This is a genomic window from Limnohabitans lacus (genome assembly GCF_030053395.1).
Lineage (GTDB): Bacteria > Pseudomonadota > Gammaproteobacteria > Burkholderiales > Burkholderiaceae_C > Limnohabitans_A > Limnohabitans_A lacus.
Map to the genome: position 1 here is coordinate 51,972 of NZ_JASGBH010000004.1, position 201,439 is coordinate 253,410.

Here is a 201,439-nt window from a genome sequence, read left to right on the forward strand (position 1 = left end):
TGCGTGCTGCACCGCTGACTGCTGGCGGGAACAGCGTGTGCTCTGGGGCCAGGCCTTCCAGTACTTCGCAGATCAATGCGGTGTCGCAGTAAATGTCCGCACCGATTTGCAGCACCGGGGTGCGGCGGTAGCCACCGGTGAGCGCTGTCACATCGGGCTTGGGCATGATCATCGGGATGAACACGCTCTTCCAGGCCAATTGCTTGTGGCCCAGAATCAAGCGGACCTTCTCGGCAAATGGCGAGGTCGGGTAGTGGTGCAGGATCAAATCGGCCATGTCAGATCAGACCAGCTTGACCAATTGCTTGCCGAAGTTTTTGCCTTTGAGCAGACCCAAGAATGCCTCAGGCGCAGCAGCCAGACCTTGGGCCACCGATTCGCGGGGGCGCAGTTTGCCGGTGCCCACCAAGGTGCCCAACTCTTGCAGGGCTTCGGGCCACACTTCCATGTGCTCGCTGACGATAAAGCCTTCGATCTTCATGCGGTTGACCAGAATCAAGGCGGGGTTGCTCATGGGCAGGGGCGCACCGTCGTAGCCGGCGATCATGCCGCACACGGCAATGCGGGCAAAGGCGTTGGTGCGCAACATCACCGCGTCCAGCACCATCCCGCCCACGTTTTCAAAGTGGCCATCGATGCCGTTGGGGCAAGCTTCGCGCAGCGCCTTGGACAAGCTCAGGTAATCCTTGTGCTCTTTGTAGTCGATGCAGGCGTCAAAGCCCAACTCATTGACCACGTAATCGCATTTGTCTTTGCCGCCAGCAATGCCAACCACGCGGCAGCCACGGGCTTTGGCCAAAGCGCCATAGGCGCTGCCCACCGCGCCGCTGGCCGCGCTCACGGTGACGGTCTCACCGGCTTTGGGGTTGATGATCTTGACCAAGCCATACCAGGCGGTCACGCCGGGCATCCCGACTGCGCCCAGGTAGTGCGACAGCGGCACATGGGTGGTGTCCACTTTGCGCAGGGCCCCGATCACGTTGGCATCGACCACGCTGTACTCTTGCCAGCCGCCCATGCCCACGACCTGGTCACCGGCTTTGAATTTGGGGTGGCGGCTGTCCACCACCTCGCCCACGGTGCCGCCGATCATGACTTCACCCAAAGGTTGGGGTACGGCGTAGCTCTTGCTCTCGTTCATGCGGCCACGCATATAGGGGTCCAGGCTCAGGAAGTGGTGGCAAACCAGCACTTCACCGTCCTTGAGTTCGGGCAAGGGCAGCTCGACCATTTTGAAGTTGCGGGCGGTGGCTTCGCCCTGTGGGCGGTTGTCCAAAACGATGCGGTGGTTGATGGGCATGTGTGTCTCCAGTGAAAGTGGGTGAATTAATCGGTAGAAGGCGACGAGTTCTCGCGCCTTGTGACGTACTTGAAGGTGCCAGTGGCATGGGCGCACAGCTGACCTTGGGCGTCGAACACGCTGCCCTCGGTGAAGGCCATGCTGCGGGTGCGGTGCTTCAAAAAGCCTTGGCCCACCAGCGCTTGACCGGCGGGGACTTTGGCTGGGCGCATGAAGCTGGTTTTCATCTCGATGGTGACCACGCCCATTTCAGGTTCCACGCTGCGCGCAGCGGTGGCCATGATCACATCCAGAAATGTCATGACGGCACCACCGTGGGTGACGTCAAATGAGTTGAAGTGTTCGGGGTGCGGCGCAAACAGCAGCTTGGATTGGCCACCCTCGAATTGCTCGAGGGTGAACCCCAAATGGTCCACAAACGGGATCTTGGCGCCGAAAGGAATGCTCATGTGGTGGCCGTCAGCGATCAGCCGCCAATGATGGCGCTCACGCCACCGTCCACGGCCATCCACTGACCGGTGATGTGCTTGCCTGCGGCAGACGCATACAGCAACGTCAAACCTTTGAGGTCTTCGTCATCGCCCAAGCGGCGCAACGGTGCGCCTTGGGCCATCTTGTCGGCGCCCAATTTTTCGAGCAAACCGTAGGTCATTTTGCTGGGGAAAAAGCCGGGGCAAATCGCATTGACGGTGATGCCATGCTCGCCCCACTCGCCTGCCAAGGCGCGGGTGAAGTTGACGACGGCGCCTTTGGAGGTGTTGTAGGCGATGGTCTTCATCTCGGACGGGTTGCCTGCCAGACCGGCGATCGAGGCCACGTTCAGGATGCGGCCTTTTTTGCGCGGGATCATGCACAGCTTGGCCACTTCTTGTGCGAGGATGAAATAGCCCCGCACGTTCAGGTTCATGACCTTGTCCCAGGCGTTCACTGGGTGCTCCTCAGCGGGTGCGCCCCAGGTGGCACCGGCGTTGTTGACCAAAATGTCGATGGGGCCCATGCGCTGCACGGTCTCGGCAGCCAAGCGGCGGATGTCTTCTTCTTTGCCGCAGTCGGCAGCGATCCATTGGGCCTCGATGCCAGCGGCTTTCAGTTCAGCGGCAGCGGCTTCCAAGTCTTCGGCTTTGCGCGAGCTGAGCATGATCTTGGCGCCCGCCTCGCCCAGCGCATGGGCCATTTGCAGGCCCAGGCCGCGAGAGCCACCAGTGACCAGAGCCACTTGGCCGGTCAGATCAAAAAGTTGTTGGATGGTGCGTGTCATGTTGTCTGTCTTTCATTTCATCAAGTGCTTGGCCAGTGCCATGTAGGCGGGCAAAGAGTTGGGGTCATTGAAGGGGTTGTTGGGCATGGGGTGCGAGGCAAAACGGGCGATCACCATCTCGGCTTTGGGGTCGATGTAAATCGCCTGCCCGTGGATGCCCCGTGCTGAATAAGCGCCGTGTTCGTTGTTCGAGACCCACCACATGTTGCGGTAAGACCAGCCCGGCAATGTCGGAAAGCTCGCTTGCGGGAATGCGCTCTTGTCGCCGCCCTTGGCGATGTCTTGCACCACCGAGGCGGGAATGATCTGCTGTCCATTGAACTTGCCCTGGTTGCGCATCATTTCGCCAAAACGGGCCATGTCGCGCAGACCGGCGTTGAGGCCGCCGCCGGCAAATTCATTGCCCACGCTGTCCACGGTGAAATAGGCGTCTTGTTCCATGCCTAAGCGCGACCAGATCCGATCAGACAAAAGTTGCCCGATCGATTGGCCAGTGGCGCGGCGGATCACCCAACCCAAAGCGTCTGAGTTGACGGTCTTGTAGGCAAACGAGCCACCGTGTTCGCCCTCTTTCTTCACGGTTTGCAAAAACTCGTAAAAAGTTTGAGGGCCCTGGTAGCCCGGCGGACGTGGCAAGACACCGCCTGCGCGGGTGTGCTGCCAAATTTCGGCATTGGGGTCGAGGTAGTTCTCGCTGTACTTCAGGCCGGTGCGCATGTCCAACACCTGTCGGATGGTGGCATCGCCAAAGGCGCTGTCCTTGAGTTCAGGCACGTAGCGGGACACCTGGGCGTTCTCGTCGAGTTTGCCTTCGGCCACCAGCATCGCGCCCAGGGTGCCAAAAAAGGATTTGGTCACCGACATCGAGATGTGTTGACCTTCAGGGCGCAAGGCACCTGCATAACGCTCGTACACGATGCGGCCCTTGTGCAACACGACCACACCATCGGTGTAGTTGGCATCGAAGGCCTGAGCCCAGGTCATGGGGGTGTCTTTGCCCAAAGGAACAAAGCTGACCGCATCAAGGTCGTTGCGCAAGGCGCGAGGCAAAGGCGCTGGCGCACCCATGCCACGCGAGACTTGTGTGGTGGGGATCAGCTGCCGGAAGTTCGAAAAACTCCAACGTGTCTGCGGAAACTTGTAGCCCGAACCATCGGCAAAGCGGATCACTTTGTCGGCAGGCGGTGGTGAGCCCTCCATCCAGCCCAAAGTCACGGGGTCGGTCTGCGCGGCCGTCGGCAAGTTGGGCGTTTGCGCCAGCAAACCGGTGGCTGCGGCGGTCAAGGACAAGCCCATCACAGTGCCTCGCAAGGGTGAAAATTTCATGCGTTGTCTCCAGTGGGTGAGGTCTTCGGACCTTCTTTAAAGGGGGTAATCCATGCAGCGACGCTCTTTGACGACGGCCTTCATGAACGGCTTGATGGCCACATGTTGCGGGTGATTTTGGTAAGCCGCTAGCACCTGCGCGTCATCGAGCAACATGTGCAACACCAAGTCGTTGGTGCAGTCCATGCCGGGGGTGGCGGTGGCCACTTCAAAAGTCTGGATGCCCGGCACGACTTGGGCGCACGACAAGAGCAAGGTTTTGGCTTTGGCCAGGTTGGTGGCCTTGTCGGCCCCTTCGGCATGGTCTTGCAGGTTCCACATCACGATGTGACGGATCATCAAAAGGCCTCCTCTGGCAGGTCGGCGCAGGTCGGATCTCGGCTTTTGACCACGTTGAGCCAAGCCCCGATCTTGGGCAATTCATAACGGAAGAAGTAACGGCAAGCGGCTCGGCGACCTTGGGCCGCTGCGCTGTTGTCGTCGCCCAAGCTGTGGGCCACGTCGAGCCAAATCCAGGCAATGACGGTGTGTCCAAACGCTTGCAAATAAGGCACGGCGTTGGCCAAGGCCTGTGCTGGCTCGGCGCCGTCCCAGGCTTGCTGAGTGGCTTGGCCGACTTGCTTCAAGGCATCGCGCAAAGCGGCAGCTTCGGGCGCCCATGAGGTTTCGGCTTTGGCGGCGGTGGCCATCATGCGTTCGGCCAACAGTTGCAAGCCGCGTCCGTTTTCCATCAGCACCTTGCGGCCCAGCAGGTCCATGGCCTGGATGCCGTGGGTGCCCTCGTGGATCATGTTCAGGCGGTTGTCGCGCCAGTACTGCTCCACCGGAAAGTCTCGGGTGTAGCCATAGCCGCCGTGGATCTGGATGGCCAAGCTGTTGGCTTCCAGGCACCACTCGCTGGGAAAGCTCTTGACGATGGGCGTGAGCACCTCCAGCAGCAAACGCGCCACATCGGCGTCTTCGGCCGTGCCAGTGTGTTGCTCGTCCACCAAGCGGGCGCTGTACAGCGCCAGTGCCAAAGCGCCTTCGCTGTAGGCTTTTTGGGCCAGCAGCATGCGCTTGATGTCGGCGTGCTCAATGATGCGCACTTGCGGGCGGCTCGCGTCTTTGCCCCCGGCCCCGCTGGGACGGCCTTGGGGGCGGTTTTTGGCGTAGTCCAAGCTGGCGTAGTAACCCGCCATGCCCAGCATGGTGGCGGCCATGCCCACGCCGATGCGGGCTTCGTTCATCATGTGGAACATGCAGCGAAGGCCTTCGCCGGGCTTGCCGACGAGATAAGCCACGGCGCCGCTTCCGGCGCCGTCTAAGCCTCCTCCGGCCTCGCCTCGCACAGGGTACTTGCCCTCGCCAAAATTCAGCAGCGTGTTGGTCGTGCCGCGCCAGCCGCATTTGTGGTTCAGGCCCGCCAGCGCCACGTCGTTGCGCTCGCCCGTCAATTGCCCATCGGTGTCCACCAGTTTTTTGGGCACGATGAACAGCGAAATGCCTTTGACGCCCGGCACCAGTTGGCCATTTGCATCGGGAATTTTGGCCAACACCAGGTGGATGATGTTCTCGCTCAATTCGTGCTCGCCCGATGAAATCCACATCTTGTTGCCCTTGAGGCGATAGCGTGCGCCCAAAGCGTCGGATTCAAAGTCAGCGCCATCGGGGGTGGCGCGGGTCATCACGTCGCTGAGCGACGAGCCCGCTTGCGGCTCACTCAGGCACATGGTGCCCGAAAAGCGGCCACTGAATTCGTTCAAAGCAAACACCTGCTTTTGCAAATCGGTGCCGTGCACCATCAGCAAATTGGCGTTCCCGCTGGTGAGCATGCCCGAGCCGATGCTGACCGAAGCCATGGCAAAAAAGGCGTTGGCTGCAGCCTCCACGGTGTAGGGCAGCTGCATGCCGCCCACTTCGTAGTCTTGCGCGGCACTCAGCATGCCCGACTCGGCATAGGCCTTGTAAGCGTCGTGGGTGGCTTGGGGCAGCGTGACTTTTTCGCCATCAAAGTGGGGCTCTTGGGTGTCCACCAGGCGGTTGAACGGGGCGTATTTCTCGCGGGCGATGCGCTCGCAAGTGTCGAGCACGGCGTCAAAAGTTTCGCGCGAGTGGTCGGTAAAGCGCTCGCGGCTTTGCAGGCTTTCGACCTTGAGCCAGTCGTGCAGCAAAAAATCAACGGTGGGACGCAAACTCATGGCAATTCATCCAGGTTCAAACCATAAAAAAAAGGCGGCCAGCTCAATGCCAACCGCCTTTTGCGTTGATCAGGCGTCAACGCAAGCGCGCATCACAGCACTTCAAAAATGCCGCAGGCGCCCATGCCGCCGCCAATGCACATGGTCACCGCCACGCGCTTGGCACCACGGCGTTTGCCTTCGATCAGGGCATGGCCCGTGAGGCGCTGGCCCGACACACCGTAGGGGTGACCCACGGCAATCGCACCGCCGTTGACGTTCAGGCGATCGGCCGGAATGCCCAACTTGTCGCGGCAATACAGCACCTGCACGGCAAACGCTTCGTTCAGTTCCCACAGATCGATGTCTTGCACTGTGAGGCCCAAACGCGCCAAGGCTTTGGGTACGGCGTACACGGGGCCAATGCCCATTTCGTCAGGCTCGCAACCGGCCACGGCAAAGCCGAGGAATCGGCCCATCGGCTTCAAGCCGCGCTGCTCGGCCAGCTTTTCGTCCATCAGCACGCAAGCGCCTGCACCGTCCGAGAACTGGCTGGCGTTACCGGCCGAGACCAAACCGCCGGGCAAAGCCGAGCGCAAGCCACTGATGGCTTCCACCGTGGTGCCTTCGCGCAGGCCTTCGTCCACGCTCACGGTCACTTGCTTGGTGGTCATGCCCATGACCTTGTCGATCACGCCTTGTGTGACGGTGATGGGGGCGATTTCGTCGTTGAACAAACCGGCGGCTTGAGCAGCGCAGGCTTTTTGCTGGCTGGCCGCACCATACGCGTCCATCACATCACGGCCGATTTTGTAGCGCTTGGCCACTTGTTCGGCGGTTTGCAGCATGTTCCAGTAGATCTCGGGCTTCATCTTGGCCAAAGCCAAGTCTTGCATCATGTGGGTGTTCATCTCTTGCTGCACGCAAGAGATGCTTTCCACACCACCGGCCACATAGACCTGACCTTCGCCAGCGATGATGCGCTGGGCGGCCAGGGCAATGGTTTGCAAGCCAGAGGAGCAAAAACGGTTGACGGTCATGCCCGACACCGAGATGGGCAGACCGGCCTTGAGCGCGATCTGACGGGCGATGTTGGCACCGGTGGCGCCCTCGGGGCTGGCACAGCCCATGATCACGTCTTCGACTTCGGCGGCGTCAATGCCTGCGCGGGTCACAGCGTGTTGCACCGCGTGACCACCCAGGGTAGCCCCGTGGGTCATGTTGAAGGCGCCCTTCCAGCTTTTGGCCAGCGGTGTGCGTGCGGTAGATACGATGACAGCATTCGTCATGATGGTCCTTTCATGTGGGGGACAGAGCTGATGATCTGTCCCGCCAAAAATTTAAAAAATCAGTTGAATGTCTTGCCTTCGGCCACCAAACGCGCCAACAAAGGTGCGGGTTGCCAAAATTGGGCGTCGTCGAGCGGGTTCTTGGCGAAACGCTTCATGGCTTCGGCCACGTTGAACAGGCCAATCGTGTCGGCGTAGTTCATGGGGCCACCGCGCCAGAACGGGAAACCGTAACCGGTGATGTAGACCATGTCGATGTCGCTGGCTTTGCTGGCAATGCCCTCTTCCAGGATGTGACAAGCCTCGTTGACCAGCGAGAACACCAAACGCTGCACGATTTCTTCGTCGGAAATCTTGCGTGGCGTGATGCCTTGGGCGGCGCGGTGCTTTTCGATCATCTCGACCACCACGGGGCTGGGGATCGCGTCGCGCTTGCCGGCTTGGTAGTCGTACCAGCCTGCGCCGGTTTTTTGACCATAGCGGCCCATCTCGCAGAGCAAGTCAGCCGTCTTGCTGTACTTCATGCCTGGCTTTTCTTGGTAGCGGCGCTTGCGGATGGCCCAGCCGATGTCGTTGCCGGCCAGATCGCCCATGCGGAAGGGGCCCATGGCAAAACCAAATTTCTCGACCGCCTTGTCCACTTGGGCGGGAGTGCAGCCTTCTTCGATCAGGAAACCGGCTTGGCGGCTGTACTGCTCGATCATGCGGTTGCCGATGAAGCCATCGCACACGCCAGAAACTACCGAGGTTTTCTTGATCTTTTTGCCGATCGCCATCACGGTGGCCAGCACGTCCTTGCCAGTTTGCGCGCCACGCACCACTTCGAGCAGCTTCATGACGTTGGCAGGGCTGAAGAAGTGCATGCCAATCACGTCTTGCGGACGCTTGGTAAACGATGCGATCTTGTTCACGTCGAGCGTCGAGGTGTTGGAAGCCAAGATGGCACCGGGCTTCATCACTTCGTCGAGCTTTTTGAAGACGGTTTCTTTGACGCCCATTTCTTCAAACACCGCCTCGATCACCAAATCAGCCTGACCGATGTCGTCGTAGCTCAGCGTGGTGGACAACAAGGCCATGCGCTCGTCGTACTTCTCTTGCTTGAGCTTGCCTTTTTTGACCTGCGCTTCGTAGTTTTTGCGGATGGTGGCCACGCCACGGTCCAGCGCGTCTTGCTTCATTTCGAGGATCTTCACGGGGATGCCCGCGTTCAAGAAGTTCATCGAGATGCCGCCGCCCATGGTGCCAGCGCCGATCACGGCGATGGACTTGATGTCGCGTTTGGGGGTGTCTTCGGGCACATCAGGGATCTTGCTGGCCGCACGGTCGGACATGAAGATGTGGCGCAGCGCTTTGCTCTCGGGCGTCATCATCAAGGCCGTGAAAATCTCACGCTCCAAGACCATGCCGTCTTCAAACTTTTTCTTGGTGGCGGCTTCCACGGCCTCCAAGCATTTGACAGGTGCTGGCAGGTTTTTGGCCATGCCTTTGACCATGTTGCGCGCAAACTGGAAGTAAGCATCGCCCTGGACGTGCTTGCAAGGCAGATTGCGGACCAAAGGCAAAGGTGAACCATCGGCATGGGCTGCGGCCACTTTGCGGGCCATGGCCAAAGCTTCTTCAGCCAGGGTTTCGGCCGATTGGGCCATCGCATCGAACAGCTTTTGACCAGGCAACATGGCCAGCATTTCGCTCTTGATGGCTTCGCCGCTGACGATCATGTTGAGCGCGGCTTCCACGCCAATCACGCGGGGCAGACGCTGCGTGCCGCCCGCGCCGGGAATCAAGCCCAGTTTGACTTCTGGCAAAGCCACCGAGGTGCCTGGCGCAGCGATGCGGTAGTGGCAGCCCAAAGCCAGCTCCAAACCACCGCCCATGGCCACCGAGTGGATGGCGGCCACGATGGGCTTGGCCGAGTTTTCGCAAGAACGGATCACGCTCAGCAAGTTGGGTTCTTGGATCGCTTTGGGCGAGCCGAATTCACGGATGTCAGCGCCACCCGAGAAAGCCTTGCCGCCGCCGGTGATGACGATGGCTTTGACGGCCGCGTCGTTGTTGGCTTTTTCCAGACCATCGGTGATGCCGATGCGGGTGGACAGACCCAGGCCGTTGACGGGTGGGTTCATCAGGGTGATGACCGCGACGTCGCCGTGGACTTTGTACTCAGCTGTCATGCTGTTTTCCTTTGCGTGAAATGGAGCTTGGAATAAAAAAGAACGACCGTTCGTTTTTAAAAGATTGTAGTGGCAAGTTGGGGGAAGAACAGCTTCAGTTTCGAGAAACTGTCTCTCTCGGGACGAGGCTCAAACTTCCAGCCACTCCTTGCGGATATAGGTGTTTTGACGCAGTTCTTCGGGGGTGCCCTCAAAAACGATGCTGCCATGGCCCATGACCAGTGCCCGGTCCGAGATGTTCATGGCGATGGTGAGCTTTTGCTCGATCAACAGCACCGAAATGCCCCGGCGCTTGAGTTCTTGCAGGTACTGACCGACCAATTCCACAATTTTGGGCGCCAAGCCCTCTGTGGGTTCGTCGATGATGATCAGATCGGGGTCGCCCATCAGGGTACGGCACAGGGTGAGCATTTGTTGCTCGCCGCCCGACAAAACGCCCGCTTCGGTGTGCTCGCGCTCTTTGAGGCGCGGGAACAGGGCAAACATGTCGTCAAACGACCAGCGCCCATTTTGACCACTGCGCTTTTGGCCCAGTTGCAGGTTTTGGCTCACGGTGAGTTTGGGGAAGATGTCGCGGTTTTCGGGCACGTAACCGATGCCCAAGTGCGCCACTTCATAGGCTTTTTTGCCTTGAATGGCTTGGCCTTTCCAGTCGATGGTACCTTGGCAATCGACCAAGCCCATGATGGCTTTGGCGGTGGTCGAGCGGCCAGAGCCGTTGCGCCCCAAAAGGGCGACGATCTCGCCTTGGCCCACGCCAAAGTTGACGCCGTGGAGCACATGGCTTTTGCCGTAATAGGCGTGCAGGTTTTCAATCTTCAACATCTCAATGGCCTCCTGCCTGGCTGTCGGCCACAGACGAGCCCAAATACGCTTCTTGCACTTTGGCGTTGGCACGAACCGCCTCAGGCGTATCAAAGGCGATCACCTCGCCATAAACCACCACGGCGATCTTGTCGGCCAGACCAAACACCACGCCCATGTCGTGCTCCACCGTCAAAAGGGTTTTGCCCACGGTGACTTCTTTGATCAGGTGAATGAAGCGCGAGGTCTCGCTCTTGCTCATACCGGCTGTCGGTTCGTCCAGCAAGATCACGTCGGAGCCGCCGGCAATCGTCACCCCGATTTCCAGGGCGCGTTGCTCGGCGTAGGTGAGGTTCATGGCCAGCACATCACGTTTTTTGTCGAGGTGGATCATGTCCATCAGCTGCTCGGCGCGTTCGTTGGCGTCTTTCAAGCCCGAGAGGAACTTGAAAAACGTGTACTTGTAGCCCAGGCTCCAGAGCACCGCACAGCGCAGGTTCTCGAAAACGCTGAGCTTGGGAAAGATGTTGGTGATCTGGAAGCTGCGCGACAGCCCCATGCGGTTGATCTCGTAGGGTGTCTTGTGCTGAATGGCTTGGCCGTTGAGCAAAATGTCACCACTGGTGGGACCAAAACGGCCGCTGATCAGGTTGAACAGCGTGGACTTGCCCGCACCGTTGGGGCCAATCACCGCCACACGCTCACCGGCTTGAACAGCCAGGTTCACGCCACGGATGATTTCGGTCTTGCCGAAATTTTTGCGAACGTCTTTCAGTTCCAGTGCGTAGGTCGTACTCATACTGCAGTCTCCCGGCGCTTGATTTCTTTTTCGATCTCGGTCTGGATCACACCCCACTCCAGCATGTACTGGCGTCGGGTCACTTCAAACAAGCCCAAACCCGTCAGCATCACAAAGGTGCAGCCGAACCAGCTGTCCAGACTCTTGGCGTTGAGGCTCACGCCCATGAATTTGACGGTGTCGCCCAAAGCCGAATTGAGCTGCAGGTGGTAGACCATCTCGATCATGGCGCCAGCACCGGCCAACATTACAAAGGCCGTGAGGCCCAAGCCGAGGTAACTGGTCCAGATCTGTTTGAGCTTGCCGAACTTGGCCACGCGCAAATTCATCATGATCAAGCTGGCGATGCCGCCGGGGGCGTACATGACCATGAACAAAAAGACCAGACCCAGGTACAGCAGCCAGGCTTTGGTCAACTCTGACAAAAGCACAAAGGCGATCACCATCAAGATGGCACCCAGGATAGGGCCAAAGAAGAAGGTCGCCCCCCCCAAGAAGGTGAAGAGCAAATAGGCACCCGAGCGCCCTGCCCCAACGACTTCGGCGGTGACGATCTCGAAGTTGAGTGCGCCCAAGCCCCCGGCAATGCCGGCAAAGAAACCGGCAATGATGAAGGCGATGTAACGCACACGTTGCGTGTTGTAGCCGATGAACTCCACACGCTCCGGGTTGTCACGCACAGCGTTCAAAATCCGGCCCAAAGGCGTTTGCGTGAAGGCAAACATCAGCGCCACACACACAAAGGTGTAGGCCGCGATCAGGTAATACACCTGAATTTGCGGTCCGTAGGTGATGCCAAAGAAAGCTTGACCGGCCACGCGGTTGCCCGAGACACCCGCTTCGCCCCCGAAGAATTCGGAGAACATGAGCGACATGGCAAACACCAACTCGGCCACGCCCATGGTGATCATGGCAAACGGTGTCCCCGACTTGCGGGTGGTCACATAACCCAGCAAGATCGCAAAGCCCATGCCGGCCACGCCACCCACGATGGGCAACAAACTGACCGGAATGTGCAATTGGCCACCACTGACCATGTTGAGCGCATGGATGGCCATGTAAGAGCCCAGGCCCGTGTACACCGCATGGCCAAAGCTGAGCATGCCGCCTTGCCCCAACAAAATGTTGTAGGAGAGGCAAGCGATGATGGCGATGCCCATTTGGGCCAGCATGGTGGTGGACAGGTTGCTGGTGAAGACCAGCGGTGCGGCCAAGAGCACCAGAGCAAACAAGCTCCAGATGACCCAACGGCCGACGTTGTAGGGTTTGAATTTGTAAACAGCAGCCATGTCTTAACCCTCGCGTGTACCCAAAAGACCCTTGGGCCGGAAGATCAGGATCAGCACCAGGAACAAATATGGCAGGATCGGCGCGACCTGCGAAACCGTGAGCTTGGCAAAGGTGTTGTCTTGCGTCGCCGCAGAGACCGCCCAGCCCATGTCCTTGGCCAACACCAAGAAGGAATAGTCGATGGCCACGGCAAAGGTCTGGATCACACCGATCAAGACCGAAGCGAGGAATGCGCCCGACAAGGAGCCCATACCGCCCACCACCACCACCACGAAGATGACCGAACCCACCGTGGCAGCCATGGCCGGCTCAGTGACAAAGGTGCTGCCGCCGATGACGCCAGCCAAACCGGCCAAACCGGTACCGGCACCAAACACCAGCATGAAAACGCGCGGCACGTTGTGCCCCAGGGCCTCGGCCATTTCGGGGTGCGTCAAAGCCGCTTGAATGACCAAGCCGATGCGGGTTCGCGTGAGCAAGAGCCACAAAGACACCAACATCAACAAAGCCACCAACATCATGAAGGCACGCGTGGCGGGAAACGGCGAACACAAGACACGCACCGCCGCATCAGCAGCGCTGCACATGTCGGCAGGTGCAGACCCCCAAACCAGGCTCAGGCCATTGACAGAGTGGTTGATGAGGGTGAATGCCGAGCTGCGAAGGATTTCAGGTGGCTGGAATTCCACAGCTGTGCGGCCCCAGACCAACTGGATCAACTCGAGGACGACGTAAGACAAGCCGAAAGTCACCAACAACTCGGGCACATGGCCGAAGGGGTGAACTTTGCGCAGTGTGACACGCTCAAACAAGGCGCCACAAGCACCGACCAAAAGCGGCGAAATGACCAAGGCAGGCCAAAAACCGATCAAGCCCGACAGGGTGTAACCGAAATAGGCGCCGATCATGTAGAAACTGGCGTGCGCAAAGTTGAGCACACCCATCATGCTGAAAATCAAGGTCAGCCCAGAGCTGAGCATGAAGAGCAACAGCCCGTAACTGAGGCCGTTGAGCATGGAGATGATGAAAAACTCCATAAATACCGCTACTTTCCAGGCTTTGTGAGCCTAACTTCGTTACCGAAAGTGGGTTGACCGTTCAACCCGAAACACGCGTGCCGGAACACGCCAAGAAAAAGGCCCGACAACGTTCGAGGTCATCGGGCCCGGGAGCCGCAAGGCCAATCAGCCTGGACGCTTCATCTGGCAGCTGGTGGGCGTGCTGGAGACATAGGATGGGAACTCCTTGACGGGAGCCAAAGTCATGCCGGTGTTTTCCGGGCTATAGGGGTACTTCTTGTCCGCCTTTTGCCACACGGTCATGTACAGCGGTTGCTGCAACTGGTGGTCTGTCTTGCGGATCTGAACTTCGCCGTGGTAGCTGTTGAAGGTCAAGCCCTCCAAGGCAGCAGCCACTTTGACAGGATCGGTGGATTTGGCCTTGGCCATGGCCGCGCCCAAGGCGTTGTAAATCGAGATGACCGAGCCGGTGTAGAAATCGTCGTTGAATTTGGTCTTGAACTCAGCCATCCATTTGCCCAAATCACCACCCATGTTGTAGTGGTTGTAGGCGATCTGGTACACGCGGCCTGCACCTCCAGTACCCAAGGCTGTGGGCGTGCCAGTCACACCGGTGTAGTAGGTGTAGAACTTGCCGTTGTAGCCGCCTTCGTTGGCCGCTTTAACAAGCAGCGCCAAGTCAGAACCCCAGTTGCCGGTGATGACGGTGTCAGCGCCAGAAGCCTTGATCTTGGCGATGTAGGGCGAGAAATCACGCACTTGGGCCAGTGGGTGCAGGTCTTCACCCACGATCTGAATGTCAGCACGCTTGCGGGCCAAATTTTCTTTGGCGAACTTGGCCACTTGGTGACCGTGCGAATAGTTCTGGTTGAACAGGTACACCTTCTTGATGTCTTTTTGGTCGGCCATGAAGGTGGTCATGGCTTCGATCTTCATCGAGGTGTCGGCATCAAAGCGGAAGTGCCAGTAGCTGCACTTGCTGTTGGTGAAATCGGGGTCCACAGCCGAGTGGTTCAGGAAGATGATTTCCTTGCCAGGGTTGCGCTCGTTGTGTTTGTTGACGGCTTCGATCAAGGCACCGGCCACGGAGGAACCGTTGCCTTGCGTGATGTAGCGCACGCCTTGGTCCATGGCGGCTTTGAGCGCGTTCAAGCTTTCAGCGGGGCTCAACTTGTTGTCGATGCCAATCACCTCGAACTTCACACCCGCTGGGTTGGATTTGCTGAACTTCTCAGCAAAAAACTGGAAGCTTTTGAGCTGGTTGCTGCCCACGGGGGCCATCAGACCCGACAAGGGATCGATCCAAGCGATTTTGACGGTTTCGCCTTTTTGTGCGAAGGCGCCAAAAGCGCAAGTGCTCAGTGCTGCGGCAGCGATCAAGCGGGTGGTGAATTTCATTCAAAGTCTCCTGCGTTGTGAATCAGACGGTGTCAGCGTAACCGCTGATTTCACAAACTCGCTCGGGGTTTGCACCTAAGCTGTATCACCCTTGCGACTTGAGCGCCGCAAGAGGTGATTTGTCGCACATCAAAGGCCGGGCAAAACGTAGTCGGTCAGCTGCTCACGCAAACGGGTTTTGAGCATCTTGCCGGTAGCACCCAAAGGGATCGCATCCACAAAAACCACATCGTCTGGGATCTGCCATTTGGCGGTCTTGCCGTCGTAGAACTGAATCAGTTCATCGCGTGAAACTTCTGCACCTGGTTTTTTGACCACACAGACAATGGGCCTTTCGTCCCACTTGGGGTGGCGAATGCCGATGCACGCGGCCATGGCCACAGCAGGGTGGGCCATGGCGATGTTTTCCACATCGATCGAGCTGATCCACTCGCCGCCGGACTTGATCACATCTTTGCTGCGGTCGGTGATTTGCATGAAGCCATCGGTGTCGATGGTGGCCACATCGCCCGTCGGGAACCAGCCGTCCACCAAAGGATCGCCGCCTTCAGCTTTGAAGTAATTGGCAATCACCCAGGGGCCTTTGACCAAGAGATCGCCTGCGGCTTTGCCGTCATGCGGCAGCTCACGGCCATCGGCATCGACGATTTTCATGTCGATGCCAAAAATGCAGCGGCCTTGCTTCATGCGCAGCTTCATCTGTTCGGCTTCGGGCAAGCGCTCGTGTTTGTTTTTGAGCGTGCACAGCGTGCCCAGCGGACTGAGCTCGGTCATGCCCCATGCGTGCAGCACATCCACGCCGTAGTCTTCGCGGAAAGCCGTGATCATGGCCGGTGGGCAGGCCGAGCCACCGATCACAGTGCGGTTGAGTTTGGAGAACTTCAGGCCCGCAGGCTTCATGTGCCCCAGCAGCATTTGCCAAACGGTGGGCACACCGGCCGCGAAGGTCACGCCTTCGGCTTCAATCAGTTCGTACACCGATTTGCCGTCCAGTGCCGGGCCGGGGAAGACGAGCTTGGCCCCCACCATGGCCGCGCTGTAGGGGATGCCCCAAGCGTTGACGTGGAACATGGGCACCACAGGCAAGATCGAATCGCGTGCCGAGATGCACATCACATCGGGCAAAGCCGCTGCGTAGGCGTGCAGCAAAGTGGACCGGTGGCTGTACAGCGCCCCTTTGGGATTGCCGGTGGTGCCGCTGGTGTAGCACAAGCTGCAGGCGGTGTTCTCGTCCAGCTGAGGCCAGGTGTAGGTGTCGGATTGCGCGCCCATCCAAGTTTCGTAACTGACCAGACCCGGGATGCCGGTGTCAGCCGGTAATTTGTCGGCATCGCACAAAGCCACGTACTGGCGGATCGTGGGGCATTGGGCATGCACCGCTTGCACCAAAGGCAAGAAGCTCATGTCAAAGCACAGCACCTGGTCTTCGGCATGGTTGGCGATCCAAGCGATCTGTTCGGGGTGCAAACGTGGGTTGATGGTGTGCAGCACACGGCCCGAACCGCTGACACCAAAGTACAGCTCCAGGTGGCGGTAACCGTTCCAAGCCAGTGTGGCAATGCGGCTGCCTTGCGGCACCTGCATGCCATCGAGGGTGTTGGCCACTTGGCGCGAGCGTTTGGCCGCTTGGGCCCAGTTGTAGCGGTGGATGTCGCCTTCTACACGGCGAGAAACGATTTCGCCATCGCCATGGTGGCGCTCGGCAAATTCAATCAAGGAAGAAATCAGCAAAGATTGCTGTTGCATCAGTCCCAACATGTGATGGTCTCCGGTCAAAGGGTCAAAAAAATCACTTTTCATTGTGCCCCCAATCGGGCGTGGCGCAGAGGATAAGCCCTCTGAGCCCGTGTGCTCTTGTCAAGGGCGAGACAATGGCGGCATGTCAGAACCCCATTCACCCGCATCGCCAAGCCCTGCGCCCTTGCTTTGGCAACACAGCTTGACGCAGCTGGGCCCCCAGTTTTTCACCCGCTTGCAGCCCACCCCTTTGGCGACGCCTGCCTGGGCAGCCCGCAACCACGCCCTGGCCTCAGAGCTGGGCTGGTCTGCCTTGTTGGACGATGCGCACCTGAGCGCCCTGGCTGGCAACGCCTTGCTTGCGGGCTCTGACCCCTTGGCCACCGTTTACAGTGGCCACCAGTTTGGTCATTGGGCCGGTCAACTGGGCGATGGCCGGGCCATTTGGCTGGGCGAAGCGGCATCCGCGCTGGGCCTGCAAGAAATCCAGCTCAAAGGGGCTGGCCCCACGCCCTACTCCCGCCGAGGCGATGGCCGTGCGGTGTTGCGCTCGAGCATCCGCGAATACCTGTGCAGCGAGGCCATGCATGGCCTGGGCATTCCCACCACCCGCGCCTTGAGCTTGGTCGCGTCGCCAGAGCCGGTGCGGCGCGAAACGCTAGAGACCGCCGCTGTGGTGGCCCGTGTGGCCCCCAGTTTTTTGCGCTTTGGCCATCTGGAGCACTTTGCGGCCCAAGGCGATGTGGACAGTTTGCGGACTTTGGTCGATCACTTCATCGATCACCACTTGCCCCAGGCCGATGAACGCGCGCCACGGTGGCAAGGCAACCGTTATGCCGCCATGCTGGATCTGGTCCAGGACAGCACCGCCCGTCTTTTGGCCCAGTGGCAAGCCGTGGGCTTTTGCCACGGCGTGATGAACACCGACAACATGAGCCTCTTGGGCCTGACCATCGATTACGGGCCCTTCCAGTTCATGGACGGTTTTGACCCGGGCCACATTTGCAACCACACCGACACCCAAGGCCGCTACGCCTACAGCCGCCAGCCCAACATCGCCTACTGGAACCTGTTTTGCCTGGCACAAGCCCTGCTGCCTTTGATCGAAGACCAGGACCTGACCTTGCAGGTGCTGGAGGGTTATAAAACCGGTTTCCCCCGCGCCTTGGGCGACGCCATGCGCGCCAAACTGGGGCTGATCGGCGAATTGGCCAGCGATGATTTGCGCGAGTCCGATTGGTCCTTGGTCGAGGACTTGCTGCAATTGATGGCCAAGCAGCGTTTGGACTTCACCCATTTTTGGCGGCAATTGAGCCACGCCGTGGCGGCCCACCAAGAAGGCAGCCTGGCGGCGTTTGAGCCGGTGCGTGATTTGTTTGTCGATCGGGACAGCTGGCAAGCTTGGCTGTCTCGCTACATGCAGCGCTTGGGCGCTGCGAATTTCAGCGAAGTCGGCCAAAGCATGCTGCGCGTCAACCCCAAGTTCGTCTTGCGCAACCACCTGGCCGAAATCGCCATCCGCCAAGCACAGTCCGGGGACTTCAGCGAAATCGAGACCCTGCACAACTTGCTAAAGTCCCCCTTCGACGAGCATCCGGGCTTTGAAGCCTATGCCGACCTGCCGCCCGATTGGGCCCGCCAACTGGAAATCAGCTGTTCATCATGACCATCACCAAAACCGATCAAGAGTGGCGCGAGATCTTGCAAGCCAAAGGCGCCGAGCCCGTGGCCTACGCCGTGACGCGCCAGGCCGCCACCGAGCGCCCCTTCACCGGTAAATACGAATCGCACTGGGCTACAGGCATTTACCGCTGCATTTGCTGCGATGCCGAGCTGTTCAAGTCCGACACCAAGTTTGACGCTGGCTGCGGCTGGCCCAGCTTTTCGCAGGCGGCATCTGAGAACGCCATCCAAGAAAACGTCGACCGCAGCCACGGCATGGTGCGGGTGGAAACGGTGTGCGCCCAATGCGGTGCGCATCTGGGCCATGTGTTCGAAGACGGCCCAGCCCCCACGGGCTTGCGCTACTGCATGAACTCCGCTTCGTTAGACTTCGAGCCTTTGTGATGAACCCGGTCGGCGTCCATGTGACACCGCCCTAACCGCCCCTGACATGAAATTCCTGATCGACTTTTTCCCCATCTTGCTGTTTTTTGGGGCCTACAAAATGGCCGACATTTACACCGCCACCGCGGTGCTGATGGCCGCTACTGTGGTGCAGACCGCCCTGATTTACAAGATGGACGGCAAGTTGCAGACCATGCACAAGATCACCTTGGTGCTGGTGATTGGCTTTGGCGCTTTGACGCTGGGCTTGCACGATGAACGCTTCATCAAGTGGAAACCCACATTGCTGTACACCGGCCTGGCCGTGGCCTTGGCCATTGCGCACTGGGTGATGAAGAAGAACTTTTTGCAAATGATGTTGGGCCAGCAATTGCAATTGCCCGCGCCGGTGTGGCACCGCATGAACATCGCGTGGATGCTGTATTGCCTCTTCATGGCCAGCATCAATGCGTATGTGGCGACCTATTTTTCGACCGAAGACTGGGTCAACTTCAAGGTCTGGGGCTATGTGTTCCCCTTGGTGTTCATCGTGGCCCAAGGCATCTACGTGGCCCGTCACCTGCCCAAGGACCAATGAACACCATGACCGTTGCCCAACAAATCCACGCCCGTTTGACCGAGCGCCTGCAGCCAACGGCGCTGAAGGTGATCGATGAAAGCGCCGACCACGCCGGTCACGCCGGCGCCAGTGCCAGCGGCCAAGGCAGCCACATGCGTGTGTGCATTGCTTCACCGATGTTTACAAACCTGAGCCGCGTTCAGCGTCACCGGCTTGTGTATGATGCGCTGCAAGATTTCATCGACCAAGGCTTGCATGCCTTGGCCATCGAGCTGATCTGAAAATACCCCCTTATTTCATACCTGACGAACCGTCCTTGAGGAAAGAATCCATGAAAAAGCAAATGCTCAGCGCCGCAACCGCCGTTTTGGCACTGATGGCTGCGCCAGCTTTCGCCCAGAACTTGGCCGTGGTCAACGGCAAGCCCGTGCCCTCTTCGCGCGTGGAAGTGCTCAAGCAGCAAGTGGAACGCTCCGGCCGTCCCGTGACGCCTGAAGTGCTGGCCCAGATCAAAGAAGAGCTGGTGGCCCGTGAAATCTTCATGCAGGAAGCCAAAAAGCGCGGCCTGGACGCCACCGAAGACTACAAAAACCAGCTCGAGTTGGCCCGTCAAACCATCTTGATCCGCGACCTGTTCGCCGATTTCCAAAAGAAAAACCCGGTCACCGATGCTGAAATCCAAGGCGAATACGACAAGTTCGTGGCCGCCAACGGTGGCAAGGAATACCGCGCCCGCCACATCTTGGTGGAAAAAGAAGACGAAGCCAAAGCCCTGATCGCCGACATCAAAAAAGGCGCCAAGTTTGAAGACCTGGCCAAGAAGATGTCCAAGGACCCAGGTTCCGGCGCCAACGGTGGCGACCTGGACTGGGCCGCTGCGGGCAGCTATGTGCCTGAGTTCTCGGGTGCCATGGTCAAACTGGGCAAAGGCGAAATGACCGAAACACCGGTCAAGAGCCAGTTCGGTTTCCACGTCATCCGCGTGGACGATGTGCGCGAAGCCCAGTTGCCCAAGCTCGAAGAAGTCAAACCTCAGATCGCCCAGCAATTGCAGCAGCAAAAGCTCAGCGGCTACCAAGACAGCCTGCGCAGCAAAGCCAAGATCCAGTGATCTGGGGTATTGGCGCCTTGTGAAAACGCGGCTTCGGCCGCGTTTTTTGTTGGAGCTGGGATAATGCCACCCCATGCTGCCCCACCAACTCGAACTCCTCGCCCCCGCCCGCAACCTTGAGATCGGCATCGAAGCCATCCACCACGGCGCGGATGCGGTCTACATTGGCGGCCCCTCTTTCGGGGCGCGGTCCACCGCCGACAACTCGGTGCAAGACATTGCCAAACTGGTGCAGCATGCGCACCGCTTTCATAGCCGTATCTTTGTCACGCTCAACACCATCTTGCGCGACGACGAACTGGAAGGCGCCCGCAAGCTGGCCTGGCAGCTTTACGACGCCGGCGTGGACGCCCTGATCGTGCAAGACATGGGTTTGCTGGAAATCGACGTGCCGCCGATCCAGCTGCACGCCAGCACCCAAACCGACATCCGCACGCCCGAAAAAGCGAAGTTTTTGCAAGATGCGGGTTTGAGCCAAATCGTGCTGGCCCGTGAGCTGACCTTGCCGCAGATCAGCGCCATCCGCGATGTGATCGACACCGATCGCACCGTCATCGAGTTCTTTGTGCACGGCGCTTTGTGTGTGGCCTACAGCGGCCAGTGCTTCATCAGCCATGCCCACACCGGCCGCAGCGCCAACCGGGGCGACTGCTCTCAGGCCTGCCGCCTGCCCTACGAGGTCAAAGACGCCCAGGGCCGCATCATTGCGCACGACAAGCACGTGCTGAGCATGAAGGACAACAACCAAAGCGAGAACCTGCGCGCCTTGGTGGACGCGGGCATCCGCAGCTTCAAGATCGAAGGCCGCTACAAGGACATGGCCTATGTGAAAAACATCACGGCCCACTACCGCAAGCTTTTTGACGAGGTGCTGAACGAACGGCCCGAGCTGGCGGCCGCCTCGCATGGCCGCACCACCTTCAGCTTCGAGCCCGACCCGAACCAGAACTTCAACCGCGAGTTCACCGACTACTTTGTGCAAGGCCGCAAGGAAGACATTGGCGCTTTTGACACCCCCAAAAACCCAGGGCAACCGATCGGCTGGGTCAGCAAGGTCACGCCCGAGCACGTCGAGATCACCACCGACGACCCCACCACCGAGCTGCACAACGGCGATGGGCTTTGCTATTACGACCTGCAAAAAGAACTGGTGGGCCTGCAGATCAACCGCGCCGAAGCCGCCAAGGCCAAAGGGGTTTGGAAGCTCTACCCCAAAGACCCGATGGACGGCTTCAAAGACCTGCGCAAAGGCGTTCAGGTCAACCGCAACCGCGACATGAGCTGGGTGCGCACCTTGGACAAAAAGTCCGCCGAACGCAAGATGGGCGTGTGGATGCAACTGGCCGAAAGCCCCCAAGGTTTGCAACTGACGCTGACCGACGAAGCGGGCCACACCGGCACCGCACACATGGCCATCGACTGGCAAGCGCCCAAAGACCTGGGCCAAGCCGAAGACAAACTCAAAACCGCTTTGGGCAAACTGGGCGACACCTTGTTTGAGCCCTTGGATGTGCAGCTCGCCCTGCCCCGCCCTTGGTTTGTGCCGCCTTCACAGCTCAACGCCTTGCGCCGCGATGCTGTGCAGGCCCTCGAAACCGCTCGCGCCCAAGGCCTGCACCGCCTGCCTCGAGCCGTGCCGGTGAACCCACCCGTCACCTACCCCGAAGACACCCTGACCTATCTGGCGAACGTGTTCAACCAGAAGGCCCGCGACTTTTATGCCAAGCACGGCGTGCAAGTGATCGCCGCCGCCTACGAGGCTCAAGAAGAGCTGGGTGAAGTCAGCCTGATGATCACCAAGCACTGCGTGCGCTTTTCGCTGAGCCTGTGCCCCAAGCAGGCCAAGGGCGTGACCGGCGTGCAAGGCACCGTCAAAGCCGAGCCCCTGCAACTGATCAACGGCAAAGAAAAGCTCACCCTGCGCTTTGACTGCAAACCCTGCGAAATGCATGTGGTGGGCAAGATCAAGAAATCGGTGCTCAACGCCGCCGAAACACCGATCCAGTTTTACAAAACACGGCCTGTGGTGGGCATGCACTGATCAGCCCAGCGGCTTGAGCAATTCGTTCAGGTCGGCTTCGCCAAACAATGGCTCTTTGCGCTGCACAGCGCCTTCATACATGTCTTGCGCCAGTTGGGCTTTGCGCTCTTGCAGGGCCAGCATGCGCTCTTCGATGGTGCCTTGCGCCACCAGCTTGAGCACCCAAACGCTTTGCTTTTGGCCAATGCGGTGGGCTCGGTCGGTGGCCTGGTTTTCCACGGCGGGGTTCCACCACGGGTCGTAGTGGATCACCGTGTCGGCCTGCGGCAGGTTCAAGCCCACACCGCCAGCCTTGAGGCTGATGAGGAACAAGGGCACCTGGCCGCTGGTGAATTGATCGATGATCGCGTCGCGGTTTTTGCTCTGGCCGGTGAGCTTGACCCACGGGATGCCCAGCGCGGGCAGTGCTTTCTCAATCAAGCCCAGCATTTCGGTGAACTGCGAGAACAGCAAAATCTTGCGGCCCTCGGCCACCATCTCGGGCAGCATGTCCAGCAGCTGCTCCAGCTTGGCCGACTGCCTGACCTGGCTGGCCGCACTCAGCTTGAGCAAGCGCGGATCGCAGCAGACTTGGCGCAGCTTGAGCAGCGCATCCAGGATGGTGATCTGTGAGCGGCCCAGGCCCTGGGTGTGCAGGGCTTCGCGCACGGTTTTTTCCATGCCCAAGCGGATGGTCTCGTACAGGTCCGCCTGCTGGCCTTGCAAAGGCACGGGCATCAGGGTTTCGATCTTGGGCGGCAGCTCACTGGCCACCAGGTCTTTGGTCCGGCGCAGCATGAAAGGCGTCACGCGGGCGCGCAGCTGGGCCAGTTTTTCGGTGCTGCCCTGGCGCTCGATCGGGTTGCGGAACAACTCGGTGAAGCGCTTTTGGCTGCCCAAAAATCCCGGCATCAAGAAGTGGAACTGGCTCCACAGCTCGCCCAAATGGTTTTCAATCGGCGTGCCCGACAGGCACAGACGATGCACCGCCGGAATCTCGGTCACAACCTGCGCCGCGAAGGTGTTGGCGTTCTTGATGTTTTGCGCTTCGTCCAGCACCAAGAGGTGCCAAGGCACATCCACCCACATGTCGCGGTCGCGCGAGAGCAGCGAATAGGCGGTGATCACCACGTCGTAGCTGCACAACTCTTGCACCGTCTCATGGCGCGACAGGCCGTGGTGCACATGGGTTTTGAGCCCCGGGCAAAAGCGGGCCGCTTCGCGCTGCCAGTTGCCCAGCAGGCTGACGGGCGCCACGATCAAGGCCGGTTGCGTCAGGCGTCCGGTGTTCTTCTCGGTCAGGATGTGGGCCAGCGTTTGCAGCGTCTTGCCCAGACCCATGTCGTCGGCCAAGATGCCGGCCAGGTGGTGCTCGCGCAAGAACTGCAGCCAGTTCAGGCCCTGCTGCTGGTAAGGCCGCAAGGTCGCTTGAAGGCCTTCGGGTACGGGCACAGGCGTCAAAGCCGCTTGCCCGCGCATTTGCTGAACCAAGCTCAGCAAGCGGCTGGCCCCTTGCCAATGCGCGCCCTCGCCCAGCGAAGTGGCAGTGCGCAAGGCGTCCATGCGCGACAGGCGCAAGGCGTCGCCATCCCAATCGTGGCCACGCTCGCCGTGCAGCTCCATCAGCATGCTCAGCCAAGGCTTGATGCGGGCCGTGGGCAAGCGCACATAGCCGGGGCCATGCAAGTCGGGCAAGTACAAATGGGCGGGCAAGCCATGCAGGTCATCGGCATCGCTGGACAGGTGAACACCCGCCAGCGCCGTCAAAATCGCCGGCACCCAAGGCAAGATGTTGACCCGCTGGCCGTCGATGTCCATGCCAAGCGAGAGGTTGAACCAAGGCGATGTTTCATCCAAACCGCCCTCACCCGACAAGTCGATGTGCACGTCATCGGCCAGGCGCAGCCAGCTGTTCAAGCCCGCTTCGGCATGCACCTGCAGCCCCGCCTCGCGCAAAGGCTCAAAGTCGCTCTCCAGCCATTCCAGCCAAAGCGCCGCACTTTGCGAGCCGGTCAAGTTCAGGGTATCGCCCTGCGTCACATCAAAGCCCAAATCTTCCAGCCCATCCAAGATGCTTTGCTCGGCGCCGAGGTCACGCATCAGCATGCGGGCGGCGGCGCCTTTGCCCACCGCCACACGGGTTTGCGCATGAGGCCAGTGGCCTTGCAGGCCGTCGTAATCAAATCTCAGCTGCGCCTGAAAAATCCCATGGTCCATGCGCATTGGCAAAGGCACCGCCGAAATCCGCAACACGCCCACAGGGGCCACACCACGCACCTCGGGCAGCTGCTCGATGACGGGCGGCAGCGGCATGGGGCCCAAGCGCTCCATCAGTTGCTGCTGGAATTTCAGCGCCACCCGCTCGGGCAGCACAGGCGACTGGGTCAAGACCAGCAAGCGCTCAGCGCTCAGGCCCTGGGTGTCGATCAGGCCGCAGCGGCCACGCGCCACGTCCACAAAAATCGGCGGCTCGTTCAAGCCGTGGATCACACCGCCCGGCCCGGCTTGCATCTGCAATTGCCAACCGGCCGGTTGCGCCTCTTGGGCCGCCACCGCTTGCCAAGTGGCCGAGAGCGTCAGGGCTTCGTCGGTCCATCGCAAGGGGGTCAGCGCTTTGCCGTCTTCCCACATCAGGCGACCGGTGTCGCTGCACTTTTGCAGCAGCAGCTGGGCGGCCAGCCCCTGCAGCTTGACCGCGCTGTGAAAGCCGTAAGAGCCAAAACTGTTGGTGGGTGGGCAGGCCTTGAACAGGTCAAAAATCCCGCGCTCGGTGGCGGCACTGCTGCGCCAGATGGCGTCGTGCGCGAAGGGTTCGCTGGTGACTTTTTTGGGGCGACCCCAAAGGCCTTCACGCTTGAGGATGGCGCGTTTGATGGTCAGGTGAAACACGGGCCGCTGCCCAGTGGTCTCCACCGACAAGCAATACAAAAAATACTCGGGCGTGCTGCTGGGCAGGCTGAAATGCTTGGCCACATCGGCGGTTTCCAAGCGCCCCAACCAGTCGCGCACTTGGTATTCGGCCTGCTGCAAAGCCCGCTCTTGCCGCGCTTGGATTTGCTGCTCGGACAAATCGCCGCCCGCGTCATCATCGGGCGAGGCCTCGCGCAGGCTGTGGCGTTGCATGGCCACATGGATGCCCAGCGCCGCGCCGTGTTTGCACATGCGGCCCACAGCGCAGGTGCAGGTGGAGCGCCAAGCCTGCAAATTGCCGCCGTCTGACACGCGCAAATGTGCGGTGACGGTGAACGGCGATGCCTGCAACTCGGGCACTTGCGCCACCAGCTTCCAGCCCTCGGCTTCGGGGCTCAGCTGCGCGACGATCTCGTCGTTTTGCAGGTACAGCGCCGTTCCTTTGGCCCACGCATTGGAGTCAAAGTAAAAAGCCAGCTGAGACGGCGGGAACCACTGCTCAGACACGTCGGATCTCACACGCACAAGCGATCAACCCACCCACTTACGAGCGTTTTGCCACACGCGCAGCCAAGGGCTTGTGGCATTGATGTCACCACTCGTCCAGCTCATCTGCACATTGCGGAACACGCGCTCGGGGTGCGGCATCATGGCCGTGAAACGACCGTCGGCCGTGGTCACGGCCGTGAGGCCGCCCGCGCTGCCGTTCGGGTTAAAGGGATACTGCTCAGTCGCTTGGCCGTGGTTGTCCACAAAGCGCATCGCGCCAATGGCTTGGGCCGCGTTGCCACGGTGTTTGAAGTTGGCAAAGCCTTCCCCGTGCGCCACGGCAATGGGCAAGCGGCTGCCGGCCATGCCTTGCAAGAACAGGCTGGGCGAATCCAGCACTTCGACCATGGACAGGCGGGCTTCAAAACGCTCACTCTGGTTGGTGGTGAAGCGCGGCCAAGCTTCAGCGCCGGGGATGATGTCGGCGAGTTCCGCAAACATCTGGCAGCCGTTGCAAACGCCCAACCCGAAGGTGTCGGCGCGGCCAAAGAAGCCCTTGAACTGATCGGCCAAAGCCGGGTTGAAAGTGATGCTGCGGGCCCAGCCGATGCCTGCACCCAGCGTGTCGCCATAGCTGAAACCGCCACAAGCGACCAAACCTATGAAATCGGCCAAGTTGGCGCGACCCGATTGCAGATCGGTCATGTGCACGTCGTGCGACTCGAAACCGGCTTTGTGGAAGGCATAGGCCATTTCCACATGCGAGTTGACGCCCTGCTCGCGCAGGATCGCCACTTTGGGGCGCGACAAATTCAAAAACGGCGCAGCCACGTTGTCCGATGGGTCAAAGCTCAGGGCCACATGCATGCCGGGGTCGCTGGCCTGACCAGCGGCAGCGTGCTCGGCGTCGGCGCAGGCGGGGTTGTCGCGCTGCTGGCAAATCTTCCAGCTCACGCTGTCCCAAACTTGGTGCAGGTCTTCGAGCTTGGCGGTAAACACCTCTTTGGTGTCGCGCCAGATGCTGAGTTCGCCCACGCCTTTTTGGATGGTCGATTGCACGGGACGGGTCTTGCCGATCACATGCGTGTGTTTGGACAGGCCAAACTCGCGAAGGGTTTGCAGAACCGCGTTGCGCTCGGCTGTGCGCACTTGCAGCACCACGCCCAGTTCTTCGTTGAACAGCGCTTTGAGGGTGAGCTCTTCGCGGCGGGCGCTGACCTGGCCGGCCCAGTTCTTGGCATCGCCATGGTCGGCGCGGCTGTCGGAAATGCCATCGCCTTCGGTGACCAGCATGTCCACATTGAGGGCCACGCCCACATGGCCTGCAAACGCCATTTCGGCCACAGCCGCCAGCAAGCCGCCGTCGCTGCGGTCGTGGTAAGCCAAGATCTGACCCTTGGCACGCAAATCGTTCACGGCGGCGACCAGCTTGATCAGGTTTTGTGGGTCTTCCAGATCGGGCACGCTGTCGCCAAACTGGCCCAGCACCTGGCCCAGCACACTGCCGCCCATGCGGTTTTGGCCTTGGCCCAGGTCGATCAGCAGCAAACTGGTGTCGGCCTCTTGTGCGTCCAGCTGCGGCGTGAGCGTGCCGCGCACATCGGGCAAGCTGGCAAAGGCGGTGATGATCAGGCTGACCGGCGAAGTGACCTTGTGGGTCAGGCCTTCAGATTGCCACTGCGTGCGCATCGACAAGCTGTCTTTGCCCACGGGGATCGAGATGTCCAGCGCTGGGCACAGTTCCATGCCCACGGCCTTGACGGTTTCGTACAGCGCGGCGTCTTCGCCCGGCTCGCCGCATGCAGCCATCCAGTTGGCGGACATTTTCACGCGGGGCAACTCGATGGGGGCGGCCAGCAAATTGGTGATGGCTTCGGCCACCGCCATGCGGCCGGACGCTGCGGCATTGAGCGAGGCCAGCGGTGTGCGCTCGCCCATGCTCATGGCTTCACCGGCAAAGCCTTGGTAGTCGGCCAAGGTCACGGCCACATCGGCCACAGGCACTTGCCAGGGGCCGACCATCTGGTCGCGGTGCGTGAGGCCACCCACGGCGCGATCGCCAATGGTGATGAGGAAACGCTTGGACGCCACGGTGGGGTGGCTCAGCACGTCGATGACGGCTTTTTGCAAACTCACGCCGGTCAAGTCCATGGCAGGCGACTGGCGCACCACGGTCTGCACATCGCGGTGCATTTTGGGCGGCTTGCCCAGCAGCACGTCCATGGGCATGTCGACGGGGCTTTCTTGGCCCGCGTCCACCAGCTCGAGTTGGCGCTCTTCGGTCGCCACGCCCACCACCGCAAACGGGCAGCGCTCGCGCTCGCAAAAGGCTTTGAACTGCGCCAAAGACTCGGGCGCAATCGCCATCACATAGCGCTCTTGGCTTTCGTTGGACCAGATTTCCTTGGGGGCCAAGCCCGATTCTTCGAGCGGCACAGCACGCAAGTCAAAGCGTGCGCCTCGGCCCGCGTCGTTGGTCAATTCAGGGAAAGCGTTGGACAAACCACCTGCGCCCACATCGTGGATCGCCAAGATGGGGTTGTTCGCGCCCTGCGCCCAGCAGTGGTTGATGACCTCTTGCGCACGGCGCTCGATCTCGGGGTTGCCGCGCTGCACCGAGTCAAAGTCGAGCTCGGCCGCATTGGTGCCGGTGGCCATGGAGCTGGCAGCACCGCCGCCCATGCCGATGCGCATGCCGGGGCCGCCCAGCTGAATCAGCAGCGTGCCGGCGGGGAATTCGATCTTTTTCGTTTGGATAGCGTCGATCTGGCCCAGACCGCCCGCGATCATGATGGGCTTGTGGTAGCCACGCACCACGCCGTCCACGGTTTGTTCGTATTCGCGGAAATAACCCGTCAAGTTGGGACGGCCAAATTCGTTGTTGAAGGCCGCGCCACCCAACGGGCCCTCGGTCATGATTTGCAAAGGGCTGGCGATGTGCTCGGGCTTGCCGCCCGCTTGGTCAGACAGGCCGCCCCACAGTTTGGACACGGTGAAGCCCGACAAACCCGCCTTGGGCTTGGAGCCACGGCCAGTGGCACCTTCGTCGCGGATCTCGCCGCCCGCGCCGGTCGATGCGCCTGGGAAAGGAGAAATCGCGGTCGGGTGGTTGTGGGTTTCGACCTTCATCAGCACGTGGTGCAAGGCTTGTTCGGTTTGGTAAGCCGCGCCCTGCCCTGAAGTTCTGGCGACAAATCGCTCAATCTGGTGGCCTTCCATCACCGAAGCGTTGTCTGAATACGCCACCACCGTGTGCTGGGGGCTCAGTTGGTGCGTGTTGCGGATCATGCCGAACAGGCTCTTGGGCTGGGCCACGCCGTCGATGGTGAACTCGGCGTTGAAAATCTTGTGGCGGCAGTGCTCGCTGTTGGCCTGCGCGAACATCATCAACTCCACATCGGTGGGGTTGCGCTTGAGGCCATTGAAAGCGTTGACCAGGTACTCGATCTCGTCTTCGGCCAGGGCCAAGCCCCAAGCTTTGTTGGCCGCGTCCAATGCGGCGCGACCACCCCCCAACACATCCACATGCGCCATGGGCGCGGGGTCCAGGGCGGTGAACAAGGCCGCAGCATCACCCCGGCTGGGCATGGCCGACTCGGTCATGCGGTCGTGCAAAACGGCGGCCACTTGGCCCAGTTGCTCGGGCGAGAGTTTCGCGCTGCTCAGCAAGCCAGATTTGAGGGTCAGTCGGTATTCGGTCAGGCGCTCCACCCGGCGCACCTCAAAACCGCAGTTGTGGGCAATGTCGGTGGCCTTGGACGCCCAAGGCGAGACGGTGCCAATGCGCGGGCTGACCACAATCACGGGGCCATCTGAGGGGCCTGCGTAGGGCTCGCCATAGGTCAGCAAGGCAGACAAGGTTTGTCGTTGGGCGTCCTGCAAAGGCGCTGTGGTGGCCACCAAGTGCACAAAACGGGCGGCGATGCCTTGGATTTGCGGCGAAATTTCTGCCAGACGTGGCAAAAGCTGGGCAATGCGAAAGTCGCTGAGGGCGCTCGCGCCTTCGAAAGTCGTGATGTGCAGGGACACGGGGTGGCCTTGTAAAGAGACGGGAAACCGTAGCGCCGGGGCCGCTGACTGGGGCTGACCGGCAAAGGCGGTATTTTAACCGTGGAAACCCTGAGATCAGCCCGAACAAAGAGGCAATGGGATAATCACGCCCCATGACGATCACCATCAAAACCGCCGAAGACATCGAAGGCATGCGCGTAGCTTGCCGCCTGGCTTCGGAAGTCCTCGACTACATCGAGCCCTTCATCAAGCCGGGCATCACCACCAACGAGATTGACAAGCTGTGCCACGACTACATGGTCGATGTGCAGGGTTGCATTCCCGCGCCTCTGAACTACGCGCCGGGTGGCTACAAGCCCTACCCCAAGTCGATTTGCACCTCGATCAACCACCAGGTTTGCCACGGCATTCCGAACGACAAGCCGCTCAAAAAAGGCGATTCGCTCAACGTGGACATCACCACCATCAAGGATGGCTGGCATGGCGACACCAGCCGGATGTTCATGGTGGGCGAGGCCTCGATCGCGTCCAAGCGCTTGGCCAAGCTGACTTATGAGGCCATGTGGAAAGGCATTGAGCAGGTCAAGCCCGGTGCCCATTTGGGTGACATTGGCCATGCGATCCAAAAGTTTGCCGAAGGCCACGGCTTTTCGGTGGTGCGCGAGTTTTGTGGACACGGCATTGGCCGGGGCTTTCATGAAGAGCCGCAGGTGCTGCACTACGGCAAACCCGGCACGCTGATGGAGCTGGTGCCCGGCATGATTTTCACGATCGAGCCGATGATCAACGCCGGTCGCAAAGAAATCAAGGAAATGGGCGATGGCTGGACCATCGTGACCAAGGACCATTCCCTGTCGGCCCAGTGGGAGCACACCGTGGTGGTGACCGAAACCGGCTACGAGGTGCTGACCTTGTCGGCAGGCAGTCCGGCCATCCCTGACTTCATCACTGCCAAAGCCTGACATGACCGAACTGGCCCCGCTGCGCGAAGCCTACAAACGCGACAAAGCAGCGGTGCTGCAAAACTTGGCCGCCAGTGGCGCCAGCACCCGAGGCCTGCAAAAGACCTTGCGCCAATTGGCGGGCCTGGCCGATGCCCTGCTGATCCAGCTCTGGCAAAACGCCGGTTTTTCAAGCGATGCATGTTTGGTGGCCGTGGGTGGTTTTGGCCGGGGCGAGTTGCTGCCCTACTCGGATGTGGACGTGTTGGTGCTGCTGCCCGATGGGCATTCGCCAGAGACCACGCCTGAATTGCAAAGTCAGTTGGAGCGCTTCATTGGCAGCTGCTGGGACACGGGCCTGGAGATCGGCTCGAGCGTGCGGACCCTGAGCGAGTGCTTGGCCGAGTCGGCCAAAGACATCACGGTGCAGACTTCTTTGCTGGAGTCGCGCCGCATCACGGGCGAACCCAAGCTGTATGCGCAGTTTCAAGCCCAATACCAAGCGGCCATGGATGCGCAAGCCTTTTTTGTGGCCAAGACGCTGGAGATGCGCCAGCGCCACACCAAGTTTGAAGACACACCCTACGCGCTGGAGCCCAATTGCAAAGAGTCGCCCGGCGGCTTGCGCGATTTGCAGATCATTTTGTGGGTGGCCCGCGCGGCAGGCCTAGGCCACAGCTGGGATGACTTGGCCCGAAAAGGCCTGGCCACACCGCTGGAGGCGCGGCAAATCAAGCGCAACGAAGCGCTGCTGAGCCTGATCCGCACCCGCTTGCACCTGCAAGCGCGCCGCCGAGAAGACCGCTTGGTGTTTGACCTGCAAACCGGTGTGGCCGAGTCCTTTGGCTACAGCGCCGACATCAGCAGCGATGGCCGCATTGCCCTGCGCGCCAGCGAAAAGCTGATGCGCCAGTACTACTGGGCCGCCAAGGCGGTGACGCAGCTCAACCAGATTTTGTTGCTCAACATCGAAGACCGCCTCAAAAGCGACCGGGGCCAAGGCTTGGACAGCTTCCGCCCAATCAATGAGCGCTTTTTTGAGAAAGCCGGCCTGATCGAAGTGGCCAGCGACGACCTGTACGAAAAGCACCCCCACGCGATCTTGGAAACGTTTTTGCTGTACCAAGCCACCACCGGTGTGACGGGTCTCTCGGCCCGCACCTTGCGGGCGCTGTACAACGTGCGCCCGATCATGAACGCGCAGTTCCGCGCCGACCCGGTCAACCGCCAGACCTTCATGCAGATCCTGCAGCAGCCCTTTGGCATCACCCACGCCATGCGGCTGATGAACCAGACCTCGGTGCTGGGCCGTTACCTCTGGGTGTTCCGCCGCATCGTGGGCCAGATGCAGCACGACCTGTTCCACGCTTACACGGTGGACCAGCACATCCTGATGGTGCTGCGCAATGTGCGGCGCTTTTTCATGGCCGAGCATGCGCACGAATACCCGTTTTGCTCGCAACTGGCCGCGGGCTGGGACAAGCCTTGGATCTTGTATGCGGCAGCGCTGTTTCATGACATCGCCAAAGGCCGGGGCGGCGACCACTCGCAGCTGGGCAAGTCGGAAGTGCGCACCTTTGCCCGCCAGCACAAGCTGGACAAAGCCGATGCTCAGCTGATCGAGTTTTTGGTGGGCGAGCACCTGACCATGAGCCATGTGGCCCAAAAAGAAGACCTGAGCGACCCCGATGTGATTGGCCGGTTTGCCCAGCGCGTGGGCAACGAGCGCAACCTGACGGCGCTGTATTTGCTGACGGTGGCCGACATCCGGGGCACCAGCCCCAAGGTCTGGAACGCCTGGAAAGGCAAGCTGCTGGAAGACCTCTACAAATCCACCTTGCGGGTGTTGGGTGGCCGTGCGCCGGATGCCAACGCCGAGGTGGAGGCCCGCAAGCGCGATGCGCTGGTGGAGCTGGCCCGCCATGCCGAGCCGCACGAAGGCCACAAGGCCTTGTGGGACACGCTGGATGTGGGGTATTTCATGCGCCACGACGCGGGTGACATCGCATGGCACGCCCGCCAGCTCTCGCGCCATGTGGCCAAGCCCGACCCGGCTGGCCCCCGCACCATCGTGCGGGCGCGCATCTCTCCGGTGGGCGAAGGCCTGCAGGTGCTGGTGTTCTCGCCCAATCAGCCCGATTTGTTTGCCCGCATTTGCGGCCATTTTGACCAAGCGGGCTTCAGCATTTTGGACGCCAAGGTCCACACCACCCGCACCGGTTGGGCGCTGGACACCTTCCAGATCGTCACCGCCATGCTGCCCGAGCATTACCGCGAGCTGATCACCATGGTCGAGTCGGGCCTGACCCGCACCCTGGAGCAGCAAGGCCCCCTGCCCGCGCCCAGCCGTGGCCGGGTGTCGCGTCGCGTCAAGAGCTTTCCGATCACGCCGCGGGTGACGCTCAAGCCCGACGACAAAGCGCAAAGCTGGCTGCTCAGCATTTCGGCCAGCGACCGCATCGGCTTGTTGTATGGCATTGCCACCGTGCTCGGCAAGCACGGCATCAATTTGCAATTGGCCAAGATCAGCACCTTGGGCGAGCGGGTGGAAGACACCTTCTTGATCAGCGGCTCGGCTTTGCAGCAAAACAAAGCGCAGATCGAGATCGAGACCGAACTGTTGCAAACCCTGCAAGCCACCTGAAGCCCTGCGGGGGGAGCCAATCACTGGCTCAGGCGCGAACAATAGCGGCAGACCTTCGGGTCGAACCAGGTTTTGGAGAACTCAGCCAACTCGTTGCTGGCCGTCCACGATTGCCGCTCGATGTAGGCCGCCCAATCGCCCACTTGAAGCGGCGATGCGGCTGGCGCCCAAGCTGGCGAAGGGGCCGCGCTGATTTGGTCCTCGACACGAGAGATCCACACATTCAGGCGCTGCTGGTAAAACAAATACATCGAGTCGCCGAGCTCCGGGGCGCTCAAGGCCGTGATGGTCTTGGCCGGAAACCAGATTTCCTCCAAAGCCACCGGCACCTGGCTCAAATAGCGCAGGCGGCGCACCCGCCAGCAAACGGCCCCGTCCCACTGGGGCATGCCGAGTCCCGGTTTGGCGTGCGCCACGTCCAAGATCTGCGCCGTGGGCAAACCGGGTCCATCGGTCAGCTCCAGGCGGAACAGCTCATAAATTTGCTGCTTGCCTTGTACGCTTTTGACATAGGTGCCGGAGCCCTGAATCCGCTCCAAAACACCTTTCTCCTCCAGCAGGGCCAAGGACTTTCGCAAGGTGCCGACGGCCACCGACAGGGTCTGGGCCAAAGCGGCTTCGGTGGGCAAACGCTCGCCCGTGTGCCAATAGCCGGCCTTGATTTGCCGGACCAAGAGCTCGGCGATTTGCTGGTAAACCGGTAAGGGGTGCGCGTGGTTTGCAGAGTTCATGCCCCACAGTATGACAAATCAGTGGAAACCCCCAAACCAACTCTCGTCAATTCATATACTATTCATACACTTATTGAGTGAGGTCACACATGAGCATCGTTCCCGTCAAAGGCCAAGACATCCAGGGCGCTGAAGTCGCCTGGTTTGCCCCCCTGTGTTCCGATGATTTTCGCCACCTGGGCGTGCCCGATGGCGATTTGCGCAGCAGCTGGGCCAACACCAGCCGCATCGTGCAAAGGTCCGAGGAGCTGGGCTTTCGCAACATCTTGTGCCCCTCGTCCTACCAAGTGGGTCAAGACACGCTGACCTTTGCCGCCGCCGTGGCGCCCATGACCAAGCGCATGAACCTGCTGGCCGCCATCCGTTGTGGCGAAGTGCACCCCGCCATGCTGGCGCGCACCGTGGCCACGCTGGACCACATTTTGGAAGGTCGATTGACGCTCAACGTGATTTCGTCAGACTTTCCAGGCCAGCAAGAAGACAGCGCTTACCGCTACCGCCGCTCTTGGGAGGTGGTCGAGATCCTCAAGCAAGCCTGGACGCAAGACGAGATCAATTACGACGGTGAAATCTACAAGCTCAAAGGCCTGTCCACCGACCCCGTGCGGCCCTACCAGACCAACGGCGGCCCCCTGCTCTACTTTGGCGGCTACAGCCCTGACGCGCTGGCGCTGTGCGGTGCGCATTGCGACACCTATTTGATGTGGCCCGAACCCAAGGACATGCTGGCCCAACGCATGCGCGATGTGCACGCCCAAGCCGAGAAATACGGTCGCGTGCTCGACTACGGCCTGCGCGTGCACATGATCGTGCGCGACACCGAGGCCGAAGCGCGTGAATACGCCGAAGAACTCGTTTCGCAACTGGACGACGACAAAGGCCGAGAAATCCGCCAACGCGCCCTGGACGCCAAGAGCCTGGGCGTGTCGCTGCAAAGCGCCAACCGCGACCGGGCCGACGAAGACGGCTACGTGGAGCCGCATCTGTGGACCGGCGTGGGCCGCGCCCGCAGCGGTTGCGGTGCCGCTTTGGTGGGCAGCGTGGACCAGGTCCTGAGTGAAATCGAGGCCTATCAAAAGATGGGCATCCGCGCTTTCATCTTCTCGGGTTACCCTCACCTGCAGGAATGCGAGATTTTTGGCACCAAAGTCTTGCCGCACCTCAAAACAGTTTCACTCGCCCACGAATACGGACGGGTCCCATCCCAAACACCGCCCACACCGCTGGGCAATGGAGTTCGCAAATGAGTTCAAAAGAAATCGGCCGCCTGGCGCTGCCCAACGGCCGCAGCCTCAGCCGCATGGCCTATGGCGTGTGGCGCCTGTCCGAGGCGCAAGACAGCTCGGTGAACGCCAATTTGGCCCGCATCGACGCTTGCTTGGCCCAGGGCATCACCACCTTCGACCATGCCGACATCTATGGCGACTACAGCTGCGAAGAACTGTTTGGCCAAGCCATCAAGGCCCGCCCCAGCCTGAAGGACAAGATCGAGATCGTCACCAAGACCGACATCATGCTGCTGTCGGGCAAATGGCCTGACACCCGCGTCAAGCACTACGACACCAGCCTTGCACACGTCACGGCCAGCGTGGACCGCTCGCTCTCGCGCATCGGTGTCGATGTGATCGATTTGCTCTTGATCCACCGCCCTGACCCGCTGATGGACGCACAAGCCTTGGGCGCATGCCTGGACGGCATGATCGACAGCGGCAAGCTGCGCGGTGTGGGCGTGTCCAACTTCATGCCTTGGGACGTGGACCTGCTGCAGTCGTGCATGAAGCACAAGTTGCAAACCAACCAGATCGAGCTGAGCCTGTTGAGCACAGCCCCCTTCACCAATGGCCAGATCGCCCATGCCCAGCAGCACCGCATGCCGGTGATGGCCTGGTCCCCGCTGGGCGGTGGCCGTCTGCATTCGCAAGCCCACACCGCTGGCACCGCCGCCGCCCGCTTGGCGCCCAAGTTGGCCAAACTGGCTTTGGCTTCGGGCACCGACACCACCGCAGTGGCCATGGCCTGGCTGATGCACCACCCGGTGGGCGTCTTGCCCGTGATGGGCTCCAACCAACTCGAGCGCATCCAGCGTTTTGCCGATGCGGCCCGTGTGCCCATGGACCGCCAGACCTGGTTTGAACTCTACGAAATGGCCAACGGCCACGAAGTGCCTTGATGAAAGCGCCCATGCGACACATGCCCGACGACATCGCCACAGCCGCCAGCGCGGCTGTCCCTGTGAGTGACCCCGCCGATTACCGAAAAGCACTCGGCTGCTTTGGCACGGGCGTCACGGTGGTCACGGCCCACCACGAAGGCCAGGACTGGGGCATGACCTGCAACTCCTTCAGCTCCGTTTCCTTGAACCCCAGGCTGGTGCTGTGGAGCATCCGCAAAGAGGCCAGCAGCCTGCAGGCCTTCACCCAATCGGGCGGCTTCACCGTGAGTGTCTTGGCCAGCGCCCAGGCCGACTTGGCGATGCAATTCACCAAAGGTTCGATGCCCGAGCGATTTGCGGGCGTGAGCACCACACGTCAAGCCAGCCAGCGCTTGCGCCTGGACGGCTCCGTGGCCTGGTTTGATTGCAGCTTGCACCAGTTGGTCGATGCCGGCGACCACCACATCGTCATCGGCCAAGTGCAAGACTTTGGCTGGCACGACGCCGCCCCCTTGTCGTTTTGCCGCAGCAAATTCGGCTTGTTCCAGGCTTTGCCAAGCTAAACCCTTCGCTCCTCCCGCAGGTCGGAGATTCAGCTCCGACATGGCTGTTTTTCGCGCAAGGCTCAGCTGTGGCAAGCATTCGTCGGGGCTGAAGCCGCCGACCTACCAAACTTACTGGGACACAAGCTGCTGAACCGTTTCAGCACGGGATTCAATATCAGCCCTTGAGGCCGCCTTGCGTGAGGCCGCCGACGACGCGCTCTTGGAACAAGGCGATCAAAATCGCCACCGGCACGATGGCCACGATCAAGGCCGCTGAGATGATGGGCCAAGGAAAGGTGAACTCGCCTTGGTACAGCGCAATGCCGACCGGCAAGGTTCGCACCGCGGGGCTGGAGTTGAGCGACAGCGCCAGCAAGAACTCGTCCCATGAATTCACAAACGCCAAAATGCCGGCCGTAAAGACCCCAGGCGCGGCCAATGGCACCACCACGCGCCACAGCGCCCCCATGCGGGTGCAGCCGTCGATCATGGCGGCGTTTTCCAGATCACGCGGAATGCTCTGGAAAAAGCTGACCAGCACCAGCGTGCACACCGGCATGTTCAGCACCACATACGGCAAGATCAGCGCGATGTAGGTGTTGAGCCAGCCCAAAGCGCGCATGGTCTCAAAAATAGGCACCAGCAAAGTCACCAGCGGGAACATGCTGGACGCGACGATGCAAGTCAGGATCAGCTGGCGGCGCTTGAGGTTCAGCCGCGCGATGGCATAGGCCGCAAACGCAGCCACCACCAGCGACAAAGCGGTAGCGCCACAAGCCACCAACAAGCTGTTTTTCAGATAAGTCAGCAAGGGCTGGTCGGTGAAGGCCCTCAGGTAGTTGTCAAGCATGGGCTTGGCGGGCCACCAGGTGATGGGTTTTTGCACCAATTCGGCTTCGCTCTTGAGCGAGGTGAACAAGATCCACACCGCCGGGAAAAAGCCGTTGACCACCACCATGCCGGCAGCGATCCAGCGCAAAGCGGGCGAGCTCCAGAGGCCTGTGGGGTTCATTGCGCGTTCTTTCCGATCTGCTTCAAATAAAAGCCGGTCACAAACAAAGAGATGACGAACATGAACACAGCCAGCGTGGAGCCAAAGCTGATGTCCGAATAGTCGATCGTGTATTTGTGGATCAACATGGCCAGGGTTTCGGTGGCTTCACCAGGGCCCCCGCGCGTCATGGTGTAAGGGATGTCAAAGGTCTGCAAGGCCGTGATCGTGCGAAAAATCAGCGCCACGATGATGCTGGGCATGAGCATGGGAATGGTGATTTGCCAAAACTGCTGCCAGCGCGAAGCACCGTCCACCTCGGCTGCTTCGTAAAGCGATTTGGGGATCATCTGCAAGCCGGCCAACAAGATCAAGGCCATGAAGGACGAGGTCTTCCAGATCACCGTCAGGCAAATGGCGGCCATGGCCCAGTGCGGCTTGAGCAGCCAGCTGGTGGGCTCGCTTTGCAGACCCATGCGTTGCAGCACGTCGTTGACCACGCCGTATTCGGTGTGGAAAAACCAGGCAAAAATCAATCCGGCAAACGACAGGGGCAGCGCCCAAGGCAAGAGCAAAGACAGGCGGACTGGCCACTTGCGCTTGAAAGGCAAATTGGCCAGCAAGGCCAAGCCCAGCCCCACAATGAGCGCCCCTGGCACCGTGATCAGGGTGATCAGCAAAGTGTTTTGGGTGGCGTTCCAAAACAGCGGGTCTTGCACCACATCGAGGTAGTTTTGCAAGCCCAAAAACGCGCCGTTTTTGTCCACCGCATGAACGCTGTTGTAGACCAGCTTGCCAATCGGATAGACCACGATCATCAAGAGCAACAAGAACGCTGGCGCGAGCAACAAGATCGCGAGCGTTTTTTCACTGGGGTCTCTGAGTTTGGACAGCATGGTCTGGGGGAGGCAAAAAAACAAACCCGGGCGCGATGCCCGGGGTCTGTGAAAAGCGCCGCTTGCGGTCAGCGCATCAAGCGACCCACGCGGGCGGCGATCTCGTCAACACCGGCCTCAGGCGTTTTGGTGCGGGCCAAGATGGCGCTGGTGGTGGTGCGGATGATGTCCGACACCTGGCCATAGTCTTCCACCATCGGGCGGCTTTGGGCGCCCAACACGACCGGCAATGCGTCTTTGAACCAAGGCACTGCCTTGTTCACTTCGGCATCCGAATACACGCTTTGGAACACCGGCAAGATCGAGCCTTCACGCGCGATGAACGCGCTGGCTTGCTTGGACGAGAGGAACTGGATCAGCTTGCCTGCGGCGTCCTTGTTTTTGCCGTAAGCGTTCATGGCCCATTGCCAGCCGCCCATGCAGGTGGCCGATTTGCCGCCGGTCATGGCCGGCAGTGGCATCACGCCCACTTTGCCTTTGACGGTGGAGTCGGCGTCGTCCTTGAAGCGGTCAAAGGCAAAGCCCCAGTTGATCGCAAACACCGCCTGACCGGCTTTGAATTCGTTGACGGTGATCGGGGTGGTGACTTCGGCCACGTTCTTCTTGATCACGCCTTGATCGACCATGGTCAACCAGCTTTGCAAGCCCTTGACTGCCGCAGCTTTGTCCAGCGTCAACTTGCCAGCGGCATCGTTGAACTGTTTGCCCTGGCCCCAGTAAGGCAACAAGAAAGTGCAGACCGCGCCTTCAATGGGCGCACCTTGGATGGACAAACCCTGCAAATTCGGCGCGTTTTCAGCCGCCATGATTTTGCGAGCCGCTGCAGACAGCTCATCCCAAGTCTTGGGCTCGGCTATGCCGTGCTTGGTCAGCAGGTCTTTGCGGTAGTACATGAACATGGCATCGCCCTGGCTGGGCATGGCGTACAGCTTGCCGCCGATCACGTTGGCATTTTGGTAAACCGGCAGGTAGTCATTTTTGAGGGCTGCAGCCCCACCGACGTATTTGTCCAGGGGCTCGATCCAGCCTTTGGAGGCGTATTGCGCGGGGTTGACGATGTCGATCAAGAACAGGTCAATGGCCGAGTCCTTGGCGTTGAGCACGGTGGACAGGTACTGGCGCTGCAACTCGGAGGTGGCGCCACCGGTTTCGATCTCGACCTTCACGCCAGGGTTGGCCTTGTTGTACTGCTCGAACAATTTGGCTTGCAGGTCTGGGCGCTGGTTGGGACCAACGAACACGCGCAAGGTGGTTTGCTGCGCCCATGCGGCGCTCACGGCCATGCTGCTGGCAAGTGCCAGCGCGGCCCATTTCAAAGTGACACGTTTTTTCATGGCTGTCTCCTGGTTAACGAAGGTCTGAGGGGAAGAATCAAAGGGCTTGGCCAGTGGCCGGGTCGAACAAATGCATGGCTGCGGGGTCCATGTACAGGGCGTGCGTGGAACCCGGTGCGACTTTGAAGCTGGCCGGGCATCGCGCCACCAACTCGGCTTGGCCCACCTGGAAGGTCACCAGCGTTTCGGCCCCCAAGGGCTCGCTGATCACGACGCGCCCGGTCACGGTCACTTCGGCAGGCACATGGCGAGGTGCCAAAGCGATGTTTTCGGGGCGAATGCCAAACACCTGTGCTGGCGAGTGCGCGGCTTTTTGGCCCAAAACTTCGGGCAAGGCGAACTGCACACCGCCCACATCGGCCTGACCGTTCTGCACGGTGCAATCGATCAGGTTCATGGGTGGGCTGCCGGTGAAGCCCGCCACAAAACGCGCTGCAGGCCGGTTGTAAATCTCATCGGGCGTGGCGTATTGCATTTTGTGGCCGCCACTGAGCACGACGATGCGATCGGCCAAAGTCATGGCCTCGACCTGGTCGTGCGTCACATAAATGATGGTGGCACCCAGGCGTTGGTGGAGTTTTTTGATCTCGCTGCGCATCTCGTTGCGCAGTTGGGCGTCGAGGTTGGACAGCGGCTCGTCAAACAAGAACACCTTGGGCTGGCGCACGATGGCCCGGCCAATCGCCACCCGCTGGCGCTGACCACCCGACAAAGCGGCCGGTTTTCGCTCGAGCATGTGGTCAATGCGCAGCAGCTTGGCCGCGTCCATGACCCGTTGGTGAATCTCGGCTTCGGGGGTTTTGCGCAAACGCAAACCAAACGCCATGTTGTCGTACAGGCTCTTGTGCGGGTACAGGGCGTAGTCCTGAAACACCATGGCAATGTCACGGTTGCGCGGCGGCTCGTCGTTCACGCGTTGGCCATCGATCAGCACGTCACCCGCCGTGATCGGCTCCAGCCCGGCAATCATGCGCAGCAAGGTGGACTTGCCACAGCCCGATGGCCCCACAAACACAACGAACTCGCCGTGCTGAATCTCCAGGTCGATGCCGTGGATGACCTTGTGCTGACCGTCGTAGCTTTTTTGGACTTGCTGAAGTTGGACCGATGCCATGGGTTATGGGTTTCTATTGATGTTCATCAAGACGAACTGGATGTAAATGAATCATAGAGGACTTCACGCAGAACACGACATGGGGTTTTCGCCAAGCAATGAGAAGAAAAAGGGTGCTGACAAGCTGCGGTAAAGCACGCGATCGAAGAGATCAATCGAGCAGTTTCAAACTGAAAGCTCCTTGGGTCAGGTCAATGGCTTGCCCGGTGCGGGCGGACTCTTGCGCCGCCAAGCCCATGATCACCGCCGACAAGCCATCGCGCAAACCGACTTCGACTTGGCCTTGGCCGCGAACCACGGCGTTGAATTTTTGGTGTTGGTACAAGGTCGAGCCGTTGTGGTCACCTGCGGCCAGGGCTTGCGGGTCCACCGGCACGTCCAGCTCGCGGGGGCCTTTGGGGTCTCGCGGGCTGATGACCAATTTGGGCACGGGCGCATCGCCCAGGTGCGCAGGCCAGAAACGGCCAGGACCCGGCACAAAGCATTCGGCCTTGCCTTGTGGGCCGACCACCGAGATTTCTTCTTGGTAACGCGCACCCTCGGCAAACATGCACAGCTCCAACATCGCCCGCTGACCGGATGCGAAATCCACGATCACATAGGCGTTGTCCAAGATGTCGGGCGTGCCGTCGGGGTAGCGCTCGTCCAAGTGGTTGTGGTCCACACCGGCCGAGGCATAGACACGCACCGGTTCGCTTTGCGTCAGGTGGCGCATCAGGTCAAAGAAGTGGCAGCACTTTTCGACCAAGGTTCCGCCGGTGTAGCGGTTGAAGCGGTTCCAGTCGCCCACCTTGACCAAAAACGGAAAACGGTGCTCCCGGATGGTGATCATCTTGACCGGGCCGGTGTTGTGCTGCCCATGCACCTCGCCCGCCAAGGCGGTCACGGGAGGCATGTAGCGGTATTCCATGGCCACCCAGATCGGCGCAGAGTAGCTGGCCTGCAAAGCGGCCAGGCTCCGCACGTCGTCCATGCTGGTGCAAGCGGGTTTCTCGAGCAGCACCGGCAGCGGGCGCAGGCGGGCGATCTCGCGCAACTGGTCGGCATGGCAAAAGTTGGGGCTGGCGATCAGCAGGCAATCCACATCTTGGGCCATGACCACCTCGGCCAAGCTGGCGGCGCTTTGGGCGCCGGGCGCCAGCGCCAGGCTGCCGGCCAGCATGTGGGCATCGGGCTCAAAGATGCGCGTCACCTGCGCACCAGGCAGCAATGCGATGTTGCGCAAATGTTCTTGTCCCATCATGCCGCAGCCGATGATGCCGTAACGGGTGGTGGTCGTGCTCAAAGTCTCATCTCCAGTGTTCAGTCGGCCAAGGTGTATTGCTTGCACAGGGCCAAAAATGCGTCCAATTGCGGGTCCAGCCCGGTTTCTTCATGCAGCAAAGCCGCCACGGCGGGTGCCATGCGTGCGGCCTGCCGCGCATCGAGAAACAAAGCGCGCCAGCGACGTGCAAGCATATCCTCCACCGTCATGGCCCATTCGGATCGTGCCGCAAAACGGACCATGGCCTCGGTCAAGCCCATGCCCAAATCGCGATCGGCACCCGGCATGGCCTGCACCAGATCGGCTTCGCTGCCCCACAAATGCAGGCCCGGGGCCTGGCTGATGGGATGCACAGCTTGACCTGCAGCAGGTGCGCCCACCAGCAGATGCTTGGCCGTTGGGGCTGGCCCCTTCGCTGCGCGAGACAAATCGCCCTGGCCCACCAATGACTGCATCACCTGCGCGGCCATGCTGCGGTAGGTCGTCCATTTGCCCCCTGTCACGGTGAACAAACCCGGCGCTTCCCGGCGAATCAAGTGTTCCCGCGACATCTGGCTGGTGGCACCGCCCTTGGAGCTGTCCACCAAAGGGCGAAGGCCCACCCACACGCTGCGCACATCAGCCCTTGTCAAGTCCACGCCCAAGGATTGGCGGGTTTCGCGGAATAAAAAGTCCAGCTCTTCTTGCAGCGGCAAGGGCTCCAGCGGCGCATCGCTGCGCGGTGTGTCGGTGGTGCCGATCAAGGTGGCCCCCAGCCAAGGCACGGCAAACAAGACGCGGCCATCGGCGGTGCGGGGAATCAACACCGCCTCCTCAATGGGCAGGCGCTCACGCGCCACCACCAAGTGCACCCCCTGGCTGGGCTTGACCAGCGCTTTGACCGGCACTTGGCCAGCCCAGGGCTGCAAAACCATTTGCCGCAAAGCATCGACCCAGACCCCGGCGGCGTTCACCACGCAACGGGCTTGCAAGGTGGAAGTCTTGCCATCGCGTTCGTTGAACAAACTGACTTGCCATCCTTGGGCCGAAGGCGCCAAAGTCGTGACCCGCATGTGGTTGTGCACGCTGGCCCCTGCCCGCTTGGCCGTTTTGGCCAAAGCCAGCGCCAGCCGGGCGTCCTCAAACTGCCCGTCCCAATAGCGCATGCCGGCCACAGCACCTGCCACCATACGCGGCAAGCCCGGCAAACTGCGCCCCAGCGCCTGATGCGAAAGCGCCTGTGTGGCTCCCAAGCCCAGGCGGCCCGACAACCATTGGTAAGCCTTGAGTCCCAGCCCGGTCCATGCCCAAGACAGCCAGCCAGCACCTGGCACCACAAAAGGCAAAGGCTGCGCCAAATGCGGCGCCAAGCCCAAAACGGTGGCCCGTTCGCGCAAAGCCTCGCGCACCAAACGCAAGCGGCCCTGCGCCAAATAGCGCACACCGCCATGCAGCAGTTTGGTGGACCGCGAAGACGTTCCAGAGGCAAAGTCACGCGCTTCCACCAGCGTCACGCTGCGGCCTTCGAGCGCAGCTTGCAGCGCCACGCCCAAGCCCGTGGCGCCACCGCCGATGACCAAGAGGTCCCAGACGGTGTCTTTGGATGAGGCATTCAAGCCTTGAATATTCAAAATAACGCCTTAAACAATCAACAAACAGTGATTTATTCGATTCGTTTTTGATTGTATAGACCGCAAGACGCCCAATTGCGTTATTCTTCACCAACTAGTGAAGACCCCTAGAACCACACCAGAAGCAACGCCCATGGCCCTCAACCCCAGACAACTCGCCATCCTGCAGGCCGTGCGCGATCAAGGCAGCGTCAAGACCGAAGAGTTGGCCGAAGAGTTCGGCATCACCTTACAAACCGCTCGCCGCGATATCCAGCGGCTGACCGAAGCGTCGCAACTGGAACGCTTCCACGGCGGCGTGCGTGCGGTCGATTCGTCCACACGCAACACCACCTACGTCGAACGACAGCGCACCCAGTCCGAGGCCAAACAAGACATTGCCCGCCAAGTGGCGGCGGCCATCCCACACGGGGCCAGCCTGTTCATGAACATCGGCACCACCGTCGAAGCCGTGGCCAGCGAACTGCTGCACCACCGCGACCTGCGCGTGGTGACCAACAACCTGCACGTTGCCCGCATCTTGGCGGCCAACCCGCAATGCGAAGTGGTCGTGGCTGGGGGCACGGTGCGCTCCGAAGACTTGGGTGTGGTGGGCGAAGCGGCGCTGAACTTCATCCGCCAGTTCAAGGTGGACATTGGCCTGATCGGCATCAGCGGCATCGACGCCGACGGCACCCTGCGCGACTACGACATGCGCGAAGTCATGGTCGCCCGCGCCATCGTCGCGCAATCACGCCAAGTCTGGCTGGTGGCCGACCACAGCAAATTCGACCGCCCCGCCATGATCGAGATGGCCCCGCTGAAAGTGGTGCACACCCTTTTTACCGACATCGCCCCCGCACCTGCGCAGCAGCGCTTGATGGCGGACTTGGGGGTGCGGTGTGTGGTGGCGCAAGCCCCAGTTCAAGACTGAAGCCTGAAAAGTCGCGTCAGCTTTTCTTGCGTGGCGGCAAACCCGTGTGCTGAGTCAGCAGCTGGCCTTTTTTGGGTTGTCCCAAGCGCTTGGGCGCAGTAGACAAAGACACAGAGGACTTGCCCCCCGCACCCGTGCTGTTTTTGCGTCGGGCACTTTGGTAGCCCTCTTCGGCAAGCGGCTGCCAGTTGGGAATCAAATGGTGTTTGCCATTGCCGATCAAATCCGCCCGGCCCATGGCCTTGAGAGCTTCACGCAGCAAGGGCCAGTTGTTTGCGTCGTGGTAGCGCAAAAACGCTTTGTGCAAGCGGCGGCGTTTGTCGCCTTTGACCACGTCCACTTTTTCGCTGTCGCGGGTGATTTTGCGCAGCGGATTGCGGGTGGAGTGGTACATGGCCGTGGCCGTGGCCATGGGGCTGGGGTAGAAGGTTTGCACCTGGTCGGCCCTGAAACCGTTCTTTTTGAGCCAGATGGCCAGGTTCATCATGTCTTCGTCGCTCGTGCCCGGATGGGCGGCGATGAAGTACGGGATGAGGAACTGCTTTTTGCCCACTTCTTCGCTGTACTTGTCAAACATCGACTTGAAGCGGTCGTAAGTGCCGATGCCCGGCTTCATCATCTTGGACAGCGGGCCGCCCTCGGTGTGCTCGGGCGCGATTTTCAGGTAGCCGCCCACATGGTGCTGCACCAGTTCTTTCACATACTCGGGCGACTGCACGGCCAAGTCGTAACGCAAGCCAGAGCCGATCAAGATCTTTTTGATGCCCTTGAGGTTGCGCGCCCGGCGGTACATGTTGATCAGCGGGCCGTGGTCGGTGGTCAGGTTCTGGCAGATGCCCGGGAACACGCAGCTGGGTTTGCGGCAGGCCGATTCGATCTCGGGGCTGCGGCAGCCCAGGCGGTACATGTTGGCCGTGGGGCCGCCCAGGTCAGAGATGACACCCGTAAAGCCTTTGACCTTGTCGCGGATGTCTTCCACCTCGCGGATGATGGATTCCTCAGACCGGCTTTGGATGATGCGGCCTTCGTGCTCGGTGATGGAGCAAAAGGTGCAGCCGCCAAAGCAGCCGCGCATGATGTTCACGGAAAAGCGGATCATTTCCCAGGCGGGGATTTTGGTCGCGTGGTCGTGGCTGCCGTTTTCGTCGGCATAACGCGGGTGCGGGCTGCGGGCATACGGCAGGTCAAACACCAAGTCCATCTCAGCGGTGGTGAGCGGGATGGGCGGCGGCGTGATCCACACGTCCCGAGCGGTAGTGCCCTCCCCGTGTGCTTGCACCAGGCAACGGGCGTTGCCGGGGTTGGTTTCCAGGTGCAGCACGCGGTTGGCGTGGGCATACAGCACGGCGTCTTGCTTGACTTGCTCGTAGCTGGGCAGGCGGATCACGCTTTTGTCGCGGGGCGGGACTTTGTGGGTGCCTTTGCCGCGAAGCAGTGACGCACCCGTGTTGATCGCCAGCAAGCTGGCTCCCACATCAACGGGCTTTTCTGTGGGAGCTGGCCTGCCAGCGATGGAAGCCGTGCTGCTGTTGGCGGCGTTGGGCACGAACTTCAAGGTCTGCACCTTCTGGTTTTCGCCCTCGGCCACTTCCTTGGCCTCTTCCTCACGCGCACAGGTCGCACCCTGCTCCCGCGCCTGGTCCGAGATCATCAAATACGGGTTGATGTGCGCCTCGACGTGTCCGGGCGTGTCCACGCTGGTGGAGTCGATCTCAAACCAACCCTCTGGCGTTTCCCGGCGCACAAAGGCGGTGCCGCGCACATCGGTGATTTGCTGCACGGGCTCGCGGGCGGCCAGGCGGTGGGCGATCTCTACAATCGCCCGCTCGGCGTTGCCGTACAAGAGCAAGTCGCATTTGCTGTCCACCACCACCGAGCGGCGGACTTTGTCAGACCAGTAGTCGTAGTGCGCGATGCGTCGCAAGCTGCCTTCGATGCCGCCCAGCACGATCGGCACTTCAGGAAAAGCTTCTCGGCAGCGCTGGCTGTAGACGATGGCTGCGCGGTCGGGCCGTTTGCCGCCCACGTCACCCGGGGTGTAAGCGTCGTCGCTGCGGATTTTGCGATCCGCCGTGTAGCGGTTGATCATGGAGTCCATGTTGCCGCTGGTCACGCCCCAAAACAGGTTGGGTTGGCCCAAAGCCTTAAAAGCCTCGGCGCTGGTCCAGTCGGGTTGGGCGATGATGCCGACTCGAAAACCCTGGTTTTCCAGCATGCGGCCGATCACGGCCATGCCGAAACTGGGGTGGTCCACGTAAGCATCGCCCGTGACCAGAATGATGTCGCAGCTGTCCCAGCCCAGTTGGGTCATTTCCTCGCGGCTCATCGGCAAAAACGGGGCCGTACCAAAGCGCTGCGCCCAGTACTTGCGGTAACTGGTCAGTGGCTTGGCATCGCGCGGGAAAAAGGAGACGTCGGTGAAGGCGTTCATGAGATCAGGCTGGGGGTAGCCCCCTAGTGTAGGGGTTTGGGGCCTGTCGTGCGGCGCACTGGACCATCCACCCTGTCATCAACAAGGGCTCAGTTATCCTCAAGCCATGCCGTTTTCCCTCGCCACCCCCGCTCACCACGAGCTGGTCATCAAAAAAAGCCGATTCATCGCCTGCGTCGAGCCCATGCCCGGGCGCGAGGCGGCCCAAGCGCGTGTGGCCCAGCTCAAGGCCGAACACCCCGATGCGGCCCATGTGTGCTGGGCGCTGCTGGCCGGTGGCCAGTCGGCCGCCAACGACGATGGCGAGCCCGGCGGCACCGCAGGCCGGCCCATGCTGGACGTGCTGCGTCACCAAGATTTGCAAGGCGTGATGGCCTCGGTGGTGCGTTATTTTGGCGGCGTCAAGCTGGGTGCGGGCGGCCTGGTCAGGGCCTACACCGACGCGGTGGCGCAAGCCTTGCTGAGGGCAGACAAGATCCCTTTGATCCAACAAGCCCATTTGGCTTGCAGCGTGCCTTATGCGCTCGAAGGCTTGGTGCGCCGCGAATTGGAGCTGGCGCAGGCGCAGCTGCAAGAGGTCTCGCACGGCAGCGTGGTGACGCTGCACTGGACGATGCCCGAGACCGATGCGCCTGCCTTGGTGCAGCGCTTAGGCGACAAAGGTCAGGGGCAGTTGGGCTGGCTCGATTCGGAGAATGCGCCCCATGTCTGAACCATCACTCTTGAACCGCCCCAAGTCCAAAATGGACTTGTTTTTGTCCTTCACCTGGCTGGCCTTGCAAGGCTTTGGCGGCGTGCTGGCCGTGGTGCAGCGCGTGTTGGTCGAAGAAAAGCGCTGGATGAGCAAGGAGCAATTCGTCGAGGACTGGGCCGTGGCGCAGATCATGCCGGGGCCCAATGTGGTCAATTTGTCGCTGATGATTGGCGGGCGTTACTTTGGCTTGGCAGGTGCGCTGGCGGGTTTGGCAGGCATGTTGACGGCGCCTTTGATCGTGGTGTTGCTGCTGGCCATCGCCTTTGGCGGTGTATCGGATGCCGCATGGGCACAGGGCGCTCTGCGCGGCATGGGTGCGGTCTCGGCCGGGCTGATCGCGGCGGTGGGGCTCAAATTGATCAGCGCCCTCAAAACCAACCCGATGGGCATGCCGGTGTGCATAGGCTTGGCGGTGCTGAGTTTTGTGGGCGTGGGCGTGATGCGCTGGCCCCTGGCCTGGGTGCTGCTGGGCATGGGCCTTTTGGGCTGCGGCTGGGCTTATGTGCAGCTGGCGCGGGCGGCGGCTAAGGGGGCCAGATGAACCCCGTTTTGAACCTGAGCGCCGCCGACTGGTGGAGCATGTTTGAGCACTTTGCTTCGCTGTCGCTGCTGGCGGTGGGCGGCGCCATCACCACAGCGCCCGACATGCACCGCTATCTGGTGGACGAAACCCATTGGCTGAGCGACAGCCAATTCACCTCGTCGATCGCGCTGGCGCAATCGGCGCCGGGGCCCAACATTTTGTTTGTGGCCCTGATGGGTTGGCAGGTGGGCATGAACGCTGCAGCCAGCCAAGGCGGGGGCTGGATGAGCGTGGGTCTGGCCAGCTTGGGGGTGGTGGTGGCCATGCTGGGCATCATGCTGCCCTCTTCCATCTTGACCTACACGGCCACGCGCTGGGCGCACCAGCACCGCGAGATGCTCGGCATCCGGGCCTTCAAGTCGGGCATGGCCCCCATCGTGATCGCTTTGCTCTTGGCCACCTCGTGGCTATTGACACTGAGCCACAACCAGCCCGCCCGCGACTGGCCGCTGTATGTGCTCACCGCGGTGACCACGCTGGTGGTCTGGCGCACCAAGGTCCACATGCTGTGGCTCATTGCGGCGGGAGCCGTGCTGGGTGGGCTGGGCTGGGTCTGAGGCTCAGCGCGGGTTCTCGAAGAACACCGTGTTCGAGTAATCACTGATCTCGAAATAGACCTTTTTCTCACCCTCGTCCACCTGCATGTTCAGGTTTTCATCGAGCACGCCATAGCCATAGCGGTAAGCACGGGGCATCTTGTCGTCGGTGCCCAGCGCGGTGCTGATCTTGTCCACTTTCAAAAAGCGGCGCACCACCTTGTCACCGGCATAGACCTCGAGCACACCGTTGGTGCCGGTCCAGTTCTGAATGTCACGGCTGATTTTGTTTTGCTGCTCTTGGGTGCAGCCGGCCAGCAAGCTGGCGGCGGCCACGGTGGTGATCAGCGCGATGTTTTTGATTTTGTTGGACACGGCAAACTCCCTTTCATGCGTTTAGAAAAAAACATGTCGGTGCTGAAGCCGCCGACCTGCAAAACCCTGTGTCTATCGGTAGTTTGGAGCTTCAGCTGCGACAAACAGCGCAACCGCCCTATCAAGTGCGCTGGCGCAGCGCCTCGTACAAGCACACACCACTGGCCACCGACACGTTCAGACTTTCCACGGCGCCTTGCATCGGGATGCTGACCAGTTCATCGCAGGTCTTGCGGGTCAGCTGGCGCATGCCCGGGCCTTCGGCGCCCAGCACCAAGGCCGTGGGGCCCTTGAGGTCCGATTGGTAGACGGTGCGCGGCGCATCGCCGCTGGTGCCCACGATCCAGATGCTGCGTTCCTTGAGCTCTCCCAAGGTGCGGGCCAGATTGGTCACCATGAAATACGGCATGGTCTCGGCGGCGCCACTGGCCACTTTGGCCACGGTGGCGTTGATGCCGGCGGCATGGTCTTTGGGTGCGATCACCGCGTGGGCCCCTGCCCCATCGGCCACCCGCAGGCAAGCGCCCAGGTTGTGCGGATCGGTCACGCCGTCCAGCACCAAGAGCAGTGGCGGGCCTTCGATGGTGTCGAGCAAATCGTCCAGCGAGTGGTTTTGCGGAATGGGTGCCACCAGCGCCACCACGCCCTGGTGGCCGTGACCGCCGGCCAATTTGGCCAAGCGTTCGTTGTCGGATTCAACCATGCGCATGCCCGAGTCGCGGGCCTTGTCGATGAACTGCCGCATGCGGGCGTCACGGCGCGTGACCTCGAAATGGATTTCGATGATGGATTGGGGGGCGATCTTGAGGCGAACGCCTACGGCATGAAAGCCGTACAGCACTTTGTGAGATGACATGCAGCCATTATCGTTTGTCCGCTGCGCAGACACCCACAGCAGCAAGACTTCAGGCCTTGGCCACAGAAGTTTCGGTGAGCCGACCGGCTTCAATGACCAGCATGCGCTCGCAACGCGCAGCCACTTGCCGGTCGTGCGTGACCAAGACCAAGGTGGTGCCCTGCTCCCGATTGAGCGCAAACATCAGGTCCATGATGGCTTGGCCGGTCGCGTGGTCCAGGCTGCCCGTGGGCTCATCGGCCAACAACAGCGCAGGTTGCACCACAAAAGCACGGGCCAGGGCCACGCGCTGCTGTTCGCCGCCACTGAGCACTTTGGGCAAGTGCTTGAGCCGCTCGCCCAAGCCCACACGTTGCAGCATGGCGGAGGCGGTGCTGCGGGCGTCAGGCCGTCCCGCCAACTCCAGCGGCAGCATCACGTTTTCAAGCGCGGTCAGATTGGGCATGAGCTGAAAGCTCTGAAACACAAAGCCCACATGGCTGGCGCGCAAAGCGGCGCGTTGGTCTTCGTTCAATTCAAACATCGATTGACCGGCCAACACCACTTGGCCGATGCTGGGCGTGTCCAGTCCGGCCATGATGGCCAGCAAGGTGCTTTTGCCCGAGCCGGAAGCACCGACAATGGCGGCTGTTTCCCCCGCGTGAAGCGAGAATTCGATATCGCGCAAAATGTCCAGCGACCCGCTGGCGTCTTGAACGCTTTTGGAAACGCCACGAACGGCAATGATGGATTCAGGCATGCACACACCTTTGTTGAGACGTCGCCACTTTACCCTGAGCGTGCTGGCCCTCGTGGGTCAGGGCTTTGGCGCGTCCGCAGGGGCCACCAAGCCCACGCGCATTTTGGTGCTGGGCGACTCGCTGAGTGCCGAGTACGGCCTAGCGCGGGGCACAGGCTGGGTCAAATTGCTGGCGCAAAAGCTGGCCCAAGAAAAATACCCGGCCGAACTCGTCAACGCCAGCATCAGTGGCGACACCACCTCTGGCGGACGCTCGCGGCTGCCTGCCTTGCTGCAAAAGCACCAACCCAGCCACGTGGTGATCGAGCTGGGTGGCAACGACGCCTTGCGCGGTTTGCCCCTGGCCATGACCCAAGACAATCTGCAAGCCATGGTCTCGCAAGCCCAAGCCGCCGGCGCCCAGGTGCTGCTGCTGGGCATGCAAATGCCGCCCAACTACGGGCCCGACATGAACCGGCAGTTTGCCGCCATGTACGTGCAGCTGGCCAAGCAATCGAAAGCGGGCTTGGTGCCCTTCTTTTTGCGCGGTGTGGGCGACGATGCCGACCCGCTCAAATGGTTCCAGGCCGACCGCATCCACCCCAACGAATCGGCTCAGCCGCAACTGCTGGCCAATGTTTGGCCCGCCCTGAAGAAACAATTGAAATGAGTGTTCACCTGATTTCGGCCTTTGATGCCATGGCCAAACTCGACCAGTTCGATGCCATCCTGGACGCCCGGTCCGAAGGCGAGCATGCCGAAGACCATTTGCCCAATGCCCAAAGCTGGCCATCGCTGAACAACGAAGAGCGCATCCGCGTAGGCACTTTGTACAAGCAGGTCAGCCCCTTCGAGGCGCAAAAAATAGGTGCTGCGCTGGTGGCCAAAAACATCGCCCAGCACATCGAAACCAAGGTGATGGACAAGCCCAAGAACTGGCAGCCATTGATTTATTGCTGGCGCGGCGGCAAGCGCAGCAATTCGCTGGCGCTGATCCTGGGGCAGATCGGCTTCAAGGTGCACCTGATCGAAGGCGGCTACAAGGCCTTTCGCAAAGAAGTCATGGAAGACACGCCGCGCCAAGCGCAGCGTTTGCAGTTTCAGGTCTTGTGCGGCCCCACTGGCTCGGGCAAAACCCGTTTGTTGCAGGCCTTGGCCCAAGAAGGCGCTCAGGTGCTGGATCTGGAAGCGATTGCCGTGCACCGCAGCTCGGTGCTGGGTTTGATTCCGGGCCAGGATCAACCCACGCAAAAAGCTTTCGACACCCAAGTGTGGGATGCACTGCGCCGCTTTGACCCGGCGCGGCCGGTTTACGTGGAAGCTGAGAGCAAAAAAGTCGGCAACTTGACGGTGCCCGCCGAGTTGATGGTGGCCATGCGGGCCAGCCCCTGCATCCGCATGGAACTGTCACTGGACAGCCGCGTCGATCTGCTGATGGAGGACTATGCCTTCTTCACGCAAGATGCGGCGTTTTTCATCGACCGGTTAGAGCGCTTGGTTGCCTTGCGTGGCAAAGCCGTGGTGGATGGCTGGAAAGAAAAGATTGCGCGGGGCCAGATGCGCGAAGTGGTGGCCGATTTGCTGAACCTGCATTACGACCCAGGTTACGAAACGTCCACCGGCAAGAATTTTCAGCATTACAGCAAGGCCCCAGTGGTCGCGCCAGAGAGTCACTCGCTGGCGCACATGCAAGCCTTGGCGCATCAGATGGTGCAGGGCCAGGTCTGAAGGTGCAAGGCCCCAGGGCTTGAAAGCTCAGCTGGCGGGCTTGTCCATAGCCGGTGCGGCAAAAGTCGTTGCACCGGACTGATCGGCATCTGCCATGTCTGTGCCGTCATCTGAAGGTGAGCCGGATTTGCGCTCGGCTTTGGCTTTGAGCTTGTCCTCTTTTTTGCGTTTCTTGGCCAGTTCTTTTTGGCGTTTTTCGAATCCGTAGTTGGGTGTGGCCAAGATGGCTCCTTTATTTGTTGGTGCCCAATGTAACAGCTTCGGGCGCTGATTCTTCCCACTCGACGCTGCCACGGTAGGCATGCCAGCTGGCATGGCCCAACCAAGGGCCGACAAAAACGATGCCCAAGCCCCATGGCCACAAGGCGCCCACCACCAAAAGACCCAACAAAGCGCCCCACAACAAAAGCACGCCGGGATGCGAAAACACCACACGCATGCTGGTGAGCACCGCCGAAATCGCATCGGTGTCTCGGTCCAAGATCATGGGGATCGACACCACCGACAGGCCAAACACCAGCGCGGCAAAAACACCCCCCACCATCAGGTAGACCATCACAAATTCGAGGTTCTTGGGGTTGAAGATGGCCTCTAGCACGCCCGTGGTGGACGGCATGCCGGTGTCAAAGAAGACCGCAAAGACCACCAGCGACGCCCTGCCCCACAAGAGTTCGAGCACCATCAGCACCAAGACCAACATGGCCATGCTGGGGATGTGCTGGTCCCAGCACATGAGGGACGAGGCCATGTCGGGCACCTCGCCCTGCTCCAGACGGCGGCTGACTTCGTACAGGCCCATCGCCAAAAACGGGCCGATCAACAGGCAGCCCGAAATCATGGACAAGGTGTATTCGGGCTTGTGTTTGAAAACCAGCGCCAAGACCTGCGCCATCAGGAAAAAGCAAACGCCGTAAAACAGCGCAATGCCGGGGTGCTTGAACAAATCTTTGCGGCCCAGCTCTAACCAGCGAAACGGGCTGCCCCAACCGAGCGAGCGCATGTGGGCCCTTGGGCCCACCGGCGGGGGCGGCACATAGGGCACCTCCATGGTGGGCAAGGCCGAATTTTGGGTGTCGTGGGGCGCGGTGTGCGAGGCGTTGGCAGACATGAAATACCCTGTTCTCCGTTGGCCCCAAGGCTAATCCTGAAGGGGCCGGATGACCAGTCAGGAAACTACCAAGAAAACGCCCCTCAGAGCGCCAAATCACACAAGCGGCAGGTGCAGATCCATCGAATGTTGAAGGTCGGCTTGCAAGTCTTGCACCGACTCAAGCCCAACTGAAAAGCGCACCAAGGTGCCCTTGGAAAGGTGATGTGTGGGGCGCTTGCGCATGGTTGCTAAGTCGTAAGGCACGACCAGACTGACCGGCCCGCCCCAGCTGTAGCCGATCTTGAAAAGACGCAGCCCATCGCAAAAAGCATCGACCTGCGCCTGACTGTATCGCGCATCCACCATCACGCTGAAGAGTCCAGCGGCCAAATCGCTGTGATCGCCGCACAGTTGTTGCCAATGGGCGTGCCCTGGCGACGACTCGAATGCGGGGTGCAAAACCTGCGCGCATTGCGGCTGTGCCTGCCACCAAGCGGCCAGCGTGCGTGCGCTGCGGTCGTGCGCGGCATAACGCAGGGCCATGCTGGGCAAAGCGCGCAGCACAGCTTCGGCGTCGTTGGCGCCTACACCCAAACCCAGGCGCATGTGGCACAGCTTGATCTTCAGGTGCAAAGCGGCATCGCGCGTGATGATGCTGCCCATGAGCACATCGCCGCCGCCACTGGGGTATTTGGTCAAGGCGTGGGCGCTGATGTCCACGCCCAGCGTACCGTCGCGCAACAAGTCAAAAGGCGCAAAGGCCAGGCCTGCGCCCCAGGTGTTGTCCAAAGCGCACATCACACCACGCGCTTTGCATCGGCGCACCAACTCGGGCAGATCGGGGAACTCCATGCTGACCGAGCCGGGGGCCTCGATCCACACCAGTCGCGTGCGCTCGTTCATGCGCGCCGACAAATCGTCAGGGTCCAGCGGGTCGTAAAACTGGTGCGTGATGCCAAAGTGACGCAACTCGCCTTCGGCCAGGGCCTTGTTGGGGCCATAAGCATTGTCGGGGATCAGCACTTCATCACCGGTTTGAAGCAGGGCCAGTGCCACCGTGGCCAGCGCGGCCAGCCCGCTGGGCACAAGCACACATTGCTGACCGCCTTCTAGGGCGCACAGGCGCTCTTCGAGGGTGTAGGTGGTGGGTGTGCCGTGCAAGCCGTAGGTGTAGGCCGACTTGTCTTTCCATTCGCGCTGACGCATGGCCGCCACGCTGGGAAAGTAAACCGTGGATGCCTTGAACACCCCCACCTGAGGCGCCGCAAAGCCTTCTGGTGGCTGGTATGGGTGATGGATCAGGTGGGTGGTGCTGGAGCGCTGGTCGTTCATGTGGGCATCCTAAAGCAAACAGCCTCCGAAAAGGAGGCTGTGATTGGCGGTCAGAGGAAACTCAGACTTTCCACTTTTCCAAGAGCTTTTCGGGGCGCATGCTGTCATACGGCTCGAAAGGTTGGTGGATCCATGGGTTTGTGGGCAGGTCTTCGATCGAGTAATCGGGCTTGAAGGTCGACACACCTTTGGTCCAGATCACTGCGGAGCGCAGCTCGGTGATCGGCTTGTAGTTGTTTTTCAACTGATCGACCACGGCACGCAGGGTGTGGCCAGTGTCAGCCAAGTCGTCCACCAGCAACACGCGGCCAGCGATCTCCCCTTTGGGGGTGGTGATGAAACGGGCGATGTCCAGGTGACCTTGCACGGTGCCGGCGTCGGCGCGGTAGGAGCTGGTGGACATGATCGCCAGAGGCTTGTCGAATACACGCGACAAGATGTCGCCCGGGCGCATGCCGCCACGGGCCAGGCACAAGATGGTGTCGAATTCCCAGCCAGATTGGTGGATCTTGATGGCGAGTTTTTCGATGAGGTTGTGGTACTCATCGTAGCTCACGTACAGGTGTTTGCCGTCTTCGGTCAACATGGGGTTGCTCCAGTCAAAGGGTCAGTGAAGGTTTTAAAAAAGGGGCCACGCTTCAGGCGCTGAAGGGGTTGTGCAACAAAATGGTGTGGTCGCGGTCAGGGCTGGTGGACACCATGTGCACGGGCACGCCCGTCACTTCGGCAATGCGGGCCAGGTACTGGCGGGCGTTGGCTGGCAGCTTGTCCAGATCGGTCACGCCCACGGTGCTGTCGGTCCAGCCGGGAATGACTTCATAAATCGGCTTGCAGCGGGCAATTTCATCGGCACCCATGGGCAAGATGTCAATGGTTTCGCCGTCGAGCTCGTAGCCGGTACACAGCAACAATTCTTTGAGGCCATCGAGCACGTCAAGCTTGGTGATGCACAAACCTGTGAGGCCGTTGACCTGCGCGCTGCGCTTGAGCAAGGCCGCATCGAACCAGCCGCAGCGGCGTGCACGACCCGTGGTGGTGCCTTTTTCAGCGCCGACAGTGGCCATGTGGTAACCGGGGGTGCCTTCGGTTTCCCAGTCGAGTTCGGTTGGGAAAGGACCGCCCCCCACGCGGGTGCAATACGCCTTGGTGATGCCCAAGATGTAGTGCAGCATGCCGGGGCCCACGCCCGAGCCTGCAGCGGCATTGCCCGCCACGCAGTTGCTGGAAGTCACAAAGGGGTAAGTGCCGTGGTCCACGTCGAGCAATGTGCCTTGGGCGCCTTCGAACAGCAAATTGGCACCGGCTTTGTGCGCGTCGTTCAATTCGCGCGACACATCGGCCACCATGGGCAGAAGCTCTTTGGCGTAGGCCATGGCGTCGTTGTAGGTGGTGTCAAAGTCCACAGGCGCTGCGCCCAAGAAGTTGACCAGCACATGGTTGTGCAGTGCCAGGTTTTCGCGCAGTTTGTTGGCGAAACGCTCGGGGTATTTCAGGTCCTGCACGCGGATGGCGCGGCGGGCGACTTTGTCTTCGTAGGCCGGCCCGATGCCGCGACCGGTGGTACCGATCTTGGCCGTGCCGGCTTTTTCTTTGGCCGCTTCACGGGCCACATCCAGCGCCACGTGGTAGGGCAAGATCAAGGGGCAAGCGTCGCTCACGCGCAAGCGCGAACGCACCTCAACACCGGCTTTTTCAAGACCAGCGATCTCTTCGAGCAATTTGGGCACAGACAGCACCACGCCGTTGCCGACGTAGCACTTGACGCCCGCACGCATGATGCCGCTGGGGATCAGGTGCAAGGCGGTTTTCACGCCATTGATCACCAAGGTGTGGCCCGCGTTGTGGCCACCTTGGAAACGCACCACGCCTTGCGCGGTTTCGGTCAACCAATCGACCAACTTGCCTTTGCCCTCGTCGCCCCATTGGGTGCCCACGACGACCACGTTACGGCCTTGCGTCTTGTTCATGCTTGAAATGTTCTTTCTCAAAGAGCCTGTACCAACCACTGGCCGGCGGCTTCAACGAGCTCGCGGTCGCAATGGAATTCATCAACTTCGCTTTCGTGGCCGGGCAAGACGCAGACCACGGTCTCGCCACGGTTGCGCAGGCCAGCGATGGCCTCACGCAAAGCAGGCGAGTTGCCCCAAGGGGCACGAATGGCAGCACGCAAAGCCAAAGGCGATACGGCAGCCACCAGTTCTTTCAAATCGAGGCTGAAGCCCACGGCCGGACGGTCACGCTCGATGCGGTGACCAAACACGGCGCCCACGCCGTCGTAACGGCCACCCCGGGCCAAGGCATCGGATGCGCCCTTGGCATAGATGGCAAAGCGCATGCCGCTGTAGTAGGCGTAGCCACGAGAATCGCCCAGGTCAAAGCTGACCGCAGCGCCCTGGATTTGCTCTGACAACCAACGCAGCTGCGTCAGGGCTTCGGTGATGGCGGGTGTCGCGGGCAGGCGCTTGGCGGCTTCGTCCAGCACGTTTTTGTCGCCGTAAAGCGTGACCAACGCCAGCAGGCCGTCGCGGCTTTGTGCGGTGAAGTTGGCAGTCAAACGAGCGAGCTTGGAGGCATCTTTGGTGGCCAAAGCCGCGTGGATGTCGTGGCGCTGATCGTCTGAGAGGCTCTGGCCTTGCAGCAGGCTGTTGACGATGCGGGCATCGGCCAAGTCCACTTGCAAGTCGCTCACGCGGGCCGCACGCAGGCAGTCGAGTGCCAGTTGCAGCACTTCCTGATCGGCTTCGGGGCCAGCGTGGCCATAGATTTCGGCGCCCAGCTGCAGCGGTTCACGCGTGGCGTGGGGGCGTGCAGGTCGTGTGTGCAGCACAGGACCGCAATAGCAAAGGCGTGTGAGCCCTGCCCGGCCGAGCAAGTGCGCATCGATGCGGGCCACTTGCGGGGTGGTGTCAGCACGCAAACCCAAGGTGCGGCCCGACAATTGGTCCACCAGTTTGAAGGTTTGCAAGTCGAGCGCTTCTCCCGTGCCGGTCAGCAGGGATTCCAAATGCTCCAGCAGCGGCGGCATGACCAGCTCGTAGCCATAGCCACGGGCGGTGTCGAGCAGTTCGCGACGGAGTTCTTCGATGTGGCGTGCCTCAGAGGGCAGTACATCGGCAATGTGATCCGGAAGGACCCAAGCAGACATGGGATTGGAGGGGGACTGTTAAAACAGAGATTTTACCGGCTTGCAGGCCGGTTTTCCGGCCCAAGGCTCAGGAAACCGACCAAAGCAACAACAAGCCTGCGAAGACCATGAAGAGTCCGAAAAACCGGATTTGACCGTCTTGCAGCTGCAAAAGCTGCTCAAACAGCCGCCTCCAGCGCAGCGGCGAGACCATGGGCATCAGGCCCTCCAGGATGAGCATGAGGCCCAGAGCCAACAGGAGGGTTTCGCTCAAGACTTACTTTCTGGGGGCTGCGCCTGCACCAGCGCCGCGCATGGCCTTGAAAAAGTCAGAGCTGCCGGGGTCGAGCACCATCACGTCGGACTTGTTGGCAAACGTGGTTTTGTAGGACTCCAGGCTGCGGTAGAACTGCGCAAACTGAGGGTCTTTGCCAAAGGAATCGGCATAAATGCGTGCGGCTTGGGCATCGCCCTGCCCTTTGATTTTTTGGGCTTCGCGGTAGGCATTGGCCACGGTCACATCGCGTTGACGTTCGGCATCGGCGCGGATTTTTTCGCCCTCGGCACCACCGGTTGAACGCAGCTCGTTGGCCACGCGCTTGCGCTCGGCCTCCATGCGGCGGTAAACCGACTCGGTGATGGCGTCCACATAATCGGCGCGGCTGATGCGCACATCGACCACGTCCACGCCCCAAGGCTTGCTGCCTTTGACCACTTCGAGCACGGCGCGCTTGACGTCGTCCATCAGAGCTTCGCGCTTGAGGGACAGCAATTCTTTGACGGTGTGCTTGTTGATCTCTTCTTGGAAGGCGTTGCGCACCACACGGTTGAGTTGGTTGGCGCCGGACTTTTCGTCCAAGCCGACGTTGCGGATGTAAGCCTGCGGGTCGCTGATGCGCCAGCGCACATACCAGTCGATCACCACGCGCTGCTTTTCAGCCGTGAGCATGGGCTCGGTGTCGGGGCTGTCCAAGGTCAACAAACGCTTGTCGATGTAGTTGACGTTTTGCAGGGGGGGCGGCAGTTTGAAGTGCAGGCCCGGTTCGGTGATCACTTCCTTGATCTGGCCCAAGGCGTAAACCACGCCAAACTGGCGCTGGTCCACCACGAAGACGGTGGAGCTCAGCAGTGCGAACGCCACGAGCAGGCTGGATATCCAAAATCCAATGCGGTTCATGTTCTGTTGTCCTTATCGTGGATCGCGGTCACGCGAGCGCAAAGCATCGCGGGAGCGGCTGTCTGCAGGGTTGGCGGCAGGTGCGGCTGGGCTTGCATTGCCCGAAGATTCGGCGGCAGGCACAGGCGATTGAGCGACTTGCTGCAAGATCTTGTCGAGTGGCAGATAAAGCATGTTCGAGCCCTGCTTGCTGTCCACCAGAACCTTGGTCACATTGGCGTAAATCTGCTGCATGGTGTCCGTGTACAGACGGTCACGCATGACTTGAGGGGCCTTTTGGTACTCAGGCAAGATCAACTTGAAACGCTGGGCATCGCCTTCGGCTTGGGCCACGATTTTTTCGCGGTAAGCATCGGCCTCTTCTTTCAAGCGCGACGCAGCGCCGACGGCGCGAGGAATCACGTCGTTGGCATAGGCTTGCGCTTCGTTTTTGGCGCGCTCGCGCTCTTGACCGGCTTTGAGCACATCGTCAAAAGCGGCTTGCACTTGCTCGGGTGGGCGCACGCCACCTTGCTGCAAGTTGATGCTGACCACCTCGATGCCGACCTTGTAGCGGTCAAGGATGGACTGCATTTTTTCGCGCACGCGTGGGGCAATCTGGTCGCGTTCTTCGGCCAGGGCCGAGTCCATCTTCATCTTGCCGACCACTTCACGCACCGCGGTTTCTGCCGACTGCACCACGGCTTCGGTCGGGTTGCGGCTCTCAAACAAATAAGCACGCGCATCGTTCAAGCGGTACTGCACGGCGAATTTGATCTCGACGATGTTTTCGTCTTCGGTCAGCATGGCCGATTCGCGCAGGCCGGTGGCCTTGATGACCGTGTCACGGCCAATGTCCACCGAGCGGATTTGTGAGACATAGACCAGCTCTTGACGCTGGAAGGGGTAAGGCATGCGCCAGTTGAAACCCGCGCCCACCGTGGAGTGGTATTTGCCAAACTGGGTGATGACCGCTTGCTGGCCTTCTTGCACGATGAAAAATCCGGTACCCAGCCAAACCAGGAGCGCTGCGGCGAGGATCACGCCCAAGCCGAGGTTTTTCAAAAAGCCGGGCATGGCAGGACCGCCCGAAGGTCCACCAGATCCACCTTGAGGGGATTGCCCACCGCCCTTGCCACCCAACATCTGGCCAAGCTTGCGGTTGAAATCGCGCCACAACTCGTCCAGGTCAGGCGGGCCGCTTTGCGGATTGCCACGACCTTGGGGCGCTTGCGGCCAGCCCTCGGGTTTGTTGCCGGGTGGCGTTTCGCCAGCAGGTTTGTTGCCCGTGTCGCCCGATGACTTGTCGTCATCGCGGCCCCAGCGGGGGTCATTCAGATTGAACATGCCGCGGATCTTTGCAGGGAGCAAGGACCATCGCAGGGCTGGCAGTTGAAAATTCATGGTGAGGTGTCTTGGTCAGAATGACGAAATGGCATTGTGCCGAATTCAGAAGGCGTTCAAGCCTCATCGGCCAGATATTCCCCGTTCAAATCACGGGGATCCTGGATTTCAGGCGCTGCGGGTGGCATGGCGGCTTTGACGATCTCAGACAAAGCGGTGCGCAAAATGTCCAGCCCTTTGCCCGATTGGGCGCTGACAAAAACGCGCGGCACCGGCTGGCCATCGAGCTCGTACGTGTCTTGCAGCTGCACAGGGTAGCGCTCGGCGTCCAGCGCATCGAGTTTGTTGAAGACCAGCAGTTGAGGCACCGAGTCAGCCCCAATTTCTGCCAGCACCTTTTGCACCTCGACCAACTGCTCCGGGAAATCGAGGTTGGCGGCGTCCACCACATGCAGCAACAAATCGGCTTCGGTCGCTTCTTGCAAAGTGGCTTGGAACGCCTCCACCAGACCGTGTGGCAGGTCACGGATGAAGCCCACCGTGTCGGACAAAGACACGGAGCGCCCCGCCTCGCCCAGGTACAACTGGCGCGTGGTGGTGTCCAAGGTCGCAAACAACTGATCGGCGGCATAAGCACGCGCTTTGACCAGCGCATTGAACAAGGTCGACTTGCCCGCGTTGGTGTAACCCACCAGTGAAATATTGAAAGTGTCGCGCCGCTCACGCTGGCGGCGCTGGGTGTTGCGCTGTTTCTTGACTTTGGTCAGGCGCTCTTTGGTGCGTTTGATGGCCTCACCAATCATGCGGCGGTCCAACTCGATCTGGGTTTCACCCGGGCCGCCACGCAAGCCAATGCCACCGGTCTGCCGCTCCAGGTGCGACCACCGTCGCACAAGCCGGGTGCTCAGGTATTGGAGTTTGGCCAGTTCAACTTGCAATTTGCCCTCGTGGCTGCGGGCGCGTTGGGCGAAAATTTCCAGGATCAGCAAGGTGCGGTCATTGACCGGCAAGCCCATGTGCCGCTCCAGGTTGCGCTGCTGAGCCGGGCTCAAAGCTTGGTCAAACAAGACCTCCTTGGCGCCGTGCATCAAGGCCAATTCTTTGATTTCATCGGCCTTGCCAATGCCCACGAACAGGGCTGGGTCAGGCGCTTTGCGCTTGCAAGTCAGGCGCGCCACGGGCTTGAGGCCACCAGATTCGGCCAAAAGGCCCAGCTCTTGAAGCTCCGCATCGAAATGCGGCAGCCCAAAGTCAACGCCGACCAATAAGGTCGGCGCTGGCGTCTTGGAGGAAGTGTCGTTCAATGTGAGAAAGCACCCTTGGCCCTTTCAGGCCAGGGGGCAGATCAAGCTGTGATTTCGCCTTCGCCGGGCGTGTTGAAGGTCACAGAACGACCGGGAACGATGGTGGAGATGGCGTGCTTGTAGACCATCTGGGTCACGGTGTTGCGCAACAAAACCACATATTGGTCAAACGATTCGATCTGACCTTGCAGCTTGATGCCGTTGACCAAATAAATCGAGACAGGCACGTGCTCGCGGCGCAGTGCGTTCAAGAAAGGGTCTTGCAGGAGTTGGCCTTTGTTGCTCACGATATTCTCCGTGTTCAGAAGTTTTGGAAGTTGTGACCTTACCACAGGCAGGTCGCGGGTCTTTTCAAGAAATCCCTATTTCCCGACGGTCAATGGGATTCTTTGTCGGCGTAGGGGTTGTTGGCGGTCTTCATCTCGATGCGCAACGGCGTACCCGACAAATTGAAAGCCTTGCGAAAGCGCCCTTCCAGAAACCGCTTGTAGGACTCGGTCACGTGTTCGAGCGAATTGCCGTGGATCACGATCACCGGTGGATTCATGCCACCTTGGTGCGCATAACGCATCTTGGGTCGGAACATGCCGCCACGCTGGGGGCTTTGGAACTGCACGGCCTCGAGCAACAAACGCGTCAAGATCGGGGTGCTCATCTTGCACATCGCCGATTTATGGGCTTGCACAATCGAATTCCACACTGGGCCCAAGCCTTGACGTTTTTTGGCCGAGATGAAATGGATGTTGGCAAAGCTCAGAAATGGCAAACGCGTTTCGATGGATCGCTGCACCAACTGGCGTTGGTACTCGTCGACAGCGTCCCATTTGTTAACGGCCAGCACCATGGCACGGCCACTCTCGAGCGCAAAACCGGCGATGTGGGCATCTTGGTCGGTGACGCCCTGCTCTGCGTCCAGCAAGAGCAAGACCACATTGGCCGATTCCACCGCTTGCAGCGTTTTGACAACTGAAAACTTCTCGATCGCCTCAAAGACCTTGCCTTTGCGGCGCAAGCCCGCGGTGTCAATCAATTCGAACTTTTGGCCGTCGCGCTCAAATGGCACGCTGATCGCGTCGCGGGTGGTGCCCGGCATGTCAAAGGCCACCAAGCGCTCTTCGCCCAACCAAGTGTTGATCAGGGTGGATTTGCCCACGTTGGGGCGTCCTGCCACCGCCAGTTTGACGATGCTGGTGTCTTCTTCGGATTCCTCGGGGTCTTCGGGCAAATGCAAAGGCTCCAGCGCCAGATCCACCAAGCCCCGAATGCCCTGCCCGTGCGCCGCCGAAATGGCCAGCACATCGCCCAAGCCCAGTTCATAAAACTCGGAGATCTGTATGCCTTGCAACATGCCCTCGGCCTTATTGGCCACCAGCAAGGTGGGCTTGCCCACCCGGCGCAGGTATTTGGCAATGTCATGGTCCTGTGCCGACAAGCCGCCACGGGCGTCGACCACAAAGATCACCACATCGGCTTCGGCCACCGCTTGCTGCGTTTGCTTGGCCATTTCCTTGTAAATGCCGCTGCCGGCATCGGGCTCGAAGCCGCCCGTATCGATCACGATGTACTCGTGCTTGCCTTGCTTGCCTTGACCGTAATGACGGTCACGGGTCAGACCCGCAAAATCGGCCACGATGGCGTCCCGGCTCTTGGTGAGACGGTTGAACAGCGTGGATTTGCCCACATTGGGGCGGCCCACCAGGGCCAAAACGGGTTTCACTTGAAAATATTCCGATCCATCATTGAGGGCGGTAACCGAACACGCCCCCGGTGCGTGTCACCACCACCAAAGTTTGATCCACCGCCACGGGGCGGCCGACGATGGCACTGCCATCTGTGGCCACACGCAGCAGCGGTTTGCCGTCTTGACGCGACAGAAAGTGCAGCAAGCCGTCACTGTCGCCCAGCACCACGGAGCGTCCCAGCACCAACGGCGCGCTCAAGCCGCGAAAACGCAAGCCTTCTTGTGACCAAGCGGTTTGGCCTCCTTGACGTTGCCAGGCGTGGACTTTGCTGTCCGACTCGGCACCAAAAATCAAGGATTCATCCCCAGCAAGACCGGTGTGGCCCTGGGAGGTTCTTGACCACAGATTGCTGCCGCGGGTGGCATCGACGCAAGCCACCGCCGACTGGAAAGCGCGTGCGCAAACGGTGTTGCCCAAACGGTCAGCTCCGGCCACCAAATCCACCAAACGCTCCACCTCGTTGGTGCCACGCGAGGTGGCCAAAAGGGTTTCCCAACGTGTTGCACCGTTCAGGGGGTTCAAGGCGGCCATGCGACCACCCCAGCCCACCAGCAAGTTGTCTCCAAACGGCATCAGCAAGCCGGCCTGGTTGAGCACAAGCGGCTCGCCAGTACGTTGCTGGGACCAGATTTTTTGACCTGAAGCCCCGTCCAAGGCGGTCACCGTGCGGTCTGCGCCGAGCACGAAAACCCGACCACCCGCCACCAAAGGCGGCGTCAAGGACAGGGCCGACAAGGCGTAACGCCAGACGACTTTGCCGCTCTCGATGGCCACCACTTCATTGCGCTGAGTGACCACGGCGTAGCGTTGACCGTCGCCACCGACACCAGCTTGGATGGTGTCGGTCAGTTGAAGACGCCAAATGTCTTTGCCCGTGAGACCATCAAGCAAGGCCACTTGGCCATTGTTGGAGGCCACGGCCACACGACCAGATTGCACCGATGCCAACAATGGTGATGTGACGGGGCCCACGGCATTGGTCCACACCTTTTGGATGGCCAACTCGCCAGAGACAGCAGGCAGCGGCGCCGGCTTGGGTTTATCTGGTGTGCCGGAGCATGCAGACACCAAGGCCAACAGCCCACTGACGAGCCCCACACGAACCCAAGTCTGCATCATGACATTCACTTTTTCGTCTCCACAGCGGCTTGCGGGTCAACCCCCAAAGCGTTGAGCTTGGCTTGGACCAAACGGCGGTAATCGGCTGCATCGGCCAACTTGTTCCAAGCCAACTGGTAGGCCACCACAGCCTCTGCCAACTGACCTTTGGCTTGCAAAACGTCACCGCGCAGATCAGCTGCTAAGCCACTCATGGCGGGCGTGAATTCAGAACCCAAGACTTTCAAAGCCTCGTCATAAGCCTTGGCATCCAAATGCAAACCAGCCAAACGCAGTCGGGCCACATCGCGGTATGCCGGATCAGCGGCCTTGTCAGCCACACCCGCCAAAGCCGCGCGGGCTGCATCGGTCTTGCCTTGAGACTGCAAACTCTTGGCCGCCAACAAAGCGGACTGTTGTGCAAATTGGGTGGAGCCGAACTTGTCTTGCATATCAGCCAAGCTGCGCTCTATGCGGCTGAGCTCACCAGAGGCCACTGCACGCTCGACTTCGTCGAACAAAGCCGAAGCCTTGACCGATTGGGTGCGCTGCCAGTACTGGTAGCCATTCCAGGCGGCATAACTGCCCAATACGGCAATCAAGAGCCAAGAAATAAGGTTACCCCAGGACTTCCAGAAGTGCTTGAGCTGGTCAAGTTGTTCTTGTTCTTCGAGGTCGAGTGCGTTGGACATGGTTCAGGTCTTGCTGTGCGCGGATGAAGGGGTCGATTGTAGGCTCTGGGCCCAATCGGCAATGTGTGACAAGGGCTCCGTGCGTTGGGCGCCTTCGCCATCGCGCAAGGATTTGACGGTCACCTGACCTTGAGCCAATTCATCGGCACCAAAAATCAAGGCAAAACGGGCGCCACTGCCATCGGCTTTCTTGAACTGGGACTTCATGCTGCCCATGCCCTCCGCCGAGCCCGCGTGCATCTGAGCGCTGATGCCTTGCGCGCGCAAGGTCTGCAAGACCTGCATGGCCAAGGGCACGGCAGTGGTGTCGGGAATGATGGCGTAAACATCCGGTACAGGAACTGAAACAAATTCGCCCTGCTCTTTGATGAGTTCGAGCACACGCTCGACCCCCAAGGCCCAGCCCACGGCTGGCGAGGGTTTGCCGCCGATTTGCTCGATCAAGTAGTCATAGCGGCCACCGCCACAAATCGTGCCTTGCGAGCCCAAGCTGGTGGTGATGAACTCAAAAACGGTCAGGTTGTAGTAATCCATGCCCCGCACCAAACGCGGGTTGATGCTGTAGGGCACGCCGTTGACGTCCAAAATGGCTTTGACCGCATTGAAGTGCGCCAAAGACGCTTCACCCAAAAAGTCCAGCAATCGAGGGGCTGCCTCGACCACCGGCTGCATGGCAGGGTTCTTGGTGTCAAGAATGCGCAGCGGATTGCTGTGCAAACGGCGCTTGGCCTCCTCATCGAGCACATCGCTGTGCTTTTCAAGGTGGGCAATCAAAGCGGCACGGTGGGCCTGTCGTTCGGCAGGTTGACCCAAGCTGTTGAGTTCCAGGCGAACGTCTTTCAGACCGAGTTGCTTCCACAAGTTGGCCGCCAACAAAATCAGCTCAGCATCCACCTCCGGGCCACCAAAGCCCAGCACCTCGGCGCCGATTTGGTGGAATTGACGATAACGACCGCGCTGTGGGCGCTCATGTCGGAACATGGGGCCCATGTAATACAGGCGCTTGCCGCCTTCGTAGAGCAGGTTGCGCTCTACCACCGAACGCACCAAACCGGCGGTGCCTTCTGGGCGCAAGGTCAGTTGCTCACCGTTGAGGCGGTCTTCGAAGGAATACATTTCCTTTTCAACGATGTCGGTCACCTCGCCCAAGCCCCGCACAAACAAGGCGGTCGGCTCCACGATGGGCAAACGGACATTGCGGTAAGCGTATCGGGCCATCAAATCGCGCACTTGGCCTTCCAGCCACTCCCAGCGCGCCGAGTCTGGCGGCAGGATGTCGTTCATGCCTTTGACGCCCGTCAGTTTCTGGGCCTTGCTCAATTTGGGGGCGTTTTCTTTCGCAGCGTCGCTCATTTTTTCTCGGCAGATCCTGAACCAAAACGGTTCTCAATGTAGTTTTCAACCAGCACCTGGAACTCTTGGGCGATGCCTTCACCGCGCAGGGTCAGGCGCTTTTCACCGTCGATGAACACAGGTGCGGCTGGGGCTTCACCGGTGCCGGGCAAACTGATGCCGATGTCAGCGTGTTTGCTTTCACCGGGGCCATTGACGATGCAACCCATGACGGCCACCTTGAGGTTCTCAACCCCTGGGTAGCGGCCACGCCAAACGGGCATCTGGGCACGCAGGAAATCGTCGATTTGCTTGGCCAATTCTTGAAAGGTGCTGCTGGTGGTGCGGCCGCAACCGGGGCAAGCGGTGACGCTGGGCACAAAAATGCGCACGCCCAGCGACTGCAATATTTCGGAAGCAATGACCACCTCTTGGGTGCGGGCCTCGCCAGGTTGGGGCGTCAACGAAACGCGGATGGTGTCGCCAATGCCTTCTTGCAACAAGATGGACAAAGCGGTGGCCGAAGCCACTGTGCCCTTGGTACCCATGCCGGCCTCGGTCAGGCCCAAATGCAAGGCGTAATCGCAACGACGGCCCAACTCACGGTAAACCGAGATCAAATCCTGAACACCCGAAACTTTGCACGACAAGGCAATCTGAGATCCGTCCAAGCCCATGGCTTCGGCCCGCTGTGCCGATGAAATGGCCGAGGTGATCAAAGCCTCGTACATGACCTGTCGGCCCTCCCAGGGCTGGGTGCGTTGGCTGTTTTGGTCCATCAGCTCAGCCAAAAGTTCTTGATCCAAACTGCCCCAGTTCACACCGATGCGAACGGGCTTGTTCCAGCGCATGGCCGCTTCGATCATTTGACCGAATTGCACATCGCGTTTGTCGCCTTTGCCCACGTTGCCGGGGTTGATGCGGTACTTGGACAGCGCCTCAGCGCATGCCGGGTAGTCGGTCAACAAGCGGTGCCCGTTGTAGTGAAAGTCACCAATCAACGGCACATCAATGCCCATCTTGTCGAGCTGATCGCGAATCAGCGGAACCGCTTCGGCTGCTTCTGGCGTGTTCACCGTGATGCGCACCATCTCGGAGCCCGCCAAAGCCAACTCTTTGACTTGGATGGCGGTACCGATCACGTCCACCGTGTCGGTGTTGGTCATCGACTGCACACGGACTGGGGCGCCGCCACCGACAGTGACGACCCGAGAGCCCCACACTACCCGGGACTGACGGCTGATGCGACTGGCAGGCGCCGCGATGGCGATGGGATTGTTCATTCTTTCACCTCGAAACGGGCTACGGTCACTTTGGTGTGGGGGGCCAAATCAAAAGGCTTGCCTTTGAACGTCACATCCACCTCTCGAGCACGGCCAACGACCACATGCATGGGTAAAGGGTATTGCACCTCAGAAGTTTGACCAGCCTGAAGGACGCGACTCCAAAGAACCTGGTTGTTTCCGTCACGAATTTCAATCCAGCTTTCCTGGCGTGCGTGAAATACAAAAGCACCAACCGATGCCGAAGTCGCAGCCACTTTCGCAATGGGCGCCATCTGGACAGGAAAAGAAGCATTGGCTTGAGGATCAGCCGGGGCTTGAACGGGTGCAGCGACAGACCCGCTTTCTGCGGGTGCACCCTGCGGTGTTTCACTCGGACCATCCGATACCACAGACGTCATGGGCACCGATGGAGTATCTGGCATTGGTGACTTGGGCGAAGGGTTCAAGAGGCCCCAAGTAGAGGGTGATGGCAGCCAAATCAAGGCGGCAATCAAAGCCACCATGACGGCAGAAAACACAAGGGTTTGAAACGGAATCTTTCGCACAATGCCCGATAACTCCGGCTTGAGATGGTTGCTGGAGCTCAGGGGCGGCAAGGACGTACGCTGCACGGGCATGCGATCAGGCGTAGGGGGCAACATAGCCAAAACAGGCGCGGGGTCCATGTTCAATTGGCGACAGACACTGGATGTCAGTGCACGCACAAATGCAGGACCTTGAGACATGTCAAATCGATCCGACTCTAGCGCTTCGAGTTGACGCGTCGACACTTTCAAGTTGACCGAGAGAACCGCAATGTGCATGCCTTTGTTGAGCCGCGCAGTTCTGATCATTTGCCCAGCCGTCAATGGCACTGAAGAATCCGTGTGCGATCGGTCAGATTCCATCAAATCGGGCGTGTCGGGGTTGATCATGGATGGATCAGAGTGGTTTATCGGAATGGACAGGCACCAAAGTAATGGTGCGTTGCTGTGCAATGCGAGTTTGCACCTGTGTGCGGTCCTTCACATCGCCAGCCAGTTGACCACAAGCGGCGTCAATATCATCACCACGGGTCTTGCGCACGGTGGTCACCAAACCTGCATCTTGCAGCAGTTTGGCAAAAGCCTGCACCTTGGCATGGGGCGATCGCAGCAAACCCGAGGCTGGGAAAGGGTTGAAAGGGATCAAATTGAACTTACAGCGCAAACCCTGCCGCGCGTGGCGCTGCACCAGAGCGATCAATTGTTGGGCGTGCTCGACTTGATCGTTGACGCCGTCCAACATGCAGTATTCAAAGGTGATGAAATCCCTTGGCGCGTGAGCCAAGTAGGCGATGCACGACTGCATCAGCTCATCCAAGGGGTATTTGCGGTTGAGTGGCACCAGGTTGTCGCGCAAGGCATCGTTGGGTGCATGCAGCGACACCGCCAAAGCCACAGGGCAATCGGCCGACAAGCGCTCGATCATGGGCACCACACCCGAAGTGGACACCGTCACACGTCGGCGCGACAGGCCATAGCCATGGTCGTCGAGCATGGTGCGCAAAGCAGGCACCAAAGCCGAGTAGTTTTGCAACGGCTCACCCATGCCCATCATCACCACATTGGAGATGACGCGTTCATCGGTTTTCAAGTGCTTGCGCAGGAAGTGCTCGGCAAACCACAACTGCGCCAGGATTTCGCCTGTGGTCAGGTTGCGGCTGAAGCCTTGATGGCCCGTGGAGCAAAACCGGCAGCCCACAGCACATCCGGCTTGACTGGACACACACAAGGTGCCCCGATCGTCCTCAGGAATGAACACCGACTCAATGGCATTGCCATCGCCGACGTCGAACAGCCACTTGATGGTGCCGTCTTGGGAAATGTGTTGACTGATCACGGGCAGCGCGGACACGTGCGCATGAGATTGGAGCTTTTGGCGCAAAGACTTGGCCAAATCGCTCATCTGATCGAAATCAGAGGCGCCCCGCTGGTGGATCCAGCGGAACAATTGGGTCGCCCGAAAACGCTTTTCGCCCAAACCGTCACAAAAAACGGCCAAACCTTCCAGGTCAAATTCGAGAAGGTTGGCCGTCATGGGGTCAGGGTCGCGCTGGGGCCGCGACGCGATCAGCGTGCGTAAACGTTCATGCCGGGGAAGAAGAAAGCAACTTCCACAGCAGCGGTTTCAGGAGCATCAGAGCCGTGCACAGCATTGGCATCGATGCTGTCAGCGAAGTCAGCGCGAATGGTGCCAGGAGCGGCTTTCTTAGGATCGGTGGCGCCCATCAGGTCGCGGTTCTTGGCAATGGCGTTCTCGCCTTGCAAGGCTTGGATCATGACGGGGCCGGAGATCATGAAGTCCACCAGGTCCTTGAAGAAAGGACGCTCTTTGTGCACAGCGTAGAACTGTTCGGCTTCGCCGCGCGACAGGTGTGCCATCTTGGCAGCGACCACTTTCAGGCCAGCAGCTTCAAAACGAGCGTAGATCTGACCGATGACGTTCTTAGCGACGGCGTCGGGCTTGATGATGGAGAGTGTGCGTTCGATGGCCATGGTAATTTCCTCTGACAGAGTGTTTTTAAAGCATTTTTGCCAATTGGCAAAGCCCACTATTCTAACCGGTGCAGACCCGTAATTACCCTTGTTTGCGTACAAGGGCCCACGGATTGGCTGGTATTCAGCGGCTTCTGCCGCCGCCACCTCGACCGCCGCGGCCAGGACCGCCCGGTGTCTTCTTGAGTCGGTTGAAACTCTCGGCACCAATGTAGCCCGCAGAGGTTTTCATCGGGTCGGGCTGGGGCCCTGCCCCACTGACCTGCGCTTTGATGGGCGGTTTGGCGCGCGGCACGGCCGTACCAGCCTTGCCGCCACCGCCCGTGCGGGGCCTGCGGTCGTTGCGGTTGGCGCGAGAAACTGGCCGTTCTGTGACTGGACGTGGGCGCTCAGAAGTGCCCGCAGCCCGCATCAATGATCGGATATCGGCTTCGTCCAATTCGAGCCAAGCCCCACGGCGCAAACCATGCGGCAGCACCATGGCGCCATAACGGATGCGGATCAAACGGCTGACGGCATGGCCCACGGCTTCCATCATGCGGCGCACTTCGCGGTTACGGCCTTCCGAAATGGTCACGCGATACCAACAATTGGAGCCTTCGCCGCCGCCGTCTTCGATCGAGCCAAACTGGGCTGGACCATCGTCGAGCATCACGCCATCGATCAGCTTTTGCTTTTCGTCCTTGCTCAAAGCGCCCAACACGCGAACGGCGTATTCACGTTCCAGACCGAAACGGGGGTGCATCAACTGGTTGGCCAACTCACCGGAGCTGGTGAACAAAAGCAGGCCTTCGGTGTTCAGGTCCAAACGACCGACGGACTGCCATTTGCCATTCATCAGGCGCGGCAATTTGCGGAACACCGAGGGGCGGTTTTGGGGGTCGTCGTGGCTGACGATCTCGCCAGCAGGCTTGTGGTAGGCGATCACACGCGCTGGCGGTGGATCGATGCGGATGCGCAAGGGCTTGCCATTGACTTTGATCTGGTCGCCATATTGAACACGCTGGCCCACGTGCGCAGGCTCGTTGTTCACAGCCACGCGGCCTTCGGCGATCAGTTTTTCCATCTCCAGGCGCGAGCCCAGACCCGCTTGGGCCAACACCTTGTGCAGCTTGGGCGAATCGGCCTCAGGGGCCAGCACGCGTTTGCCCAAATCGGCTGCGGCCTCGGGCGCCTCCTCTTCCTCGTCAAACTGGCCTGACACCACATCCGACAGCTCAATCGGTTTGTAGGTCGACTCACGGTCGAAAATGGCGCGGGGCTTTCGGCTGGCGATGCGCTTGGCAGCTGGCTTGGACGATCGCTCGTCGTCTTGGGTGTGATCGGTCATGGATTTTCTTCGCCGTGCGAGGGTTGGGGAGTAGACGTGTCAGGCACGGCGGGAGGCAGCGCGGCTTCCAGCGCCAAAGATTCTTGCGGGTCGGACGAAAGTGACGGGAAAGCCTGAGGCACCGACTGAACGGCATCCTCCAAAGACAAAACAGCTTGCTCGGGCATCTCCTCGACCAGCCCCGTCAAAGCAGCCGCGGGACTGTCGACTTGAGACAACAAGGGCAACTGGTCCAAAGACGAAAGCCCCAGATCGTCCAAAAACTGGCGCGTGGTGGCATACAGGCCAGGACGGCCGACCGTCTCACGGTGACCGATGACTTCCACCCAGCCGCGGTCTTCCAGCTGCTTGAGGATTTGCGAATTGATGGTCACGCCACGGATGTCTTCCATGTCGCCACGGGTCACAGGCTGGCGGTAGGCGATGATGGCCAAAGTTTCGAGCGCTGCACGGGTGTACTTGGGCGGCTTCTCGGGGTGCAAACGATCCAAAAATTCGCGCATCTCGGGGCGGCTTTGAAAGCGCCAACCACTGGCCACGCAGACCAGTTCCAGTCCGCGTTGAGCCCAATCGAGTTGAAGATCTTGCAGCATTTGCCGCAGGGTATCGGCCCCGAGTGCATCGTCAAAAAGAACGCGCATGTCGCGCAATGACAAAGGCTGGCCTGCTGTGAGCAGGGCCGTTTCCAGGACACGCTTGGCTTGCGCCGAATTCATGGTGTCGATCTTTCGGAAAAAAGACGCCTCACGGCGTCGGGGTACAGACATGGTGGCAAGGACCACCCCGATCTGAAGAGCCGCGTCCTGCCGACGGGCCCCATGAGACGACAAGAAGGTCAGTTTGACCGGTCAATCGCCCCGCGAGGGGGCATTGTAACTGAGGCCCAATTCAGACACCGCCTGCGCCATGTCTTCGGGCAAGGGGATACGCAGGTCAATCGCCTCTGCGGTGATGGGGTGCTCAAAGGCCAAATGCCACGCGTGCAGCGCCTGCCTGGCCATACCGCCCAATTTGACCCCACCGTAAACCGCATCGGCCAACAATGGATGACCCAAATGGGCCATGTGAACCCGGATTTGATGGGTCCGCCCAGTGTGCAAGGTGCACTGCACCAGACACACGCGGTCGGTTTGGTCCAGCACGTCGATGGTGGTTGCGGCCGTTTTGCCAGACTGGTGGCTCAGATCGACCACGGCCATGCGCAGCCGGTTGGCCGGGTCGCGTCCAATCGCCGCTTCAATGGTGTGGGGCGATGGGCCCGTCCAGGCCTTGTGGGCCAAGGCCAAATACTGCCGATGCACTTCACGGGCGGCAATTTTGTGCACCAGCGCATCCATGGCCTGACGCGTTCTGGCCACCACCATCAAGCCGCTGGTGTCCTTGTCCAAGCGGTGAACAATGCCTGCACGGGGCACATCGGCCGCCATCGGGTCCAAGGCCAACAAACCATTGAGCAAGGTGCCTTGCCAATTGCCAGGAGCCGGATGCACCACCAGGCCGGCCGGTTTATGGATGACCCGAAGATGCGCGTCCTCATAAACCACCTCGATGGGCATGGCCTCGGGCACAAAGGCGCGGGACTGGGGCGTGGCCCGCAGTGTGACCTGAACCGCATGGCCCAGACGCACTTTGGTGGAGGGCTTGGTGGTCACACGCCCATCAACCAGCACATCGCCTTGCTCGATCAATTGCTGCAGGTAATTGCGCGAGAACTCGGGCACCAGTTGGGCCAAGGCGCGGTCCAACCGTTGGCCATGCAAAGTCACTGGCACTTGGCTCAGGCGCACTTCCTCTTCGGCGGTGTCCATGTCATGCAAAACATCGTCTTGCGCAAGGGCTTGCGCCGCCTGATTTTCGGGGGTGGTCGATATAATCAATTCGATTGAACAGTTCAAGGACGTCAGAGATGCAAAGCAACCGATTATCGATGGTTCCCGCCAGCTTGGTGTTGGCAACGGGCCTGATCGTGGCTGGCTGCTCCAACACCCCCAAAGACGTCACCGCAGGCTGGAGCCCCGAAAAAATTTATGCCGAAGCGCGCGAAAGCGCCGACTCGGGCGCTTGGGACAAAGCCATCGGCATGTTCGACAAGCTCGAAGGCCGCGCCGCCGGCACCGTGCTGGCGCAGCAAGCCCAAATAGACAAGGCCTATGCCCAGTACAAAACCGGCGACAAGGTTCAGGCCGTAGCCACCTTGGACCGCTTCATCCGCTTGCACCCTTCCAGCCCTGCGGTCGACTATGCGATCTACCTCAAGGGCTTGGTCAACTTCAATGAAAACCTCGGCCTGTTCTCGTCGATCATCGATCAGGATTTGTCCGAGCGCGATCAAAAAGCGGCCAAGGACGCCTACGAAGCCTTTCGAGAACTGACGATCCGCTTTCCGGAATCCAAGTACACCCCCGAAGCTCGCCAGCGCATGACCTACATCGTCAACTCGCTGGCTTCCTACGAAGTGCATGTGGCCCGTTACTACGCCAGCCGCGGCGCGCATGTAGCAGCCATCAACCGCGCCCAGCAAGCAATCTCCGATTACCCTGGCGTGCCTGCCAACGAAGAAGCGCTGTCCATCCTCATCAGCTCTTACGACGCCATGGGCATGACGGACCTGCGCCAAGATGCGCAACGCGTGTTGGCGACCAATTACCCCCAATCGAAATTCTTGAAAGGCGAAAGCCTCAAGAATTCGAAAAGCTGGTGGCGCTTTTGGTGAGATCGACCACGGCGTCCATGAACGCCTGGTGATCGTTCAATCGACGCATGGGCGGCAAGCCCCTGACCAAACGGCGTCCGTAGGACATGCTGCTCAGGCGGCTGTCACACACCACCAAAATTCCATGGTCTGATTCCGATCGAATCAAGCGCCCCGCCCCTTGCTTCAAGGTCACCGCCGCTTCTGGCAAGGCGTGATCGGCAAAAGCACTGCCGCCTTCTCGGGTGATGCGCTGGCTGCGCGCCTCAAACAAGGGATCGCCCGGTGGCGGAAACGGCAGCTTGTCGATCACGACCAGTTGCAATGCCTCACCCGGCACGTCAAAGCCTTCCCAAAACGAGGCCGAAGCCACCAGCACGCAGCCTGCACGCCCTTCGCTGGCACCTTCCCTGAAGCGCTCCATGAGCAAGCGCTTGGGGCTTTGCCCCTGCACCAACACTTCAACTTGCGCAAAAGCATCCATCTGGGTTTGCAGATACTCCCCAATGCTGCGCATGGCATTCAAGGTCGTGGTCAAGACCAAGGTTCTGCCCCCCAAGCTGCGCACGGCTTCGACGGCCAACTGCGCCACATGGCGCACATGCGAAGGGTCGTTGGGTTTGGGGAAATGCTCAGGCACATACAGCGCGGCCTGGGCTTCGTAATCAAATGGACTGCTCACCTGCATCACGCGGGCAGTGGTCAGGCCACAAGGCTCGGTGAACCAACGCAAACTGGCCTCATCACCCAAAGTGGCCGACGTGAAGATCCAGGCTTTTTGCCCCACGCCTTCACCGGCCTCAGAGCCTGAGGCCTCAGCCGCATCGCCAGCGCCCAAGGGTTCAAAGCCACCATCCCGATCGATTGCATCCGGCAAGGAAACGGTAGGCATTTGTGTCAATTTCAAAAAAGCCTGCGCAATGTCCAGCGGCGACTCCACCAAGCGCAGCTGGGCGCTGACTTCAAGCCAGCGCACCCCTTCCGGGTTGGGCAGGTCCTGAAACTGGGCTGCTCGCTGCAGCAATTCGCGCGTGCGGTCACCCAAGCGCTGAAAATCGGGGGCCAATTCACTGACCATGTCGAGACCATCGCGCAGCGCATCCAGCGCCTGCGTCAGCATCCGCATGGCCTGCGACCATTCATCGGGGTCCACCCCTTCGGGCAAGCTGTCGGTCCAGCGCAGGCGGACCGAGCCCCGGTGCATGCCAGCGGCCAAGCGCAGATCGCGCGAGGCCTTTTCGAGCTGGCTGCTGAGCACCTGCCAGTCCACCAAACCCCGGGCCAATTGCAAACCGGTGGCCAGCACATCGCGAGCCAATTCCAGCAACTGCACGGTGGACAGTTGCTGGCCCAAGAAGTTCACACCGATCTCGTTGAGCTGATGGGCTTCATCGAAAACGGTGACACGCACCGTGGGCAACAATTCGGCCACGCCCGATTCGCGCACGGCGACATCGGCAAAGAACAAATGGTGGTTGATCACCACCACATCGGCCGCCATGGCCTCTTTGCGGGCCAAGTTCACGTGGCACGCTTTGTAGCGCGGGCAGCTCGAGCCCAGGCAGTTGTCGCGGGTGGACGTCACCAAGGGCCACAGAGTTGAACGCTCGTCCAGGCCCGGCAGCTCGGCCATGTCGCCGGTGCGGGTCGATTGGGCCCAGGTTTCGATCTTGGCCAAGGCCCGCTGAGCACCGGGCTGCGCCGATTCGGGGCTGTGGCGCGCCTGCTCCATGCGGTGCAAGCACAGGTAATTCGACCGGCCCTTGAGCAAGGCCACGCGTATGGGCAAACCCAACACATCCACCAGCCTGGGAATGTCTCGCGAAAACAGTTGGTCTTGCAAGGCCTTGGTGGCGGTCGAGATCAAAGCGCGTTGGCCACTGAGCAGCACCGGCACCAAATACGCAAAGGTTTTGCCCACACCCGTACCCGCCTCGACCACCAGCTGACCACCCTCTTGCACAGTGTCGCTCACCGCCAAAGCCATGTCGGTCTGCCCCTCACGCGGTTGAAAACCAGGAATCGCCAGCGCCAAGGCGCCCTGCGAGGACAAGGTCTGCGCCACCTTTTGCGTGAGCCAACTCAAGCAGGCTCCTTGGGGTCCAACATGACCTGCAGTTGAGCGATCTGATCGCGCAAAGCCAAGCGGCGCTTTTTCAAACGGCGCAAGCGCAATTCGTCCAGCGGCTGCGCCGCCAGTGCGGCTTGATCGATCAAGGCGTCCAGGTCCGCGTGTTCCATTTGCCACTCGATCAACTGGCGTTGGGGGGAGTGCAAGTCACGGGAAGAGTCAAGCATCATGGCTTCTCAGCACCTTCGACTTGTTTGTTTTTCAAACGCTCATCGCGCTGTTCGGTGCGCCACTGGCGCTCTTGCGCATTGAGGGCCAGTTCTGCCTGACGGATCGGCTCGATGTCGGCACGGCGAATCCGCCGGGCCGCGATGATGCAGTTGTTCACCATGAACTTTTGCCAGCACTCGCGCGTGCGCTCTTCAAAAGCGTCCAAGATGATTTGCTTTTGCGAAGCCAATTCAGCGCGTGCCTGGTCGATCTTGGCCGGCACGTCGTCCGGGGTTTGAGCGCCGGCGCAAGCTGCCCAGCACAAGAGCAGAGCCATCGGCTTTTTCATGTGATGTGCGTATCGACAGTGCGGTGCTCCAGCGCCAAAAACTCGCTGGACTGCATCTCGTGCAAACGCGAAATCGTGCGCGGGAACTCGTGCGACATGGGGCCTTGCAGGTAAAGCGCTTCGGGTTCGACGGCAGCTGAAAGGATCAATTTGACGCGGCGGTCATAGAGCACATCGATCAGCCAGGTGAAGCGCCGTGCCTCGGAGGCCATGCTCACGGGCAGCTGCGGCACATTGCTCAGCAGCACCGTGTGAAACTGCGTGGCGATCTCCAGGTAATCGTTTTGCGAACGTGGTCCACCACAGATGGCCATGAAATCAAACCAAACCACATCACCCGAGCGACGGCGTGACTGGATCTTGCGCGATTCGATGTGCAGCACCGGGTCTTCGTCGGGCCCTGTGGCCAGGCGGTTGAAGGCGTCCTGCATTTCAACGTCGGCCTGCTCGCCCAACGGGCAGTGGTAAAGCTTGACCATCTCCAGTGTGCGGCGGCGGTAGTCGGTGCCGTTGTCCACGTTGAGCACGTTCATGCGTTGGTTGAGCAAGGCAATCGCGGGCAAGATGCGATCACGGTGCAAACCGTTGGGATACAAGCCATCGGGCATGAAGTTGGACGTGGTCACAAAACCCACGCCGTTGTCAAACAGGGCCACCAAGAGCCGGTGCAAGATCATCGCATCGGTGATGTCCGCCACATGGAATTCGTCAAAGCAAATCAAGCGGTAACGCTTGGCCATCTTTTTGCCGAGCACATCCAAGGGGTTCACGGTGCCTTGCATGGCCGTCATTTCACGGTGCACTTCGCGCATGAACTCGTGAAAGTGCAAACGGGTTTTGCGCTGGATGGGCACCGCTTCGTAAAAGCAATCCATCAAGAAACTCTTGCCGCGCCCCACCCCGCCAAACATGTAAACCCCTTTGGGGATTTCAGGCCGGTTGATCAGCTTTTTCAGGGCATTGGAACGCTTGGCGCGGTAGGCTGCCCAGTCGTTGGCGCATTGCTCCAGCGCATCGATGGCACGCAACTGGGCCGGGTCGCTCTGAAAGCCGCGTTTGCGGAGTTCTTCTTCGTAAACAGCACGAACAGACATGGGTGAATCGATCTTCGACGTCAAAAACGAAACCCGGGGCCAGCCCGGGTTTTTGGGATGCAAGAACTTTAACCCAACTCGCTGCCGACCGCAGTCGGCAGCAGGTCATGGGCTTAGAAGTTCAGGGTGCGCTTGTCCACCGCCAAAGCGGCTTCCTTGGTCGCTTCGCTCAGGCTGGGGTGAGCGTGGCAAATGCGGGCGATGTCTTCGGCGCTGGCGCGGAATTCCATGGCCACCACGGCTTCAGAGATCAACTCGGACACCTGTGGGCCCACCATGTGCACACCCAAGATTTCGTCGGTCGTGGCATCGGCCAAGAACTTCACCATGCCGGTGGTGTCGCCCAAAGCGCGCGCACGGCCGTTCGCGAGGAACGGGAATGTGCCAGCTTTGTACGCCACGCCGTCGGCCTTGAGCTGCTGCTCTGTGCGGCCCACCCAAGCGATTTCGGGGCTGGTGTAGATGACCCAAGGGATGGTGTTGAAGTTGACGTGACCATGTTGGCCGGCGATACGCTCGGCCACGGCAACGCCCTCTTCTTCGGCTTTGTGCGCGAGCATGGGGCCACGCACCACGTCACCCACCGCCCACACGCCGGGCAGGTTGGTTTTGCAGTCGCCGTCCACCACAATGGCGCCGCGCTCGTCGAGTTGCAAGCCGATGGCTTCGGCGTTCAGGCCGATGGTGTTGGGCACGCGGCCAATCGACACGATCAGCTTGTCAGCGTCGAGCACAATGGCTTCGCCTTTGGCGTTGGTGTAGTTGACGGTGACGCCCTTCTTGCCGTTGACAATCTCGCCAACTTTCACGCCGAGTTCGATCTTGAGGCCTTGCTTGTCAAAAGCCTTCTTGGCTTCTTTGGCGATTTGTTCGTCCACAGCGCCGAGGAATGTGGGCAGGCCTTCGAGGATGGTCACGTCAGCGCCCAGACGTCGCCACACAGAACCCATCTCCAAACCGATCACGCCTGAGCCGATCAAGGCCAGCTTCTTGGGCACAGCGCCTACGCGCAATGCGCCGTCGTTGGACAACACATTGACTTCGTCAAACGGTGTGCCAGGCAAAGCACGGGCGTTAGAGCCTGTGGCGATGATGACTTGCTTGGCCGTGATGGCCTCTTCGGTTTTGCCAGCCACGTGGATGGTGTAGCCGCCTTCGGCTTGGCCAGCAAAGCTGCCGCGACCGTGGAAGAAAGTGACCTTGTTTTTCTTGAACAGGTACAAGATGCCATCGTTGTTTTGCTTCACAACGTTGTCCTTGCGGGCAATCATCTTGGCCACGTCCATCTTCACGTCTTTGGCTGTGATGCCATGTTCTGCAAAGTGGTGGTTGGCATGCTCAAAGTGTTCGCTGGACTGCAGCAAAGCCTTGGAGGGGATGCATCCCACGTTGGTGCAAGTGCCGCCAGGGGCTGGGCCACCGGCTGCGTTTTTCCATTCGTCGATGCAAGCGACTTGGAAACCGAGTTGTGCAGCGCGGATGGCTGCGATGTAGCCACCGGGGCCACCGCCGATGACGACGACGTCGAATTGTTTGCTCATGGTATTTGTCTTCTAGATGAAAAACGCCCCCGGTGAAGGGGGCATTCAAAACTGGGAAATCAGATGTCGAACAGCAAGCGGGCTGGATCTTCCAGCGCTTCCTTCATCGCCACCAAGCCCAAGACAGCTTCGCGGCCGTCAATGATGCGGTGGTCGTAAGACATCGCGAAGTAGTTCATGGGGCGAACCACGACTTGGCCGTTTTCCACCATGGCGCGGTCTTTGGTGGCGTGCACGCCCAAAATCGCGGATTGTGGTGGGTTGATGATGGGGGTGGACATCATCGAGCCGAAGGTGCCGCCGTTGGAGATGGAGAACGTGCCGCCGGTCATCTCTTCGATGCCCAGCTTGCCGTCACGGGCCTTCACGCCAAATTCTGCGATCTTCTTTTCGATGTCGGCAAAGCTCATTTGGTCGGCGTTGCGCAGGATAGGCACCACCAAACCGCGTGGCGAGCCCACAGCGATACCGATGTCGAAGTAACCGTGGTACACGATGTCGTTGCCATCCACCGAGGCGTTGAGCACCGGGAATTTCTTCAGGGCGTGGACAGCGGCCTTGACGAAGAAGCTCATGAAGCCCAGCTTGACGCCATGTTCCTTCTCGAAACGCTCTTGCATGCGCTTGCGCATGTCCATGACCGGGGCCATGTTGATTTCATTGAAGGTGGTCAAGATGGCGTTGGTCGATTGCGACTGCAACAGACGCTCGGCCACACGGGCGCGCAGACGGGTCATGGGCACGCGCTGCTCTGGGCGATCGCCCAGATTCACGGCAGGTGCTGCCACTTGGGCCAAGGTTTTGGTGGGCACGCCTGTGGGGATCACAGCGGCCGTAGACTTGACGCCACCGGCCACGGCGGACAAGACATCACCTTTGGTGACGCGGCCGTCTTTGCCGGAACCAGAGACCGAGCCAGCGGCCAGGTTGTTGTCGGCCATCAGCTTGGCCGCAGCCGGCATGGCCACACCGGCCATGTTGCCACCGGTGGCAGCAGCGGCCACAGGGGCTGCGGCTGGCGCCGAAGCAGGTGCAGCGGCGGCAGGGGCAGCAGCAGCGCCGGCCTTGCCTTCGGTGTCGATGCGAGCGATCAGCTGCTCAGCAGCCACGGTGCCACCATCGGCCACGATGATTTCGGAGATCACGCCAGCAGCAGGTGCGGGCACTTCGAGCACGACCTTGTCGGTCTCGATTTCGATCAGGATTTCATCAGCAGCGACGGCTTCGCCGACTTTCTTTTTCCACTGCAGCATGGTGGCTTCGGCCACGGACTCGGACAGCTGGGGGACTTTGACTTCTACGATAGCCATTTTTGAATTCTCTTTAAAAGGTTGAACGCAAGGTTGTTCTGGTGGATCACTTGGTCAGCACGAAGCCCTTGAGCTTCGAGAAGGCCGCTTCGATCAGTGCTTTTTGCTGGTCTTGGTGCAGGTGTGAGTAACCCACCGCAGGTGACGCGGACGCTGCGCGACCGGCATAACCGAGCTTTTGACCATCGAGCATGTTCTCGTGGATGTTGTGCTGAATGAAGAACCAGGCACCCTGGTTCTGTGGCTCGTCCTGGCACCACACGATGTCGGTGGCGTTGGGGTACTTCTTGATCTCGGCCGCGAAGGCCTTGTGTGGGAAGGGATAGAGCTGCTCGACTCGGATGATCGCGACGTCGTCAGCGCCCTTGGCTTCACGGTGCTTGACCAAGTCGTAATAGACCTTGCCCGAACAAGCAATCACACGCTTGACCTTGTCGGCCTTGATGTCCTTGGTTTCGCCAATGACAGTCTGGAAACTGCCCTTGGTGAATTCGGACACGGGCGATGTGGCGTCCTTGTTGCGCAAGAGCGACTTGGGCGTGAAGATGACCAGGGGCTTCCTCAGGTCACGCACCATTTGGCGACGCAACACGTGGAAGATCTGGCTGGCCGTGGTCGGCTGAACGATCTGCATGTTGGTGTCAGCGGCCAGCTGCATGAAGCGTTCGACGCGGGCCGAGCTGTGCTCTGGGCCTTGGCCTTCGTAGCCGTGCGGCAGCATCAAGGTCAGACCGTTGACACGGCCCCACTTGACTTCGCCCGAGGCGATGAACTGGTCGATCACGACTTGAGCGCCGTTGGCGAAATCGCCGAACTGGGCTTCCCAGACCACGAGGGTGTTGGGGTCGTTGGAGGCATAGCCGTACTCAAAGCCAAGCACGGCTTCTTCGGACAAGATCGAGTCGATGACGACGAACGGGGCCTGCTTGTCGGAGACATTTTGCAAGGCCACGTAAGTGCCGGTGTCCCACTTCTCACGCTTTTGGTCGTGAATCACAGCATGGCGGTGTGTGAAGGTGCCACGGCCGCAGTCTTCGCCGGACAAGCGCACGGGGTAACCGCTGGCCACCAAGGAGGCGAAAGCCATGTGCTCGCCCATGCCCCAATCCACCGGGGCCTCGCCTCGGCCCATGGCTGCGCGGTCGTCGTAGACCTTCTTGACCAGCTGGTGCGGGGTGACGGATTCGGGGATGGTGGTGATCTTCTCGGCCAAACGTTTCCAGTCGGCCAATGGGATAGATGTGTCGCCAGCATCGGTCCACTTCTTGCCCATGAAGGGCGCCCAGTCCACCGTGAACTTGGTCTTGAAGTTGGAGAGCACAGGCTCAGAAGTGTTCTTGCCAGCGTCCAGAGCGGCGCGGTAAGCCTTGGCCATGTCGTCACCGATGGTTTCACCCAAGCCTTGTGCGGACAACTTGTCAGCAAACAGCTTGCGCGTGCCAGGGTGAGATGCGATTTTCTTGTACATCAAAGGCTGGGTCAGCGCAGGCGTGTCCTGCTCGTTGTGACCCAGTTTGCGGAAGCAGACCACATCCAGCACCACGTCCTTCTTGAACGTCATGCGGTACTCGAGGGCCAGCTGGGTGGCCAAGACGACGGACTCTGGATCGTCACCGTTGACGTGTAGAACCGGCGCTTCGACCATCTTGACGATGTCGGTACAGAAGACGCTGGAGCGCATGTCGCGCGGGTCAGAGGTCGTGAAACCAATCTGGTTGTTGATGATGATGTGGACCGTGCCGCCTGTGGAGTAACCACGGGTCTGGGCCAGGGCCAATGTTTCTTGGTTGACACCTTGACCGCCAAAAGCGGAGTCACCGTGCACCAGCACGGGCAGCACTTGCTGGCCCAGCGGGTCGTTGCGGCGGTCCATGCGGGCGCGCACAGAGCCTTCCACCACGGGGTTCACAATTTCCAAGTGCGAGGGGTTGAATGCCAAAGACAGGTGAACAGGGCCACCCGCGGTGTTCACGTCGGAGCTGAAACCCTGGTGGTATTTCACGTCACCGGCGGGCAGGTCTTCGGGGGCGGTGTGGTCAAACTCGGCGAACAAATCCGCAGGCAGTTTGCCCATGGTGTTAACCAAGACGTTCAGGCGGCCGCGGTGGGCCATGCCGATCACGACTTCTTGCACGCCTTTGGAGCCTGCTTGCTGGATCAGTTCGTCCATCGCGGCGATGAAGCTTTCGCCACCTTCGAGCGAGAAGCGCTTTTGGCCCACGTATTTGGTGTGCAAATAGCGTTCCAAGCCTTCGGCTGCGGTCAGGCGGTCGAGGATTTGCTTTTTCTTTTCAGCGCCAAAGTTGGGCTTGCTGCGAATGCTTTCGAGCTTTTGCTGCCACCAGCGCTTTTCAGCCTGCTCGGTGGTGTACATGTACTCAGCGCCCAAAGTGCCGCAATAGGTCTCACGCAGCGCATTGAGCAGCTCGCGCAAGGACATGTTGTTCTTGCCAAAGAAAGTGTTGCTGGTGTCGAACACGGTTTCTTGGTCGGCATCGGTGAAGCCGTAGAACGCGGGATCGAGGTCAGGGATATTGGGGCGCTCGGTGCGCTTCAAGGGGTCCAGATCAGCCCAGCGCTGACCGACGTTGCGGTAAGCGGCAATCAATTGCTGCGCGGCGGTGCGCTTGCGGCCCATTTCAGCGTTTTCGCTGGCCATGACGACTTTGGTGCCGCCTGCTTTGGCGCGCTCAGCAAAGGCGTTGATGACGGGCATGTGCGGCACGTCTTTGGCGTTGGAGCCATCGACTGCGGGGACATGCTGGAGTGCGTCGAAGTACTCGCGCCAGGAGTCGGGCACGCTGCCTGGATTGGCCAGGTAGTTCTCATACATCTCTTCGACGTATGGGCCGTTACCTCCGAAAAGGTGGGTGTTGCCTGAATAGGCAGCGTAGACGGAATTTGTCTCGCTCATTTTTCGCTGACCTCCGTTCCCCTCTGGGAAACATAAGTTGGTTGAGTTTTACCTTCCGCGACACGGCTGGACCGGTTGGCGGATGCGACTGTGGCTAAGGAAGGGCCTGAGTAACCGTCGCATTGTGCCATGGCTTGGCCGATGTCAAACTTACAGCTTAAAGCTGTCCCAACAAAAAAAGGCCTCGCAGTGCGAGGCCTCTTTCCATCAAGCTTTGATCTGATCGACAATCTGCTGCAAAGCAGCGGGATCGTCCATCGTGGTCAGATCACCTGGATCGCGGCCTTCGGCCACGGCCTGCATCGCACGGCGAAGCAGTTTGCCGCTGCGCGTCTTGGGCAAAGCCGTCACAAAGAATACACGCGACGGACGGGCCACAGCACCCAGCTGTGAGTCCACCACTTTCATGACTTCGGCCTCCAAAGCCTTGCGCGCCGCATCGTTGGTCAAACCCGAGGCGTCTTTGGCGATGGCAAAAGCCATGGCCACTTGGCCTTTGAGCTGATCGGCCACACCGACCACGGCCACTTCGGCCACATTCGGGTGGCTGGAGATGCTCTCTTCGATCTCGCGAGTGCCCAAGCGGTGACCGGCGACGTTGATCACGTCATCGGTGCGGCCCAAGATGAAGAAGTAACCGTCTTCGTCGCGCACCGCCCAGTCAAAGGTGCTGTAGACCAATTTGTTGGGCACCGTCTTCCAGTAGGTCTTGACGAAACGCTCGTCGTCGCCCCAGATGGTTTGCAAGTTGCCGGGGGGCAGCGGTCCTTCAATGGTCAACACGCCCTTTTGGTTGGCACCAGTGAGCTCTTCGCCAGTCTGGTCATCGACCAGTTTGACGTTGTAGCCGTAAATGGCTTTACCGGGCGAACCAAACTTGCTCGGCGCTTTCTCCACGCCGTTGCAAATGCTCAGGATGGGCCAACCGGTCTCGGTCTGCCAGTAGTTGTCGATGATGGCTTTGCCGTTCAAGCCTTCAGAAATCCACTTGGCAGTGGGTTCGTCGAGCGGTTCGCCGGCCAAGAACAAGGCTTGCAAGCTGGACAGGTCGTATTTGGTGAGCAGCGCAGGGTCCTGCTTTTTGAGCACACGAATGGCCGTGGGCGCGCTGAACATGACGTTGACCTTGTATTTCTCGACCAAGCTCCACCAAATGCCACCATCGGGACGGATGGGCAGACCTTCGTACATGATGGTGGCCATGCCGCCGATCAGCGGGCCATAGATGATGTAGCTGTGGCCCACCACCCAGCCGATGTCGCTGGTGCAGAAAAAGGTGCCGCCGGGCTTGCCCTGAAAGATGTGCGGCATGCTGGCGGCCAGTGCCACGGTGTAGCCACCGGTGTCGCGCTGCACACCTTTGGGTTTGCCGGTGGTGCCGGATGTGTACAAGGTGTAGCTCGAATGCGTGGCATCGACCCACTCGCAAGGCACCACGGTGTCCATGTGCTTGGCACGCTCGGTGGCGTAGTCCACATCACGACCGGCCACGGGCGTGAAGGCGGCCAACTTGCGGTCCACCATGATCACATTGGCAGGCTTGTGGGCCGACAAATGGATGGCTTCGTCCAGCAGCGGCTTGTAAGGCACACCCTTGCCGCCACGCGAACCGGCGTCGGCACTGATGATGACCTTGGGCGACGCGTCTTCGATGCGGGTGGCCAGTGAATGCGAGGCGAAACCGCCAAACACCACCGAGTGGATCGCACCCAAACGGGCACAAGCCAGCATGGCAAACGCGGCTTCAGCGATCATGGGCATGTAAATCAGCACGCGGTCGCCTTTGACCACGCCCAGGTCTTTCAAGATGGCAGCCATGCGCTGCACTTCGGCGTGCAGGTCGCGGAAGGTGTAGGTCTTTTCCTGATCGGTTTCGGTCGAAACGAAGATCAGCGCAGGCTGGTCGGCGCGCTCGGCCAAGTGACGGTCCACAGCGTTGTGGCACAGGTTGGTTTGACCACCGACGAACCACTTGGCAAAAGGCGGGTTGCTGTAATCGCAAATTTGCTGCGGCTGGACTTTCCAGTCCACCAGTTTGGCCTGCTCGGCCCAGAATGCGTCGCGGTCGTTGATCGAACGTGCGTGAAAGTCAGCAAAGCTGCCCATGAAAGACTCCTGAATACCTGCCAATAAAAACCCGTCAGGCGCACCGATAACCAGCGCTCCTTCTGAATTCATAATTATGGGTAAGGGACTTGCAACAAGCTGACTTTCTCAATCGAGCGGCCAGAAAGGAGCGGCCCGGCCGCCCTGCTTCACTTGAACAAGCTTTGCAGCAATTTGAAGTCCGGATGCTCAGCGCTGCGAACCCACTCAAAAGCGACCATCTCGGCAGTCACCAGTTCTGCACCTGCACCGGCCAAGCGGTCATAGGCGGCATCGCGGTTGCGCTCGGTGCGCGAGCTGCAGGCATCGGTCACGACCCAGACGTCGAATTCGTCTTCGAGCAAATCAAGGGCTGTTTGCATCAGGCAAATGTGGGCCTCACAACCGGCCAAGACGATGGTTTTGCGTTCTTGGCTTTCGGGCTGGGGCTTTTGCAAATGACGCGGCAAACTGCGGGCATTGCCGCGAGGCGCTTGGGCCGGGGCTGGTTGCAGCCATTCGCCCAAACCCTCTTCCACTGCGCTGAACTGCATCTTCGCCAGGACTTTGCGGCAGTGACTGCGCAATTCGGGGGGCATTTCACCCAAACGCGAAGGGTTTTGCTCGGTGCCCCAGACCGGCACCTCCAGGGCTGCGGCCAACTCGGCGAGTTTGGCCGCATTGGACCAAACACCCTGGGCATCGACCATCACCGGCTGCAGCTTGGGCTGCAAATCCACCAGCACCAGTTGGCTTTCTTCCACATCGATCAACATACAGTTCCTCAATAAGATGGGGGGCATTGTCGCAGGCACTGGGCTAAGGCAGTCCAAAGCGTGCTCTAAATTCGTTCGCAAAGCCAATGCGCTGCACTTCAGTTATGCTCGTAAGTTATGCGTTGGTTCTCTCTTCTCATTGCTGCGTTGACCTTTTCGTCACTGGCCCTGTCGGCGCCAGGGGACGATGACAACCTCAAGCCTGCGCTCGAAAGAGGTTTAATTTCTCAATTCACCAACCAGCTCAACAGCGCCAAAGACAAAGCCGGCGACCAAGCCACGGGATTGATCACCCAGGCCATGGACTTGTTGGGCGTGCCCTACCGCAAAGGCGGCAACACAGAGGCTTCGGGTTTTGATTGCAGCGGCTTCGTACGCTACCTCTATGAAAACTCGGTGGGCCAATTGCTGCCACGCCGCGCCGAAGAACAAGCGCGCAACACCGAAGTGATTGACCGCAGCGAGCTCAAGCCTGGCGACCTGGTTTTCTTCAACACCATGAAACGTGCTTTCAGCCATGTGGGTATTTATGTGGGCGATGGGAAGTTCATCCATGCTCCTCGCACAGGCAAGGCGGTTAAAGTCGACGACATGCGCAGCGCTTATTGGCAAAAACGTTTCAATGGCGCGCGACGCGTCCCCCTTGAAAACGAAACCAATCAACCATGACATCTCAAATCGACCACCTCGTGGTCATGGCCTCGAGCCTTGAAGCGGGCGTGGCCTGGTGCGAAGCCACCTTGGGCATCACCCCAGCAGCCGGTGGCGAACACGAAAAATACGGCACCCACAACCGCCTGTTCAAAATCGCCTCGCCCAAACACCCGCTGGCTTATTTCGAAATCATCGCCATCAACCCAAACGCCCCCGCCCCCAAAGGCTCAGTGGCCCGTTGGTTTGACATGGACGACAAAGCCTTGCAAAAAGCGGTGGCCGAAGAACCGCGCCTCATCACCTTCGTGGCCAGCACCGATGACATCAAGTCCGCCCGGCATGCCTTGCGCACCCAGGGCATCGAGCGCGGCCAGATCGTGCATGCCAGCCGCAAATCCAGCAAAGGCATGCTGAACTGGCAAATCACCGTCCGCGAAGACGGCGAGCGATTGTTCAATGGCTGCCTGCCCACCTTGATCCAGTGGGGCAAACCCGAGGCCACAGACCCGTTGCGACTGCATCCACGCAACAGCCTGCCACGCTCGGGCGTGACGCTGCAAAGCATCGCCATCACCCACCCCAGCGGCCCCAAACTGCAAGCCGCCTACGAGGCCATCGGACTGGCCAATGTGGGCATGGAGACGGGCCCAGCCAACATCACCGCCACCTTGAAGACCCCCAAGGGACTGGTTCAGCTGCAAAGCTTGGGGCTTTGAGCTTCAGCCTGGCCCCTCATCGGGCAAGGTGGCCAGCAAAGCCATACCGAGCGCCATGACTGCAGCGGTCAGCCACAAAGCGCTCTTGAAACTGCCTGTGCTTTGCGCCATCGCCCCGGCCACCACCGGCGCAATCACTTGCGCAGCGCCATAACTCAAGGTCAGCCGGGCCATCGCCTTGCCCGGGTTTTGCGGCGCACGGCGCCCCACCAGGGCCAGCGTCAGGCTGACGATGCCAATGAAGGTGGCCCCATAACCCAAAGCGCCGCCCAAAGCTGCGGCCAGTGAACCCGACACCGCCGGCAAGATGACCGACAAGGTCTGCAAGCCAAAGGCCAGCAACAATGCCCGCGTATCACCCCAGCGCCGCGCTGCCTTGTCCCACAAAAACACGGCCGGCATGGCCGCCAAGCCCACCAGCGCCCAAGCCAAGGCGCCCTGCCCCGCCAAGGCCGGTTCACGCTCGACAATGGCCACGGTGAAGGTGGCACTGATCACAAAGCCCCAACCAGCCGCAAAATAACTGCCCGCCATGGTCCACATCCAGCGGCGCGAGACCTTGTAAGCGCCACCCGAAGCTTGGGCCGGTGCGGCCAAGGGCGGTACCGGTGGGCGCCACAGCCAAGCCGGCACAAAAAACACCAGACCAACGGCCGCCATGGCCAGCCATTGGTCTGACCACAAAGACCAGATCTGCGAGATGGCCCAAACACCCACGGCCGACACCACAATGCCCAAGCCCAAACCGATGAAATGCACCCCCAACTCGGGCCTGCGGCCCTGGCGCATCAGCCAACCCAGCACCAAGCCCGCGCCCAGCAACATGCCGGTGGCGCCGCACAAGCCGCCCAAAAATCGCCAAAGCGCCCAGTTCGGCAACCAGGTGGACAACGCCATGCCTGCCACCGTGAGCAAAGACATCCACAGGCCCATGCTGTAGAGCCGGTGTCGCCAGCGCACGTCGTCAATCCAAGCCGCCGCCAGTGCCCCCGTGATGTAGCCCGCGTAGTTGACAGCGGCAAGTGCCCCTGCACCGGCATCGCTCAGGCCCGTTTGCATCTGCAACGCTGGCAGCAAGGGCGTGTAAGCAAAGCGTGCCATGCCGATGGACAAAACCAGTCCGCAAATCCCGCCAAGGATGACTTGCCAAGCTTGCAGTGGAGTGATGACAGTGCGCATGGGTACCGATGCAAAAAAAGGAGGGTCGCCGCCATGACCAGAAGTCAAGCCATGAGCGCATGGCATTGCACCACAATTTCTCGCAGTTTATTGGCACCGATTGGACTGTCCGGCTCAGTTCAGCAAGTCGTCAACAAAGACCCTCGTTGTCCATGGCAAACAACGCGGGTCATGGATTGATCACAAGGATCATCCATTGTCCGAAGGTGACTTGCCAGCGCAGCTCAATAGCGACCATAGGGGGGCAACCCTGCGTGCCAGAAGAAGTGCGAGACAATCCAGCCATTCAAAAAACAGCGCAACGACAGCTCTCTATGGCGATTCAATGGTTTCCCGGACACATGCACCTCACGCGCAAGGCGATCGGGGAGCGCATCAAAGAGATTGACGTCGTCATCGAAATGCTCGACGCCCGCCTGCCCGGCTCGAGTGCCAACCCCATGCTGGCCGAGCTGATCAAGGGCAAGCCCGCGCTCAAGATCCTGAGCAAACAAGACCTGGCCGACCCGGCCCGCACCGCCCAGTGGCTGGCCCACTACAACGCCCTGCCCGGCGTGCGCGCCATTGGCCTGGACACCAGCATCAGCTCGCCGGCCAAAGCGCTGATCGACGCCTGCCAGCAACTGGCGCCCAACCGGGGCGGCATGGTCAAGCCCATGCGCGTGCTGATTTGCGGCATCCCCAACGTGGGCAAATCCACGCTGATCAACACCCTCAAAGGCAAACGCGCCGCCAAGACTGGCGACGAAGCCGGTGTGACCAAGCAGGAAATGCGCATCGCACTGGCCGATGACTTCTACCTGTACGACACGCCCGGCGTGCTGTGGCCGCGCATCATCGTGGCGCAAAGCGGCTACAACCTGGCCGCCAGCGGCGCGATCGGCGTGAACGCGTTTGACGAAGAAGAAGTGGCGCTGGAGTTGCTGAACTACCTGATCCCGCACTACCCGCAGGCCCTGAGCGATCGCTACAAGATCGCCGACGTGGCCAACCACACCGACGAAACCCTGCTCGAAGCCATTGGCCGCGTGCGCGGGGCCATGCAAAGCGGCGGTCGCGTCAACACCACCAAAGCCGCGCACCTCGTGATCCACGACTTCCGATCGGGCGCCTTGGGCCGCGTGACCATCGAAACCCCCGAGCAATTTGCCCAATGGCTGGCAGAAGGCAAGAAAGCCGATGCTGAACGCGCGGTGCGCAAAGAAGCGATCGAAAAATCCAAAAAACCCGCGCGCAAATAAACAATTGGGCACGGAGGGAACGAGCAAGCCCCACACGCGACACGGGCCAAGCACTTTCTCCCCTAGCATCCTTCGAGGCAGATCCCCTGCTCTGGAGATGGACCGTGAGAACTTCGCTCAAATGTTGGCTCGCTGGACTGGCTTTGGCCGCCACGGCAGCGCAGGCCGCCTACCCTGATAAACCCATCAAGATCGTGGTGGCCTTTCCGCCCGGCAGCTCCACCGACATCGTGGCCCGAGCCCTGGGCCAGCCTCTGTCCGAGGCCATGGGTCAGCCCGTGGTGATCGAAAACCGCCCCGGCGCTGGCGGCAACATTGGCACCGTGGCCGTGGCCCGCGCCGCCGCTGACGGCTACACCCTGCTCATGCACAGCGTGGCTTACTCGGTCAACCCATCGCTCTACGGCAAGGCCGGTTACGAGGTCGGCAAAGAACTCGCCGGTGTGGCCATGGCCGCCGTCTCACCCAACATCCTTTACGTCCACCCCTCGGTCAAAGCCAACAGCCTCAAGGAATTGCTGGCCTTGGCCCCCACCGAAAAACTCAGCTACGCCTCGTCGGGCAACGGCACCACCACCCACCTGGGGGCCGAATTGCTGTTCCGCAACTTGACCAAAGTGGACATCTTGCACATCCCTCATGCCCCGGCCTCGGCGGCCAACGCCGTGGTCAGCGGCCAAGTACCGGTGGGCTCCACCTCCATCCCGCCCGTGGTGCAACTGGCCAAAGCGGGCAAGGTTCGGCCCATGGCCGTGACCAGCAGCAAGCGCAGCGGCGCCTTGCCCGATGTGCCCACGGTGGCCGAGCTGGGCTACCCTGGTTTTGAAGCCAACACCTGGTTTGCCATGCTGGCCCCGGCTAGCACGCCCAAAGAAGTGCTCGACCGCCTCAACACCGAGGTCAACAAAATCCTGCAAAACAAAGCGCTGAACGACGGCTTTGCCGCGCAGTCGCTGGAAACCGTGCGCATGGACCGTCCCACACTGGATGCCTATTTTGTTGATTCATCAACCAAACTGAGCCAAGTTTCACGTCAAATATTGAGCCACTTGGTTATTGATATTTCTTTACTCGTTTGTGGATAAGTCTAGGGGCATCGCTGCTTCTTCAACTCCTTTCATCGACTTTGTTCGAATGCTCTTTGACCCCTTCGTCTTTGCGCTAGAGCTCCTGAATCGCCAACTTTGATTACCTGTTTCAACACTGATACGCCTTCACGTAGTACCAGACGGCGCAATTTGCTAAGTGTTCCCACGTTGATCACTCCTGCACACCCTGCCTAAAAAATTAGCAGGATATGTTGAACGTGGCTCAAACTCTGTCGTGAAAGATGGGGGAAATGGCTCAATTTTGAAAATAAACCAACAATGACCCCAAAAACCAAGCAAGAAAGCGCATTTCGACAAGGTATTGCAAACAGAGTAGTCATCTTGGTCACGGCTTATTCATATTAATGGACGCAATTGCACCTCAAAGGTGCACCATTACAACACCGATGAACCAACTCTGCCGCCAACTGCTTGGGCCTTCCAGTGCAACGCATGTGTGTCACTGGCAATAAGCAAACACGCACATGCCACTTTGGGGTCCGTAGCACACCAGCAAGGCGTTGGAGGAACCGAAAGCCCGCTGGACGCCTCCAGAAAAAAGCCGCCAACCCTTTCAGGTTGGCGGCTTCTTTGTTTGCAGCGCGAAGCTTTTACTTCTTGCTCGGCGGCACATCCGTGCAGCTACCATGCGCCACTTCCGCCGCCATGCCAATGCTCTCGCCGAGCGTGGGGTGTGGGTGGATGGTTTTGCCGATGTCCACAGCGTCTGCGCCCATTTCGATGGCCAGAGCGATCTCGCCAATCATGTCGCCCGCGTGCGTGCCGACCATGCCGCCGCCCAAGATCTTGCCGTGGCCATGGGCCTCAGGTGAATCATCAAACAGCAGTTTGGTCACGCCTTCGTCGCGGCCGTTGGCAATGGCGCGGCCAGAAGCCGTCCAAGGGAACAAGCCCTTTTTCACCTTGATGCCTTGGGCTTTGGCTTGGTCTTCGGTCAAGCCCACCCATGCCACTTCGGGGTCGGTGTAGGCCACGCTGGGGATGACGCGTGCGTTGAACGCAGCGGCTGCCAGCTCTTTGTTGCCTTGCAGTTCGCCCGCAATGACTTCGGCCGCCACGTGTGCTTCGTGCACCGCCTTGTGCGCCAACATGGGCTGGCCCACGATGTCGCCAATGGCAAAGATGTGCGGCACGTTGGTGCGCATTTGGATGTCGACGTTGATGAAGCCTCGGTCGGTCACAGACACGCCTGCTTTTTCAGCGGCGAGTTTTTTGCCGTTGGGCGTGCGGCCTACAGCTTGCAACACGAGGTCATACACCTGCGGCGCGGGGGCTGTGCCGCCCTCTTCTGCCGGTGCAAACGTGACTTCAATGCCTTCGGGCAAGGCGCGTGCGGACACGGTCTTGGTCTTGAGCATGATGTTGTCAAAGCGCTTGGCATTCATCTTTTGCCAGATCTTGACCAAGTCGCGGTCAGCGCCTTGCATGAGGCCATCCATCATTTCCACCACGTCCAGGCGTGCGCCCAGCGTGCTGTAAACGGTGCCCATTTCCAGGCCGATGATGCCGCCGCCCAAGATGAGCATGCGCTTGGGCACTTCTTTGAGTTCCAAAGCGCCGGTGCTATCGACCACGCGCGGGTCGTTGGGCATGAAAGGCAAACGCACGGCTTGCGAGCCTGCAGCGATGATGGCCTTCTTGAAGGCGATCACTTTTTTGCTGCCGTTTTGCTCTTGTGCGGTGCCGCTGGTCTCAGACACTTCGAGGTGGTTTGCACCCACGAATTGGCCCAAGCCGCGCACGGTGGTGACCTTGCGCATCTTGGCCATGGCCGCCAAGCCGCCGGTGAGTTTGCCAATGACTTTTTCTTTGTGGCCGCGCAGCTTGTCGATGTTGACCACTGGCTTGCCGAAGTCCACACCCAAGTCGGCCATGTGGCTGACTTCGTCCATGACGGCTGCGACGTGCAGCAGCGCTTTGGAGGGGATGCAACCCACGTTCAGGCACACGCCGCCCAAGGTGGCGTAGCGCTCGACGATGACCACGTTCAAGCCGAGATCCGCCGCGCGGAACGCTGCCGAGTAACCGCCAGGGCCACCGCCCAAGACGAGCACATCGCACTCGATGTCGGCCACCCCTGCATAGTTCTCGCCGAAGGATGAGGCTGTGGGTGCAGGGGCTGCTGCCACTGGTGCAGCGGGTGCTGCAGCAGGAGCCGGTGCGGGGGTAGCGGCTGCAGCTGGGGCCGCCGCAGCGCCCTCGCCTTCCAGCACCAACACCACCGAGCCTTGCTTGACCTTGTCGCCGAGCTTGACCTTGAGTTCCTTGACCACACCGCCGTGGCTGCAAGGAATTTCCATGGAGGCTTTGTCGCTCTCCACGGTGATCAGGCTTTGGTCGGATTTGACGGTGTCGCCCACCTTGACCATCAACTCGATCACGGTGACTTCGTCGAAGTCGCCGATGTCGGGGACTTGAATATCAATCAGTGCCATGGTCTGTCCTTAGAGCAACACGCGACGGAAGTCGCTGAGGATTTGACCCAGGAACGCGTTGAAGCGTGCCGCTGCGGCGCCGTCGATGACGCGGTGGTCCCATGTCAAAGACAGGGGCAGCATCAGGCGAGGCTGGAAGGCCTTGCCGTCCCAGACGGGTTCCATCGTGCTCTTGCACACACCCAAGATGGCCACTTCGGGCGCGTTGATGATGGGCGTGAAGTACTTGCCACCGATGCCGCCCAAGCTGGAGATGGTGAAGGTCGCCCCCGACATGTCGGCAGGGCCGAGCTTGCCGTCGCGGGCTTTCTTGGCCAGCTCACCCATTTCTTGGCTGATTTGCAAGACGCCTTTTTTGTCGGCGTCTTTGATCACGGGCACCACCAGGCCGTTGGGCGTGTCAGCGGCAAAACCGATGTGGTAGTACTGCTTGTAGATCAGCGCATCGCCATCGAGCGAGCTGTTGAACTCGGGGAACTTCTTGAGCGCGGCCACACAGGCCTTGATCAGGAAGGCCAGCATGGTGACTTTGACGCCGCTCTTCTCGTTTTCTTTGTTGGTCGAGACGCGGAAGGCTTCGAGGTCGGTGATGTCGGCGTCGTCGTGGTTGGTGACGGCCGGGATCATCACGGCGTTGCGCAAGAGGTTGGCGCCGCTGATCTTCTTGATGCGCGACATTTCTTTGCGCTCGATCGGGCCAAACTTGGCGAAGTCCACCTTGGGCCAAGGGATGAGGCCCAGCTCGGAGCCACCACCGCCTGCAGGGGCCTTGGCAGCCTGGGCCTTGGTTTGTGCAGCGCCCGACATGACGGCCTTGGTGAAGGCTTGCACGTCATCCGCCGTGATGCGGCCTTTGAGGCCAGAGCCTTTGACTTCGTCGAGTGGCACACCCAGCTCGCGGGCAAACTTGCGCACCGAGGGCGAGGCGTGGGGCAAGCCCACCGTGGTGCCACCAGGGGCATGCGCCGGTGCAGCCACCGCAGCGGCAGCGGCCGCCACAGGGGTTTGGGCAGCGGCAGGGGCCGAAGCCACAGCAACAGGCGTAGCCGCAACAGCCGCTGCGGGGGCTGCAGCGGTTCCTTCCAGCACGGCCAGCAAGTCACCGATGTTGACCGTGTCGCCCACTTTGACTTTGAGCTCTTTGAGCACGCCCGCAGCCGAGGACGGGATTTCCATCGAGGCTTTGTCGGACTCAACGGTGATCAGCGATTGCTCGACCTTGATGGTGTCGCCGGGCTTGACCATGACTTCGATGACGGCCACGTCTTTGAAGTCGCCGATGTCTGGAACAAACACTTGCACGGGGCCAGATGTAGCCGGTGCCGCTGCCACGGGGGCTGCGGCAGGCGCAGGTGCGGGCGCTGCCACTGCAGCAGCAGGCGCAGCAGCCGGTGCAGCCGCACCAGCGGCTTCCACCACCAGCACGATGGAGCCTTGCTTGACCTTGTCACCCAACGCCACGCGCATTTCCTTGACGACACCCGCCGTGCTTGACGGGATTTCCATCGAGGCTTTGTCGGACTCCACGGTAATGAGCGATTGCTCGGCTTTCACGGTGTCGCCCACTTTGACCATCAATTCAATGACGGTCACTTCATCAAAATCCCCGATGTCCGGGACTTGTACTTCTACCAATGCCATGTGTGTCTCCCGGATTTATGCGTACAGCGGGTTGATCTTGTCGGCTTTGATGCCGTACTTTTGGATGGCTTCGGCCACCTGCTTCACAGGCACTTTGCCCTCTTCGCTCAGGGCCTTGAGGGCGGCGACCACGATGTAGTGGCGGTTGACCTCGAAGTGCTCGCGCAGCTTGCTGCGGAAGTCGGAGCGGCCAAAACCGTCGGTGCCCAGCACTTTGTAGGTGCGGCCCTTGGGAATGAAAGGACGGATCTGCTCGGCATAGGCCTTCATGTAGTCGGTGGATGCGACCACGGGGCCGCTGTGCGGGGCCAACTGCTGCTCCACAAAGGACACACGCGGTGTTTCCAGCGGGTGCAGCAGGTTGAAGCGATCAGCGTCTTGGCCGTCGCGGGTCAACTCGTTGAAGCTTGGGCAGCTCCACACGTCGGCCTGGATGCCCCAGTCGGTGGCCAGCAAGGTTTGCGCGGCAATCGATTCGCGCAAGATGGTGCCCGAGCCCAACAGTTGCACACGCTTGTCACCGGCCGCGCCGGGCTTGCACATGTACATGCCCTTGATGATCTGCTCTTCGGTGCCGGGCGTGAGGCCAGGCATGGCGTAGTTTTCGTTCAACAGCGTCAGGTAATAGAAGATGTTGTCTTGCTTCTCGACCATGCGCTTCAAGCCATGGTGCAAGATGACGCCAACTTCGTGTGCAAAGGTGGGGTCATAGGACACGCAGTTGGGGATGGTGTTGGCCATGAGGTGGCTGTGACCGTCTTCGTGCTGCAGGCCTTCGCCGTTCAGGGTCGTGCGGCCCGATGTGCCGCCGAGCAAGAAGCCGCGTGCTTGCATGTCGCCCGCAGCCCAAGCCAGATCGCCAATGCGCTGGAAGCCGAACATCGAGTAGTACACGTAGAACGGGATCATGATCCGGTTGCTGGTGCTGTAGCTGGTGGCCGCTGCGATCCAGCTGGACATGCCGCCGGCTTCGTTGATGCCTTCTTGCAGGATCTGACCGGCCTTGTCTTCCTTGTAGTACATGACCTGGTCTTTGTCGACCGGGGTGTACTGCTGACCTGCGGGGTTGTAAATACCGATCTGGCGGAACAAGCCTTCCATACCGAAAGTGCGGGCTTCGTCCACCAAAATCGGCACCACGCGTGGGCCCAGGGCCTGGTCGCGCAGCAGCTGGGTCAAGAAGCGCACATAGGCTTGGGTGGTGGAGATTTCACGGCCTTCGGCGGTGGGCTCCATGACCGACTTGAAGGTGTCCAGCGCAGGCACGGTGAAGCTCTCGTCGCTCTTGGTGCGGCGGTGTGGCAGGTAGCCGCCCAAGGCCTTGCGGCGCTCGTGCAGGTACTTCATTTCTGGGGTGTCGTCTGCGGGCTTGTAGAACGGAATCTTGGGCAGCTCGCTGTCGGGCACTGGGATGTTGAAACGGTCGCGGAAGGCTTTGATGTCCTCGTCCGACAGTTTCTTGGTCTGATGCACGTTGTTTTTGCCTTCGCCGGCTTTGCCCATGCCAAAACCTTTGACGGTCTTGATCAACAACACCGTAGGCTGGCCTTTGTGGTTCACCGCTTTGTGGAATGCGGCATAGACTTTTTTGGAGTCGTGACCACCACGGCGCAGGTCAAAGATTTCTTCGTCAGACATCTTGGAGACCATCTCCAAGGTACGCGGGTCGCGGCCAAAGAAATGCTTGCGCACATAAGCGCCATCGTTGGCTTTCATGGCTTGGTAGTCGCCGTCGAGCGTCTCCATCATGATCTTCTTGAGCGCGCCTTCTTTGTCGCGGGCCAGCAGTGGGTCCCAACCGGAGCCCCACAGCAGCTTGATCACGTTCCAGCCAGAACCTCGGAATTCGCCTTCGAGCTCTTGCACGATCTTGCCGTTGCCACGCACCGGGCCGTCCAAGCGCTGCAAGTTGCAGTTGACGACAAAGACCAGGTTGTCCAAGTTCTCACGGGCGGCCAAGCCGATGGCGCCCAAGGATTCGACCTCGTCCATCTCGCCGTCGCCGCAGAACACCCAAACCTTGCGGTTTTCGGTGTTGGCAATGCCACGGGCATGCAGGTATTTCAAAAAGCGGGCTTGGTAGATCGCCATCAGTGGGCCCAAGCCCATCGACACGGTGGGGAACTGCCAGAACTCGGGCATCAGCTTGGGGTGCGGGTAGCTCGACAGGCCTTTGCCGTCGACTTCCTGGCGGAAGTTGAGCAACTGCTCTTCGGTCAGGCGGCCTTCCAGGTAGGCGCGGGCATAGACGCCGGGCGACACGTGGCCTTGGATGTAGAGGCAGTCACCGCCATGGTTTTCGCTCTCGGCGTGCCAGAAGTGGTTGAAACCCGCACCAAACAGGCTGGCCAAGGAAGCGAAGGAGCCGATGTGGCCACCCAAATCGCCGCCGTCTTCGGGGTTGTGGCGGTTGGCCTTGACGACCATGGCCATGGCGTTCCAGCGCATGTAGGCGCGCAGGCGCTCTTCGATTTCAAGGTTGCCCGGAGCGCGTTCTTCTTCTTGAGGCTCGATGGTGTTGACGTAGCCTGTGGTCGCAGAAAAAGGCATGTCAATGCTGTGTTGGCGCGCATGTTCGAGCAACTGCTCCAACAAAAAGTGGGCACGTTCGCCGCCTTCTTTTTCAATCACGGAGGACAGGGCGTCCATCCATTCCCGGGTCTCTTGCGAGTCCAGATCTTGATTCGGCTGTTGTGGGTTTGCCGCTGTCATGCGTGTCTCCTGCTTGTTGTTGACCAAATGATGCCCGTAAGTTTCTCATAATTTTTCAGAAATTTCAAATCGTGCTTTAACTTTTCATATTGTGAATTTTCAATGGAAATTCAGGAGAAACCCAATGGCCCTGCACGGGATTTCCCGAGGGCTTGTCCCCTAAACTCGGCGCATGGAATTGAACAAAGCTGCTTCGGTTGTGAAAAAAGTGGGGCCGTGGGCATGGTGGCGCTCTTGGTGGGTGCGCCAATCGCCCGTCCGACAAGACCGTTTCGCCAACCTGGCACCCGTGGCAGCGGTGCTGTTGTTTTTGGCAGCCATTGCCAGTGCCTTTTGGTACTTGCGCATCGAAGAAGTCGAACGCGAACAAGAAGCCATCAAACGGGACGTGGAATACGCCCAGCAGCGCCTGCGTCTGCGCCTGCTGGAAAGACAAGAACAAGTCATGCGTTTGGCACGTGACGTGTCCAACCGCGAAATCAAAGCAGAGCAATTCATGGTCCGCGCCGAGGCCTTGGTGCAGCAGTACCCCGAGTACCAATCGCTCACCTGGATCGACGACCGCCGCCGCATCATTGCCAACCAAAGCGTGTCCAGCTTGCTGCCCAGCCAACATCTGCGTGCGGGCACCGTGCTCAAAATTGGCGAGACCGAAAGCCATTACAGCTTGGCCCGCGACCTGATGCAGCCCATTTACGGCCGCGTGGACGCAGACGACGACAAAACCAACAACAACTCGGTCTTGCAGTTGCACTCCCCCTTGAGCAATGACCTGGGCCGATTCAGCGGCGTGATCCTGGCCGAATACTCGATGGAGGGCTTGTTGCGCTACGGCATTCCCACCGAAGTGCTGGCCAAGTACGCGGTGGCATTGCGCGACGGCGATGGCCAATTGCTGGCGGGGCAAACCATCCCCAAACGCATCCACCTGTGGAACCTGATGCCAGGCAACCCCAGGTTGGACAACGATTACGAGATCCCCGTCTCGCCCGTGGGCAATGACTTGATCCTTCGGGCACAGGCTTGGCGCACATCGCAAGGCTTGGTGGGCAGCGGGCTGTTCTGGCTGGTCAGCGTGCTCAGCGTGATGACCGCCTGGATGCTGATTGGCAATTGGCGCCACACCCGTCGCCGTCTGCAAGCTCAAAAGGCCTTGGTGGCCGAAACCAATTTCCGCCGCGCCATGGAAAACTCCATGGTCACCGGCATGCGTGCGCTCGACTTGCATGGCCGCATCAGCTATGTGAATCCGGCCTTTTGCCAAATGACGGGCTGGAGCGAAGCTGAACTGGTGGGGGCCACGGCGCCCTTCCCTTACTGGCCCGAGCAAGACCGCGAGCAACTGACCAAACGCCTCGAAGAGGAAATCAGCGGACAGCACTCTGCAGGTGGTTTTCAGGTGCGCGTCAAGCGCCAAAACGGCAGCCTCTTCGATGCCCGAATGTACGTGTCGCCCCTCATCGATGCATCGGGCAAGCACACCGGCTGGATGACCTCGATGACCGACATCACCGAGCCCAACCGCATCCGAGAGCAACTGGCCAACGCCCATGAACGCTTCACCATCGTGCTGGAAGCGCTGGACGCCTCGGTGTCGGTGGCACCGCTGGGCAGCCAAGAATTGCTGTTTGCCAACAAGCTCTACCGTTTGTGGTTTGGCCAAGACACGCAAGGCCACTTGCGTTTGGTGGCGCAGGCCGGGGCTTACGAAGGCCCCAACGACGCTGAAGATGTGGACGATTTGGCGGGCCTGCCCACCGAAAGCCTCACCGTGGCCAGCTCCGAAAACGCCGAGATCTTCGTCCCGGAACTGGGCAAATGGCTAGAGGTGCGATCGCGCTACATCAATTGGGCCGACGGTCGCTTGGCGCAAATGGTGATCGCCACCGACATCACGCCCCGCCGCCAAGCCGAAGAGTTGGCAGCCCAACAAGCCGAACGTGCGCAAAACGCCAGTCGCTTGATCACCATGGGCGAGATGGCCTCGAGTGTGGCGCACGAGCTCAACCAACCGCTCACCGCCATCAGCAACTACTGCAGCGGCATGATCTCGCGCATCAAGTCCCAACAGGTGGAAGAAAAAGACCTGCTGTGGGCCTTGGACAAAACCGCGCACCAAGCCCAACGCGCAGGCCAAATCATTTTGCGCATCCGCAGCTTTGTTAAACGCAGCGAACCCAACCGGGCGCTGTCCGATGTCAGCGCCATGGTGAATGAATCTTTGGAATTGGCCGAGATCGAACTGCGCCGCCGCAATGTGCGTTTGAGCCATTACGTGGCCGCCCGTTTGCCGTTGCTGATGGTGGACCCGATCCTGATTGAACAGGTTTTGATCAACTTGATGAAAAACGCAGCCGAATCGATCGATAACGCGAAAAGACCTTCGCATCAGCGGCATGTGGAGTTGCGCGTGGGACTGCAGGAGGTCGATGGCAAGTCTGTGGTCGAATTTGCGGTCACCGACAGCGGTCAAGGTTTGCCGCCGGAAGCGATCGACCGGGTGTATGAGGCCTTTTTCTCTACAAAGGCCGAAGGCATGGGCATTGGCCTGAATTTGTGCCGCAGCATCATTGAGTCGCATCAGGGCAGGATCTCTGCCCAGAACCTCTACAATGCCCACGAGGTGACCGGCTGCCGGTTCTCCTTCTGGATTCCGGTTGAGGACGCCTCAACCACACTACAAGCCACTGGGGTAAATGAATGAGTTTGATTCCGAAAAAAGGCACCGTGTATGTCGTTGACGACGACGAGGCCGTGCGTGACTCCCTGCAGTGGTTGCTCGAAGGCAAAGATTACCGCGTCCGTTGCTTTGACAGCGCCGAGTCTTTCATCAGCCGTTACGACCCCCGTGAAGTGGCTTGCCTGATCGCCGACATCCGCATGGGCGGCATGACCGGCCTGGAACTGCAAGACCGACTGATCGAGCGCAAGTCGCCGTTGCCCATCGTGTTCATCACCGGCCATGGCGATGTGCCCATGGCCGTGAACACCATGAAAAAAGGCGCCATGGATTTCATCCAAAAGCCTTTCAAAGAAGAAGACCTGCTGGGCTTGGTCGAGCGCATGCTGGACGAAGCCCGCGAAGCTTTTGCGGGCCACCAGCAAGCGGCCAGCCGCGACGCCTTGCTGTCCAAGCTGACTGGCCGTGAAGCCCAGGTGCTCGAACGCATCGTCGCAGGCCGTCTGAACAAGCAGATCGCCGACGACTTGGGCATCAGCATCAAGACCGTGGAAGCACACCGCGCCAACATCATGGAAAAGCTCAACGCCAACACCGTGGCCGATCTGCTCAAGATCGCCCTGGGACAAAACGCGCCCAAGGCCTGAGCCTCTAAACTCCCTCCAAACGCCCGCACCTGTCGGGCGTTTTGCATTTTTCACCTGTCCTTTTCAAGTTCTAAACATGACCGCCCAAATGATCGATGGCAACGCCCTGTCCAAACAACTGCGCACCGAAGTGGCCACCCGCGCCCAAGCCCTCAAGGCCAAGGGCATCACGCCGGGACTGGCCGTGGTGCTGGTGGGTGACAACCCGGCCAGCCAGGTCTATGTGCGCAACAAGGTCAAAGCTTGCGAAGACAGCGGTCTGCATTCGGTGCTCGAAAAATACGATGCCACCATGACCGAAGCCGACCTGCTGGCCCGCGTGGCAGCGCTCAACGAGGACCCGAGCATCCACGGCATCTTGGTGCAACTGCCCTTGCCTGCGCACATTGATGCGCAAAAAGTGATCGAAGCCATCAGCCCCGCCAAGGATGTGGACGGCTTTCACATCGCCAGTGCCGGTGCCCTGATGACTGGTATGCCCGGCTTTTGGCCCTGCACACCCTACGGTTGTATGAAGATGCTCGAAAGCATCGGCTATGACCTGAAAGGCAAGCACGCCGTGGTGATTGGCCGCAGCAACATCGTGGGCAAGCCCATGGCGCTGATGCTGCTGCAAAAAGACGCCACGGTAACCGTGGCGCACTCGCGCACCCAGAACCTCAAAGCCCTGACCTTGCAAGCGGACGTGGTCGTGGCCGCTGTGGGCAAACGCAATGTGCTGACGGCCGACATGGTCAAGCCCGGCGCCGTGGTACTGGACGTGGGCATGAACCGCAACGACGAAGGCAAGCTGTGCGGCGATGTGGACTTTGAAGGCGTCAAGCAAGTCGCCAGCCACATCACCCCCGTGCCCGGCGGCGTGGGCCCCATGACCATCACCATGCTCTTGGTCAACACCCTTGAAGCGGCCGAACGCGTCGCCATCTGATCAGCTCCACCGCACCAACCCAGAAAGCCCCATGAGCGCCCAACCCAATCCTTTGCTCGAGACATCGGGCCTGCCCTTGTTTGACCAGATCCAGCCTGAACACGTGGCCCCTGCCATGGACGTGTTGCTGGCTGATGCCAACCAGGCCTTGGAAACCGTCACCGCGGCCGATTTCCCCGCGCAATGGCAAGCCATCGCCCAAACCCTGGATGTGAGCACCGAACGATTGGGCATCTCTTGGGGCGCTGTCAGTCACCTCAACAGCGTGGCCGACTCACCCGAGTTGCGCGCCGCTTACAACGCGGCCCTGCCATTGCTGACCGAATTTTGGACGCGTCTGGGCAGCGATGAGCGTTTGTATGCCAAGTACAAAGCCATCGACACCCGAACTTTGAATACCGAGCAAAAACAGGCCCATCAAAATGCGCTGCGCGGCTTTGTGTTGGGTGGCGCGGAGCTGCAAGGCGAGGCCAAAGTGCGTTATGCCGCCATTCAGGAGCGTTTGGCCGAACTGATCCAGAAGTTCAGCGAAAACACCTTGGATGCGACCGACCGCTTTGCCCTGTATGTGAGCGAAGACCGTTTGGCCGGCGTGCCCGCCGATGTGGTGCAAGCCACCCGCGCTGCCGCTGAGCAAGAAGGCCAAGCCGGCTGCCGTCTGACACTGAAAATGCCGGTGTACCTGCCGGTGATGCAATTTGCCCATGATGCGGCGCTGCGCGAGGAGCTCTACAAGGCGCACGTCACCCGTGCATCGGACCAGGCCCCCGAAGACAGCCGCCATTTCGACAACACCGCCTTGATGCAAGAGATCTTGGTCTTGCGCCAAGAAGAGTCACGCCTTCTGGGCTACGACAACTACGCGCAAGTGTCGGTGGTGCCCAAGATGGCCGAGTCACCCGAAAAAGTGATCGGCTTTTTGCGCGATCTGGCCGTGCGCGCCCGCCCCTTTGCCGAAAAAGACCTGGCCGACTTGCGTGAGTTTGCGGCCAAAGAGCTGGGCCACAACGGCCCCTTGAACGCCTGGGATGTCCCCTACATCAGCGAAAAGCTCAAAGAAGCGCGCTACAGCTTCAGCGAGCAAGAAGTCAAGCAGTACTTCACAGCGCCCAAGGTGTTGGCCGGTCTGTTCAAGATCATCGAAACCCTGTTTGAAGTCAGCATCCGCCCAGACCAAGCACCCGTGTGGCACCCTGCGGTGCAGTTTTTCCGCATTGAGCGCGCAGGCCAACTGGTGGGCCAGTTCTACCTGGACCAACCGGCCCGCGCAGGCAAGCGCGGTGGCGCCTGGATGGACGATGTGCGCGGCCGCTGGCAGCGCCCCGACACCGGCGCTTTGCAAACGCCCGTGGCGCACCTGGTGTGCAACTTCGCGGCCGGTGTCAATGGGCAGCCTGCGCTGCTCACGCACGACGACGTGATCACCCTCTTCCACGAGTTTGGCCACGGCTTGCACCACATGCTCACGCAAGTGAACGAACGCGATGTTTCAGGCATCAGCGGTGTCGAGTGGGACGCGGTCGAGTTGCCCAGCCAGTTCATGGAAAACTTCTGCTGGGAATGGTCGGTGCTCAGCCACATGACGGCCCACGTCGAAACGGGTGACCCACTGCCCCGCGAATTGTTCGACAAAATGCTGGCCGCCAAGAACTTCCAAAGCGGTTTGCAGACCTTGCGCCAGATCGAGTTTTCGCTGTTCGACATGTTGGTGCATGCCGAGCATGACCCTTCGCAAGACTTCATGCCGCTGTTGCAAGAGGTCCGCAACGAGGTGTCGGTGATGCAGCCGCCTGCCTTCAACCGAATGGCCCACACCTTCAGCCACATCTTTGCCGGGGGGTATGCCGCGGGTTACTACAGCTACAAGTGGGCTGAAGTGCTGAGCGCTGACGCCTACGCCGCGTTTGAAGAAACCGCCGGAGCTGATGGCAGCCCGAGCCTGGAAACTGGCCGCCGCTACCGCCAAGCCATTTTGGAAGCCGGCGGCAGCCGCCCTGCGTTGGAGTCCTTCAAAGCATTCCGGGGCCGCGAACCGAGCTTGGATGCGCTGCTGCGGCACCAAGGCATGGTCAGTGCCTGAAACAGAAATGGGCGTTTGTAGCGCCCATTTTTTTCATCGGTCGGAAAACAAAAAAGCCCGGTAAACATCTTGTTTACCGGGCTTTTGATCCTACCGAATTTGGTAGGCGCGATTGGACTCGAACCAACGACCCCCACCATGTCAAGGTGGTGCTCTAACCAGCTGAGCTACGCGCCTGTTGAAGCCTTGAATTATAGCAGTAAAAATCAGCGTCTTCGGGCAGAGCGCACACCTTTGACGTTTCGCACCGTGCCCAGAACCTTGTTGAGCCCTGCCGCATCGCTGATTTCCACCGTGAAAGTCATCCAGGCCGTGCCCTTGACCGATTGGGTTTGCACCCCGATCACGTTCATTTTTTCCTTGGCAAAGACCTCTGAAATGTCGCGCAGCAGACCTTGACGGTCAAAGGCTTCCACCGACACGTCGATCGGGTACACCGCGCCATCGGGGCCTTTGTGTTCGCCCCAGCGCACATCGATCACCCGCTCACCATGGCGTGAAGCCAGTTCACGGAAATTGCTGCAATCTTGACGGTGGATGCTCACGCCTTTGCCGCGCGTCACAAAGCCGCTGATCGCATCGGGCGGCGCGGGTTTGCAGCAACGCGACAACTGGGTCAAAAGCGAGTCCACCCCCACCACCAGCACGCCCGAAGGCGATTTGCGCGCCACAGCGCCTTTGAACTTCTTGGCCAGGTACTCATCGGGCAAGAGCGCTGGCTCGGGCGGGTTGAGCAAGACCTCGATGTTGCGCAGCGAATATTCGTCCTTGCCCACCACCTCGAACAAGCCCTCGGCCGACTTGAAGCCCAACTGGCTGGCCAAGTCATCGAGCTTGGTGGATGTGCGGCCCAGCCTTTGCAGCAGTTTTTCAACGGACTCTCGGCCACGGGCGATGGTCTCTTCGCTGATCTGGGCATTGAACCAAGCACGCACCTTGGCCCTGGCCCGGTTACTGACCAGATAACCCAGCTCCGGGTTCAGCCAATCACGGGACGGCCCGCCTTCCTTGATGGCTGTGACCTCGACCGTTTGGCCATTGGCCAAAGCGGTGTTGAGCGGCACCATCGCACCGTCCACTTTGGCCCCACGGCAACGGTGGCCCAAATTGGTGTGCACGGTGTAGGCAAAGTCCACCGGTGTGGCGCCTTGCGGAAGTTCCACCACCGCGGCATCGGGGGTCAGCACATAGATGCGGTCATCAAACAAACCCTCGCCCTGCCCTGCGCCCGACAGGTCACGCTCCCAGGCCAGCAGTTGGCGAAGCACCGCAATTTTGTTGTCGTATTCGCTGCTGGCCGAAACCCCCGCATAGCCTTTGGCACCAGCTTCTTTGTAGGCCCAGTGCGCCGCCACACCGTGTTCGGCATGGTCGTGCATGGCCTGGGTGCGGATCTGGATTTCGATGGGTCGACCATCCACATCGCGCACGACGGTGTGCAGTGATTGGTAGCCATTGGGTTTGGGCTTGGCGATGTAATCGTCGAACTCTTGAGCAATCGGCACAAAGTGCTCGTGCACCCAGCTGAGCACCTGGTAGCAATCGGCCACGGCCGGCACCACCACGCGCATGGCGCGGATGTCGAAGACCTGGTCAAAAGCCAATGACTTGCCGCGCATCTTGCGCACGATGCTGTAGATGTGTTTGGGTCGGCCATCGACTTGCGCTTTCACGCCTTGAGCAGCCAGTGCTTTCGCCATGCGTTCACGCAGATCGACCATGTAGCGCTCACGCTCGCCCCGCTTTTGATCGAGCAAGCTGGCCACTTCCTTGTACGTGACCGGCTCGAGAAACCGGAACGACAGGTCTTCCATTTCCCATTTGATCTGCCAGATGCCCAAGCGATTGGCCAAAGGTGCAAACACCTGCAAGGACTCGCGTGCCAAAGCGGGCGGCACCGGCAATTTGGTGGCGGCGTAATGGCGCAGGGTCTGCAAGCGCGAAGCCAAGCGCAGCATCACCACACGCAAGTCTCGGCTAAATGCCAGCAGCATCTTGCGCACGTTTTCGGTTTGCAGTTTGGGGTCTTCAGTCAACTGTGCACTGGTCTCGGCAGCCCGCGACAAGCGTTGCACGTGCACCAAATGGTTGGTCTGAATGGCCAATTGCGCCAAGTTGGATCCAAAGGCCTTGGCAATCACCTCTTCGGGCTTGTTCAAGTGCGGGCAGGCATACACCAGATAACTGGCCGCCTGCATCTGGGCCGAACCGCCAATCTCGGCCAAAATCGCCGCGACCGCATCGGCGTGCGCCAGGATGTTCTCGCCCGTGTCCAGGCATTCGCCCGAGATCAAAGGGTCGGCAAATGCTCTGGCGCGGGCCAGGGTTTCGGCCTGATCGGCCGAATCGGCCGTGGCCAGCATCACCGGCGGCACAGCGGCGTGCAAATGCGTGGAGACGCGTGTGGGGCTGGCGGCATGGCTGGTATTGGGGCTGACCATCGACTCAAGCCTCCAACAAGAAATGGGCCACCGCCTCGATTTGAGCGTCGCTGGTCAGGGTGGGCGCGTGCCCGCAATCGGGCCAGGTGACGAGTTGTGCGCGGGGGCCGCGCTCGGTCATGGCCAAGGCCGTTTCAGGCAATAGCAAATCCGACTGGCCGCCGCGTATGAGCAGGGTTTGGGCCCGGATCTGGTCGTACAAACCCCACATGACTTGCTCGCCCGCCGCGGCCGCTTCGGCCGTCAAAGCACGCAAAGGCGTGCCAATGGCCGGGTCGTAATGCAAGGTAACGCTCCCTTGTGCAGCAGGGCGCACCATGTGGGACGACATCTCGCGCCAAACATCGGCTGGCACAGGACCAAACCCGGCTGACAAAACCCTCAAGGCAGCCGCTGCTTCGTCCAGGCTCTGAAACTGGCCGTATTGCCCCACGTATTGCTGCATGCGCTGGACTGCAGCCCACGCGATGGCCGGTCCCACATCGTTGAGCACCAGTCGCCGAATCGGCGCTGGCATGGGCATAGCGGGCTGACCAGCCAACACCATGCCGATCACGCCGCCCATGCTGGTGCCCACCCAATCGAGCGTTTCGATGTCCACGCCCGAGCGCAACTGCGCCAGCAAGGCCAACATGTCGGACGCGTATTGCGGGATCTGGTAGCCCATGGGGTCACTGAGCCATTCGCTTTGGCCACGACCGGCCACATCAGGGCAGATCACTTGCAAGGGCTCGGGGCTTTGGGTCACCAAGGCCTTGGCCAAGCGGTCAAAATCGCGGCCCTGGCGGGTCAGGCCGTGCACACACAGCACCACGCGGCGGGCCGATGCCTCCCCCCAACGCCAATAGGCCATGCGGTGCTGGCCCTCGGGATGCGGGCATGGCACAAATTCAAGTTGGGGCTGCAAAAGGCTGGCGCTCATGACAATCGGACACAATCGAATCGGACGTGCTGCAAAACAGTGCTTTTGCAGCGCGATAATGGACTTTTATGCATCCTAATTCATCTGGAGTGGAAATCATGTTGCAAGGTAAAACAGCTTTGGTCACGGGTTCAACCAGCGGTATCGGTCTGGGCATCGCCAAGGCCCTCGCCAAGCAAGGCGCCAACATCGTGCTCAACGGTTTCGGCGACACCGAAGGCCCCCAAAAAGAAATTGCAGCCCTCGGTGTGAAAGTGGCCTACCACGGCGCCGACATGAGCAAGGCCAGCGAGATCGAAGCCATGATGAAGTTCGCTGCCGACACCTTTGGCCGCGTGGACATCCTGGTCAACAACGCCGGCATCCAGCATGTGGCCAAGATCGAAGACTTCCCCATCGAGCGATGGGATGCGATCATCGCCATCAACCTCTCCAGTGCTTTCCACGCCACCCGCTTGGCACTGCCCGCCATGAAGGCCGCCAACTGGGGTCGCGTGATCAACGTGGCCTCGATCCACGGCCTGGTGGGCTCTGCGGAAAAGTCGGCCTACGTAGCCGCCAAACACGGTGTGGTCGGCCTGACCAAAGTCACCGCACTGGAAAACGCCACCACCGGCGTGACCTGCAATGCAATTTGCCCTGGCTGGGTGCTGACGCCCCTGGTGCAAAAACAGGTGGACGCCAAAGCCGCCGACATGGGCCTGTCCAACGAAGCCGCCACCAAACTGCTGCTTCAGGAAAAAGAGCCCTCGATGCAATTCACCACGCCCGAAGAGTTGGGCGAGTTGGCGGTCTTTTTCTGCTCGCCAGCGGGCAACAACGTGCGCGGTGTAGCCTGGAACATGGATGGCGGCTGGACTGCCCAATAAGCGCCGTTTCAACCACACGCACTCACCGACCATGACAGCACCCTCATCCCGTCTGGACAAAATCGTCATCGTGGACGATGACGCCCGCATCCGTGATCTGCTGCGACGCTTCCTTTCGCAAGAAGGTTTTGATGTTCTGTTGGCCGAAGATGGCCGCGCATTGGATCGCATCCTTCAGCGAGAAACCATTGACCTGATCGTGCTGGATTTGATGCTGCCCGGTGAAGACGGCCTGAGCATTTGCACAAGACTGCGAACATCGGGTGTCAAAATGCCGGTCATCATGCTCACGGCGAAAGGCGAAGATGAGGACCGTATCCGTGGCCTTGAGATCGGCGCAGACGACTACCTGGGCAAACCCTTCAATCCGCGCGAATTGCTGGCACGGATCCACGCGGTGCTGCGCCGCCGCCCCCAGTCCGAGGTGCCTGGCGCCCCCGCGGGCGATGGCGAGGTCATCACGTTCAGTGATTTCAAATTCGATCTGGGGGCCAGGTCGCTCAGCAAGAATGGTCAAGACATTCCACTGACCTCCGGTGAATTCGCCATGCTCAAAGCTCTGGCACGCCATCCTCGACAAGCGCTGACCCGTGACAAATTGGCACAACTGGCGCGGGGGCGTGAATTTGAACCCTTTGACCGCAGCCTGGATGTTCAAGTGTCCCGCTTGCGAAAAATGATCGAGATCGACCCCGCTGCGCCCAAGATCATCCAGACAGTTTGGGGCGTCGGTTATGTCTTCGTCCCCGATGGTCAGTCGTGAGCGCTCCCGACGACAGGCTTGAGGGCAAACAAACTCCCCAAGCGCTCCTGCGCAGGCTGAAGTTCAGCCTTTTCTGGCGAACTTTTGCATTGCTGGCAATCCTGATTTTGTTCAGCAGTGTGGCCTGGCTACAGCTTTTTCGGACTCAGGAATTTGAGCCGCGCGTCTTGCGCAACGCGCACCAGATCGCCACGGTCGTCAACTTGACCAAAACCGCCTTGGTTCACAGCGATGCAATTGCCCGGGTGTCCTTGCTCAAAACCTTGGCCGACGAAGAAAGTGTGAACATTCTCACCCGTGAACCCGGTGATCGCATCGAACCCTTTGGCGAAACCGATATGGAAAAGCGCCTTGTGCAAGAAATGCTCAAGCGGCTTGGCCATGGCACCGTGATCGCCTCCAGCGTCAATGGTCAATCGGGGCTTTGGGTCGGCTTTGCCATTGAGCGAGACAGCTATTGGCTCCAAATGGATCCTGAACGCCTACGCCCATTGGGCGGTCAAACCTGGCTGATGTGGCTGAGCTTTGCGGCCATCTTGTCCCTGGGCGGTGCCGCCTTGATGGCCAGGTTGATCAACCGCCCCCTCAAACGTCTGTCTTATGCAGCCAGCCAAGTCCGGGAAGGTCACTTCCGAAATTCATCGCTCAATGAAGACGAAGCCACCAGTGAAATCCGCGAAGTCAACATTGGCTTTAACCGCATGGCCGAGCGACTGGCCAAAATTGAAGCGGAACGGGCCTTGATGCTGGCAGGGATCTCGCACGACCTGCGCACCCCCCTGGCCCGCTTGCGACTGGAGACCGAGCTGAGCGTGGCAGACGCCGAAACCCGAGAGCTCATGGCTGGCGACATTGCCCAACTCGACGAAATCATCGACAAATTTCTGGACTACGCACGACCCGAACCCACCGATTTGGGTCCGGTCTTGCTGTCGGGCGTGCTCAGCCGCTGCATCGTGCCTTGGCGCAACAACCCGCGACTGGAAATCTCCATTGATGTCGCAGAAGACTTGCACGTCATTGCTGAAACCGTGGAGCTGGGACGCATCTTGTCGAACCTGCTGGAAAACGCCCGCCGCTATGGTCAAAGCCCCAACGACGGCGTGACCCGGGTCGAGATCGTGGCCCGCGTGCACGACGGTTGGGTGCTGCTGCGCGTGCGCGACCAAGGCCCCGGCGTGTCTGAAGAAACCTTGAAGAACCTGACCCAACCGTTCTACCGGGGCGACACGGCCCGCACATCGGCCACAGGCTCTGGTCTGGGCTTGGCGATCGTGGAGCGCTCAGTGCAGCGCATGGGCGGCACGTTTTCGGTGTTCAACAACAGCGCCGGAGGCCTGATGGCGCTGATGAAATTCAAACAAGCCAACTTGGCTTGAGTTCAGTTCAGCGCTTGGCAAGCAAGGCCACCGCCCGTGCTTCCATGCTCTGGCTCATGCCCACAGGGCCAAGCTTTTCTGCGGTTTTGGCTTTCACATTGACCTGATCGCTCTGCACCCCCAAAGCCTGGGCCACCGAGGCGTTGATGGCTTGCATGTGCGGGGCCAGTTTGGGCGCTTGCGCGACGATGGTGCTGTCCACATTGACCAATTCATAGCCTGCCGCACGCACCCGGCGCATGGCCTCGGCCAGCAACACTTTCGAATCCGCCCCTTTGAATTGCGCATCGGTGTCTGGGAAATGCCGGCCAATGTCGCCCAAGCCCGCCGCACCCAAGACCGCATCGGTGATGGCGTGCAGCAGCACATCGGCATCCGAATGGCCCAGCAAGCCGGTGGTGTGGGGGATCTCCACCCCGCCCAAGACCAGCTTGCGGCCAGGCACCAGGGCATGCACGTCCCAGCCCTCTCCAATGCGAAAACTCATGTGCGACCTTTCAAAACGGCCTCGGCAAACGCAAAGTCGGCCGGGTAAGTGACTTTCAAATTCTGCGCCGAGCCCGGCACCAGTCGGGGCGACAGCCCCAAGCGCTCCATGGCGCTCGACTCGTCGGTGATGCCTTCAAAGCCCGAAGCGGCCACTTGGGCCAAAGCCGCATGCAAAGCGCCCAGGCGAAACATTTGCGGCGTTTGGGCCAGCCATTTGTCTTCGCGCGGCACGGTGCTGTGCACACGCACTGCATCGGCATCTTGGCGCTGCGCCTTGAGCGTGTCGGGCAAAGGCAAAGCCAGCAGGCCGCCCACCGGGTCGCCCTGGCAGGCCACAATCAAGGCAGCCACCGCCTCAGGCGTGATGAGGCAACGCGCTGCATCGTGCACCAAGACCCAATCGTCGGCGGACAAGCCTGCCGCCAGCATCGCTTGCAAGCCATTGAACACACTCTCGGCCCGCGAAGCGCCGCCACAAGCCACCCGCACAAAGCGCTCGGGCCATGAGGCTTGTGGCCAGAAAAAACGGTCATCGGGCGACACCACGAGCCAGCCCGAATCAAGCTGCGGCACTTGGGCCAGGGCCTGCACGGTGTGCATCACCATGGGCTGGCCAGCCACCATTTGGTATTGCTTGGGCATGGCCGTGCCCGCTCGGCTGCCAGTCCCCGCACAAGGGATGAGGGCATGAAAACGGGCCAAGGCATTGGGAGCGGTCATGCGTCGATTGTAGTTTTGTAGGTCGGCTGCTTCTGCCCCGACGTCACGTCGTGCGAGGCTAAGCCTTGTCAGGGCTGAAGACGCCAACCCACTGAACACTGTGGTTGACCAGGTCCGCACACCGTTTGGTCCGCCCAAAGCCCCTAAAATCACATCCAATTCGAACCACCCACACCCCCCTCCTTTTTGGCGGGGGGTGTTTTGCTTTTTTCCATCGGCACCGCCATGCAACTGCCCAGCCTGATTTCCGGCAAACGATTCACCCTGCCCCGCCCCGCCGGATCGGCCGACGCCGTGCTGCTGGCCCAACTGGCCAAGCGCGAGAAAAAAGCGGGCAAGCTCACCGCCATCGTCACCAGCGACGCAGCCGACGCCCAGCGCCTGATGGACGAGCTGGTGTTTTTTGCGCCCGATCTGCGCTGTGTGATGTTCCCCGACTGGGAAACCCTGCCGTATGACACCTTCTCGCCTCACCAAGACCTGATCAGTGAACGGCTGGCTACGTTGTGGCGCATCAAGCAGCGCAACCACGCCGAGAGCGCCGATGTGGTGTTGCTGCCCGCCACGACGGCGTTGTACCGGCTGGCCCCGCCGTCCTTTTTGGCGGGCTACACCTTCGAATTCAAGGTCAAGCAAAAGCTTGACGAAGCCCAGCTCAAGGCCCAACTCACGCTGGCGGGCTATTCACACGTCAGCCAAGTGGTCAGCCCCGGCGAATACGCGGTGCGCGGCGGCTTGATCGACCTCTTCCCCATGGGCTCGCTGGTGCCGTATCGCGTAGACCTGTTCGACGACGAGATCGACAGCATCCGCACGTTTGACCCCGACAGCCAGCGCAGCCTCTACCCCGTGCCCGAGGTGCGGCTTCTGCCCGGGCGCGAGTTCCCGATGGACGAGGCGGCGCGTGCGCGTTTCAGGAGCCGCTGGCGCGAACTGCTCGAAGGCGACCCGACCAAGAGCCGCATTTACAAAGACATGGGCGACGGCGTGGCCACGGCGGGCATCGAGTACTACCTGCCGCTGTTTTTTGAAGATACCGCCACGGTGTTCGACTACCTGGGCGCTGGCCAGGCCGATGCGGCCACCGTGGTGTTGCACGGCGATCTGGAACCCGCCTTCCAGCGCTTTTGGCAAGACACCAAAGACCGCTACCGCCTGGTGCAAGGTGACCCCGAGCGGCCCGTGCTGCCTCCTGATGCGCTGTTTTTAAGTGCAGAGCAGTTCTATGCCCAAAGCAATGGCCACGCCCAGTTGGCCTTGCGACAAGGCACGCACGACGTGGCCGACAACGCCCTGGCCCAGCCTCTGCCTGACCTCACCGTGGTGCGTGGTGCAGAAGACCCGCTGGCGCGGCTGCAAGCGCACATCCACAGCGGTAAGACCCGCGTGTTGATCCTGGCCGAAAGCGATGGCCGCCGCGAAAGCCTGATGGACTTCGTGCGCTCCAGCGGCCTCACGCCCCCGGTGTTCGACAGCCTCGAAGACTTTTTGACCAGCGACGAAAAAGTCGGCATGGCCACCGCTGCTTTGGTCAGCGGCTTTCACTGGTTCGAGCACGGCATCGACCTGGTCACCGAAACCGAACTCTTTGCCGCAGGCCCCACCACCCGCCGACGCAAAAAGCAGGAACAGGTCAGCGATGTGGAAGCCCTCATCAAAGACCTCTCCGAACTCAATGTGGGCGACCCTGTGGTGCACAGCCAGCACGGCATTGGCCGTTACCGGGGCCTGGTCAACATGGACATGGGGCAGAAAAACGAAGACGGCACGCCCGCCCTGCAAGAGTTTTTGCATTTGGAATACGCCGACCAAGCCACGCTTTATGTGCCGGTGAGCCAGCTGCAGCTGATTGGTCGCTACACAGGCGTGAGCGCCGACGAAGCGCCCCTGCACAAGCTGGGCAGTGGCCAATGGGAAAAGGCCAAGCGCAAAGCGGCCGAACAGGTGCGCGACTCGGCCGCCGAATTGCTCAACATCTACGCCCGCCGCGCCGCACGCGAAGGCCACGCCTTCCGCTACAGCCCGCAAGACTACGAAACCTTTGCCAACGACTTCGGCTTTGAAGAAACCGCCGATCAAAAAGCGGCTATCCACTGCGTGATTCAAGACATGATCAGCCCCCGCCCGATGGACCGCTTGGTTTGCGGCGATGTGGGTTTTGGCAAAACCGAGGTGGCGTTGCGGGCCGCCTTTGTGGCTGTGACGGGCGGCAAACAAGTCGCGCTGCTGGCTCCCACCACGCTGCTGGCCGAGCAGCATTACCAGACGCTCAAAGACCGCTTTGCCAAGTGGCCGGTCAAGGTGGCCGAGGTGTCGCGCTTTCGTTCGGGCAAAGAAGTCACAGCGGCCATGAAAGGCATAGAAGACGGCACGGTGGACATCGTGGTCGGCACCCACAAACTGCTGTCAGAAAAGACCCACTTCAAAAACCTGGGCCTCTTGATCATCGACGAAGAGCACCGCTTTGGTGTGCGCCACAAAGAGGCCATGAAAGCCCTGCGGGCCGAGGTCGATGTGCTCACGCTCACGGCCACCCCCATCCCCCGCACCATGGGCATGGCGCTGGAGGGCCTGCGCGATTTGAGCGTGATCGCCACCGCGCCGCAACGCCGCCTGGCCATCAAGACCTTTGTGCGCAACGAAGGCACGGGCGTGATCCGCGAGGCGGTGCTGCGCGAACTCAAGCGCGGCGGACAGTGCTACTTTTTGCACAACGAGGTCGAGACCATCGAAAACCGACGCCAAAAGCTCGAGGAAATCCTGCCCGAAGCCCGCATCGCCGTGGCCCACGGCCAGATGCCCGAGCGCGAGCTGGAGCGCGTGATGCGCGACTTTGTGGCCCAGCGCTACAACATCTTGCTGTGCTCGACCATCATCGAGACCGGCATCGACGTGCCCACGGCCAACACCATCGTGATCTCTCGCGCCGACAAATTCGGCCTGGCCCAGCTGCACCAGCTGCGCGGGCGCGTGGGCCGATCACACCACCAAGCCTATGCGTATTTGATGGTGCCCGAGATCGAAGGTCTGACCAAACAAGCCGCCCAGCGGCTTGACGCGATCCAGCAAATGGAAGAGTTGGGCAGCGGCTTTTATTTGGCCATGCACGACCTGGAGATCCGCGGCGCGGGCGAAGTGCTGGGCGAAAACCAAAGCGGCAACATGCTTGAAGTGGGCTTTCAGCTCTACAACGAGATGCTGTCCGAAGCGGTGCGCAGCTTGAAAGCGGGCAAAGAACCGGACTTGCTCAGCCCCCTGTCGGTCACGACAGACATCAACCTGCACGCCCCCGCCCTGCTGCCCAACGACTACTGTGGCGACGTGCACCTGCGCCTGAGCTTTTACAAAAAGCTGGCCACCGCCAAAACCAACGACCAGATCGACGCCCTGCTCGAAGAACTGGTGGACCGCTTTGGCAAGCTCCCCCCGCAAGCGCAGACGCTGGTCGATGTGCACCGCCTGCGCGTGCTGACCCAGCCTTATGGCGTGATCAAAGTCGACGCCGCTCCAGGTGTCATCCAGATCACCTTCAAGCCCAACCCACCTGTGGACCCGATGGCCATCATTGGCCTGATCCAAAAGAACAAACACATCAAGCTGGCGGGCAACGACAAACTGCGCATCGAACGCGAACTGCCCGACCCCAAGGCGCGGGCGCAGATGGTGCGGGATGTGTTGAGATCCTTGGGGCAGCCCAAGACCGAAACAGCCGCCGTCTGAGACCCTTCAACGATCTTCGATAATCTTGACCCATGACCACTGTGAACGAATTCGCCCCCGGCCTCGCCATTCAGGGGTTCACCGCCCCCCTGCCTTTGTCCCAGTTCAAGCTCATCGCGTTTGACATGGACTCCACGCTCATCAGCATCGAGTGCATCGACGAGATCGCCGACGCCGTGGGCCGCAAGGCCGAAGTCGCGGCCATCACCGAGGCCGCCATGCGCGGCGAGATCACCGACTTCAAAGAAAGCCTGCGCCGCCGTTTGGCGCTGCTCAAGGGCGTGACGCTGGCCGACATGGAGCGCGTTTACACCGAGCGCCTGAAGATCAACCCCGGCGCGGCCGAGTTGATCGCCGCTTGCCAAAAGGCGGGCATGAAGGTGCTGCTGGTGTCCGGTGGCTTCACCTTCTTTGCCGACCGCGTGAAAGAGCGCCTGAACATCGACTTTGCCCGCTCCAACCAACTGGAGATCGTGGGTGGCGAGCTCACGGGCGGCTTGGTGATGCAAAGCTGGGGCGACATTTGCGATGGCGCCGAAAAACGCCGCACATTGCTCGAAGTCGCTTCGCTGCTGGGCATCGCGCCGCACGAGTGCATCGCCATGGGCGACGGCGCCAACGACCTGCCCATGATGGGAGCCGCAGGTTTATCGGTGGCCTACCACGCCAAACCCAAAGTGCGTGAGCAGGCCATGGTGGCCATCCAAGAAGGCGGGTTGGACCGCTTGCTGGAAGTCGTCAAGCCCTGAATGGGGGTGATCTTGTCTGGGTTGAACCCGACGACCTATCTTGAATGGCGCAAAGGCCGCAGCAAATCTTTCAGGCCGTTGTGGTCAATCTCTTGCATGAGTTGCAGCAAACGCCCCACCTCGCCTTTGGGGAATCCCTCGCGCGCAAACCAGTTGAGGTAGTTACCCGGCAAGTCGGCGATCAGCACGCCCTTGTGTTTGCCAAAGGGCATGGGCGTGTTGACAAGTTTGAGCAGATCTTCGGCTTGCATGCCTGTGTCCTCAAGCCTGGCCCCAGAGCCATTCACGCACCCGCGCATGGAAGGCTTCAGGACGCGAGATCATGACCCAATGCCCACAGGGCAAGCCCTGCACCGCACTGCCGGGCGTGGCGGCGACTTTGTCCAGCCATTGGGCCGAATGGAACATGAAGGGTTTGCGCTCGCCGTAAACAAACAGCAAGGGCATGGGCAGCTGGATTTGCGCCGCCCCCTTGAAGCCACCCGCCGTGCCGAACCATTGCATGGCGTAGGGGTAGTTCATTTGGTAGGTGATGCGCTCTGGCTCGGTCGGGCAACGCAGCCAACGCGCCATGGCACGGGTCATGCGGGTGCCCAGACGGCCGCCCAACTTCCAGGCCAGGGCCAGCCAGACCTGGTAGCCCATCACAGAGAGTTTTTCTTTGGCGCCCCAGCCGCGCAACAAGGCACCCGAGTTGTGGTCCCCCACGTCCACCGCCACCACGCGGGCTACGCGATCTGCGTGGCGCATGGCGAACTCATAACCAAAGATGCAGCCCCAATCGTGCACCATCAGCGTCACAGGCTTGTCGGGGCTGATGCGGTCCACGATCTGGCGCAGCAGCTGACACATGTCGGCCAGGCTGGTCGATGAAGGACCGGTCTCAAAGCCCGGCAGCGTGATGCGTGCGCAAGTGGCGCGGTCTTGCAGGGCGTCCACAGTGCCGTCCCACAGGGCTCGGGTGTCCGGCCAGCCGTGCAGCATCAGGATCACCTCATCACCCTCACCTTGCAGCCAGACCTCGGTGCCGTTGATGGTGATGCAAAGTTCAGTGCTCATGGTTTTATGGGGCAGTGTGTTGACAAATGAGGTCGAGAATTTCAACGCAACCATCGCCAGCAAGGCTGGCTCCTACATGGGTCGCAGCTTTTTGTAGGAGCTTGCCCTGCAAGCGATCACCTGCAGGCCCAAGACCCCCACATCGCCAGCAGGGCTGGCTCCTACAAAACAAGTGCGTGATCAAAGCGCCTTGGCCAGCCGCGCCACGCCGTCAAGGATCTTGTCTTCGCCCACGGTGGCAAAGCTCAGGCGGAAGGTGGCATGGTCGGGGTTGGCGCAGAAGAACGGCGTGCCCGGCACAAAGGCCACGCCGTTGTCGATGGCGCGTTTGGCAAACGCATTGCCGTCGGCCACTTTGCCGCCAGCGCCCGTCAGGCGCGCCCACACAAACAAGCCGCCTTGGGGTTGCACAAAATCCACCGCATCGCCCAATTCGCGACGCAAGGCGTCGCCCATGGTTTGAGCGCGTTGGGCGTAAACGCTGCGCACTTTGTCCAAGGTGGCGGGCATGCGGCCCGCCTTGAGGTATTGCGCGGCCGTGGCCTGGGCAAAGGTGCTGGTGTGTGCGTCGCTGAACTGCTTGCACATGGTGGCGCGGGCCAGCAATTCGGCAGGCGCGATCATCCAGCCCACGCGCAGGCCGGGCGACAGCACTTTGGACAGAGACCCGCAATGCACCAGCAGCTCGCGGCTGCCAGGCACGGATGCACTCATGGCCAGCAGGCTGGGTGGAGGCGCTTCGCCAAAATACAAATCGCCATAGGGATCGTCTTCGACAATCAGGGTCTGGTGTTTGACGGCCATCTCCAGCACCTGCTGGCGGCGCTCAGCGCTGAGCAAGGCGCCACTCGGGTTTCCAAAGGTGGGGATCAAATACACAAACTTGGGCTTGTGCTCGGCGATCAGCTTTTCCAGCTCGTCGGTTTTGACGCCATGGCCGTCCACCGGGGCGCTGATGAGTTCGGCCCCATACAAACGGAAGCACTGGATGGTGGCCAAAAAGGTTGGGCCTTCCACGATCACCTTGTCACCGGGGCTGATCATGGTTTTGCCGATCAGGTCCAGCGCCTGCTGGCTGCCGGTGGTCACGATCAGCTGGTCGGCGGCCACATCCTTGGCGCCCTTTTGGGCCATGAAGTGGGCCAGTTGCTCGCGAAGCGGGCCAAAGCCTTCGGTCGCGCCATATTGCAGGGCTGCGCCCGGGTCTTGCGCCAGCGCGGCGTTGCTCGCTTCGCGGATGCCATCCACGTCGAACATGGCGCTGTCAGGAAAGCCCCCTGCAAAGCTGATGATGCCGGGCTTGCCCAAGAGCTTGAACAGCTCGCGGATGGCGGAGGTTTCGACGTTGTTCAGGCGGTCTGCGAACTGCAAAGGCATGGTGTATCTTCCGTGTTGACTTGGCCGACATTTTGCCAACATCCCAAAGCCCATGAACGCCTCACAGATCGAATCTTTTTTTGCCACCCTGCAAGCGGCCAACCCCATGCCCGTAACCGAGCTGGAATACACCAGCGTCTTTGAGTTGCTGGCTGCCGTTTTGCTGTCGGCCCAAGCCACCGATGTGGGCGTGAACAAGGCCACGCGCAAACTGTTTCCGGTGGCAGGCACACCGCAAAAGATTTTGGATCTGGGTCTGGAGGGACTGGAGGGCCACATCAAGACCATCGGCCTGTACCGCAGCAAAGCCAAACACCTCATGCAGACCTGCCAAATTTTGGTCGAGCAGCACGGCGGTCAGGTGCCCCGCACTCGCGAAGCCCTGGAAGCCCTGCCCGGCGTCGGTCGTAAAACCGCCAATGTGGTGCTGAATTCGGCCTTTGGCGAGGCGACCATGGCGGTGGACACGCACATCTTCCGCCTGGGCAACCGCACGGGCCTGGCCCCCGGCAAAACGCCATTTGAAGTCGAGCAAAAGTTGCTCAAACGCATCCCGGCCAACTACCTGGTGGATGCCCACCACTGGCTGATCTTGCATGGGCGCTATGTGTGCCAAGCGCGCAAACCGCAGTGCCCGCAATGCGCGGTGGCGGCTTATTGCGACTTCAAGCCCAAAACGCTTTGATTCGCTTCCAGCAACGACTACTTTGGTAGTCCGATTGAGCCATAGGGCCGCAGACCCGACAGGTAAAATCAAACCCAAGAAAAGGCGCTTTTGCGTCCCGTGCCCTGAACGGCACACCCCTTCCGCTTGCAAGACCTTAACCAAGGTGCGCACATGGCCCAAGCCACTTGGGAGCGGCCAATTTGCCATTCGACTCCAAACCGACACGCCCATGACGCGAGCCCAGCCGCGTACCCACCTGCACAGTTCCAAGCTTGTGCGTTTTCTGAGCGAAAACGCCATGCTTGAGGCCGTCCAACCGTCGCAAGATGTGGGCCAGAAGTTGGGCGACTGGTTGGACTTTCGCCAAGCCATTGCCCTGCACGGCTTGCTCAACCCCGAATCGCCGACCGAGCAGGCCATGCCCGCGCACCAGCGACGCGCCAGCCTGATGACGCCGGAGGCTTTGACGCGTCACTTCGACAAAGTCAAAGCTTCGCTGGAGCAATCCATCGGGCAAGGTGCGCCCTCGGGCACGGGCCTTTCGCGCATCGAGATGCCGCCCGCCACACTGGACGAGCCGCTGGAGCCCAAGATCGCGTTTGAGCCTTACCGCCGCTTTTATGCAGCGCACCAGCGCCAAATCGAAGCCCAGGTGCGCACCCTGCGCTCGCAATTGCGCGGGCAGTTGGCCAAAAGCACGCCCGCCTTGCAACAGCTGGCCGCACTGGATGCCAGCTTTGAAAACATCCTCAGCGAGCGCGAAGCCATGCTGCTGGGCAAAGTGCCCAAGCTGCTCGAAAAACGCTTTTCGCAAGCCCTCAAACAACACCTCAAAAAGCAGGCCGAAGCCAGCGCCGTTGACCCCACAGCGCCCCAGCTCAGGCCAGATGCTTGGCTCCTGCCATGGCGCCAGCAATTGCGCACGGCTTTGCTGGCCGAGCTGGACACGCGGCTGCAGCCAGCCCTGGGTCTGCTTGAAGCATTCAACCAAGAAAGCACGTCTTCCCCATGAACCGTCTGAGTCGACATTCGTTCCTGATCGCCTTCGGGCTTGGCGCACTGGCCGTGCTGTGGGTCGCAGCCGCTGTGGCCAGCAGCCACTTTTTGGTGCTGGTGATGACGGCCGTGATTGGCGCTGTGTATGTGTTCGGTGCGCAAGAGCTGCGCCATTACCGCGAAGGCACCCGGGCCCTGGACCAGGCCCTGAGCAGCATTCCGTCTGATTTGCACAACCTGAGCGACTGGCTGATCACCCTGCCCGCCGCTTTGCAAAATCCGGTGCGCCAACGCGTGGAAGGCGAACGCCAAGGCCTGCCGGGTCCTGCGCTCACGCCCTATCTGGTGGGCCTGCTGGTCATGCTGGGGATGCTGGGCACCTTCTTGGGCATGGTGGTCACGCTCAACGGTGCCGTCTTCGCACTCGAAGGCTCCAGCAATGTGGCGGGCATCCGCGCTGCTTTTTCCGAGCCCATCAAAGGCCTGGGCCTGGCCTTTGGCACCTCGGTGGCCGGTGTGGCCACTTCGGCCATGCTGGGCCTGATGAGCAGCCTGGCGCGCCGTGAACGCGCCCAAGCCAGCCAGCGCCTGGACAGCTGCTTGGCCCGCGAACTGCGCGATTTTTCACTGGCCTACCAGCGACAAGAAACCTTCAAAGCCTTGCAGCAACAATCGCAAGCTTTGCCCCAAGTCGTGCTGCAGCTGCAAACCATGATGACGCAGATGGCCGAGACCAGTGCGCAAATCAACGAGCGCCTGATGGCCAACCAGCAAAGCTTCCACCAAGAAGTGCACACCGCCTACACGGGTCTCGCCCAGTCGGTGGACCAATCGCTGCGCACCAGCCTGAGCCAAAGCATGCAAGTGGCCAGCGATGGCATCCGCCCCGTGGTGCAAGCGACCATGAGCCAGCTGGCCGAACAAGCCCAGAGCATGAACGAGCAGCTCATGCGCAACACCCAACAACAACTGGCCGAGCTCAACACCCAGTTCAGCGCCACCACCGCCAGCGTGGCGCAAACCTACAGCACCGCCTTGGCCCAGCACGAGGCCAGCAGCACCGGCATGCTCGAGCGCGTTGGCCAAACGCTCGACGGTTTCAGCCAAACTTTTGAGCAACGCAGCCAAGCCCTCTTGGCCCACATGCAAAGCGCCCAAGCCGAGCAGCAGGCACTGCAAGGCAGCGCCGACCAGCAGCGCCTGGAGGCCTGGAAAGCCTCGCTCGAAAGCATGGCCGCAGCGCTGGGCGACCAGTGGCAAGCCTCGGGCAGCCAGACGCTGGCCCAGCAACAAGCCATCTGCGACACCTTGACACAAACCGCGCAGGCCATCACCACCCAGGTGCAAAGCCAGGCCAGCCAAACCCTGGCCGACATCCAGCGGGTGCACAGCGTGCGCGAAGCCGCCGACCAAGTGCGTCTGGACGCCTTCAAGGCATCGCTCGAAAGCACCGCCACCACACTGGGCCAGCAGTGGCAGACAGCGGGTGCGCAAACCCTGGCGCAGCAGCAAGCCATCTGCGACACCCTGACGCAGACCGCACACGACATCAGCACCCAGACCCAGACGCAAGCCTCACAAACCCTGGCCGAAGTCACCCGCCTCATGGCCAGCAACGAAGAGCTGATGCGTGCACGCATCGCCTCCGAAGCCCAATGGGTGCAACAGCACACCCAGCGCTCGGAAGAACTCAGCGCCCTGCTGCGCACCGAGTTGTCGGCCCTGCGCGAGGCCGAAGACGCACGCGGGCAAGCCGCTGTGACCCGCTTAAGCGAATTGCAGACCGCTGTGACCGCGCACCTGAGCACCTTGGGCACGGCCTTGGAAGACCCGATCACCCGTCTGATCGAAACCGCTTCCGAAGCGCCCAAAGCGGCCGCCGAAGTCATTGGCCAGCTGCGCCAAGAAATTTCGGTCAGTGTGGCCCGCGACAACGCCCTGCTGGAAGAGCGCACCCGCATCATGGAGACCCTGAGCCATTTGCTGGATACGATCAACCACGCATCGACCGAACAACGCAGCGTGATCGACAGTCTGGTCAGCTCCTCAGCGGCCACCTTGAACCAGGCCAACAGCCAGTTCATCGACCATGTGAGCAGCGAGTCGGCCAAGCTGGGCGACATCGCCGCGCAAGTGACCGCCAGCGCGGTGGATGTGGCCACCTTGGGCGAGACCTTCAGCTTTGCCGTGCGCTCGTTCAACGAGACCAACGAAAAGCTCATGGCCAATTTGCAGCGCATCGAGCAGGCGATGGACAAGACCATGACCCGCAGCGACGAGCAACTGGCTTACTACGTGGCCCAGGCCCGAGAGATCATTGACCTGAGCATCACCTCGCAAAAAGACGTGCTGGAAACGCTGCAGCAACACGCCGCGCAAGGAGCCGCTTGATGCTGGACAAGGACGAAGACCTCGAGTCGTCCTCGCCGGTCTGGATCTCGTTTGCCGACCTGATGACGGGCTTGCTGGGGGCTTTTGTGCTGCTGCTGGTGGGCGTCATGGCCGCGCAGCTGGACATGGCCACACGCTTGGAAGCCGAGGTGGAAAAACGCCAGGTCGAGGAACAAAAACGCCAGTCGCTGGAAAAAGCCTTGGCCGTTCCGCTGGCCAGTGGGCGCATCACCCTGAACAACGGGCGCATCGGCATCAGCGGCAAGCTCTTGTTTGAGCTGAACTCCGACAAGCTCGAACCGGAAGGCCGCAAGCTGCTCAAAAGCCTCGTCGTGCCATTGCGCAGTTATTTGCAGTCACGTGATGAAATGCTGATGGTCAGCGGCTTCACCGACGACCAAAGCATCAAGAGCCGCAACCGCCAATTCGATGACAACTGGGAGCTGTCGGCCCAACGCGCTTTGACGGTGACGCGCACCCTGATCGAAGAAGGCATGCCCTCGTCGATGTTGTTCGCGGCCGCTTTTGGCCAAGAACAACCTTTGGTGGCCAACACCAACGAAAAAGCCCGCGCCCAAAACCGCCGCGTGGAAATGGCCCCGGTGCCCAAAACCAGCAATACGGCCAAGCCATGACGCCAGAGTCGTCCTTGCTGCCAGAACTGATGGCCCTGCAAGCCTCGCTTGAGGCAGCAGGTGCTGCACGGCTGGACGCGGTGGGCTGGCATTACATCGAATTGCTCAGCCAGCGCGCTCGCGCACACCGTGGCCCTGCGCAACAGCTGCTGAGCGACAAGCTGCAAACGTGCTTGGAAGAATTCAAACGCCGGTGGGACGGCGCGCAAAGCGCAGCCAAGGCAGATGCAGTGGCCAGCGCTCAGTCCCCTTTGGCTGCCCTGCTGGCGGACATGGCGCAGCATGCGCCGACAACGGCCACAGCCCCTTCGGCGCTGCCGGTCAAAGCTTCGGCTTGGCGGGCAGAAAGCCCCAAGGTTCAGCAGTTCAAGAAACAGCTGGGCAAGATCAGTGTGCAAAAACAGGTCAAACAAGCGATTGCCCTGGCGCCCCAAAACGCGGGGCCCATCAACTCGCACATGCTGGTGTTGCGGTCTTTGGGATTGATGCGGGATGCCTCACCGGACTACCTGAACCGGTTCATCACCTATGTGGACACCTTGCTCTGCCTGGAAGAAGCCGGCAAGGTTTCGGTGCCGCCGAAGAAAGCGTCTTCGACGGCCAAACCGAAGAAGTGAGCTCAGCGGCCCAATTGGGCCAAAGCGGCTTGCAAACCGGCCAAACCACCCACGCGCTGGTCGTTGATGAAAATCTGCGGCATCTGGCGCACCGAAGGACCGCACTTTTCGTAGAAGGCCATGCGCTCTTCTTCGCTGTCGATCTTGATTTCTTCAAAAGCCAAGGATTTGGTTTTGAGCACCATCTTGGCGGACTCGCATTGGGGGCATGCGGACTTGGAGTAAACGACGATTTTGAGTTCCATGCGTCAGATTCTAGCGGCCCCTCAAGGCGCCACCAAGCTGGCCAAGACCTGGGGCTCAAAGTGCTGCCCGATGAAATCGGCCAAGCCCTCAAAGACTGTCTCCAGCGTGGGTGTCTGCGCACCAAACAGGGCTTGTAGCACTGCCGGGCATTCCATCAAGCCGTGCAGGTAAGTGCCCAGCACCTGACCGTCGCCGCTTTGCCAGGCCAGTCCCGGCATGACTTCATGCAAGACCGCGCCAGCCGCAAGCATGGCCGTGTGCCCCTGGGTCTGTCCGTGGTGGATCTCGTAGCCCGAGACTTCGACACCTGAAAGGGCCGCCCATGGCCCCTGCACAGCGGCGAACTGGGCTTGGGTTTTCTTCACGGTCTTGTCTGGCGCGAACTGCGTGACCAGGGGCAGCAAGCCCAGACCGGGCGCGTTGCCGTCGATGCCGAACGTGTCGATCAGGGCTTCGCCCAGCATTTGCAGGCCACCGCAGATACCCAGCACCGCCCCACCCTGCTGGGCGTGCAGGGCCACGGCCGCGTCGAGCCCCTGCTGGCGCAGCCAAGCCAAGTCGCTGCTGGTGTGTTTGCTGCCGGGCAGGATCACCCAGTCGGAATGCTTCAAGGCTGCCAGATCCGCGGGGCTGCGCGCCCAAATCAGGCGCACACCGGGCACGTTCTTGAGCGGCTGGAATTCATCGAGGTTGCTGATGCGGGGGTAAGCGATCACGGCCACCGTTTTCGTCACAGCGCCAGAGCCGAGGCTGCGTTCATCGAAAACGCCGTCCTCCTCGGGCAAACCGTGCTGCCACCACATGGGCAAAACCGCCACAGTGGGCACGCCGGTCAGTTGCTGGAGCATTTCGGGCGCCGGGCTCAGCAAGCTGGCATCGCCCCTGAATTTGTTGAGCACAAAGCCTTGAATGCGCTGCTGATCCTCGGGCGGCAACAGTGCCCACGTGCCGTACAGGTGGGCAAAGGCGCCGCCTTTGTCGATGTCGGTCACCAACAGGCACCTGGCTTGGGCATGGCGGGCCACGCGCAGGTTGACGATGTCGCTGTGCATCAGGTTGATCTCGGCGGGCGAGCCTGCGCCTTCGATCACCACCACATCGTTGTGCGCCATCAGCTCGTCCAGCGCCGCTGCGATGGCCGGCCAGACTTTGTCGCTGCGTTCGTGCCAAGGGGTGTTGGAGAGCTCATCGCTGACCTCGCCCAGCAAGACCACTTGGCTGCGCGTGTCGGCCTCGGGCTTGAGCAGCAGAGGGTTCATGCGCACATCGGGCTCGGCCTGGGCCGCCAAGGCCTGGAAATATTGCGCCGAACCGATCTCGCCCAAGCCCTGTTGCGAAGCCACCACCCGCGCGTTGTTGCTCATATTCTGCGCCTTGAAAGGCGCCACTTTGAGGCCCAGACGCGCGTAGTGGCGGCACAGCGCCGTGACCAGCCAGCTCTTGCCAGCGCCACTGGCGGTGCCCAGCACCATGATGCAGCGGGCTGTCATGTGGTGCGGGGCAAGACCACCCATTGGCCGTCCAGCGCATGGATGCGGATGCGGTGGTTGAACACCGCTTCAATGGCCGTATGGGTTTGGGGATCACTGCAGGCACCATGGTGAATGACCTGGCCCTGGTCCATGACGATGACCTCATCGGCATGCAAAGCCATCCCAATCTCATGCAGCACGCTCACCACCGTGGTGCCCTGTGCGATCAGGCAATGCACCTGCTCCAACCAGTCCACCTGGTGCGGCGGGTCCAGATTGGCCAAGGGCTCGTCCATCAGCATCAGCGGTGCATTGCCTGCCATGGCACGGGCCAGCAGCACACGCTGGCGCTCGCCGCCCGACAGTTCGCCCAGCGTGCGTTCGCGCCAGTCCCAAGCTTGTGTGGCTTTGAGGGCGGCCTCCACCATCTCGGCATCTTTCAAGGTGGGCGTGCCCCACCAGCCTTGGTGCGGCAAGCGGCCCAGCATGGCGACATCCCAGACACGCAGATCCAGCGTGGTCGATTCGCTTTGGCCCAACCAGGACAGCTGCAAACCGCGCGAACGCCGCTCGATCGACTCGAGGGGCTGACCTTGCCAGAGCACTTGGCCGGTGTGGGGCAAGAGCCCCGCCAAGGTTTTGAGCAAGGTGGATTTGCCTGCCCCATTGGGCCCCAGCACACAGGTCCAGCGCCCAGCGGCGATCTGCAGGTTCAGGCCGTGCAAAACCGGGCGGCCACCGAGTTGCACAGACAAGTGCTGGGTTTGCACGGCGTGCTTCATCGCGCACCTCCGGAGCCGCGGTACACCCGCCACAAAAGATAGCCCCCGCCAAGCACCGCGGTCAACACCCCCACGGGCAACTCTTGCGGGGCAAACAGCACACGCGCCAAAACATCGGCCATGGCCAGCAAAGCGCCCCCCATCAGGGCCGCGAGCCCCAAAGCCCAAGCATGGGTGCTGCGCACCAGCGAGCGCACCAAGTGCGGCGCAGCCAATCCCACAAAGGCGACCAAACCGATGTGCGCCACGGCAGCACCCGTGGCCAAAGAAATCACGCCCACCAAGACCAGCCTGGCCTGCCGCAGTGGCACCCCCAGGCTTTGGGCGGTGGACTCGCCCAGCGTCAACGCGTCCAGCACGCGGGCAAAGGCCCAGGCCAGCAGCAGGCACACCACCAGCACTGCACCCAAGGTGGCGCAAGCGGCCCAGCTGACAAAAGCCGTTGAGCCCAGCATGAAGCCCTGCATGGCTTGCAGCACTTGGGGCTGCAACAAAGAGAGCAAGGACGTCACGGCCCCCAGCACCACGCCCACCACGACACCGGCCAGCAGCAAACGCAAGGTTTGCTGCACACCACGCGCCAAGAGCAAGGTGAGCAGCACCGCCAACACAGCGCCCAAAAAGGCGGCCCCCGTGAGGCCCAGGCCCATCCACCAGGTCATGGCCCAAGCGCTGCCACCAAACAAACTCAGGTAGGCGCCCACCCCCAAAGAAGCGCCCGAGGCACTGCCCAGCAGGTAAGGATCAGCCAGGGGGTTGCGAAACAAGCCTTGCGCCACCGCACCGGCCAGACCCAGCAAAGCGCCCCCCAGCCAAGCGCCCATGCTGCGGGGCAAACGGATGTCCCACACGATTTGCTCCGACACCGGATCGTTGGCCATCCACCAGCCGGGCTGCCAGCCTTGGCTGCCCGCTGAAGCGCCCAACAGCACCACGGCGCAGCCCAAGACCAGCAAGAGCCAAGCCAAACGGTGTGCGTGGGGAGAAGGTGTCATCGTTGGGGGCCCTGGCCTGTCGCCGTCACACGGTTGAGGCACTCGGCCATGAGCCGCGCCCCCTCGGCCATGCGTGGGCCTGCACGCACCAGCATGTCGGAGTCATCGGGCTTGAACACGCACAAGCGTTGCTCACGGATGGCGGCAAGCGCAGCCCAACCGGGGCGCTGCACCATGCTGGCGCGGCTGCTGTCGCCGGCCATGATCACGTCCGGCTGCGCACGCACCACCCACTCGGGGTTGACCAAGGGGAAGGTGCCCATCTCGGCGGGCAAGATGTTGTGCATGCCCATGCGGATCAAGGTCTCGCCAATGAAGGACGAGGCGCTGGCGCCATATGGCGCGGGGCTGACTTCGAAATACACTTTTTGCGCACGTGCTTTGGGGCTGAGCGAGGCCACCGCAGACTGCACGCCAGACTGGATCTCGCGCCAGACCCGTTGGCTGTCGGCCTCAGAAACAAACAAGGCTTGCGCCACGGTGCGCAGCACCCGCTCCACATCGGCATGGGTGCGTGGCTCCAAACGCAAGACTTTGAGGCCCAGCGCCTCCAGACGCTCAGCCCCCCGGGTTGACCCTGCGGCCAGCACCAAATCGGGCTTGAGCGCGACGATGCTTTCGATGTTCGGATCGAGCCCACCGCCCACACGGGGCAAGTTCTTGAGGGATGTTGGCCAATTCGAGTAACGGTCCAGGCCCACCAAGCGCTGGCACGCACCCAAAGCACAAACGGTTTCAGTCAGCGAAGGCAGCAAGCTGACGATGCGTTGCGGCGCTTTGGCGATCTCCAGCTTTTGCGCGCCATCGCCTTGCACGGTGATGGCTTGCGCACTCCAAAACCAACAGCTCAGGAACAAGGCCAGGAAGTGACGGGCCTTAGGCATATTGCGCCTCCCACTGGCTGAAGATGCGGTGCAGTTGCGCCACCCCATCGGTCAGGGATGCAGGCCCCGGCTGGAGGATGTCGGCCGACTTGATCTCAAACAACTGCCCGTTGCGCACGGCTGGCACGTCTTGCCAGCCCGCGCGGGCGGCGACCTTTTCGGGGCGAAATTTCTTGCCGCACCAAGAGCCAATGATGATGTCCGGTGCACGGTCGATGATGGTCTGGCTGTCGGCAATGATGCGGTCACGCCCCATGGATTGCACCGCCAATTCAGGGAACACATCGTCCCCGCCGGCAATGCCCATGAGTTCTGACACCCAGCGAATGCCGCTGATGTGGGGCTCGTCCCACTCCTCAAAAAACACTTTGGGGCGACGCTTGAATTGAGATGCCTTGTGCGCGATGGCATCCAGCTCTGCACGCATGAAGGCCAGTTTTTGCAGACCCTGCTCGGCCTGCCCCACCATCGCCGCCACCTGGTACAGCATCGAGAAAATCTCGTCTACGCTGCGCTGGTTGAAGATGGTGACTTGCACGCCCGCCTTGATCAGCAAGCTCGCAATGTCGGCCTGCAGGTCCGAAAAACCAAACACACAATCGGGCTTGAGCGCCAAGATCTTGTCGATCTTGGCGCTCAAGAAAGCACTGACCTTGGGCTTTTCCTCACGGGCCCGGCGCGGGCGCACCGTGTAGCCCGAGATGCCCACAATGCGCTGCTCTTGCCCCAAGAGGTAAAGCCACTCCGTGGCCTCTTCGGTGAGGCACACGATGCGTTGAGGGGCAAGAGCGGCTGGGGACATCACTTGGGACTGTATTGCAAGGTGGCAAACAGCCCTCGGCCGGGGGTGTTGTAACCATAAGCCAGTTGATACTGCTTGTCGAAAGCATTGTCCATGCGCAAGCGCGCCGTCCAGTTGTCGTCGATCTTACGGCTGGCATAGAAGGACCACAGACTGTAGCCCGCCAAAGTGTGTGTGCCATCAGGACGCGCCCCGGAGGCATAAAGTCTGGCGCCGGCGTCATAGGTACCGAAGGAACGCGAAACATCGATGGCGCCATAGTTTTGAGCTCTGCGATCCAGCGATTTGTGGCTCACATCATTCATGGGGTCCTGATTCACCACAGAAGCCTTGAGGCTGTATCCACGCCATTGGGCCCGTAAAGTGGCCTCCACCCCTTTGTTACTCACACGGCCCACCGATTCATAGGTGTATTCCCAGCCCTGAAGGGGCTTGTAAACAATAGCATCGGTGGTTCGGGTGTCAAAATAAACCACACGGACCAAAAGGGTTTCCGCCGAGTAGCTGCCGCCAATTTCTGAACTTTGATGCGTTTCTGGTTTGAGCTGAGCGTTTTTGGACACCTCGGATGCGGTGGGTGCTCTGAACCCCGTAGAAACCGTACCTGTCACAGACCATTGCGGGGTGATGGCATAACCCAAACCCAAAAGACCCGTGTCTGCACCCGACCGATTACTGCTGGACGCCAAACCTGGCTCCATGTTTTGCACCTTCAGATCGTCATGGCGCGCGTTCAGCTGCGCCGTGAATGCGCCCAACTTTTGGGTCACGCCAGCAAAAACGCCATTGGCATCACGCTGCATGTCATAGGCATTACCCTGATCCACCTTGAAGTTTTCACTGGTGACATCTGCACCAAAGTTGACTGCCGTATTGACGCCCGCTTGCCAGGTATTGAACCAGCGTGCAAGATTTTGTCTGCCTTCAAACAAGCCATAAGAATTCAAGCGTTGACCATTTTCAATGTCTTCATAACCCAATGATGAAGTTGTCAGGTCCAGTTGACTGACCCAATCGGCAGTGAACGACTGACGCCAAAAAAAGCCCAAACTGCTGTTGCGTTTTTTAAATTGATGTGTATCCAGTGGCGAATTGGCCCAGGCATTGTCTGTGTCTGCGGTTGATCGTGCACCTTGCAAACGAACGCCAACTGTGGCGTCCTGGCTCAGCAGTTTCTCAACACGCGCAGCCATGAACTGCCCACTGTAACCATCTTGGTCTGGGTTGGCTGCAGCTTGCTGCTGAGTATTGATCGCCGAGAAACCGTCCGTTTTCTTGATACCTGCCAGAACATTGAAACGGTAATCCTCAGACTTGCCACCGTATCCGACAGAAGCATCGAGGCTGTTGCGCGAGCCGTAAGTCACGGAGCCATAGGCCGCAGGGGTCCCTTTGCCATTGAGGGTGGTGATGCTGATCACGCCGCCAATGGCCGCATCGCCATACAAAGCACTGGCATTTCCGCGCAAAATTTCAATGCGCTCAATTTGAAACAACGGCACGTCCAACACTTGAAGTGCCCCCAAAGAATCCACTTGAGAACGAACCCCATCGATCATCACCACAACGTTGCTGCTGTTTTGGCCACGTAAAAAGAACGACGTCGTCGTACCTGGTCCACCATTGCGTCCAAATTCAAAACCGGCCTCGCCTTGCAGCAAATCAGCCAGCGTGGGGGATTGGGATTTTTCGATTTCTTGACGTGTGATCACAGAAACAGAAGTCAGCGCCTGCGACAACTGCTGCTCCATGCGAGCGCCCGTGATCACCACCGGATTGATTTCAATGGTTTGCGCATGCAGGGCCGTGCCCACAGCCAACGACAAAATGGAAAGAACAGGCACCGAAGAGCGTGCACGAATAGTACGATTTTTCATGAATCACTAACAAGTCAAAACGCCCTCACCGCCTTCCCCGACAGTGCTTGGGCTTTACAACCTGCCATGCGACAGGTCACCTTGTTGGCCGGTATCCGGGCTGACAGAGCGACCTTCATCACCTTCCCGGCGGCCTGTTTCAGGGCCATCAGTGGTTTGAGATGAAAGCGGAGTCTTCACATGAATGAAGACCCGTCTGCTTACCGTTGCGGGGGCAGCGCAGGTTAGGTGGGCCGTGGTGGCTTGTCCCTCCTGCTTCCCGTTGAACTGCGGGCCGTGAACCGGCTTCGCGAGCACCAACTGGTGACCATTTTAGGCCCCAAGCTGTCGCGCAGCCTACAGAGTTTGCCAAGGCCTACAATGGGGCCAATTTTGATAAATTGATTGCCATGGCCCATCCCGACACCATCGATCAGATTGCCGAACGCGTGGATCACCTCTTGCTGCGCCACGAAGAGTTGCAACGCACACAGGCCCTTTTGAGCCAGCAAGTGCAGGCCCTCACGCTGGAGCGCGACCAGCTCAAGTCACGCTTGTCTGCGGCCCGCGCCCGTGTGGATGCCTTGATCGAACGTCTGCCCCAAGCCACACCCGCTGCGACCCCAGAGGCTTCCGAATGAGCGCCAAACAAATCGAGGTCCAAATCATGGGCCAAAGCTACATCTTGGGCTGCCCCGAAGGCGGCGAAGCCCGCTTGCAGGCGGCCGTGCAAAAAGTCGATGTGGCCATGTGCAAAATCCGCGACGCCGGCAAGATCAAGGCCCGCGACCGCATCGCCGTTCTGGCGGCCTTGAACTTGGCGTTTGACCAAGGTGATGCAGCCCCCGCCCCCGCTGCGCCCACCGCTGCTAGTACCTCCACCCCAGAAACCCAAGCGCGTCTGAACCAATTGCTGCAGCGCCTCGATCGGGCCATTGAATCCGACGGCCAATTGCTCTGAGTGACCCGCACGGTCCGTCAAGGGCCTACAATCCGCCTGTCTGCGGTGCGCGCCGGGCTTTATATTTCCTTGAACCAATGCTCTTAGAGCCCGGGCTTGGTACATTGGCTGGTGAGCGTGATCGTCTCGCGTCAGATGAACCCAACGCCAGTCTGCCCTCGCCCACCTGAACCCCCGGTTCAGGATGACGGCCCGGCGGCACTTGCAGACACCTTCTTCACTCTTTCCCCTGCGAACATGATCATCGAACCAACCTTGCTGGCCGAATTGGCCGTTTTGGGCCTGTGCACTGGCTTTTTGGCGGGCTTGCTCGGCATTGGTGGCGGCATGATCATGGTGCCCTTTCTCACTTATTTGCTGGGCCAGCGCGGTGTGAGCCCGGACCTCGCCGTGAAAATGGCGATCGCCACATCGATGGCCACCATCATCTTCACCTCGGTCTCGAGTGTGCGTGCGCACCACAAGAAGAAAGCGGTTCGCTGGGATCTGGTCAAAGGCCTGGCCCCCGGCATCGTGATCGGCAGCCTGGTTGGCAGCATGGGGATTTTTGCCTTTGTCAAAGGCGCTTCGCTGGCATTGTTCTTCGCGGCTTTTGTCGGCTTTTCTGCCACGCAGATGTTTCTGGACAAAAAGCCTGCACCGACACGACAGATGCCCGGTTTCACGGGTCAGTTGGGCGCCGGTGGCTTGATCGGTTTGTTGTCCGGTTTGGTCGGCGCAGGTGGTGGTTTCATCAGCGTGCCTTTCATGACCTGGTGCAATGTGGCCATCCACAATGCGGTGGCCACCAGTGCGGCCTTGGGCTTTCCGATTGCCCTGGCCAATGTGGCGGGCTACATCGTCAGTGGCCAAACCGTGCAGAACCTGCCCGATTACTCGTTTGGCTACCTGTGGCTGCCCGCCTTGGTGGTCATTGCGGTGTGCAGCGTCACCATGGCCCCGGTGGGCGCGGGCACAGCGCACAAACTGCCGGTCAAACAGCTCAAGCGAGTCTTTGCCAGCATTCTTTATGTGCTGGCCGCTTACATGCTCTACAAAGGCTTGAGCGCCTGATTGAAACTGGGCTCATCAAGCCACTGCACACCAAGGGGCTTGGTCATGCACCAAACCCATCCACAAAGCCCAGGACGACATGGCGACCAAGGCCAAGCCGGCCAGGCGCACGCCCCATGCACCGTCACCCACCGATTGCAGGCGCAAGAGCACCCAAGGCCCGGTCCATAAACTCAAGCTGGAACCCAAAGCGAAAAATGCCATGCTGGCAGCACCGTTCAAAGGGTTGCCTGCCAATGCCGCCACCATCACGGCTGAATAAAGCAGGCCACAAGGCATGAGTGCCCACAGCACGCCCACCACGCCAGGCGCGGCAACCCCAGAGCGTTGGTGAAAAGCACGCACCCGTGACCACAAGCGACGCGCCCCAACATCCAACCACACCGGTTGCCGCGCTTGCACCACCAACACCCCACCCAAAGCAATGGCGGTCAAATGCAGCAAGCTCCACAGGGGCCGCAAAGCCGCCGATTGCGTGGTGAGCCAACCCAAGCCTTGCACGCTGTAGGCCGCAAGCCCGCCCAACAGCGAATAACCCAGCAAGCGCCCGATCTGAAAGGCCCAAAGTGCACGCAATCTTTGCTCACCGGCCGCCTGTCCCAGACCCGCGCAAGCCGCACCGCACATGGCCAAGCAGTGGGGGCCACCCAAGACCCCCATCATCAATCCGGTGATGGCCAAAGAAGTTTGCATGAATTGTCCCAGCTGCATTCAGCGCAGCCCATGGCGTCGATCCTAGCTCAGATGATTTTGGAAAAGCGCGTGCGGTTGCGATCGGCTTGCAGGTAGCGGTCAAACACCATGGCCACGCCGCGCACAAAAAACCAGCCCATGGCGCTCACTTGGATGCCGGTGTCGCTGAGCTGCACCAAGCCCTGTGCTTGCAGGGTCTCCAGTTGCGCCAGTTCATTGGCAAAGTATTTTTTGAAGTCCACCAGCCAGGCCAAGTTGATCGACTCGAACTGAAGCTGCCCTTGACACATCAGCGCCATGATCACGGCGCGGCGGATCAGATCGTCACGCGTCAGGGCCAAGCCGCGCACCACGGGCAAATGGCCTTGATCGAGCAGATCGCAATACTCTTCCATGGTCTTGGCGTTCTGGCTGTAAGTGGCGCCGACACGGCCGATGGAGGAAACGCCCAAGGCGATCAAATCGCAATCGGCCTGGGTGCTGTAGCCTTGAAAATTGCGGTGCAAGCGCCCTTGCCGCTTGGCCACCGCCAAGGCGTCGCCCGGCAAGGCGAAGTGGTCCATGCCGATGTAGACATAACCGGCCTCGGTGAACGCATCCAGCGAGCGTGACAGCATGGCCACCTTGGCCCCACCCGATGGCAGTTCCGCCGCATGGATGCGCCGCTGAGGCTTGAAACGCTCGGGCAAATGCGCGTAGGCATACAGCGCAATCCGGTCCGGCCTGAGCGCGTTGACCTGGGCCAAGGTGCGCTCAAACGACTCTGGGGTCTGCAAGGGCAGTCCGTAAATCAAATCGACGTTGACGGACTCAAAACCCAGGCGCCGCGCTGCGGCCACCAGCTCAAACACCTGCTGCGCAGGCTGCACGCGGTGCACGGCTTTTTGCACCGCAGGGTCAAAGTCCTGCACCCCAAAACTCAAGCGGTTAAAGCCCAGCTCGGCCAAAACGGCCAGACGCTTTTCGTCCACCGTGCGGGGATCGACTTCAACGGAATACTCCCCACCGGGCACAAAATCGAAATGGCGGCGCAGCATGTGCATCAACTCGCGCAGCTCGTCGTCGCTCAAGAAGGTGGGTGTGCCACCGCCCAAGTGCAATTGGCTGACCGACTGGCCCAAGCCCAGGTGGGCGGTGTGCAGCTCCACCTCGCGCGTGAGGTAGCGCAGATAGGTCTCGGCGCGGTCCTTGTGCTTGGTGATGATTTTGTTGCAGGCGCAGTAATAGCACAGCGATTCGCAAAACGGGATGTGCACATACAAGGACAAGGGCGCGGCCTTGCCAATGGCGCTCGATGCGCGTTGGTCCAAGGCTTGCAGATAGTCGGTTTCGCCAAACGCTTCCACAAAGCGGTCCGCTGTGGGGTAAGAGGTGTAACGCGGCCCAGGGACATCGAATCGTGTCAGCAAATCAGGCGTGATGAGGGACATGAGCCCACCCTTTAATCAAATCGTGTTCAGAACAGCTTGTACTTTGCCTGCAAGCGATCCGCAGCGTGTTGACGCAAGTCAATCTTCTTAAGGGTTAACTGTGATTTTTGTCGGTTTACAGGTATACCCTGCCGAGTAGCACAGTTTTCGTATTAAGCTCAAGTCTTGATCCAAGGCAAGAAGTTTTTTGTCAATGACGAGATAAGACCATGAACCCACAAGCCATCAAAGTCGCCTGCTCCAACTGCAACCTCCGCGAGTTGTGCATGCCCGTGGGCTTGAGCGATCAAGACATGAGCCGCTTAGACGAGTTGGTGGCCGTGCGCCGCAAGGTCAAACGCGGCAGCACCTTGTTCACCAACGGCGAAAAGTTCACCTCGCTTTACGCCATCCGCACAGGCTTTTTCAAAACCTGCTTGGCCACCGAAGACGGTCGTGATCAAGTGACTGGTTTCCAAATGGCAGGCGAAATCATTGGTCTGGACGGCATCGTGAACGACCAGCACACCTGCGATGCGGTGGCCCTGGAAGACGCCGAAGTTTGCGTCATGCCTTTTGACCGCATCGAAGAACTCTCACGCGAAGTCAACGCCTTGCAGCACCATGTGCACAAAATCATGAGCCGCGAGATCGTGCGCGAGCATGGTGTGATGCTGCTCTTGGGCAGCATGCGGGCCGAAGAACGACTGGCCGCATTCTTGCTGAACCTGGTGCAACGCTTGCACGCCCGCGGTTTTTCTCAATCCGAACTGGTCTTGCGCATGACCCGCGAAGAAATCGGCAGCTACCTGGGCCTCAAGCTCGAGACCGTGAGCCGGACTTTTTCCAAGTTTGTGGAAGAAGAGATCGTGGAAGTCAAACAACGCCACGTGCGCATCTTGAGCACCGAAGGCCTGCAACGCCTGGTGAACAACCAGGCCCATTGCGAATAAGCCGCCCTGCCCCAGCGGCCCTTTGCGTTCAGCAGCAGCCGGAGCCGTCCCGGGCGCAATCGGCAGGACGTTGATCAGGCTCGACGGGGCAGCGGTTCACCTCAAAAGGCGACATGGACAGCAGCGTGGTCAAGCCGCTGGAAACCATGGTCAACACCCAGAACGCGAAGAAAGATAGGGTGTAAACCGCTTGTCGCGACAAGGCCAAGGGATGGCCAAACCACTCCAGGTCTTGGGGGTCCACCAGACCAAACACAAGCACTTCCAACAAGCCCGCCACCAAAAAGGCAGGCCACGCGATCCACATCATTCTTTTTGCAAACATCTTTGTCTCCTTGGCAGCCTCAGGGCTTGTTGGCTGTTTTGGCGGGGGGCAGCTCGCCTGTGGCCGCATGGTTTCGGGCTTGTATCGCCGGTGCCAAGGCATTGCCAGCGCCTTTGGCGTCGCTGATCTGCTCTTGGGTAGACATGACGGGGTCTTGCCCATGGGCTGCCAGGTAAAAGGTCACAAAACTGGCCACCACCACCACGAGTGGGCCTGCAATGACCATCCACACGTGGCCATAAGACCACCAGCGGCGAGATGTTGGGGTCAGGGTGTTGGACATGGGATACCTTTTTTCAAAATTCAACGGGGCACGAGGAAGACCGATTTTTCTGTCAGCTCGCTGCTCGACTGGCCTTGTTCGTCAGACGACTGGATGCGAAATTCAATAGGGTGAGAGCCAGGCTCTGCGGCATCGTAAGGCACTTGGACCCGCACCGAGACCCAGCGCGATTCGGTCGACTTGACCTGAACGTTGCTGTCGGTGGCCATGTCGACGCCACGCAGGCCATCCACACTCAGGTGGTACTGCATCGTTTTTTCGGCCGCATTCATGATCTGCAAGCGGTAGACGTTTTCGATTTTGCCGCCCGCCACAATCCGCGCCAAAGAAGCCCGGTCTCGGACCACGTCCACCTTGAAGGGCTTGCGCAAACTCAAGCTGGTCAGCAGCGCCACGATCACCACCGTGAGGATGCCGATGTACAAAATCACACGCGGACGGAACACATGGCGCAGGGTCTGCTCCTTGGTCCATTTGTTTTTCATGGCGTGCTCGGTCGAATATTTCACCAAACCACGCGGATAGCCCACCTTGTCCATGACGGTGTCACACACATCGGCACAAGCGCCACAGCCAATGCATTCGTATTGCAAGCCTTTGCGGATGTCGATGCCCGTGGGGCAGACCTGCACGCACAAACTGCAGTCCACGCAAGCGCCCAAGCCCAGCGCGGCAGGATCGGCTTTCTTGGACCGTGCACCTCGGGGTTCACCGCGCTCGGCGTCGTAGGTCACGATCAAAGTGTCTTTGTCGAACATGGCGCTTTGAAAGCGTGCATAGGGGCACATGTATTTGCACACTTGCTCGCGCATGAAGCCGGCATTGCCATAGGTGGCCAAGGCATAAAAGAACACCCAGAAAACTTCCCAGGAGCCCATATTGCCCAAGAAAAACTCCATACCCAGCAGCTTGATGGGCGTGAAATACCCCACAAAGGTGAAGCCCGTCCACATGGCGATGGCGAGCCACACCAAGTGCTTGTAGCATTTCTTGACCAGCTTCTCTAGCGTCATGTTCGTGGCGTCCAGACGCATGCGTGCGCTGCGATCGCCTTCTACTTTGCGCTCCACCCACAAGAAAATTTCGCTGTACACCGTTTGTGGGCAGGCATAACCACACCACAGTCGGCCAGCCACGGCCGTGAACAAAAAGAGCGAGAAAGCCGAGATCACCAAGATCGCGGTCAGGTAAATGAAGTCCTGCGGGTAGAGGACAAAACCAAAAATATAGAAACGGCGTGCGCCCAAATCAAAGAGCACCGCTTGGCGTTGACCCCACTCGAGCCAGGGCAAGCCGTAAAAAACCAGTTGTGTCAGCACCACCATGACCCAGCGCCATTTGGCAAAAATGCCTTGCACGCTGCGGGGGTAGATTTTCTGTGTCGCGGCATAGAGCGACACCATCTGCACATCGTCCTCGCTTGCATCGTTGACGGGAACGATGGGAACGATCTTGCGAGGCGATTTTTCTTCGGAGTTCAAAACGCGTACTTTCAAAAAACAAGACACCCGCCGGGGGTGTCTTGGTTCAAAGCTTACTGGGCTGCTGCTGGCTTGTTCGACAAGCCCCACACATAGGAAGCCAACACATGGATCTGACCTTCCGTCAACTTCGAAGCCTGGGCGGGCATCTGGTTGACCTTGCCGTTGTTGATCATGTTGACGATGGCGTTTTCACCCCAACCGTGCAACCAGACATCGTCGGTCAAGTTGGGCGCACCCATGGTCTGGTTGCCTTTGCCGTCCATGCCGTGGCAGGCCGCACATGCACCAAACTTGGACTTGCCCAAAGAGGCACGAAGGGAGTCATGGGGGCTGCCCGACAGGCTGAGCACATAGTGGGCCACGTTGCGCACGTCTTCTGGTGTGCCCACTGCGGCGGCCATGGGCGGCATCTGACCGACACGACCTTGGACCAAGGTTTCCTTGATCTTGTCGGGCGCACCGCCGTGCAACCAGTCGCCATCGCTCAGGTTCGGAAAGCCTTTGCTGCCGCGGGCGTCAGAGCCGTGGCACTGGGCACAGTTGTTCATGAACAAACGGTCGCCAATGGCCATGGCCTGGGGGTCTTTGGACACTTCTTCTGCCGACATGCCTGCAAACTTGGCGTACAAAGGCGCCACTTCCGCGTTGGCCTTGGCCACTTCCGCGTCGTATTGACCAGCGGACGTCCAACCGAACTTGCCAGCGTTGTTGCCAGCGCCGGGGTACATGGCCAGATAAATGAACGCAAACACGATGGTGATGATGAACAAACCCACCCACCAGCGAGGCAGCGGGTTGTTCATTTCACGCAGGTCACCGTCCCACACGTGGCCGGTGGTGTTGTCGTTGGCCGTCATGGCCTTGGCTTTGCCGCTGAACCAAAGCAGGATCAAGCAGGCAATGATGCTGACAAGCGAAATGCCGGCCACATACAAGTGCCAGAAATTGCTGATGAAGTCACTCATATCGATTCCTTTAAATTTTTATGGGCTGAGGACAGTTCAGTCATCCTGACGAAACGGCAATTGCGCGGCTTCGTCGAAGTTGGCTTGGTTGCGGCGTGACATGGCCCACCACAAGATGCCGATGAACACGGCAAAAGTGATGACGGTCACGATGGAGCGCAGGGTATTGATGTCCATTTGTGCCTCCATTTATTTGCGGTGAATGCCCAACACTTGCAGGTAGGCGATCACGGCGTCCAACTCGGTTTTGTCCTTGACGTCGTCTGTGGCTTTGGCGATTTCCTCGTCGCTGTAAGGCGCGCCCAATGTACGCAGACCTTTCATGTGGGCTGGCAAACTGGCGCCGTCCACCGGGGTCTTGGCCAACCAGGCGTAGGCAGGCATGTTGGACTCTGGCACCACGTCACGGGGGTTGGTCAAGTGGATGCGGTGCCATTCGTCGCTGTAGCGGCCGCCCACGCGGGCCAAGTCAGGACCTGTGCGCTTGGAGCCCCACTGGAAGGGGTGGTCGTACACGAATTCGCCTGCGACCGAGTAAGGGCCGTAGCGCAGGGTTTCAGCGCGGAAGGGACGGATCATCTGCGAGTGGCAGTTGTAGCAACCTTCGCGCACATACACATCACGACCGGCCACCTGCAGTGCGGTGTAGGGCTTGAGGCCCTCCACCGGCTGGGTGGTGGACTTCTGGAAGAACAGGGGCACGATCTCGACCATGCCGCCAAACAGCAACACGATCAGGATCAGCACAATCATCAAGAAGTTGTTGGTCTCGATTTTTTCGTGGGAGAGACCGCCCGATTTTTTGTTTTCAGCCATGTTTTATTTCTCCTCAGGCGTGGGCCGTCAAGCTGGGAATCTGAACTTCAACCGAGCGGCCTTGTGTGGCCGTCTTGATCGTGTTCCACAGCATGACCACCATGCCACCCAGGTACAACAAGCCGCCCAGCAGACGCAAGACATAGAAGGGGAAAGTGGCTTTGACGGACTCCACAAAGGTGTAGGTCAAGGTGCCGTCCGCGTTGACAGCGCGCCACATGAGGCCTTGCATCACACCGGCAATCCACATCGCAGCGATGTAAATCACGATGCCGATGGTGGCGGTCCAAAAGTGCAGTTCGATGGCTTTGACGCTGTACATCTTCTTTTGGCCAAACAGGCGGGGAATCAGGTAGTACATCGAACCCATGGTCACCAAACCCACCCAACCCAAGGCACCCGAGTGCACGTGGCCCACGGTCCAGTCGGTGTAGTGGCTCAGCGCGTTGACGGTCTTGATGGACATCATCGGACCTTCAAAGGTGGACATGCCGTAGAAAGACAGGGACACGATCAAAAAGCGCAGGATCGGATCGTCACGCAGCTTGTGCCATGCACCCGACAAGGTCATGATGCCGTTGATCATGCCGCCCCAGCTGGGTGCCAAAAGGATCAGCGAGAAGACCATGCCAATCGACTGGGTCCAGTCGGGCAAAGCGGTGTAGTGCAGGTGGTGAGGACCGGCCCACATGTAGGTGAAGATCAGGGCCCAGAAGTGCACGATCGACAGGCGATACGAGTACACAGGGCGCTCCGCTTGCTTGGGGATGAAGTAATACATCATGCCCAGGAAGCCTGCGGTCAAGAAGAAGCCCACCGCGTTGTGGCCATACCACCACTGCACCATGGCGTCTTGCACACCGGCATAGGCCGAGTAGGACTTCATCATGCCCACGGGCAATGCAGCGCTGTTGACCAGGTGCAGCAAGGCCACGGCGATGATGAAGGCGCCAAAGAACCAGTTGGCCACATAAATGTGACGCACCTTGCGGGTGCCCACGGTGCCAAAGAACACCACGGCAAACGCCACCCAGACCAAGGTGATCAGGATGTCGATGGGCCACTCGAGTTCGGCGTATTCTTTGCCGCTGGTGTAACCCAAGGGCAAGGAGATGGCGGCCAACAAGATGACCAATTGCCAACCCCAGAACGTGAAAGCGGCCAGTTTGTCGCTGAACAAGCGCACGTTACAAGTGCGCTGCACCACGTAGTAGGCCGAAGCGAACAAGCCGCAACCGCCAAACGCGAAAATCACCGCGTTGGTGTGCAGCGGGCGCAAACGGCCGTAGCTGAGCCATGGGATGCCCAAATTCAGCTCGGGCCAGGTCAGCTGGGCCGCGATGATCACGCCCACCAGCATGCCCACCACACCCCAAACCACCGTCATGATGGCGAACTGCCGCACAACGGTGTCGTTGTACGAAGTGGCCTGCATATTGGCAAATTTCATTTTCACCTCTTCTTTTTTAAAAACTTCCAGCCGAGTTTGCCCGGGTGTACACCTGAGCCACTTGATCAATATCAATCGTTGCGCAATATCCGCTCACCTTCGGCCTCAATGTCTTCAAATTGACCGCGGTGAATGGCCCACCACAAGCCAGCGAGGATGAAAAACACCAAGCCCACCGACAGCGGAATCAACAAATACAAAATGTCCATGTCTGTTCTTTCATGCGCCCAAGGTCTGCGAGGGCAGGTCTTGGGACAAGCGCAGCGCATTGAGCACCACCAAAAGCGAGCTCAGCGCCATGCCCAAACCCGCCGCCCAAGCCGGCAACAACCCAATCAAGGCCAGAGGGATGCACGCCGCGTTGTAAACAGCCGCCCACAGCAGGTTTTGCTTGACGATGCGCAGGGTCAGGCGGCTGCGCAAAAGTGTCTGCACCAGCACCTGAAGCTGTCCGCCCATCAGCACAAAGTCCGCTTTGGACTGCGCCAAGGGCACGGCCTGACCCAGAGCGAATGACACATCGGCCCCCGCCAGCACCGGCCCATCGTTGAGGCCATCGCCCACCATGGCCACCTTGTGACCTTGCGCTTGCCAAGCCTGAACGGCCTGTAATTTGCCTTGCGGGCTGCAGGCGCCTTGCGCGTCGGCAATGCCCACCGCCCTGGCCACTTGGGCCACGGCGCTTTGCGCATCGCCCGACAAAACCTTGAGAGACAGCCCCAGCGCTTGGAGTTGGGCGACCACAGATAACGCCTCCGGGCGGATTTCTTCGGCCAATTCAAAGGTGGCCAACCAGCCCGCGCCATCGGCCAAGCTGACTTGCAAATGGGTGCCTGAAAAGCTGGGGGCTTGGCAATAGGCGGCCGAGCCCAAACGCACCCGACCCAGTCCGCCCCCCAAATGGCCCGAGACGCCCTGCCCCGCTGTTTCAGAAACCTCATTGGCCGTGAAGGCCTCCAAAGCGGCCAGGGTTTCGGCCTGATCGGCGCGGCGACGCGCTTCGGACCACAAAGCCCGCGAGACCGGATGCAAAGAATGCCGCGCCAAGGCCGAGGCCCACAGCAAGGCCTGCTCGTGGGTCACCCCATCTCGGACATGGATCTGCGCGACGTCAAAGGCATCGCGTGTGAGCGTGCCGGTCTTGTCAAAGATCACGGTGTCCACGGATGCGAGGTTTTGCAAGGCTTCCAGCCTGCGCACCAAAACGCCGCTGCGCGCCAGCGCCCCAGCGGACGCCAGCATGGCCGCCGGTGTGGCCAAAGACAAAGCACAGGGGCAGGTCACGATCAAGACCGCCACCGCCACCATCAAGGCGTGGGCAGGGTCGGTGGGCCACCAGTAAACGGCCGAGCCCAAAGAGGCCAACAAAACCGCTACCAAAAAGGGCTTGGCCCAGCGGTCCACCAACAAAGCCATGGCAGGCTTGGACAGGGCGGCGCTTTCCATCAAGGACACGATTTGCGCATAGCGCGTGGCGGCACCGACTTGCTCGATTTGCACTTCGATCGTGCCGCTGAGGTTGTGGCTGCCCGCAATCACCCGGTCGCCAACTTGGCGTGTCAAAGGCCGTGACTCGCCCGTGAGCAAGGCTTCGTCCACCTGCGTTTGTCCGGCCACCACCAAGCCGTCGCCAGCCAAGGCTTCACCAGGCAAGACCTCGATCACATCACCGACAGCCAAGCGTCGAATGGAGATCAAGTCCCATTGCCCACCGGGCAAGCGCTTGCGCACGCTGTCGGGCAAACGGTTGAGCACGGCCTCCAGCGCGCCCGCCGTGCGGTCGCGCATGCGCAACTCCAGCCAGCGACCCAGCAGCAAAAAGAAAACGAACATGGTCAGCGAGTCGAAGTACACCTCCGCCCCAAAGGGGCCGGTCGGCTCGAAGGTGCCGATGCTGCTGACCACAAAGGTGACCACCATGCCCAAGGCCACTGGCAAATCCATGCTGATTTGGCGGTGCACCAGATCGCGCCAAGCGCTGCGCAAAAACGGCGTGCACGAGAAAAATACCACCGGCAGTGACAACACCCAAGAAGCCCAACGCAGCAACTGCACCATCTCGTCTGTGATGCCACCGGGCTCGGTGACATACACCGGCGTGGCGTACATCATCACCTGCATCATGCAAAGTGCCGCCACCGACAAGCGCCACACCATGCGCCTGGCCTCTTGGCGTCGCCACTCGTGGGCATGGGCATCGTTGGCGGGGATGGCCTTGTAGCCAAAACGCGCCACGGACTGCATCCACTCTGAAGGACGTGTCTGATCGGGGGACCAAACAATGCGGCCCCGGTGGCTGGCGGCATTGACCTGCACCGACTCGACACCCGGTACAGCGCGCAAGGCATCCTCCAAGGTGATGGCACAGGCGGCGCAGTGCATGCCTTCAAACACCACACTCGAGCTCCAGCAACCAGCCTGGGACTTTTCAGGCAAGCTGAATGCGGCCCATTCCTGCGGATCGTCCAGCAGCTTCAGGCGGTCCCCCTCTGAGGGGCCCTTCATCGGTAGGCCTTGGACAGCGGCCACGGGCAAAACATTGACTTGAGTCATGCCCAAACGATAAGACAAGCCACCGACGAGAAGCTTGATTTGCATCAAGAACGCAGCAAGCACAGCGTTTTAAGCTGAAGTTTTCAACAACGCTCAGGAGTACGCCATGTACAAAAACATTTTGGTCGCCACCGATGGTTCGACCTTGTCCAAAAAAGCCGTGAGCAGCGCAATCCAACTTGCGGCCACCTGCGGCGCCGACTTGGTCGTGCTGAAAGTCGTGCCCCGCTACCCTCAGGCTTACTTTGAAGGCAGCATCCCTTTGTCAGCGGCCGAGGTCAACCGCATCGAAGGCCAATGGACCGAAGCGGCCAAGGCTGCCTTGGAAACTGTGCAAAAGGCCGCCAAAGCCAAAGGCGTGGCCAGCAAAGCCGTGACGGTGAAATCGGATGTGGTGTCCGACGCGATCATTGCCACCGCCAAAAAACAAAAAACCGACCTGATCGTGATGGCCTCGCACGGCCGCAAGGGCATCAAACGCTTGTTGCTGGGCAGCGAGACCCAACAAGTGCTCACGCACTCGCACATCCCAGTGTTGGTGTTGCGCTGAGGGTCAGTGACGATGGTTGAAATAAATCAGGGTTGAATCAACCCTGATTTATTCATGTTTTGAAAAATACTTTCAAGATGTCCAAAAAATGAAAATAAAGCATTATAAATAGGTAATTTTGATAGAATGCACCTGCTCAAAAAAATGACGATGCGCATTGCGGCAGGAGGCAAACATGAATATTTTTTCCACCATCAAAGGCTCCCTCAATGAACCCAGAGCTTTGATCGCAGCGACCTTGGCAGGAGCCCTGTTTCACGCCATGCCTTCCATGGCTCTGGAACTGAAACTGGAAAGTTGGCGAAAAGACGACAAAATGTTCTGGGAACAGACGTTGATACCGGCTTTTGAAAAAAAACATCCTGGCATCAAAGTTCGATTCACGCCAGAAAACCCCATCGAATACGACGCCAAACTCGATGCTCGGCTGGCCAATCAAAATGCCGGTGACTTGATCTTCTGCCGGCCGTTTGACAACGCCAACAAGCTCTACCAACGCGCTCAATTGGCAGCATTGCCTCCAGCATTGCTGTTGAATTTTGATGAAAACGCCAAAAAACCCTGGACGACTGACGATGGGAAAGACACTTTTTGCGTCCCAGTTGCAGAGGCCATTCATGGCGTGTTTTACAACAAGCGAATTTTCAAAGAGATGGGCCTTGTCCCACCCAAAACGCAAAAGGAATTTTTTCAACTCCTGGCCAAAATCAAAGCACAAAGACAAGAAATCCCCTTGGCCTTGGGCACTGCAGACATGTGGGAGGCAACACAAGTGGTTTTCACTGGTGCGGGACCAAGTTTTTGGGCTGGCGAAAAAGGGCGTCAGGCCTTGATGAATGGCCAAGCCAAATTCACCGACCCAGGGTTTGTCAAAGCTTGGCAATTCCTTGCAGACTTGAGGCCCTATTTGCCCCTTGACTTTGCGACTTTTTCCAACAGCGATGCGCAGCTGATGTTTGCCAGCGAAAACGCTGTTCTGTTTCCAACAGGCTCATGGGATATTCCATGGATGAGGTATACCAAAATCACCCATCGAAAAAATTTGGTGGATTTCGGGGTTTTTAAATTTCCCCCCCAAAATTTGGAGGATCAATGCCAAGTGTCGCGGCATCCAGACTTTGGCATCGGGTTGAACGCCGCAAGCCCCAACAAAGAGGCTGCGATGCTTTTCCTCAAATGGCTGGGTTCAAGGGATTTCGCCACCATCATGCCGCAAGCGCTCAGTGGTTTCTTTTCTTTGTCCAACTACGAGATTGAGACCTCGGATCTGATCGGTGAGGAAATGCTCAGCTGGGGCAAGGAATGCGCAGAGACGGTCCGTCTCAATTCAGAGAAACTCAACCGCGTTTGGCCGTCTATGGAAGAAGAATTGTGGTTGACCAACGTGAACGTATTGCACGGACGAAAAAGCCCCGCAGAAGCGGCTGCCTATATTCAGAAAATCAACGAGCGCAACCGCTACATCCCTCAGCGTCAATGAAAAAGGCCACCTTGCGCATCTGTGATGCGCCTAGGCGGCCTCAGTCCACTCCATCCGCATCCTCAGGAATTCATGGCATTTTGGAACTCGGTCCGCAAAACATTCTTCTGAACTTTACCCATGGTGTTGCGAGGCAGTTCGGCCACCACAAAGCACTTTTTGGGGATTTTGAAATTCGCCAATTTCGCTTTCAACTCCGCAATGATGGCCTCAGGTCGTAAAGCAGCGCCAGGCTTGGCAATCACCACCGCCACGCCGACCTCGCCAAAATCTGGGTGCGGCACGCCCACCACGGCGCTTTCGGCCACCCCCTTCATCTCGTTGATGTAACCCTCGATCTCAGCCGGGTAAACGTTATAGCCCCCGCTGATGATCAGGTCCTTGCTGCGTCCCACGATGGTCACATAACCGCGCTCATCGACCTTGCCCACGTCGCCGGTTTTGAAGAAGCCATCGGCGGTGAATTCTTCGGCGGTTTTTTCGGGCATGCGCCAGTAGCCTTTGAACACATTGGGGCCTTTGACTTGGATGCCACCGATCTCGCCCACAGGCAAATCCTGCCCATCGTCACCGCGCACGCGCAGTGACACACCAGGCAAGGGGAAACCCACCGTGCCGCCACGGCGCTCAGACTGCTTGGCGTAACGCTTGTCAGCGCTGTAGGGGTTGGACGTCAGCATGGCGGTCTCGCTCATGCCGTAGCGCTCCAAGATGGTGTGGCCTGTGCGCGCTTGCCACTCGGCGAAGGTCTCGATCAGCAAGGGGGCAGACCCGGCGATGAACAAACGCATGTTTTTCACGGCGGCTTTGTTCAAAGTGGGCTCGGCCAACATGCGCACATACAAAGTGGGCACGCCCATGAACACCGTGGCCTCGGCCATGTAGCCAATCGCCCGCTTGGGGTCGAACTTGGCCATCCAAATCATCTTGCTGCCGTTGATGAGCGCGCCATGGATGGCCACAAACAAGCCATGCACATGGAAGATGGGCAAAGCGTGAATGAGCACATCACCTCGCTTCCAGCCCCAGTAGTCTTGGAGCGTCAAGGCATTGCTCAGCATGTTGCCGTGCGTGAGCATCGCCCCTTTGCTGCGGCCCGTGGTGCCGCTGGTGTACAAAATGGCCGCCAAATCATCGGCTTGGCGCGGGGCGGCTTGGTGCTGATCGCTGTGGTGCGCGGCGCGGTCGAGCCAACTGCCTGTGCGGTCGTCGTTCAGGGTGAACACATGCTGCGTGCCCGCTTTGAAGGCGATCTTGCTGACCCAACCAAAATTGGCACCGCTGCAGACCACCACGGCAGGTTCGGCATTGCCAATGAAATACGCGATCTCGGCGCTTTGATAGGCCGTGTTGAGTGGCAAGAACACATAACCCGCCCGCAAAGTGGCCAGATAAAGCATCATGGCTTCGACCGATTTTTCTACCTGCACCGCCACTCGACTGCCTTCGGGCAAGTCGAGCGATTGGAGCAAATTGGCCATCATGGCCGTGGCGCGGTCGAGGTCGCGCCAGCTGTAATGCAGGCCCTCATCGGTCTGCACCGCGGTGGCGTCCAAATCAGAAGGGAAAGCGGCACGCAGGGCCGAAAACAAGTTGTGTGAGCTCATGGGAATACTTGGCTAATCAACGGATAAAAGTGTGGCTTCAGTTCAATCCAGCTTGGCACCCGAGGCCTTGACCACCTGAGACCATTTGGCCAATTCTTTTTTAATGAAACCATCGAACTGGGCGCCGGTGAGGTTGGGGAAATCGGCCCCCTGCCCGGCCCAAACGGCCTTGGCCTCATCGGCCTGACAAGCACGGCGCACTTCCTCGACCATGCGCGTTTGCGCATCGGCCGGCGTGCCTTTGGGCGCCCAAACGCCATACCAGGTGGACACGGTGTAATCGGGCAAGCCCAACTCGCTGGAACAAGGCACATCTGGAAACGCTGGGTTGCGTTTGGAGCCGGAGACCATCAGCGCTTTGATGCGACCACCCTTGATGTGCTGTGCCGAGGAACCCAAGCCGTCAAACATCATGTCCACATTGCCCGCGATCAAATCTTGCAAGGCAGGGCCTGCGCCGCGGTAAGGGATGTGCGTGATGAAAGTCTTGGTTTGCAGTTTGAACAACTCACCCGCTAGGTGGTGCGAAGTGCCACCACCGGCCGAGCCGTAGTTGAAGCGGCCAGGGTTTTTCTTGACCTCGTCCAAGAAAGCTTTGAAGTCGGCACTGCTGAATTTTTTGGGATTGACCACCAAAACCTGTGGCACGTTGGCCACCAGGATCAGGGGCACCAAATCACGCTCCAGGTCATAGTCCAGCTTGGGGTACATGAAGGGCGCGATCGTGTGGTGCACAGCGCCCATGAAGTAGTTGTAGCCATCGGGCGCCGATTTGGCAGCCACGCCAGCGCCCAGGGTGCCGCCCGCACCGCCACGGTTGTCGATGATCAGTTGCTTGCCCGTCAATTTGGAAAACTGTGCCGACATGGGACGCGCGAACGCATCGGTGCCCCCGCCTGCGGGGAAAGGCACGATCAAGGTCACCGGCTTGCCGGGCCAGCTTTGCGCTTGCACAGCGCCTGCCCCGGCCGCCACGGCAGAAGCGGCGAATTTGAGGACGCCTCGGCGATCCATCGAAAAATTGAATGTGTTCATGTTTGTCTCCTCTTGTTGAATGGATAAATCGAAACTTCCGGACCTCAAAAATACAGCCGTGTGACCTCATCCGACACCGGCACTTGTCCTTTGGACAAGCCCAGGCGATGGCGGTCGATTTTGCGCAAGTCGTACAGGTAGTTGACCATCAGGCCAAAGGACTGCTTGATGCCTTTGCCCGACGGGTCTGCCGCCCAATTGATTTGCTCGACCCGAGCACCGTTGCCCAAGTGAAAACGCGCCACAGGATCTGCCGGACGCGCTTCGACCAGCTCCTTGCCCAGATAGTGTGCGGCACAAGCTTGCAACCACAAGCGCAAGGGGGATTTGTCTGGCAAGGTCGGCATCGGCTCCAAAGCCGACAACACATGCTCGGCCCCAGCAGGCTCAAAACCCACGGCACGTCCCAATTGGGCCCGCAGTTTTTCCGGAGTTTCCTCCAGCATGCGCGTGGCATTCTTGTTCAACCAAGCCCTGAAACCCGGGATGGGCGACAAGGTGGCAAAGGTTTTGAGCTTGGGAAAATCTGTGCGCAGCGTCTCGACCACCCGCTTGATGAGTGAATCCCCGAAACTCACCCCTTTGAGGCCCGGCTGGGTGTTGCTGATGGAGTAAAAAATCGCGGTGGTGGCCTTGCTCAGGTCCACGGCTTCAGCAGACTCGTCCAACAAAGGGCTGATGCTGGTGGCGATGTCGTTCATGAAGGCCACCTCCACAAAGATCAGCGGCTCATCGGGCAGACGGGGGTGGAAAAAGCCATAGCAACGGCGGTCCGAATCCAGCCGGTTTTTGACGTCCCCCCAGCTTTTGATGTCGTGCACCGCCTCGTACTTGATCAGTTTTTCAACCAGACTGGCTGGCGAATCCCAGCTGATGCGGCGCAACTCCAGAAATGCCACATCGAACCAAGTGGTGAACAGGTTCTCCAGTTCGGCCTCCAAAGCCAGAACACGCTTGTTCGATTTGAGAACCGGCAGCAACTCCTGACGCAGATCCACCAAAAAACGCATGCCTTCTGGGAAGACCGCAAAGCGTTGCAACAAGCGCGTGCGCGGTGAAACCAGCGCTTTGCGCAGGCGGATTTCGGCCACCCCTTCGTCGGGGGTGCCCACCGCCGCTTCGTATTGTTCGCGGGCGGCTTTCACTTTGCTGGCGTCGGGGGCAAATTGCTCACTCATCAGCAGCCAGCAATCCTGGCGCTGCGCTGGCGTGGCCAAGGCGTACCACTGGGCCACACCACGGGCCCGCTTGCCGCCTTCCACCTCGCTGACACTCGGGTCCACAATCGCTTGCAACTCGGTCAGGGTTCGCCGCAAAACCCGGGGCGACAAGGCCTCCTCTTTGTGACGCAAGGTGGCATCGAGTCGCTCGCGTGAGGAGCGCAAGGCCGTGGACTTGTCAGCCAAAGGTTTCGGGGCTGCAGCGTCGGCTTTGGCTTCGGGGACCTTGACGCGTGCGCGGTGCCCTGCGGGCAGCCAACCTGCCACTGTGCGACCAATCCAATCGGAAGTGTTCATGTCATGACCTTTTGCGTGTCGTGTTCTGCCGCAGGCTTGGCCACACGGCTGTGTTGCTGCTTGGCCAATTGGCGCAAAGCTTCGCGCTGACGGGTCAGGTGCGTGCGCATGGCCGCCTCTGCCCCTTGGGCATCGCCGGCCTTGAGAGCGGCAAAAATGGCCATGTGTTCTTCCAGCGATTGCGTCAATCGTCCAGGTGCATTCAGTTGCTGCAAACGGGCCAGCTTGAGGATCTTGCGCAAATCACCGATCACCTGGGCCAGCCACTTGTTGCCTGCAACCGCGATGATCGCCTCGTGGATGGCGTAGTTGGCGGCGTAATACGCTGGGATCAGCCCTTGCTTTGCGCTTTGCTGCAACTGTTCATGCAGCACTTCCAGCGCTTGCAAATCGGCGTCTCCAGCATGCAAGGCCGCTTCAAAGGCACAACGGCCTTCAAGCAAGGCGATCACAGGGAAAATTTCGTCCAGATCTTTTTCGGTGACTTCATTGACGAAGCAGCCCCGGCGCGGTTCATGCCGGATCAGGCCTTCGGCCGTCAAAACTTTCAAGGCTTCCCGCAAAGGGGTACGTGAGATGGCCAGCTGTTCGCACAAGCGAGATTCGTCCACAAACGCGCCCGGTGACAAAGCCCCCGCAAAAATCTGGTCCCGCAACTGTTGTGCAACCTGATCGTGCAAAGAATTGACGTGTCCTGCCATGGTGAGTGCTGGATAATTTTCGGTAATTACGCGTAATTACAACCCAGGAACACGGCCACTGTCCACAGCATGGATGACTGAAAACCTCGGTGATTACCCTCGACGCAATGAAAGCAAAGGCTCAAACACCGAGCAACTCAAGCGCTCTGGCGTAAGAAGTGGCCGGATCGGTGACATCAAATTGCACGGTCTTCCAACCCAGTTTGATGGCCCCCAGCACATTGCGGCTTTGGTCGTCCACAAACACGCAGTCCCCGGCCGAGACACCCAGGGCTTCAGAACACATCTCGTAAGCACGCCGATCCGGCTTGAGGATGCCGGTGTAGGTCGCGTCGATGATCACGTCGAACAGTTCCAGCAACGGCAGCCGCTCGCGAAAGCTCGCACCGTAAAACAGGTCGAGCTCGTTGGACAGCACCGCCAGTTTGCAGCCTGCCGCCTTGGCCCGGTGCACGGCGTCAATCGCTTCAGGGCGAATGACAGCCGCCACATCCGCGCCCCGAGCCCTCTGCACAAAGGTCTGCATGTCCGTCCACTCCTCCCCCACCAGTCGGCCCACGCTTTGGGTGCGGGCCATCCAGTACTCCCGCTCGGTGATGTGGTCGGCCTGCATGGCCTGCCACAGCGCATCGGTCTCAGGCTCAAAGGGGCCGCGCCAGGTCAGCGTGCCGGGGGGCAACCCCAACGCGGCTTCGCTTAAATCGTGCGTTTCAAACAGCGTGCGGCTGATGACCCCACCAAAATCGAGCACCAGGGCCTTGGTTGCTGGTTCGCTCATGGCGCGTCCTTCTTCACCAGCCCACGGTCCAGCCAGTCGTCAAAAACCGCCAGCACCTGCTGCACAAAGGCCGCGTCGTTGATGTGTGCATCGATGCGCGAGACCTCGGCCGCCCCCCAGTCGCATTGGCCACATTCGTCCATCAAGGCCGCCAAGCCGTCGGCATCGTGCAGTGGCGCACCGGGCCGGTCCCACTCTTCGATACCTTGCAAAGGCAACACCAGGTGCACCGGGCCACGGGCCTGACGCAATCTGTTGGCCAGTTCACGCACAAATTTGCGGCGCATGTCGGCGTCGATGCCCACCGAGGCAATCAATCGGTTGTGGTCGTGCGAGGGCCGCCCAGCAAAACGCTCGGGCATCTGGCCCCAAGCGGGGTAATCCACCAGGTCGGTGGCCCCGGGGGCGACGATCATCGGCACGCCTTTCAGGCCCGCGCCGAGCAGTCGATCCGGCCCCGCGCTCACCACCGAGCCGCCCATTTGGTTGACCATCTCCTGCAGGCTCAAATCCATCACGCAGGCAAACTGGCCTTGTGCAGCCAAGGATTCAAACGCCCTGCCCCCCATGCCCGTGGTGTGGAACACCGCCAAGTCAAAACCGCGCTTGTCCAGTTCGGGCTGCAGCTGCACCATGTATTTCAGGCAACTCGATCCCAAAGAGGTCATGCCAACCACCGGCCGCTCAAAACGCGGCGCACGCGCCACGCGGCAGGCCCCCACCACCGCACCTGCAGCCTGGGCCAAGGCCGACTGACACAGGCTGTTGAGGCCATACAAGCCGCCTGCCCACAGCACCATCATCAAATCGGGTGGCATCCGCTCGGGTGGCAAGAGCGGCGAAAACGCCACGGTGGACAACACCACCTTGGGCACGCCCAGTGGCAAGCTGATGGCAACATCCAGCGCCAAGTCCGTGCCCATGGTGCCGCCCAACACCAGCAGGCCATCGATCTGCCCTTCATGGTGCATCTCGGCGGCCAACAGGCTCGCGCCTTGCGCCATCAGGGCCATGGCGCTGTTTTCGTCGCCGCTGTCCATGACCTGCTGCAGCGTCACACCCGCCGCCGCAGCCACGTCGGTGTTGGCCACATCCGGCAGAACCTTGCCTTTGGCCAGCACCCCCACGTCCATGATCAGCGCATGCCCGCCTGCGGCCAACACCTGCTCGCGCATGAAGCCGATCTCGTCGCTCTTGGTGTCGACGGTGCCGACGATCAGAATGACCGGGCTCTTCATGCGCGGCCCTCCTGCACCGCCGCAAAGGCGCCTTCGAGCACGTCGCACATGAAGTCCACCTCCTCGCGGGTGATGACCAACGGCGGCGACAAGATCAAGTTGGGACCAGAGATGCGCACCATCAAACCTGCCTTGTACGCGGCCTTGGCCACCCGCGCCGGGATGTCGCTGGTGCGCGTCATGGGCGTGCGTTGGGCCTTGTCGCTCACCATCTCGATACCCAGCATCAGGCCCACGCCGCGCACATCGCCCACAAAGCTGCAGGTGTCCACCAGCTTGCGCAAGCGGGTCTGCAGGTGTGCGCCCACGCGGGCGGCGTTGCCGGGAATGTCCAGCGCCTCAATCTGGTCGAGCGTGGCCAGCGCCGCCGCGGCGGCGATCGGGTGCGCGCTGTAGGTGTAGCCGTGCGAGACCGAGGCCGTGCCCGTGGTATCGGCGTCAAACACATCGGCAATGCGGCGGTTGATGGCCGTGGCCCCGAGCGGGATGTAGCCCGAAGAAATGCCCTTGGCCAGGCACCACATATCGGCATTCACGCCCCACAGGCGCGTGCCAAACAGCTCACCGCTGCGGCCAAAACCCGTCACCACCTCGTCGGCGATCAAGAGCACGCCGTACTTGTCGCAAATCTGGCGCACCAGCGGCCAGTAGTTGGGCGGCGGAACGATCACCCCGCCCGCGCCCTGCACCGGCTCGGCGATGAAAGCCGCCACCGTGTCCGGCCCCTGGAACACGATCTCGCGCTCCAGCAACTCGGCGCAGATTTCACCCAGTCGAATCGGGTCATCGGTGTAGGGGTTGTGGTAAGCCCAGGGGGTGTCGATGTGGAAGCACCCAGGCAGCAAGGGCTCGTAGGCGCGGCGGAAGTTGGTGTTGCCGTTCACGCTCATGCCGCCAAAGTGCACGCCGTGGTAGCCCTGACGCAGGCTGATGAATTTGAAGCGGTCGGCTTGGCCCTTGAGCTTCCAGTACTGGCGGGCCACCTTCAACGCGCCCTCCACCGCGTCAGAGCCACCATTGCTGAACATCACCGTGGCCACGTCTTCGGGCTGCATCATCTGCACCAGGCGTTTGGACAACTCAATGGCCCGCACATGGGTGGTGCCACGGAACACGTTGTAAAACGGCAGCTCGTCCATCTGCGCCACGATGGCGTCGCGCACCGGCTTGTTGCTGTGGCCCAGATTGCAGGCCCACAGGCCCCCCACGCCGTCCAGCATCTTGTGGCCGTCCACGTCCCAAATCCAGCAGCCTTCGCCTTTGGCGATGATGTCGGGGGTGGATTTTTTCATCGCCCCCGGATGGGCCATGGGGTGCCAGAGGAATTGCGCGTTGTCGGCCTTGAGCTGTTCGTGGTTCATTTTTTTCCCTTGGTATTTTCAGAGTTGGATCCAGGCTGTTTTGAGGTCCAGGTATTTGTCGAGCGCGTGCATCGACTTGTCGTGTCCATTGCCCGACTGGCGCACCCCGCCCAGCGGCACGGTGATGTCGGGACCGCCATAGGTGTTGACGTGCACCACCCCGGCCTTGATGGCACGCACCATGCGGTGGGCGCGGCTGAGGCTGCCCGTCCACACCCCTGCGGCCAGGCCGTATTCGGTGCCGTTGGCCAGGCGCACTGCGTGCTGCTCATCGTCAAATGGCATCACGGCCAGCACCGGGCCAAAGACCTCATGCCGCGCAATGTCCATCTCGGGCTGCACCGCATCAAGCACGGCGGGACTCATGTAATGACCACCAGGCACAGGAGCGATGACCTGCCCGCCTGTGCGAAGTCGAGCCCCTTGCTCTAAAGCACGGGTCAGCATGCTCTGGTTGCGGGCCAGCTGGCGTGCGCTGCTGACCGCGCCAATGTCCACCGTCACATCCAGCGGGTCACCCACGCGCAAGCTGGCGGCGATCTTGTGCAAGCGCTCCACAAATTCGTCGTGCACCGAGCGCTGCACCAAGAGGCGCGACCCCGCCACGCACACCTGACCGCTGTTGCGGAAGATGCCCATGGCCGAGACTTTGGCCGCCTGCGCCAAATCGGGCGCATCCTCAAACACCACATTGGGCGACTTGCCACCCAGCTCCAAGTACACCCGCTTGAGGTTGGACTCGGCCGAAGCCTTGAGCAACAAACGCCCCACCGGGCCAGAGCCGGTGAAAGTCAAGATGTCCACATCCATGTGCCGCGCCAGCGCCTCGCCCGCCTCTGCGCCTGTGCCCGTGACCACATTCAGGACACCGGCAGGCAAGCCCGCATCCAGGCACAGCTGCGCCAAACGCAGCAAAGACAGAGAGGCGTCTTCAGAGGGTTTGAGCACCACCGAATTGCCCGCCGCCAGCGCCGGGGCGATCTTCCAGGCGCCAATCATCAGTGGAAAGTTCCAGGGCACGATGGCCGCCACCACACCCACGGGCTCCTTGTGGATCAAGCCCAACGTGCCTTCAGGCGTGGGTGCGATCTCGCCGTTGACCTTGTCAACGCACTCGGCGTAATAGCGGAAGGTGCCTGCCGCGCTACCCGGCTCGGCCTTCCAGGCCATGGCGATCTCGGTGCCGTTGTCGCGTACACCGAGCACCGCCAGCTCGGCGTGGTGCGCCTCGATGCGGTCGGCGATGCGGTGCAAAATTTTCTTGCGCTCGGCAGGTGCCATGCGCGACCACACGCCTTGCTCAAAGCTGCGGCGGGCGGCCTGCACAGCGCGGTCCACATCGGCCTGCCCAGCAGCCGCGATGGTGCAAAGCTGTTGTCCGTCGATGGGCGAGGCCACGGGGAGCGTCTGGCCGGACGCCGCAGCCGACCATTGCCCGTCGATCAGCAGCCCCTGATCAGGGATAGGCAAATGGCGCAGCGCGTCGATCTGTTCTTGTTTCATGGGCCGCCTTCAGTCGGGTACATGCAGCACGATGCCATCCAGTGCAGCAGAGGCGACCAGCTGGCAGCTCAGGCGGCTGCCGCTTTGGCGGGGCGCGATGACGATGTCCAGCATGGCGTTTTCCACCTCGTCCATGGGCGGGCAAGCGGCCAGCCAGGCTTCATCGACATAGACATGGCAGGTGGCGCACGACAGGCAACCACCACATTCGCCCGCCACGCCGGGGATGCCGTTCATCTGGGCGGCATCCATGAGGTTGGTGCCGTCGTTCACGTCGTCGCTCACGCGGTCGCCATTGCTCATGATCCAGTGCACTTGGGGCATGGGGTGGGTTCTTTCAGGTCAGATGAATCGGATGTAGTGGTCGCGCAGCGCATCGCCTTCGAGGCCTGCGGTGCGTTCGATCTCGTGGCGCTTGATGCCCACATGGTTGGCCACCAGGCCTTCGCCCAGCGCTTGCGTGAGAGCCGTGTCGGCTTCGAGCGCGTCCAGGGCTCCACCCAAGGTGCCCGGCACGCTGTGGGTGGCATCCTTGTTTTCCAGGCAATCGCCGGTTTCGGCGGGCTGCAGCTTGTAAGCGTTGGCCACGCCCAAACGGGCGGCCTGCAGCACGGCGGCGGTGTGGGTGTAAGGGTTGGCGGCAGCGTCGCCCATGCGGTGCTCGATGCGTGCACCGGGGCCACTTTCAGCCGACAAACGCACCGTGACGCCCCGGTGGTCTACCGCCCAGTTCTGCCAAAAGCCCGACAGGCTGGCCGGTTGCAGGCGCTGGTACGAATTAGCGCTGGGCGCCAGCAGTCCCGCCAAAGCCTGGTGGTGGTGCATCAGCCCAGCGGTGCAGCCCAGCGTCAAGACGTTGAACTGGCTGGCGTCGTGCCCACCCGAGATGGCGTTGTGGCCTTGAGCATCGCGCAGGCTGAAGTTGATGTGCACCCCGCTGCCCCCCACGGTGAGGATGGGTTTGGGCATGAAGGTCAGCACGATGCCGTGCTGGAAAGCCACCTCGCGCGCCAAGAGGCGGAACAAAAAGATGTCGTCTACCGCCTTGACGGCGCGGTCGTATTTCAGCGTGAACTCGAACTGCGGCGCGTCGTATTCGGTGTTCATGCTGTCGATGCGAAACCCAGCGGACGTGGCCTTTTCCCACAGCGCATCGGTGAAGCCCCTGGGGTCGGCAAAGGGGCCGGTGGCATACACATGGGCCGCAGGCGTGTCGTAGGGTTTGAGCGAGCCGTCCGGCTCGATCTGGAAAGCAAAGGCTTCCAGCTCAATGCCCACCATCGGGTCGTAACCCATGGCTTGCCAGTCGGCCACGGCGCGCTTGAGCGCACTGCGCCCGCACATGGGCAGCGGTGTGCCGTCGTTGGCTTTGAGGTCGCCAATGGCCACCTTCGTGAACGGCTGCCAGCCGGGGCGGATGTCTTCGGCGCTGTAGGCCGCCTCCATGTCGGGCAAGCCTTCCATGACCATGGCGCCGGGCGCGGGGATCAGCTCTTTCTCATACGTCACGCCAAAGGTGCCACGACAAAAACGGGCACCGCCGCCCTGCCCGGGTTGGAGCGTGACGTATTTACCTCGCGCAATGGCCAGGTGGTCACAAAACAGCACCCGCAGGCGTTCTTGAACAGTCGACATGGTGATTCCTTTCAACACGAGCTTCAGATGAGGTGCATGCGCACAGGCAGGCGTTTGATGCCACAAACAAAATTCGAGCGCAAAAAGGCGTGTTCGCCCGTTTGCTCGATGCGATCCACCCGCTTGATGAGTTCTTGCAGCAGGACCCGCAGCTCCAGCCGCGCCAGCCACATGCCCAGACAGGCATGCGCCCCGCCTTGCCCAAACGACAGGTGGCGGTTCACACCCCGGTTCAGATCAACCGTGAACGGCCGGTCAAAAGCCCGTTCGTCGCGGTTGCCCGAGATGAACCAGAGCAGCACCTTGTCGCCCGCCTTGACCTTTTTGCCGTGGTATTCAAAGTCCTCGGTTGCGGTGCGGCGGAAATGCGTGGCAGGCGATGCCCAGCGGATGAACTCGTCGGCCACGCCCTCCCAGGCGGCCTCGCCCTGCACCGCCTTGAGTTGCTGCATCAGACCCGGCTGGTTGGCCAGCGCATGCAAAGCCGCCGCAATCGAATAGCGGGTGGTGTCGTTGCCCGCCGCCACCAGCAGGCAAAAGAAATTGCGGAACTCGGTGTCACTGATCACATTGCCCTGGGCGTCGGGCTGGGTGATCAGGTGCAGCACGCCGCTGGTGTCACCCGCTGCGCGTTTGCGCTCCATCATCTGGGCCGCGTAGTCGAACAAGTCAGCCCCGGCAGGGGAGCGAAAGGGCATGAAGCGGTAGGCCTCGGTGTCCATTTTGTCGACCACATGGCTGGTGAAGTCGCTGTCGGTGTTGGCCATGAGCGCGTCGCCCTTGTCCACCAGCCAGTCCAGGTCCTCCTCGGGCAGGCCCGCGATGCGCCCTAGCATGCGCATCGGCAGCTGGCGGGCAATCTGGTGCGTGGCGTCAAACTCGCCTTGCCCCAGCGCTTGGTCGAGGATGCCCACACAGAGCTCGCGGATCTGCTCTTCGTACAGCGCCATCATGGGCTTGGAAAAGGCCTTGGCCACCAGCATGCGGGTGCGGGTGTGCTCGGGTGGGTCGGTTTCCTGAAAGGTGCGCCGCGCCATGTACTCCTCGTGCGTCTGGTCTTCCATGCGGATGCCTTGGGCCGAACTCAAGCGCTGGTGGTTGCGGTTGAGCTCCAAGATGTCGGCATGCCGCGTGACCGACCAAAAGCCCTTGCCTTCGGACCAATCGCACCAGGCCATCGGGTCCTCGTTGCGCAGACGCTGGAAGGTGTTGTGCGGCGTGCCGTTCACATAGCTGTCGTGGTTCGCCAAATCGGCGTGGCCATCGTCGGTGGGGTGCCAGACGGTCATGGGCGGGTTTTCCTTGCGTGTTCAATGAATTGCGCCATCCATTGACCAAAAAGCGGCACATCGACGGCCTGATGGATGTTGGCGTGGGCGCGGGCCATGGTGTTCGTGTCGAGCTTGTCGGCCAGGTAGCCCAGCAGCGCCTGCATGAACACCAGCGGCATTTCGGGGTGGTACTGGGTGGTCCAGATGTGCTGCCCGATCTGCATCGAGCCAATGGGGCAAAAATCGCTGCCACCCAAGCACTCGGCCCCCTCGGGCATGCGGGTGACCTGTTCGTTGTGGGCCGCCATCAAGGTGGTGGTGGTTTGCGCGGGCTGCATCCAGGGGCGTTCGGCCTGCCAGTGCGTAACCGCCGTGCCCAGGCCCCAGCCCGCCGCGTGGCGCGTCACCTGCCCGCCCAGCGCCCGGGCCACCGCCTGGTGGCCAAAGCACAGGCCGATCAGCGGCTGGCGGGCCGCATCGACGGCCCGGATGAAATCCAGCAGTTGCCCCACCCAAGGCAGGCTGTCGTCGTTGACCGAGGCCGGGCTGCCGGTGATGACGTAGCCATCGAAAGCCTCGGGGCCTGAGGGCAGCACGCCGTCCTTGACCGGCAACACTTCGAACGACCAGTCCGGACGCAGAGGCTGCAGCAGCTGGACCACCTTTTGCCCGTCGTTCGGGAAATGCGCGGCAAACGGCGAAGTGTCGTCATTGGTCAGCAAAACGGCCAGGCGCAGGGTCATCGGGTCTCTTTCAAACTGACAACCATGCTATGCACAAGGCGCTGCAAGCACTATCAAGTTTGGGCACCACACACCTCGGGTTTTCACGAAAAGCCCGCTCAGCGGAAGCAGGCACACTCTCAGGCATGCCCTGACCGACCGTTTTGACCGATTGATGAACACCCCCGACCACAACGCCCCTTGGGTCCAGGTGCTGGACACCCAGGACATGGACCAGCACGCCCTGGCACAGCAGGGCTGGGCGCTGCAATACGAACAACTCTCTCCCGGCCAGTTCAAGGGGCGCATCCACCAGGTTCAGCTGCCCGAGGTGACCCTGCTGCGCGAGGACACCAGCATCGCCTTGCGCCAGCGCGGACGGCTTCATGAGAGCGTGTACGGCTTTGCCATGGCGCTGCAGGACTCCCCCGATCTGTTTTTCAACGGCCAGCGGGTGCCTGAGCACGCCATCATGTGCGGCAAGGGCGACGAGGTGGACCTGACCACGCCGCCGCACTTCACCCTGATCGCGGTGGTGGTCGAACGCAGTCTGCTCAACCCGCTGTGGGAGCGCATGTACCAAAAACCTTTGGCGCATTGGCTGGAAAAACAACTGGTGCTGCCCACCACCGCCATCAAAGCGCAGAACCTGCGCGACCTGCAGCTGACGGTGTTGGACCAGGCCAGCGCCTTGGCACACCGTCAGCACGACGAGCAAGCGCTGCGCCAACTGCGCGACGAGATCCTGATGGAATGGCTCGAAGCCCTGCCTGCCCAGGTGGACACCTCGGAGCTGCCGACCTTGGAGCGCCGCAAGAAACTGGTGGACCGTGCCTGCGAACTGATGTTGGGCCATGCTGACGAGCCCCTGTCCATCTTGGAGGTGTGCAGCCGCGTGGGCACGAGCCGGCGCAAGCTCAACTACTGTTTTCAGGATGTGCTGGGCACCACGCCCATCAAATACCTGCGCTCGTTGCGCCTGAACAGCGTGCGCCGTGCCCTGCGCCAAGCCGCGCCGGGCGTGACCATCCAGGACATCGCCTCGCACTGGGGCTTTTGGCACTTGAGCCAGTTCTCACAAGACTACAAACACCTGTTTGGGGAATTGCCTTCCAGCACCTTGCACCAGCGCAGGGATTGAGCCGTACCGGGTAAACCCCGGATTCGGTTTGCCACTTTTCGATAGCACCGGCTCGCCCTGCGGGTTCAGACTTGATGCAAGCACGCACCCAGCGGCTGCCCATACCACCCAACAAGGACGACAAAGATGAACACCTCTCAATGGCTCAAGCGATCACTGTTTGGCTTGCTGTGCAGCGCTGCTGTGCTTCAGGCCGCGGCCCAAACCTTCCCCAGCAAGGCGGTCAACCTGGTGGTCCCCTACCCTGCGGGCGGTCCTTCTGACTTTGTGGCGCGGCAACTCCAGCCCGAACTCATCCGTTTGCTGGGCCAGCCGGTGATCATTGAAAACATTGGCGGCGTGGGCGGTGCCATTGGCATTCAAAAGGTGCTGAACGCTCCTGCCGATGGTTACAACATGACCCTGGGCACCCCCATGGAGCTGGTGCTGGCCCCACTGGCCATGTCGGCCGTGAAATTCAAACCCGATGACATGAAACTGGTGGCCCAATTGGTGACCACCAGCATGGTGCTGATCACCCGCAAAGACCTGCCCGCCAACAATGTCGATGAGCTCATTGCCATGGCCAAAAAGCCGGGCGCCAAGGAGCTGTCCTACGGCAGCGTGGGCCCCGGCTCGCTGTACCACCTGATCGGTGAAAAGTTCGCCCAGCAAACTGGCACCAAGATGCTGCATGTGCCCTACAAAGGCGCAGCACCCCTCATGACCGACCTGATGGGCGGGCAGATCGACATGGTCTTCATCCCCTTCGCCGGCAGCACGCCCGCCATGATCACCGAAGGCAAAGTCAAAGCGCTGGGCTTGACCACCAAAGCCCCACACCCACGCTTTCCCAACATCCCTGCCCTGGCTGCACAAAAGGGCATGGAAGGCTTTGAGTTCGACTTGTGGGCCGGCATCGAAGTGCCCAAGAACACGCCCGCAGATGTGACCGCTAAATTGAACAAAGCCATCTACGAGGCTTTGCAAAACGCCGACATCCGCAAAGCCTACGAAGCCACCGGCAACACCGTGGCCAAGCCCATGAGCCCTGAAGAGTTGGCCCGCGTCTACAACAGTGAAACCTCACGCTACCAGGCCATCGCCAAATCGATCAATCTGCAACCGCAGTGATGTCGCGCATTGGCCAGGCCCATGGGTTATGAGGCAAGTCGAGTGATCCCCCCCTGGCCAAGCGCCACCGACATGCTGGCCCGTTTTCGTGCCGGCGAGATCTCCAGCCTGGAACTGCTGGAGCATCACATCCAACGGGTTCACAAACTGGACCCGGCGATCAACGCCGTGGTGGTGCGCACCTTTGACACCGCCCGCGAACGCGCCGCCGCCGCCGACGCCGCTCGCGCAAGGGGCGAGGACTGGGGCCCGCTGCACGGCTTGCCCATGACCGTCAAGGAATCCTTCGACCTGCCAGGCACACCCACCTGCTGGGGGTTTCCGCAATACAAGGACAACATCGCCCAGCAGCCCGCCTTGGCCGTAAAGCGCCTGCTGGACGCAGGCGCCGTGGTCTTTGGCAAAACCAATGTGCCCGTCGCACTGGCCGACTGGCAGTCGTTCAACCCGGTCTACGGCACCACGAACAATCCCTGGGATCTGACCCGTTCGCCCGGCGGATCGTCCGGCGGGGCCAGCGCCGCGCTGGCCTCAGGCATGACCCCTCTGGAGCTGGGCAGTGACATCGGCGCCTCGATCCGCAACCCTGCCCATTACTGCGGCGTTTATGGCCACAAACCCACCTGGGGCGTGGTGCCCATGGAGGGCCATCAATTGCCCGGAGTCCGCTGCATCGACAGCCTGGACATTGCCGTGGCCGGGCCGCTGGCGCGCAGCGCCCAAGACTTGCAGCTCGCCATGCAGGTGCTGACAAACCCATTGCAACTGTTTGGCCCGATGGGCTGGACAAACACCCAATGGCTGCGCTCAGACAAAGAACCCCACCAATGCCGGGTGGCCATCGTGTTCGATGACCCTGAAGCACGGGTGGACCACAGCATCCAAAACCAACTCCACGCGCTGGCCGACTTTTTACGTTCACAAGGCGTCACCGTGCTGGAGGACCACCGCCCAGTGGACAGCGCGCAGTCGCACCGTGTGTACATGCACCTGCTGCGTGCAGCCACGGGAGCCTGGCTGGACGACGCGACCTATGCCCAATTCCAAGCCCTGGCCCTGGGCAGCGATCCGGCTCAAGACAGCATGCGCGAGCGGGTCTGGCGTGGCAGCACCCTGACGCACCGCGAGTGGGTCGAGTTTGACCAACAACGCGCCGTGTTGCGCGCCCAATGGCGTGCTTACTTTGAAACGGTGGACCTGCTCATCACACCCGTGGCCACCTCCCCCGCCTTTGTCCACCAGCAGCAAGGCGAACGCTGGGACCGCATGCTCAAAGTCAACGGCCAAGATCAGCCCCACACCGACAGCCTGTTTTGGGCGGGCTACCCCGGCGTGGTGGGCCTGCCCGCGACCGCCATTCCAATGGGCCAAAGCCCTGAGGGGCTGCCCGTTGGCGCGCAAATCATTGGCGACACTTTGGCCGACCCCCTGTGCCTGAAAATGGCCCGCTGGCTCGAAACCGAATGGTGCGGTTTCGTCCCGCCGCCCCAACTGAACTGAACGATTGACCCATGAGCCACATCACCGACTTCAACGCCAGCGAACTGTCTGAACGCATCCAGCAAAAGCAAGTGTCTTGTACCGAGTTGATGCAGGCTTATCTGCAGCGCATCAACACACTCAACCCGACCTTCAATGCCATCGTCAACTTGGCACCGGCCGATCAATTGTTGGCACAAGCGAAGCAGTGCGACGACGAACTGGCCCAAGGCCAATCGCGGGGCTGGCTGCATGGCATCCCGCAAGCCATCAAGGACACCGGCCATGCGCTGGGTTTTCCGAGCACCTTTGGCAGCCGACTGCTGGCCGCGCAAATGCCCCGCGCGGACAGCATCATGACGGCGCGCATGAAGGCCGCTGGCGCCATCGTGATCGGCAAGACCAACATGCCCGAACTGGGCCTGGGCTCGCACACCTTCAACACGCTGTTTGGCGCTACGCCCAATGCCTGGGACACCACCGTGAGCGCAGGCGGCAGCAGCGGCGGTGCGGCCGTGGCCCTGGCCCAGCGCATGTTGCCGGTGGCCGACGGCTCGGACTTCATGGGCAGCCTGCGCAACCCTGCAGGCTGGAACCACCTTTTTGGCATGCGCCCGTCACAAGGCCGCGTGCCTTATGGACCGGGCGCCGACGTGTGGGTGGACCAACTCGGCACCGAAGGCCCCATGGCCCGCAGCGTGCGCGACCTGGCCCGGCTCTTGGCCACCCAAGCGGGCCACGACCCACGCCAACCGCTGTCCATCAACACCCCTCTGGACGTTTCGGGCATCGCCTACACACCCGACGCCCTCAAAGGGCTTCGGGTGGGCTGGCTGGGCGACCTGGGCGGCCACCTGGCCATCGAAGAAGGCATCCTGGATGCCTGTGAGGACGCCCTGCGCGCGATGCAAACCGCAGGTGCGCACATTGAACCCACGGCCGCAGGCTTTGACACCCAAGCCCTGTGGGAATGCTGGCTGATTTGGCGCCGTGCGCTGGTGGGCCCCAAAGCCGCCGCACTCATGCAACTGCCCGGTGCGCGTGAAACGCTCAAGCCTGAAGCCCTGTGGGAATACGACAACTCGCTCAAGCTGTCGTTCATGGACTTTCAATTGGCCAGCCAAAAACGCACCGGTTTTTACAACCACTTGCTGCAGATGTTTGAACGCTTTGACGTGCTGGCCCTGCCCGTGGCACAAGTCTGGCCTTTCCCTTTGCAAGAGCGCTGGCCCCAAAAGATTGGCGACCGTGCGATGGACACTTACCACCGCTGGATGGAGTGCACCATTTACGCCACGCTGGCAGGGTTGCCCGCCATCAGCCTGCCCGCCGGCTTTCACCCCACCCGGCCATGGCCAATGGGCATCCAGCTCATTGGCAAGCCGCAAGGCGATCAGGCCCTGCTGCAGGTGGCCGCGGCCTACGAGGCGGTGCGCGCCGATTGGCTGGACCAGCGGCCAGCGGCAGCCTGACCAATCAATCGGTCAACTCCAGCACCGTGGTGTGGCCTTGCGCCATGGGCCAGGTCTGGCCGACCACCTTCTCGCCGTTGAAGACGCCAGCCACGCTGCGCTGCGTGGCGTCGTTCATGCGCAGACGGCTGGCTGCAGTGCCAGCCCCTGGCGGCACGCCTGGCAATGTGCTTTGCCCATCGAGGCTCATGGCATCGCGACCGGGATCGAAATAGCCCCGTGGCCGGACAAAACTGAGCACCGCTGGCGCGGCTTTGTCAGCGTCGTTGGCCCGCTCCGGGCGCATGTGGATCCACTGACTCGACCGAGGGAAAGCGCTGCGGTAGATGTGCGTGGTGGCATAGCCAGCCGCTTGAATCACGAACTCATAGGTGGCGTCGCCTCGCGCCTTGAAGGGGCCCCAAATGCCATCCGCGCCGACTGTCTGCGTGTGGGCCGCGGCACCCAAGCGTTGGCCCGTGTCGGCCTTGGTTTCATAAACCTCCAAGCGCGCACCACGCAGTGGCAAGTTGTTGACAAAGTTGCCGGTCGTCGCATCCAACGGGTCCACCCCCATGCCCACCAACTTGCCGCTGAGCACCACTTGCGCTTGCCGCGCAACAGCCGTCTGCGGTGTGCGGCCGGTGATGAACCTGTAAGTGGCCTCAAAAGCGGGGACGGAATAAGACGTTTCGCGGTGGTCGATTTTGGGGATCACCACATTGGTGGCCCCTTTGAGCTCAGGGCCGTCGAACCCCACCAGCGTGGGCTTGCCCTTCATGCCCAACCACAGCCCATCGGGCTGCGCAAATTTGTCGTTGTTGTCTGAGCGGATGGTCATCCAGCGCGTGGGGCCGCAGACCTCGTCGCCTTGGGCGTTTTTGGGGGCATTGAGCTGCTTCAAAAAGGGGCCGGTGCCAGAAAACTCGTTGGCCTCGTTCACACCCGGGATGGCTTGCACGCCATGGTTGGGCGTGCCGCCCAAAATGGCATGGCTGACCACCGCCGCCCCGCCACCGTTGCAGATGAAGTTGCGGATCGCATTGCCCCCGCGCGAGTTGCCCACCAAGACCACTTGTTGGGCACCGGTTCGGCGCATGACCGCTTGAACTTCGTCGCGCAAAAACGCCATGTGTTCGGCGGTTGAAGTGCGTCCCGCTTGGGCCTTGTTGTCGGCGTCACGCGCCAGGGGATAAGGCACATCGATCGCGTGCAGACGGTCTGTTGGCCAGCCATTGGACTCAAAGCGCCAAACGGTGGCTTGCCACAACGCCGCCGAATCGCCATTGCCATGCACGAACACCACCGGCGGCCGGCCCTGATCGCTGAGCGAAACTTGGCTGGCGCAGCCGCCCAACAGGGTGATGGCCAGGGCCACAAGGCCCAGCGTTCTGCGGTGGAGGTTCATGGCAGACCTTTGAGATGTTCGAAAAACACATCGTCGGCCATGTCAGCGCTCGGGGCTGACTCCTAAGTGTCAGCGTGCGCGGGGCTCAGAGCGGCCGCACCAGAACCAGAAAAAAGCACCCAAGACGATCATGGGCACGCACAGCCACTGCCCCATGCTCATGCCCAAGCTCAAGATGCCCAGGTGCGCATCGGGCTCGCGGAAATACTCGGCCACAAAACGGAACACGCCGTAGCCGAACAAAAAGGCAAATGCCACCTGCCCCTGCGCACGGGGTTTGCGCGCATACAGCCACAACAGCACAAACAGCAGCACACCTTCCATCAGGAACTGGTAGATCTGCGAGGGATGGCGCGGCGCATCACCTGCGCCGCGAAAAACCATGGCCCAGGGCAAGGTGGGATCGGCCAGGCGCCCCCAAAGTTCACCGTTGATGAAGTTGCCAATGCGGCCTGCCGCCAAGCCCGTGGGCACACAGGGCGCCACAAAGTCCATGACTTGCAAAAACGGCCTGTCGCGCGTGCGTGCGAACCAAACCATGGACGCCATCACACCCAACATGCCCCCGTGAAAGCTCATGCCGCCTTGCCACACGGCGAACACCTCCAGTGGGTGCGCGGCGTAATAGCCCGGCTTGTAAAACAAGCAGTAACCGATGCGGCCACCCAGCACCACGCCCAAGACGCCCAAAAACAAGATGTCTTCCACATCCTGGCGCGTCCACTGGGGCAACTGGGCAAAAGGCAAATGCTTCAAGCGTCGCGCACCCAAAGCAAAAAACAAGGCGAAGGCCGCCAAGTACGTCAGGCCGTACCAATGCACAGCCAAGGGGCCCAATTGCAGGGCGACGGGATCGATTTGAGGGTGAATCAGCATGGCGCAGATTGTGCCTTCAAATGAAGGCAGCTACCGTGCGCCAACCCTGACAGATCAGCCCAGCAGCGACAAATCGCGCACCGCGCCTTTGTCGGCCGAGGTGGCCAGCATGGCGTAGGCCTTGAGCGCGGCCGACACCTTGCGTGGGCGGGGCAGCGCAGGCTTCCAGCCCAGTTGGTCTTGCTCGGCGCGGCGCTTGGCCAGCTCCTCGTCGCTCACCAGCACGTTGATCGAACGGTTGGGGATGTCGATGCGGATGCGGTCGCCATTGCGCACCAAACCGATGGTGCCGCCAGCAGCCGCTTCGGGCGAGCAGTGGCCGATCGACAGGCCCGATGTGCCGCCCGAGAAGCGGCCATCGGTCAGCAAGGCGCAGGCTTTGCCCAGGCCCTTGGACTTGATGTAGCTGGTGGGGTACAACATTTCCTGCATGCCGGGGCCGCCTTTGGGGCCTTCGTAGCGCACGACCACGATGTCGCCCGCCTTGACTTTGTCGCTCAGGATGTTGTCGACGGCTTCGTCTTGGCTCTCGACCACGTGGGCCGGGCCTTCAAACACCAGCAAGCTGTCGTCCACGCCCGCGGTCTTGACCACGCAGCCGTCCAAGGCGATGTTGCCGCGCAAAACGGCCAGGCCGCCTTCTTTGTTGAAAGCATGGTCGATCGAGCGGATGCAGCCTTCAGCACGGTCGGTGTCCAGGCTCGGCCAGCGGGTGTTTTGGCTGAACGCCACTTGCGTGGGGATGCCAGCGGGTCCGGCCATGTAAAAAGTTTTCACCGCATCCGAGGGGTTGCGCTTGATGTCCCATTGGTCCAAGACCTCTTTCATGGTCTTGCCCAGCACGGTGCCCACGTCGGTGTGCAGGCGACCTGCGCGGTCCAACTCACCCAAGATGCCCATGATGCCGCCTGCGCGGTGGACGTCTTCGATGTGGTACTTGTTGGTGTTGGGCGCGACTTTGCACAGCTGGGGCACGATTTTCGACATGCGGTCGATGTCGGCCATGGTGAACTCGATCTCGGCTTCCTGGGCAATCGCCAAGATGTGCAAGATGGTGTTGGTGGAGCCGCCCATGGCGATGTCCAGGGCAATCGCGTTTTCAAACGCTTTGAAGCCCATGGACCGTGGCAACACCGATGCGTCCTCTTGTTCGTAGTAGCGCTTGCACAAATCCACAATCGTGCGGCCCGCTTGCTTGAACAAGGCTTCACGGTCGGCGTGCGTGGCCAACACGGTGCCGTTGCCGGGCAAGGCCAAGCCCAAAGCCTCAGCCAGGCAGTTCATCGAGTTGGCGGTGAACATGCCCGAGCATGAACCGCAGGTGGGGCAAGCCGAACGCTCGACTTCGGCCAAGTCGGCGTCGCTCACCTTGTCGTCAGCGGCCATGACCATGGCATCGATCAGGTCGAGCTTCTTGAATTCCATGACTTGCGTCTGAGGGTTGGCCAAGCGGACTTTGCCCGCTTCCATGGGGCCACCGGACACAAAAATGACCGGAATGTTCAGGCGCATGGCGGCCATCAACATGCCGGGGGTGATCTTGTCGCAGTTGGAGATGCACACAATCGCGTCCGCGCAGTGGGCGTTGACCATGTACTCGACCGAGTCGGCAATGATGTCACGGCTGGGCAGCGAATACAGCATGCCGTCGTGGCCCATGGCGATGCCGTCGTCCACGGCGATCGTGTTGAATTCTTTGGCCACGCCACCGGCGGCTTCGATCTCACGGGCGACCAGCTGGCCCAGGTCCTTCAGGTGCACGTGGCCGGGCACGAACTGGGTGAACGAGTTGGCAATCGCGATGATCGGCTTGCTGAAATCATCGTCCTTCATGCCCGTGGCACGCCACAGAGAACGGGCACCCGCCATGTTGCGGCCGGCGGTGGAGGTCTTGGAACGGTAAGCGGGCATCAGGGGCTCCAGTCGAGGAAGATGTCAAAAAAATTTGCTCAATTATCGCCCAGCGCTGGGCCCATTCAGGGCTGTGAGCCATCACCCCAGTCACCTGGACGTCATGCACGCTGAGTGTCAGCGACGATACACTTGACCCCAAAGACCTGCTGACGGCCTGAAAATTCATGTGCGTGTCAGCTGTTCCCGGTCCAATCTGTTCATCTTTTTTTAAACCACAGGAAATTGACATGAAAAAAATCATTTTTGCTTTGGCCATGACTGCTGCTGCAGCCGCCCCCGCGCTGGCTGACCAGGCTTTGGCCACCTCCAAGAACTGCATGGCTTGCCATGCAGTGGACAAGAAAATTGTGGGCCCCGCTTACAAAGATGTGGCCGCCAAATACAAAGGCGACAAAGCCGCCGTCGACAAACTGGCCACCAAGATCATGAAGGGCGGCTCTGGCGTCTGGGGAGCAATCCCCATGCCCGCCAACCCACAAGTCAACGATGCAGAAGCCAAGAAATTGGCCGCTTGGATCCTGAGCGCCAAGTGATCAGCGCCTGACCCATGAAAAAAGCCCGCAATTGCGGGCTTTTTTCATTTCGACGGTCGGTGATCAAAGGCCGATGGCCGCGATACCCGCTTTGGCAATCTGGGCGTCTTCATTGGACTTGACGCCGCTCACACCGACTGCGCCCAAGCATGCGCCGTCTTTCAGGATCGGCACACCGCCTTCGAGCATGCCTTCGACGGTCGGCGCCGACAGGAAGGAATAACGGCCGCCGTTGATAACGTCTTCGTAAACCTTGCTCTCGCGCTGACCCAAAGCGGCGGTGTGGGCTTTGGCGGGTGCAATGTGCGAAGAAATGGGGGGCGCACCGTTCAGGCGCTGAAAGTGCAGCAAATGGCCGCCAGCGTCCACGATGGCAATGCTCACGGCCCAATTGTTTTTCTGGGCTTCAGCTTGGGCGGCTGCAGCAATGGCTTGCACATCGGACAGTTCGAGAACGGATTGGGTTTTCATGACTTTTTGGCTGAAAAATAAAAGCGCAAGCATACACGGGCACAGCACGCCGGATTGCACACTTCTGGGCAAAAGTGATTCACCCGGATAACCCCGTTCTGGTACGGCCATTGAGCCACTAAGCCATGCCCGTCCTACAATGACAACCGGTCTTTTAAAGACTTGAACAGGAGAACCTCATGAGCGATATCCGTACCTTGAACACCACCGATTGGGGCCACGACAGCGCCGCCAACCGCAACCGCGTTCTGCGCAACACTTACTGGCTGCTGGCCTTGAGCCTCTTGCCCACCGTTTTGGGCGCTTGGCTGGGCGTGGCCACCGGCATCACCGCATCGCTGTCTGGCGGTGTGGGCCTGATCGTCTTTTTGGCAGGGGCTTTTGGCTTCATGTTCGCCATTGAGAAAACCAAAAACTCAGCCGCTGGGGTGCCCGTCTTGCTGGGTTTCACCTTCTTCATGGGCCTGATGCTCTCGCGCATGATCGCCATGGTGCTGGGTTTCAAAAACGGCTCCGATCTCATCATGACCGCCTTTGCCGGCACCGCTGGCGTGTTCTTCGTGATGGCCAGCCTGGCCAGCACCATCAAACGTGACCTGTCGGGCATGAGCAAATGGCTGATGGTTGGCGCCTTGGCCATCATGATCGGCGGCATCATCAACGTGTTCGTCGGCTCCAGCGTGGGCATGATGGTGATCTCGGTCATGGCGATTGGCATCTTCAGCGCCTACATGCTGTACGACCTCAAGCAGATCATCGACGGCGGCGAGACCAACTACATCAGCGCCACACTGGCCTTGTACATGGACATCTTCAACGTGTTCCAGAGCCTGCTGGCCCTGCTCGGCATCATGGGTGGCGAGCGCGACTGAACTTGACCTTCCCAGCAAAAAGGCTCCATCGGGAGCCTTTTTTCATGGGTGCTGGGCACGGCATCAAGCCAGTTCAAACACCGCCATGCTCTCCACGTGCGCCGTGTGGGCGAACATGTTGATCACGCCTGCGCTCACGCAGCGGTAACCGGCGCGGTGTACCAGCAAACCGGCGTCGCGGGCCAAGGTGGCGGGGTTGCAGCTGACATACACGATGCGCTGGGGCGGGGTCCAGCCTTGGCGCAGTTCATGGTTTTCGTGCAGCTCGGCCAGCGCTTTGGCCAAAGCAAAAGCACCTTCACGCGGGGGGTCAACCAGCCATTTGTCGGCCGTGCCATCGGCCACCAGCATCGCGGGCGTCATCTCAAACAGGTTGCGGGCCACAAAGCTCGTGGGCGCCAAGGCCTGGCCCTCTGGACGATCGGCCTGGTTGCGGGCGTAGTTGTCGCGCGAGCGGGCCACCAAAGTCTCAGCCCCTTCAATGCCCAGCACCTCGGCCGCCTGCGTGGCAATGGGCAGTGTGAAGTTGCCCAGGCCACAGAACCAGTCGATCACGCGCTCGGTTTTTTGCGCATTCAAAAGGCGCAAAGAACGGGCCACCAAAACCCGGTTGATGAAGGGGTTGACCTGCGTGAAGTCGGTCGGGCGAAACGGCATGGTGATGCCAAAGTCGGGCAAGCCATAGCTCAGCTGCGGGCCACCGGTGTCCAGCAAATGCACCGTGTCCGGGCCCTTGGGTTGCAGCCACCACTGCACCTGGTGTTTTTCACCAAAGGCGCGCAGCTTGTCTTTGTCGCTGTCGCTCAAAGGCTCCAGGTGGCGCAAGACCATGGCGGTGACTTCGTCACCACAAGCCAGCTCGATCTGCGGCAAGGTCTCGCGTGCCTCCATCTGGGCAATCAGCGCACGCAGGGGCATCAGCATGGCGCTGACGTGCGGCGGCAAAATGCGGCAGACCTTCATGTCGGCGATGTAGCGGCTCTTGCGTTCGTGAAAACCAATCAGGACTTCGCCCTTCTTGATCACGTAGCGCACCGACATGCGGGCGCGGTAACGGTAGCCCCAGGTGGGCCCTTCGATGGGCCGCAGCATGGTGTCAGCTTTGACTTTGCCCAAGTGCCAGAGGTTGTCTTCGAGCACACGCTGCTTGATGGCCACCTGAGCGGAGGCTTCCAGGTGCTGCATCTTGCAGCCGCCGCAAGCGCCGGCGTGCAGCCCAAAATGCGGGCAGCCGGGCGTCACGCGCTGGGAAGACTCCGAGTGGATCTGGGTGACGGTGCCCTGCTCCCAGTTGTTCTTTTTGCGACCGACCTGGACAGAAACGACCTCAAAAGGCAAGGCGCCTTCGATGAACACCACTTTGCCGTCGGGGCGGCGGGCGATGCCTTGGGCATCCATGTCGAGTGAACCGACGCGCAACCAGCCTTCGGGCAAGTCGTCGCTGTTGGGGGCTTCGTGTTGGGGAATGGAGAGTTCTTGTTTTTCGCTCATGCCCCGATTGTCTCATTGGGGCAGGCGCAAATTCAGCCCCAGGCGAGCAGGTATTCCTGCCAATGCGGCTCTTGCCCGGCCAAGGCGGCCACATTGTCTTTGACGAACTGGATTTCCTGCGTGTACTCGGCCTCAGTCAAGCCGCCACGCATCTTTTGAAAGCGGCAATACAGCAAGTAGGTGTTCATCACATCGGTTTCGCAATACCGTCGCACCTCTTCGGTCTGGCCCGCCAAAAATTGCTCGTACACCTGTGAGCCGTCCATCCCCAGCTTGCCGGGGAATCCGCACAGCTTGGCCATGGCGTCCATGGGGGCGTTGTTGCGCGGGGTGTACTTGGCCAGCAGGTCCATCAAGTCCAGATGGCGCATGTGGTAGCGCGAGATGTAGTTGTTCCACTTGAACTCACGGTCGCTGCCGTGGGTGCCTTCGCCCAAGTCCCAGTATTTGTCGGCCACCACGCCATGCTGCAAGCTGCGGTAATGCAGCACGGGCAAGTCAAAGCCGCTGCCGTTCCAGCTCACCAGCTGTGGCTCGTGCTTTTCAATGGCGTTGAAAAAGGTCTGGATGATGCGGCCTTCGCTTTGGCCGTCGCGGTCCACAAAGGAGTGCACGCGCAAGCCCTCTGCATTGCGAAAGACGCAGCTGATGGCCAGCACCTTTTGCAGGTACAGCGGCATGAAATCGCTTTGCCCTTGGGCTGCGCGTTCGGCTTTCCACTGGGCATGCACCTGGGCGTCGGTCAACTCAGGCGCAGCGGTGTTCAATCGCCGCCAGCCGGCCATGTCGGGGATGGTCTCGATGTCAAAGACCAGGACAGGCCAAGCCATGCAGGGCTTTCAGCGGGCAGGCAAAAACTTGGCCGGATCAACCGGCTTGCCCTGACGGCGCACCTCAAAATGCAGCTTCACGCGATCGCTGTCGGTGCTGCCCATCTCGGCGATTTTCTCGCCTTTGCGCACTTTTTGATCCTCCTTGACCAACAACTTCTGGTTGTGGGCATAGGCGGTCAAGAAGGTGTTGTTGTGCTTGAGGATGATCAAGTTGCCATAACCACGCAGGCCCGCACCGGCATAGACCACCTGGCCATCGGCCGAGGCCAAGACGGGGTCACCCGCTTTGCCAGCGAAGTCCAGTCCTTTGTTTTTGGCCTCGTCAAAACCACCGATCAAGGAACCGTTCGATGGCCAGATGAAGCCCAGACCTTCGTCAGCAGCTGCCGTCGCAGCCGGGGTCGTGGCGGGTTTGGCGGCAGAAACCGTCGGCGCTGAATCACCACCTGCCGTCACGGGGCGCACAACCACACCCTGTGCCTCGACCGCAGCACCTGGCGGGGCCACACGCAAAACCTGACCGGCTTCGATCAGATCCGGATTGCTCAAGTTGTTCCAGCGGGCCAAATCACGCCAGGATTGGCCGTTGTCCAAGCCAATGCGGGTCAAGGTCTCTCCGCGTTGCACCGTGTAGTAACCGGGCTTACCAGCGTTTTCTGCACCGGGCAAAACTTTGGCAGCTTCTACCGAAGCCGCCTGTGTGCTGGCCGGAGCGCGTGTGCCCGAGACGCGGTCTTCGACTGGCGCGAGCACGCGAGGACCAGAGGAGCAGCCCACCAGCAAAACGGCTGTCATGGCCACCAAAACAAAAGAGGAATGGCGAAGGATTGGATGCATGGAATCAGTCATTTAGGCGATGCCAGATTTTAGAGGCACAAAGTGAACAGCCTCGAGCACTTGGCGCTCGAAGCCCTGGGCAGTGCGCAAGATCACGACCAGCGCTTGATGGCCCGCCGGCGTGATGGTGGGGGCCACCAATCGACCACCTTCGGCCAACTGGTCCAACCAGGCTTGCGGCACCGCCTCGCCACCGGCAGCCGAGATGATGCCGGCATAGGGACCGCCTTTGGGATAACCCAACATGCCGTCGCCAAAAATCAAGTGAACATTGTGCAAGCGCAAAGGGCGCAAATTCTCTCGGGCCTTCTCGTGCAAGCCGCGCAGGCGCTCAATGCTGTAGACCTCGGTGGCCACATGGCTGAGCACCGCGGCCTGGTAACCACAACCGGTACCGATCTCCAGAATGCGCCCCAGTTTGCCGGTGGCCCCCTCTCGCATCAGCTCGATCATGCGGGCCACCACATTGGGCTTGGAGATGGTTTGTCCCAAACCGATCGGCAAACTTGTGTCTTCGTAGGCTTGGCCAGCCAAGGCGGTCTCCACAAACCGATGACGCTCCACCGTGCCCATGGCTTGCAAGACCATCGGATCTTGCAGGCCTTGAGCCGCCAACTTGCTGACCATGCGGGCCCGCACAGCGCCCGAATCCAGGCCCAGTCCCGAGCTCAAGGCGGCCGGACGGCGCACTGGCGATGCCGGGGACAAACCCACCGTTGCAGGCTTAGCGGTACCGACCGGCGACACCGGGCTGCGGGTGCTGCGGGGCGCACCCGAGCTGGGCAATTTGGCCGGGAACCCTGGTCGCTGGTTCATGACGGCTCCGTCACGTGCCAACGCTCAAACGCGCTCGACCAGACCTCAAGCGACTGGTGTTCGGTCAAATCCACCTTCAAGGGGGTCACCACCATGTGGCCCAGTTTGGCCGCATGAAAGTCCGTGCCCTCGCTGTCGTCCATGGCCGGCCCGGCGTTGCCGATCCAGTACATGGTTTGTCCGCGCGGATCGACCTGGGTGATGACCGGCTCAGCTGCATGGCGGCGCCCCAAGCGGCACAGCTTGGGCGAGCGGATTTGGTCCAAAGGCAAATTGGGGATGTTCACGTTCAAGAGCCAAGGTTGCGCTTGGAGCAAATCGCCCGACTTCATCTGAGCAACCAACTGCTTGACCTTTTGGGCCGCCGCATCGACATGCGCCCAGCCTTTTTCCATTTGCGACACCGCGATGGCGGGAATGCCAAACAAAAAGCCTTCCATGGCCGCGCCCACGGTGCCGGAATACAAGGTGTCGTCCCCCATATTGGCCCCGTTGTTGATGCCCGAGACCACGAGATCAGGCCGGTAACCGAGCAAACCCGTCAGCGCGATGTGGACGCAATCGGCCGGTGTGCCATTGACGTAGCGAAAGCCGTTGTCTGCACGGTTCACATACAAGGGGGTGTGCAAAGTCAGCGCATTCGACTTGGCGCTGTTGTTGTGCTCTGGCGCGACCACTTCCACCTCGGCGATGGTTTTGAGCGCTTCGTAAAGCGCCACAATCCCCTCGGCGCGAAAGCCATCGTCGTTCGAGATCAAAATTTTCATGTGGGGTTCCCGTCTCCCTTGGATTGTAGAGGGCAGCCAGCCTTCTGACGTGACAAACAGCACTGAAATACTGGTCGCTCGGGGGACATAAATTCACCTGCGCCATGCCTAACATGACCCTTCATCTAGAACACGCTCATCAGGAGATATGGAATGCACGCATGGCTTTGCGAAAACCCCACAGGCGTTGACGCGCTGACCTGGAAAGAACTGCCCACCCCCACCCCTGCGGCGGGCCAGGTTTTGCTGAAAATTCAGGCCGCCAGCTTGAACTTCCCAGACCTGTTGATCGTTCAAAACAAATACCAGATGAAGCCTGAGTTGCCCTTTGTGCCGGGCTCTGAATACGCCGGCGTGGTCGAAGCCGTGGGCGAAGGCGTGACGCATCTGAAAGTCGGTCAAGCTGTGGCCTGCCTGTCGGGCACGGGCGGTTTTGGCACCCACACCCTGGCCGCCGCCAAGCTGTGCATGCCCTTGCCGGCAGGCTTTCCTGCAGTGGATGCCGCCGCCTTCATCATGACCTATGCCACTTCGCACCACGCCCTGGTGGACCGCGCTGCCCTCAAAGCAGGCGAAACCGTGCTGGTGTTGGGCGCTGCCGGGGGCGTGGGCACGGCGGCCATTCAGATCGCCAAGGCCATGGGCGCCAAAGTGATCGCAGCGGCATCGACCGATGAAAAATGCGCCCTGTGCCAATCCTTGGGTGCAGATGCCACCATCAACTACAGCACCGAAAACCTGCGCGACGCACTCAAAACCCTGACCGAAGGCAAAGGGCCGGATGTGATTTACGACCCCGTGGGCGGTGAATTCGCCGAACCCGCCTTCCGCTCCATCGCCTGGCGCGGCCGTTATTTGGTGGTGGGTTTCGCCGGTGGCCCCATCCCCTCCTTGCCCCTGAATTTGCCTTTGCTCAAAGGCGCTTCTTTGGTGGGTGTGTTCTGGGGCGACTTTGCACGCCGCGAGCCACAAGCCAATGCCGCCATGATGGCCGAGCTGGCCCAGTGGTATGGCCAAGGCAAGATCAAACCCGTCATCGACAGCACCATGCCCATGGCCGACCTCAAAGCCGCTTACGCCCACATGGGCTCGCGGGGCGTCAAAGGCAAACTGGTGATGGTCAACTGAAGCGATCGCACCAAGAAAAAAGCCCTTGCATTGCTGCAAGGGCTTTTTTTATTTGGGGTGGCTGATGGGGTCGGAATTCCACACAGCTAACCCTTTGTTTTTAAACACTTTTCACCCAGAAAAGGCTGAAAACAGTATGACCCCAAAGTATGACCCTTGGGCATTCGTTAAATTTTACACTGGTTTTCAAACAACGGCGGTTTAAGCAATGTCCACGGCTCCACCTCTAAGGCCACGGCGAACCGCTCGATGTTTGAAAGCGCCACATTCCACCGCGAACGCTCAACGGCTGAAACATAAGTGCGGTCAAGCCCACATTCATGGGCCAATTCTTCCTGCGACCATCCACGGGCTACCCGCAAAAATCGCATGTTGTAGGCCAGCACTGCCCGCAAGTTTTCGGGGTCTGGAAATTTTTCTGGTGGTTTTGGTTTCGCTGACATAGCCGAAGAATCGGCTTGTGTAGCGTTTTCATCTACGGAGTTTGCTTCACATTTGTTCTAGAATTGGATACCCAGCCCACAGGGGGCACGGGGATTTTTTAGGAACATGAAGCATGAAAAAACTGTCTCACTTCTTCGCTGCTGCCGCTCTGTGCGTTGGTTCGTCAGCCTTCGCCGCCGAACTGCCGACCTCTGGCACTTGCGGCTTCACCATTGGTGCGAATTTCCCATTCACTGGCCCGTTTCTTGGCAATCTGGACGCTTCCGAAGATGTGAACCACATGGGCATCATCAACTTTGGCTTGAAAAGCATCAGCATCAACGCGGTCAAGAATACGGTGCAGTCCACCACATCGACCACAAACAACGGCATCACTTCAGTCACTGCCCGCACCTACACCAACACGCAGCAAAGCGGCACCTTGTCGTTCACGAATGCCGCCAGTTCAGCCGTCTCGGGCATGCATGTCATGACGTTGAGTAATGGCGACAAAATCAACGCCATCCCTGTCAATAACGGTAAAACCGTCCTGATGCAATTCGTTATTGCTGACGATATGGGCGGACGTGTGGGTGTTTGCCAGTTCTAACAAGGGCAAACCATGAAAAAGTATTCCCTGATGGCCTTACTCGCCGTCATGCTTGCTGCATGCGGTGGAGGCGGTGGCAACACCACAGCAGACACCACACCCACAGATACAAACGCCGCCCCTGCTGCTTACACCGTGACAGATGACCCCGTAGCGGGCACTGTGGCAGAACAAGTGAGCAGCACGACCACCACAACCACGGTCGTGGCCGTTGTCGGACTTTGACCGTCAAACCCAGCCGATGTTCGCATCGGCTTTTCCATGCTTTTAACTGGAGCACATCAATGACTTTACGCACAGTGTCTGGCGAACTCAAAGAATATGGGCCGAGCACGCAAAATGCTCAAGTCGTCAGTTATTCATATCTTGAACTTGATGGGCAAATGCTCACAAAGGTTCAGATTTTCAATGGTGTGCACGGGAAGCTGCAATCATCACTTGGCGAAACAATTACGCTCTACATGGATAGGTCTTTTGTGGTCGGCATCACCTGTGCAGACGGCAAGACTTATTGTAGCGAGCGTTTTGGTTTTGGTATGTCTTTTAGTTTTTGGCTAATGCTGATAGCTGGACTTGTGTTTCTTGCTTTTGTTGTCGGCATCGTTTTTTTAATTGCTGCTTTCAAAATTTTTACAATAATTCATCGAGCGTCTCTTGGGAATAGTCTGCCTAATGCAATTCCTCTACCTCGTGCAAAGCAATAAAAGGCCGCAAAATTGCAGCCCTTTCAATTGATTACAATACCAAATCCCCACGCCTTTGGCCTTGCTTTTGTTTGTGTGATTTACTGTAATCGTCTACATAAATTTTGAAGCCCATAGCAGTCGGATTGCTTGCATCGTTTTGATATTCAGCAAGCAACAAATCAAGCGAGTGGGGCAGTTTTTTGGATGCTTCGCCAGCTTTTTGGAAAAGGGGCAGGCTTTTGGGGTTGTCCCAAAAGTTCCAGCCTTCAGCCTTTGCGTGTGCCCTGATTTGGGCCACTTCGGTGGTTTCTGCCAACCCCTCCCCCTCCAAATTTGAGGGCTGCGTAGCAGCCTTGACGGGCGCGGATGCGCCCTTTTCGGTTGTCTGGGTGGTGGGGGTCTTGTTGGTGGTTGTCTTTTTCTTCTGTTGTCTAGAATTAGAAAAAACTTCCTCATCATCCTCGCGCGTACGCGCGTTTATGTAGGATGTTTTTTCTTTTTTTTCTAATGTATCTAATGTTATGGTGTCATTTTCTGGGGCGCATAAATTCAGCTTAAAAACTTGAGGGGTGTCAGTGCCAGAAATTAGCCCCAATTTTTCAAGTTTTACAACTAACCTTTTTGCTTGTGTTTTATCTATTCCGCCATGATAAGCCGCCAAGCCTCCCCACAGGATTTTTTTGCTTTTTCCCTCGGTAAACAGGCTATTCCTTTTGATATACAAGTAAGCAACAAAAAGACTTGGGTTTTCTCCTTGAAGCTCATTTAGCTCATCCTCGTTCAGATTTACATAGAATTTTTTTGACATATTTTTTCCTTTGTTTTTGTGTGTCATACAGGTGTCAACTGGGTGACATACACCTATATAAAACGAAAAAAGAAAAAATGTCAAGTATTGAGTAGGCTATTCTTGAGTAGGCTATTTATTAGCTTATCTGTCTATTTCTGCGCTGTTTTGTTTTGTTTGCGTCTTAACCCATTTGTCTATTTCTTGATTGTGTGCCGCATTTTTTAGCGCTGTCTCTGCATTTCTCTGCGTGCTTTCTGCTTGGGCTTGCCGTCCAATTTTTAGCCCAGCCTCGACTGCTGCGGCCACCGTTGCCCCAATACTTGGGCCACTGGCTGGCCCTGCGGCTGCTGGGCTTGCTGGGCCTTTCTCCTGTGTTGTGGGCATCTGTCCGCTTGCGGACTGTTGCCCGTTCCCCACGCTATAAGCCTGCGGGCTTGTAGCGTTGCCCGTTGTGCGTTGCGTTGGCCGTGGGTGTGCTGCCCTTGTTGCTCAACAAGTCCCCCACTTTCAGCGCTTCAAAAATCAGTCCGATTTCAGGGGGTAGGGCGTGCGTTATGGAGTGCTCCACAGATTCAGGCAGTTCGCCCGCTTCCTGTTGTGCGGCTTGTGCTTGCGTGTTTGTTTGGGTTAGTTGCTCCACAGTGGCCACCGTTTTCAGTGGCTTGGCTTTACCTTGGAAACAGTCACGCCAAACCATGGGCGGGCGGCTTGGTGCTGGGGCTACAAAATGCCAAGGCAAGTTCAAAACATAGTCCCCAAGGCCCACGACAAGGGCGTTAATGTGGTCGCCGCGCTTGCCTAGTTCGGTTTGCAATTCGCTGGGGTGAACGACTAACAACTCATCCCGTTGCCAACCTGCCGAACTTGCGCCGTTGCCTTGGTGGGTGATGTTTCTGCGCTCTACTTCGCGCGTTCCGATTACTTGTTTGGCGAGTGTGTCCGCCGTCTCTCCGCCCTGCGTGCGGCCTATGATGATGGTGCCGACCATGGAAATCAGGGCCTTGGTTTCGTCGCTTCCGTAAATGTGGCGCAACTGTGCCAAGTCTTGGGCAAGCAAAACAACCCGCGCACCTTTTGAACGGCCAAAGGCCAACAGTTTGCGCCTTCTCGTCTGTGGGTCGAAGGGCACGACATTCAAACCCCAATCCACCACAACGCGGCGCGACATTCAGAACCCCATCCGTCTGGCTTCGCTTTGTTGCTCTGCGTGTAAATCAAACACCCAAGCCACCCATTTTTTTAGTTCGGCAATTGGTGCGGTTATGTTGTGCTCATCGCATAAATTTAAAAAGCCCTCCAAGCCTCCAATTTTTCTGGACAACATCGAAAATTGGCAATAATCTTGATATTGCAAACATGACAAACAGTAGTCGATATATTCGTGTTCTATTTTTTCTCGTGCTACGCTTTTTTGTTGTTCTTCTTTTACTGCGTTCATCTTGCCCCCGTTATTCTTTTTCTTACTTTCTTACTGCTTTCAATAGTCGTCCTACAATTTCCATCGAAAAATTGTGCTGCGTCATGTTGTGCTCTGTTTTTGTTGCCCAGCCAATATAAGCCACGATTTCGTTTAGTGTTGGCGAGTATTGCGGCCAGTCGTCGCCGCATTTGCAAAACTCGGAAAGGCTTAATTCTTTCACTTTTAGAAAATGCTCAAACTCCTCGAATTTGTGAGCGTGTAACGCTTTCTTAATTACTGCAACTTGCAATTGAATTTCTGTGAGTCTTATCGTGATTGCCTTCATTTCTACCCCTTCATTTTTATTTGCTATATTTATATATAAGCAAAAATGAAATCATTTGTCAATAAGCATCTCAAATATTTTTGAATCATTGAAATCACTATGATTCATGCGCGATTGCTAAGATTTCAAGCCCTGCTACGATTTCATTTTTGAAATCTTGTGAATCATTGAAATCACTATGCGGCACAAAGCAAAACACCGAACGAATCGAAGGACGCGTAAGCGGCCTAGATGCGTTCGGTGTTTGATAATTTCCTTGCTTTCGTGTTTACATGCAAATAACACAAAGTCAAGTTTTTCGATTTCTCAGGGCTTCACTTCATCGCGTTTAGAAAATTGAAAACAAAAATAAAAGGCAAGCGGGCGAGTGTGTCAATTGCAAGCAATTGTCCACCGTCTGCGCGTCAGGGGTTGGCTTGTGGTCAACGAACGCACCGAAGGCCGTCCACGCCCCCGTGGGGTGGGCGGGTTTGTTGTCCATCAAGTTGGCTTTTTAATTTGATGCTTGGCTATTGTCCCGCTCTCAATGGCTTCGCTCACCCAAGCGGGGCGCCTTCCTTTTTTGCCTGTGTATTCCCATTTGTTGCCGTCTTTTTCGTAGATTGCACCAACAACAAAGTCATACATTGATTTCTTTGACGCTGGTTGGTTTTTTCTTTTTTCTGTTGTTGTTGCAAACAAATCACCCTCTGAAATTGAAAAAGTTGCCATCAATTGCCGAATGATAAAAATAGCCTCGCCTTTTCCTTCTTTGCGTTTCTTTTCATTTTCTTCGTCAATTTCTTGTTTTCTTTTTTCGTTTTTTTCGATTTCATCAACGCTTCCAAACATTGCGCCAATTTTGCTTTGGAGTTCGTTTGTTTTGCTCATGTTGTTCCTTTGTTTACGTTTTTAATTTTGCTTTTTGCGCTTATCTCTGTTGCGTTCTTCACGCTCGGCTTTTGCTTTTTCATACCTTGCCAATTTTTGCGCCCTCTCTATGGCTTCGGGTGAATTTTTCTTGGCCTCTTCGTGAGCAAAAAACGCCGCAAAAGTCGGGTCTTGTAGTTTAAGCGCCTGGAAGTCAACTTGGCTGTGGGTGAGGTGCTCGACGGCGGTTTGCAGGTTTTTTAGGGCAATGCCGCGAACATAAGAATTACCATGCACGCCCGCCATTTCGGGGCTGGTGTGCCCGACGCTTCTTTTAACTGCGGCCACTTTGGCTTCGGTGTTGTGTAAGTCCGTTATCGCCGTGCTTCGGAAACTGTGGAACACTTTTTTATTATCCTTCAAGCCGCACATATCTACCCATTTGCCCCACTGTCGCCCCGTCATTTTTTCGGGGTCTCTGGTTCTTATATTCTTTGGTGTGCCTGGTGGGTCTTGTGGTCGGTGCGGTATCAAAAATGTCTCGCCCTTGTCCTTCAGTGCTTGGGCGTAATCCCAAAGCCCTAAGGCCAGCAGTTGCGAATGTATGGGCACAGTTCGGCGGCTTTCCAGTGTTTTACCGTCAACAATACGGAAGCACTTCACGCCGTCTACTTCCCTAAATGTAGACAGTTCTAACCGCGCAAGTTCACCCAGTCTCGCGCCGCTAAACAACGCAATAAGAGGCAGCCAATAAAAATCAGGCTTATCCATTTTCTGCGGATAGTCCGCACAAAAAAGGGCTTTAATGTCGCCGTCGTCGAACTCTGCCCACGGTGTGCGCTGTAATTTCATCTCCCCTTTGGTCGCCATTTTTTGGGTCATGGGGTTGAGTCCCAGCAAATCAGGAATTTTTTTAATGCCCATGGGGTGCGTTGCTTCAATTTCAAAATTGAACTTTAACGCCAAAACCCGCGCTAAGGCGGGTTGTTTGGTTTGCAAGCTGATTTGTTTGATGTGTCGCTTGCCTGTGGCATCACGCCACAGGACACGGACAAAGAAGACACCGTTGCGACTTTTGGCAAGCCTGGGAACTTTTAAAGCCATGTATGACCCCTAGGTATGGCCCTTAGGGTGATAAATGCTTAAAAATTCCTTTTAAATCAACGATTTAGAAGACTGGGGTGGCTGATGGGGCTCGAACCCACGACAACAGGAATCACAATCCTGGACTCTACCAACTGAGCTACAGCCACCGTAGAAACGAAATTATAACCTGAACTTCAGCGCTTTTCGGCAGCGTCCTCACGCTTGGCACCGGGTTTTTGAACCAAGATTTCGGCTTTGAGTTGTTGCTTCAAATGTGTGAGGTAAGCCTGACTTTCGGCTTGTCCCCACAACTGGCTCATTTGTTGACGGCTTTGGGCCAGTTGTTCCGGGGTCATGGCATCGCGGGGCACGATTTTGTTCACGCGGGCCACCACATAGCCTTGCGAGCCCAGATCGACACCGACCATGGCGGGCAAGCGCGCAGGGTCGGCACGCAAAGCGGCGTCGACCACGGCTTGGGGCTGGCCTTGGAGCATGTCACGAGAGACCACCACAGGCGAGCCCACTTGGGCCTGGGCTGCTTGGTCCTTCCAGGCCGCCAGTTTGGTCAAGCCTTCGGCCTTGGCCAACTCGGCCGACTTGTCCATCACAAATTGACGACGGACTTCGTCTTTGACTTCGGCAAAGGGACGCACCGCAGCAGGACGGTAGGCCACGATGCGGGCTGAAACCAAAGTGCTCGGGGCCACTTCCACGGCCGCTGTGTTGCGACGCTTGGTCACCGACTCTTCGGCAAACAAGCTTTGCAGCAATTTGGCATTGGCCAGCACACCTTGTGCGCCAGGAGTCGGTGAGCGGGTCAGGCCTTCGGCTTTTTGAACGGTCAATTTCAAACGTTCTGCTGTGGATTTGAAACTGTCGGCCTGCTCGTAAACGCTGTTGGTGAAGGTCTCGGCTTGCTCGGCAAACTGACGCTGCGCTTGTTGTTTGCGCAAGTCGGCTTCCAATTGAGGACGCATGGCTTCAAAGCTGGGGGCTTTGGGGGCCTTGATGTCGGTCAGCTCGATGATGTGAAAGCCAAATTCCGACTCCACCACATCGCTGATCTCGCCCTTTTTCAGCGCAAAGGCTGCATCTTCAAAAGCCTTGACCATGGCGCCTTTGGCAAAGAAGTCCAGGTCGCCACCCTTGGCGGCAGAGCCTGGATCTTGTGAATTTTTACGGGCCACATCGGCAAACGATTTGGGGCTCTTGCGGACCGCAGCCAGCAACTCATCGGCTTTGGCGCGGGCTTTGGTCCGATCGGCCGCAGGCGCATCTTTGGCAGCGGTGATCAAGATGTGGCTGGCACGGCGCTCTTCTTTGCCGGCCAGGCGCTGCATGTTTTGCTCGTAATAGGTCTTGAGGTCTTGCTCGGGCAAGTTGATGCTTTTTTGCAAAGCGGCGGTGTCGAGCACCAGGTATTCGATGTCCGCACTCTCAATGGATCGGAAACGCTCTGCTTGGGTTTGGTAGAACTTCTCCAGATCCGCGTCGGTCACTTGAACTTTGGCGGCGAAATCGGCAGGGCTCCACTTTTGAGATTGGATCTCACGGCGCTGCAAAAACGCATTCAAAGCAGCATCGGTTTGGCTTTGCGAAGCCAGCACCGATTGCTGCAAGCCACCGAGCACCTGCTGAGCCGACAGGTCCTGGCGGACTTTGGCTTCGAGCATTTCGGGGGTCATGCCTTGGCTGGCGGCCAGTTGGCGGTAGCGGTCCATGTCCAGCTTGCCATCGGCGCCACGCAAACCGGCAATCGAGGGGTCTTGCTGCAGGTAGCGGGCCAGGCGCTGGTCGCTGGTCACCAGCAACTGCTTGTCTGCCGCCGCTGCGATCACACGGTCATTGACCATGCGCTCCAAGGTGGCATAACGGGCCTCGGCCGAGTCCAGCAGTTTGGGGTCGATGTTGGGCACCGATGCGCGGATGCGCTCGACTTCGCGTTGATGCGCGGCATCCCATTCGCCTTGCGTGATCTTGTTGCCCGAGACTTTGGCCACCGCCGCGCCTTGATCCGAAAAGCGGCTGTAGCTGTCCATGCCGAACAAGACAAAAGAAGGAATGACCAGCAAAAACAGCAATCCCATCAAAATTTTGGAGTGATTGCGGATGGAATCAAACATGTTCGAAGTCTCGGTTTAACAATAAAAAAGGCGAACAATCTGTTCGCCTTTACTTTCAATGGTGGTGGGCGCTGACGGTCTCGAACCGCCGACCTACTCCGTGTAAAGGAGCCGCTCTACCAACTGAGCTAAGCGCCCCACCTGAAAAAGTGAAATCAGTTCAAAGCATCCTTCAGGGCTTTACCTGGACGGAACTTTGGCACCTTGGCAGACTTGATTTTAATCGCAGCGCCAGTGCGGGGGTTGCGGCCAGTGCGGGCAGCACGTTTGCCCACAGCAAAAGTACCGAAACCGACCAAAGAAACCGTACCGCCTTTTTTCAAGGTGGTACGCACAGCACCGATGGTGGCTTCCAGTGCACGGCCAGCAGCAGCCTTGGACAGGTCGGCTTGTTTCGCAATGTGTTCGATCAATTCAGTTTTGTTCACAAGAAGCCTCTTGAAGTTGCAAACCGGCAGGACCGGTGAGCGGACTGAAAAATGACCTGACAGACCGGCTGTCAGGTCGAATGTGTTCGGCAAATCTGCCTGACCTCGTTGTAACCAGTCCCCTTGGGACTGTCAATCAAGATGCCGACAAGAACCCTCGTCGCGGCGTGGATTCTAGCCGTGAAATCAGAAGCAATTTCGCACAAGCTTGATATTTTTCAGAAGTCACATTTCTTACTTGTACGCACACACGCGCTGCAACAGGCGCGGCACCAAGCGCGGCCTCACGCGCCCAGAACCTCGGCAATGGCTTTGCCCACATCGGCGGTCTTGCCAGTGCCGCCCAAGTCGGGCGTGCGTGGCGCACCACTGCCAGGGGCCAACACCTTTTCGATGGCGGCCAGCACCGCATCGTGTGCGTCCTTGTGGCCCAAGAATTCGAGCATCATTGCGCCGCACCAAATTTGGCCAATCGGGTTGGCAATGCCTTGGCCTGCAATGTCGGGGGCCGAGCCGTGCACAGGTTCAAACAGCGATGGAAATTTGCGGTCGGGGTTCAGGTTGGCGCTGGGCGCAATGCCGATCGTGCCGGTGCAGGCCGGGCCCAAGTCGCTCAAGATGTCGCCAAACAAATTGCTGGCCACCACGACATCAAAGAAGTCCGGGCGCTGCACAAAGTGCGCCGTCAAGATGTCGATGTGGAACTTGTCCACATGGATGTCCGGATACGACTTGGCCATCTCGGCCACACGCTCGTCCCAATAGGGCATGGTGATGGCGATGCCGTTGGATTTGGTGGCGCTGGTCAGGTGTTTCTTGGGGCGGGTTTGCGCCAACTCGAATGCGAACTTGAGCACGCGGTCCACGCCAATGCGGGTCATGATGCTTTCTTGCATCACGATCTCGCGCTCGGTGCCGGGGAACATGCGGCCACCCACAGCCGAATATTCACCTTCGGTGTTTTCGCGCACGATGTACATGTCAATCTCGCCAGGCTCGCGGCGGCTGCCGTCTTTGCGGACCACGGGGGCGATGATGCCGGGCATCAGGCGTGCGGGACGCAGGTTGATGTACTGGTCAAACTCGCGGCGGAACAAGAGCAGCGAGCCCCACAGCGACACGTGGTCAGCAATTTTGTCGGGCCAACCCACGGCACCAAAATAAATCGCATCGTGGCCGCCGATCTGGTCCTTCCAGTCGTCGGGCAGCATCTTGCCGTGCTTTTCGCAATAGTCCCAGCTCGAAAAATCGAAGTGGTCAAACTGCAAATCGATGCCAAATTTGCGTGCTGCCGCGTCCATCACGCGCAGGCCTTCGGGCATGACTTCCTTGCCAATACCATCGCCTGGGATAACTGCAATGCGGTGACGGGTCATGAAAACTCCTTGGTGGTCGAACAGTGAGGTTCAAAGACAGAACCCAATAGGTGCAGATTAGCCCAAAAACAAATGGGCGGCTTTCACCGACGTGACGGCCGCACCACCAGGCTGACGCCCAGTGCGGTCAAGGCCGTGCCGGCAAGGGTGGCGGTGGTGATGGTTTCACCAAACAGCAGCCAAGCCATCAAGGCCGTGCTGGGCGGCACCATGTACATCAAGCTGGTGACCGAAGCCGCCGCGCCGCGCTGGATGAGCATGTACAGCAAAGAACTGCCCCCCAAGGTCAGGCCCAGCACGGCCCAAGCCATGGCGCCAAGCGACTCGGCGTTCCACTGGATGACTTCGGGCTCGGCCAAGGCCAGTGGCAAAGTCACGGCCAAGGCCGCCATCAACTGCACCGCATTGGCCGAACGGACATCACAGGGCTGAACAAACCGCTTTTGGTACAGCGTGCCAATCGTGATGCTGAACATCGCCCCGATGGCAAAGGCCATGTTGACCGGCGTCACATGGTCCATGGCCGAACCCAAAGTGAGCTTGCGCCAGACCACCATCAGCAAACCCACAAAGCCCAGCAGCAAGCCTGCCCACTGGCGCGGCGTCACGCCAGGCTGGCCAGAACTGCGCAAACTCCAGGACAACCAAATGGCCGTGAGCACCGGCTGAAAACCGACAATCAAAGAGGACAGGCCCGAGCCCATGCCCGCCTTGACGGCGGCCCACACGCCACCCAGGTAGCCCGCGTGCATCAGCATGCCTGTGACCGCCAAGTGCAACCACTGGGCACGGTCACGCGGCCAGCTCACACGGGCCAGACCAATCCAGACAAGAAAACACACGATGGACAGTGCATAACGCACCAGCAAGAAGCTGAAAGGCGGGGCATAGGGCATGCCATAGCGGGCGACGATGAAGCCTGTGCTCCAGATGAGCACGAACACCACCGGCATGGCCTTGATCCAGGCCGAGGATGGCGCCGAAGCGCTCATTTCACCCGTGCCCGGATTTCAGGCAGGGCCTTTTGCATGTAATAAACCATGGACCAGATGGTCAGCACGGCGGCGATCAGGATCAACACCATGCCCCAATCGCGGGTGTCGATCACGCCAAACAACATGCCGTCGTAAAGCAAGAAAGGAATGGCCACCATCTGCACCGTGGTTTTGAGTTTGCCCACCATGTGCACGGCCACGCTTTTGCTGGCCCCGATTTGGGCCATCCATTCGCGCAGGGAGGAAATCGCGATCTCGCGGCCAATGATGATCAAGGCGATCAACACATGGACCCGTTGCATGTGCACCAAGACCAACAAGGCGGCGCACACCAGAAATTTATCGGCCACCGGGTCCAAGAAAGCGCCAAAGGCCGAGGCTTGGTTGAGCTTGCGGGCCAAGAAACCATCGAGCCAATCGGTGATGGCAAAGACCACGAACATGGACGTGGCGATCAGGTTTTGCGTGGCCGCCGACAAACCCGGCCAGTAATAGACCCCCACAATCAATGGAATGGCGACAATGCGCGCCCAAGTCATGATGGTTGGAATCGTGAAAAACATGGTTCTCATTGTGGCACGGGTATTTGGCATTTCTCTGACAAGCGGGCGACCGCTCAGTGCAAGGCTTGGTAAATGGTCTCGGCCAGCTCGCGCGAGATGCCTTCCACGCCCGCCAGGTCTTCGACGCTGGCACTCTCCACGCCCCGCACACCGCCAAAGCGCTGCAACAGGCGCGCCCGTTTGCGGGGGCCGATGCCTGGGATTTCTTCGATCTTGCTGCCGCCCATGCGCACCTTGGCGCGCTGGGCCCGCATGCCGGTGATGGCAAAGCGGTGGGCCTCGTCGCGGATCTGCGCCACCAGCATCAAAGCCGCCGAGTCCTTGCCCAGGTAAACCTTCTCGCGGCCATCGGCAAAGACCAGCTCTTCCAGGCCCACCTTGCGGCCCTCACCTTTTTCGACACCGACGATGTGCGACAGGTCCAGCCCGAGCTGGGTGAACACCTCGCGAGCCATGGACACCTGACCCTTGCCGCCGTCGATCAGCACCAAGTCGGGCAAACGGGCCGTGCCCTCCGCGCTGCGCATGGCTTCGGCCAGCTTGCCATAGCGGCGCATCAGCACCTGGCGCATGGCGGCGTAATCGTCGCCGGGCGTGATGCCCTCGATGTTGTAGCGGCGGTACTCGCTGCTTTGCATCTTGTGCTGGCGAAACACCACACACGAAGCCTGCGTGTTCTCACCGGCTGTGTGCGAGATGTCAAAACACTCGATGTGCAAAGCGTCCAGGTCGTCCGGTGCCAAATCGAGTGCATCGGCCAGCGCCCGGGTGCGGGCCTGTTGCGAGCCTTCTTCGGCCAGCAAGCGCGCCAGCTGGATGTCGGCGTTTTTCTCGCTCATCTCCAGCCACACGCGCCGCTGCTCGCGCGGGTTGTGCACCGCCGACACCTTGTACCCGGCTTGCTGCGACAAGGCATCGACCAGCGCCTTGTCCACCGCCACGCTGGTGATCAGCGCCGCAGGCACCGGGATGCCGATGTAGTGCTGAGCCAAAAAGGCTTCCAACACTTGTTGCTCCACCGGGCGCTGCGTTTCGGCGTCTTCTTCAACGGCCTGCAAGGCATGCGCGTCTTCCACGTGCGCCGGAAAGTACGCCCGGTCGCCCAAATGCCGCCCGCCGCGCACCATGGCCAGGTTCACGCAGGCACGACCGCCCAACACGCGCACCGCCAAAATGTCCACATCAGTGTCCGTGCCCGTGTCCACCGACTGCTGGTGCAGCACCTTGGACAGCGCCGACATCTGGTTGCGCACCTCGGCGGCCAGCTCGAACTCCAGCCGCTCGGCGTGCGCCATCATCCGCGCTTCCATCTCTTGCAAGAGCGCCTGGGTCTCGCCCTTCAAAAAACGCTCGGCGTGCTTCACATCGTCGGCATAGCCTTGCGGGCTGATCAGATTCACACAGGGGCCTGAGCAGCGCTTGATCTGGTACAGCAGGCAGGGGCGGCTGCGGTTGGCAAACACCGTGTCTTCGCAGGTGCGCAGGCGAAACACTTTTTGCAAAAGCTGAATCGTCTCCTTGACCGCCCAAGCGCTCGGGAACGGGCCAAAGTAACGGTGCTTTTTCTCGACAGAGCCTCGGTAATAGGCCACACGCGGATAGGTCTGCGGCTCGGGCGCACCGGCTTCGGCCTTCAAATACAAGGTGCCGTTGCCGGTCAACTTCAAATACGGGTAGGTCTTGTCGTCCCGAAACAAGATGTTGAAACGCGGGTTCAGCGTCTTGATCAGGTTGTTTTCCAGCAGCAGCGCCTCGGCCTCGGAGCGCACCACCGTGGTCTCCATGCGGGCGATCTTGCTGACCATGTGGCCAATGCGCGTGCCACCGTGGTCCTTCTGGAAATAGCTCGACACCCGCTTCTTGAGTTGCTTGGCCTTGCCCACGTAGAGCACATTGCCTTGCGCATCGAAGTAGCGATACACCCCCGGCAAAGCCGGGAGCGCGGCCACTTGGGCCAGCAAGGATTCGTCGTGAGCCGCTGTCATGGCGCGTATTGTGACGGCGAAACACTTTGCCCCGACAATCTCCCCCCATGAAGACGCACCGGCTTTGGGACATTTTTTGCACCGTCATCGACAACCACGGCGACCTGGGCGTGTGCTGGCGCCTCACGCGCCAACTGCTGGCGCAAGGCCAGTCGGTGCGCCTGTGGGTGGACGACGCCTCGGCCCTGAGTTGGATGGCCCCCGAAGCCCAAGTCCTGCCCAAGCTGCAAGTGCTGCCCTGGGCCGCCGCCAGCCAAATCGAAGTGCTGCAAGGCTTGATGCCCGCTGATGTCTGGATCGAAGGCTTTGGCTGCACCCTGCCCGAAGCCTTTGTGGCTCACGGCGTCGCCACGCACGCACAGCAACCCGCCTGGATCAACCTTGAATATTTGAGCGCTGAAGACTGGGTGCCCCGCTTGCACAAAATGCCTTCGCCGGTGATGAGCGGCCCGGCCAAGGGCTGGACCAAAACTTTCTTTTACCCGGGCTTCACCGAGGACACCGGCGGCCTGCTGCGCGAAACCGATCTGCTGGACAGGCAACAGCGCTTCGACCGCGCCGCCTGGCGTCAAAAGCACGCCCCAGGCCTGGCACCGAACGGCCTGCTGATCAGCCTGTTTTGCTACGAACCCGCCGCCCTGCCCCAACTGCTTACCCAACTGGTCGGCACACCCCACCACCTGCTGGTCACCCCAGGACGGCCACTGGCTGCCGTACAACACGCGCTGGCGAGCATGCCCGCTCACCCCCACTGGAGCGCCCTGCCTTACACCGACCAAAACGGCTTTGACGAGATGCTGTGGGCCTGTGACTTGAATTTTGTGCGCGGCGAAGACTCTCTGGTGCGGGCGCTATGGGCAGGCCAGCCCTTCATTTGGCACATCTACCCACAAGACGACAACGCGCACCACGACAAGTTGGAGGCGTTTTTGGAATGGATGCAGGCGCCAGAGAGCTTGCGCAAGGCGCATCGGGTTTGGAATGGGATTGAGGCGGGTCCATGGCCTGCGCTCGATGCCGAAACGCTACAGATTTGGAGCCAGAACACCCAAACCAAGCGCCATCAACTTTCTGGGCAAACGGATTTGGTCACGCAACTCATCAAGTTCATAGGTTGACAATAGATACGGGGTCAAAAAACAGGGCGTCAAGTCTTGGTCCAACGTCTAGAAAAATCAACTTGGCTCGAAACCCCGACGGAGACGACCAGCATTCAATGCGGCGTTAGTAGCCCGACCTTGTCGCGACACCCATTCAGTGATGAGAAGCCATCGGGCAAGCACCTAGAAATCAACCACCTGCTCAGGGGGGCATTGACCGACCAAATCCACGACCGTGCGCTGTACATGAAAGGCATTGACGTGAGCTTCAACCGACCTGTCCACTATGACCCGTCAACTTGCGTTTAGCTATACGAGCTTGATTATGGAATCAGGTCCAATCGCGTCTGGGGAGAGCTCAATCAATTTTTCTGTGCGAAGCTTTTCTACTTCGTTTATCACACGGGACAGAGGGAAAGAAGGTTTAAGCTTCTCGACTAGGTCATTCAAAGTAGCCCGCGCTCTTGTGCGGCGGTAGATGCGAAGGCTACGAAGAATATGCTCCCGTATAGTTTCCTCGCGAGCCTCCATGTCAACTTGACGTGAGCTGATGATTGCTTTGTCCAAGATGCTTCGCATCTCAACTGATAGCGAGGACATTTTGTCGTCGTTTAAGCGTTGCTGAACCAGTAAGTCTCCAATTTGATGTTCAACGGTTCGTTTCAACTCCTGAATCTTCTCGTCGGCCTTCTTTTCGGCTTCATCAAGCGCGGTCTCTTGCTCGGGTACCTCTGTCGGCCAGATATGTTTTCTCATGTCCGATACGGTGTCGCGCATCATTGAGAAGGTGTCGGAGTAGAGTTTGTCAAATAGTTTCTCCAAACGATCAACGCTGGCTGCAATGTCCTTCGCGGCTTCAGTCGTCGCCTTTGAGGCCTGATCTGACATTTTGTAGAAAACCACTGATAACCAGATTGCGCCGACCGAAAGAATTAGTGAGGCAATCGAGGCAACGAATGAAATTATGTCGAAAAGAGATTTATTTTCCATAGGGTTTTAATGGTTGAGGGTCGAATAAGCGGGTGACTGGCAACGGAAAGACTACGTGAATAGTCCACAAAACCCGTTGGATACATCCGGGCCGGGCCGATACATCCTTTTGACGAATGGATTGCAAACCGCATCGGACAAGGCCTTCGGCCCCAATGACTGAATTTTTGTACAGGTATAAATCACCATAAAACCCGTCACTCCTTGCTGGCCATCCGCTGATCTGCGTCGGTCGTTGCGGAACCAAACTATATCCTTATTACCTACATTTTCAGGAGTCATCTCCTAGCAAGATGAAAAATTGAGGGCACCCCCGAACCCCAGAGCCTTCAAGCTGGATGTCCGCAAAACTGTCCTGAACTGCGTGCCCGATAATCCAGACCCATGACTCTGATTGACACCCTCTTCCCCCTCGGCTGGCAGCACTACCTGCTGGGCGGCCTCACCATTGGCGCTGGCGTGGCGCTGCTGTATTTGTTCAACGGCTGGGTTGGCGGCATGAGTTCCGTCTTTTCCAGCAGTTGGTCCTTCGTGTCCAATCGGGCGTTTTTTCAGCAAGCGCGCTTTGTCAGCACCCGCAGTTGGCGTCTGGTCTATGCCTTGGGCGTGGTGCTGGGGGCACTGGTTTGGCGCTTGGCGCTGGCGGGTGGTGAAGCGCAACACACCAGCGTGCCCGCTTGGCAGCTGCTGGTGGGCGGCTTTTTGGTGGGCTACGGTGCGCGCTTGGGCAATGGCTGCACATCCGGTCACGGCATTTGTGGCCTCGGCTCCTTGCAATTGCCATCGCTGGGCGCGGTGCTGACTTTCATGGCCACCGCCTTCATGACGGCCAACCTAATGGCCATCGCCACGAAAGGTCTGGCATGAACCCGCACACACTCACCTTCCCCAAAGCGCTCGTCACATTGCTGGCGGGCGCCTTGTTTGGCTTTGGCCTGTCGCTGGCCACCATGGTTCAGCCCGATGTAGTCTTGAGCTTTTTGCGCTTTCAGGACTGGGGCCTGATGCTGGTCATGGGCGGCGCAGCCGGTCTGGCCATGCTGGCCTACAAAGGCTTTCCGCGTTGGTTCGCACGCCCCTTGCTGGGTGGCCAGTTCCTCACACAGCCTGCCAGCTGGAACCGCCAGACCGTGATCGGCTCGGCCATTTTTGGTGTGGGCTGGGGATTGTCTGGCGTGTGCCCCGGCCCGGCCATTGCGGCTTTGGGCACGGGCAACACCGACATCTTGTGGGCTTTGGGCGGCATTGTGCTCGGCGCTTTGGCGCACGGCCTGAGCGCCAAAGACTGAGGCCAGCACCGCTTGAGTGCCACCACCAGGGCCTCAGGTTAGAATAAGGGGCTTGACCTTTGGTCACCCTTTCTGTTCATTCCAGATCCAAATCCTATGAAAACCGCTCAAGAAATCCGCGTCGGCAACGTCATCATGCACGGCAAAGACCCCATGGTCGTCCTGCGTACCGAATACCAACGCGGCGGCCGTGGCTCGTCCACCGTGCGCATGAAGCTCAAAAGCTTGATCGCCAACTTCGGCACCGAAGTCGTGTTCCGCGCCGACGACAAGATGGACCAGGTCATCTTGGACAAGAAAGAGTGCACCTACTCTTACTTTGCGGACCCCATGTACGTTTGCATGGACACCGAATTCAACCAGTACGAAGTCGAAGCCACCAACATGGGCGACGCTTTGAACTATCTGGAAGACGGCATGGAACTCGAAGTGGTGTTCTACAACGAAAAAGCCATCTCGGTGGAATTGCCCACCAGCGTGGTGCGCGAGATCACCTGGACCGAGCCCGCTGTCAAAGGCGACACCTCCGGCAAAGTGCTCAAGCCCGCCAAGATCGCCACCGGCATGGAAGTGCCCGTGCCTTTGTTCGTGAGCCAAGGCGACAAGATCGAAATCGACACCCGCACCGGCGAATACCGCAAGCGCGTCTGATCTGCCGATCGGCCTGACAAAAAAGCCCCGCAAGGGGCTTTTTTTTTGGCCCGCAAATTCAAGGGCATGAGGCTTCGAGCAGCGGCGCAGATGCACAATGGCAGCATGCCTTCTACACCCAGCCTCAAGACCCCTTCCATGGCCCACGCTTGGGCAGAAACCCCCACCGACTTTCACGATGCCGGCTGGCTGGAGCCGCAAGCCGAGCGCTTGGCTTTTGCCGATCCGGAATTTCTTTTGAGGCGTGAGACGCGTGGCATTCGATTCCAGCTGGAGATGCTCAAGCCCGATCTGGCGCAAATCGAAGCGGGCATCGAGCACACGGTGGTGGTGTTTGGCAGTGCGCGCTTCACCGACATGGCCAGCGCCCAAGCTCGGCTGGAGGCCGCACAGCAATCAGGGCAGGCAGACGCTGTGGCGCTTGCGCAAACCCAGGTGCGCAACGCCCAGCACTATGAAAACGCACGGCAATTTGCCCGCATGGTGGCGCAGTCCTGTGCGTCCTTGCCGCAAGACGAAAAACTCACCATCTGCACCGGCGGCGGCCCCGGCATCATGGAAGCGGCCAACCGTGGCGCCAAGGAAGTGGGCGCACTGTCGGTGGCGCTCAACATCGCCCTGCCCCACGAGCAGCATCCCAACCCCTATGTGACGCCCGAGCTGAGCTTCAAGTTCCACTACTTTGCGCTGCGCAAGATGCATTTCATGATGCGTGCCAAAGCGCTGGTGGCGTTTCCGGGTGGCTTTGGCACGCTGGACGAATTGTTCGAGGTGATGACCCTGGTGCAAACACGCAAAGCCCGGCAAGTGCCGATCTTGCTGTTTGGCACCGATTACTGGCAGCGCTTGATCAACATGGATGTGCTGGTCGAGGAAGGCACGATTTCTGCCGAGGACCTGAAGCTCTTTCGTTACGTGGACACCCCAGAAGACGCCTGGAAGGCCATTTGCGACTTCTACGCGCTGAAGGTGCCACCAGCGTGACCGGTAGGTCGGTGGCTTTAGCCCCGACGATGACAGCGGCATCCAATGCACCGTCGGAGCTGAAGCTCCGACCTACGGTTGACTACGGATGATGGGGGCGCAGCTTGAAGGCCGAATGGGCGCCCAACCCCACCGCCGCACCCACCACCCAAAACACGGGGGCCACACCGGCGATGGCGCCAGCTGCACCAAACAGTATGGGCATCAGCACGCTGGAGGCGTTGATGCTCATCAGCCTCAGACCCAGGGCTTCGCCCTGACGGTGCTCGGGCGTGATTTGGTGCAAGGTGCTCATGATCATGGGTTGCACCGCGCCCAGCACCAAGCCCAGCATGACCGAGCACGCGCCCATGGCCCAAGCCGTGGACATGAAGGGGTACAGGCCAAACAAAACGGCGGTGCACACCATCGATGCGGTGATGATCTGGTACTCGTGCACATGGCGAGAGATCCAAGGCAAACATATGCGGATGGTGGCCGCCGCTATGGCAAAAGAGCCAAGGATGGTGCCCACCACCGATGCGCTCATACCCCGCTCGTGTCCCAGCACCGGCACCACAAAAGTGTGCACGTCCCAGCAAGACGACAGCAGCCAATTGACCCCCAGCAGACGCAGCATCAAAGGTTCGTTCAGCAGGTCCAGCACACGCTTTTTTTCTGACGGCGCCGCCAGCGCAGGAGAGGTCTTTTCGCGCACACCGCGCACGCACCACAAGGTGAGTAAAGGCAACAAGGCCATGAGCAGGAAGGCCACCCGAAAGCCCGTCTCGTGCGCACGCTCAGGGCCTGCAAAGTCGATCATCAGGCCCGCCAGCACGGGCCCCAGAAAATTGGAAATGGCCGGGCCAATGGACAACCAGCTGAACGCGGCCTTCAACTCGGCCGGACCTTGGGCCAGTCGCCCCACATGCCGCTGCAAGGCAATGACCGCCATGCCGGTGGCCCCACCAGCGGCCAAGGCGCTCACACACAGCACCGGAAAAATGGGCCAAACGGCGGACAGGCTCACACCCGCGAAGGCCACGGCCACGCTCACCGTCAAGGGGGCTTTGAGGCCTTTGCGATCGGCAAAGCGGCCGGCGGGCAGCGCCAAAAAAACTTGGGTCAGCGCAAACAAGGCCAGCAAGGCCCCCACCGCCATGGCGCTGAAGCCCTGCTGCAAAGCCAAAAGCGGCGCTGCCATGCGGGTGCCGGCCATGCAGGCGTGCAAGAAGATTTGCCCGGCAATCAGGCGCGACAGCTCGCGCTTCATGCCCTGTGCCGATCAGGCATCGCCACCGGGCAGCAAGGCTTGTGCATCGGACTCGGGCAAGGCATCGACCTGACGCAAAGCCCGGTTCATCACATTGCTGCGGGTCTGCGCTTGATCCAGCGTGTTGAGCACGGTCTGCGTCTGGTTGCGCACCTTGTCGAGCACATCGCCAAACTTGCCGAACTCGGTTTTGACCGCGCCCAGCACTTGCCAGACTTCGCTGGAGCGCTTTTCGAGCGCCAGCGTTCTGAAGCCCATTTGCAAAGCGTTGAGCATGGCCATCAGGTTGGTCGGCCCGGCCAGGGTCACGCGGTGATCGCGTTGCAGCGTTTCCATCAAGCCGGGGCGGCGCAGGACTTCGGCGTAAAGGCCTTCGGTGGGCAAGAACATCACCGCAAAGTCGGTCGTGTGCGGTGGCTCCAGGTACTTGTCAGCGATCGACTTGGCCTCGAGCTTGATGCGGGCTTCCAGGGCTTTGGCGCACAACTCGGCTTGCACCGGGTCGGCACGCCCTTGGGCTTCGAGCAAGCGCTCGTAGTCTTCGTTGGGGAACTTCGCATCGATCGGCAGCCACACCGGCTGACCACTGTCGGAGCGACCGGGCAGGCGGATGGCAAAGTCCACCCGGTTCTTGTCGCCCGGGCGCGTGGCCACTTGCACCGCATATTGCTCAGGCGTCAGCACCTGCTCGAGCAGCGAAGCCAGTTGCGCCTCGCCAAACATGCCCCGGGTTTTGACGTTGGTCAGCAGGTGCTTGAGGTCGCCCACGCCTTGGGCCAGGTGGTGCATTTCGCCCAAGCCTTTGTGCACTTGCTCCAGACGGTCTGCCACCTGCTTGAAGCTCTCACCCAAGCGGGCTTGCAGAGTGGCCTGGAGTTTTTCGTCCACGGTCTGGCGCATTTCATCGAGCTTGGCGGCGTTGCTTTGCTGCAGCTGGGCCAGCTGGGTTTCCATGGTGCCGCGCATCTCGGTCAAGCGCCGGGCGTTGGCTTCCGACAGCGCATTGACCTGCTGGGCCAAACTGTCGGTCAGGCTTTTTTGCAGCAAGGCCAATTGCTGGGCCAAGGCATCGATTTGCTGGTTTTGGGTACGGGTGGCCTCGGCGCTTTGCTGCAGCAGCGACTGCTGGAACAAGGTCAGCGTCTGCATGGCCTCTTGGCGACCTTGCACGCCCGACTGGCTGATCTCGGTGCGCAGCTCGCGCTCCAGCCGCACGGTCTGGGTTTGCAGGCCCTCGAACTGTTGCTGCTGCCAGGCAGCATGCTCGGCCTGACGGGCTTGGCGTTCTTGGCTGTCGTCTTGCGGCGCAGGCTTGCGCAGCAAGAGCCACACCAGCAGCGCCAGATTCAATGCCACCAGCGCGATGACCAACCAGCTCTCATTCATGCAGCGCGTCCGGTCACGGTGTTGAGCGGCGTCACCGCTTGGCCTTGGGTGAAAAACCCAATCAGGTTGTCGGCCGCCAACTGCGCCATGGCGCGGCGCGTCTGGATGGTGGCGCTGGCAATGTGCGGGGTCAGCACCACATTGGGCACCTTGAGCAAATCAGGGTGCACCGAGGGCTCGCCCTCGAACACATCGATGCCTGCCGCTGCGATTTGTTTGGCCGCCAGCGCTTGGGCCAAGGCCCCGTCGTCCACAATGCCGCCCCGAGCGATGTTGACCAGCGTGGCGCTGGGCTTCATTTGCGCCAGCTCGGCCGCGCCAATGGTGTGGTGCGACTCGGCGCTGTAGGGCACCACCAGCACCACATGGTCGGCTGTTTTCAGGAGTTCTTCTTTGGAGACATAAGTGGCCTTGCACTCGGCCTCCAGCTCGGCACTCAAGCGTGAGCGGTTGTGGTAGATCACCTTCATGCCAAAGCCATGTGCGCCGCGACGCGCAATGCCCTGCCCGATGCGGCCCATGCCGATGATGCCCAAGGTGGCGCCATGCACTTCGGCCCCAGCGAACATGTCATAGCTCCATTTGGTCCAGAGGCCTGCACGCAAAAAGTGTTCGCTTTCGGTCACGCGTCGGGCGGTGGCCATGAGCAGCGCAAAACCAAAGTCGGCGGTGGTTTCGGTCAGCACATCGGGCGTGTTGCTGGCCACCACGCCAGCGGCGGTCATGGCCGGCACGTCAAAGTTGTTGAAGCCCACCGCCATATTGGCCACGATGCGCAGCTGTGGGTTGGCTTGCAGCAGCGCGGCGTCGATGCGCTCGCTGCCGGTGGTCAAAGCCCCCACTTTGCCTTGCATGCGGCGGTTCAGCTCAGCGGCAGACCAGACCTCATCGGCCTGGTTGCTCTCGACTTCAAACACCTGCGCCAAAGACTGCAGGACCTCGGGGAAGATGGCACGTGCCACCAAGATGGAAGGTTTGGACATCACTTGAACCAGATGAAACTCATGACAACGAACAAAGGAATCAGGACTGCGCCGGACCACAACATGTAGCCAAAGAAGCTGGGCATCTTCACGCCTCGGTCTTCGGCAATGGCTTTGACCATCAGGTTGGGCGCGTTGCCGATGTAGGTGTTGGCCCCCATGAACACTGCACCGGCCGAGATGGCCGCCAGCGTCGGGGCCAAGGTGGTCATCAGCACCTTCGGGTCACCGCCTGCAGTGTTGAAAAAGACCAAATAAGTGGGCGCGTTGTCCAGGAAAGAACTCAATGCCCCCGTGATCCAGAAATACATCATCACATCTGGGCTGCCATCGGGCTGGGTCACCGCTTGAACCACTGCGCCAAATGGGCCATTGACACCCGCCTTGAGCATGGCGATGACCGGGATGATCGTCAGGAAAATGCCAGCGAACAGTTTGGCCACTTCGGCCATGGGGCCCCATCCGAATTGGTTGTCTTCATGCACCTTGGCCGGCGTGATTTTGAGCGACAAGATGGTCAAGGCCACCAAACCCACATCGCGCAACAGGCCCGGCAAACCGACTTCGGTGCCGTAGATGTTGAAAGAGACTGGTGATTTCCAGAACCCGCTCATCAACACCAAGCCAACAACAGCGGCCAAAAGCCAGAAGTTGATGGCGCCGTCAAAGCCAACGCCTCTGGAGTCTGGTGTCGGGTCTTGCGGCAACACCTCTTCGCGGCGATAGTAGAACCAAGAGTCAAGGGCAAAGAAAATGAGCAACAAGCTGCCCACCAAAAACAGCGTCTCGGGGAAGATGGTTTTGATGGTCCAGAAAAAGTCCACCCCCTTCAAAAAGCCGAGAAACAAGGGCGGGTCGCCCAAAGGCGTCAGGGAACCGCCTGCGTTGGAGACGATGAAGATGAAAAACACCACCACATGCGCCACATGCTTGCGGTTGTCATTGGCTCGAATGAGCGGCCGGATCAACAGCATGGACGCCCCGGTGGTGCCCATGAAACTGGCCAGCACGGCGCCAATGGCCAAGATGGCGGTGTTCAGTCCCGGGCTGCCGTGCAGATTGCCGCGAATGAAAATGCCGCCTGACACGGTGAACAAGGCGGTGAGCAAGATGATGAAGGGGATGTACTCCGCAAACAGGGCGTGGACCGTGTTGGCACCCGCTGCTGCCGGGCCGTACACCATGGCGAAAGGCACCAAGAAAGCCAAGCCCCAGGCGGCCGCCACCTTGCCGTAATGGTGGTGCCAAAACTGCGGCACCAACAAAGGCATCAAGGCAATCGACAGCAAAATGCCTGCGAATGGCACGCCCCACATCACCGACAGCTGAGCGCCATCCACATCGGCGGCAAAAGCGCCGCTGGACAAGAACAACATCGGCCAAGCCAGCCAAGCGGTCCATCGCTTTTCCCATCGCGTCATGATGTAAATCTCCAAATAAAAGTTGCCGTATGTTATCGACCCCTTTTTGCCAGGCGGATTCAAGGGCGAAGTGCAACAAAGATGAACCCGGTAGTGGGTGGCTGAGGATGCGTTGGCATCATGGCCGCTTTAACCGCCAAGTCGAAGTTGCCCAATGTACAAGCACCTCAGCCG

184 protein-coding genes, 3 tRNA genes, 1 other RNA gene and 1 riboswitch (1 of these 189 running past the window's edge) are annotated in these 201,439 nt (G+C 59.9%); of the genes, 58 read left to right on the forward strand and 130 right to left on the reverse strand.

Annotated features, from left to right (window positions below):
- From QLQ16_RS06835 to QLQ16_RS06905, 15 genes are all read right to left on the reverse strand, one after another.
- Positions 1-277 carry the beginning of a glutathione S-transferase family protein gene (locus QLQ16_RS06835; protein WP_283223947.1) on the reverse strand. It extends 659 nt beyond the left edge of the window, so the window shows 277 of its 936 coding nt (coding positions 1-277); its start codon is at positions 275-277; the stop codon falls past the left edge of the window.
- Between the two features lie 6 nt (positions 278-283).
- A complete protein-coding gene (locus tag QLQ16_RS06840) occupies positions 284-1,300 on the reverse strand; it encodes an NADP-dependent oxidoreductase (RefSeq protein ID WP_283223948.1) in 1,017 nt (338 codons plus the stop codon).
- Between the two features lie 26 nt (positions 1,301-1,326).
- Positions 1,327-1,749, reverse strand: coding sequence for a PaaI family thioesterase (locus QLQ16_RS06845; RefSeq protein ID WP_283223949.1), 423 nt, complete (start codon positions 1,747-1,749; stop codon positions 1,327-1,329).
- Between the two features lie 17 nt (positions 1,750-1,766).
- Entirely contained in the window at positions 1,767-2,558 is a 792-nt protein-coding gene (locus QLQ16_RS06850; RefSeq protein ID WP_283223950.1) for an SDR family oxidoreductase, read from the reverse strand.
- Positions 2,559-2,570: 12 nt separating this feature from the next.
- Positions 2,571-3,884, reverse strand: coding sequence for a serine hydrolase domain-containing protein (locus QLQ16_RS06855; RefSeq protein WP_431310391.1), 1,314 nt, complete (start codon positions 3,882-3,884; stop codon positions 2,571-2,573).
- A gap of 36 nt (positions 3,885-3,920) precedes the next feature.
- Entirely contained in the window at positions 3,921-4,223 is a 303-nt protein-coding gene (locus QLQ16_RS06860) for a Dabb family protein (protein WP_283223951.1), read from the reverse strand.
- Positions 4,223-6,064: an acyl-CoA dehydrogenase gene (locus tag QLQ16_RS06865; protein ID WP_283223952.1), complete on the reverse strand. Its 1,842-nt coding sequence runs from the start codon at positions 6,062-6,064 to the stop codon at positions 4,223-4,225. Before QLQ16_RS06865 ends, QLQ16_RS06860 begins: the two co-directional genes overlap by 1 nt.
- 92 nt (positions 6,065-6,156) lie before the next feature.
- Complete coding sequence (locus tag QLQ16_RS06870) at positions 6,157-7,332, reverse strand: acetyl-CoA C-acyltransferase (protein ID WP_283223953.1); 1,176 nt, start codon at positions 7,330-7,332, stop codon at positions 6,157-6,159.
- A 59-nt stretch (positions 7,333-7,391) separates the two neighbouring features.
- Positions 7,392-9,503: a 3-hydroxyacyl-CoA dehydrogenase NAD-binding domain-containing protein gene (locus QLQ16_RS06875; RefSeq protein ID WP_283223954.1), complete on the reverse strand. Its 2,112-nt coding sequence runs from the start codon at positions 9,501-9,503 to the stop codon at positions 7,392-7,394.
- Positions 9,504-9,632: 129 nt separating this feature from the next.
- Positions 9,633-10,328, reverse strand: a complete 696-nt coding sequence (locus QLQ16_RS06880) for an ABC transporter ATP-binding protein (protein ID WP_283223955.1) — start codon at positions 10,326-10,328, stop codon at positions 9,633-9,635.
- A gap of 1 nt (position 10,329) precedes the next feature.
- Positions 10,330-11,106 carry an ABC transporter ATP-binding protein gene (locus QLQ16_RS06885; protein ID WP_283223956.1) on the reverse strand — a complete coding sequence of 259 codons (777 nt, stop codon included), beginning with the start codon at positions 11,104-11,106 and terminating at the stop codon, positions 10,330-10,332.
- Complete coding sequence (locus QLQ16_RS06890) at positions 11,103-12,395, reverse strand: branched-chain amino acid ABC transporter permease (protein WP_283223957.1); 1,293 nt, start codon at positions 12,393-12,395, stop codon at positions 11,103-11,105. The genes QLQ16_RS06885 and QLQ16_RS06890 overlap by 4 nt, the downstream gene beginning before the upstream one ends.
- A 3-nt stretch (positions 12,396-12,398) precedes the next feature.
- Positions 12,399-13,433, reverse strand: a complete 1,035-nt coding sequence (locus QLQ16_RS06895; RefSeq protein ID WP_283223958.1) for a branched-chain amino acid ABC transporter permease — start codon at positions 13,431-13,433, stop codon at positions 12,399-12,401.
- 147 nt (positions 13,434-13,580) lie between these two features.
- The gene (locus QLQ16_RS06900) at positions 13,581-14,813 is read right to left on the reverse strand and encodes a branched-chain amino acid ABC transporter substrate-binding protein (protein WP_283223959.1); all 1,233 of its coding nucleotides are present in this window, start codon (positions 14,811-14,813) and stop codon (positions 13,581-13,583) included.
- Between the two features lie 129 nt (positions 14,814-14,942).
- Positions 14,943-16,571 carry a 3-(methylthio)propionyl-CoA ligase gene (locus QLQ16_RS06905; RefSeq protein ID WP_283223960.1) on the reverse strand — a complete coding sequence of 543 codons (1,629 nt, stop codon included), beginning with the start codon at positions 16,569-16,571 and terminating at the stop codon, positions 14,943-14,945.
- 121 nt (positions 16,572-16,692) lie between these two features.
- Between QLQ16_RS06905 and QLQ16_RS06910 the strand changes: the two genes are divergently transcribed.
- From QLQ16_RS06910 to QLQ16_RS06935, 6 genes are all read left to right on the forward strand, one after another.
- The gene (locus QLQ16_RS06910; RefSeq protein ID WP_283223961.1) at positions 16,693-18,216 is read left to right on the forward strand and encodes a protein adenylyltransferase SelO; all 1,524 of its coding nucleotides are present in this window, start codon (positions 16,693-16,695) and stop codon (positions 18,214-18,216) included.
- The gene (gene msrB, locus QLQ16_RS06915) at positions 18,213-18,617 is read left to right on the forward strand and encodes a peptide-methionine (R)-S-oxide reductase MsrB (protein WP_283223962.1); all 405 of its coding nucleotides are present in this window, start codon (positions 18,213-18,215) and stop codon (positions 18,615-18,617) included. Before QLQ16_RS06910 ends, msrB begins: the two co-directional genes overlap by 4 nt.
- 46 nt (positions 18,618-18,663) lie before the next feature.
- Positions 18,664-19,194, forward strand: coding sequence for a septation protein A (locus QLQ16_RS06920; RefSeq protein ID WP_283223963.1), 531 nt, complete (start codon positions 18,664-18,666; stop codon positions 19,192-19,194).
- Positions 19,191-19,457, forward strand: a complete 267-nt coding sequence (locus QLQ16_RS06925) for a BolA family protein (RefSeq protein ID WP_283223964.1) — start codon at positions 19,191-19,193, stop codon at positions 19,455-19,457. Before QLQ16_RS06920 ends, QLQ16_RS06925 begins: the two co-directional genes overlap by 4 nt.
- Before the next feature lie 50 nt (positions 19,458-19,507).
- Positions 19,508-20,287: a foldase protein PrsA gene (locus tag QLQ16_RS06930; RefSeq protein ID WP_283223965.1), complete on the forward strand. Its 780-nt coding sequence runs from the start codon at positions 19,508-19,510 to the stop codon at positions 20,285-20,287.
- Between the two features lie 73 nt (positions 20,288-20,360).
- Positions 20,361-22,328, forward strand: coding sequence for a peptidase U32 family protein (locus QLQ16_RS06935; protein WP_283223966.1), 1,968 nt, complete (start codon positions 20,361-20,363; stop codon positions 22,326-22,328).
- On the opposite strand, the gene QLQ16_RS06940 is transcribed toward QLQ16_RS06935, so the two are convergent.
- The gene (locus tag QLQ16_RS06940) at positions 22,329-25,724 is read right to left on the reverse strand and encodes a DEAD/DEAH box helicase (RefSeq protein ID WP_283223967.1); all 3,396 of its coding nucleotides are present in this window, start codon (positions 25,722-25,724) and stop codon (positions 22,329-22,331) included. It lies immediately after the preceding gene.
- 24 nt (positions 25,725-25,748) lie between these two features.
- Complete coding sequence (gene purL / locus QLQ16_RS06945) at positions 25,749-29,735, reverse strand: phosphoribosylformylglycinamidine synthase (protein WP_283223968.1); 3,987 nt, start codon at positions 29,733-29,735, stop codon at positions 25,749-25,751.
- 134 nt (positions 29,736-29,869) lie between these two features.
- Here purL and map point away from each other — a divergent pair, with 134 nt between their 5' ends.
- Together map and QLQ16_RS06955 are read left to right on the forward strand one after the other, a co-directional pair.
- Positions 29,870-30,679 carry a type I methionyl aminopeptidase gene (gene map, locus QLQ16_RS06950; RefSeq protein ID WP_283223969.1) on the forward strand — a complete coding sequence of 270 codons (810 nt, stop codon included), beginning with the start codon at positions 29,870-29,872 and terminating at the stop codon, positions 30,677-30,679.
- A 1-nt stretch (position 30,680) separates the two neighbouring features.
- Positions 30,681-33,302, forward strand: coding sequence for a [protein-PII] uridylyltransferase (locus QLQ16_RS06955; RefSeq protein WP_283223970.1), 2,622 nt, complete (start codon positions 30,681-30,683; stop codon positions 33,300-33,302).
- A 20-nt stretch (positions 33,303-33,322) separates the two neighbouring features.
- On the opposite strand, the gene QLQ16_RS06960 is transcribed toward QLQ16_RS06955, so the two are convergent.
- A complete protein-coding gene (locus tag QLQ16_RS06960) occupies positions 33,323-34,033 on the reverse strand; it encodes a GntR family transcriptional regulator (protein ID WP_283223971.1) in 711 nt (236 codons plus the stop codon).
- An 89-nt stretch (positions 34,034-34,122) separates the two neighbouring features.
- Between QLQ16_RS06960 and QLQ16_RS06965 the strand changes: the two genes are divergently transcribed.
- Genes QLQ16_RS06965 through QLQ16_RS06975 form a run of 3 tightly spaced genes read left to right on the forward strand, consistent with a single transcriptional unit; the run spans position 34,123 to position 36,748 of the window.
- Positions 34,123-35,280 carry an LLM class flavin-dependent oxidoreductase gene (locus QLQ16_RS06965; RefSeq protein WP_283223972.1) on the forward strand — a complete coding sequence of 386 codons (1,158 nt, stop codon included), beginning with the start codon at positions 34,123-34,125 and terminating at the stop codon, positions 35,278-35,280.
- Positions 35,277-36,203 (forward strand): aldo/keto reductase, encoded by a 927-nt coding sequence (locus tag QLQ16_RS06970; RefSeq protein ID WP_283223973.1) that lies wholly within the window; start codon positions 35,277-35,279, stop codon positions 36,201-36,203. Before QLQ16_RS06965 ends, QLQ16_RS06970 begins: the two co-directional genes overlap by 4 nt.
- A gap of 11 nt (positions 36,204-36,214) precedes the next feature.
- Entirely contained in the window at positions 36,215-36,748 is a 534-nt protein-coding gene (locus QLQ16_RS06975) for a flavin reductase family protein (RefSeq protein WP_283223974.1), read from the forward strand.
- A gap of 157 nt (positions 36,749-36,905) precedes the next feature.
- Here the strand turns inward: QLQ16_RS06975 and QLQ16_RS06980 are convergent, their stop codons facing one another.
- The 6 genes from QLQ16_RS06980 to QLQ16_RS07005 all read right to left on the reverse strand — a co-directional run bounded on the left by QLQ16_RS06980 (position 36,906) and on the right by QLQ16_RS07005 (position 43,924).
- Entirely contained in the window at positions 36,906-37,742 is an 837-nt protein-coding gene (locus tag QLQ16_RS06980) for a carbohydrate ABC transporter permease (protein WP_283223975.1), read from the reverse strand.
- A complete protein-coding gene (locus QLQ16_RS06985; protein WP_283223976.1) occupies positions 37,739-38,617 on the reverse strand; it encodes a carbohydrate ABC transporter permease in 879 nt (292 codons plus the stop codon). Before QLQ16_RS06985 ends, QLQ16_RS06980 begins: the two co-directional genes overlap by 4 nt.
- 68 nt (positions 38,618-38,685) lie before the next feature.
- Positions 38,686-39,951, reverse strand: a complete 1,266-nt coding sequence (locus tag QLQ16_RS06990) for an ABC transporter substrate-binding protein (RefSeq protein WP_283223977.1) — start codon at positions 39,949-39,951, stop codon at positions 38,686-38,688.
- A gap of 37 nt (positions 39,952-39,988) precedes the next feature.
- A complete protein-coding gene (locus QLQ16_RS06995) occupies positions 39,989-41,065 on the reverse strand; it encodes an ABC transporter ATP-binding protein (protein WP_283223978.1) in 1,077 nt (358 codons plus the stop codon).
- Between the two features lie 151 nt (positions 41,066-41,216).
- The gene (locus tag QLQ16_RS07000) at positions 41,217-42,350 is read right to left on the reverse strand and encodes a Gfo/Idh/MocA family protein (RefSeq protein ID WP_283223979.1); all 1,134 of its coding nucleotides are present in this window, start codon (positions 42,348-42,350) and stop codon (positions 41,217-41,219) included.
- Between the two features lie 17 nt (positions 42,351-42,367).
- Entirely contained in the window at positions 42,368-43,924 is a 1,557-nt protein-coding gene (locus QLQ16_RS07005) for a glycerol-3-phosphate dehydrogenase/oxidase (RefSeq protein WP_283223980.1), read from the reverse strand.
- Between the two features lie 148 nt (positions 43,925-44,072).
- Between QLQ16_RS07005 and QLQ16_RS07010 the strand changes: the two genes are divergently transcribed.
- Positions 44,073-44,852 (forward strand): DeoR/GlpR family DNA-binding transcription regulator, encoded by a 780-nt coding sequence (locus tag QLQ16_RS07010; protein ID WP_283223981.1) that lies wholly within the window; start codon positions 44,073-44,075, stop codon positions 44,850-44,852.
- Positions 44,853-44,868: 16 nt separating this feature from the next.
- Here the strand turns inward: QLQ16_RS07010 and QLQ16_RS07015 are convergent, their stop codons facing one another.
- A complete protein-coding gene (locus QLQ16_RS07015; protein ID WP_283223982.1) occupies positions 44,869-47,283 on the reverse strand; it encodes a YgiQ family radical SAM protein in 2,415 nt (804 codons plus the stop codon).
- 106 nt (positions 47,284-47,389) lie between these two features.
- On the opposite strand from QLQ16_RS07015, the gene QLQ16_RS07020 reads away from it, so the two are divergent.
- The 3 genes from QLQ16_RS07020 to QLQ16_RS07030 are packed head-to-tail and all read left to right on the forward strand — an operon-like array spanning position 47,390 to position 49,177.
- Positions 47,390-47,995 carry an IMPACT family protein gene (locus QLQ16_RS07020; protein ID WP_283223983.1) on the forward strand — a complete coding sequence of 202 codons (606 nt, stop codon included), beginning with the start codon at positions 47,390-47,392 and terminating at the stop codon, positions 47,993-47,995.
- Entirely contained in the window at positions 47,988-48,578 is a 591-nt protein-coding gene (locus QLQ16_RS07025) for a chromate transporter (protein ID WP_283223984.1), read from the forward strand. The genes QLQ16_RS07020 and QLQ16_RS07025 overlap by 8 nt, the downstream gene beginning before the upstream one ends.
- On the forward strand, positions 48,575-49,177 hold the full coding sequence (locus QLQ16_RS07030) for a chromate transporter (protein WP_283223985.1): 603 nt from the start codon (positions 48,575-48,577) through the stop codon (positions 49,175-49,177). The genes QLQ16_RS07025 and QLQ16_RS07030 overlap by 4 nt, the downstream gene beginning before the upstream one ends.
- Before the next feature lie 3 nt (positions 49,178-49,180).
- On the opposite strand, the gene QLQ16_RS07035 is transcribed toward QLQ16_RS07030, so the two are convergent.
- The 3 genes from QLQ16_RS07035 to QLQ16_RS07045 all read right to left on the reverse strand — a co-directional run bounded on the left by QLQ16_RS07035 (position 49,181) and on the right by QLQ16_RS07045 (position 51,126).
- Positions 49,181-49,531: a hypothetical protein gene (locus tag QLQ16_RS07035; protein ID WP_283223986.1), complete on the reverse strand. Its 351-nt coding sequence runs from the start codon at positions 49,529-49,531 to the stop codon at positions 49,181-49,183.
- A gap of 121 nt (positions 49,532-49,652) precedes the next feature.
- Positions 49,653-50,387 (reverse strand): 23S rRNA (guanosine(2251)-2'-O)-methyltransferase RlmB, encoded by a 735-nt coding sequence (gene rlmB, locus QLQ16_RS07040; RefSeq protein ID WP_283223987.1) that lies wholly within the window; start codon positions 50,385-50,387, stop codon positions 49,653-49,655.
- Positions 50,388-50,436: 49 nt separating this feature from the next.
- Positions 50,437-51,126, reverse strand: a complete 690-nt coding sequence (locus QLQ16_RS07045) for an ABC transporter ATP-binding protein (protein WP_283223988.1) — start codon at positions 51,124-51,126, stop codon at positions 50,437-50,439.
- Here QLQ16_RS07045 and QLQ16_RS07050 point away from each other — a divergent pair.
- Both QLQ16_RS07050 and mnmH read left to right on the forward strand, forming a co-directional pair.
- Positions 51,125-51,775: an arylesterase gene (locus QLQ16_RS07050; RefSeq protein ID WP_283223989.1), complete on the forward strand. Its 651-nt coding sequence runs from the start codon at positions 51,125-51,127 to the stop codon at positions 51,773-51,775. The two genes, QLQ16_RS07045 and QLQ16_RS07050, sit on opposite strands and share 2 nt — an antisense overlap.
- Complete coding sequence (gene mnmH, locus QLQ16_RS07055; protein WP_283223990.1) at positions 51,772-52,833, forward strand: tRNA 2-selenouridine(34) synthase MnmH; 1,062 nt, start codon at positions 51,772-51,774, stop codon at positions 52,831-52,833. The genes QLQ16_RS07050 and mnmH overlap by 4 nt, the downstream gene beginning before the upstream one ends.
- A gap of 27 nt (positions 52,834-52,860) precedes the next feature.
- On the opposite strand, the gene QLQ16_RS07060 is transcribed toward mnmH, so the two are convergent.
- From QLQ16_RS07060 to QLQ16_RS07165, 22 genes are all read right to left on the reverse strand, one after another.
- A complete protein-coding gene (locus tag QLQ16_RS07060; RefSeq protein WP_283223991.1) occupies positions 52,861-53,055 on the reverse strand; it encodes a hypothetical protein in 195 nt (64 codons plus the stop codon).
- Between the two features lie 10 nt (positions 53,056-53,065).
- Complete coding sequence (locus QLQ16_RS07065; RefSeq protein ID WP_283223992.1) at positions 53,066-53,941, reverse strand: DUF2189 domain-containing protein; 876 nt, start codon at positions 53,939-53,941, stop codon at positions 53,066-53,068.
- 96 nt (positions 53,942-54,037) lie between these two features.
- A complete protein-coding gene (locus QLQ16_RS07070; protein WP_283223993.1) occupies positions 54,038-55,255 on the reverse strand; it encodes a PLP-dependent transferase in 1,218 nt (405 codons plus the stop codon).
- Between the two features lie 61 nt (positions 55,256-55,316).
- Positions 55,317-55,841 (reverse strand): phosphoribosyltransferase, encoded by a 525-nt coding sequence (locus QLQ16_RS07075; protein ID WP_283223994.1) that lies wholly within the window; start codon positions 55,839-55,841, stop codon positions 55,317-55,319.
- A 52-nt stretch (positions 55,842-55,893) separates the two neighbouring features.
- Positions 55,894-57,222, reverse strand: a complete 1,329-nt coding sequence (locus QLQ16_RS07080) for an adenylosuccinate synthase (protein WP_283223995.1) — start codon at positions 57,220-57,222, stop codon at positions 55,894-55,896.
- 17 nt (positions 57,223-57,239) lie between these two features.
- A complete protein-coding gene (locus QLQ16_RS07085; protein ID WP_283223996.1) occupies positions 57,240-58,400 on the reverse strand; it encodes an ATP phosphoribosyltransferase regulatory subunit in 1,161 nt (386 codons plus the stop codon).
- A gap of 67 nt (positions 58,401-58,467) precedes the next feature.
- On the reverse strand, positions 58,468-58,653 hold the full coding sequence (locus QLQ16_RS07090) for a DUF2065 domain-containing protein (RefSeq protein WP_283223997.1): 186 nt from the start codon (positions 58,651-58,653) through the stop codon (positions 58,468-58,470).
- A gap of 3 nt (positions 58,654-58,656) precedes the next feature.
- Positions 58,657-59,556: a protease modulator HflC gene (gene hflC, locus QLQ16_RS07095; protein WP_283223998.1), complete on the reverse strand. Its 900-nt coding sequence runs from the start codon at positions 59,554-59,556 to the stop codon at positions 58,657-58,659.
- Positions 59,557-59,568: 12 nt separating this feature from the next.
- Positions 59,569-60,939, reverse strand: a complete 1,371-nt coding sequence (gene hflK, locus QLQ16_RS07100; protein ID WP_431310392.1) for an FtsH protease activity modulator HflK — start codon at positions 60,937-60,939, stop codon at positions 59,569-59,571.
- Positions 60,940-60,995: 56 nt separating this feature from the next.
- Complete coding sequence (gene hflX / locus QLQ16_RS07105) at positions 60,996-62,183, reverse strand: GTPase HflX (RefSeq protein WP_283224000.1); 1,188 nt, start codon at positions 62,181-62,183, stop codon at positions 60,996-60,998.
- A 41-nt stretch (positions 62,184-62,224) separates the two neighbouring features.
- On the reverse strand, positions 62,225-62,470 hold the full coding sequence (hfq, locus tag QLQ16_RS07110; RefSeq protein ID WP_431310393.1) for an RNA chaperone Hfq: 246 nt from the start codon (positions 62,468-62,470) through the stop codon (positions 62,225-62,227).
- Between the two features lie 89 nt (positions 62,471-62,559).
- Positions 62,560-63,900: a ribosome biogenesis GTPase Der gene (gene der / locus QLQ16_RS07115; RefSeq protein ID WP_283224001.1), complete on the reverse strand. Its 1,341-nt coding sequence runs from the start codon at positions 63,898-63,900 to the stop codon at positions 62,560-62,562.
- 19 nt (positions 63,901-63,919) lie between these two features.
- A complete protein-coding gene (gene bamB / locus QLQ16_RS07120; RefSeq protein WP_283224002.1) occupies positions 63,920-65,041 on the reverse strand; it encodes an outer membrane protein assembly factor BamB in 1,122 nt (373 codons plus the stop codon).
- 8 nt (positions 65,042-65,049) lie between these two features.
- Entirely contained in the window at positions 65,050-65,715 is a 666-nt protein-coding gene (locus QLQ16_RS07125; RefSeq protein ID WP_283224003.1) for a YfgM family protein, read from the reverse strand.
- Positions 65,716-65,718: 3 nt separating this feature from the next.
- Positions 65,719-67,068 carry a histidine--tRNA ligase gene (hisS, locus tag QLQ16_RS07130; protein ID WP_283224004.1) on the reverse strand — a complete coding sequence of 450 codons (1,350 nt, stop codon included), beginning with the start codon at positions 67,066-67,068 and terminating at the stop codon, positions 65,719-65,721.
- On the reverse strand, positions 67,065-68,330 hold the full coding sequence (gene ispG / locus QLQ16_RS07135; RefSeq protein ID WP_283224005.1) for a flavodoxin-dependent (E)-4-hydroxy-3-methylbut-2-enyl-diphosphate synthase: 1,266 nt from the start codon (positions 68,328-68,330) through the stop codon (positions 67,065-67,067). The genes hisS and ispG overlap by 4 nt, the downstream gene beginning before the upstream one ends.
- Positions 68,327-69,247: a helix-turn-helix domain-containing protein gene (locus tag QLQ16_RS07140; RefSeq protein ID WP_283224006.1), complete on the reverse strand. Its 921-nt coding sequence runs from the start codon at positions 69,245-69,247 to the stop codon at positions 68,327-68,329. The genes ispG and QLQ16_RS07140 overlap by 4 nt, the downstream gene beginning before the upstream one ends.
- 7 nt (positions 69,248-69,254) lie before the next feature.
- On the reverse strand, positions 69,255-70,391 hold the full coding sequence (gene rlmN, locus QLQ16_RS07145) for a dual-specificity RNA methyltransferase RlmN (RefSeq protein ID WP_283224007.1): 1,137 nt from the start codon (positions 70,389-70,391) through the stop codon (positions 69,255-69,257).
- A gap of 32 nt (positions 70,392-70,423) precedes the next feature.
- Complete coding sequence (gene ndk, locus QLQ16_RS07150; protein ID WP_283224008.1) at positions 70,424-70,849, reverse strand: nucleoside-diphosphate kinase; 426 nt, start codon at positions 70,847-70,849, stop codon at positions 70,424-70,426.
- Positions 70,850-70,973: 124 nt separating this feature from the next.
- Entirely contained in the window at positions 70,974-72,179 is a 1,206-nt protein-coding gene (locus tag QLQ16_RS07155) for a pseudouridine synthase (RefSeq protein WP_283224009.1), read from the reverse strand.
- Positions 72,176-72,895: an SMC-Scp complex subunit ScpB gene (gene scpB / locus QLQ16_RS07160; protein ID WP_283224010.1), complete on the reverse strand. Its 720-nt coding sequence runs from the start codon at positions 72,893-72,895 to the stop codon at positions 72,176-72,178. The genes QLQ16_RS07155 and scpB overlap by 4 nt, the downstream gene beginning before the upstream one ends.
- Before the next feature lie 132 nt (positions 72,896-73,027).
- Positions 73,028-73,987: an RluA family pseudouridine synthase gene (locus QLQ16_RS07165; RefSeq protein ID WP_283224121.1), complete on the reverse strand. Its 960-nt coding sequence runs from the start codon at positions 73,985-73,987 to the stop codon at positions 73,028-73,030.
- A 98-nt stretch (positions 73,988-74,085) separates the two neighbouring features.
- Between QLQ16_RS07165 and QLQ16_RS07170 the strand changes: the two genes are divergently transcribed.
- A complete protein-coding gene (locus tag QLQ16_RS07170) occupies positions 74,086-74,892 on the forward strand; it encodes an outer membrane protein assembly factor BamD (protein WP_283224011.1) in 807 nt (268 codons plus the stop codon).
- Here QLQ16_RS07170 and yoaA read toward each other — a convergent pair.
- The 9 genes from yoaA to QLQ16_RS07215 form a co-directional block, all read right to left on the reverse strand.
- Entirely contained in the window at positions 74,858-76,957 is a 2,100-nt protein-coding gene (gene yoaA, locus QLQ16_RS07175; protein WP_488801401.1) for a DNA repair helicase YoaA, read from the reverse strand. The two genes, QLQ16_RS07170 and yoaA, sit on opposite strands and share 35 nt — an antisense overlap.
- A complete protein-coding gene (locus QLQ16_RS07180; RefSeq protein WP_283224012.1) occupies positions 76,954-77,169 on the reverse strand; it encodes a DUF465 domain-containing protein in 216 nt (71 codons plus the stop codon). The genes yoaA and QLQ16_RS07180 overlap by 4 nt, the downstream gene beginning before the upstream one ends.
- Positions 77,169-77,501 carry a hypothetical protein gene (locus tag QLQ16_RS07185; RefSeq protein WP_283224013.1) on the reverse strand — a complete coding sequence of 111 codons (333 nt, stop codon included), beginning with the start codon at positions 77,499-77,501 and terminating at the stop codon, positions 77,169-77,171. The genes QLQ16_RS07180 and QLQ16_RS07185 overlap by 1 nt, the downstream gene beginning before the upstream one ends.
- Positions 77,498-78,595, reverse strand: coding sequence for a cell division protein ZapE (zapE, locus tag QLQ16_RS07190; protein WP_283224014.1), 1,098 nt, complete (start codon positions 78,593-78,595; stop codon positions 77,498-77,500). Before zapE ends, QLQ16_RS07185 begins: the two co-directional genes overlap by 4 nt.
- 113 nt (positions 78,596-78,708) lie before the next feature.
- Entirely contained in the window at positions 78,709-80,136 is a 1,428-nt protein-coding gene (gene lpdA / locus QLQ16_RS07195) for a dihydrolipoyl dehydrogenase (RefSeq protein WP_283224015.1), read from the reverse strand.
- A gap of 59 nt (positions 80,137-80,195) precedes the next feature.
- Positions 80,196-81,446: a 2-oxoglutarate dehydrogenase complex dihydrolipoyllysine-residue succinyltransferase gene (odhB, locus tag QLQ16_RS07200; RefSeq protein WP_283224016.1), complete on the reverse strand. Its 1,251-nt coding sequence runs from the start codon at positions 81,444-81,446 to the stop codon at positions 80,196-80,198.
- A gap of 46 nt (positions 81,447-81,492) precedes the next feature.
- Entirely contained in the window at positions 81,493-84,360 is a 2,868-nt protein-coding gene (locus QLQ16_RS07205) for a 2-oxoglutarate dehydrogenase E1 component (RefSeq protein ID WP_283224017.1), read from the reverse strand.
- A 207-nt stretch (positions 84,361-84,567) separates the two neighbouring features.
- A complete protein-coding gene (locus tag QLQ16_RS07210) occupies positions 84,568-86,466 on the reverse strand; it encodes a propionate--CoA ligase (RefSeq protein ID WP_283224018.1) in 1,899 nt (632 codons plus the stop codon).
- 149 nt (positions 86,467-86,615) lie between these two features.
- Positions 86,616-87,221 carry an isochorismatase family protein gene (locus QLQ16_RS07215; protein ID WP_283224019.1) on the reverse strand — a complete coding sequence of 202 codons (606 nt, stop codon included), beginning with the start codon at positions 87,219-87,221 and terminating at the stop codon, positions 86,616-86,618.
- Between the two features lie 117 nt (positions 87,222-87,338).
- Here QLQ16_RS07215 and QLQ16_RS07220 point away from each other — a divergent pair, with 117 nt between their 5' ends.
- Positions 87,339-87,890, forward strand: a complete 552-nt coding sequence (locus tag QLQ16_RS07220) for a C40 family peptidase (protein WP_283224020.1) — start codon at positions 87,339-87,341, stop codon at positions 87,888-87,890.
- Positions 87,887-88,591, forward strand: a complete 705-nt coding sequence (locus tag QLQ16_RS07225) for a VOC family protein (protein WP_283224021.1) — start codon at positions 87,887-87,889, stop codon at positions 88,589-88,591. Before QLQ16_RS07220 ends, QLQ16_RS07225 begins: the two co-directional genes overlap by 4 nt.
- A gap of 3 nt (positions 88,592-88,594) precedes the next feature.
- Here QLQ16_RS07225 and QLQ16_RS07230 read toward each other — a convergent pair whose 3' ends face one another.
- The gene (locus QLQ16_RS07230; protein ID WP_283224022.1) at positions 88,595-89,770 is read right to left on the reverse strand and encodes a YbfB/YjiJ family MFS transporter; all 1,176 of its coding nucleotides are present in this window, start codon (positions 89,768-89,770) and stop codon (positions 88,595-88,597) included.
- A gap of 314 nt (positions 89,771-90,084) precedes the next feature.
- Between QLQ16_RS07230 and ylqF the strand changes: the two genes are divergently transcribed.
- Together ylqF and QLQ16_RS07240 are read left to right on the forward strand one after the other, a co-directional pair.
- Complete coding sequence (ylqF, locus tag QLQ16_RS07235) at positions 90,085-91,011, forward strand: ribosome biogenesis GTPase YlqF (RefSeq protein ID WP_283224023.1); 927 nt, start codon at positions 90,085-90,087, stop codon at positions 91,009-91,011.
- A 104-nt stretch (positions 91,012-91,115) separates the two neighbouring features.
- Positions 91,116-92,096 (forward strand): tripartite tricarboxylate transporter substrate binding protein, encoded by a 981-nt coding sequence (locus QLQ16_RS07240; protein WP_283224024.1) that lies wholly within the window; start codon positions 91,116-91,118, stop codon positions 92,094-92,096.
- 614 nt (positions 92,097-92,710) lie between these two features.
- Here QLQ16_RS07240 and lpdA (QLQ16_RS07245) read toward each other — a convergent pair.
- From lpdA (QLQ16_RS07245) to aceE, 3 genes are read right to left on the reverse strand one after another with little or no spacing between them, the layout of a single operon-like run.
- Entirely contained in the window at positions 92,711-94,555 is a 1,845-nt protein-coding gene (lpdA, locus tag QLQ16_RS07245; RefSeq protein WP_283224025.1) for a dihydrolipoyl dehydrogenase, read from the reverse strand.
- A 9-nt stretch (positions 94,556-94,564) separates the two neighbouring features.
- Entirely contained in the window at positions 94,565-96,196 is a 1,632-nt protein-coding gene (aceF, locus tag QLQ16_RS07250; RefSeq protein ID WP_283224026.1) for a dihydrolipoyllysine-residue acetyltransferase, read from the reverse strand.
- A 15-nt stretch (positions 96,197-96,211) separates the two neighbouring features.
- Positions 96,212-98,908, reverse strand: a complete 2,697-nt coding sequence (gene aceE, locus QLQ16_RS07255; RefSeq protein WP_283224027.1) for a pyruvate dehydrogenase (acetyl-transferring), homodimeric type — start codon at positions 98,906-98,908, stop codon at positions 96,212-96,214.
- Positions 98,909-99,080: 172 nt separating this feature from the next.
- Between aceE and QLQ16_RS07260 the strand changes: the two genes are divergently transcribed.
- From QLQ16_RS07260 to QLQ16_RS07275, 4 genes are all read left to right on the forward strand, one after another.
- Positions 99,081-101,612 carry a PAS domain-containing sensor histidine kinase gene (locus tag QLQ16_RS07260; RefSeq protein WP_283224028.1) on the forward strand — a complete coding sequence of 844 codons (2,532 nt, stop codon included), beginning with the start codon at positions 99,081-99,083 and terminating at the stop codon, positions 101,610-101,612.
- Positions 101,609-102,235, forward strand: a complete 627-nt coding sequence (locus QLQ16_RS07265; protein ID WP_283224029.1) for a response regulator transcription factor — start codon at positions 101,609-101,611, stop codon at positions 102,233-102,235. Before QLQ16_RS07260 ends, QLQ16_RS07265 begins: the two co-directional genes overlap by 4 nt.
- Positions 102,236-102,311: 76 nt before the next feature.
- Entirely contained in the window at positions 102,312-103,163 is an 852-nt protein-coding gene (gene folD / locus QLQ16_RS07270) for a bifunctional methylenetetrahydrofolate dehydrogenase/methenyltetrahydrofolate cyclohydrolase FolD (protein WP_283224030.1), read from the forward strand.
- Between the two features lie 31 nt (positions 103,164-103,194).
- Entirely contained in the window at positions 103,195-105,243 is a 2,049-nt protein-coding gene (locus QLQ16_RS07275; protein ID WP_283224031.1) for a M3 family metallopeptidase, read from the forward strand.
- A gap of 100 nt (positions 105,244-105,343) precedes the next feature.
- Here QLQ16_RS07275 and QLQ16_RS07280 read toward each other — a convergent pair.
- From QLQ16_RS07280 to QLQ16_RS07290, 3 genes are all read right to left on the reverse strand, one after another.
- Positions 105,344-105,420: transfer RNA gene (locus QLQ16_RS07280), tRNA-Val, on the reverse strand.
- Positions 105,421-105,449: 29 nt separating this feature from the next.
- Positions 105,450-107,606 carry a RelA/SpoT family protein gene (locus QLQ16_RS07285; protein ID WP_283224123.1) on the reverse strand — a complete coding sequence of 719 codons (2,157 nt, stop codon included), beginning with the start codon at positions 107,604-107,606 and terminating at the stop codon, positions 105,450-105,452.
- Positions 107,607-107,688: 82 nt separating this feature from the next.
- Positions 107,689-108,606 carry an alpha/beta fold hydrolase gene (locus QLQ16_RS07290; RefSeq protein ID WP_283224032.1) on the reverse strand — a complete coding sequence of 306 codons (918 nt, stop codon included), beginning with the start codon at positions 108,604-108,606 and terminating at the stop codon, positions 107,689-107,691.
- Positions 108,607-108,704: 98 nt separating this feature from the next.
- On the opposite strand from QLQ16_RS07290, the gene QLQ16_RS07295 reads away from it, so the two are divergent.
- From QLQ16_RS07295 to QLQ16_RS07305, 3 genes are all read left to right on the forward strand, one after another.
- Positions 108,705-109,475 carry a 3-hydroxybutyrate dehydrogenase gene (locus QLQ16_RS07295; RefSeq protein ID WP_283224033.1) on the forward strand — a complete coding sequence of 257 codons (771 nt, stop codon included), beginning with the start codon at positions 108,705-108,707 and terminating at the stop codon, positions 109,473-109,475.
- 31 nt (positions 109,476-109,506) lie between these two features.
- Positions 109,507-110,238, forward strand: coding sequence for an osmolarity response regulator transcription factor OmpR (gene ompR / locus QLQ16_RS07300; protein WP_283224034.1), 732 nt, complete (start codon positions 109,507-109,509; stop codon positions 110,236-110,238).
- A 167-nt stretch (positions 110,239-110,405) separates the two neighbouring features.
- Positions 110,406-111,617 (forward strand): sensor histidine kinase, encoded by a 1,212-nt coding sequence (locus QLQ16_RS07305; RefSeq protein ID WP_283224035.1) that lies wholly within the window; start codon positions 110,406-110,408, stop codon positions 111,615-111,617.
- 7 nt (positions 111,618-111,624) lie between these two features.
- On the opposite strand, the gene ispF is transcribed toward QLQ16_RS07305, so the two are convergent.
- Both ispF and ispD read right to left on the reverse strand, forming a co-directional pair.
- Entirely contained in the window at positions 111,625-112,104 is a 480-nt protein-coding gene (ispF, locus tag QLQ16_RS07310; protein ID WP_283224036.1) for a 2-C-methyl-D-erythritol 2,4-cyclodiphosphate synthase, read from the reverse strand.
- Positions 112,101-112,826, reverse strand: coding sequence for a 2-C-methyl-D-erythritol 4-phosphate cytidylyltransferase (gene ispD / locus QLQ16_RS07315; protein WP_283224037.1), 726 nt, complete (start codon positions 112,824-112,826; stop codon positions 112,101-112,103). The genes ispF and ispD overlap by 4 nt, the downstream gene beginning before the upstream one ends.
- Before the next feature lie 225 nt (positions 112,827-113,051).
- Between ispD and mfd the strand changes: the two genes are divergently transcribed.
- Entirely contained in the window at positions 113,052-116,546 is a 3,495-nt protein-coding gene (gene mfd, locus QLQ16_RS07320) for a transcription-repair coupling factor (protein ID WP_283224124.1), read from the forward strand.
- Positions 116,547-116,578: 32 nt separating this feature from the next.
- Complete coding sequence (gene serB / locus QLQ16_RS07325) at positions 116,579-117,295, forward strand: phosphoserine phosphatase SerB (RefSeq protein WP_283224038.1); 717 nt, start codon at positions 116,579-116,581, stop codon at positions 117,293-117,295.
- A gap of 35 nt (positions 117,296-117,330) precedes the next feature.
- Here the strand turns inward: serB and QLQ16_RS07330 are convergent, their stop codons facing one another.
- From QLQ16_RS07330 to QLQ16_RS07340, 3 genes are all read right to left on the reverse strand, one after another.
- The gene (locus QLQ16_RS07330) at positions 117,331-117,546 is read right to left on the reverse strand and encodes a DUF3820 family protein (RefSeq protein ID WP_283224039.1); all 216 of its coding nucleotides are present in this window, start codon (positions 117,544-117,546) and stop codon (positions 117,331-117,333) included.
- Positions 117,547-117,556: 10 nt separating this feature from the next.
- Positions 117,557-118,354 (reverse strand): alpha/beta fold hydrolase, encoded by a 798-nt coding sequence (locus QLQ16_RS07335; RefSeq protein ID WP_283224040.1) that lies wholly within the window; start codon positions 118,352-118,354, stop codon positions 117,557-117,559.
- A 180-nt stretch (positions 118,355-118,534) separates the two neighbouring features.
- Entirely contained in the window at positions 118,535-119,731 is a 1,197-nt protein-coding gene (locus QLQ16_RS07340) for an aminotransferase-like domain-containing protein (protein WP_283224041.1), read from the reverse strand.
- Between the two features lie 52 nt (positions 119,732-119,783).
- Here QLQ16_RS07340 and nth point away from each other — a divergent pair, with 52 nt between their 5' ends.
- From nth to QLQ16_RS07365, 5 genes are all read left to right on the forward strand, one after another.
- Positions 119,784-120,416, forward strand: a complete 633-nt coding sequence (nth, locus tag QLQ16_RS07345; protein WP_283224042.1) for an endonuclease III — start codon at positions 119,784-119,786, stop codon at positions 120,414-120,416.
- A 211-nt stretch (positions 120,417-120,627) separates the two neighbouring features.
- Positions 120,628-121,410: a DUF3348 family protein gene (locus QLQ16_RS07350; RefSeq protein WP_283224043.1), complete on the forward strand. Its 783-nt coding sequence runs from the start codon at positions 120,628-120,630 to the stop codon at positions 121,408-121,410.
- Positions 121,407-123,785 (forward strand): DUF802 domain-containing protein, encoded by a 2,379-nt coding sequence (locus tag QLQ16_RS07355; RefSeq protein ID WP_283224044.1) that lies wholly within the window; start codon positions 121,407-121,409, stop codon positions 123,783-123,785. The genes QLQ16_RS07350 and QLQ16_RS07355 overlap by 4 nt, the downstream gene beginning before the upstream one ends.
- Positions 123,785-124,420 (forward strand): OmpA family protein, encoded by a 636-nt coding sequence (locus QLQ16_RS07360; RefSeq protein ID WP_283224045.1) that lies wholly within the window; start codon positions 123,785-123,787, stop codon positions 124,418-124,420. The genes QLQ16_RS07355 and QLQ16_RS07360 overlap by 1 nt, the downstream gene beginning before the upstream one ends.
- Entirely contained in the window at positions 124,417-125,037 is a 621-nt protein-coding gene (locus QLQ16_RS07365; RefSeq protein WP_283224046.1) for a DUF2894 domain-containing protein, read from the forward strand. Before QLQ16_RS07360 ends, QLQ16_RS07365 begins: the two co-directional genes overlap by 4 nt.
- A 2-nt stretch (positions 125,038-125,039) precedes the next feature.
- On the opposite strand, the gene QLQ16_RS07370 is transcribed toward QLQ16_RS07365, so the two are convergent.
- Genes QLQ16_RS07370 through QLQ16_RS07400 form a run of 7 tightly spaced genes read right to left on the reverse strand, consistent with a single transcriptional unit; the run spans position 125,040 to position 132,095 of the window.
- Positions 125,040-125,282 (reverse strand): glutaredoxin family protein, encoded by a 243-nt coding sequence (locus QLQ16_RS07370; RefSeq protein ID WP_108322769.1) that lies wholly within the window; start codon positions 125,280-125,282, stop codon positions 125,040-125,042.
- Between the two features lie 21 nt (positions 125,283-125,303).
- Complete coding sequence (locus QLQ16_RS07375) at positions 125,304-126,773, reverse strand: cobyric acid synthase (protein ID WP_283224047.1); 1,470 nt, start codon at positions 126,771-126,773, stop codon at positions 125,304-125,306.
- Positions 126,770-127,537 (reverse strand): ABC transporter ATP-binding protein, encoded by a 768-nt coding sequence (locus tag QLQ16_RS07380; RefSeq protein WP_283224048.1) that lies wholly within the window; start codon positions 127,535-127,537, stop codon positions 126,770-126,772. The genes QLQ16_RS07375 and QLQ16_RS07380 overlap by 4 nt, the downstream gene beginning before the upstream one ends.
- Positions 127,534-128,532, reverse strand: coding sequence for a FecCD family ABC transporter permease (locus QLQ16_RS07385; RefSeq protein ID WP_283224049.1), 999 nt, complete (start codon positions 128,530-128,532; stop codon positions 127,534-127,536). Before QLQ16_RS07385 ends, QLQ16_RS07380 begins: the two co-directional genes overlap by 4 nt.
- A complete protein-coding gene (locus QLQ16_RS07390; RefSeq protein ID WP_283224050.1) occupies positions 128,529-129,416 on the reverse strand; it encodes an ABC transporter substrate-binding protein in 888 nt (295 codons plus the stop codon). Before QLQ16_RS07390 ends, QLQ16_RS07385 begins: the two co-directional genes overlap by 4 nt.
- Complete coding sequence (locus QLQ16_RS07395; protein WP_283224051.1) at positions 129,409-130,218, reverse strand: ABC transporter substrate-binding protein; 810 nt, start codon at positions 130,216-130,218, stop codon at positions 129,409-129,411. Before QLQ16_RS07395 ends, QLQ16_RS07390 begins: the two co-directional genes overlap by 8 nt.
- Positions 130,218-132,095, reverse strand: coding sequence for a TonB-dependent receptor domain-containing protein (locus QLQ16_RS07400; RefSeq protein ID WP_283224052.1), 1,878 nt, complete (start codon positions 132,093-132,095; stop codon positions 130,218-130,220). Before QLQ16_RS07400 ends, QLQ16_RS07395 begins: the two co-directional genes overlap by 1 nt.
- A gap of 68 nt (positions 132,096-132,163) precedes the next feature.
- A riboswitch (cobalamin riboswitch) is annotated at positions 132,164-132,411 on the reverse strand.
- A 73-nt stretch (positions 132,412-132,484) separates the two neighbouring features.
- Here QLQ16_RS07400 and QLQ16_RS07405 point away from each other — a divergent pair.
- The 4 genes from QLQ16_RS07405 to QLQ16_RS07420 all read left to right on the forward strand — a co-directional run bounded on the left by QLQ16_RS07405 (position 132,485) and on the right by QLQ16_RS07420 (position 134,088).
- On the forward strand, positions 132,485-132,715 hold the full coding sequence (locus QLQ16_RS07405; protein WP_283224053.1) for a DUF904 domain-containing protein: 231 nt from the start codon (positions 132,485-132,487) through the stop codon (positions 132,713-132,715).
- Complete coding sequence (locus tag QLQ16_RS07410; RefSeq protein ID WP_283224054.1) at positions 132,712-133,035, forward strand: cell division protein ZapA; 324 nt, start codon at positions 132,712-132,714, stop codon at positions 133,033-133,035. Before QLQ16_RS07405 ends, QLQ16_RS07410 begins: the two co-directional genes overlap by 4 nt.
- 34 nt (positions 133,036-133,069) lie before the next feature.
- A non-coding RNA gene (gene ssrS / locus QLQ16_RS07415) (6S RNA) lies at positions 133,070-133,250 on the forward strand.
- Between the two features lie 22 nt (positions 133,251-133,272).
- Positions 133,273-134,088 (forward strand): sulfite exporter TauE/SafE family protein, encoded by an 816-nt coding sequence (locus QLQ16_RS07420; RefSeq protein ID WP_283224055.1) that lies wholly within the window; start codon positions 133,273-133,275, stop codon positions 134,086-134,088.
- A 15-nt stretch (positions 134,089-134,103) separates the two neighbouring features.
- Here QLQ16_RS07420 and QLQ16_RS07425 read toward each other — a convergent pair whose 3' ends face one another.
- Both QLQ16_RS07425 and hemN read right to left on the reverse strand, forming a co-directional pair.
- The gene (locus QLQ16_RS07425) at positions 134,104-134,781 is read right to left on the reverse strand and encodes a sulfite exporter TauE/SafE family protein (RefSeq protein ID WP_283224056.1); all 678 of its coding nucleotides are present in this window, start codon (positions 134,779-134,781) and stop codon (positions 134,104-134,106) included.
- Between the two features lie 47 nt (positions 134,782-134,828).
- Positions 134,829-136,211, reverse strand: a complete 1,383-nt coding sequence (hemN, locus tag QLQ16_RS07430; protein ID WP_283224057.1) for an oxygen-independent coproporphyrinogen III oxidase — start codon at positions 136,209-136,211, stop codon at positions 134,829-134,831.
- A gap of 209 nt (positions 136,212-136,420) precedes the next feature.
- Between hemN and fnr the strand changes: the two genes are divergently transcribed.
- Positions 136,421-137,143: a fumarate/nitrate reduction transcriptional regulator Fnr gene (gene fnr / locus QLQ16_RS07435; RefSeq protein ID WP_283224058.1), complete on the forward strand. Its 723-nt coding sequence runs from the start codon at positions 136,421-136,423 to the stop codon at positions 137,141-137,143.
- Between the two features lie 28 nt (positions 137,144-137,171).
- Here fnr and QLQ16_RS07440 read toward each other — a convergent pair whose 3' ends face one another.
- The 9 genes from QLQ16_RS07440 to QLQ16_RS07480 form a co-directional block, all read right to left on the reverse strand.
- On the reverse strand, positions 137,172-137,468 hold the full coding sequence (locus QLQ16_RS07440) for a hypothetical protein (RefSeq protein WP_283224059.1): 297 nt from the start codon (positions 137,466-137,468) through the stop codon (positions 137,172-137,174).
- A gap of 19 nt (positions 137,469-137,487) precedes the next feature.
- Positions 137,488-137,751, reverse strand: a complete 264-nt coding sequence (locus tag QLQ16_RS07445; protein WP_283224060.1) for a nitrogen fixation protein FixH — start codon at positions 137,749-137,751, stop codon at positions 137,488-137,490.
- A gap of 20 nt (positions 137,752-137,771) precedes the next feature.
- Complete coding sequence (gene ccoG / locus QLQ16_RS07450) at positions 137,772-139,232, reverse strand: cytochrome c oxidase accessory protein CcoG (RefSeq protein ID WP_283224061.1); 1,461 nt, start codon at positions 139,230-139,232, stop codon at positions 137,772-137,774.
- A 53-nt stretch (positions 139,233-139,285) separates the two neighbouring features.
- Positions 139,286-140,200 (reverse strand): cytochrome-c oxidase, cbb3-type subunit III, encoded by a 915-nt coding sequence (gene ccoP, locus QLQ16_RS07455; protein WP_283224062.1) that lies wholly within the window; start codon positions 140,198-140,200, stop codon positions 139,286-139,288.
- A 36-nt stretch (positions 140,201-140,236) separates the two neighbouring features.
- On the reverse strand, positions 140,237-140,377 hold the full coding sequence (locus QLQ16_RS07460; RefSeq protein WP_283224063.1) for a cbb3-type cytochrome oxidase subunit 3: 141 nt from the start codon (positions 140,375-140,377) through the stop codon (positions 140,237-140,239).
- Between the two features lie 12 nt (positions 140,378-140,389).
- Positions 140,390-141,016: a cytochrome-c oxidase, cbb3-type subunit II gene (gene ccoO, locus QLQ16_RS07465; protein WP_283224064.1), complete on the reverse strand. Its 627-nt coding sequence runs from the start codon at positions 141,014-141,016 to the stop codon at positions 140,390-140,392.
- Between the two features lie 13 nt (positions 141,017-141,029).
- Entirely contained in the window at positions 141,030-142,466 is a 1,437-nt protein-coding gene (ccoN, locus tag QLQ16_RS07470) for a cytochrome-c oxidase, cbb3-type subunit I (RefSeq protein ID WP_283224065.1), read from the reverse strand.
- A gap of 71 nt (positions 142,467-142,537) precedes the next feature.
- Positions 142,538-142,675, reverse strand: coding sequence for a cbb3-type cytochrome oxidase assembly protein CcoS (gene ccoS / locus QLQ16_RS07475; RefSeq protein ID WP_089960903.1), 138 nt, complete (start codon positions 142,673-142,675; stop codon positions 142,538-142,540).
- Between the two features lie 10 nt (positions 142,676-142,685).
- Positions 142,686-145,019, reverse strand: a complete 2,334-nt coding sequence (locus QLQ16_RS07480; RefSeq protein ID WP_431310394.1) for a heavy metal translocating P-type ATPase — start codon at positions 145,017-145,019, stop codon at positions 142,686-142,688.
- A gap of 106 nt (positions 145,020-145,125) precedes the next feature.
- Here QLQ16_RS07480 and QLQ16_RS07485 point away from each other — a divergent pair, with 106 nt between their 5' ends.
- Positions 145,126-145,569 (forward strand): universal stress protein, encoded by a 444-nt coding sequence (locus tag QLQ16_RS07485; protein WP_283224066.1) that lies wholly within the window; start codon positions 145,126-145,128, stop codon positions 145,567-145,569.
- Positions 145,570-145,744: 175 nt separating this feature from the next.
- Positions 145,745-147,049, forward strand: coding sequence for an ABC transporter substrate-binding protein (locus tag QLQ16_RS07490; protein ID WP_283224067.1), 1,305 nt, complete (start codon positions 145,745-145,747; stop codon positions 147,047-147,049).
- A 62-nt stretch (positions 147,050-147,111) separates the two neighbouring features.
- Here QLQ16_RS07490 and QLQ16_RS07495 read toward each other — a convergent pair whose 3' ends face one another.
- The 12 genes from QLQ16_RS07495 to QLQ16_RS07550 all read right to left on the reverse strand — a co-directional run bounded on the left by QLQ16_RS07495 (position 147,112) and on the right by QLQ16_RS07550 (position 160,438).
- Positions 147,112-148,656, reverse strand: coding sequence for a malonate--CoA ligase (locus QLQ16_RS07495; protein ID WP_283224068.1), 1,545 nt, complete (start codon positions 148,654-148,656; stop codon positions 147,112-147,114).
- Between the two features lie 42 nt (positions 148,657-148,698).
- Positions 148,699-149,691, reverse strand: a complete 993-nt coding sequence (locus QLQ16_RS07500; RefSeq protein WP_283224069.1) for a Bug family tripartite tricarboxylate transporter substrate binding protein — start codon at positions 149,689-149,691, stop codon at positions 148,699-148,701.
- 44 nt (positions 149,692-149,735) lie between these two features.
- A complete protein-coding gene (locus tag QLQ16_RS07505) occupies positions 149,736-151,208 on the reverse strand; it encodes a malonyl-CoA decarboxylase (RefSeq protein ID WP_283224070.1) in 1,473 nt (490 codons plus the stop codon).
- Positions 151,205-151,909, reverse strand: a complete 705-nt coding sequence (locus QLQ16_RS07510; RefSeq protein WP_283224071.1) for a GntR family transcriptional regulator — start codon at positions 151,907-151,909, stop codon at positions 151,205-151,207. The genes QLQ16_RS07505 and QLQ16_RS07510 overlap by 4 nt, the downstream gene beginning before the upstream one ends.
- A gap of 121 nt (positions 151,910-152,030) precedes the next feature.
- Positions 152,031-152,687: an HAD-IA family hydrolase gene (locus QLQ16_RS07515; protein ID WP_283224072.1), complete on the reverse strand. Its 657-nt coding sequence runs from the start codon at positions 152,685-152,687 to the stop codon at positions 152,031-152,033.
- Positions 152,684-153,925, reverse strand: a complete 1,242-nt coding sequence (locus QLQ16_RS07520; RefSeq protein ID WP_283224073.1) for a Tm-1-like ATP-binding domain-containing protein — start codon at positions 153,923-153,925, stop codon at positions 152,684-152,686. The genes QLQ16_RS07515 and QLQ16_RS07520 overlap by 4 nt, the downstream gene beginning before the upstream one ends.
- Positions 153,922-155,286 (reverse strand): aminotransferase class III-fold pyridoxal phosphate-dependent enzyme, encoded by a 1,365-nt coding sequence (locus tag QLQ16_RS07525; protein WP_283224074.1) that lies wholly within the window; start codon positions 155,284-155,286, stop codon positions 153,922-153,924. The genes QLQ16_RS07520 and QLQ16_RS07525 overlap by 4 nt, the downstream gene beginning before the upstream one ends.
- An 18-nt stretch (positions 155,287-155,304) precedes the next feature.
- Positions 155,305-156,789 carry an aldehyde dehydrogenase gene (locus QLQ16_RS07530; RefSeq protein WP_283224075.1) on the reverse strand — a complete coding sequence of 495 codons (1,485 nt, stop codon included), beginning with the start codon at positions 156,787-156,789 and terminating at the stop codon, positions 155,305-155,307.
- A 9-nt stretch (positions 156,790-156,798) separates the two neighbouring features.
- The gene (locus QLQ16_RS07535) at positions 156,799-157,113 is read right to left on the reverse strand and encodes a 2Fe-2S iron-sulfur cluster-binding protein (protein WP_108311158.1); all 315 of its coding nucleotides are present in this window, start codon (positions 157,111-157,113) and stop codon (positions 156,799-156,801) included.
- 18 nt (positions 157,114-157,131) lie between these two features.
- Positions 157,132-158,424 (reverse strand): type I glutamate--ammonia ligase, encoded by a 1,293-nt coding sequence (locus QLQ16_RS07540; RefSeq protein WP_283224076.1) that lies wholly within the window; start codon positions 158,422-158,424, stop codon positions 157,132-157,134.
- 23 nt (positions 158,425-158,447) lie between these two features.
- Positions 158,448-159,713, reverse strand: a complete 1,266-nt coding sequence (locus tag QLQ16_RS07545; RefSeq protein ID WP_283224077.1) for a cytochrome P450 — start codon at positions 159,711-159,713, stop codon at positions 158,448-158,450.
- The gene (locus QLQ16_RS07550) at positions 159,710-160,438 is read right to left on the reverse strand and encodes a type 1 glutamine amidotransferase (protein ID WP_283224078.1); all 729 of its coding nucleotides are present in this window, start codon (positions 160,436-160,438) and stop codon (positions 159,710-159,712) included. The genes QLQ16_RS07545 and QLQ16_RS07550 overlap by 4 nt, the downstream gene beginning before the upstream one ends.
- A gap of 154 nt (positions 160,439-160,592) precedes the next feature.
- Between QLQ16_RS07550 and QLQ16_RS07555 the strand changes: the two genes are divergently transcribed.
- The 4 genes from QLQ16_RS07555 to QLQ16_RS07570 all read left to right on the forward strand — a co-directional run bounded on the left by QLQ16_RS07555 (position 160,593) and on the right by QLQ16_RS07570 (position 165,622).
- Positions 160,593-161,558 carry a helix-turn-helix domain-containing protein gene (locus QLQ16_RS07555; protein WP_283224079.1) on the forward strand — a complete coding sequence of 322 codons (966 nt, stop codon included), beginning with the start codon at positions 160,593-160,595 and terminating at the stop codon, positions 161,556-161,558.
- Positions 161,559-161,684: 126 nt separating this feature from the next.
- On the forward strand, positions 161,685-162,671 hold the full coding sequence (locus QLQ16_RS07560; protein ID WP_283224080.1) for a Bug family tripartite tricarboxylate transporter substrate binding protein: 987 nt from the start codon (positions 161,685-161,687) through the stop codon (positions 162,669-162,671).
- A gap of 42 nt (positions 162,672-162,713) precedes the next feature.
- On the forward strand, positions 162,714-164,171 hold the full coding sequence (locus QLQ16_RS07565) for an amidase (RefSeq protein WP_283224081.1): 1,458 nt from the start codon (positions 162,714-162,716) through the stop codon (positions 164,169-164,171).
- A gap of 11 nt (positions 164,172-164,182) precedes the next feature.
- Entirely contained in the window at positions 164,183-165,622 is a 1,440-nt protein-coding gene (locus QLQ16_RS07570; protein WP_283224082.1) for an amidase, read from the forward strand.
- Positions 165,623-165,626: 4 nt separating this feature from the next.
- On the opposite strand, the gene QLQ16_RS07575 is transcribed toward QLQ16_RS07570, so the two are convergent.
- The 3 genes from QLQ16_RS07575 to ilvD all read right to left on the reverse strand — a co-directional run bounded on the left by QLQ16_RS07575 (position 165,627) and on the right by ilvD (position 169,796).
- The gene (locus QLQ16_RS07575) at positions 165,627-167,009 is read right to left on the reverse strand and encodes an alpha/beta fold hydrolase (RefSeq protein WP_283224083.1); all 1,383 of its coding nucleotides are present in this window, start codon (positions 167,007-167,009) and stop codon (positions 165,627-165,629) included.
- Positions 167,010-167,078: 69 nt separating this feature from the next.
- A complete protein-coding gene (gene lgt / locus QLQ16_RS07580) occupies positions 167,079-167,885 on the reverse strand; it encodes a prolipoprotein diacylglyceryl transferase (RefSeq protein WP_283224084.1) in 807 nt (268 codons plus the stop codon).
- 54 nt (positions 167,886-167,939) lie between these two features.
- A complete protein-coding gene (ilvD, locus tag QLQ16_RS07585; RefSeq protein WP_283224085.1) occupies positions 167,940-169,796 on the reverse strand; it encodes a dihydroxy-acid dehydratase in 1,857 nt (618 codons plus the stop codon).
- Positions 169,797-170,026: 230 nt separating this feature from the next.
- On the opposite strand from ilvD, the gene QLQ16_RS07590 reads away from it, so the two are divergent.
- Positions 170,027-170,332, forward strand: coding sequence for a c-type cytochrome (locus QLQ16_RS07590; RefSeq protein ID WP_283224086.1), 306 nt, complete (start codon positions 170,027-170,029; stop codon positions 170,330-170,332).
- Between the two features lie 63 nt (positions 170,333-170,395).
- Here QLQ16_RS07590 and QLQ16_RS07595 read toward each other — a convergent pair whose 3' ends face one another.
- Positions 170,396-170,803 (reverse strand): GlcG/HbpS family heme-binding protein, encoded by a 408-nt coding sequence (locus QLQ16_RS07595; RefSeq protein WP_283224087.1) that lies wholly within the window; start codon positions 170,801-170,803, stop codon positions 170,396-170,398.
- Between the two features lie 179 nt (positions 170,804-170,982).
- Between QLQ16_RS07595 and QLQ16_RS07600 the strand changes: the two genes are divergently transcribed.
- Positions 170,983-171,675, forward strand: coding sequence for a Bax inhibitor-1/YccA family protein (locus QLQ16_RS07600; RefSeq protein WP_283224088.1), 693 nt, complete (start codon positions 170,983-170,985; stop codon positions 171,673-171,675).
- A gap of 63 nt (positions 171,676-171,738) precedes the next feature.
- Here the strand turns inward: QLQ16_RS07600 and rlmD are convergent, their stop codons facing one another.
- The 5 genes from rlmD to surE are packed head-to-tail and all read right to left on the reverse strand — an operon-like array spanning position 171,739 to position 176,419.
- Positions 171,739-173,166, reverse strand: a complete 1,428-nt coding sequence (gene rlmD, locus QLQ16_RS07605) for a 23S rRNA (uracil(1939)-C(5))-methyltransferase RlmD (protein ID WP_283224089.1) — start codon at positions 173,164-173,166, stop codon at positions 171,739-171,741.
- A 32-nt stretch (positions 173,167-173,198) separates the two neighbouring features.
- Complete coding sequence (locus tag QLQ16_RS07610; RefSeq protein ID WP_283224090.1) at positions 173,199-173,996, reverse strand: 3'-5' exonuclease; 798 nt, start codon at positions 173,994-173,996, stop codon at positions 173,199-173,201.
- Positions 173,997-174,005: 9 nt separating this feature from the next.
- Positions 174,006-174,836 (reverse strand): peptidoglycan DD-metalloendopeptidase family protein, encoded by an 831-nt coding sequence (locus QLQ16_RS07615; RefSeq protein ID WP_283224091.1) that lies wholly within the window; start codon positions 174,834-174,836, stop codon positions 174,006-174,008.
- Positions 174,837-174,848: 12 nt separating this feature from the next.
- Positions 174,849-175,652, reverse strand: a complete 804-nt coding sequence (locus tag QLQ16_RS07620; RefSeq protein ID WP_283224092.1) for a protein-L-isoaspartate(D-aspartate) O-methyltransferase — start codon at positions 175,650-175,652, stop codon at positions 174,849-174,851.
- Positions 175,649-176,419, reverse strand: a complete 771-nt coding sequence (gene surE / locus QLQ16_RS07625; protein WP_283224093.1) for a 5'/3'-nucleotidase SurE — start codon at positions 176,417-176,419, stop codon at positions 175,649-175,651. Before surE ends, QLQ16_RS07620 begins: the two co-directional genes overlap by 4 nt.
- A 153-nt stretch (positions 176,420-176,572) precedes the next feature.
- Here surE and QLQ16_RS07630 point away from each other — a divergent pair, with 153 nt between their 5' ends.
- Positions 176,573-177,547 carry an NADPH:quinone oxidoreductase family protein gene (locus QLQ16_RS07630; protein WP_283224094.1) on the forward strand — a complete coding sequence of 325 codons (975 nt, stop codon included), beginning with the start codon at positions 176,573-176,575 and terminating at the stop codon, positions 177,545-177,547.
- A gap of 167 nt (positions 177,548-177,714) precedes the next feature.
- Here QLQ16_RS07630 and QLQ16_RS07635 read toward each other — a convergent pair whose 3' ends face one another.
- Positions 177,715-177,990, reverse strand: coding sequence for a helix-turn-helix domain-containing protein (locus QLQ16_RS07635; protein ID WP_283224095.1), 276 nt, complete (start codon positions 177,988-177,990; stop codon positions 177,715-177,717).
- Between the two features lie 113 nt (positions 177,991-178,103).
- Between QLQ16_RS07635 and QLQ16_RS07640 the strand changes: the two genes are divergently transcribed.
- From QLQ16_RS07640 to QLQ16_RS07650, 3 genes are read left to right on the forward strand one after another with little or no spacing between them, the layout of a single operon-like run.
- A complete protein-coding gene (locus QLQ16_RS07640; RefSeq protein WP_283224096.1) occupies positions 178,104-178,580 on the forward strand; it encodes a hypothetical protein in 477 nt (158 codons plus the stop codon).
- A gap of 12 nt (positions 178,581-178,592) precedes the next feature.
- Positions 178,593-178,805, forward strand: coding sequence for a hypothetical protein (locus QLQ16_RS07645; protein ID WP_283224097.1), 213 nt, complete (start codon positions 178,593-178,595; stop codon positions 178,803-178,805).
- 59 nt (positions 178,806-178,864) lie between these two features.
- Positions 178,865-179,284, forward strand: a complete 420-nt coding sequence (locus QLQ16_RS07650) for a hypothetical protein (RefSeq protein WP_283224098.1) — start codon at positions 178,865-178,867, stop codon at positions 179,282-179,284.
- A 31-nt stretch (positions 179,285-179,315) separates the two neighbouring features.
- Here the strand turns inward: QLQ16_RS07650 and QLQ16_RS07655 are convergent, their stop codons facing one another.
- The 14 genes from QLQ16_RS07655 to uvrC all read right to left on the reverse strand — a co-directional run bounded on the left by QLQ16_RS07655 (position 179,316) and on the right by uvrC (position 191,209).
- Positions 179,316-180,101, reverse strand: a complete 786-nt coding sequence (locus QLQ16_RS07655) for a hypothetical protein (protein ID WP_283224099.1) — start codon at positions 180,099-180,101, stop codon at positions 179,316-179,318.
- A gap of 373 nt (positions 180,102-180,474) precedes the next feature.
- Complete coding sequence (locus QLQ16_RS07660; RefSeq protein WP_283224100.1) at positions 180,475-181,224, reverse strand: type IV secretion system DNA-binding domain-containing protein; 750 nt, start codon at positions 181,222-181,224, stop codon at positions 180,475-180,477.
- Positions 181,225-181,494: a hypothetical protein gene (locus QLQ16_RS07665; RefSeq protein WP_283224101.1), complete on the reverse strand. Its 270-nt coding sequence runs from the start codon at positions 181,492-181,494 to the stop codon at positions 181,225-181,227.
- 22 nt (positions 181,495-181,516) lie between these two features.
- Positions 181,517-181,801, reverse strand: coding sequence for a hypothetical protein (locus QLQ16_RS07670; RefSeq protein WP_283224102.1), 285 nt, complete (start codon positions 181,799-181,801; stop codon positions 181,517-181,519).
- 480 nt (positions 181,802-182,281) lie between these two features.
- A complete protein-coding gene (locus tag QLQ16_RS07675; protein ID WP_283224103.1) occupies positions 182,282-182,671 on the reverse strand; it encodes an H-NS family nucleoid-associated regulatory protein in 390 nt (129 codons plus the stop codon).
- A gap of 21 nt (positions 182,672-182,692) precedes the next feature.
- Complete coding sequence (locus tag QLQ16_RS07680) at positions 182,693-183,754, reverse strand: tyrosine-type recombinase/integrase (RefSeq protein WP_283224104.1); 1,062 nt, start codon at positions 183,752-183,754, stop codon at positions 182,693-182,695.
- Positions 183,755-183,827: 73 nt separating this feature from the next.
- A tRNA-His gene (locus tag QLQ16_RS07685) sits at positions 183,828-183,903 on the reverse strand.
- Between the two features lie 27 nt (positions 183,904-183,930).
- Positions 183,931-185,862 (reverse strand): SurA N-terminal domain-containing protein, encoded by a 1,932-nt coding sequence (locus tag QLQ16_RS07690; RefSeq protein WP_283224105.1) that lies wholly within the window; start codon positions 185,860-185,862, stop codon positions 183,931-183,933.
- Between the two features lie 62 nt (positions 185,863-185,924).
- Positions 185,925-186,000: transfer RNA gene (locus QLQ16_RS07695), tRNA-Val, on the reverse strand.
- Positions 186,001-186,017: 17 nt separating this feature from the next.
- Positions 186,018-186,290: an HU family DNA-binding protein gene (locus QLQ16_RS07700; protein WP_108322810.1), complete on the reverse strand. Its 273-nt coding sequence runs from the start codon at positions 186,288-186,290 to the stop codon at positions 186,018-186,020.
- Between the two features lie 284 nt (positions 186,291-186,574).
- Positions 186,575-187,666: a tartrate dehydrogenase gene (locus tag QLQ16_RS07705; protein WP_283224106.1), complete on the reverse strand. Its 1,092-nt coding sequence runs from the start codon at positions 187,664-187,666 to the stop codon at positions 186,575-186,577.
- 83 nt (positions 187,667-187,749) lie between these two features.
- On the reverse strand, positions 187,750-188,658 hold the full coding sequence (locus QLQ16_RS07710) for a DMT family transporter (RefSeq protein WP_283224107.1): 909 nt from the start codon (positions 188,656-188,658) through the stop codon (positions 187,750-187,752).
- Positions 188,655-189,224 (reverse strand): CDP-diacylglycerol--glycerol-3-phosphate 3-phosphatidyltransferase, encoded by a 570-nt coding sequence (gene pgsA / locus QLQ16_RS07715; RefSeq protein WP_283224108.1) that lies wholly within the window; start codon positions 189,222-189,224, stop codon positions 188,655-188,657. Before pgsA ends, QLQ16_RS07710 begins: the two co-directional genes overlap by 4 nt.
- A 53-nt stretch (positions 189,225-189,277) precedes the next feature.
- Positions 189,278-191,209 carry an excinuclease ABC subunit UvrC gene (uvrC, locus tag QLQ16_RS07720; RefSeq protein ID WP_283224109.1) on the reverse strand — a complete coding sequence of 644 codons (1,932 nt, stop codon included), beginning with the start codon at positions 191,207-191,209 and terminating at the stop codon, positions 189,278-189,280.
- A gap of 47 nt (positions 191,210-191,256) precedes the next feature.
- Here uvrC and earP point away from each other — a divergent pair, with 47 nt between their 5' ends.
- On the forward strand, positions 191,257-192,327 hold the full coding sequence (gene earP / locus QLQ16_RS07725) for an elongation factor P maturation arginine rhamnosyltransferase EarP (RefSeq protein WP_283224110.1): 1,071 nt from the start codon (positions 191,257-191,259) through the stop codon (positions 192,325-192,327).
- 291 nt (positions 192,328-192,618) lie between these two features.
- Here the strand turns inward: earP and QLQ16_RS07730 are convergent, their stop codons facing one another.
- Entirely contained in the window at positions 192,619-193,299 is a 681-nt protein-coding gene (locus QLQ16_RS07730; RefSeq protein ID WP_283224111.1) for a hypothetical protein, read from the reverse strand.
- A gap of 384 nt (positions 193,300-193,683) precedes the next feature.
- Between QLQ16_RS07730 and QLQ16_RS07735 the strand changes: the two genes are divergently transcribed.
- From QLQ16_RS07735 to QLQ16_RS07750, 4 genes are all read left to right on the forward strand, one after another.
- Entirely contained in the window at positions 193,684-194,166 is a 483-nt protein-coding gene (locus tag QLQ16_RS07735; protein WP_283224112.1) for a YeeE/YedE family protein, read from the forward strand.
- On the forward strand, positions 194,163-194,588 hold the full coding sequence (locus QLQ16_RS07740; protein WP_283224113.1) for a DUF6691 family protein: 426 nt from the start codon (positions 194,163-194,165) through the stop codon (positions 194,586-194,588). The genes QLQ16_RS07735 and QLQ16_RS07740 overlap by 4 nt, the downstream gene beginning before the upstream one ends.
- A gap of 96 nt (positions 194,589-194,684) precedes the next feature.
- Positions 194,685-195,239, forward strand: coding sequence for an elongation factor P (efp, locus tag QLQ16_RS07745; RefSeq protein ID WP_283224114.1), 555 nt, complete (start codon positions 194,685-194,687; stop codon positions 195,237-195,239).
- Between the two features lie 105 nt (positions 195,240-195,344).
- On the forward strand, positions 195,345-196,223 hold the full coding sequence (locus QLQ16_RS07750; RefSeq protein ID WP_431310395.1) for an LOG family protein: 879 nt from the start codon (positions 195,345-195,347) through the stop codon (positions 196,221-196,223).
- A gap of 82 nt (positions 196,224-196,305) precedes the next feature.
- On the opposite strand, the gene QLQ16_RS07755 is transcribed toward QLQ16_RS07750, so the two are convergent.
- Genes QLQ16_RS07755 through QLQ16_RS07770 form a run of 4 tightly spaced genes read right to left on the reverse strand, consistent with a single transcriptional unit; the run spans position 196,306 to position 201,220 of the window.
- Entirely contained in the window at positions 196,306-197,475 is a 1,170-nt protein-coding gene (locus QLQ16_RS07755) for an MFS transporter (RefSeq protein WP_283224115.1), read from the reverse strand.
- 12 nt (positions 197,476-197,487) lie between these two features.
- Positions 197,488-198,861: a DNA recombination protein RmuC gene (locus QLQ16_RS07760; protein WP_283224116.1), complete on the reverse strand. Its 1,374-nt coding sequence runs from the start codon at positions 198,859-198,861 to the stop codon at positions 197,488-197,490.
- Positions 198,858-199,844 (reverse strand): 2-hydroxyacid dehydrogenase, encoded by a 987-nt coding sequence (locus QLQ16_RS07765; protein ID WP_283224117.1) that lies wholly within the window; start codon positions 199,842-199,844, stop codon positions 198,858-198,860. Before QLQ16_RS07765 ends, QLQ16_RS07760 begins: the two co-directional genes overlap by 4 nt.
- Entirely contained in the window at positions 199,844-201,220 is a 1,377-nt protein-coding gene (locus QLQ16_RS07770; RefSeq protein ID WP_283224127.1) for a sodium:proton antiporter, read from the reverse strand. The genes QLQ16_RS07765 and QLQ16_RS07770 overlap by 1 nt, the downstream gene beginning before the upstream one ends.
- Between the last annotated feature and the right edge of the window lie 219 nt (positions 201,221-201,439).

Bases quoted from the DNA above. Each gene is read 5' to 3' on its own strand.
- QLQ16_RS06840 (WP_283223948.1), bottom strand. From the start codon at position 1,300: ATGCCCATCAACCACCGCATCGTTTTGGACAACCGCCCACAGGGCGAA.
- QLQ16_RS06845 (WP_283223949.1), bottom strand. From the start codon at position 1,749: ATGAGCATTCCTTTCGGCGCCAAGATCCCGTTTGTGGACCATTTGGGG.
- QLQ16_RS06850 (WP_283223950.1), bottom strand. From the start codon at position 2,558: ATGACACGCACCATCCAACAACTTTTTGATCTGACCGGCCAAGTGGCT.
- QLQ16_RS06855 (WP_431310391.1), bottom strand. From the start codon at position 3,884: ATGAAATTTTCACCCTTGCGAGGCACTGTGATGGGCTTGTCCTTGACC.
- QLQ16_RS06860 (WP_283223951.1), bottom strand. From the start codon at position 4,223: ATGATCCGTCACATCGTGATGTGGAACCTGCAAGACCATGCCGAAGGG.
- QLQ16_RS06865 (WP_283223952.1), bottom strand. From the start codon at position 6,064: ATGAGTTTGCGTCCCACCGTTGATTTTTTGCTGCACGACTGGCTCAAG.
- QLQ16_RS06870 (WP_283223953.1), bottom strand. From the start codon at position 7,332: ATGACGAATGCTGTCATCGTATCTACCGCACGCACACCGCTGGCCAAA.
- QLQ16_RS06875 (WP_283223954.1), bottom strand. From the start codon at position 9,503: ATGACAGCTGAGTACAAAGTCCACGGCGACGTCGCGGTCATCACCCTG.
- QLQ16_RS06880 (WP_283223955.1), bottom strand. From the start codon at position 10,328: ATGTTGAAGATTGAAAACCTGCACGCCTATTACGGCAAAAGCCATGTG.
- QLQ16_RS06885 (WP_283223956.1), bottom strand. From the start codon at position 11,106: ATGAGTACGACCTACGCACTGGAACTGAAAGACGTTCGCAAAAATTTC.
- QLQ16_RS06890 (WP_283223957.1), bottom strand. From the start codon at position 12,395: ATGGCTGCTGTTTACAAATTCAAACCCTACAACGTCGGCCGTTGGGTC.
- QLQ16_RS06895 (WP_283223958.1), bottom strand. From the start codon at position 13,433: ATGGAGTTTTTCATCATCTCCATGCTCAACGGCCTCAGTTACGGGCTG.
- QLQ16_RS06900 (WP_283223959.1), bottom strand. From the start codon at position 14,813: ATGAAATTCACCACCCGCTTGATCGCTGCCGCAGCACTGAGCACTTGC.
- QLQ16_RS06905 (WP_283223960.1), bottom strand. From the start codon at position 16,571: ATGTTGGGACTGATGCAACAGCAATCTTTGCTGATTTCTTCCTTGATT.
- QLQ16_RS06910 (WP_283223961.1), top strand. From the start codon at position 16,693: ATGTCAGAACCCCATTCACCCGCATCGCCAAGCCCTGCGCCCTTGCTT.
- msrB (WP_283223962.1), top strand. From the start codon at position 18,213: ATGACCATCACCAAAACCGATCAAGAGTGGCGCGAGATCTTGCAAGCC.
- QLQ16_RS06920 (WP_283223963.1), top strand. From the start codon at position 18,664: ATGAAATTCCTGATCGACTTTTTCCCCATCTTGCTGTTTTTTGGGGCC.
- QLQ16_RS06925 (WP_283223964.1), top strand. From the start codon at position 19,191: ATGAACACCATGACCGTTGCCCAACAAATCCACGCCCGTTTGACCGAG.
- QLQ16_RS06930 (WP_283223965.1), top strand. From the start codon at position 19,508: ATGAAAAAGCAAATGCTCAGCGCCGCAACCGCCGTTTTGGCACTGATG.
- QLQ16_RS06935 (WP_283223966.1), top strand. From the start codon at position 20,361: ATGCTGCCCCACCAACTCGAACTCCTCGCCCCCGCCCGCAACCTTGAG.
- map (WP_283223969.1), top strand. From the start codon at position 29,870: ATGACGATCACCATCAAAACCGCCGAAGACATCGAAGGCATGCGCGTA.
- QLQ16_RS06955 (WP_283223970.1), top strand. From the start codon at position 30,681: ATGACCGAACTGGCCCCGCTGCGCGAAGCCTACAAACGCGACAAAGCA.
- QLQ16_RS06960 (WP_283223971.1), bottom strand. From the start codon at position 34,033: ATGAACTCTGCAAACCACGCGCACCCCTTACCGGTTTACCAGCAAATC.
- QLQ16_RS06965 (WP_283223972.1), top strand. From the start codon at position 34,123: ATGAGCATCGTTCCCGTCAAAGGCCAAGACATCCAGGGCGCTGAAGTC.
- QLQ16_RS06970 (WP_283223973.1), top strand. From the start codon at position 35,277: ATGAGTTCAAAAGAAATCGGCCGCCTGGCGCTGCCCAACGGCCGCAGC.
- QLQ16_RS06975 (WP_283223974.1), top strand. From the start codon at position 36,215: ATGCGACACATGCCCGACGACATCGCCACAGCCGCCAGCGCGGCTGTC.
- QLQ16_RS06980 (WP_283223975.1), bottom strand. From the start codon at position 37,742: ATGAACCCCACAGGCCTCTGGAGCTCGCCCGCTTTGCGCTGGATCGCT.
- QLQ16_RS06985 (WP_283223976.1), bottom strand. From the start codon at position 38,617: ATGCTGTCCAAACTCAGAGACCCCAGTGAAAAAACGCTCGCGATCTTG.
- QLQ16_RS06990 (WP_283223977.1), bottom strand. From the start codon at position 39,951: ATGAAAAAACGTGTCACTTTGAAATGGGCCGCGCTGGCACTTGCCAGC.
- QLQ16_RS06995 (WP_283223978.1), bottom strand. From the start codon at position 41,065: ATGGCATCGGTCCAACTTCAGCAAGTCCAAAAAAGCTACGACGGTCAG.
- QLQ16_RS07010 (WP_283223981.1), top strand. From the start codon at position 44,073: ATGGCCCTCAACCCCAGACAACTCGCCATCCTGCAGGCCGTGCGCGAT.
- QLQ16_RS07015 (WP_283223982.1), bottom strand. From the start codon at position 47,283: ATGAACGCCTTCACCGACGTCTCCTTTTTCCCGCGCGATGCCAAGCCA.
- QLQ16_RS07020 (WP_283223983.1), top strand. From the start codon at position 47,390: ATGCCGTTTTCCCTCGCCACCCCCGCTCACCACGAGCTGGTCATCAAA.
- QLQ16_RS07025 (WP_283223984.1), top strand. From the start codon at position 47,988: ATGTCTGAACCATCACTCTTGAACCGCCCCAAGTCCAAAATGGACTTG.
- QLQ16_RS07030 (WP_283223985.1), top strand. From the start codon at position 48,575: ATGAACCCCGTTTTGAACCTGAGCGCCGCCGACTGGTGGAGCATGTTT.
- rlmB (WP_283223987.1), bottom strand. From the start codon at position 50,387: ATGTCATCTCACAAAGTGCTGTACGGCTTTCATGCCGTAGGCGTTCGC.
- QLQ16_RS07050 (WP_283223989.1), top strand. From the start codon at position 51,125: ATGCACACACCTTTGTTGAGACGTCGCCACTTTACCCTGAGCGTGCTG.
- QLQ16_RS07045 (WP_283223988.1), bottom strand. From the start codon at position 51,126: ATGCCTGAATCCATCATTGCCGTTCGTGGCGTTTCCAAAAGCGTTCAA.
- mnmH (WP_283223990.1), top strand. From the start codon at position 51,772: ATGAGTGTTCACCTGATTTCGGCCTTTGATGCCATGGCCAAACTCGAC.
- QLQ16_RS07065 (WP_283223992.1), bottom strand. From the start codon at position 53,941: ATGTCTGCCAACGCCTCGCACACCGCGCCCCACGACACCCAAAATTCG.
- QLQ16_RS07070 (WP_283223993.1), bottom strand. From the start codon at position 55,255: ATGAACGACCAGCGCTCCAGCACCACCCACCTGATCCATCACCCATAC.
- QLQ16_RS07075 (WP_283223994.1), bottom strand. From the start codon at position 55,841: ATGTTGACCGAAGACGGCAAACACCTGTACGTGAGCTACGATGAGTAC.
- QLQ16_RS07080 (WP_283223995.1), bottom strand. From the start codon at position 57,222: ATGAACAAGACGCAAGGCCGTAACGTGGTCGTCGTGGGCACCCAATGG.
- QLQ16_RS07085 (WP_283223996.1), bottom strand. From the start codon at position 58,400: ATGTCTGCTTGGGTCCTTCCGGATCACATTGCCGATGTACTGCCCTCT.
- hflC (WP_283223998.1), bottom strand. From the start codon at position 59,556: ATGAACCGCATTGGATTTTGGATATCCAGCCTGCTCGTGGCGTTCGCA.
- hflK (WP_431310392.1), bottom strand. From the start codon at position 60,939: ATGAATTTTCAACTGCCAGCCCTGCGATGGTCCTTGCTCCCTGCAAAG.
- bamB (WP_283224002.1), bottom strand. From the start codon at position 65,041: ATGCAGACTTGGGTTCGTGTGGGGCTCGTCAGTGGGCTGTTGGCCTTG.
- QLQ16_RS07125 (WP_283224003.1), bottom strand. From the start codon at position 65,715: ATGTCCAACGCACTCGACCTCGAAGAACAAGAACAACTTGACCAGCTC.
- hisS (WP_283224004.1), bottom strand. From the start codon at position 67,068: ATGAGCGACGCTGCGAAAGAAAACGCCCCCAAATTGAGCAAGGCCCAG.
- ispG (WP_283224005.1), bottom strand. From the start codon at position 68,330: ATGAACAATCCCATCGCCATCGCGGCGCCTGCCAGTCGCATCAGCCGT.
- QLQ16_RS07140 (WP_283224006.1), bottom strand. From the start codon at position 69,247: ATGATCAACCCCGACACGCCCGATTTGATGGAATCTGACCGATCGCAC.
- rlmN (WP_283224007.1), bottom strand. From the start codon at position 70,391: ATGACGGCCAACCTTCTCGAATTTGACCTGGAAGGTTTGGCCGTTTTT.
- ndk (WP_283224008.1), bottom strand. From the start codon at position 70,849: ATGGCCATCGAACGCACACTCTCCATCATCAAGCCCGACGCCGTCGCT.
- QLQ16_RS07155 (WP_283224009.1), bottom strand. From the start codon at position 72,179: ATGACCGATCACACCCAAGACGACGAGCGATCGTCCAAGCCAGCTGCC.
- scpB (WP_283224010.1), bottom strand. From the start codon at position 72,895: ATGAATTCGGCGCAAGCCAAGCGTGTCCTGGAAACGGCCCTGCTCACA.
- QLQ16_RS07165 (WP_283224121.1), bottom strand. From the start codon at position 73,987: ATGGACACCGCCGAAGAGGAAGTGCGCCTGAGCCAAGTGCCAGTGACT.
- QLQ16_RS07170 (WP_283224011.1), top strand. From the start codon at position 74,086: ATGCAAAGCAACCGATTATCGATGGTTCCCGCCAGCTTGGTGTTGGCA.
- QLQ16_RS07180 (WP_283224012.1), bottom strand. From the start codon at position 77,169: ATGCTTGACTCTTCCCGTGACTTGCACTCCCCCCAACGCCAGTTGATC.
- QLQ16_RS07185 (WP_283224013.1), bottom strand. From the start codon at position 77,501: ATGAAAAAGCCGATGGCTCTGCTCTTGTGCTGGGCAGCTTGCGCCGGC.
- zapE (WP_283224014.1), bottom strand. From the start codon at position 78,595: ATGTCTGTTCGTGCTGTTTACGAAGAAGAACTCCGCAAACGCGGCTTT.
- lpdA (WP_283224015.1), bottom strand. From the start codon at position 80,136: ATGAGCAAACAATTCGACGTCGTCGTCATCGGCGGTGGCCCCGGTGGC.
- odhB (WP_283224016.1), bottom strand. From the start codon at position 81,446: ATGGCTATCGTAGAAGTCAAAGTCCCCCAGCTGTCCGAGTCCGTGGCC.
- QLQ16_RS07205 (WP_283224017.1), bottom strand. From the start codon at position 84,360: ATGAGCGAGACAAATTCCGTCTACGCTGCCTATTCAGGCAACACCCAC.
- QLQ16_RS07210 (WP_283224018.1), bottom strand. From the start codon at position 86,466: ATGGGCAGCTTTGCTGACTTTCACGCACGTTCGATCAACGACCGCGAC.
- QLQ16_RS07215 (WP_283224019.1), bottom strand. From the start codon at position 87,221: ATGTTGATCGATGTGGAAGAAAGCCAACTGGTGCTGGTGGATTTGCAG.
- QLQ16_RS07220 (WP_283224020.1), top strand. From the start codon at position 87,339: ATGCGTTGGTTCTCTCTTCTCATTGCTGCGTTGACCTTTTCGTCACTG.
- QLQ16_RS07225 (WP_283224021.1), top strand. From the start codon at position 87,887: ATGACATCTCAAATCGACCACCTCGTGGTCATGGCCTCGAGCCTTGAA.
- QLQ16_RS07230 (WP_283224022.1), bottom strand. From the start codon at position 89,770: ATGCGCACTGTCATCACTCCACTGCAAGCTTGGCAAGTCATCCTTGGC.
- ylqF (WP_283224023.1), top strand. From the start codon at position 90,085: ATGGCGATTCAATGGTTTCCCGGACACATGCACCTCACGCGCAAGGCG.
- lpdA (WP_283224025.1), bottom strand. From the start codon at position 94,555: ATGGCACTGATTGATATTCAAGTCCCCGACATCGGCGACTTCGACGAA.
- aceF (WP_283224026.1), bottom strand. From the start codon at position 96,196: ATGGCATTGGTAGAAGTACAAGTCCCGGACATCGGGGATTTTGATGAA.
- aceE (WP_283224027.1), bottom strand. From the start codon at position 98,908: ATGACAGCGGCAAACCCACAACAGCCGAATCAAGATCTGGACTCGCAA.
- QLQ16_RS07260 (WP_283224028.1), top strand. From the start codon at position 99,081: ATGGAATTGAACAAAGCTGCTTCGGTTGTGAAAAAAGTGGGGCCGTGG.
- QLQ16_RS07265 (WP_283224029.1), top strand. From the start codon at position 101,609: ATGAGTTTGATTCCGAAAAAAGGCACCGTGTATGTCGTTGACGACGAC.
- folD (WP_283224030.1), top strand. From the start codon at position 102,312: ATGACCGCCCAAATGATCGATGGCAACGCCCTGTCCAAACAACTGCGC.
- QLQ16_RS07275 (WP_283224031.1), top strand. From the start codon at position 103,195: ATGAGCGCCCAACCCAATCCTTTGCTCGAGACATCGGGCCTGCCCTTG.
- QLQ16_RS07285 (WP_283224123.1), bottom strand. From the start codon at position 107,606: ATGCTGGCCACGGCCGATTCGGCCGATCAGGCCGAAACCCTGGCCCGC.
- QLQ16_RS07290 (WP_283224032.1), bottom strand. From the start codon at position 108,606: ATGAGCGCCAGCCTTTTGCAGCCCCAACTTGAATTTGTGCCATGCCCG.
- QLQ16_RS07295 (WP_283224033.1), top strand. From the start codon at position 108,705: ATGTTGCAAGGTAAAACAGCTTTGGTCACGGGTTCAACCAGCGGTATC.
- ompR (WP_283224034.1), top strand. From the start codon at position 109,507: ATGACAGCACCCTCATCCCGTCTGGACAAAATCGTCATCGTGGACGAT.
- ispF (WP_283224036.1), bottom strand. From the start codon at position 112,104: ATGAGTTTTCGCATTGGAGAGGGCTGGGACGTGCATGCCCTGGTGCCT.
- ispD (WP_283224037.1), bottom strand. From the start codon at position 112,826: ATGACCGCTCCCAATGCCTTGGCCCGTTTTCATGCCCTCATCCCTTGT.
- mfd (WP_283224124.1), top strand. From the start codon at position 113,052: ATGCAACTGCCCAGCCTGATTTCCGGCAAACGATTCACCCTGCCCCGC.
- serB (WP_283224038.1), top strand. From the start codon at position 116,579: ATGACCACTGTGAACGAATTCGCCCCCGGCCTCGCCATTCAGGGGTTC.
- QLQ16_RS07330 (WP_283224039.1), bottom strand. From the start codon at position 117,546: ATGCAAGCCGAAGATCTGCTCAAACTTGTCAACACGCCCATGCCCTTT.
- QLQ16_RS07335 (WP_283224040.1), bottom strand. From the start codon at position 118,354: ATGAGCACTGAACTTTGCATCACCATCAACGGCACCGAGGTCTGGCTG.
- QLQ16_RS07340 (WP_283224041.1), bottom strand. From the start codon at position 119,731: ATGCCTTTGCAGTTCGCAGACCGCCTGAACAACGTCGAAACCTCCGCC.
- nth (WP_283224042.1), top strand. From the start codon at position 119,784: ATGAACGCCTCACAGATCGAATCTTTTTTTGCCACCCTGCAAGCGGCC.
- QLQ16_RS07350 (WP_283224043.1), top strand. From the start codon at position 120,628: ATGACGCGAGCCCAGCCGCGTACCCACCTGCACAGTTCCAAGCTTGTG.
- QLQ16_RS07355 (WP_283224044.1), top strand. From the start codon at position 121,407: ATGAACCGTCTGAGTCGACATTCGTTCCTGATCGCCTTCGGGCTTGGC.
- QLQ16_RS07360 (WP_283224045.1), top strand. From the start codon at position 123,785: ATGCTGGACAAGGACGAAGACCTCGAGTCGTCCTCGCCGGTCTGGATC.
- QLQ16_RS07365 (WP_283224046.1), top strand. From the start codon at position 124,417: ATGACGCCAGAGTCGTCCTTGCTGCCAGAACTGATGGCCCTGCAAGCC.
- QLQ16_RS07370 (WP_108322769.1), bottom strand. From the start codon at position 125,282: ATGGAACTCAAAATCGTCGTTTACTCCAAGTCCGCATGCCCCCAATGC.
- QLQ16_RS07375 (WP_283224047.1), bottom strand. From the start codon at position 126,773: ATGACAGCCCGCTGCATCATGGTGCTGGGCACCGCCAGTGGCGCTGGC.
- QLQ16_RS07380 (WP_283224048.1), bottom strand. From the start codon at position 127,537: ATGAAGCACGCCGTGCAAACCCAGCACTTGTCTGTGCAACTCGGTGGC.
- QLQ16_RS07385 (WP_283224049.1), bottom strand. From the start codon at position 128,532: ATGACACCTTCTCCCCACGCACACCGTTTGGCTTGGCTCTTGCTGGTC.
- QLQ16_RS07390 (WP_283224050.1), bottom strand. From the start codon at position 129,416: ATGCCTAAGGCCCGTCACTTCCTGGCCTTGTTCCTGAGCTGTTGGTTT.
- QLQ16_RS07395 (WP_283224051.1), bottom strand. From the start codon at position 130,218: ATGTCCCCAGCCGCTCTTGCCCCTCAACGCATCGTGTGCCTCACCGAA.
- QLQ16_RS07400 (WP_283224052.1), bottom strand. From the start codon at position 132,095: ATGAAAAATCGTACTATTCGTGCACGCTCTTCGGTGCCTGTTCTTTCC.
- QLQ16_RS07405 (WP_283224053.1), top strand. From the start codon at position 132,485: ATGGCCCATCCCGACACCATCGATCAGATTGCCGAACGCGTGGATCAC.
- QLQ16_RS07410 (WP_283224054.1), top strand. From the start codon at position 132,712: ATGAGCGCCAAACAAATCGAGGTCCAAATCATGGGCCAAAGCTACATC.
- QLQ16_RS07420 (WP_283224055.1), top strand. From the start codon at position 133,273: ATGATCATCGAACCAACCTTGCTGGCCGAATTGGCCGTTTTGGGCCTG.
- QLQ16_RS07425 (WP_283224056.1), bottom strand. From the start codon at position 134,781: ATGCAAACTTCTTTGGCCATCACCGGATTGATGATGGGGGTCTTGGGT.
- hemN (WP_283224057.1), bottom strand. From the start codon at position 136,211: ATGTCCCTCATCACGCCTGATTTGCTGACACGATTCGATGTCCCTGGG.
- fnr (WP_283224058.1), top strand. From the start codon at position 136,421: ATGAACCCACAAGCCATCAAAGTCGCCTGCTCCAACTGCAACCTCCGC.
- QLQ16_RS07440 (WP_283224059.1), bottom strand. From the start codon at position 137,468: ATGTTTGCAAAAAGAATGATGTGGATCGCGTGGCCTGCCTTTTTGGTG.
- QLQ16_RS07445 (WP_283224060.1), bottom strand. From the start codon at position 137,751: ATGTCCAACACCCTGACCCCAACATCTCGCCGCTGGTGGTCTTATGGC.
- ccoP (WP_283224062.1), bottom strand. From the start codon at position 140,200: ATGAGTGACTTCATCAGCAATTTCTGGCACTTGTATGTGGCCGGCATT.
- QLQ16_RS07460 (WP_283224063.1), bottom strand. From the start codon at position 140,377: ATGGACATCAATACCCTGCGCTCCATCGTGACCGTCATCACTTTTGCC.
- ccoO (WP_283224064.1), bottom strand. From the start codon at position 141,016: ATGGCTGAAAACAAAAAATCGGGCGGTCTCTCCCACGAAAAAATCGAG.
- ccoN (WP_283224065.1), bottom strand. From the start codon at position 142,466: ATGAAATTTGCCAATATGCAGGCCACTTCGTACAACGACACCGTTGTG.
- ccoS (WP_089960903.1), bottom strand. From the start codon at position 142,675: ATGGACATTTTGTATTTGTTGATTCCGCTGTCGGTGGGCTTGGTGTTT.
- QLQ16_RS07480 (WP_431310394.1), bottom strand. From the start codon at position 145,019: ATGACTCAAGTCAATGTTTTGCCCGTGGCCGCTGTCCAAGGCCTACCG.
- QLQ16_RS07485 (WP_283224066.1), top strand. From the start codon at position 145,126: ATGTACAAAAACATTTTGGTCGCCACCGATGGTTCGACCTTGTCCAAA.
- QLQ16_RS07490 (WP_283224067.1), top strand. From the start codon at position 145,745: ATGAATATTTTTTCCACCATCAAAGGCTCCCTCAATGAACCCAGAGCT.
- QLQ16_RS07495 (WP_283224068.1), bottom strand. From the start codon at position 148,656: ATGAGCTCACACAACTTGTTTTCGGCCCTGCGTGCCGCTTTCCCTTCT.
- QLQ16_RS07500 (WP_283224069.1), bottom strand. From the start codon at position 149,691: ATGAACACATTCAATTTTTCGATGGATCGCCGAGGCGTCCTCAAATTC.
- QLQ16_RS07505 (WP_283224070.1), bottom strand. From the start codon at position 151,208: ATGAACACTTCCGATTGGATTGGTCGCACAGTGGCAGGTTGGCTGCCC.
- QLQ16_RS07510 (WP_283224071.1), bottom strand. From the start codon at position 151,909: ATGGCAGGACACGTCAATTCTTTGCACGATCAGGTTGCACAACAGTTG.
- QLQ16_RS07515 (WP_283224072.1), bottom strand. From the start codon at position 152,687: ATGAGCGAACCAGCAACCAAGGCCCTGGTGCTCGATTTTGGTGGGGTC.
- QLQ16_RS07520 (WP_283224073.1), bottom strand. From the start codon at position 153,925: ATGAAGAGCCCGGTCATTCTGATCGTCGGCACCGTCGACACCAAGAGC.
- QLQ16_RS07525 (WP_283224074.1), bottom strand. From the start codon at position 155,286: ATGAACCACGAACAGCTCAAGGCCGACAACGCGCAATTCCTCTGGCAC.
- QLQ16_RS07530 (WP_283224075.1), bottom strand. From the start codon at position 156,789: ATGAAACAAGAACAGATCGACGCGCTGCGCCATTTGCCTATCCCTGAT.
- QLQ16_RS07535 (WP_108311158.1), bottom strand. From the start codon at position 157,113: ATGCCCCAAGTGCACTGGATCATGAGCAATGGCGACCGCGTGAGCGAC.
- QLQ16_RS07540 (WP_283224076.1), bottom strand. From the start codon at position 158,424: ATGTCGACTGTTCAAGAACGCCTGCGGGTGCTGTTTTGTGACCACCTG.
- QLQ16_RS07545 (WP_283224077.1), bottom strand. From the start codon at position 159,713: ATGACCGTCTGGCACCCCACCGACGATGGCCACGCCGATTTGGCGAAC.
- QLQ16_RS07550 (WP_283224078.1), bottom strand. From the start codon at position 160,438: ATGACCCTGCGCCTGGCCGTTTTGCTGACCAATGACGACACTTCGCCG.
- QLQ16_RS07555 (WP_283224079.1), top strand. From the start codon at position 160,593: ATGAACACCCCCGACCACAACGCCCCTTGGGTCCAGGTGCTGGACACC.
- QLQ16_RS07560 (WP_283224080.1), top strand. From the start codon at position 161,685: ATGAACACCTCTCAATGGCTCAAGCGATCACTGTTTGGCTTGCTGTGC.
- QLQ16_RS07570 (WP_283224082.1), top strand. From the start codon at position 164,183: ATGAGCCACATCACCGACTTCAACGCCAGCGAACTGTCTGAACGCATC.
- QLQ16_RS07575 (WP_283224083.1), bottom strand. From the start codon at position 167,009: ATGAACCTCCACCGCAGAACGCTGGGCCTTGTGGCCCTGGCCATCACC.
- lgt (WP_283224084.1), bottom strand. From the start codon at position 167,885: ATGCTGATTCACCCTCAAATCGATCCCGTCGCCCTGCAATTGGGCCCC.
- ilvD (WP_283224085.1), bottom strand. From the start codon at position 169,796: ATGCCCGCTTACCGTTCCAAGACCTCCACCGCCGGCCGCAACATGGCG.
- QLQ16_RS07590 (WP_283224086.1), top strand. From the start codon at position 170,027: ATGAAAAAAATCATTTTTGCTTTGGCCATGACTGCTGCTGCAGCCGCC.
- QLQ16_RS07595 (WP_283224087.1), bottom strand. From the start codon at position 170,803: ATGAAAACCCAATCCGTTCTCGAACTGTCCGATGTGCAAGCCATTGCT.
- QLQ16_RS07600 (WP_283224088.1), top strand. From the start codon at position 170,983: ATGAGCGATATCCGTACCTTGAACACCACCGATTGGGGCCACGACAGC.
- rlmD (WP_283224089.1), bottom strand. From the start codon at position 173,166: ATGAGCGAAAAACAAGAACTCTCCATTCCCCAACACGAAGCCCCCAAC.
- QLQ16_RS07610 (WP_283224090.1), bottom strand. From the start codon at position 173,996: ATGGCTTGGCCTGTCCTGGTCTTTGACATCGAGACCATCCCCGACATG.
- QLQ16_RS07615 (WP_283224091.1), bottom strand. From the start codon at position 174,836: ATGCATCCAATCCTTCGCCATTCCTCTTTTGTTTTGGTGGCCATGACA.
- QLQ16_RS07620 (WP_283224092.1), bottom strand. From the start codon at position 175,652: ATGAACCAGCGACCAGGGTTCCCGGCCAAATTGCCCAGCTCGGGTGCG.
- surE (WP_283224093.1), bottom strand. From the start codon at position 176,419: ATGAAAATTTTGATCTCGAACGACGATGGCTTTCGCGCCGAGGGGATT.
- QLQ16_RS07630 (WP_283224094.1), top strand. From the start codon at position 176,573: ATGCACGCATGGCTTTGCGAAAACCCCACAGGCGTTGACGCGCTGACC.
- QLQ16_RS07635 (WP_283224095.1), bottom strand. From the start codon at position 177,990: ATGTCAGCGAAACCAAAACCACCAGAAAAATTTCCAGACCCCGAAAAC.
- QLQ16_RS07640 (WP_283224096.1), top strand. From the start codon at position 178,104: ATGAAAAAACTGTCTCACTTCTTCGCTGCTGCCGCTCTGTGCGTTGGT.
- QLQ16_RS07645 (WP_283224097.1), top strand. From the start codon at position 178,593: ATGAAAAAGTATTCCCTGATGGCCTTACTCGCCGTCATGCTTGCTGCA.
- QLQ16_RS07650 (WP_283224098.1), top strand. From the start codon at position 178,865: ATGACTTTACGCACAGTGTCTGGCGAACTCAAAGAATATGGGCCGAGC.
- QLQ16_RS07655 (WP_283224099.1), bottom strand. From the start codon at position 180,101: ATGACACACAAAAACAAAGGAAAAAATATGTCAAAAAAATTCTATGTA.
- QLQ16_RS07660 (WP_283224100.1), bottom strand. From the start codon at position 181,224: ATGTCGCGCCGCGTTGTGGTGGATTGGGGTTTGAATGTCGTGCCCTTC.
- QLQ16_RS07665 (WP_283224101.1), bottom strand. From the start codon at position 181,494: ATGAACGCAGTAAAAGAAGAACAACAAAAAAGCGTAGCACGAGAAAAA.
- QLQ16_RS07670 (WP_283224102.1), bottom strand. From the start codon at position 181,801: ATGAAGGCAATCACGATAAGACTCACAGAAATTCAATTGCAAGTTGCA.
- QLQ16_RS07675 (WP_283224103.1), bottom strand. From the start codon at position 182,671: ATGAGCAAAACAAACGAACTCCAAAGCAAAATTGGCGCAATGTTTGGA.
- QLQ16_RS07680 (WP_283224104.1), bottom strand. From the start codon at position 183,754: ATGGCTTTAAAAGTTCCCAGGCTTGCCAAAAGTCGCAACGGTGTCTTC.
- QLQ16_RS07690 (WP_283224105.1), bottom strand. From the start codon at position 185,862: ATGTTTGATTCCATCCGCAATCACTCCAAAATTTTGATGGGATTGCTG.
- QLQ16_RS07705 (WP_283224106.1), bottom strand. From the start codon at position 187,666: ATGACCCGTCACCGCATTGCAGTTATCCCAGGCGATGGTATTGGCAAG.
- QLQ16_RS07710 (WP_283224107.1), bottom strand. From the start codon at position 188,658: ATGAGCGCTTCGGCGCCATCCTCGGCCTGGATCAAGGCCATGCCGGTG.
- pgsA (WP_283224108.1), bottom strand. From the start codon at position 189,224: ATGTTTTTCACGATTCCAACCATCATGACTTGGGCGCGCATTGTCGCC.
- uvrC (WP_283224109.1), bottom strand. From the start codon at position 191,209: ATGACAGCGGCTCACGACGAATCCTTGCTGGCCCAAGTGGCCGCGCTC.
- earP (WP_283224110.1), top strand. From the start codon at position 191,257: ATGAAGACGCACCGGCTTTGGGACATTTTTTGCACCGTCATCGACAAC.
- QLQ16_RS07730 (WP_283224111.1), bottom strand. From the start codon at position 193,299: ATGGAAAATAAATCTCTTTTCGACATAATTTCATTCGTTGCCTCGATT.
- QLQ16_RS07735 (WP_283224112.1), top strand. From the start codon at position 193,684: ATGACTCTGATTGACACCCTCTTCCCCCTCGGCTGGCAGCACTACCTG.
- QLQ16_RS07740 (WP_283224113.1), top strand. From the start codon at position 194,163: ATGAACCCGCACACACTCACCTTCCCCAAAGCGCTCGTCACATTGCTG.
- efp (WP_283224114.1), top strand. From the start codon at position 194,685: ATGAAAACCGCTCAAGAAATCCGCGTCGGCAACGTCATCATGCACGGC.
- QLQ16_RS07750 (WP_431310395.1), top strand. From the start codon at position 195,345: ATGCCTTCTACACCCAGCCTCAAGACCCCTTCCATGGCCCACGCTTGG.
- QLQ16_RS07755 (WP_283224115.1), bottom strand. From the start codon at position 197,475: ATGAAGCGCGAGCTGTCGCGCCTGATTGCCGGGCAAATCTTCTTGCAC.
- QLQ16_RS07760 (WP_283224116.1), bottom strand. From the start codon at position 198,861: ATGAATGAGAGCTGGTTGGTCATCGCGCTGGTGGCATTGAATCTGGCG.
- QLQ16_RS07765 (WP_283224117.1), bottom strand. From the start codon at position 199,844: ATGTCCAAACCTTCCATCTTGGTGGCACGTGCCATCTTCCCCGAGGTC.
- QLQ16_RS07770 (WP_283224127.1), bottom strand. From the start codon at position 201,220: ATGTTGTTCTTGTCCAGCGGCGCTTTTGCCGCCGATGTGGATGGCGCT.